This is a genomic window from Nitrospira defluvii (assembly GCF_905220995.1).
Taxonomy (GTDB): Bacteria; Nitrospirota; Nitrospiria; order Nitrospirales; family Nitrospiraceae; genus Nitrospira_A; species Nitrospira_A defluvii_C.
Genome location: NZ_CAJNBJ010000017.1, coordinates 56,399 through 287,084, shown reverse-complemented (window position 1 = coordinate 287,084; position 230,686 = coordinate 56,399). Strand labels below are relative to the sequence as shown.

Sequence of the window (230,686 nt, the reverse complement as noted above, 5' to 3'; positions counted from 1 at the left end):
CTTGGAGCAATGGGAGCGCGGCGGTCGCTCAGGCTCTCGGGCAGCCGTCATCGTGCAGGCCGCGCAGGAGGTCGGCAAGCCGCTGTTCTTCTCGCTCCTCATCATCACGATCTCCTTTTTGCCCGTCTTCACACTCGAAGCTCAGGAGGGGCGTCTGTTCAAGCCGCTTGCGTTCACCAAGACGGCGGCCATGTTCTTTGCGGCCCTTGTCTCGATCACAGTTGCACCGCTCTTGATGGTCTGGCTGCTGAAGGGAACGATCAGTCCTGAGGAGAGCAATCCAATCAATCGAGTCTTGCTGCGACTGTACCGGCCCATCGTCTCCGGTGCGTTGCGCGTCAGGTGGCTCGTCATCATCCTCGCCGTCCTGGCGGTGGCCGTCACCGTTCCTTTGTATGCACGGCTGGGCTCCGAATTCATGCCACCGCTCAACGAAGGGACGATCCTCTTCATGCCGACGGCGTTGCCGGGGATTTCGGTGACCGAGGCGACACGGCTCTTACAGCGACAAGACCAGCTTCTGAAGCAGTTTCCGGAGGTGGATCATGTGTTCGGAAAAGTCGGGCGAGCGGAAACACCCACGGATCCCGCCCATTTCAGTATGGCCGAGACGACGGTGACCTTGAAGCCCGAAGAGCAGTGGCGGCCAGGCGTCACCTGGGATTCGCTGATTGCTGAGCTGGACCCGCTGCTGAAATTCCCTGGGATGCCGAACATCTGGTGGATGCCGATTCAGACCAGGACGGAGATGCTGGCCACCGGGATCCGCAGCAATCTCGGCATTAAAATCCTGGGCCCGGACCTCGCTGAGATCGAGCGAATTGGACTCACGATCGAAAGCCTCCTGCAAGGACTTCGCGGGACACGCAGCGCCTATTCCGAACGGGTCACAGGGGGCTACTACCTGGATGTTCAGGTCGATCGTGATGCGATCGCCCGGTACGGGTTGACCGTCGAAGATGTCGAGGACGTCATCGAGTCGGCCATCGGGGGGAAAAACATTTCACAGACGGTCGAGGGTCGAGAACGGTATCCCATTAATGTCCGCTATGCCCGGGCCCTGCGGGACGATCCGGAATCACTGCGACGCGTCCTGGTGGAGACGCCGAGTGGAGCGACGATCCCCATGGCTCAGCTCGCCCAGATTTCGATGGTGACCGGCCCCCCCACGGTTCGCGATGAACGAGGCTCGCTGTCCGGCATTGTGTTCGTGGACGTGACGGGACGGGATCTGGCCGGGTATGTCGCCGAGGCGCAGCGGGTGGTGCGCGAGCAAGTCCGCCTGAAGCCCGGCTATCGACTGGAGTGGGGGGGACAGTTCCAATATCTGGAGCGGGCCAAGGCCCGCCTCAGGATCGTGGTGCCGGTGACTATTGTTCTGATCTTCGTCTTGCTTTACATGAATTTTCGGTCCGTCACTCGGAGTCTGATCGTGCTGCTGTCGGTGCCATTTGGGGTGATCGGGGCAATTGTGTATCTGTACCTGCTCCAGTATCACCTGAGCGTGGCCGTCTGGGTGGGGATCATTGCCTTGGCCGGCGTCGCGGCTGAGACGGGGGTGATCATGATTATCTTCCTCGACGAAGCCTATGAACGGTGGGAACGGGAGGGGCGGCTTCACTCCGTAGCGGATCTTCACCTGGCGATTATCGAAGGCGCGGTCCAGCGTGTGCGGCCGAAGGTGATGACGGCGTCGGCCATCTTGATCGGGCTGTTGCCGATCATGTGGAGCCATGGATCCGGCGCGGATGTGATGAAGCGGATCGCGGCACCGATGATCGGCGGCATGGTGTCGTCCACCCTGCTCACGTTGGTCGTCATTCCGGTGTTGTATGCCTTGTGGCGGGGCAGGTCTCTGCCGGCCGAGGCACCTGTCGAGGCCGGGGCGGAGAAACGTCTCGTCCCGTTAGAGAATCTTTGACTAATAACAACCTCAAGGAGGGAAGTGCGATGACATCCATAACCCAGTTTGTTGCAGCGTCCCTGATGCCGGCGGTGGTGTCGGGCTGTATGTGCATGATGCCGATGGAGAAGATGGATATGGGCAAGGACAACATGGGACAGATGGACATGGGGGACAAAGGCCGGAGTCATGAGATGACCGGAACGAAGGGTGATAACACGAAGGCTGAAAAACGGGTGGGGGATCTGATGGTGGCCTTTTCCACCATTCCTGCGAAACCGACAGTGGGCGAGAATGTGTTGCGCGTGAAGCTGACCGATGCTTCCGGAGGAACCGTCAGAGACGCCGTGGTGACGTTTGATGTGACCATGACGATGCCAGGGATGACTGTGATGGAAGAGACAGCGGCCATGACTAGAGACGTGTATCAGGCAAACACCAACTTTGGCATGGCAGGAGAATGGCAAATCACCGTCAAGATCCAGCGGGCGGGGGCAGCCGAACGGCGTGAACACTTCACTGTCACCGTGCTCTGAGAAGCAGGGCTCTTTAGAGCAACACTCTGACGGTGCGGTCCCCTGGCTGTGTCGCGACAGGTGGCGGACGATGAGCCGGTTGTGGGAGGACGCTTCAAGGACCCCATTAGCCACGACTCTAGCACGCATCTTTATTGCGGCGGTTGTCTTCAATTATCCCTGGGAACGCGCTCAGTCCACGCTTTACGTTGCAAGGGATGGAACCTCTATTCCCTGGTGGCAGTGCTTCTCGATGAGTCTCGGCGACGGCCTGCTCGTCCTGCTCATGTTCTGCATCGGGTGGATCTGGTTTGGTCAGCCAGGATGGTTTCAGCATCCTGGGCTGCGAGGGTATGCGCTCATGGCCGTTACCGGGCTTGTCATGATCATTCCGCTTGAATGGATCATGATTTACGGGGCGAAGTGGTGGAGCTATACCGCAGAGATGCCCCTCATTCCGGGCGTTGCCGTGGGCGTCAGCTCGGTGGCCCAGATGCTGCTGCTCCCGCCGTTGATCTTCCGGGTCGTCACGATATGGCATCGCTGAAGAACGAAGGAGCACGCCGCATGGCGCAACAGCACTCACGATTCCAAGCAGAGTCGCTTCCGGACCTTTCGATTATCATCCCGGCTTTGAATGAAGCGGATGAGCTTGACGCCACCTTGCATGCCATAGCTCGCTTGCGAGGCCATAAAGAAGTGATCGTCGTCGATGGCGGGAGTCAGGACATGACGGCAGAGATTGCCCGACAGCATGGCGCATGCGTCATGCGGGAGCAAGGCGGCCGTGGAAGGCAGTTGCACGCGGGCGCCAGTCTGGCTAAGGCGGATATCTTATGGTTTGTGCATGCCGACACGATTCCACCTGCCAACGCTGTGGAGCATATCAAGGAGGCATTACAAGGTCCCGACATCGTTGGTGGATGCTTCGCGGTCACGTTCGCCGGCTCAACATCCAGCGCACGCTTCCTGACGTGGCTATTTCGTCGTTTGCATAAGGTAGGACTATGTTATGGAGACGCGGCGATTTTTGTGAAACGCCATCACTACACCACTATGGGCGGCTTTCCGCCGTTTCCAATTTTCGAGGATGTTGCGCTCCTGCAATCCCTGAAGGCCAGGGGCCGCCTCGTCGAATGTCCGGCTACCGTCACGACCTCTTCGCGCCGAATCGAACGATGTGGCTTGGTGAGGACCTTAGGACTGTGGACGGCCTTGCAAGTGCTGTACTGGCTCGGTGTCTCTCCCTATACTCTCGGTCGCTTCTATCGCCCCGTCAAAGGCCAGGTGCAAACTCCGCCATGAAACGTGTATGTGCGAGAAGAAGAGAACTTCAGCTGTCGTGCGTTAAAACGGACTCTCTTTCTGCTGTGTGCTGAGCGTCAGTCTTACGAAATGGGAAGGATGTTCGATGACGCAGGGAAGCGAACCTTCTAGCCGACTATTCACAACCATGGTGTTGGTCCTCAGTGGTGCAAGCTTGTTTCTGATGGGTGCCGTGGTGTCCTGCATGATGCCGATGATGGGGATGATGGGCATGGATGACAAGAACGATCAGGGCATGATGGACCAGGGCCACATGAAGGACATGATGCAGCAGATGATGGGCGGGATGTTACCGCCAGGCATTACGCCTCAAGACCTTCCTGAGCCAGAAAGCCGTGGGGCAAAATTGCTGAGCACCTACTGCACTCAATGTCACAATCTTCCCAGTCCGCGGATGCACACGGCAGAAGACTGGCCTCGTGTGGCTGGCCGAATGTTGATGCGCGAGCGGATGATGGCCGGAATGCGCGGCATGATGATGCAGGTGAAAGCTCCGTCCTCCCAGGAAGAAGAGACATTGCTGCAGTATCTTCAACAGCACGCGATGCGGGCATTGGTACCGGGCACAGTGCTCATGCCGGACTCACCGGGTGCCGCGCTGTTTCAGCAGACTTGTGCACAATGCCACGCTCTCCCTGATCCGAAACAGCACACAGCCTTAGAATGGACGGCTGTAGTGAAGCGGATGCGACAGAACATGAAGAGCATGGGAAGACGGGAGATCACAGATCAGGAGGTCAGGGACATCACGGCGTATTTGGAGCGTACGTCTCGCTGATTACGGACCGGAGTTCCCAGTGCACTGTGCCATTCTTAGGGAATGGCCGGGCTACGCTCTCGGTGCATCTTGGCCAGTGCCTCCGCTTCTTCCGCCGCTTTCGTGTAGTAATTAAACAAGCGCAGGCAATGATTGATGAGTTCCGTTCTGGTCTCTTTGGGAGAAGGCTGATAGGCCGGCTTGGCATATTCGTCAGCCATCGCGCGCATCTGGTCAGCCTTGGCACGAAGGACTGTTGCCTCTTGCTGATACCACTGGACGAGCCCTGCATGATCGTTGCGCTCTACCAGTTCGCGCGGGAGACCAGACGTGCACCCAATGAGAGTAATTGCCAGTAGGACTCCAACGTATCCCGGACGCCAGCATGTGTTCATGGCTAACCTCCATACAGGAGAAAGACAGGCTTCCGATAACACAGGCCAGTAGGCAGGTCAACAACGCTCAAGAGGTCTGTTCTCATCTAATTTATAGCCCATGCTCAACTTTTTCTTCAGGATGGATACTTGCGCGCGTCTCAGACGCGAGGCGGAATAACTCGCACGCTATTGTCTCAACGAAGAGGAGACACAGAAGGGCGGCACCGTGAGAAGCCGCCCTTCTGCCCTCTCAGCGGTCAGCTCACGAGGTTATGCACCCACTGCCACACCTTAGAGGCAGCCTCATAGGGGCAAAAGCCAAATTGTTCAACCCATGGACACATCGCAATCACCTCCTTTCCAAATGCCATGCTACAGCCCGTACCGTAGTACCGGGTCAAGGGGTATCAGATGTATTTTGAAGCGCTTGACTCTCTACCAGAGTGCAAGGTGTAGACTGTCTTCCAGGGTGGTGACGTGGCTGCTCAACTGACTATCGGTCAGCTTGCAAAAATTGTCGGAGTGAATATCCAAACAATCCGTTACTACGAGCGCTTGAATCTGCTCAGACCCTCAGCAAGGAGGCCTTCGAGGTACAGACTGTATAGTCACCAAGAGGAACGGCAGTTGCGATTCATCAAGAACGCGCAGGCGTTGGGCTTCACGCTCCGCGAGATCAATGAGTTGCTTGCCCTGCGGATTACCTCAACGGCTCGCTGTGGCGAGGTACAGAACAAGGCTCAGGCGAAACTGGTGCAGGTGGAATCCAAAGTTGAAAACTTACAAGCGCTGGCCCAGGCCCTGAAAGCCCTGATCCGAGCTTGCAGAGTTGGCCGGCCCACCGGTCACTGTCCGATTCTGATGAGCCTCGAAGACGAAACAACGGCTGATATGAAGAAGGGAGTGGAAAAACGATGACAACGGATCGCGAGAGTCTGTTCGCGGAACTGCGTCGCTTGAGCCCACAGGTGACCGGCGGCTTACTACGCATGCGCCAGGAGACCTATCGGGATGCGGCGGTCGCAGCAAAATTTAAACTGCTGGCAGCAATGGTCGTCTCCATCACCATTCGTTGCGAACCCTGTATCAGGGCCTATGTGAGGATGGCCCATGAGAAGGGTGTCTCTCAGGAGGAACTGATTGAATTCCTCGACGTGGCCATGACGATGCAAGGCTGTCCCGGCGAAGAGTGGGCGCTCAAGGCGTATCGAATCTACAAGGAATGTCTGATAGGTGGGCCCATAGACACGACCGCGCTGTGTTGCGAGCACGGCGGTTCCGACGCATGAGAGGACAAGACTGGCCTTGCATGATATTTCTGAACGTCTAGCATCTGTTGCGCGTCTGGAGAGACGGTAGGCTACGAATCATGAGGCACTCCATGAATAAGAGGAACCAATCAGAACCACAAGGCGAGGGTTTCTTTGCCGCATCGAACGGGACTCCGGAACCTCACCTGAACGACATGATCCAACGGCTTCTCGGGCATGAGTCTGCGTTCCGAGTGTTTTTACGTCGTTGTGTCGGTGACGAGACTCTGGCGGAGGACTTATTGCAACAAAGTATAGTCCGAGCCGTTCAACGTCACCATTCCGTACGAAATGATGACAGTGTAGTGGCCTGGTTCTATACAATCATTCGCCACACCCTCATCGACTATTATCGGTCGAAAGGTGCGGACGCTCGTCGCAATGAAGCCTTTCTCCAAGAACTGACTCTCTCTGGAGACGATACGGAGCCTCCACTCGACGAGGTGAAAGCCACCGTCTGCACCTGCCTTCACCGTCTCCTGCCGATGCTGCGTTCGAACTATGCCGAGCTCATCCGGAGAATCGATCTCGAGAACGACTCTCCGAAACGCGTCGCTGAGGAGTTAAAGATCTCCCAAAGCAATCTCACGGTTCGTTTGCACCGAGCCCGTCAAGCCTTGCGCGCCAGCCTGGAGCAGTCCTGCGGTGCCTGCAGCACACACGGCTGTCTGAATTGCACGTGCGAATAAACCAGTCTGCCGGCACTATCCGCAACGGCGAGTCCTAGCCTGATCCCCACGCCAGCCCAATTGTATCCACAGACACTGTAATAATTGGCGCCCTCTTCCGTCTGAAGGGGTGAAGGATGCGCGTTTCTTGATTGTGAGACGCGCGAAACCCACTCACTGAGGAGGTTCGCCATGGACGAATTGACCCTGAAGATCACCGGGATGAGCTGCGGGCATTGCGTCGGACAGGTCACGAAGGCGCTGACCCGGCTCGACGGCGTGCAGGTAAACAGCGTAAAGGTCGGCGAAGCGATCGTCGTGTATGACCCGAGGGAAATCGTTCCCACGGAGATTATCCAGGCTGTGACCGAGGCAGGATATGAGACCCAATTGGTCAGGAGGGTGGCATGAGCATGATGGAATGGATCGTCATCATCGGCGGCATCTCCTTAATCGCCTGGATCAATTGGTATTTCTTTCTGGCCCGACAGCCGGTGTCGAACGCCGGGATCGACGGGGAGGGAGTCCAGGAGGTCGCCATTGTGGTTGAAGGCGGCTATCACCCAGCCGTGGTAAGCGTGAAGAGGGACAAGCTGGTCCGGCTCGTCTTCGACCGACGAGAACGGTCAGGTTGTTCGGAAGAGATCGTCTTTTCGGATTTCGGGGTCCGCAAGTTCTTGCCCGCCTTCCGAAAGACCTCGCTCGAGCTGACGCCGGCACAGACAGGCCATTTCGAATTCACCTGCGGGATGAGCATGTTGCGCGGTCGGCTCATTGTGCAAGAGGAGACTGACTCGGAGAATACCATGCCAACCACGATTCCTGTGATGGGGATAGAGAAACGGAACCGGACAGAGACGACTGACACCGGAACCACAGCAACGACCCGTGAGAAGGTCATGATTCCCGTGAAGGGAATGACCTGCGCCGCCTGTCAGGCGCGAGTGCAACGGGCGTTGCAGGCAACGCCGGGCGTCCTCAACGCCTCAGTGAACCTCATGCTGAAGCATGCCGCCGTCACGTACGATCCTATGGTGACCTCCCCCATGGTCCTGGTCGAGGCGATCCGCGAGACCGGCTATGGCGCGGAACTAGGCGCGCAGGATCAGAGCGCGTTCGATGAGCAGGAGGCACAGGATCGGGCGCAGGAGGAAGAATATCGGGAACTCAGGCACAAGGCGCTGTGGAGTGGAAGCATCGGTCTACTGGCCATGGCACTGTCCATGCCGCTCATGGGGTCTGCCGAGGCGGATGTTCATGGACCGGTTGCCGATCCGTTCATGCGATGGGCGATGAAATCCATGACCCCCGCCATCCACGCCGTCGCTCCCTGGCTCTATGCGTTCACCCCATGGGTGCTCTCGTACACGCTGCTCGCGCTGACCTTGCTCGTCATGGGGTGGGCAGGGCGACATTTCTACGTGCGCGCCTGGTCCGCCTTCCGACATCACTCGGCGGATATGAACACACTCATCGCAGTCGGCACAGGGGCAGCCTTCCTCTACTCCGTGCTGGCGACTGTGGCGCCGGAGTTCTTTCTGAATCGGGGCGTGCTGCCGGACCTCTATTATGAGGCGGTGGTCATGATCATTGCGCTGATCCTGACCGGCAACGCGCTGGAGGCACGGGCCAAACGACAGACCTCTGCGGCCTTGAGGCGTCTGGTGGAACTCCAACCGAACACGGCGCGGGTGGTGCGGGCCGGCGCTGAGATAGACATCCCAGTGAACGAAGTGCAGAGCGAGGAGATCGTGATCGTGCGACCGGGAGAACGCATTCCTGTAGATGGAACCATCATTTCAGGGACCAGCGCGGTCGATGAATCGATGGTGACGGGCGAATCATTGCCGGTCGAGAAACAGCCAGGGGATCGCCTCATTGGCGGCACGATCAATCGGACCGGCGCCTTCCGGTATCGCGCGACGACGCTGGGGGCGGACAGCGTCCTGGCCCATATCGTCAAGCTGATGCGTGATGCTCAGGGCTCACGGGCACCCATCCAGAGGCTTGCCGATCAGGTCAGCGGGATCTTCGTGCCGATCGTGCTGTCACTCGCGATCGCGACGTTTGTGATCTGGTTTGTGACCGTTGACCAGGCGCCGGCCGTGCGTGCGTTTGCCGCGGCGGTGGCGGTCCTGATCATTGCCTGCCCCTGCGCGATGGGACTTGCCGTGCCGACTGCCGTCATGGTGGCGACCGGCAAGGGAGCCGAAGGGGGTATCTTGATCAAGGGCGGCGAGGCGTTGCAGCGGGCCGGTCAGATCAACACCGTCGTGTTGGATAAGACCGGCACGATCACCGAAGGGCGGCCGACCGTCACGGACGTGGTACCGGTTTTGGGTACAGAGTGGTCTGAAAACGATCTCGTACGACTGGTCGCCTCGATCGAGACCTCCTCTGAACATCCGCTGGCGGAGGCGATCCTGCGGTATGCGAAGGAGCAGGCGCTGTCCCTCGAGACGGTAGACTCGTTCCACTCCGTCACGGGACGGGGCGCGACCGGCGTGGTAGACGGCGCCGCGCTGGCTGTCGGCAATGAGGCACTCATGGGTGAGTATGCGGTGGATCTCGCCGCAATGAAAGCGGAAGCGGAACGTCTAGCCGGTGAGGGAAAAACGCCGATGTATATCGTGATCAACGGGAAGTTGGCGGGGTTGATCGCGGTAGCCGATCCGATCAAGCCGACATCCCGTGAAGCCATACACAGGCTGAAACGACTGGGGCTCACGGTGGTGATGCTGACGGGGGATCACCACCGCACGGCAGAGGCCATCGCACGGCAGGCCGGGATCGACCGCGTGGTCGCTGGGGTATTGCCGGATGGCAAAGTGGTCGAGGTCCGACGCCGTCAGCAGGCAGGAGAGGTCGTCGCGATGGTGGGCGATGGCATCAATGATGCTCCAGCCTTGGCGCAGGCCGATGTCGGGTTCGCGATCGGCACCGGCACCGATATCGCCCTGGAAGCGAGCGACGTGACGTTGATGCGGAACGATCTCCACGGCGTCGTGTCGGCTATTCTTCTGGCCAGGCGAACGATGCGGACGATGAAACAGAATTTGTTCTGGGCATTTGTCTACAACGTCGTCGGCATTCCGGTCGCGGCCGGCATCCTCTACCCGGCCTTCGGCATTCTGCTCAGTCCCATTCTCGCCAGTGCGGCCATGGCGTTCAGTTCAGTCAGCGTGGTGACGAACAGCTTGCGACTCCGGCGTGTGCGGGTCGCGTGAAGGGTGCGGATGCGGCGTGCGAGCGATCAACGGAACAAAGAGCGTGTAAGACCAAGATGCCGAAGCAGCCAAATTCAACTTGTGATTCCCCGTAGCTTGCTACGGGGATCATCTTCTCTGGTACCCTCTGGAGTATGGCGGACCAGAAGGAAGAAGAAGTCAGAAAGGGGGCTCACTGTGCATGGCAAATCCACTACCATATGGCGTTTCCGGTGAAATACCGCAAGGCGCTGCTGGATGAGGCGGTGACGGCGATCATCGAGGAAATGGCGGCTGAGATTGCGGAACGATTTCCAATCGAGAGGGAAGCGATGGGGACGGACCAGAATCAGACCCATCTGCGCTGCAGTGCCCATCCGAACATGGCGCCGGGACGGATTGTGCAGATGTTCAAGAGCATCACGGCACGGGAAATCTTTCGACGGAAGCCTGCCGTCAAACGGGTGCTGTGGGGCGGGGAATTGTGGACCGACGGGTACGATGTGGCGACGGTGGGGGCGCGAGCGAACTGGCAGACCGTCGAACGGTACGTGCAGCGGCAAGGGCACCCCCGCGAAGATCTCCGGCAGCTCCGAATGGTTTAGTTCTGTGATACCCCGCAGCTTGCTGCGGGGAGCTTCATTTACCACTATGGTCGACCTGGGCAACATTTTCGAGATGCACCTTGCCGTCTTGTGAAGGCTCACACTCTGAAGCAGGTGTCGCCATTTGACCACGCCCGTGGGCTGATGTAGGATGAATAAAGCGATGTCTAAACTGGTTTTGCTCATTCTGGTGTGTCTCTCTGTGGTGTGCATGGTCCCGCTCATGGGGAGCCATCACCTGGCCTCAGATCATCTGCACCATGATGCGTCCCCCTCTTGCTCAACCTGCATGGGTTCGGCCGCCATGAATACGGTGGGGATGCTCTTCACCGTAGGGGGCCTTTTGAGTCTCATCGTTTCCGCTGCCCCTCCTCTCACACTGCTTGCGGATCAGTTTCATCCTCCTCGCGCGCGCTGACGCACCGTTTCCTTTTCCAGACCGTGTGATCAGAACACCACCTGACAGGTTCGCTTGTCTGGTCCGCTGTGTGTGAACAGCGGATCCGTTCAAGCGTTCCAGAGGAGCACACCCATGCGTACGCAACAGCTAGTGGCATTATTCGGCGCCGCGATTCTCATTGCCGGCGTCACGGGGGCCTGCACCCAGATCGAGCAACGGGATAAGCGGTTCTATTACCGAGCGCTCTGGAACTTTGCCCTGCGAGAAAACCTGCAAGCGCTCGATATCGAATTCAACGGGGTCGACTTTGGACATTCCAATCTCTATGAAAATCTGTTGCTTACCGGCGCCAAGGATGTCCCTGCGATCGAGGACCGGGCTCGAAAGGAGACGCTCCGGTTTATTGCGTCTCGACCAGTTCTCAATCCGAACGAGGAAGCGATCGCGCCGAATTATATGAAGTTGGCCTGGAAGGCGCAGAACACCTTTGATGAAGCCCATGCCCTGCATCGCGCCACATACGACATCTATAGCTCTGACTTGGTGGATAAAGCGGCCGCCATTCGAAAGGTGCTGGCGTTTTACCGAGAGAGTCAGTATGCGATTACGGCCAAGCGACTGGATCATCAGCGGTTGGATACCTTTGCCTATTCCAAATCGTTCCGCCGAAAGTTCCCGCTCTTCAACGCGACGATCTGGGCCTATCACTATCTGCAAGTCGCCGTGTATGACCCGTTGGGCGCAGCCCCGACACTGGACGCCAAAGAGCACGTCGTGGCGCCGATCCTGCGTACCTACCACGGCTACCTGGACAAGCCACCGGTGGAATGGACGTTTATGCCGATGACGGCAGAACTGAGCCCGAAGTTTGCGGCGGAGTATCCCGAGATTGCGAACATCTTCGATAACCTCCACATGATGCATGACAACATCAGTGACATCCTCACCACTGATCTCCTGCCGACCTGGGAGGAAAAGCGCCAAGAAATTTACCGCGTGACCCAGGCCTACTACTGGGCCAGTGCGGATGCCACGAATCCTTTCATTGTGCGTGATGGACAACCCCACCACTCGGGCTCAGTGCCAACTGTAGAACCTGGAGCGCCAGGCGAACAGTCCGGGCACTCAGGAGGTCACCAGTGAAGAGTAATACCTCCAGGGTTGTCATACTGTTCCTACTGATAGTGCCGACCGTCGTCTGGGCGTTGGACCACGACAATCTGGACCCCAACCGTCCCATTGCCATTGAAGATGCCTATGTGGTGCCGAAAGGAGAGATCGGGGTCGAGGGAGGACTATTATTTAGTGACCGCAAGCGAGGGGACAGCCGGCTCGTGTTCCAGCCCCAGCTGATCATCGGGGCCTTGAACAATACCCAATTGGAGTTGAGTAGCGATGTGTCGACGGACCCGAGGTCCGTCGTGGGGGATGATAAATCTGGCAATCTCACGGTCGGCGCGCTGTATAACTTCAATACCGAGACCCTGAGCCTGCCGGCCTTCGCAGCCCGCGTACAACTGGGGTTTCCCACCGGTGTGAATGCGAAGGGAGTCGATACCGCGGTGACCGGGGTCATGACGCGCTCGTTCGGGCAATGGCGAACCCATCTCAATGTCGGCTATACGTTTCTAGGATCACCGCAGGGCCAGGAACGGAGTGGAACGTACCGGGTTGTGGCGGCGGTGAGTTATCCCCTCGGGTATCCGACAAGTTTTCGCGATACCATCATAGCCAACGTCTTCACCCGTCAATCTGATCTGATGGGCCAACGGAATCCGACAGGGATCGGGATCGGTCTTCGGCATCAGATCAGTTCGCGAGTCGTCGCCGATATAGGGATCGGGAGTGAGTTATTCGGACCGGCCGATCGGTCGGTATTTTTCAGCACTATTGGGTTATCTGTGGGTTTCTGAAAAAGGAGGAATATATAGCACTCACGACGTTCGGCCTCCTAATCGCCCTCGTCGCGGTGGCTTTGTTGGGAAGCGAGGGCTGCCGGTCCTCGTCAAACAACAACAGACGGTGCTATTTGCATCGGTTGTCTAACTGCATGGTGTTTCGCTCCACCGCGCGGAGAGAGGAGAAACCTCGGGTAGTCATAGGCCTAAAGGCAAGTCATCATCACTACTGTGTCTGAGCCGCAGCGTTTCAGGTGGAAGTGGGTCGTATCGCCGCTCCAATGTCGGTGGGATGGTCAACGTAAAGGTGTCCTAATCCCGTCGGATATGTCGTCACGCGACGCTCAGAGCTTCGCCGGTTGATAGGATACGCTGTGCAGCAATGATAGGCCCCTGTAAGGATGGCGTTGATTGATGAGGGCAGAGAACTGTGCTACGCTAAGTACTCAATGCGATTAAAGCATGGCAACGCATCATGGTTTCGCCTCGCGGTTCTCATGTGGGCGTCCTTATGGGTGCTTGCCGTGCCGTTGGTCCATATTCATCCCGAGGCCGATCATCGCCATGGGGCCTCGGATCACGTGCATGGTGGCACGGTCCACACGGTTTTCTCCACGGACTTGGTGTGTGAGTTCTCCGACCATGATCATGCCTCGGTCGCAGACGGCGAAACCCGCTGTCCGCTTCATGTAATTACGCTCCTACCTCACGGGCCGGAGCACCTTGCAATTGATCTGGTTCTCGCTTTCTCCGGCGAGCCGCAAGTCGGCAAAGGCACCGCGCTGGAGGTGGCCGCACGTTCCTTCCACGCGAACCCGCCCGCGCCACCTCAGGCCGTGTGGCAGCCGCAACCCAGTCCTTCGCCAACCACTGTGCTCTTGGTGACCACCTTTTCCTCTCGCCCTCCCCCGACTGTTTGACCCACGCTTATTTCCAGCTCTTCACGCTTCAACGTAGTTATAGGCGCTCAGCACGGCACGTCCGTGGCTGCGTGTAACGGAAGTCGCTCGCCAAGGCGCCGATGGGGGAGAACCAGCATGAGGCCTGCACTCGTTTGGAGAATCGTCGCCGCGCTCGGATGCGCGATGATATTTGAGTCATATCCGACGGGCTATGCCACAGAACCGAGCCCGGGCGGATACACGCTGAGCCAAATCGTACAACTCGCGCTCCGACACAACCCAATGATGAACGGCGCGGAAGCAGTGCTGGAACAGAGTCAAAGTCAGCGCGTCACGGCCGGTGCCTATTTGAATCCCACCATCACGGGGTCGGCCGGCCGTGGGTCGATTCGGGACCCAAATACCGGTGTTTCGATCACCGAACGGACGATCACCGTGGAGCAGCCGCTGGAGTGGCTGGGCAAACGCACAGCCCGACAACGCGCCGCCGACGCAGGTGTGGCCGGCGCCCTCGCCGGCATGGACGAAACAAAAGTGCTGGTCATGACCGAAGTAAAAGGGGCGTTTTTCCAGTTGCTCCTGGCGCAACAGGATGCACAGCTCGCGAGGGAGAACCTGAAGACGGTCGAAGATCTTGTGAAATTGGTGAGTGCGCGGGTCAGCACGCGAGAAGCGCCGAAATTCGAGTTGGTCAAGGCAACCGTTGAACTCCAAAAAACACGGAAGGATCTGGCGAGGGCGGACAACGCGCTCCTGGTGGCTCGTGCCAAACTCAATACGGTCACAGGTAAGGCCCTCGGAGAATCATTTGCCATCCAGGGGGAGTTTGAAACGGCGAGGGCGGGTCTGGAACTCCATATCCTGATAGAGCAGGCACTCGACCGACATCCCGCACTTCGCCGACAACAGAAAGCGGTCGAGCAAGCCGAATTTACGATCGAACAGGAACGCGCCTCGCGCATGCCGAACGTGGCCGTGATCGGCCAGTATCATCGAGAAGCCGGTGACGAATCCATCACGGCGGGGCTGAGTGTGCCGCTGCCCCTGTGGTATCGCCGACAGGGAGAGATCGGGACGGCGATGGGAGCTCATCGACGAGCGCAAGCCGAACGGGCTCGCGTGCAGCAGGAACTGGAGCAGACCATCACGCAGCATTTTCAGGAGGTGCGGACCGCTCAAGAACAGATGCAGGTCTTCGAGCAAGGACTCCTCTATCAAGCCAAAGAAGCGTTCGACATCGCCCAGTTCAGTTTTCGCCATGGAGTGGCGAGTTTGCTCGAAGTCATCGATGCGCAGCGTGTCTACCGCCAGACGCTCCTCGAATATGCCCAGGCACGAGCCGATCATTCCATCGCGCTGGCCCGATTGGAGCGGGCGGTGGGAGGGTTGCCATGAACGTTCACATGGTGAGGCGTTCATCACCGGTTTATCGAACGATCGGCCTGTTCCTGTTGGTCGCCATAGTGAGTACGTCGTGTCAGTCAAAGCAAGAGGATGCGCCGAAACCGCCTGCCCAAGCGGCCACGGCGTTGAATGAACCCGGTATCATCGAACTGCCTGATGGGAGTCCGACTCTCACCCATCTACAGACCGATCGAGCAGCGCTCCGGCCGATCCGCACGGCCCTCAAGGCCCAGGCGGGGAAGATTTTGGTCAATGAGAATCGACTAGCGCATCTGAGCGCGCGAGTTCCCGGCCGTATCGTGGCTGTGTATACCAACCTCGGCGACCGAGTCCGGAAAGGGGACCGGCTGCTGTTACTCGACAGCCCCGCCTTTGGAGGGGCTCAGTTGGAGTATCGGAAAGCGAGGACCACAGTGGGTGTGACGGAACAAGCGCTGGAGCGTGCCAAAGCCCTAATCGATCGCGGTGCGATCGGCGCGGGGGAATATCAACGGCGCGAGGCGGACCATGAGAATGCTCGTGCCGATCTCCACGAAGCGGAGGAAAAGCTGCATTTACTCGGCATGACGGAGCGGGAGATCGAGCGGCTGGCCGCCAAGACCTTGCCCCATGCGGAGGTTGCGCAAGTCTTCCTGCGGGCGCCCTTTACCGGTGAAGTGATTGAGCGGAACGCGACCATCGGCGAAGTCATTGATCCCAATAAGACGCTCTTCACAGTGGCAGACCTCTCGACTGTCTGGGTGCGTGCCGATTTCCCGGAGCAACAGGCTGGTCGACTGAAGACCGGCCTCACCATCGAGCTGCGAGTGTCGGCCTATCCGGAGACGGTGTTTCGAGGTGCCATTACCTATGTTGGCGCGGTGATCGATCCCACGACGCGGACCGTGACGGCACGGGCGGATGTATCCAACCCTGACGGCCGATTACGACCCGAAATGTTCGCCGACGTCACATTGATGACGGACGAGCAATCCGTCTTGAGCGTCCCGCGCGCAGCCGTGCAGCAGGTTGGCAGCCGGACGGTCGCGTTCATTGTGCAAGGACCGCGTCGGTTCGAATCCCGTGAGGTGACCGTCGCCCAGGCCTCGGGCGACTACATCCAGGTTGTGGCTGGGCTCACGGCAGGAGAGGAAGTGGTCACGCAGGGCAGTTACGCCCTCAAGTCTGAGTTGCTCCGCGAGCACATGCCGTCGGAGGGCGCGCCATGATCGAACGGCTGATCCGCGGCGCGCTGGAACAACGACTCATCGTGCTGCTGCTTATGCTCGGGCTCATCGTGAGCGGCGTGGCCGCGTTCCGCCACCTCCCGATTGATGCCTTTCCCGATGTCACTCCGGTCCAGGTTCAAGTCATCACCCGGGCGCCCTCTCTGGCGCCTTCAGAAATCGAACGCCTCGTGACCTTTCCCCTGGAGATCGAGTTGACGAACCTCCCGAGGAAAACGGAACTGCGGTCGGTGTCACGATTCGGACTCTCGGTGATAACGGTCGTCTTTGAGGACAGGATGGATATCTATTTCGCCAGACAACTCGTCTTGGAACGGGTGCTCCAGGCGCGATCCCGGCTTCCAGCAAGCGCCGAGCCCGTACTCGGACCGGTCAGTACGGGATTGAGCGAAGTCTTCATGTATCTCGTCGAGGGCTCGACACAGAGCCTCATCGACTTGCGGACCCTCCAAGACTGGGTCATCCGCCCGATGCTGCGCGCCGTCCCAGGCCTCGCGGATGTGGACACGTTGGGTGGCTTGGCCAAGCAGTATGAAGTCCTCGTCGATCCCAATCGATTGACGAGCTTTGGGCTCACACTACGCCAAGTCCACGCGGCCGTCGCAGGGAATAATCAAAATGCCGGGGGCAGTTACATTGAGCAGGGCGGAGATAAGTTGGTCGTCCACGGGGTGGGACTGGCCCGCTCTGTGGGGGACCTTGAACAAATCGTGGTGGCTGCGCACAGGGGCACACCAATCTATCTTCGAGACGTGGCCCAAGTTCGCCAAGGGACTGCGATTCGATTAGGGGGCGTCACGCGCGACGGGAAGGGCGAGGTCCTCGAAGGCATTGCCGTCATGCTCCGCGGCGGCAATAGCCGGGAGATCGTCGCGGGGGTGAAAGACAAGGTCGAGTTGATCAACCGGGTGCTGCCGGCCGGCGTGAAGATGGTGCCGTTCCATGACCGCATCGAATTGGTGGCACGGGCACTCGATACCGTTGAGCGGGCCCTGCTGGAGGGTGCCGCGGTCGTCATCCTCGTCCTGTATCTTTTTCTCCGGAATCTCCGCGGCGCGCTCGTTGTCGCGCTGACATTGCCGCTGGCCACGTTGGCTACATTTCTGATTATGCAACAGGTCGGCCTGTCGGCGAATCTGATGTCACTGGGTGGCTTGGCCATCTCGCTGGGAATGATTGTCGATGCGGCCATCGTGCAGGTAGAAAATGTCGAGCGCCATCTGGGCGAGCAGACCACGGGCCGAGCCCTCTCGGTTACCGACCGTTTGCCAGTCGTCTTACGCGCCGTCCTGGAAGTGCGGCGGCCGAGCCTGTTCGGAGAATTGATCATTGCGTTGACCTTCGTCCCGCTCCTGACACTCCAAGGGATGGAGGGCAAGATGTTTATCCCGCTGGCCATGACGGTGGTGATCGCCCTCCTGAGCTCCTTGGTGCTTTCGATGACGGTGGTTCCGGTGCTGGCGGCGGTGCTTATGAAGCCTGGTGTCATGGAGGAGGGTGGGCATCTATTGGAGAGAGGGCGACGGCTCTATCGCCAGCTGTTGGAGGGGGCCATCCGCAGAACTCGTCTGGTCGTCCTTGCGGCGGCCGGTGTACTTGTCGGCGGAGCGGCCCTGGTCCCGTTCATCGGTCGGGAATTCGTCCCGATCATGGACGAAGGCACGATCGTCGTGAATGTGATGCGGCTCCCGAGCATCAGCCTCAGCGAATCACTGAAAATTTCGGGGGAGGTCGAACGACTCTTGCTGGAGGTACCGGATGTGCGCTCCGTGGTTTCGCGCACGGGCGCCAACGAACTCGGGACGGATCCAATGGGGATGGAACTCAGCGACATGTACGTCTTACTCAAGTCCGAGTCCGAGTGGCAGGCGCAGTCTAAGGCTGACATCGAGGAGCAGATCCGTCGGCGGCTGGCGCAAGTGCCTGGCATCGCCTTTGGCTTGTCCCAGCCGATCGCCATGCGCGTCGACGAACTGGTCTCGGGAGTCCGGTCTCAGGTCGCCGTCAAACTGTTCGGCGACGAACTTGAGACGTTGCGGATCAAGGCAGAGGAGATCGCCAGGGTGCTGCGGCAGGTGCGCGGCCTGTCCGATCTCCGGATCGAGCAGGTGTCGGGCCTGTACTATCTGAAGATCGACATCGACCGTGCCAGGATCGCGCGATATGGGATCAATGTGGCCGAGATCACAGAGGTGATTGAAGCCGTCGGTGGCGGCATTGCCGCCGGCGAGGTCTTCGAAGGACAGTGGCGCTTTCCGATCATGGTGCGATTTCCAGACGATCGGCGTGCTGATGTCGAGACGATTGCGGCGTTGTGGGTGACGGCCCCGGACGGCTCCCGGATTCCGCTCCGGGATCTGGCCGAGATTCGGATTGTGGACGGGCCGGCCCAGATCAGCCGGGAGCATGCGAGCCGCCGGATTGTGATCGAGGCCAATGTGGTTGGACGTGATCTCGTCGGTGCGGTGGAAGAGGCCCAGGTAGCAGTGGCGCGTCTGGTGCCGCTCCCGTCGGGCTATTACCTCACCTGGGGCGGCCAATTCGAGAACCAACAACAGGCGATGGCACGCCTGGCCGTGGTTGTCCCTTTGGTCATTGGCCTGATCTTTCTGCTGCTGTTTTTCACATTCGGAAACCTGAGGCAGGCCGCACTCATTCTCCTCGCGATTCCGTTCGCAATGGTCGGCGGCCTCCTGGCGCTCTTGCTCGGCGGGCTGTATCTCTCGGTTCCGGCCTCTGTCGGCTTTATCGCATTGTTCGGTGTGGCGGTGCTCAATGGGGTCGTGAAGATCGCCTACATCAACCAACTGCGGGAACAGGGCATGGCATTGGATGAAGCGGTGCTGACCGGGATGGTTCTCCGATTGCGTCCGGTCCTGATGACTGCAGTTGTCGCGATGATGGCGCTCCTTCCTCTGCTGCTGGCCACCGGACCCGGTTCCGAAATCCAACGCCCACTCGCAACAGTGGTGATCGGGGGGTTGTTTTCCTCCACGGCCTTGACCCTCCTGGTCTTGCCGGTGCTCTATCGATGGATGGAACAACGACTCGTTCAACGGCGCGAAGCCGAGTCCTCAACGCTCCTCCGAGGGGCTGGCAGGGAGGCGACGACCTGAAGCGTGAGAAGGGGATCGTGTCAAACGATCAGTGAGGGGAGCTAAGCGCTGAGGGCAATGAGTCGTGGTGGTTGTCTACGGATCCCCTCTCCCGGTCGATCTTGACGGGGAGGGCCATTGAAATATCCATAGCCGGTTTGTCCTCTGGGAGAGGGCGAAGCAGCATTGCAGCAACAGCCTGGGCATGGTACCAGGCCGCCGGACCGAGGTTCGAGAGAGCGCAATTGCCGATCGCTAGAAGGAGTAGACCTTTATGAACCGTGGGATGCAGACAATCATGCTGTTGACGGGAGTCGTCAGTATAGCCGGGTGCGCGGCAACCTCCAAACCAGCCAGCGCGGTGTTGCCTGCGCCAAGCGGGACGGATCAAGCCGCTGCTCGGCACAACGAGGAAGGCATCCAGACGTACGGCGAGAGGCAATGGGACAAGGCCAAACGGCAGTTCGACGCTGCCATTGAGGTTGCACCGACCTTTGCCGAGGCCCATTACAACCTCGGCATGGTCCTGTACCGGATGGGAGCGTTGCGGGAAGGAGATGCACATTTTATGACGGCTGCCGACTTGGCTCCAGGGAACACCGTCATTTGGGATTCACCGCCGCTCCGCAACGTGACGGTTCCGGACAAAGCATCGACAGTCCCAGGGTCGTCTGATGGCCATGGCCATTAGAATTCGCAAGTCCTGGTGCGATCCCGCGATGCGCTGCAGAGTAAGCCGCGCTTTGAAGAAGACTGGTGGGCCACAACGAAGGAGCTCTCGTGCATAGCAACTTAGAAAGCAGATCTGTGCAGCAAAAGAATCTGCGACGCGTCTTGCTGCTCACCGGGGTGTTTATGGTCGTCGAAGTGATCGCCGGCCTCTTCACGGGAAGTTTGGCGTTGTTGGCCGACGCCGGTCACATGCTGACGGATGTGGCGGCGTTGAGCCTGAGTGCCTTTGCCCTGTGGATGGCTGGGAAACCATCGACTCCTGAAAATACCTATGGCTACCATCGCGCGGAGATTCTCGCTGCAGTTGTCAATGCCGTGGTGCTGCTGCTCCTTGCGACGTGGATTCTCTATGAGGCCTATGACCGCTTCGGAGAGCCAAGTCAGGTATTGGGCCTTCCGATGCTACTGGTCGGACTGGTGGGGTTGGCGGTGAATCTTGCCAGTCTGAAGCTGCTCGACGGCCATGCTGACGAGAGTGTGAACGTGCGCAGCGCCTATCTTGAAGTGATGAGTGATGCGATCAGTTCCCTCGGCGTCATGCTCGGTGGCGCGATTATTTGGACCACCGGATGGGTGCTCATCGATCCACTCCTCAGTGTGGGGATCAGCCTCTTCATTGCCTGGCGCACGTGGGCGCTCCTTTCCCAAGCCGTTCATGTCCTCATGGAAGGAGTCCCAACCGGTGTGGATGCACGGGAGGTCGGGCGGGCAATGGCCGGCGTCCCGGGCGTGAAGGGGGTACACGACCTCCATATCTGGACGATCACGACCGGTCTGGATGCGCTCAGTTCCCATGTTGTCGTCTCGGTTAGGGAGGATCAAGATGCGGTCCTGCAACGCCTGCAACAACTGTTGGCAGAGCAGTTTGGGATTGAACATGTCACGTTGCAGATTGTGGAGCAAGGTTCGGATCGGATTCGTATCGATTCTCAGTCTTCTCGCAATGTGATTGAATGAATCCAGCTCTCAGGCATAGCGAGCACGACGCGGAGAACCCGGCCTCGTTCTGAAGATATCCCTGAGTGCGCAACGTGTGGAAGTTGTTTCACCTAGGAGGACATTGCGATGGCGTTGCTCGTCTCAATCGGACTGTTTATCGTCGCCGGACTCTGCGAAATAGGCGGCGGCTATCTCGTATGGTTGTGGCTCCGCGAGGGGAAACCGATCGGCTACGCACTTGCGGGTGCGCTCATCTTAGTCCTCTACGGCATCATTCCAACGTTTCAGCCGGCCCATTTCGGCCGCGTCTATGCCGCCTATGGAGGCATGTTCATCGTGTTGTCGCTGCTCTGGGGCTGGGGTTTCGATGGCACAAGGCCAGACCGGCTCGATGCGGTCGGAGCGATGATTTGCCTGGTTGGCATGGGAGTGATCATGTACGGGCCACGTTCGTGAACGACGACGTTGCTGTGTCGGCGTCTCGCGATGTCAGCAGCCGCCCGTACTCAAGCCAATTGCTCTCGGTGCTTGGGCTGACGGTCTGGTGAAACGCCGAGCCGCGAACGGGCTGGTATCGAACACCCCCGGGTCCAAGAGATCGCCGCCTCGAAACCGACTTCTATCAGTGAGGTGGCAACATGAGGGGCAATTGTCGTGATGTTCCTGCATTGGTCATGGTCACGCTGCTGATGGCCCTCGCTTCTACCGCGATCAGTGGCTGCATCGAGACACCTTCGTCTCGCCTCGCCACTGCCAAGCAGGCGCTACTTGGCAAGTCGGAGTCAGCGATCCTGGCCTGCGCCGGTGCACCGCGAATGGTCTCATCGCAGCATGGTCTGAGAGTGTTGAGCTACTACAAGGGGGGAGGAGTGCTCGAACAGTCCTTCCCTGGAAGCAAAAGCGGTCGTCCGGAAGGCGTGCGGCACGCCTGTTTGGCGATCGTGACAATGGAGAACGATCGGGTTACAGAGGTGCAGTACCAGATCATGCCGGAGTCAACAACCGGCCATGAGCATTGCGAAGAGCTGTTTCAGTACTGCAGGCCCTAACCCCGAGTCTATCCACGACCAGATGTCATTTCGTCAAATCCTCGACACGCTTTCTGAGTATACAAAAAGCCTCGTCAAAGGCCGCCTTAATCTCGGCGTCAGATCCGGTCGCTTTGGCTGGATCAGGCGTACTCCAATGCAGCTTTGTTGGCTTCCCTGGAAATAATGGACAGCTTTCACCAGCGGCCTGATCGCACACGGTAATCACGAGATCAAAAGGTTGATCGCCTAATTCATTCCACGATTTGCTATGCGGCTGACCCGGATCAATCCCATGCCGCTTAAGGGTTTCGATGGATTTGGGATGCACATACCCCGTTGGATGGCTCCCTGCGCTCCAGGCTTGGTAGCGTCCACGGCGGAGATCGTTGATCAACGCTTCCGCCATGACCGAACGGCAGGAATTTCCCGTGCAGAGCACCAACACCTTGATAATCTTGGTTTCCATTAGTCGCAACACCCAGCAGTTTTCTCAGATGGCTCACAGCAATTGGGCGTTCCCATGGTGTCTGGCGTGCAGCAGGCACCCTCCAACGATTCGGTTTGCCCAGAGAAGAGTTGAACATCCTCCATTGTTCGATAGGTCTCCCATGCGATACCTGACGGATCTTGAATCCATGACTTCTCCGATCGGGCATAACAGCAGACCGTCTCCCCTTCATCGGTTAGGGGCACATCTTTCGCCTTGAGGCGTTCCCGCACCTCTGCCAGCTCCGTGTCTTCGTCAACCTGGATACCGAGGTGGTCAACGCCCTTCTTGGCACGCGTCGAGATCGCGAAATTAACGTGCGGGTCATCTAGTAGCCATTTGGCATAGTCTGGTTTCGTTTTCATGGGAGCGACCCCAAACAATGCCGTATAGAAGCGGATGGATTCGTCAAGGTTGTCGACCCCGATGTGAAGGTGCATACGTTTCATGAGGTTTGTCTCCTTCTGAGTAGTGTTGAAAGTTTCTGCCTACTTTTTACTCCGTCCAAACAGTAACAAGCTCATGAGAGTCAAGGAGATGGTAGTCCCGAACGCGATGAGAAAGAACGCATTGATCCCAGTAACCACGAGTAAATAAATCGAGTACGCTGCGCCAGCCATTTGAGCAATACCCAAGAAAAGCCGAAGAAGCGCCATTGTTGTGATCGCTCTCACTGTGTCTCTCCATGAACCGAACGAGAAGGCTGTGCACCATGATAAAGGCGCTCGTCTCGTGATCTTCCCTCCGTGCCAACAGTCAACACGAGTGACACTGGGAACACACCAGACAAAGCAGACCGCGGAGTAATAGCAACAACATGACAAAAACTAGGACATACGCAATCCAGTCACGAAACACTTCCCAGAAGGAGACCGGCCTCGCCCATGTGCCCCATTCAGGACTCCAATTCTCCCAAAGGAACACCACTAGGAGAAGAAGGAACGTGATCCCGCTTACAATCAGGACCAAGATGCCATAATCCGACTCCATCCCCATCGCCACCTCAATGCATCTTCAGACTTGGCGGCTGTCGAACAGTGGCATCATGTCCGTCATCTGGAGACTCAGTGGCGTAAATTCAAAAGGTGATTCGTCACATAGGCGATTCCAGCAGCCGCCGGAAGCGTCAAGACCCAGGCATAGAGAATTCGAATCGTGACACCCCATCGCACAGCCGACAATCGCTGCACCGCGCCTACACCCATGATCGAAGAGGTAATGGTGTGGGTGGTGCTTACTGGCAATCCAAAATGGGCTGTCGCGAGCAAGATGGCTGCCGAACTCGTCTCCGCCGCAAACCCGTGGACCGGCTCCAATTTGACGATGCGCATGCCCATGGTTCGGATAATGCGCCATCCACCAATCGCCGTGCCCAGTCCCATCGACAGCGCGCAGGCCAGAATCACCCAGTTTGGAATTTCAACACGGTCCAAAAATCCACCGGACACGAGCGCCAGGGTGATAATCCCCATGACCTTTTGGGCATCATTCGATCCGTGACTGAATGCCATGAGGCCAGCGGAGATGACCTGTATCCGACGAAACAGTTTATTCGCTACACCACGCGTGACCCGGAACATGGCCCAGTAAATAGCCACAATCATGAGGTAGCCGAGGACAAATCCGAGAATCGGCGAGAAGAGCAGCGCTTCCAGAACCGTTCTCAACCCCGCGAACTTGACTGCGGCCATACCGCCTTGAGAAAGCGCCGCGCCAACGAGCCCACCGAGTAGGGCATGAGACGAACTCGTGGGAAGACCGAGAAAAAGGGTCACTATATTCCACGCAATCGCGCCCACCAACGCGGCGGCGACCGTGCTATGGGTAATGACAGAAGCCTCGACGATCCCTCCCCCGACCATTTTTGCGACCGCCGTCGACATAAACGCGCCGGCGACATTCAAGATGGCTGCCATCAGGACGGCGCGACCTGGGGACAAGACCCGGGTAGAGACAACCGTCGCGACGGCATTGGCGGCATCATGCCAGCCATTCGAAAAATCGAACACGAGAGCCAAGACCACGACGAAGATCAGCATGAGGAACGATTCATTCATCTGCTTACCGCCGAAGGTTGCGCGGCTCCAAGTCTCGTTTCCGGAAACCAATGCCGAGTTCGATTACACACATGACACACTGAGAGCATGACCGGAACTTCGACTAACACCCCGACGACGGTAGCCAACGCGGCACCTGATTCGGGACCAAACAACGCAATAGCCGTGGCCACAGCGAGTTCAAAGAAGTTACTCGCGCCAATCAGGGCTCCTGGCGCGGCCACGGCATAGGGCACCTTCAACCACTTCATCAACCCATAGGCGAGAGAGGCATTGAGATAGACTTGAAGAAGAATCGGGATCGCGATGAGCAGGACGTGGAGGGGTTTGCCCAGAATATTGTCTGCTTGAAAGGCAAAAATCAGAACTAAGGTCACGAGTAGCGCGGCAATGGTGATAGGAGCAAACCGGGGCAAGAGCGTGTCTTCAAACCATTGCTTCCCTCTCTGCTGGATGAACCACTGTCGGATCAGGACTCCCAATACCAACGGAATTACAATAAAGCCTATGACCGAATAGATGAGCACCGCGAACGGGACAGTGAGAGACGACGCGCCACTGACCAGGAAGCCGACGATCGGAGCAAATAACACCAGCATAATCAAATCGTTCACGGAAACTTGGACCAGGGTATAGGCAGGGTCACCATCAGTGAGATAGCTCCAGACAAAGACCATCGCGGTACAAGGGGCGGCAGCAAGGATGATGGCTCCGGCGATGTATTGGTCCGCTTCGGCAGGAGTTATCCAGACTGAAAAAATGAATCGAAAAAAGACCCAGGCCAAGAGGGCCATAGAGAATGGTTTCACGACCCAATTGATAAACAGGGTGACCAGTAAGCCTTGAGGACGCTGGCCGACCTTCGCCACGGCGCGAAAATCAACTTTCATCATCATGGGAGTGATCATCAGCCAGATCAGAACGGCCATGGGAAAATTCACATGACTGTCCTGACCGAATTCCATCTCTCGCATCGCCTGAATGACCCCAGGCGCTGATTTTCCCAGCACCACACCCCCGACCATACAGAGCCCCACCCAGACGGTGAGATACCGTTCGAAGAGATTGAGCTTTTTGTCTGTCGGAAGCGTCTGCTGCTCGATGGTTCCAACGGTTTCCATATGTTATTCCATAAAATCAATAAATGTTGATGAATGAAGGCAAAAAAAGTCAGGGGCAACACCCTCGCTTAGCAGCGCGGTAAGATGAAGCTTTGAGCGAATTCACCACATCCTGCAAATCTTCAACCGCATCGGCATTGAGCGAGTAATACACCCATCGTCCTTCAGGTCGGGCCAGGATTAAGCCCGCCTCTTTCAGCACTCGGAGGTGAAAGGAGAGTCGTGACTGCCCCGTCTTAAACACCTCTGTAAGATCGCACACACATTGCTCGCCTTCTTTTAAATGCTCGAGAATCTGTAATCGCGTCTCCTCGGACAGTGCATGAAAAATGCGAGCGACGGTCGGGAGACTTTTGCGTGTGCTCGTGGCCATGGAGCTATGATATAGCAACAAAAGTTGATGTGTCAACGACCCTACCAGATGACTAAATAGTGCTCCTCGCCGGTGCCATTCGGTGTTTATGCCGGATAATCTCTAATCACACCAGATTATGATCGGAACTCTGTGTTCTGAGATCGTGCACCAATCTTTCAAGTATTCATGGAGGAGAGATGAACATCCTACATTCTGTCTGTCTGTTTCTCGGGGCGGGTCTCTGCGAGATCGGCGGCGGTTATCTTGTCTGGCAATGGTGGAGAAACGGAGCCCACCTAGGAGTGGGCTTGATCGGAGGAGCTATTCTGATCTTCTACGGCATCATCCCAACGTATCAGGTGGCGAGCTTTGGCCGTGTCTACGCAGCGTACGGCGGATGGTTCGTGGTCCTCTCAATTCTATGGGGATGGGGAATCGACCATATCGCTCCCGATAAGTATGATGTGGCAGGTGGTCTTATCTGTCTTCTCGGTGTTGCCGTCATTATGCATGCACCACGGTGATGCTCCCGTCGCGGCGTTGAAGGAATCCAAATGCTGAAGCAGAAGGTGCCCGTCTTTGCATGCGGAACAGTTATTGGAACACTGGGTGGTTTGATTGGTTTAGGTGGGGCTGAGTTTAGATTGCCATTCCTCATTCACTATTTCCGCTTCGCGCCATTAGAGTCCGTCATTCTGAACAAGGCAATCAGTCTGGTAGTTGTTGCATCCGCGTTCCTGTTCCGAGGTTGGATCATTCCGTTCGGTTCGATTGCGGACGCCTGGCCTATCGTTACAAACCTTTTAGCTGGCAGCCTCGTTGGTGCCTGGGTTGGAGCAGGTGTCACGACTCGCCTCGATTCTACAACTCTTCGCCGCACTATTGCTGTAATGCTGGTTGGAATCGCATGTGTCCTGCTATTCGCTCATTCCCCCTCGCTATCTGTCGTTTCAACATCAATCGGGTTAGCGCAAGCCATCGCGGGTGTAGTCCTAGGCTTCCTCATCGGAATCGTGGCTTCAATTCTGGGTGTTGCAGGCGGTGAGTTACTAATTCCTACGTTTGTCCTACTGTTTGATGTGGATATCAAGTTAGCGGGCAGTCTCTCACTAGCCGTCAGTTTGCCGACCATGCTGACCGCGCTCACCCGCTATAGTCGGTCCCAGAGTTTTCCTGTGATTGGCAAGAATCGAGGATTTGTGCTCGCAATGGTCGTTGGTTCCCTCACAGGCACCTTCATTGGAGCGAAACTGTTGGGGATTGTTCCCCCGTCAGTTTTATTACCGGCCCTTGCTGCGATTCTCGTTATTTCCGCAATAAAAATATGGGGTCATCCGAGATAAGCACTTGGTGATGAGGCGAGAGGTACCGTATCGTGCTGTGTCGGGTTGGGCCTCAAGGCGAGCTAATTTGTGCATGCTAACACTTGCCTAAGAACTACAAGTGCCACCAAGCTGTAATGCAAACCGAAGCGTCTGATTTGGATACAGACCGGGGACGCTATCTTTACCAATGACAGAGGCTATTTCTTCTAATGTATGGTGAATCTCATCTCACTGGGCATATTCGCTATGTTGACGTCGAACGGAGTGGCGGTTTACACTCCAGGCGGCTACAGACTTGGTCATCGGTGATGGAGTTCACCGAGAACCGCCGACCCTGACACCCCATGCTCGGCTGATAACTCCTACCAGCGCCTTAGGCGGTAGGAGTGTTTTTTGGGCCGATCTCACACATCTTCATCCACTGACTCACTGTACTACCCTCAGTATCAGTGGACCTCGGTGCTCGGCGATATCTTTGCGCACCTCAGCTTCCTGTTGAAACTGGAACGTCCGCTCTTAGGAATCATTGCCTCCTATGCGGTCGCCATCGGATTCTTCCTGCTCTGTGTTCCCATTGCCGTCCAGGAACTCGTCAGCACGTTCTCGTTCGCTATGGAACCACGGATGATCTTTACCCTGACGCTGTTCGTCGCCAGTTCCCTCACCGGCGTGGCCGCATTCCGTGTGCTGCAGGCGCGCGCGGTGGAAACACTGCAACAACGGATCTACACGCGCATCGCCCTGGGATTTACACGGCTCCTCCCTCGCCTGCGCGACGATACCTTTGCCCCGCAGCAAGCCCATCGATTCATGGAAGCCGACCTGCTGACCCGCGCGCTGGTCGCCATGGTGGCGGATCTCTTCAACGTGGCTGTCGTCGGCACCATCGGGGTGACGATGCTGATCCTGTTTCACCCCTTCTTCGTCCTGTACATTCTGGTGCTGATCCTGGGCTTTGTGGGACTGCTGACGATCTTCGGGCGCGGCGGCTTCGTCATCACCCTGGAGATGTCCCGGCTGCACTACCAGATTTTCGGCTGGATTCAGAACATCGCGCACAACCTCCCGCATCTGCGAGCCGCCGGCGACAGCCCCTATCTGCTGGAGCGAACCGATGCGCTGACTCAGACCTATGTCCGGATTCGCCAGCGCCGGTCGAACACCCTCACCGGGCGCCAGTACAAGGCGGCGGCTCTCTGGCAAGTCGTCGGTCACAGCGGACTGATCATTACCGCCGGGCTGCTCGTGGTCGAGGGACAATTGACTGTGGGTCAGTTCGCCGCCGCCGAACTCTTGGTGGGCAATCTCCTGCTGAACATGGATACCCTCGCTCGGCGCATGGTCGCCATGTTTTTTGCCTTCGTCTCGTGCCGTGAGATGGCCGCCGTGTTCTCCCTGCCCACGGAAGAAGAACGCGCCAAGGAAGAGGTGCCGGCGGCGGAGTTCGGTTCGTCCGGCATCCGCCTGACCTGTCGCAACCTCTCCTGCACTGAAGCAGATGGCACGCCGATCTTTCAGAATGTTTCCCTGGACGTCGCACCCGGAGAAAAGATTGCGGTCCTCTGCAGTACCAACAGGGCCAAAACTGCCCTGGCCAAGATTCTGGCTGGCCTCCACCCGCCGACGACGGGATATGCCCGTTACAACGACATGAATTTAGTCGAGGTGAAGCGGGAATCGATTAGCCGGGTTCGCGGGCTGGTCCTGGATTCCCATCCCACCCTGCTGGACGGCACCCTGGAAGACAACATCACGCTGGGCCGCCCCACCATCGACTACCAGGATCTCCAATGGGCGTTGCGTTTCGTGGAACTCGATGGCGATATCGATGCATTGCCACACGGGTTGAACACACCCGTCTCCAGCCTGGATACCCACCTGTCCATGAGCCAGATTCTCCGTCTTCTCGTGGCCCGCGCGATCGTCACGCGCCCGCAACTGTTGATCTTCGATGGCACCCTCCACAATATGTTGCCCGCGACACGGGAAGTGCTGCTTCGCCGGCTCTGCGCGAAAGACGAGCCCTGGTCGGTCGTCTTCATTTCCAACGATCCGACCTTCTCCTCGCATGTCGACCGACGGGTGATTTTGGCATAACCTTTTTTCGAGGTGGCAATGTCGTTAACCTGGGAAACAGCAGCGATTTGGATGGCAATGGCACTGCTCGCTTCACTCATCTCGGTGCGAATCGGAATTTCCGTGGCCTTGGTGGAAATCTGCGTAGGAATCATCGGCGGGAACGTGCTGGCGATTCAGCCTACGCCATGGATCGCATCATTGGCCGGTTTCGGCAGCGTCGTCCTGACATTTCTCGCCGGTGCCGAAATCGATCTCGCGGTCATGAAGAACAAATGGAAGGAAACAATCGGCATCGGACTCGCGTCATTTTTTATACCCTGTCTGAGCGTCATGGCCTTCGCGTATTGGGTGATAGGCTGGTCTCTTCAGGCATCGCAGGTAGCGGGCATCGCGCTCTGCGCCACCTCTGTCGCCGTCGTGTATACCGTGCTGGTGGAGCGGGGCCATAACGAGATCGAACTCGGGAAGATTATCCTGGCCGCCTGCTTCGTCACCGATCTCGGATCTGTGGTTGCACTGGGGCTGCTCTTCGCGCGATATGACTGGTGGCTGATCGTGTTCCTGGTCGTGACGGCGGTCACACTGTGGCAGCTGCCCGGCGTAGCCGGATGGTTATTCGACAAGGTCGGACATCGCATCAGCGAACCAGGGTTGAAGTTCGTCCTGGTGATTCTTTTCACCCTCGGCGCCCTGGCGAGCGCGGCGCAAAGCGAAGCCGTGCTCCCCGCATACCTGGTTGGCCTCGTGCTGGCCCCGTTGTTTCTTGCCAACAAAACATTGGCGCACCGTTTGCGCGCGATTGCCCTAACGGTTCTCACACCGTTTTACTTTCTCAAGGCGGGCGTTCTGGTCAGCCTGAAGGCCGTGCTGGCTGCGACGGCTCTGATTGGTTTGTTCTTCGCCGTGAACACGTCGGCTAAGTTGATTAGTGTGTGGCCGCTCACCAGGCTGTTTCGCTTCCGTCCGAAGGAGGGCATGTATACGACGTTGTTGATGGCGACTGGGTTAACGTTCGGCACCATCTCGTCCCTCTTTGGTCTTGAGCACGACCTGATCACTGGGGAACAATACGCCAGTCTCGTCACGGTCGTGATTCTCACGGCGATCATCCCGACGGTTATTGCCGAACGGTGGTTCGATCCGGGCGGAAGGCCACGCGAGGAGTCTTGGGTCCAACCCTCTGCCGCTCCGCCCGCAACGGAGGTAGTCCCGAGCACCCTGACATCTCAGGTGGGCCCCTAACCCCGCCCGATCCAAACGGTAGGAGGACTCATGGGAACCGAATCACTCTGGTTAGTCGCCACTCTTTGGATCGGACTGGCGTTGATTGCCAGTCTCATCTCACTCCGTTTCGGCCTCTCCGTCGCATTGGTTGAAATTGTCGTCGGGACAGCGGGCGGCAATCTGTTGACCTTGCGCTCCACGGCCTGGATCGACTTTTTGGCCGCCGCTGGCAGCGTCCTCTTGACCTTTCTCGCCGGGGCTGAACTGGATCTCGACACCGTGCGGACCAGATGGAAAGAAACCTTCAGCATCGGGCTGGCCTCCTTCCTCACCCCGTTTCTCGGAGCGATGGGGGCGGCCTATTGGATCGCGGGCTGGTCGCTTCAAGCCTCCGAAATCGCCGGCATCGCACTCTCGACCACGTCCGTCGCCGTCGTGTACGCCGTGATGCTGGAACGGGGGTATAACCGGACCGATCTTGGCAAAGTCATCCTGGCCGCCTGCTTTGTCACGGATCTCGGAACAGTGCTCGCGCTCGGACTCCTCTTCGCGCGGTATGACTGGTGGTTGCTGGCTTTTGTGTTGGCCATGAGTGTGCTGCTCTGGCAATTGCCTTCCGTTGCCCGGCGGTTTTTCGCAGCGGTCGGGACTCGCCTCAGCGAACCGGACCTGAAATTCATCCTCGTCATCCTCTGCGGCATGGGGGCCCTTGCGACGCTCGCGCAGAGCGAAGCGGTGCTTCCTGCCTATCTGCTCGGTATGGCTTTGGCGCCCCTCTGTCTCAGCTATCCCACCGTGATTCATCGGATGCGGGTGATCGCATTTTCGATTCTGACTCCCTTCTATTTCCTGAAAGCAGGAACGCTGGTAGATGCTCATGCCGTTCTCGGCGCCTGGCTGTTGATCGTCCTCCTGCTCGGGGTCAAGATCGCCACAAAATTTGTGGGTGTCTGGCCGTTAGCCCATGCGTTTCGATTCGGGAAACGTGAGGGGCTCTATACGACGCTATTGATGTCCACCGGCCTGACGTTCGGAACGATCTCGGCGCTCTACGGACTGACACACGGAGTGATCAACCAGGAGCAATATGCGGTCCTGGTGGCCGTCGTCATCTTGAGCGCCATCGTCCCCACCGTCATCGCCGAGCGTTGGTTCGACCCTGGCCTAACGCCGACTGAAGAGGGCTTCAACGGGACTGCCAAAACTCAGCCCACCTCGCTGTCCCAAGAAATGCCGATCGTCTGACCAACCATGAAGGAGGCTGCCAATGTATCGAACAATTCTCGTGGCCAATGACGGGTCTTCCGGAGCTAGGGGTGCTTTGCTCGCCGCAATCGACATGGCGAAACGCGATGAGGCAGATTTGCACCAGATTTGCGTGGAAGAACATCTCCCGCACTATGCTGCACTGATGGGAGAAGTGATCGAGGCCAAAGAGGAAGCCAAGGAATTTTTCCAAAAAGTGATTGCCGAAGCCAATGCGGCAGCCGCCGCTCAGGATGTCCGGCTCACATCGCATGTCATTCCGGGACACGCCGTGGAAACGATCGTCACATATGCGAAAGACCACGACTTCGATTTGCTCGTCATAGGCTTCACAGGGCATTCGAACATCTACGGACGCATTTGGGGTGGCACATCGCAAAATCTTATACGACTCGCGCCCTGCAGCGTGCTTGTTGTGAAATAAGCAGCGGTGATGAGGAGGCGTAGCAAGGGATCCAGGCTCGGGAGATTGTGGATTTTCGAGGCTACCTTAAAGAGTAACGAGGACGCTTGATAATAGATCGTGGACGCGATCAGGCTACAGGCCGGAACGAGATGTCGCCATCGCGCTGGATTCGGCCGCCACCATAAACCAAGGCCGAAGATCCGTCCATTGGTGACCTCGTGGTGGCGATGTGGATGGTCAGATCAAGCCCCGGTCGGCCTACCGCTCTTGTCCCTCTGTAGTCGTCTCTCTCTGATACCACGCCCTGCACCACGCGAAGCCGCTCATTGAGGGAAAGCAACGTGGATTCGTTTACAGAGGCCAATCGGTTGTATGCACCTTATTGACACCGCTTTAATGGGGTTGTATGAATCAAAGCATGCGATAGATCGGTGATGGAGTTCACCGCGAAGCGCCGCTCGTCTGAAGACGAAGCGACTGATAACTCCTACGGCGAGACCCGCTGTAGGAGTTTTTTTTATCCCAGAGCGAAGGCTGACCAGGAACGTTCACCTCCGACGAAAGTGAGGAGCTTATGAACGGGACAGAGAGCTGGGAAGATGAAGGTATCAGTGGTACAGAGCGAATCATGGCCATACTGGCGGGAATGTTACTGGGTTGGATCCTGCTGTGGCACGTGGATTTGTCAGTTTTGCGTCCGCGCACCGGTGTAGCTTCTGCCGCTGATTCTTTGACCGTTGACTCATTGCCGAATGATGCGAGGCAGTTTCGATTCCAGGTGGAAAAGATTATCGGCAAGGTGGATGCCCTGATCGAGCAATTACGAGATAAGCCCAATAGTCGAGCGACCATCCTGGATTTGGTTCAGACTCGAGATGACATCCTACGGGAAGTCCCGAAATTAGACTCGGCACCGGGAGATGCCAAATGGAGTCAGAAAGAGATGCGCGAGAGCGTTCAGGACAAGCTGAGGCTGCTGAAGGGGCAATACGACAAAGCTACCGGGTCAGAGGGCTAGTCTCCGAGCTTAAGACGTTCACAGGAGAGTCCCCCAGGAGGAGCGTTCGCTCGCAATCATGCCGCCACCCATTCGATCTGAGAATTGGTTGAAGGACCAGCTCGCAGAGCTTGAGCGCACCCTTGCCGATATGGGTTCGGATTTCTCGGGATATGCTGTCATGGCGGGCGAACTCGGTCAGCGTCTTCGGGAAGGACGTTTCAGGTTGGCGGTGCTGGGCCAGTTCAAGCGGGGGAAGAGCACGCTCCTCAATGCGTTATTGCATGAGCCGCTCTTGCCCACGGGCATCCTCCCACTCACCGCCATTCCCACCACAATCCGCTACGGTCCTGAGCGACGCATCCGGATCCATCATCTGGATGGCCGCTTCGAAGACTACGACGGCTCGCTGGAGCAGCTGCAAGCAGTCCTGATGCGATATGTCACCGAACAGGGGAATCCCGCCAATCGATTAGGTGTCACCCGCGTGGAGGTGGACCATCCTGCCGCGTTCCTTGCTCAAAGTGTAGAGATTACGGATACCCCTGGCATTGGGTCCACTGTGCTGCACAACACACGCACCGCTCGGGCCATGCTCCCTGCCTGCGACGGCGTGCTGTTTGTGCTCTCACCCGATCCGCCCATCACCGAGGTTGAGGTTCAATTTTTGCGGGCCGTTCGTGAGTCTGCCACCCGCGTCATCTTTGTCCTCAGTAAGGCCGACCTGCTTGCGCCGTCGGAGCGTCAACAACTCGTGACATTTTTGAAGCAGGCCATTCGGGATGACGCTGGGTTTTCGGGCGAGGTGCGCATTTTTATCCTCTCCGCGCGGCAGGCCCTTGAGGCAACCCTTGAAGATACCCAACTTCCGCAGGCTGAGAGTGGAGTGAGTCAGCTCGAATCCTTTTTGGCAGAGTTTCTCCTGACCGACAAGCGCGCAGCGCTGCAGGACGCGATTCAGCGAAAGGGGGTACGCCTGATCCAGGAGGCTTGCTTTACTTTGGATCTCCACCGCAAGGTCCTTGAATTGCCGCGCGAGGACCTTGCGCGTCGGGCCGAACGGTTTGAAGCCCATTTGGCGAAGATAAACCGCGAGCAGGGATACCTGCATGATCGCTTGAGAGGTGACCGTCAACGTCTGCTGGAAGAGGTCGATCAGCAGGCGGCGATTCTTTCCGAGCAGGCACAGGAGGCATTAGGCGGTTTTGTGCAGGAGGCCTGTGATGAGGCGCGCCATGATAGCGGGAGAAGAGGATTCGAAGCACAGATTCGAAGCGCGCTGTCCGATGAGGTTCAGCGGATGTTCGCACTCGCGACGAAAGATCTCTTCGCAATGACCACTGCACGTTTCCAATCCCTGCAGGAACTTCATTGTTGCGACATGGAGAGCCTCATTCATCGAGTCAGGCAAACGGCGGCCGATGTGTTCGAAGTGCCCTGCCTCGAGGGGGTCGTTCTTGATCGACCGGAGCTGGTGCGAGAACCGCTCGTCGTCGGACATCGATGGGTCACTTCCTTTACTGAACAAGCGGCCTCTTATATGCGCCGATTCTTGCCTGCGCGACTCCGTGCAAGAGGGGTTGAACAACGATTGCAGGACGATGTCAGATATCTCGTGGCCAGAAACGTTGGAGAATTGCGCTGGGCGACGAATCAGAATCTTGCGGACGCATTTCGGCAATTCGAGACACGTCTCGAGACGCAGTTGACGAGCGTGCAGGCCTCCATCCAGGCGTCCATCCATTCCGCCTGGAAGCTTCAAGAGAAACGCGAATTACGGCAGGGGCCAGAGCTCCGTCGATTGCAACACCATCGACAGCATTTGGAGCAAGCTTGGGCCACGCTTTCTGGTCAGGCCCCTTCCAGTTTAGGCGGGGGTCTCTTGTAACTGTGACAATCATGATTCACCGCTGTTGTTGCCGAACATCATTTAACTGTAAGGAAGGCGGAATGTGGTGGATGGTACTGATACTGCTATGGGCCAGTCCGGGCTTTGCCGGCACCTGTCAAGATGTGGGCGGAGCAGTTCGATGTACGGACGATGTAGGACGTGATCCGACACTTCAGTCATTGGATAAAGCCCTCGGCAACCTTGGCCCTGTGACGACACCTTCTGCCTACCCCGAGGCATTGAAAACCTATCCCGGTGACATAAAGCCTCAAGACCAGGGGCGAGAAGAAAAGCGACCCAGTTCTCAGTCGGATGAGGACTCTCAGAAGACGACCTTAGCGGGGCCGAGTCCAAAAGGTAGGGTGCGTTGAGACGACGCAGAATGAGGACAGGTCAGGGACCATGGTGTTCGGCCCGCGGAGAATGTGCTTGAGGTGTCTTGTCCGGAGGATATGACACAGGATTGTTGTGGAGTGAGCAGTTTCTTCTGGCTCCTGGTGGAACATGTGTGCCGAGAACCGCGAGATCCACATCTGTTGGCCCATGGTGCCTGACTATGATCAATCGAGACACGGCTCGGCCCCAGGCCGAGGATCAAAACATCGAGACCCTTGTGCAAGGGCTCGACAATCTCCACAGCAACCTTCACGTTCAGGCGGACATCCTGAGCCTGGGCGAACGCGCCGTTCCCGCATTGGTGCACTTCCTACTCGGACCGCCCAGCCAATTCTCCGAGGGGCGGGTGCTGGCAGCCGAAGCGCTCGGCTATGTGAAAGGGGAGGCGGCGTTTCAAGGGCTGGTACACGCGCTCGATCCTTCCCGCCTCGATGGACTGAGTCCCATCTTACGGCTCTCCGAGGAGGACGTGCAGAACGCTGCTGCCTGTCAATTGGCACGGCTCGGAGAGCAACGAGCGATTCCGGCCCTCCTTGAGGCATTGCGTAGGCATCGTCTTGTTGGCGCTGCCGAAGCACTAGTTCAGTTGCGGGAGAAGAGCGCACTGCCGTGGCTTGTGGAGGGCTTGGAGGATGCCTTCAAGCGAGGCCGCTTCTCGCGGGCTATTCTTAACATGGAAGCCGCGGCGATCCCATTTCTCACAGCCACGCTCGAACAGCGCCGGATGTCTTATGAGGAAGAATTGCTTCCGAGTATGGAGCGACGCGCGGAGGCGCTTCGACTGCTCGGCCTCTTGCATGCCAAGACGGCGGTGAATCCGATCCGAACCGCCTTGTGCGATCACTACGAAAAGGTTCGGACGGAGGCGGCGCTGGCCCTGGTAGAGGTGGAAGGGGGTGATAGGGTGCTTGATGCCGTGCCCGCCTTACTCGCGGGTTTGACCCATCCAGACTTTCTCCAGCGAGATCGGTGCGCCGAGGCGATCTCGCGCATCGGTCCGGTTGCCATCCCGTTTGTTGAGCGGGCGTTGTGTCGAAGCGATGCGACGGTAAAATCAGAGTCCATTCTGTTCTCGGCCCATGCCCGCCAGGCTGCACTGGCTCTCTTGACGCAATTAGGAACGGGGCGCACATGTTAAACGATGCGCAAGAGCGAAACATTCAGATTGTGATGCGCCTAATCGAGGAGAAGATGCGTGCATTGGAGGCCAGATTAATCTGTCCCGAAGAGCACGGGGTGATGTTCGAGATCAGCAATGATATTTCGGTTGATATCGCGCCGGCGTTGCAACAGGAGATTCAGGAAGTCATGACGATCCTTCGCGAACTCAAACACTGCTTTTCCTTGCCGCGGGAGACCACCCCGACCAGCCAGGAACTCATCAGGGGGCTTTCGTCACTCTGGGTTTCCCTACAAGAGTGCGACAGCAAGGGGCTTCGCCGCTTCGGAGACGTTCATTCTTCTGTCTCACCCGCGCTCGATTCTCAGGTCGAAAGGCTCGCTGAATTGATGCTGAAGATGGGAGACATTATCCGTGAGCATCGTTGTCCCGACATGGTAGCAGCACAAAAGGAGCAGCCGAGTTCTCAATATTGAACGGGGTGATGAAAAGACCAGCGGAGAACTGCAGCCCTCCAACGATCGAGAGTGCAGGCAGTTTCTTTCTGCTTGCGCTGCCGCCTCACTTACCGCTGTCGACCGACACTGTTCATGGGATGGGTGCTACTGCTGGAGAGGCATAACCAGTGTTTGCATGTTCAAGACTGGTCTCATGCGATGGTGATGTGCGAGGCATCCGCCTTCCACTGTTCGGGTTGGGCAGCCTGTTCCTCTGGGCATTCATCGTGCTGCCGGACCTCGCCGCGGGTCCAATGACAGCAGATCCCAATGGGTTCTACGGGTTTCAGTGGGGAGCATTGCTGGCGGATGTTCAGGACTTAATCAAAGTGGAATCGGGCGAACATATTCAAAAGTATGAACTCAAACAGGGGCCTCCGAAAGTGGGTGATGCGGTTGTTGACTCCTTGCGATTCGTGACATTTGACGGACAGTTCGCACGCGTCACGATCCACTACCATGGAGCTCAGACCCACAATACGATCATGGTTCATTTGGAATCTCTATTGGGCCCTATCGACAGAACACCGGGGGCCATGATGCGCGGCCTTAGCCAGCAATTCACTTGGCGAGGTCCCCAGAGCGAGATCAATCTCACATATGATGGCATTCAGGAACGCGGATATATCTTTATCGAGAACCGCACGTTAGCTCCCAGATTCAATGATTCCATTCCGGAATAATGCATTCTAATTCTTTCATGCGGTACGGTCTTTACTCGGGTTGTACTAGGACAGGCTCGGATACCACTCCTAACGTCGACTCCACAAGTCTACAGGAGGCGAGGGGCCGGACGGCACTGGTAAAGTTTCAACCCATGACGTCATGATGCCAGAACCCCCAGCGGGTTTGCCATCATGACTTGAAGCCGCAAAATCCACTTGAACTTTACCGTAAGAGGAGGGTTTATCCTTACCGCAGAGGAGAGGGGAGCGTGGACAGGGCATTGACTATCCGAAAGCTGGCAACTGAAACAGGCGTGTCGTCAAAGACTCTACGCTATTGGGAGAGCTGTGGGCTTTTGCCAAAGCCTGCGCGTACACACACCGGCTATCGGGTCTATCCTGTCGAAGCAGTCCGATGGGTCCAATTTATCAGGAAGGCCAAGAGCATCGGGTTTGCCTTAGCGGAGATTCGAACGCTCTTTGCATCACCCAAGCAGGGGAGCAAAACCTGCGAGACTGTAGATGCATGGGCCAGAAAGAAATTGAAGACCTTGGACCAGCAGATCGAGCTATTGACTCAGCTCCGGACTCAACTGGAGCAGCATCGTCGGCGCTGGCGGGGTCGATTTCCCTGCCCGCCATTGGGTCCGCATGAAATCTGCTGCCTGATCGAAGAACTCCCTTCTCCTACTGCTGAGTCGAGAAGGAGGTGAGTGGTATGCGTCTCATCTTGACTGTTTTGCCTGCCTCGGTTGTGGTCGTGCTGCTGAGAACATGGCCTACCTTGGCGACTTTCGTAGAAGACTGTCCTTCCTGTCCGTTCTGTCCATAAGCATCGAAGGCCGGGAGCCCGATTGAGGCTCCCGGCCCTATCCATTGCTCACAGATTCAAACTTTACCAGTGCCGGCCGGACCGGGATCTTGACTCTCCCGATTGCTGTATGTACAGTGAATCATAGGTCATCATAAATTCTTGGTGATGGAGTTCACCAACAACCGTTCTGCCGGTCGAACCATGACGCAGGACTGATAACTCCTACCAGAGGCCATCTGGTAGGAGTTTTTTGTTGAGCCAGCCACTCCCACTCACAGCCCCTCCTACCAATATTGTTTCACTCTCAGTCACCGTTGAGACGCGTGACCGTCGACGTGTATCACCGCGCCAGGATTGTTGCCTCTGTTGCGGAACCCTATTGGCAACGGCAAGGCCGTCTTCACGTCTCACGAAGGGAGGACGTCATGGATTTCAGAACTGCCATTCTGGCGTTGGTCTTGTTTGTGAGCTTGCTCATCTTTGGAATCGGCCTGTTCAGAGTTAGTTTTGGCGACGAGCCGCATTCGCCCGCCGTCGACATGCGGCAAGCCACACAAATTGTGCTGGAGCAGTTCCCACATGCCCGAATTCTGGAGATGGAGCTGGATACAGACGATGGTAGGTTAGTGTACGAAGTTGAACTAATCACCGCCGAAGGACAGAAAAAGGAGATACACATCAACGCCACGACGGGGCGGATCGAAAAGATCGAATATGATTGACGCTTCGCATAAGTGCCAGCGCGGTCCTGACATTCCTGGCGGGAGCGGAGCGTGACCTAATGACCCCACTATTAGGAGTTGAACGGTGGGACACTTCGTGCTGCTTCGACATGGCCAGTCACAATGGAATCTCGAAAATCGCTTCACCGGATGGATTGATGTGCCGCTATCGACAAAAGGCGGCGAGGAAGCATTGGCTGCCGCGCAGCAGCTGAGCAGGTACCGATTGGATCGGGCCTTTACTTCCAAGCTCGTCAGAGCAACTGACACACTAAGGATTGTATTAGCTGCCATCGGCCAAGGACGGATACCTATCGAGGAGAATCAGGCGCTGAACGAACGGATGTATGGAGATCTACAAGGGCTGAATAAAGATGAGACGGTCAATCAGTACGGAGCGAAGCAGGTAGAAGTATGGCGGCGAAGCTACGATGTGCGACCGCCAGGAGGGGAAAGCCTGAAAGATACCGCCGCGCGGGTCCTGCCCTACTATCAGGAACGGATTCAGCCTGCGGTGGAAAAAGGCGACACGGTGCTCATTGTCGCGCATGGCAATAGTCTCCGGGCGTTGGTCATGCATCTTGAAGATTTGTCATCCCAACAAATTGTGGATCTCACCATTCCCACAGGGGCTCTCGTCGTCTACGCCCTGGCCGACCAAGGCAAACTTGTCCGTCAGGATAGGGATGCTGCTTCACGTGCCAGGAAACTATGAGGAGCGCTGGACTTCCGGTGGTACAGCCGGTCTGCCTGCGTCCGTTGGCATGAGAGCTTGATGAATGGCCCGGAAGCGAGATGGACTGCTCGTAAGGCTTCCCCAATAGCCGAGCGGTATGCCTGACGCCGTAGAGTCGTGCAGAATCACGGTTCACATGTAGGCCCAGGCATTTTCCTTGAGCTTTATGAAAGGCATGAGACATGTTTCCTTCTTCCAACATCGCCACACGTCCTCTGTTTCAGAAAATTCTTGTCGCCAATGATGGTTCGGAAGGAGCCCGCAAAGCGCTCGTGACGGCCATCGAGTTGGTTCAAATCTATGAAGCCGACCTGCACGTCGTGACGGTGGAAGAGTGTCTGCCGCAACACCAAGGCTCGGTGGTCGGCGGTGAATTGCGACCCAAGCCGAAGGTTGCTGACTATTTACGAAGAGTACTAATCCAAGCTGGCTTGACTGCCACGGCGTCACGAGAGCGACTGACGCCGCATCTGCTTGCAGGTCATGAAGTGGAAGCAATCGTGACATTCATCGCGGAACACCAGTTTGACCTCTTGATCGTCGGCTTCATGGGCCACTCAAAGATCTTTGGTCAGGAGTGGGGCAGTACTTCTCAAAACCTCACGCGACTTGCGCCATGCCCCGTGCTGGTCGTGAAATAAGGAGCGATCATGAGGAACCTCATCAAGAGCGTCCGCGCTCTGGAGATTCTGGATTCTCGAGGGTATCCGACCGTTCGAGTGTTCATCGGACTTGAAAACGGGCGAGTGCTCGCTGCGTCGGTCCCCTCCGGCGCGTCCACAGGTATGCATGAAGCCGTCGAATTGAGAGATGGAGACATGGCGCGATACAGAGGCAAAGGCGTGCTCAAAGCGGTCGCGCATGTCAATGAGCGGATCGCGCCCAGTCTGATTGGCATGGACCCGACCAGCCAAGCCGACATCGATGGCCTACTGAGAGCCCTGGACGGCACACCCACCAAAGCCAATCTTGGAGCGAATGCAGTGCTGGGTGTGTCGATGGCGGTTGCCAGGGCCGGCGCAGAAGTGACCGGACTTCCCCTCCACATGTATTTGGCCGGTCCGACCTCGGCCCGGCTTCCAGTTCCGATGATGAATATTATCAATGGCGGGCGGCATGCCGACAACACGCTCGACTTTCAGGAGTTCATGGTCATGCCGGTGGGAGCGCCGACCTTCGCCGAGGCGCTGCGGTACGGCACCGAGACCTTTCACGCTCTTAAACAGATGCTGAAGGCCAAGGGGTATTCGACCGCGGTGGGTGACGAGGGCGGCTTTGCTCCGACCTTCAAGAGTAATGAGGAGGCCTGCGAATTGATCGTGGACGCAATCCAAGCCGCGGGGTACAGGCCGGGACGGGATGTGGCCATTGCGCTGGATCCGGCCGCCACCTCATTTTTTGACGGATTCCGGTATGACCTGTCGAAGTCTGGGAGTGGGGTCAAAACCAGCGCCGAGATGACGGCCCTCTATCAACAATGGATCGAACGGTATCCGATCGTCTCGATCGAGGATGGTCTGGCCGAGACCGACTGGGACGGGTTCCGCGCCCAGACCGCAGCGCTTGGGAGCCGTCTCCAGATCGTCGGTGATGACATTTATGTGACGAACCCGCAGTTCCTCACACGGGGGATTCGGGAACGAACGACAAACGCGGCGCTCATTAAGCTGAATCAGATCGGCACCGTGACAGAAACAATCGAAGCCGTGGCCTTATGCCGACAAGAAGGCTGGAACTTCGTGGTGTCCCACCGATCGGGCGAGACCGAGGATCCGTTCCTGGCCGACTTCGCGGTGGCGATGGGAGGTGGACAGATCAAGACGGGATCGGCCTGCCGCTCTGAGCGAATCGCGAAGTACAACCGATTACTAGAAATCGAAGCGGAGCTGGGAACAGCGGCACGGTTTGAGAATCCGCTGGTACCCCGTTAGGGCCAGAGAGATCAGTTCCTGCTCTCTCGTTTGGACGCATGGGCAGAAAATCAGCGCCCCTTTTCCGGAACATCCACTCACAAGCCTGCAAGGAGCACAGCCACGCATGACTGCCCAGCCTGGAACATCCTCAACAACTGCCCTGAAGTTTGTCGTGCTATTGGGCGTGGTGAGTCTCTTTGCAGATATGACCTATGAGGCCGCCCGCAGCATCAGTGGTCCCTATTTGGCGTTGCTGGGGGCAAGCGGCACAATTGTGGGATTCGTCGCCGGATTCGGCGAATTGATTGGGTATGGGCTCAGATTGGTCTCAGGCTATGTGGCAGACAAGTCTGGTCAATACTGGGGCATTACGATTGTTGGGTATGGCATTAATCTCCTCGCAGTGCCTCTTTTAGCATTGGCTGGGCACTGGGAAGTAGCGGCCTGTCTGATGATCGCTGAACGAATGGGCAAGGCGATTCGAACGCCGGCCCGTGACGCGATGCTGTCGCATGCAACCGCGGAAATGGGACGAGGTTGGGGCTTCGGTCTACACGAAGCGTTAGATCAAATTGGAGCCATGCTTGGGCCGTTGATCGTCGCGGCCGTGTTGTATTTTCGGGGCAGCTATCAGGCGGGGTTTGCGGTGCTAGCGATCCCAGCGGTGCTTGCGCTGAGCGTGCTGATGGCCGCGCGATTCTTGTACCCCACGCCCCGTGACTTGGAGACGGGAGTTGCTCAAATTGAAACTGAGGGCTTCCCTCGTGTGTTTTGGTTCTATCTCGCGGCTGCCACCCTGGTGGCAGCCGGGTATGCGGATTTTCCACTCATCGCCTATCATTTCGGAAAAACGTCCACGGTGCCGGACGTGTGGATTCCCGTCTTTTACGCCATTGCAATGGGCGTGGATGCCTTGGCCGCACTCATCTTTGGTCGACTCTTCGACCGCGGAGGCATCTCCATCCTTATTGTCGCCGTGCTCCTCTCTGCACTCTTCGCGCCGTTGGTCTTCCAGGGAGAGTTTTATGCGGCCATGGGAGGCATGATTCTTTGGGGTGTGGGCATGGGCGCTCAGGAATCCATCATGAGAGCCGGCGTCGCCGAGATGGTCTCTCCCAACAGACGCGGATCTGCGTATGGTGTTTTCTCGATGGGATTCGGACTGTACTGGTTTTTGGGCAGCGCCGTAATGGGGTGGTTCTACGATGTCTCAATCCCCTTGTTGATAGCCTTCTCAGTCGGGACACAACTGTTGGCCGTTCCGTTGTTCTTTATGGTTAGAAACCATGAAAGACGCGCATGAGGAAGGCCCTCGGCCACCATCGTCTGTGGTTCATCCTGCTTTTGGTAGGACCAAGCCTCGTGCTGGGCTCGTACGCGGGGTACATCCACGAGCAGGGCAATTTTCACGTCGTTGTGCCGGATCGGATGTACCGGTCTCGACAATTGGACAAGACAGAACTGATCCACTACCTCAAGACCTACCAGATTAAAAGTATTCTGAATCTTCGGGGAGTGAATGCGGGATCAGATTGGTATCAAGACGAGAAACGCGTCGCGCATGATCTCGGCATCTCGCACCAGGATTATGGTATCTCAGCCAACCGGGAGGTCTCCGATGAGGATCTCAAGGCCATCATGGACATTGTCCTGGACGCTCCCAAGCCCATCCTCATTCACTGTAAGTCAGGCGCGGACCGCACGGGACTGATTGCCGCGCTCTACCAATACGCGCAAGGAGAAAGGAGGGCCGAAGAGGCTGCCAGCCAGTTGTCCATTTGGTACGGGCATCTTCCATTCTTCTGGAATTCAACAGCTGCGATGGACCGGACGTTCTGGCAGTACGTCAGCACCCATGCCTGCCGATAAGCAAGCACCGCAGGGGAGCAATCGACGCGTTTATCCAACACTAAACGAGGAATGATGGGAAGTATCGCGGCGTGGTTTGGAATGATCCACAGCAAGATGACAGTCTTGTTTATGATCGTTTTCGTCTCGGGATGTGCGACCGAATCACGTCGACCGGAGGCACTCCTGTATCCCGGAGCCATTGAACGACGGTGCGGGCCTGAGTCGGGCGTGGAACAAACCGGCCTGCGAATGTCGTTGGTTCAGAAGTCCTCTCAGGGGAAGACCGACTTTGGCGCTGCGGATTGGCCTGCCGGTCGGTTTTCTCTGCAGAGCCAAGACATCGCAGACACCATTGGCGCCAAGGATCTTCTCACACAGATGGCCGCCCCTGAAGCCGAAGCGTCCCCGACTATGCCAGATTCGGCTATTCGGTTCCTTCTCCTGCGTCAGCAACTGTCGGATCGCATCTTACTAGGGGCTGTTCACAAATGACAAAGTTCTATACATTCTCGCTTTTGGGAGTTTGCGAGAATGGACCGGAAGATGTTGCGCGACGACCAATGGAAGCGAATCGAGCCGTTGTGCTCAGGCAAGGCCAGTGAGCGCGGGGTGACCGGGCGCGACAATCGCCTCTTTGTCGAAGCGGTGTTGTGGATCGCCCGCACGGGCTCGCCGTGGCGCGACCTGCCCCAGCACTTCGGCGCGTGGCACACGGCGTACATGCGCTTTTCCCGCTGGAGCAAGAACGGGGTGTGGGCACGGATGGCCGACGCACTCAAGCGCGACGCCGATCTGGAGCAATTGTTCGTCGACTCGACCATCGTGCGAGCCCACCAACACGCGACCGGCGCCCAAAAAAAGCAGGCGATCAAGCCATCGGACGGAGCCGGGGTGGGCTGAGCACCAAAATTCATGCGGCGGTCGAAGCCTTGGGGAATCCCTTGCGCGTGCGTCTGACCGCTGGGCAAATGGCCGACATGACCGAAGCGGCGGCCCTCATCCAGGGGATTGAAGCGCAATGCGTCATCGCCGACAAGGGCTACGATGCCGATGCCTTCGTCGATCTCATTGAAACTCAGGGGGCACAGGCGGTGATTCCACCGCGCAGTCATCGTCTGACGCAGCGGGTCTATGATCGTCACCTTTATAAAGACCGCCACCTCGTCGAGCGCTTCTTCTGCCGACTCAAGCAGTTCAGGCGCATCGCCACACGCTACGAGAAGCTTGCGCAGAACTTCATGTCTATGCTCAGTCTGGCTTGTGCCTGTATTTGGCTGGCATGATCGCTACCATGCAATTGTTAACACACCCTAGCACTGCTCGACGTGAAAAGTGCTGCAGCCGAAGCGAACTGTGAGGAAAAACGAGCTGACCAGCTGGCAGATCAGATGCAAGAAAAACGAGAGGCCCGGGCTAGACGTCTCACAATCTTCGGTGTTCTTGGAGGCGGACTGGTCGGAATCCTCTCGGGCGGGTTGGCTGCAGTTGATCCTTCATCGATGGCCGGGGGCCTTGCAGCCATAGCGGCAGGTGTCGTGGCATCTGCTTTCGGCGCTGCAGCTCTGTTCGATGACCCGCGATACGACTTTCAGCATGGCCGAAATCTCTTACGGGAGGTGTGGGAAGGACCAGATGAGCCTTCACTCTTTCCCCAGTCGGTGTGGCGCTTTTTGAACCGGCCCTTGCGGGATGACCCAGCACAGCGCTCGTTGCGTGAGACGCTGATCGCCCGCTGGCACCAGGATGGCAGGCTTGGCAAAGCCGGGTCGGACACCGAGCGGCGGCGCATGGCACTGTTCTTCGGCCGGGGCGGTTCTTACGACATTGAGGATCTCCGAGCGCGTGCCGCGATGATGGATTTGCTCGAAGCCGAGGTGGATCTCATGAGCCACGATCTCGAACGACTCATGCAAAACACACTATCACTAGGAGCCCCATGATGAGGCTGCGCATTTCTGATCGTCGATCTTCACCATTATGGGCTCGAGGCAGAATACGACGCCTGTCGTCTTCAGGGGTGGATTGGTGTGGTCATAAGCTTCCTTATGAATTCCGCATGGTAATCGTGAGGCCTGATTTTCTCAGTTTGATATCGCCTTGACAGGCATCGCACTCCAAGGTATGGTCAAAGCACGGTGAAGGAGTTCACCGCGAAACGCCGCCAGGGACACACCCTCGTGGCTGATGACTCCTACGGCATAGCAAGCTGTGGGAGTTTTTTTGTGAGGGATGGAGAGATGGTCCAGTACCTGAGTACACGAGCTGAGCGGATTCGCACAGCGAGCACTGTGCGAATTTGATTTTATGCAATCGATCATTGTCGGAAACCAGCTCCCAGCGAGTGATCAAGCAAGGACTGATTTTTGCTTCCAATTTAAGCGGATGTTTGTAACCAATTTGAGTGCGTGAATAATGTTGATGGAATCGTGGTCCTGCATGTGTAGGTAACGAGCGCAACTCAGTGTGACAGGGTGATGGAGTTCACCCGAATTGCCGGTACGAGCCGGCTGATGACTCCTATCAGCGAATGCGCTGGTAGGAGTTTTTTTTTGCAGAAGCGGAGAGACAAGGTGGAGGAAGGGCTTCGAGGTGCCCCGAAGTCATGGCATCCCCGGTTCCTCCCGAGGATGTCCCTCCACCCCTTAATCATGACTTCTATGGCGTTGGTCCGTCGTGCAGATACGCAATGCGTTGCATCACGTTCCGTTCGTGATACCCCTCGAACCGATAGTCTGTCGCAAAAGGTGGAGTAACTGATGTCGGTTCTCGCTACGCCTCGCTTGCACGGATGGCGGTTTGTGCTGTTCACCCTCCTGCTTGGACTTGGGCATATGATCATCCTCTTTAATGCAGGGGCTTATACCGCGCTGTCGCCCCATACGGCTGGCGACCTCGAAGGGGTATCGCCCAGCTTTGCATCCTGGGCGACGACAGATTTTATGATTGCGCTGGCGTTGGCCTTTCCCATCGCGCGGTGGCTCTCGCATCGCTATGGGGATGTCCGTGTCTATATCGGAGCCTTCATTGCCTTTGCCCTGGCCTCCTTGGCCTGTGCCCTGAGCGAGAGCCTGTGGCTATTTTTACCCGGCCGAATGCTGCTCGGATTGTCTGGAGGCCTGACCCTGTCGATCGGGCAAACCCTCTTGCTGGATGAATACCCCGATCGGCTCAAATCTGTCGGGCTCGGCCTGTGGGGAGTGTTTGCCCTGCTGCCCTTTACGATTGGCCTGGCACTGGGTGGATGGATCGCAGACGAACTCGGGTGGCGGTACCTCTTCCATTTCAACACCCTGGCTGCACTCGCCATTGCGGGCATGGTCGGCTATTTGCTTCGCCATCGCGGATGCGACTCTCGACGCACGGCATTTGACGTTGTGGGATGGATGCTCTTGGCCGTGGTACTGGTTGGCATTCAAACCATCCTCAACCAGGGCAATGATTTTGATTGGTTCGACTCGCCCTTTCTTACGACTGTGTTGGGTGTCGTGCTCATCTCTATCCCTGCCTTTGTTATATGGGAGCTGGGAACGCCTGATCCCGCCGTGGATCTTCACCTATTCAAGCACCGTAATTTTGCACTTGGGGTGCTCATCCTGAGTGCCGGATTCTTCTGTCTCCAAGGGCTGCTCTCCATGTTCGTCGTACAGCTTCAGCTGTTGATGGATTACTCGTCCTCATTGGCCGGGATGGAATTTCTCCCCATGATGCTGCTGGGAATGCCCATGCTCATGGTGGCACACGTCTACTCCATTTCCCATCGATTCGATGCGCGTATTTTCGCGTCCCTGACCTGTGTGGGGTTCGCGGGAACGTTTTATTGGATCGGGCTCTTTGATGAACCCCATTCGTTCGACCAACTCTTCTGGCCCATGTTGTTGGAAGGCCTGTTCCTGGGATCGTTCTTTATCCCGCTGAATATGCTGACACTCCACGGCTTACCTCAACATCAAATCCTCCACGCAGCAGAAACCGCCACGCTGTTCAGAATTGCGGCCGGAGGGTTCGGCATCAGCGGGCAGGGGATTGTCCTCTTTCGTCGCACGCCCTTTCACCAGCTCCATTTGGCTGACCATTTCGGTGGACGGGTGTTCACCTCGTTCGACCCCTTGCAGGGGGTCTCGACGACTCTCCGAGAGGTAGGATTCAATTCCACCACGGTGGCCCCGAAACTTCTGTCTCTGATGAAGCAGCAAGCCGCCATTCTGTCCGTGAATGATGCGTTTCTTCTGTCGAGCTATGTGTTTCTAGTATTGGCTGTACTGGTGTGGATGGCCTCTCCCACGCGCTATGCCGGTGTGATAGGCCGGAACGATTGGCAGGAACGGCAAGCCGAAGAATTGATGGAGGAAGTATGAGGCCAGAGATTGCCCTGACACAGGTCTGTTTGCTCTCAGGGTGGCTGTTGCTGGGGAGTAGCTGCGCCTGGATTCCAGCGAGAGAGCAACCGGTCGAATATCTCGAGCCGCCTGAGATGACGGAAACACTCGCGGAGGTACGAGAACGCCTGGAACATTGGCCCGATGAACGGTGGTGGCAGGAGTTTGGCAGTCCAGAACTGAACGAAATCATGGAAGGTGCGCTCAAGGACAACCCGGGGCTCAAGGTGGCGAGCGCACGGTTGCACGAGGCACAAGCCCTCGTCCGTGTTGAAGGCGCACGACTGCTGCCGTTCTTGGACGCCGACGCGTCGCTCACGCACGAGCGGGTGTCCCAACGCGGCGTCTTTAATGCCCTCAGCCAAGGAAGAGTGTCCGGCGCTCATGTGCTCTTGGGAATCATCAATCCCCTCAGTTTCCGGTATGAGTTTGATTTTTGGGGAAAGAATCGAGCCTTACTGCATGCGGCCCTGGGTCAGGCGGCAGCCGAGGAGGCCGAGCGTGCCGAGGTACGACTGAGGTTGACGACGGCCGTTGCCAGAGCCTATTTCCGTGCGTTGGCTTTCCAGCAACAACTTGATCTGGCTAAGGAGCTAGTACGTGTCCGTCGTGATTTACGACAACTTGCCGAAATCCGGTTTCAATTTGGCTTAGAAAATGAACTGGCGGTGCAGCAAGCCATTACCGAGTTGGAGAGCGCCCACAAACGTGAGGCCGGTGTTCGCGACCAATTCGACGTCCAACGGTACTTGCTGGCCCGCCTCAGCGGAACTGGCTCAGATGCTATTCAGCGCCTGATCGTTCGACCGATGGCGATTCCGCGAGGGATGCCACTTCCTGCTCAACTGCCGATCGGCTTGCTGGCGCATCGACCCGATCTGGCAGCAAGCCTATATCGCGCTGAGGCTGCGGCCAAGCGTGTGCAGGTTGCAAAAGCTCAATTCTTGCCGAGCATCGACCTCACAGGCTTCGTCGGCTTTAATGCTGTGGTACTTACGAAAGGAGCCAGTCAACTCGGCAATCTGCTGTTCTCGGGACAGAGTTTTGCCTATGGGATCGCGCCGGGCCTCCGTCTGCCCTGGTTCGAAGGAGGCCGGCTGCGGGGAGAATTGGCCGCGACCAGAGCCGACTATGATGGCGCGGTCGAATTATACAACCAGACATTACTCGATGCGGTTCGCGAGGTCGCCGCCAGCCTGAGTGCTTGGCAGGCGACACGCGATATCGTTACCGCTCATCGGCGACTTCTCGTGGCAGCGGGCAAGGACTGGCGTCTGGCGAAAGTTCGTCTAGTGGGCGGATTAGATGATGACCGTGACGTGCTGCGGCACCGCCATCCCGTTCTTGAGCAAGAATACGCCTTGAGGGTCCTGGAAAGTGATCAATTGGTAGCGATGGTGGATCTCATCGAGGCGTTAGGAGGCGGCTACCACAACCCTGACATCAATCTGAAATCGGAACACCCATGACGACTGACGCACGCAGCAGTGATCATAACATCCTCCGCGTCACCCGCAATAAGCGGCTCCTGCTCTTGGCCCTCGCCGTCACCGCGGCCGGTCTTTCTTATGGAGCCTATTGGTGGGAAGTTGGTCGGCTGCGCGTGGAAACGCACAATGCCTTCGTCGCCGGTAACCTCGTGCCCGTCACGGCGCAAGTGTCCGGCGTCATCACCGATGTGCGGGCCGAGGAAACGCAGTATGTGAACGAAGGAGACCTGGTCATCACCTTAGATGCGAATGAAGCGGCGGCGGCGCTCGGGCAAGCTCGAGGTCACCTTGGCGAAACCGTTCGGCGGATTGCGGCGCTCTTTATTACGAAGCGGCAGCTCGCGGAACGATTGGAGGCCCGTACCGCTCGACTCGATGTCATCCGTCATGACATGACGCGCTATCAGTATGTGGCGCCGCACGGGGCCGTCGCGAAACAGATTGTTCAAAATGCCCAGGATCAACTGCGGGCGCTGGAGGCAGACGTCCGCGAAGCACAAGCCGAGGTGGACGCGCTTGACGCACAGGTGGGGAGGACCACGGTGATGGAGCACCCGGCCGTGGAATTGGCGAAGCACCAGTTTATTGAGGCGCATCTCCGGTATGCCCGGCAGCAGATTCGGGCCCCCGTAGCCGGGTATGTGGCCAAGCGAAAAGGCCAGGTCGGCGATCGCGTCGCTCCCGGTGTCACCCTGATGACGATCGTCCCGCTGGAGCACCTCTGGGTCGAGGCGAATTTGCGCGAAACGGAACTCGAGCGAGTTCGACCCGGACAGCCAGCTCTCGTGCATGTCGATCTCTATGGGCGACGCTACACGTATCACGGCACCGTTGAAGGAGTAGTGCCCGGTGCCGGCAGCGTCTTCGCCACGCTGCCGCCGGACAATGCGACGGGCAATTTCATTCATATCGTGCAACGCATCCCAGTTCGGATTTCATTGCTCAGAGAAGAACTCCTGGAACAGCCGATCCGCCCAGGATTATCAACCGTCACCCAGATCGACGTCCGAGAATCTGGGCAGTCGATATGGTCGTCGCTGACCAACACGTCCACCGAGGAGTATCACACCGATCTCTACGCCGAAGAGTTACAGAAGGCAGAGATTCTGGCACAGGAAACGATGCAGAAAAATGTGCCCATACCATGAGATGTGTATGAACCACGCATACTACAATCATGTCCCGAATCACGACGAGGAGGATCAGAAATGAAATCCGCTATTCTCTATGCGGCAGTATGGATCACGATCGGCAGCGTGTCGACCATCGCGCAGAGTCATGCAGCTGACACAGAGCAGGCCGGTCAAGGAGGCCGATCAGAACCGAGGTCTGACCGACATCAAGAAGGAGTACGACACGATTCACGAGCAAAGGAAAGCCGTGAGTTCAGCCCACAGTCTCATGTCCCGCCCAGAAGCCCGGATCTTGGGGTGCCCACGTCCCCTCTTTCACCGTCTACTTCAGGACCCGGGTCAGGATTGCTGGGATTGGAAGCAGGGCCCGGGCTGGCCCAACGCAGAGCCATTCAGGAGACAGGGTCTAATCTCTCTCCACGAGATGCCGGGAGGCGATAGGACGATTCACTTGGAATACATTCCCAGCAGGGCGCAAGGGGAACCGAGAACAAATGACTTCATCGTCAACAGAGGAGGTGCTAGGTGTTCCGGGCTAGGTCGAATTGGACAAGAAGGTGGATGGCGGCTAAGCAGCTGGAGCGACGTGGTACCGTCAGGCCGATGTCATGCGCGCGTGCGATCGCTCTGCTCGTGGCCCTTCTGGCGGGCTGTGCTTCGGAATCCAGTGATTGGGCGACAGGGCCTCGGTCCGTAGAAGCCACGCGTGCGATGGAATTAGCGTATCACTATCGTGAGCAGGCTCTGACGTTGAGTAGATTGGCAGATGCATTCGAGTGGGAACCGCGAGGGGAGGCGCTACACAATGTTGCTTCTGCTGAGGACTCCAGCAGACGTGCGCACATTCAGTATCTTAGGATACAGGCTGCTTCCGCCTTTGAGCGAGCTCGTGTGTACAGAGAGCAGATTCCTCATAATCAAGTTTACTAAATGACGTGGAAAGTCTTTGGCGAATCCTGAAAGAGTATGTTAGTCCCGCATCGCACCACACTCACCTACGGGATGGAACTACTGGCAGACATCAGCTATGCCGTGTCAAGTTTGCTCGCGCCATGATTCAAGTCCTGCTAGGCGTGGTGTTGCCTGTGAGCAGCAGCAAGAAGGTTGGAAGCACAATTACCACCAGCGGCACTTGAACCAGAAGACCAGAGATAATGGCAATCGCCAGCGGCCTCTGCATGGCCGACCCCTCGCCAATGGCCAAGGCTAATGGCAGCAGGGCGAGGATGGCGGCCAATGTCGTCATGGTAATGGGACGAAGTCTGTTTAATCCGGCTTGGATCAGCCGCCCTTTTCGGTCCACACAATCACGCAGGTCTTGATACTCGGAATGGTAGAATATTCCCACCTCTGTGACGATCCCGAGCACCATGGTGAGTCCCATCAGCGAGGTGACATTGAGTTCCGTGCCGGTCCACCACAATCCGATAAATACCGCAGGAATGGTGAGGAGCGTTGTGAGCAGCATGACGGCTGCGACTCGTAGGCTCTCATACAAAAAGAGAAGGACGACAAACACGAGCACGGCCGCCGAAAGGAACACCGCCAGTAATCCCCGAAACGCCGTCTGTTGCTCCTGATACAGGCCGCCAAGATGGTAATACACGCCTTTCGGCAGGAAGCCAGGCCGGTCCAACCGTTCGGTCATCTCCCGAATCGTACTGCCAAGATCTCGTCCACTGATGCGAGCTGTGACCGGGATCATGGTCTTCAGATCTTCTCGTGTCGTCTGTGGCTGGCCGGTCATCGCCTCAATCGTCGCAACTCGCTTTAGGGGAAACAGATGTCCGTCTGGTGCCCGCAGTCGTAACATTCCAAGGTCACGCGCGGTCGCTCGGTTCCCTTCGGGGACCCAGACACGGACCCCGGTCATTTTGACGCCCTGCTGCACGTATGTCGTGACGGTGCCAGTCACGTAATCATTTAGCATGAGCGTCACGGCGTCCGGCGAGAGTCCCTCCAAGGACGCTTTCGCTCGGTCCACTCGAATCTCCAACGCGTCACCGGCGACCACCAGGCCGTTCTTGACTTCCACAATCCCGCGGACGTTGGCAATCGTGTCTGCTACCTGACCAGCCATTTCCCTGAGGAGACGAACGTCATCCGAAAACAATTTTATTTCGATCGGCTCTGGAACGGCGGTGAGGTCCCCAATCAGGTCTTCCATCAACTGAGCCATTTCAATTTGGAGACCCGGAATCTGGTGCTCGATCCGCTGTCGGACCTCGTCCATGACGTCGTGGATGGGCCGGCGAGGCGGCGGCGTGAGACGCACGAACAGATCGCCGTTGTTGGCCTCCGTCAACCCGCCGCTCAACCGCAGACCGGTACGGCGGGAGTATGTCTGCACTTCGGGCGTCTCGCGGAGGATCACCTCGAGTTGACGCACGAGGCGATCGGTCTCGCTGATCGACGTCCCGGAGGGCGCCAAATAGTCCAGCACAAAGCCGCCTTCATCCATGACGGGCATAAACCCGGAACCGATCTGGCGATAGCCGGCCCAGCCGAGGGCCAATAACGGGACGAGTACCACTGCCAGGAGCCAGGGATCGCTCAACATGCGCGTCATGAGCGAGGTGTACCCCGCGTGGAGTCGAGCGGTCCAGGTCCCACCCGTGTGGGGCTCAGCATCTTTCTCTCGGAAGAAGTGTAACGCCAGTAACGGGACGGCGAGCCAAGCGATGAGAAAGGAAATGACCAGGCTGGCGGCCATCGTGAGCGATAAGGCTTTGAAAAAGGCGCCGGTGACGCCCGATAAGAAGGCCAGTGGAGCAAAGATAATGATCGTCGTGGCGGACGAGCCGACGAGCGGCCGCGTGAATTCTTGCGCGGCCGTGAGGACACGGTCTCGCCACGGTCCGATCCCACCCTGCAGCCGACGGATCACATGTTCGATCATGACGATGGCATCGTCGATGATCAATCCGACGGCGGCGGCCATACCGCCCAGCGTCATGATGTTAAAGCTCATATTCAGCACAAACAGCAGTAGAATCGTGACCGCTAACACGGTCGGTACCGTGAGGGCGGCAATGAGTGTCGCTTTCGCGTTTCTGAGGAACAGCAGAATGACCAGCGACGCCAAGATGATTCCCATCATGACCGCATCCCGCACACTGGAGACTGAGGCGAGAATTAATTGACTCTGATCGTACCAATTGACGACCCGCACGCCAGCGGGGAGCTGCTTCTGAAGGTCGGTTAACGCGTGCACCACGTCACGGGCGATCGTGACCGTGTTCCCACCGGGCTGTTGGTAGACCTGAAATAACACGGCATCTCGGCCGTCCGCCGTGACCCGCGTCCATTGCGGCACGGTGCCAAGCGAGATGGTGGCAATATCCTCGAGGAGGATCATTCCATCGGGCCCAGAACGGATGATGGTCTGCTCGAGTTGCGCCAGATCTTGGAATTGCGTGTTGAGGGTGACCAGATAGAGCTTGAAATGATCTTCCAGTCGTCCAACCGCCGTCACCACATTGGTCGCGGACAGCGTCCTGGCGAGATCATTGAGCGTCAATCCAAACGAATCCAACTTAACCGGATCGACCATCACCTGGTATTCCGCGGCGGCGCCTCCGAGCACCCCGATGCGAGCCACCCCGGCAATAGTGGAGAGCACCGGTCGCACCTGATACAAGGCCAGGTCATGCAGTTCGGTCAGGGAATGCCGATCAGAGATTAGGCTATAGCCCAGAATTGGAAACACGGTCGGATCCATCCTCCGAACCTCAATCACCGTGTTCGGTGGAAGCGATCCACGGACCTGATTAATGCCTGATTCAATCTGCAACATCGCCGACACCATGTCCTCGCCCCAGCCGAACGTGATGGAGAGCTCGGCACTGCCACGGCTGGTGGTCGAACGCACATGGCGGACACCCGGCACGGCCCGGACGGCCTCTTCGACAAGGCGCGTCACCTCAATGGCCATGCGGTCCACAGGCCGATTGCCGGCCTCAATTCCAACTTGAATCCGGGGGAAGCTCACATGCGGAAAGAGGCTGACCGGCAGATTGAAGCTTGAGGCCAGGCCCGCGAGCCCGAACGCCAACACGAGAAACAGGATAGATCGACGGTGAGTCTGGACCCAGCGCGCCACATTCATCGGGGCACGTCCACGTCAACCGCCATGCCATCTCGCAATTGATTCTGTCCGACGATGACGATCTGCTGTCCCTCATGCAAATCATTGCCGCGGACTTCCAGCTGCTCTCGATTCTCCAGCCCGGCTTGGACAACATGACGTCTGGCGCGCCGCTCATGCACGCTATACAAGACCAAGTGTCCCTCCTGCTGGAGTACGGCACTTCGCGGGACCACGAGGCCTTCCTGGGAGGCAATAATGATCTCGCCGCGCACATACTCATTTAAGAGCAGACGGTCCTGTGGTCCGGGCGCCGCTAGGACCTCGACCAATCGAGTGACAAGGTTGACCTGCTGCGTTACCACGCGAATGTCGCCGTCCATCGGCACACCGCCTGTCTCATGGACGGGAAATAACCGGACGCGCTGACCCTTTGTGAGCAATCGACGGTCTTCTTCCTCCACGCCAAACCGGACCAGGATATGTTGATCGTCGATCATTTCCACTAATGAGCCCCCAGGAGGGACAATTTGTCCTTGGCGGACATGAACCAGACTAATGACGCCCGCCGTTGCAGCCCTGAGGACCTGAGACCGTCCCGCCCCACGCCGTTCAAGACTTTCTGTCCGCAGTGTGGCGGCATGTAGATGTTGCGCAGCCTGCAAGAGATCCTGCTTAGTGGCCAGATTCATTGTGAGGCGTTGCTGCACCAGCTTGAATTGGTCCTTCGCCGTCTGTTGTTCTTCCCGTGCTCCATCCAGGAGCAGCTTGGTCTCGTGGCTTGGCTCGATTTCAATCAGAGGCGTGCCGAGTTCCACTACTCGGCCGGCCGTCACCAAGACTCTCTGGACTCGGCATTCATAGGGCACGCTGAGGGTCTGCGACTCATCTGGTGCAGGCAATGTCGACCCGTACACCGTCAATGTTTCTTCGATAACCAGGCGGCGGAGATCCATGATGGTCACCTTGGCGACAGGTTCGTGCGGCTCGGCCGTCGGTCCATCATGTGCTGCCGTGTCGCCAGTTTTGTGAGAGGTGACAAAGAACGAGGGCCAATAACTGAGGCCGACGCCGATCACTCCTGCGACGACCAGGATCACAGGAACCTGTTTCCACTGGAGGGATGTCATGGGATCTGATGCTCCTCCCTGGGGCGTCGAGCGGGAGTGGGTTGTATGGCCTGGATCCGGTAATACCCCGTCTCCAATTCCAAGGTGATGAGCGTATCAATGAGCTGCTGTTGGTAGGTCAAGTTTTGGATTTGGTTGGCGGTCAGATTGATGAGCGCATTGTAATAGAGCACAACGGTGGCTTGTCCCTGACGCAGCGCCTCTCGCAAGGTTACGACTAGCTTTTGCAAGATGGGTTTGCCGGCCTGGGTTGTCGCGACCTGGTCATTCAGCCATTGGATCGTCACGAGCAACTTGGCGATATCGTTGCGTGTTTGAAAGACGCGATTGGTGTATTCGTCGAACAGCTTTTGCCTCGTCGCCCGTTCGATCGCGATGTTTCCTTGATTGCGGTTGAAGATCGGGAGATCGGTTGAAATTTGAGGTCCCGGCCGGTAAAAATTTCCCAGATCTCGCACATCGTAGAAGCCAATCGTGATATTGGAGAACTGGCTGAGAATCGCCGCGCGCACGGTCGCTTCCTGGCTGGCATAGCCTTGGCGAAGGGCCACCAAATCCAGCCGACGATCTTCTAACCCATCCAGCAACCACTCAAGCGTAGGAGGGACGAGCCGAGCCGGAAGAACAACGGTGCGTTCGAGCGGGATGGCACTGTCTGGGGGCAGGCCTAAGAGTCGATTCAAGACCAGCTGTTGCTGACGCACCTGCTTCTCGATTTCAAGCATATTCGTGCGCGCATTGTTATGGGCCGTTTCGGCCGCGGACAGCTCCAAGCCCGTGAGGATGCCGCGTTGCAGGGCCTGACGCATTTGCGTGACGTTGTCCGTCAGGAAATCCGAGAGCTCAGTGGCCAGCTGTGCCTGATAACGAAGGGTCAATAACCGATAGGCCGCCAATTTGGCCGCCTGGGCCACTTGCCATTCCTGCCAGGCGATATCCAGATCCACCGCCTCGGCCCGCGCTTCGGCGGCGTCGACCCGCGCGCCACGGTTGATGAGCGTTTGTAAATCCCACAACACGGTCCCTCCAAATTCCGTGACCGTCCCCACGGGAACCGCGCCGGTCGGGATCGACATAAAGTAGGTGAGGCGCGGATTCGGTAAGATGCCGGCTTGGAGGACTTGCCCTGCCGCAATGGCTCGTTGATCGCGCACGGCCCGCAATCCAGGATTTGCTAGGACAGCGAGCACCGCGGCTTCGTCGGGTGATAGACCATCTCGGTCATCAAAGTCGAGGGGCTTGAGAATGGGATGGTGAAACTCTTGTGCGGCGATACGGATCCGAGTCATGTTGGGCGTCTCTTCGGCCGCATCGGAAGACAGCGGCAGGGCGTGATAGCCGGTGCAGGCCGATAAGACCGTCCAGAGCGCAACTCCGAGAATGACAGGGACGAATGATATCGGCATGGTCGTTCAACCCTACCGCACCCAGTTAACCCCAGAGTGATCCGAACATTACCGTTTGGTCATGTAGCGCTCACGGCTTGCTTGGCACAGAAAACCGAAGGAGAATGCGAGGTGCACGGTAGCGAAAAACCCAGAATCCGACGCTACTCATTCTCGGGAGATCGCAGGTGAGGGTCCTTATCGTAGACGACGATATGCGCACGGCCTCGTTTATTCTCAAGGGGCTGAGGCAAGCCGGGTTTGTGGTCGATCATGAAGGCGACGGCCAAGACGCGCTACACAGAGCCTTGGCCGAACCGTACGATGCCGCGGTGATTGACATCATGCTCCCGTCCTTAGACGGTCTGTCACTCGTCCGCGAACTGCGCCAACGGAGAGTGCGACTTCCCGTCCTGATCTTGAGTGCGAAGGGGTCCGTGCAGGATCGAGTGCAAGGACTATCTGATGGTGGTGACGATTATTTGACGAAGCCGTTTGCGTTCTCGGAGCTTCTGGCACGGCTTCAGGCCTTGGTCCGACGGGCACAAGGGATTTCCGAACCGGCCCGACTCCTGGTGGGGAACCTGTCAGTCGATCTGCTCACCCGTAAAGTGTTTCGTGGTGACCGATTCATCGACCTACAGCCTCGGGAATTTGCCCTCCTGGAATATTTGACGCGCAATCAAGGACGCGTGGTGTCAAAAACGATGATTATGGAGCACGTCTGGAATTACAACTTTGATCCCGAGACGAACATTGTTGAAGCGCGAATCTGCCGTTTACGTGAGAAGATCGACCGTGGACCGGATCCCAAGCTGATTCACACGGTGCGGGGCATCGGGTATGTTCTGCGAGAATAGCATGCGTAAGATCTATCGGTCGCTGACCTTTCGATTAACGCTCTGGTACGCCGTCGTTTTTGCCGTTTCCCTACTGTCGATGCTGCTGGTCGTGTATCTGATGCTTGCCCAGCGGATGGACACACGCATCGATGAATTGCTTCTCTCCGATGCCCTGGAATTCAAACACCTCTACCGGTTATATGGCATAGAAAACATGGAGGCAGAATTCGCCCGAGAAGCCGAGGTGGCTGGGACTGACCAGGTATTCTTTCGTCTCCTCTCGCGTAATGGAAGCCAACTGCGGGCGTCCGACCTCCATGCTTGGAAAGAGGTTCCTGTGACGCAGTCGATACTGGACCACCTCGCCCCGGATCAACCGGCGTTCGAGACGGTGAGAGTCCCCGGCCAGCCCCATCACGTGCGCGTGGTCTATTTCCTCGCGGCAGAAGATCAGAATGTTCTGCAGGTGGGATATTTGCGCCGGGATGATGAGCGCTTCTTGGAAGAGTACCGACACATATCCGTGGCTGTGATCTTGGCCGGTATTTTCTTGGCGGCCTCACTCGGGTGGTTTATGGCCCGGCGTGCGCTGGGGGGAGTGGAACACGTGACCGAAACCGCAAGAGTTATCGGAACAGGGGATTTCGCTCGGCGGGTTATTGTGAGTAATCGAGGCGATGAAATTGATCACCTCGCGGTCACCTTCAACATGATGCTGGATAAGATTCAGTCTCTGATTGTGGAGTTAAAGCAGGTAACCAGTGATATTGCGCATGATCTGCGGAGCCCGATTACACGGATTCGCGGCATGGCGGAGACGACGCTCCTTGAGGACACGACCATTCCAGCGTATCAAGAGATGGCGGGTCTCGTCGTGGAAGAAAGTGATCGGCTCGTCGCCATCATTAATTCCTTGCTTGAAATTGCGGAGGCGGATGCGGGAGTCGCCCAGTTGGCCAGGAGCGACTTTGATATGACCGGGATGGTACAGGATGCGGTCGAACTCTTTCGGCCGGTCGCAGAGGATAGGGCAATTACGTTCCAAGTGACGGTCCCTTCAAGTCGTGTCATCCACACAGGCGATAAGGGGAAACTCCAGCGTGTTCTGGCCAATCTGATCGATAATGCGCTCAAATACACCGGACCCGGCGGCCGCGTTCTCGTCTCCGTTGAAGACGAACCGGCTCACGTAAAAGTTTCCGTGGCAGACAACGGAATAGGGATCGAAGAACACGACCTTTCCCATATCTTTGACCGATTTTATCGTGCTGATCGGAGCCGCTCGACCTGCGGAAATGGACTGGGTCTCAGTCTGGCCCAGGCGTTTGTCAAAGCACATCAAGGCCACATTGAGGTCGAAAGTTGCATAGACAAAGGCAGCACGTTTTGTATCGTGCTGCCACACTGATAGGACCTGACACACTTGGCTTCACATCCTGGCATAACCCTCAGGGAATCTTTCGGTCATATCTAAGGAAGGTCTGATTTATTCTTCGCCCGTGATGTGCTAAGGGGTAGCGCAGCACTGAACTGGAGGCGCCCCCATGCCGCAGCAGACATTTGCCGAGGTCTCGTTCGAACAGTATCGCAAGCCCACTCGCCGCGAGCGGTTCCTCGCCGAAATGAACCGCATCGTGCCGTGGGTGGAATTGGTGGCAGCAATCGAGCCGGTCTATCCCAAGGCCGAAGGCCCAGGGCGTCCGCCGGTGGGCGTCGAACGCATGCTGCGCCTCCATTGTCTGCAACAGTGGTTCAACCTGTCGGACCCCGCGGTGGAGGAGGCGCTGTACGACTCGCGCACCCTGCGGCAGTTCGTGGGTATTGATCTGGGCCGCGAGCCTGTGCCGGATGAGACGACGATCTGCAAGTTTCGGCATCTGTTGGAAACCCACCAGTTGGGCAAGCAGCTTTTTGCGCAGATCGGGGAGTATCTGGCGAAGCAGGGCCTGCAGGTGAGCCGAGGGACCATCGTGGATGCCACCATTATTGCGGCGCCCAGTTCGACGAAGAATCGCACGAAGGAACGGGATCCAGAGATGCATCAGACGAAGAAGGGGAACCAGTGGTATTTCGGCATGAAGGCCCATATCGGCGTGGATAGTCGGACCAAACTGATTCATTCGGTCGCGGCCACGGCGGCCAATGTGCATGACAGCCAGATGTTGCCCCAGTTGCTGCATGGGCAGGAGACCCGCGTGTGGGGGGATGCCGCCTACAGCGGGCAACGCGACGTGATTCAGCACCACGCGCCCCATGCCCAGAGCTTCATCGAGGCCAAAGCCCATCGTCATCGGCCTCTGAGTGAGGACGAGCGGGCGAGGAACCGGACGAAGTCGAAGGTGCGTGCCAAAGTCGAGCATGTGTTCTTGGTGATCAAGCGGATCTTTGGATGGGCCAAAGTCCGCTACCGCGGGCTGGCGAAGAACACCCACTGGCTGTTCATCAGCTGCGGCTTGGCGAATCTGTATGTGGCACGACGGCAGCTATTGGCAGAGGCCTAGCGGATGGGTGAGTGAACGGGGGCGCGGGCGGCCAGATGGCAGGCAAACCCCGATACAGACGCGCTCGGACCAGCGGATTCTCCGCTGATTGCCCGTGTTGATCCATCCAGAAACAGATTTCTTCGTGCAAACGTGAATTAATCAGACCTTCCCTAAGGCATCAGGTCATGGCCTGATGCAGGTTCAATATAACTGCTGGTAACGACATCCAAGATTTGTCGTCTTTCCTTGTACGATCAAAACATATGTTCTTAATGATTGCGGGTGAAGCCGCCCAGTCCGGCGACAGGCCGGACGGGTGGAAAAGTCCTCGTCTCAGTAACACGTAGGGCCATGGATACACCGGGGGTACCCCGGTCAGAACATACGCGATTCACTTAGTCTCACTGGTTAAAGCAGAAAATGGATTATTGCCAATGACGGTGCAATTGACTCCTTGCATGGTAAGTATTAGAGTCTGCTGCTGATGAGTCGTCGAAACCCATTTTTCATGCGGATCATCTGGAGCCTGCTCGCGGTATGGCTCTTTTTCGGCAGTGTGGCGTTCGTTGAACAAATCAATAGCCTGCTGGAAACGAGTGATCAAGATGAACAAGCACTCTCACAACTGGTCTTTACTCTAAAGCCCGATGTACCAACCCTTCAAAAACAGTTGACCAGCTCAGTGATTGCAACCGTCATGGTTGCCCCGTCGCTTACCCTCACAACGGACCTTTCGCAATCCGTCTCGATTCCCGCTCAGGACTTCGCGCTCCGCCCTCACCAACGCGTGTCCGTCTATCGTATTTGATTTCCTTGCCATCGCAGTCCTGACATCCCAGCAAGTGACGCCTCTCCATCGCTGACCTTGTTCAGATGTCGTTCGTGGCTCTCGATCGGCCTAGGGGTCTTATGACTTCTCCGACTGCACTTTCTTGTCTTCCGTTCATGATTGCGAGTTGTCTGCTGAGTATGGCGCTCACCGGATGCGTCTGGTTCTCTGCTGACCCTCGCGCTGAACTGACCATGGAGAAGCGACTATCTGTCGCATTGTTGCCTTTCGGGTTCGATATCGAGATTACCAAATTGTCGGCACTGAAAAGCACGGACGAGGCGCTGTCGGCTGAGGAGGAAGTTCGGCAAGTGGCGGACACGCTTCAAGAGATTCGAGCGGATGCCCGGTGGCTCTTTCTGAGCAGGCTTGCGACCGGCCACCAATTCCGCTTCGTCTCGTTCGAGGAGACCGATGTGCTGGCCTCGGAGTTAGGGCTGAATCCTGGAGCCATCCCAACGGCTGAGCAACTCACAGCATTCCGGCGTCGCCTGGACGTGGACTTGGTGGTGGCGATGAACATCTTGGATTATGGCAAGGTTCGCTGGCAGTGGCTGGCCACGGCCGCTTTCGCGGATATCTCAGCGGAGACGATTGCCCTCGGTGTGGCCACCGCCTGGAACCCAGCTCTCATCGCCACCAATGTTGGAGTCGAGATCCTGACGAACTCAGCCATCTTTTTCGGGGGTGGCTATCTGTTCGGCGTGGCGTTCCGCCCTGTTCGCCTTGAGGCGAGAGGATTCGACACCGCGAGTGGTTACCCAATCTGGCAGCAAATGGAAGAGGCGTTCTATGCCCGGAATGACCTGAAGCAACTCGCGGAGTCAGATCGAGGGAAGAAAGAACTTCAGTTGCGCGTGAACTTAGCGCGAGCGATTAGAGGGATGGCGGAGTCTCTCAGCGCGCAAGGGTTCACGGTAGATGAGTCTGAGGCAGGGCCAGCGGTCGCTCAAGGGGCAATGGAAACGGAATGAGGTCAATAGGACCACGTCTCCAACGGCATGGTTACCGTGGATCCTCAGAGGGGGAGGCGAGGAGCTCGTCCAGGATTTCGTGAGAACGAAAAATCTCTAGTGCCAGGCGGGTCATAGGGAGAGGCAGTATGCTTGAGAAGATCAGATCCCTCGGAAGAACGCTTAAACGAGAAGTAACGCTCTATCAACTCTTACTACAGGATCAGAGAACGCCGATACTGGCCAGGTTTCTGCTGCTGCTCGCAGTGGGGTACCTCCTCCTCCCGTTCGATCTCATCCCAGACTTTATTCCAGTCATCGGCCAGCTTGACGATGCGCTGATTGTACCGGGCCTCGTGCTCTGTGCATTCAAACTGATACCGGCGGCCCTCATCGAGGAATGTCGGCTCACGATCGCGGAAAGCCCGGTGTACGTCGAAATGTCTAGGACTGAAACTTGTGCACGTGCTGGTTGGTGGGGAGAAGTAGGGCCGACAAAGAGCCAAACACTGAGAATACTGGCTGTCTTGTCTATGCTCGGGATGCTTGGCTTCGGGTATTGGTGGGGGCAAACCTTGAAACCTGTTGGGATGATTCGTGCCCAACTCCGGGCGATCGAAGAGGGCGAGTACTGGCGGGCCTACAACTATTTGTCCGCGACGGCGAAGGAAAACTTGTGCTTCGACGAATTTGTGGCGCTGATTCAGGAAAACAGCGTCGTGATGGAACCGCGCGATAGTACCTTTCTTTCAAGGAATGTTGATGGCGCCACCGCCATCATGAGCGGTGTTCTGGAAGGATATAGCGAACATGTCAGTGATGTCAGGTACGTCTTGGTGAAGGAAGATGATCAATGGAAGATCACGAGCTTTGAGTGGGGAACTCCACGACCATACGGACAAGAGAAGGGGCACATCCGTCAGTCTCTACTGTGAATATGACTGCTTATGAATAGGTCTCAGCTTGCCGTGTAGAGACCTCTTCAGCCCAATGTGACGAGACACTCCGCATCACGCCAATCAAATGCCCCACCAAATCTACCGCGCGCTTGTTCCAATTGCGCCGGCCCTCGAGAGTGAGCGTGACGGCTTCATTCAGCAGATCCTGCGCAGCACGCCCCTCGGCTGATCGCCCGATTACCGCGATGCGGCTAGTCGCATATTGTTGTAACTTCTAAAGCTGGGATTTCGGAAAGAGCACTCACCCTGTTCAAAGGAGGCGAAGATGCTGAAAGTGTGGCTTGGGACCATCTCCATCGTATTCCTCGGTTTGAATGCCTATGCCTGGAACGACTTTGGGCATATGACCGTGGCGGCGATCGCCTATCAACACCTCACGCCCAACGTGCGTGTGAAAGTCGGCGCGCTGCTCAAGCTCAATCCGAATTATCAGCAATGGATCGTGGGCGTGCCTTCCGCGGATCAGACTCGGGTGGCCTTTATCAAAGGGGCGACCTGGCCGGACCTCATTAAGCGGGCGCCGGGCTACATCTGGGATGGGGACGACAATGGGCATCGGCCCTCATGGCCCGATGCCGCCAGAAATATTGGCTACGCCGACAAGTTGCAACATCGCTATTGGCACTTCATCGATCGTCCGTTCTCGCCCGATGGCACCCCGCTGATGGCCCCGATAGTGCCCAACGCCCAGACCACCATTGCATTACTCCGGGCGACCCTCCAGTCTCTCACGGCCTCTGATGACGTGAAGTCGTATGATTTGGTCTGGCTGCTGCACTTGGTCGGCGACGTCCATCAACCGCTGCACGCGACCTCTCGATTTGATCAGGCCCAGCCGGATGGGAATCGCGGCGGGAACCTGGTCGCCCTCTGCGCCAAGCCCTGCAAGGATGAACTGCACGCGTTTTGGACAACGCCCTCGGCACCAGCTCTCGATCGGGTGACGCCGTCCGCAAAGCCCGGCGGTTGCCACCAGCCGATCCAACCTTAGCGGCCGTGAGCGACGAATCGATCTGGATCGAAGAAAGCTTTCAAGCGGCCCAAGCCACCGTCTATGCTTCGCCGGTGGGAGTGGGGCCTGGCCCATTCACCCTGGACGAAGCCTATAAAACCAAGGCGCGAGCGGTGGCCGCGCAGCGCGTGGCCTTGGCCGGCATGCGATTGGCCCACCTGTTGAATGACGCACTGCAGTAACCGCGTGATGAACGGCTCCGGTTCCGGCACGCGATCTGAACCAGGCACGGTCAACGGACGTCTCCACTAGAAAAAGCAAAGGCCCTGAAAATCCGAGCCTTTGATCCGGCTTGCAGCTCTGCGCAACCCCCCGGGCAACGCCCCTATGTTCCCACCCGCTTCCGCTTTGCGTTCGCGATAAACATTCTGAGCGCAGCGTGTGCAGCTTCGGTCTTATCTTTTATCGGTCCAATTTTTACAGCTTCCGCGATCAACTTACTGTCAACGCTGACTCTCGATGTCTTACGGGCTTTCTGAGGTCTCACGGCTTCACGAGCGGGCTGAAACTCACGAACGGCTCGTCGTACATATCCAGCTCCTGCGATAATCTCACAAGCTCATCGAGCACACGCATCCGCGCCGCTTTCAGCTCTTCGTCAGTCATCTGATCCGTCGGCTTCTCGCTCAAGTCGTTGTCACTATCTGCGGGAGGTTGGGTCATTTCAAAATCCGCCTTTTGGATCGTCGTGGCACATACGCTCTCTCCTCTTTTCGGCGAGCCAAGCAGTCAATGGCGATCATCCACCATGGCCTTCATACGTAAGTTCGCGCACGCCGTCCCATCCTTTATCTGAGACATCAGGGTGCAAGCCTTGACCTTTGAAGGTGACCTTTCGGAGCCGAAATGGCGTGCTGCGCGTGCCAGCCCTAACCGCTCTTATGAGCGCATCCCGGGCGGCATCGTCGTGGTCTGGATTGGGAGGTGTGTGCATGATGGGGGTATTATACGCTGGCGGGAGAGGGGGAGGAAGTAGAGCAAAAAAAGGAGTCCTAGGTACACACTCGAAGATTTGGAGAAGGCTAGAGCTGAGCTTCGCGAATGGGACGACCGGTTTGAACGGTACGATGGCAACAACCCGGATAAGTATCAATCACAGATTCGGTCAGCCTGTAGAAGGGTTCGAAACATTGAGGATGAACTTAAGCGGACAGGAGTCATTCCGTTGACTGAGTATGAGCAGCTGTGCGCCGCGCTCGATAAGGCCTTTCCGACCGCTCGGAGCAAGCAGATCGTCGAGTATCAGGGGAAATGCTATAAGAAACGATACCTTCCACTCGATACAAGCCGGCCCGGTAAGACTCTATATAGAGGACAGGGTGGATATTCCCGCTGAGCATATCCCCGCCCAGCGCCAACACCGCGTAGTCGTATTTCGGTTTGGAGAGGTGATTCGTGGTGAGGTCGATGAACGTCCCAAAGCAGCGTTTCAACCGGTCCACGGCGATGGTTGTAAGCGTTCACTCCGCCGATCTGCGCGGGATCTACTACCTCGTCCCAGTGCCAATCTGATGCGAACAAGAGCGGGATGCCTGTGGTGTGCCCTGACGCCTGCTTAAATCGCCATGCCGGTGGTTTGGCCGGCACGTCAGCACAGCCGTGGATGATTTCACGGAGCGCATGAGCGGAGACTTGCTCCTTCGTCATCTCTCCGAGCTGCCCGCGCAAATCCTTGACCGTCTGTTCGAGCTGGGCGATTTTCCGCAAATGCGCCGGCGTGGCGGGCTCAACGAGCTTCACTCGCTCGATCTTCGACACCGCTGACCGCTCAAACCCAAACCTACCCACCGCGGCATCAACCCTGCCCTTAAACGTGTTGATCGGGATTTTGAGCTGGCGCGCTGCTTCCGCCGCTACGCCTCCCGCTGCCTTGAGTGCCTTGATTGTCTGTGCTGCGTCTTGCTTGGTGAGTCGTGAGTTAGCCATGCCCCGTAGTATACAGGGCGAACACGTATGCGGCGGGGGAAGGCGGGGACTGCATAAAGCGGATCGGGCAAATTATGAGTTCTGTCACCTGGCGAGAACGTGCAGTGTGTTGCGGTAGCGACTGATAATGTCTTTAGCCTTCGCCATCTTATTTTTGTCTGTGTCGCGAGCCGAAATTTTCTTGCTTCTGGCTGGGCTGAGCTTACCCATGATTTCATTGTGTGTCGTAGGTGAAGCCCGCCGTCTCCGAAGAGAGGGCGGGGAGGTATAGTCACCTACTGTCCCCTCGGGGAAAGTAGGGAGATTTTGTAATCAAAAGCTAATGGCAGATTCAACTGGTCAGTGCAACACCACATGGTTTAATCCAAGATTTGGAGGAATGTGGTATGGCACGACTGGGACGACCTGGCATGACCGATGCTCAGAAAGACGAAATTTGGCGTCGCTGGCGAACTGGGGGATCACTGAGCGACATTGGCCGTGCGGTAGGCAAATTCCCGGCTTCGATTTTCGGGCTGTTGCGTCTCCACGGCGGAGTTACGCCGCCAACGCGCCATCGCGCCGTTCGGGCGCTCACGCTGGCCGAGCGCGAGGAGATCTCGCGGGGCCTCGCTGCCGGCTCTTCTCTGCGTCAGATTGCCCGGGCGCTCAATCGTGCGCCTTCGACCATCAGCCGTGAGGTCTCGCGAAACACCGATCAGCAGAGATATCGTGCGAACCGGGCGGATGAGACCGCCTGGGATCGCGCCCGTCGTCCGACACTCTGTCGACTCGCGCTCAATGGCCGGCTCAAGTGTATAGTGGCCAGCAAGCTGGCGTGGGACTGGTCTCCAGAACAGATCGCCGGCTGGCTCAAGCGGACCTATCTGGACGATGAGAGCCTGCAGGTGTCTCACGAGACCATCTATCGAAGCCTCTTCGTTCAGACGCGGGGGGTGCTGAAAAAAGAACTCCAGAAGCACCTACGGACCCAGCGCGTGTTTCGTCAGTCGAGGCACAGCAATATCCGGGGACTGCGTCGTGGCCAAATTATCGACGGGGTCCCCATCGCCAATCGATCCCCCGAGGTCGAGGACCGAGCCGTCCCTGGGCATTGGGAAGGCGACCTCATTGCCGGACGTGGCAATACCCACATCGCGACGCTCGTCGAGCGGCACTCCCGGTTTACAATGCTTGTGAAGGTTGACGGCAAGGACACCAAGACCGTGGTGACGGCCCTCAGCACGCAAGTCAGAAAGCTTCCTCAACGGCTCCGTCAATCGTTGACCTGGGATCGAGGCATGGAACTCGCGGACCACAAGACCTCACCCTGGCGACGGACACCCAGGTGTATTTTTGCGATCCCCAAAGCCCCTGGCAACGCGGCACCAACGAACACACGAACAGACTCCTTCGGCAGTACTTCCCGAGCGGCACGGATCTCTCCGCACATTCGCAAACCAAGCTCAACAGGATTGCGCAGAAATTGAATCAGCGGCCCAGAAAGATCTTGGGATATGAAACCCCGGCGGATAGACTACAGGCTAGTGTTGCATCAACCGGTTGAACTCCCAATCGCTTTCTTTATTGGTGTTTGTCAACACGCGGCTAGGGTGTGGTTTTCTTCACTGCCCTCAACTGTGCACACCGTGCTCGATGCGGCCCAGCAACGTCAACACTTGCTCCCTGCCCTCAGGCGTAGACAAGAGGGACCGCGGTGTAGCGCCGACCAACACGCGATTCGGACGATCGAGCCAGGCTTGAGCCTTTTCAGCCTCACCAAATACATCAACCGTCCTGGAGATCACTCCATTCACATCCATCATGATTACGAAAACACCCCGTAGTCGATACGGCCGAGCACTGTCAGCACTTGCTCTCTGCCCTCCGGCGTGCTCAACAGCGACCGCGGCGTAGCACCACCGAGCAGGAGGTTCGCATCATCGAGCCAGCCCGTGGCCTTGTCCACAGATCCAAACACCTCTACAGTTCTGGCGATCACTCCATCAGCATCCATACCTGCAATGCTACCACCCTAACAGTCCCGAATCCAGCCGCACTGCGCACAGCGGGCCCTGCAGGCCGCGATCATGCCTGCCCCGCACCCCAATTCCATGTCTCTTCCGGGATCTCATCGCCTGAGCCCGTTTTGTGCGTGGGGGAGAAATGTTGGGGGTAGTGGTCGAAGATCTGTGTCATGATTTTTGGGAATACCTTTGCGATGAGGCCTGCTCCGATAATGATGACAGCAAACGCAACAATGTGATCCATTGAATCCCCTTATCGAGCTGCTTCCCCTTCTCGCTCACGCAGCTCTTGCGCAATAGCGATCTAAACCTCAGCGGGGAATCGTGGGAGGTCGTGATTGAAAAACTGGCTGAGGGCCTCGCGTGAGGCCACATCGACCCCGTTATGGGCAGCAATGTCTCGATAGACGTGCATGGGAGTTGGCATCACGGTCTCCGCTCATGACGGGCGCCGGAAGCCTTCTCTTCTGGCCCTCAACTCGTCACCGAAATCCGGTCCGCAATCTTACTCTCAGGGGTTCAAGAGCAAATGACCTCAGAATAGTCGATTTGACATTGTCTTATTTTTATTATAAACTTCTGACATCGGAGGTCGCGCCATGAGTGACGGACCGCATAGAAGTCTGTCAATGCGAAGGCCCTGGAAGGAGTTGGCTAAGCGCGGAGATCAGCGCGCCTATGACTCCGAACAGGTGGCAGAAGCCGCGACTCAAGCACTCGCCAACGATTTCAAGAACGAGGTCTCAGGACCGTTGATCTATGCTCTGAAGGATGTCTTCACTGGTCGCGACAATTCTTTGGGGCTTCCCGAGATCGCGTTTCAGCAGCTCGAAGAGGCGAAGGCTCTGGCCGCGGGTTCGGTGTTTGGGATGAACGCCGTCGCCTGGAGCATCCAGCTCGTCTATGAAGGTCGATTGGATAAGCAGGCACTCTACGACGCCGTGGGCTTCGCCGCGAAGGAGCGCGGCTTTGCGAATGTGCGTTCGGTGGAAGAGCACTACCTACGCGAGTCGAATCAGCGGCGCGCGAACGATGTGAGAGCAAGGCTGAACAGCGCAATCTCCGGACTGTCGGAGAGCAAACTTGGTTCGATGCTGGTCGACCCTCATCCGGCTGCCGCGCGTGGCCTGCGTAAGAGAACCGACCTTAGCGACGGAGTACCGCTGTGATGAGCACGGCAGAACGGTTTCTCGAGCTCAAGGAAATGGCCGTCGATGTCGTCGAGCCTGGTGGGCACCCTCGGAAGGGCGCGCTCGCCTGCAGGCTCGATCGACACATCAGTTTCGACACCGAAATCCTTGAATCCTTTTCATCGACCAACTGGCGGGCCGTCGTTTACGACACGCTCGTCGTTGCGGCTGCAGTTGAATTCTGCGACCGCAGTCTTGGTCGTAGTGCGATGAACTGGGGACGACGCTTCTATGTGCGTGTGCCGGTCCACGACCGTGATAGATGGTCGGATCCCGCCGTGATGCGAACGCTTGTCGACGCACTGAATTTTCTCACGGGCGATGATTGGCATTTCGAGTTCCGCAGTCGCAAAGTGGGCGCAGCGACGCCTGCCCAGAACCGCATGGAGTTTCCCTACGACGCCGAGGCCGTCATTGCCTACAGCGAAGGTATGGATTCTTGCGCGGTCGATGGCCTCGAGCGTAAGCGTCTCGGCCATCGGCTTGTCCGCGTGAGAGTGGGAACCAAACGGTATGATACACCGAGGAAGGCGCGCCCCTATGTTCCTTTCGCGGCACTGCCTTACGACGTCAGGCTGGACGGCAACAATGCCGAGACCAGCGCCCGAAGCCGCGGCTTTAAGTTCAGCATCGTAGCAGCTATTGCCTCTTATCTGATCCATGTGCCGTCTGTGATCGTCTCAGAAAGTGGGCAAGGCGCTCTCGCACCGGCGATCCTTCCGGTGGGACAAGGTTACGCGGATTACCGAAACCACCCGGCGTTCTCCGTGCTGATGGAGAAATTTGTCAGCGCGCTGCTCGAACATCGGCTTCACTACCACTTCCCGCGGCTCTGGATGACGAAAGGAGAGACGCTCCGCGAGTTCGTCGACAACTGCGGCGAAGATGCAGCAAACTGGGTAAAGACCCGGTCCTGCTGGCAACAGTCGAGGCAGGCGTCCGTATCGGGGACGCGGCGGCAGTGCGGAATCTGTGCGGCGTGTACATTACGCCGACTGAGCGTCCATGCCGCCGGCTTGAGGGAGCCTGTGGAGACTTATGTATGGGAGACGCTGAAGGCTCCTACCTTCGAGAAAGGGGCGGCCCCGGAGTTCAATCACATCACACAAGCTCTGCGCGAGTACGCGCTCGCGGGAGTACTCCATTTCGAGCACTTCGCTTCGGTCCGAGATTCAACGCAGTACGATATGCTTAAGCGCCGCGCGACGAATGAACTCGCTCGCGCGCTATCGCAGCCGTCAGATGTGGTTGCCAACAGCCTCAATCGGCTTCTGCAACACCACGCCACGGAATGGTCGGCGTTCACGAATGATCTGGGACCGGCATCGTTCGTAAGGAAATGGATAGATACCGCATCATGACTAAGCTAACTCACGAGCTAAGCCCGGCGGAACTGGGCAAGAGATTGAAGGTCGCGCGAGAGACCGCAAACGTGACCCAGGATGCCGGCGCAAAGGCTGCCGGCATCGCGCGCACGACCCTCGTCGCTATCGAAAAAGGCCAGCGCAGCGCCCGTATCGATGAGCTACAGGCACTAAGTCGCTGCTACGGTGTGTCGGTCAATTCGCTGCTGCGGCGCGAGTCCGTCCATGTGGATCTTGTTCCGCGCTTCCGCTCGCTTGCGGAGACTGGCGACGCCGGTATCGAGCAGGCTGCGCGGATGTTAAATGATCTCGTTCGGGCCGAGGTTGAACTCGAAAACATCCTTGGCGTCCAACGGACGCATAACTATCCGCCGGAAAAGTCGATCCTGCCCGGAGACGTGCGTACGCAAGCAGAACACGACGCGCAAAATTTTCGGAACTGGCTTGGGCTCGGCGAGGGGCCGGTGCAGAATCTGTTCGCGCTCATGGAACTTCAGCTCGGAGTGAGGGTCTATAGTCGTAAGCTCGATCCCAAGGTCTCGGGACTGTTTGCATACGATGATGCGGTGGGCGCGTGCATCCTGATCAACGCCAGCCACCGCAAGGACCGTAGGACCCAGACCGGAGGCCACGAACTCGGGCATTTCACGGCGACGCGCCGTCAGCCTAATGTCTATCAGGACGAAATGTACGAAAATTCACGCGAAGAGCGCTACGCAAGCGAGTTTGGACGAGCCTTCCTGACGCCTGCCCGTGCCGTGATGGAGAAGTTCAAGGAGTTGACGACGGGGTCAAGCCATCTCACTCGCCGGCACATCATCCTCCTCGCGCACTTTTTCGGTGTGTCTCGTCAGGCCATGGTCATGCGGCTCGAAAAACTCGGCCTGACGAAGAAAGGAACATGGGATTGGTTCAAGGATAATGGCGGCATTACCGACGAGCAGGTCCGTCAAGTCCTCGGCCCAGCTGCATACGACATGTCCTCGATCGATAGAGCGCAGTCATCGCGGCTGTTCTTGCTCGCGATCGATGCATGGAAGAAGGACCTGATTAGTGAAGGCCAAATGTCGGAGATGCTGAAGCTCGGTCGAGCGCAGGTTCGTGAGCTGCTCGACGAAGCGGCGACGGAAGAGGATGAGGCGGATGACCTTTTCAAGCTGCCTCACTGATGAGGATGCTGAGCTCGTCCTCGATTCGAGCGTCCTGATCAACTTACTGGCGACGGGGCACTCGACCTCTATCTTGAAGGCATTGGCGGTGCCGGTTGTTGTAACTGACATCGTTATGCGCGAGATCGAACTGGGCGCCGCGAACGGCCGTCCGGAACTCGATCTGTTGAAGAAGATGATAGGCAATCAAGTCCTGCATGTCAGAGAACTTGAGGGGCATGCTCTGGCAACCTTCTTCGAACTCGTATCGGGTAGCGCATCGGAGTCACTCGGCGACGGGGAGGCGGCAACCCTTTCATTCGCACATGTCAACGGTTGTTCTGCTGCGATCGACGAGAAAAAGGCAACGCGTCTTGCGACGGATCTCTTCGAGTCCATGAGACTTATCACCACAATCGACATTCTCGCGCATGACACCGTGCGAACGTCTCTGGGGGAGGCGATATTGGCCAAGGCAACTTTTCAGGCGCTTCGTCTCGCAAGAATGCAAGTACGAGAGCACCAATTCGACTGGGTTGCTCGGCTCATCGGGTCGGAGAATGTTGAGGCGTGTTCGAGCCTGAGACGCTTCGCAAGGCGAAACTCGGTCTGAAAACTTAAGGGGCTGAAGCGCTGCGCGCAGCGATGATTCTGGAAAACCGCAAGTATAGAGAGACTGCAGGGGAGCAAGCCGGGGGGCATCATGGAGTTCAAACTCGACAATTCGTTTAACGACAACCTTGCTTTGTTCAAAGCCGAGACTGAAAAGATTGATCCGGAATGTGCGAAGATCCTCTTCGATAACCTGCACCTTCTTGACGTGGCTAGCGAGGCCACACCTGGGCGAGCGGCTATCGGAAAGTTTCACGAGGCCGTTTTGAACGCGCTCGATGCTCTTCAGAAGGCAGCGACGGGTGACAAGTCATGATCCGTTACTTCTTGGGTGAATTGGCCATCGAAGGCTTCCGAGGAATCAACAATGACGGCGACCCTCTCGTCCTTAGGTTCAGGGTCGATGCTGTAAATTCGATTCACGCGCCGAACGGCGTCGGAAAAAGCTCCATCTTCGAAGCTATCCACTTCGCCATCTATGGCACCGTCCCGCGCCTGAAGGCGCTTCAGGACGCTGAGCAGGGTGACAGCTACGTCGTCAACAAGTTCCATCCCGGCCAACAGACGACGATCGATCTTATCTTCAAAAGCGATGACGGGACGCCGGACATCACGATCAAGGTAACGCAGACGGCAAACGGCGCCAGAGTGGTGACATCGCCGAGTGGTCATCCACACCCAGAACAGTTTCTCGCAACCCTGCAAGAAGACTTCGTTCTTGTCGACTACGGCCGGTTCGCCAAACTAATCGACAACTCGGCCTTGGAGCGCGGGCGCTCGTTCGCGTCGCTTGTGGGGCTCAGTCGCTATTCCAGGCTCCGCCAAGGCCTCGATGGCGCGCGTCGTACGCAGAACATCAACAGCGATTTGGGCCTCTCGGCTCTCGATGCGGAGGTGAAGGCGAACGAGTGCGCGTTGGGCGCAATCGAACGACGCATCATCGCCGCTCGTGACGAGGTGGCCGGTGCAGGAGGCGCGGCAATCAATAAGCTCGCCGACCTAAAGACGGCTGTCACCTCGGCCTTGTCCTCGATCGCGCTGCTCAAGCCGCTGGTCGGCAGCGGGGCAGTAATGGATCTCGACTTTGACGCTGCGGAGAAGGCGATCGAGAAGGAGGAAGGCGGGGAAGCGCGCAGGAAGCTGGACGCGCTCACGACGGCGGTAGCGTCGCTATCGGCGACCACCGTTGCAGACCCTGACATTGCTGACGTCGAACGACTCGTGGGTCTAGCCAAGAGACGCGACGAGGCCATCCGTAGTGTGGGCGCTCACGCGCTGCATACTCTGCTGCGAGATGCACTTGCCGTCGTCACCGCAGCCGACTGGCACGATCCAAATCAATGTCCGGTCTGCGAGGCGAAGGGCGATGGGCCGCTCAAGCCCAAGCTGGAGGCCAAAATCGCGCAGTACGACGCAGCGGTCGAACTTGGCGCCGAACTCGTGAACGAGATCGCGACCGCGACGGGAATCGAAAAGCTCCGCCAGCTCGAAGAAGCGGCGGCAATGACGATTGGCACAGGAGACAGGCTGCATATCGCCTTTGACCTGGCCGCGAAGAAAGGTGAGGTCACGACCGCGGACCTAGAAAAGATCAGGGAGCGGCTCGTAGGCTTGGAAAAGCATAGGAAGGAGGCGCTGGGGCGCGCGCAGCAGGAGGCGTCGACCTTGCATGGGCAGCTTCCTCCCTCGCTGGTGCAGGTAACGCGCACTCTCAGCTTCGCCAAGCAGTTCCGTGATGCCGTGGTTGAATTCGAGACTGCTGCGCCCAGGCTAAGGGCGAAACAGGACAAGCTTAAGCTCCTGAACCGCTGGAAGATTTTTATCACCGGGGCCGCCCAAAGCTTCGCTGACGCGGAGGCGGCGCTGGCAAATGAGCGGATTGCGGAAATTCAGATCTCGTGCCAGGGCCTGTTCGGCCGTTTTGTGCGCGGTGGACCCGACGTGAAGCCGACTTTGAGTCGCGCGCAGAACAGCGAGAATGTCGATCTCAAGTTGGCTGAATTCTTCGGCCTGCAGGACCTTAGCGCCCGAGCATTGCTGTCAGAGAGCTATCGCAACGCCGTGGCCGCCGCGATCTTCCTGGCAGCCGCTCTGAAGCACAGCGGCGTGCCACGGTTCATGGTGCTCGATGACGTGACCTCGAGCTTCGATGCGGGGCATCAGTTCGCCTTGATGGACGCGTTGCGCACGTTGCTTCAGTACGGCGCAATGCCTGATGGCTTGCAGTTCATCATCTTGAGCCACGACACCAGCCTGGAGAAGTATTTCGACAAGCTCAACGGTACCACAGACTGGCATCACCAGAAGCTGCACGGGATGCCGCCGAAGGGGCGCCTGATGGTGTCCGCACAGGAGGCAGATCGTCTCAAGGCCCAAGCGCAGCAACATCTCAATGCGGGCCAGGTCGACATTGGCGCTCCGTTTCTGCGTCAATACCTCGAGTACAAGCTCGGGCAGATTATCTCCAAATTGGAAGTACCGGTGCCGCCCGACTATGCCACCCGCGGAGACAGGCGGACGCTTTCGACCTATATCGATGCGATCACCGATGCCGTGACGCTGTATCAAGCGGCGGGCTGTTGCGTTATGTCAGCGCAGCAGATCCGTGATCTCCAGAATCATCATGCTCCCTCGATTGTGGGTAACTTCATAAGCCACTACGAGACGGGGGCCGGCACGCCTTTCAATGCCTATGCCTTGCTCGGTGTGCTTCAGAGCATCAATGGTCTTGCCGATTGCTTCACCTATGTCGACCCGGCCAACGGTCAGAAGAAATATTATCGCCGACTCGATCGACGTTAACAGTCGGGCAGGTTTAGCTCTCGGAAGTAGGCGCGTCGACGAGCTCGAGCATTCCTTCGGAGATCATCAGGTCGACGGCGAGGTTGATCGCCTCGTTTTCGTGCGCTGTGATCCCTGCGCCCTCGTAACGGCGAGCGAGATCGAGGCGTAGCTCTTCAACCAGGCGAATGATCATATAGACATGCAGCGCGTAGGATTTACGAGCCAGCTCGTCATCAGTTTCCGGGAAATAGCGAGTGAAGTTCGTTGGTCCCGGCAACCCCTCCATTTCACCGTCCCACGATGTCGCGGTCTGGACGATGTGATGCCGGGAAACGTGAGCCGCTGCGGATAGCCCGCCGTAGAGGCGGGCCAACGATTGCTCCAAGGCGGCTACATTCGGGGCGCCGTTCAACTTTCGCCTATTGGCTCGGACGGCCTTGAGCTGAGCAAGGATCTCTAGCTCTTGCCGGAGCATTGCGTGCGCCTGCAGGTACCGTGCTTCGGCAATCGCTGCCTCACAGGGCTCCAGGCCAATCACGAAGGCGGCGAAGAGAGCGTCTCGCTCGAAGGCCGCTTGATCGGCCTCGGCGATTGCCCCATTGAGGCGCAACAGCCCGGCCGCCAGGACCCCGGTTACAAGCATGTGGGCGTCAAGCAATCGACCATATGCAGCCATGGCCTTCGCCTTGGCTTGATCGCCGTAGATCTTCTGAACGGCATACAGCATGGCTGCCGGCTCGATGAATTCGCGCTTGTGACGCTCGATTGCGTCCTCGTCCAACGTCTTAGCCACGCGCACTGAGCTCCTTGAGTTCAGCCAGGAATGCTGTGCGCCCACATCGACGGCTCGCTGCGCTCCATCCGCGTCGACGTCCACGCCATTCTGGCGAAGGGCTCGCAATGATTATCTTGTACAAGACGAGGGCCAAACAACCAAACTAATGGCAAGGTGAGCAGTGATTCTCACCGTGTCTTCGACGACATCCGTGATGGACGCATTGTTTCCACCAAACCAGACCGTGGCGGGTACCTTTCTGGGCCCAATCAGCTCCTCATCACGCTTGAGAATAGCAGCCGCTCCGGAATCAACAGGAAGAGTACGTCGCGGCCAACATTGCGCCGCTTTGGCACTGGGACTGAGCTCAAACCACGCTCGACCGTGCTCACTTGCACAAATCAGCGCGGCGGAACGATCTGTCAGCTGGACCAAACGCATGGCGGTCGCGGTGATACTGGTTTCAAATTGTTCCGCCAACCCTCGAACCGTTTCTAAGGTGAGAGGCTTGTCTTTCAAAAGCGGCTGAAACAAATACTGTGGCAGGAGCAATTCAGCTGCATAGCGATTGGCCACGCTTTCTCTATCACGTCCTTCCCACTGACACATCAGCTGTTCATGATCGCAAACGAGGGCAACTTTGCCGCGATGCTTCATCCAATGGCCCAATTCATGAGCGGCCGAAAATCTCTTTCTCGACGTGGTCGCCCGTTGGTCCACTGTGATAATTGCGCGATTGCCGTGACCGATAATCCGTCCTTCACACCCAACAAGCCGTTCGTAGATCACTGTGGCGCCGCAGTATTGCGCAATGGCTTCGATATCGATGTCACGAGGATCGGTAACGTGTAACGCTTTCAGCAGCGCCTCTGGATCGTCAGCAATCATAATTGGTCGTACAGGAACAAAGAGCCTTATGAGTCCACAGCCATCGCATCACGGAGCGGGAATTCGCCTGACGATCCAATTTGGAGGACATGTGAGATCGCATGGATAAAGCAGGCAGGTCTCATAGTACTGTACACCCGTCGCGACGGCAAGTTAGCCACGTTTTTATGCCTATGTCTCGATTCAGAAGGCGAGGAGCCAGACCAACATTAAGGACCACAAGCCTCTAGAACTTCCGATCCCCTGTAACTATCGGAGCGTCGAAGTAGGTTGGATTGACTGCGGAGGGTTAAAATGCAGTCTGCACCTGATTGCGGTCAAAGGAGGAAGTACCGTGAGAGGCTTTGAGCAATTTCACACATGATTGATGGTGCTACTTCGCGATGGTACGTCATCGGGACAGGAATGGAAAGGCTCCTCGCCGCATTTTACTTCTCGACAGCTCGTAACCGTGGGGTCGAACCTCAACACGTCCCCACGGGCGACCTCATTAGGTTTTCTTGAATTTGAGAAGGCCCAAGACTTGAAGCTGCCGCAATAGGCTATCGACGTCCGACGGCGCCATATCGCTCAATTTCCGGTGCTGACCAGTCAAGACCGCGGGTTTCAGATACTGATGATGCGCGAGGCACGCTTTGAGCAATTCCAACTTGTCCTTCATAGTCGTTGGCAAGGTCAGGCGGACACGTTTTAGTGACGTGACGGCTTCGTGGTGGGTCTGCCGCGATCGAGCCAGTGCGTGCTCATTGTGCGCCCCGAGCGCTTCCGCCACCACTTTTCGCGCCTCCTCGCCAAACTCTTGGGGATCCAAGCCGCTCTCCCGAATCTCTTCGTCCAATTCCTCTTGAGACATCGTCATGATGGCTTCTGCTTGCATATCTAATAAGCGCGCATATTGCCTCTCGACGCTGTTGGATTTTGCTTTCATACCGCTCCTTCTGTGACGCGTTTTTTGATCTTATGAACAGCACGCACCACTTGCATATTGTATACAGAGTATTGCCGTTTAGTCAGCTTGAGCTCTTGGCAAATTTGAGGTCCACCCAATTCGTCCAGCTGCAACAGAAAGACCCTGTGTCCCATAGACCCATGACCGAGAACTGCCGACACCTGGCACTTAATCTTCTCCACCATGAGCGTACGCTGCTTCGCCTCCAATTCGTCTTCCGGGCTTGGAAGGGTGGAGGGGAAATCATCTGCAGTCAGCACTCTCGGTTCAGCATCAGGTTTTTTTTCATCATTTGAGCTGAGCGAGGAGACAAGAGTCGGCTCTTGATACCGTTGACTCCTGAGATGCTGCGCATGGTTACGCACCTCTGACCTGATGGCCCTAAAAAGGTGCTGGTACATTGAGTATCGTTTGTCCCACGGTCGCGATCCGCTAAGTGTGGCCACGACAGCTTCCTGTAAATAATCCACATCCTCTCGGCCTCCCGTCAGCCATCCTACTTTAGGCCAAAGCTTTCTGGCGGCCCATCTCAGACGTTTGCATTCGTCAATGCTGAGCGCCTCGATAGCGCGCCTGACTTCATCCTGATTCGCAATCACAATCTTCCTTGGTCGCAGCAGAGCAGAACTGCTGGCCCGAACACTTTATTGTCGGTTGTTAAAAAGCGCCAAAAACTCAGTATAGGGAAGTACGCCTTGCGGACTTGTCTCCGTCGGCGGTCAGAATACCACGAGAGGGGAAAGAGCGTGATGAGAAAAGAGATTCTGGAGCAGGGGATAGTCGAGTGCGACCGTAGAAAGCCGGTGTGGAACCAACCGCGTGGAAACTACGGAAGTAACTTTTGGCAGATGTATAGCCGGAAATTAGATCGAGACGTCCACTTCTACAGCAGTCTTGAGCGCGACCACGGCGTGATCGTCGAAGCTGATCCCACGGTCGCATGGTTTTGCGAACAGCCGCTGCGCATCAACATTAAGTTGGACGGCCGGGATCGTGAAACAGTGATGGACATGCTGATCCAGTTCACGGACGGCCGGACGGAATATCGTGAAGTCAAATATGCGAGTGATGTGCAGCGAGTTGACGATCGCTCTCGAGTGGCTCGGCAACTTGCCGCTCAGCGCGAATGGGCGTTCGTCACCGCGAATGACTACAAGATCGTCACGGATGAGGAAATCAGACGGAATGCCATGTTCCTTCGGAACTGGAAACAGATCTTGGCGTATCTCGCCACCTACGCGTCCTATGATCTCGCGGAGATTGAAAATCAAATCCTCGCCGCGTTCGACATCGAGCCGTCCTGGTCCCTGAGAGATCTAGAACGTTATATCGCTCGTCCAGACCGTCAGACGGTAAAGGCCGCGATCTTTCGCCTCATCCATGGTGGTCTCTGCACGGCTCCGCTCGACGTGTACCCGTTGACCAACTCCTTAACCATACAGCGAGGGACAAAATGACGGTATCGAAGCCTCGAATGGATCGCGACTCACTCCCGCCCAATGTGACAAACCTCTCTCACTGGCCGACCATCGATATCACTCTCTTGGACGAGAACGATGCAGATCGAGTCGCAAGGCGGATTCAGGCCGTCCGTGCCTATATCGAAGGACAACCCGTTGGAATCCTCTCGAAACAAGCGTCCTTGCCACGGCAAGAAGTATATCGGCTCGTCAAACGTTGCATGAAGCTTCACCCTGACGGCCGAATCTGGGGGTTTCGAGCCCTGCTGCCAGCATGTCGCATCACTCCCTACGTTCGAACAGCCACGATAGATGGCTCCCGACCTTCTCAGCAGGGAGGGGCCGCTGGGGCGCTCACAATGCTGTTCGATCGATACCCGACGATCCAAAAAGCGGTGGACTCCTTGTTCCTGAAGAAAGTCAAAGAGCATGTCGTCCAGGAGTCCCGCATGCCGGTCAAGACGATTCATAAGCACTTCATTGAGAAGTGCAAGGAAGCTGGCCTGACCGCAAGACACTATCCACTCAACATGAACCATCGGGGACGGCGTGCGCTGTCGACCTATCTAAAGCGGCTCTTCAAATCAAACCTGAAACAAGCAGTAAAGGCGCGCCATGGGGATGACGCCGCGCGCGCGCTGGCGTCGAGGGAAGCGGGACCTGACAGCATCGTGACCAGGCCGTTCGAACGGGTTGAGTTTGACGGCCATCGGATCGATGCGGTTTGTACGATTGACCTGCCGAATCCCTATGGAGGCATTCAACAGCTTGTCCTTGATCGACTGTGGCTACTCGCCATCATTGACGTGAAGACTCGCGCTATTTTGGGGTACACCTTGGTGCTAAATCCCGAATACAACGCAGAGGACGTCCTCCGTTGCATCAAGCATGCGCTGACGCCCTGGAGACCGATGACCTTAACCATCCCCGGATTGAAGTATACGAAGGGGAGTGGGCTCCCTTCTGGAGTCCATGCCGAATGCGCCTGGGCGTTGTGGGACGAATTATGGTTCGACAACGCCAAAGCCAATCTGGCCGATGCGGTCAGGTCGAATCTCAGTCGAGTAGTCGGATGTGCCATTAATGCTGGCCCTGTGAAAACCCCTCAGCGTCGACCGTTCATTGAACGGCTCTTTCAAACGTTGGAAGAGAACGGATTTCATCGGCTGCCGTCCACGACGGGCAACGGTCCAGATGATCCTCGCCGTGACGACCCAGAAGCCGCGGCGCTACGCTGGAATATCTCGTACCAACACCTTGTTGAACTGACCGACGTACTCATTGCTCGTTACAATGCCGAGCCGCACACGGGATTGGGCAATCGGTCACCGCTCGAGATGCTTGAGTACTTTATTGTGAATGAGGGATGCGAGTTCCGGGCAGTGCCTGAACAGAAGCGACAAGACCTCGCGCTGCTCCACATCCGCGTCGTGCGGTGTATTCGCGGAGATGTGACGCAGGGGAAGTGCCCCTACGTTGAATTTGAAGGCGTCCGCTATTACAACGATGTCCTCCGTCATAGTCCAGACCTCGTCGGAGAACACCTGTCGCTCCTCGTCGATCCGGACGATCTCCGTTGTGTCACTGCGTATCTCGAGGACGGCCGAGAATTTGGCGTGCTCACGGCCCATGGGCTTTGGGGCCGGACGCCGCATACGCTCACCGTTCGAAAGGCCATTAATAAACTCCGAGCTCGGAAGCTGATCTTCTATACGGATAATGAGGACCCGATCCTCGTCTATATGGACTTCCTCAATCGGCAAGCGGCGACGAGTAAGCTGGCGAGGGGACAGTCGGCAAAACTCCTGGCAGGGCTTCAGGCAGTTCCCCCGACTCAGCCCACGTCGTCGATCGCCGATGTCACAGAGTCGAATCCCCCAGCGTCGTCCCGCACGGTCTATACCCCCGCCATGAGGAAGACCCGCCTCGATTAACCTCAGTGAAAGGAGTAATAAATGTCACATGTCCTACACCTAAGACCTTCTGTGCCTTCTGGAACCCACCCGATCGAAACTGGACGATATACGCTCTTCACGCCACCATTGGGCCGCTTCTGCGACGACCTCAAAAACTGGGTCGATAATCGGGCTGTAGGTGCCATCGTGACGGCGCCGCCCAGATTTGGAAAATCCAAAGGGATTCGATTTGCTATTGATGAATTGCGCGCGGGACTTGGCGCGACGTTCCCGGTTTTGTCATTTAGCTGTCAGGACCATCAGCGTCCGACTGAAGCACGGTTTTTTGAAAATTTGCTCAGCGACTTCGGTCATGGCTTCAGTGACCGTGGATCCAGCAACGCCAGGCAAGCACGGCTCATACAGTTTTTAGTCCAGCAAGCCTGTGTGGGTCATCATCGGCGCCTGGTCTTAATTGCAGACGAGGCACAGAAACTCCAGGAACCGCACTATAACTGGTTGGTCGACATCTATAATAAGCTGGATCGTCACGATATCACGACAACCGTTGTGCTTGTCGGGCAACCGGAATTAATTCATCAACGAGCTGCCTTTGAAAAGGCAAAGAAAATGCAGATTGTCGGCCGGTTCATGGTGCATCTTCACGAATTCGCCGGTCTGCGAAACCAGAAGGATTTCGCCTACTGCCTGAAGGGCTACGATGATGAGTCCGAGTACCCTGAGGCCAGCGGCTATTCGTTCACACGATATTTCTTTCCCTCAGGATTTGAGGCGGGATGGCGCTTGGCCGGGGAAGCAAAGGTTCTTTGGGAGGCATTCCAGCATGTGAGGGCTGAGGCCAAGCTACCTGGTAAAGCTGAAATCCCGATGCAGTACTTTTCACGAACTGTGGAATTCGCTCTCAGGAACTACGGGTCGATGGACGGTGGCCAACCGACCATTTCATTGAATCAGTGGAAAGAAGCTATCGAACGTTCTGGATACCGTGAAGCGGGGCGATACTTATGAGCCACTTAAACGAAATACATGGTCAGATGATGCCACACGCACGATATACGTGGGATGCCAGCCAATGCGTTCCGTTTGAGTCCACGTGGTCAATGATTCAGAAGTTCATGTGGTTTAATACCTGTGGCACTCGAGATATTCAGCGCGAATTCGGTCTTGCGACGAAAAGACAACATCCTCAAAACTGGTCGGATCGGGATCGGAACTTACACAACTGGGGCGCGCTCAATCCGGAACTCTTGCAGCGCACACTGAACTTAACCGACCTCCACATGAGGACGGCACGCACTGTTGACTATATTCGCCCGGATGAAGCGAAAGTGTTGGCCAGTCGATCCCTTCGCATCTGCCCGAAATGTATCAAGGGAGGCTTTCATACCCCTTTCCATCAGTTGATATTCATTCCCCAATGCCCTCTGCACCAGGAGCCGCTCCTGGAGGTCTGTGGTGACTGCGGTAGGCCGACGCCTCTGTACTCTTTGTCGAGGCAGTCATGTTGTAACCCTTATGGGTGTGCTGAATGCGGAGCGATCTGGTGGCAACGGAGCCGTGTCGGACAGATGACAGCAGGGGAGCAAGAAGAGCGGTTTCGCATCATGTCTGAGATCGGGGAGTGGCTCATGAAAAGAAGGGAGGATCGAACGATTGAGGCGCAAGTCTCTAAATTAGCTCGGTTTATACCGGACGAGCATGAAATTCAGGCCTACGTTCGACGTCTGCCGGAGAGATGGGCGGACGTCTTGGGAGTGAACGTGCCGCACCAGATCGCTGAATTGCGAGAAACGGATTTGCATGTCACGGTGGAGTATTCGGCATTGAGTGTCGATGGATCGAGTTCATCCGGATTGTTAGACAACAGGAAATATTTCGAGGTGTATCGTGCGATTCGCCGTGCACTCACAAGGCGAGTTCATAAAGCCCACCGCGAGTGCTTTGAAAAAATGGGGCGTGGGATTTGGTTCCCGGTCACAGCCAGAGAAGTGCCCGTGCGGCATTTCTGCCAAGAAGCTTACGCGTTGCTTCTCTGGAGAATGTTCTGGGAAAACATCGATGTTCCGCAAAAGTTCTTTTCGCGACAGCTCGTACTCATTCATCGTGAGATAGATTTTGTATCCGACAGAATCCCGTCGGACCTCTCTCCGGAGGCCACCATGCGAATATTCGGACTGGAATGTCTGAGAACGTATCGGCGATGCCAGGAGCTTGGGAGCGTGATGCGGCAAAAAGAACATATCGGTTTCCCGTTGTATCGCCTGAATAAGGATCGCGCAGGCGAATGGGTTGTGAAGGTCCCTAAAATCGGAAACAGACAGAGGCTCCATTGGTGGTGGCCGAGGCGATGGGAGAAAGCTCTTTCGATTCAAGACCACGAATCAAAAAGGGCTGCTTAGAATGACATTCTAAAAAGGTATTTGTCGGTGAAGAATATACCGTAAGGGGGAGCATCGGCTTAATCCAGTGATTCGCGCGCATCCGACCCGGTTTCAGGCTGCTCTATAGAGGTTGGTCTGAAAGATACCATCCTTCTATTGCAAAGCTGTTTTCCGCCGTTCTCTCAAAAATCATCCAATTGACTGAGATCGGGATCTAAGCCTACACTCGGCACCCACAGTCATAAGTATCCGAGAGCTGTTGTTCCTAATAGTTTTTTTATTATGAGGACGGGGAATGAACATTTTTGTACGGGTAGAGGACTGAAATCATTTTACTTCCAAAGTGTAATAAGATTTGGTTGTTCGGAGTTCTGTGGAGCGGAACAGAATCGCGAATCGGACAATCAAGTTGACATAATATATCTTATCAGACATTAAATCCATGCTGTCCTTTGAGCTCCTAGCTCGCATCCGCAAAGAACTGTTCCTCACCGGCAGCGCATTCTACGAGACGATTGTCGCCATTGCCGAACGCGTCAATCGCAAGGTTCATGTCCTCCGTCTGCATGGCCAAGCCACGACCATCCTGCAGCAGATCCATATCATCCATCAGCAGATCGGCCGACGCATCGCCGCATCGACCGCAACTGCTGCCGGCAGCGTTCCGACGGAGCCTGCGGCGAATCTCGCACCCCTTGAGGACTTCATTCGGGTTGCCGCCGACCGCATCAAGAGCCAACGCACCGCCTTGCAACAGGTCGAGCGCCAGATCCGCGAGCTCAAGATGGAGTTGGCTCACGAAGACCTGCTGACCATGCAGCGAGAACTGGGTCTACGGGATGCCGCCATTGAACGTGTGGTGGTGGCACGCGGGGCCCCGGTCATCGGCCATCCGATCGGCGAATTTGACTTCCCGCCGACAACCCATATCGCCGCCGTCTTTCGCGGGCCTTTCCTGCTCCCTCTCTTGAATTCCCTGACCCTCAGACCGGACGACATCGTCATCGTGGTCGGCCTGCGCCACGACTTGGCCCACTGGCTACCCCATTTTCAACGCCCAGCCGCCTCCAAGACCGCCTGATCGTTGTCGCGCTTTCGCTCCTGCGCACTAATCTGATATTCTGAACCGAAGTCAGACGGTAGAGGGACTGCCCCGGAGCTTGCCCGATCATGAAGACACCGACTTCGTTTTCGACCCTGACCTTACTTGGACTCGGCCTCGCCGGGTGGTTATTCGGCATGCCCATCCCGACCGTTCCCGCCGCGGACAGCGGGTCTGCATCGCGCAAAACGTCACCCGGCTTGCGGATGCTTGAAGAACTTCAAACCGTCATCACAGACCTGGCCGAGGAGGCTAAACCCTCCGTGGTCAGTATCTTCCCCGTCCAGGCCGCAGGGCGGTCGCGTGAGGCCGGCGAGCGCGTGCCCAACTCCACCGGATCAGGCTCCGGAGTGATAGTCGATGCGGTCGGCCATATCATCACCAACAACCATGTCGTCGGCGACGCCACGGAGGTCGAAGTTCGCCTCTCCGATAAAACCAAACTGTTTGCACAAGTCATTGGGAAAGACCCCGATACCGACCTGGCTGTCTTGAAAGTCACCACCGACCACCCCCTCCCCGCAGCCCGCTTCGGGGATTCGTCGGGAGTGAAAGTGGGACAGTGGGTGTTGGCCGTCGGCAATCCGTTCGGGCTGGATCGCACGGTGACGCTCGGGGTCGTCAGCGGCATTGGACGGGAAAACATCAATCTGTCGCGGTATGAAAATTTCATTCAGACGGATGCCTCCATCAACCCCGGCAACTCGGGCGGACCGTTGTTCGATCTGCGCGGCGACATCATCGGGATCAACACAGCCATCATCAACTTCGCCCAAGGGATCGGCTTCGCCATACCGTCCAATATGGCCAAGCAGGTGATGAACCAACTCATCAACAAGGGCAAAGTGGTCCGCGCCTGGTTGGGCGTCGGTCTGCAGCCGCTGACTCTTGACCTGGCCAGCAAATTTGGTGTGGATGAGAATGAGGGCGTCCTGGTCAACGAGGTGTTTGAACGGGATCCGGCAGCGCTTGCGGGTATCAGGCCTGGAGACGTCATTACGAAAGTCGATGGCGCGCTCGTCGACACACCGAACAAGCTGTCGCGCCTTGTGGCGGCGCTCGACCCGGGATCCATGGCCATCGTGGAGGTCGTGCGGGACGGGAAACGGATGAACCTGAACGTCGCCTTGAGCGAACGCCGTGATGCGGTGGTAACCGCCTCACTGCCTCAAAGCCGGAGCGACTTCAAACTTGGAATCGACGTGCAAGATCTCACGGCTGGCCTGGCGGAAAAATTCCGCCTCAACGAGAGCCGCGGCGTCCTGATCTCGAAGGTGGAATCCGGAAGTCTGGCCCAGGCGGAAGGCTTACGGGAAGGCGATCTGATCAAGGAAGTGAATCGCGCCGACACAGGCACCGTCGGAGAATTCACGATCGCCGTCGCGAAGGTCAAACGCGGCGATACGATCCTTCTGCGCGTATTGCGCGAAGGCCGGGCCTTTTACGTCGTGCTCAAACCGTCTGACCACTAGCCGGTCGCGAGTACCACACCACGCAGCACCACGGGGCAGCGCCTAGTGATGAGCCACCACCCCGTGGCGTTCTGCCCGGTGCTCCTCGACAATCCGCCCGGTCAGCTCCCTCGGTACCTCCTCATACTGGGCCTGTTCCATCACGTAACTCCCCTGCCCGCCGGTCAATGAGTTCAACGCCGGCGCATAATTCACCAGTTCAGCCTGCGGAACGAGAGCCTTCACGGTTTCCATATGGCCCTTGGCTTCGACCATGATGATCCGTCCCCGGCGGGCATTGAGATCTCCGAGCACGGCCCCGACAGAGTCGGCAGGCACTTCGACCTCCAGGGTCATCAGCGGTTCGAGCAGGATCGGATGGGCCGCTTCCAACGCCTTTTTCACACCCATCGACCCGGCGATTTTGAAGGCCAGCTCAGACGAATCGACGACATGATAGGAACCGTCATACACGGTCACCCGCACATCCACGGTGGGAAACCCAGCTAGAGGCCCCTCGTGCAGCGCTTCGACCACCCCCTTCTCCACAGCCGGCACGAAATTGCGGGGAATGGCACCGCCGACGATTTTGTTTTCGAACTCGAACCCTTGCCCACGCGGCAATGGACCGACTTCCAACCAGCAGTCCCCATACTGTCCATGCCCGCCGGTCTGCTTTTTGTATTTACCTTGCGCCTGCGCGACGCTTCGGACCGTTTCTCGATAAGGAATTTTAGGCGCGTGTAGCGTGACCTCCGCGCCATATTTGCGATGCAGTTTTTCCAGTGCCACCTCGATGTGTCGTTGCCCCATACCGCTGAGTACCATCTCCTTCGTTTCCAGGTGACGGACGAATTCCAGGCTCGGATCCTCTTCGATGAGCTTATGCAACCCGAGACTCACCTTCTCAACATCCACCTTCGCTTTCGGCTCGATCGCGAACGACATCACCGGTCTGGCCACCGGAATGCCGGGATACCGGATGGGCGCATGCTCATCGCACAGCGTATCGCCCGTGAGGGTATCCTTTAATTTGCCGATGGCGACGATGTCTCCTGCCACGGCGCGGGAGATCGGCGTGTATTTTTTTCCGAAAATGGTGAAGAGGTGGCCACCCCGCTCCCGTACCAGCTTGGTGGCGTTGTACAGACCGCTGTCCGCCTCCAAGGTACCCGAATACAGACGGACATAGGACAATCGCCCGACGAAGGGATCGATGAGCGTCTTGAACACCAGAGCCGAAAATGGCGCCGTCGCCAGTGGCTCGCGCTGGATCGGAGCGGGGTCGTTCGTCAGCCCCACACCCTGCAATGACACCGCTTGGGCACGATCAACGGGTGACGGCAAGAGATGGATGAGCCCGCGCAGGAGCGAATGAACCCCCAGATTGTGTATGGCCGAGCCACCCAGTACCGGAACCAGCCTCCGACGGCGTACTCCCATCCGCAATCCCTGCACCAACACGTCATCCGTCAATTCCCCGTCGGTCACATATCGCTCGAGAAGCGCTTCGTCCTGTTCGGCCACACGTTCGCTCGCGCGTCGCCTGGCCTCAGCCGCCTGATCTCGCTGCTCTGCGGGAACCGGCTCCTCTTCCGCCTGCGGCCGGTCCGAACGGACGGTGACGAGACGATTCTGCAGCAGATCCACCACCCCGCTCATCTGCGCCCCGCTGCCCACCGAGCGCGTCAGCGGCACTGCCGTAATCCCCAACTCGTCGATCAACTCCTCCACGGTCTTCTCAAACTCAGTACCCTCTTTGTCCAACCCGTTCACGAACACGAGGCAGGGAAGTTCCGCTGCGTCAACCAGCGACCACATCCGTTGAAGATCGCTGCGTACGCCGGTCGCCGCGTTCACGACCATTACCACCCCATCCGCAATGCGCAGCGCTGCCCGGACATCGGCGACGAAACTTGGCGCGCCCGGAGTATCCAGGAGATTGAGGACAGTCCCGTTGTAACAGCAGCGAAGTACGGTGGTATTGAACGAGCTGCGATGGTGCACTTCTTCTGGTTCGAAATCAGAGACCGTGTTTCCTGCGAGCACGGATCCGGGGGATGAGAGCGTTCCGGTACAGTAGGCCAGCGCTTCGACTAACGAGGTTTTTCCCGATCCCGCGTTCGACACCACAGCCACATTCCTGATGGATTCGGTGAGGGGAACGTTCATCATGACCTCCTCTGGTAAGTCGACGGCCACCCTGGGCCTGGTTAGAGGGAGTTGTGTAGGTGAGACCTTCCTTTCGCCGGACGAATGATGGATGGAGTGGATGACAGGCACATCACCTTTTCCCGGACGCGTATCATCGCGTGGCCTCTCCGCAAAGCCATCCCTGGTCGGCGAAGCTCACGTACCGACCGTCGCCCACTATCAGATGATCCAGCACCTGAATGCCGAGGAGCGCACCGGCTGACACCAACCTCGCCGTCAATACGCGGTCCTCCTGGCTCGGGGTCGGGTCGCCGCTCGGATGATTGTGAAGGAAAATGACTCCCGCCGCCGACGCACGCATCGCCGGAATAAACACCTCCCGCGGATGGACGATGCTGAGGGTGAGGCTACCCTCGGAGATGGTCACATCGCGAATGACCTGGTTCTTGGCATCCAGGAGAACGACAGCGAAAATTTCATGACGGAGATCGCGCAAGCTTGCGTGGTAATGCTTAAAGAGGTCTGCGCTGGAATTGATGCGCGTCCCGGTCGTCAAGGGAGCCGACACCGCCCGTTTGCCGACCTCCACCGCCGCCTTTAATTGCGCCGCTTTGGCCGGTCCGACCCCGGGAATGGCACACAGTTCCTCCACGCTGCAGTGGAGAAGCCCGTAGATCCCGCCGACGCGGGCCAGCACCTCCATCCCCACTTTGACTGCGGAGGCGTCTTGCCGTCCCACCCGCAGGAGAATCGCCAGTAGTTGCGCATCGGAGAGACTGGTTGCCCCCTCGCTGAGCAATCGCTCGCGCGGCCGCTCAGTCTCCGGCCATTCGCCGATGCCACGCCCTGACTTTTTGAGTGTCACAGCCTGCTTTCTACGACAAAAAAATGTCAGCCCGCACCTTTTTGTGCCGGAGGCTTGACGCGTGACTCATCTCATGTATGGCACTTCAAGCACGCAACTCATTGAAATCTATACACTTGACATTTTGGTGCAGCTCTTGCTTCAGGACAGGCACAGCTGTGAACGTCACCACCCAGGAGGAACACATGGAATGTCCGAAGTGCAAAGGCATGATGATGTTGGAACGGTTCTCTGACTTCTTCCTCATTTTCTACGCCTGGAAATGCATCAACTGTGGCGCCATCATCGACCGGACCATTTCGGCGAACCGTAGGAAGAGCCTCGCCGCCCGCGACGCTCAACCGGTGGCGACCCGCTGATCCGGCTGACGCAACGCTCCGTTCTCAGTGTGATGTGGTGGTGTGACGACCTCAGGTGTGGCCACCTCCTCAGCCTGCGTGAACTGAGTTCCAGTGTCGCCCGATTATAGCGAGCCTCCCCGAACGCGTCAAAGCACGAACCTCCGTTGGTGACGTCTGCAGCGCTCCCCGCCCCGCGGCGGGGAGAAGACGCGCCTCTCTCCCCGTTCCTTGCACCTGCATCACCTTGACCCCTTCAAAAACGCTGTGTTAGAGTCTCTCACTTCTTAGCCAACAACGAGTGGCTCTCTCCCGAATACGATCATGCGCGTCATCGCAGGGCTTCATCGGGGCCGACGGTTGCTGGGTCCCAGGGGACAGGCTATCCGCCCCACATCCGACCGAGTGAAGGAAGCCCTCTTTTCCATTCTTGGCGAACGGACCACCGGAGCCCGTGTGCTCGACCTCTACGCTGGAACCGGCTCCATTGGGATTGAGGCCCTCAGCCGGGGTGCGACGCATGTCACGTTTGTCGAGACCGACCGGGAGGCCTTGCGCCTCGTCCGCTCCAATCTTCAGCAATGCAACCTCGAACAGTTCGCCAATATCTGCGCCTGTCAGGTCAGCCAGTTTTTTCGCCGGGGCACTGAATGGTCCGGCCCCTACGACATTGTCTTCTGCGATCCTCCCTATCGACTCACGCCGGAACTCCTGACATTGGCCGGCGAATGGCATGTGGGATGGTTGGCCGAAGATGCCGTGGTGGTCATCGAACATAGCAGCAAGGAGCACATGCCCGAGACCCTGGGACCGCTCTCCCAAGTGAAACGTTATGACTATGGGGACACGGCACTCACACGGTTCCACCTGACGCCGAAAGAAGCCCCGCGCGCATGAAGATCGCCGTCTACCCCGGCACATTCGATCCGATCACCCATGGCCACTCGGACATCATCCGGCGTGGATTCCGGATGTTCGAAAAGATGATCGTCGCCATTGCGCCCAACCCCTCAAAACACCCATTGTTCAGCGCGAAGGAACGACTGGAGATGGTCCGCCTCGTCACCAAAGACCTGCCTAACCTGGAGGTCACGACCTTCGAAGGTCTCCTGGTAGATTTTGTGCGAAGCAGCGGCGCCCATGCTATTCTTCGAGGGCTCCGCGCGATTTCTGATTTCGAACACGAATTTCAAATGGCACTCGTCAATCGCAAGCTGGCGGAGACCGTCGAAACGGTTTTCTTGATGCCCAGTGAGGAATATTCCTATCTTTCTTCCACCATCATTAAGGATGTCGCCAGCCACGGAGGTTCGCTCAAGGATTTTGTGCACCCCGAAGTGGCACGGAGGCTCCAAGAACGAATTCGGAGTTTCAAAGGATGAAACTGGCAGCCCGTGTCGGACGTATTGTCCCCTCCCCTACTCTGAGCATTACTGCAACCGCGAAGGCTATGGCGGCGCAAGGCATCGACGTCATCGATTTTGCGTCCGGAGAACCGGATTTCGATACGCCTGAACCCGTGAAAGCAGCAGCCGAGGCCGCGATCCGTGCCGGCTTCACCAAATACACGCCGTCGTCGGGTATCGATGAATTGCGCGGCGCCATCGCCGACAAACTGAAAGTGGAACAGGGACTCCAGTATGAGAAATCCCAGATCCTCGTGTCCTGCGGCGCGAAACATTCGTTGTACAACGTGGCCGAGGCGCTTCTCGAAGCAGGCGACGAACTCATTATCCCGGTGCCCTTCTGGGTGTCCTATCAGGACCAAACCCTACTGAACGATGCCACGCCGGTTTTGCTCAAGACGGAGGAGCGGGACGGATACACCATCAGCCCGGACGCGCTTGAGGCAGCGATCACGCCGCGCACCAAGGCCATCATCGTCAACAGTCCCTGCAATCCGACCGGCGCGACCTACGACAAGACCACGCTCGAAGGAATCGCGGCCGCGGCCCTGCGTCATGACCTCGTCATTATTTCCGACGAGATCTACGAAAAGGTGCTCTATGATGGAGCGCGACACATCAGCATCGCCAGCTTAAGCCCTGAAGTCGCTGCACGAACCGTCGTCATTAACGGTGTCTCCAAAGCCTACGCCATGACCGGCTGGCGCATCGGCTACGCCGCGGGGCCGAAAGCCTTGCTGACGGCCATGGCCAACATTCAAAGCCAGAGCACGTCGAATCCCTGCTCCATTTCACAAAAGGCCGCCGTGGCGGCGTTACGACTCGGCAATCCGTTTACCGCCGTCATGGTAGCGGAATTCGATCGGCGCCGCCGTCTGATGGTCGAACGACTGAATAATATGCCCGGCGTCACCTGCCGGATGCCGACGGGCGCCTTCTATGCGTTCCCGAACATCAGCGGCCTCCTCTCCAAACGCTGGAAGGATCAGCCCATCGGCTCCGCAGCCAACCTCGCAACCTTTTTGCTTAACGAGGCCCAAGTCGCCCTGGTCCCCGGAGAACCATTCGGCAGCGATATCCACATCCGGCTGTCCTATGCGACGTCCATGGAGGCCATTGAACGCGGGCTCACTAGAATTGAAGCGGCCATCCGTCGATTGACGTAAGGCGGGACACAAATATTCCGCTCCCCCTTGATTCTGATGAAATCGAGGCTACTAAGATGATTGCCCCGTGGATCGCGGGAGAAATGAATTGTGCCTTGTGCGGCGTGAGATCAGAGGAGGAATAACCCGTGCCAATCTATGAGTACCAATGTACCAGCTGCGCCTACCGCTTCGAGGTGAAGCAGAGCATTAAAGACGATCCGATCAAGGAATGCGCTCGCTGCGGGAAGGAAGTCACGAAATTGATTTCACCCCCGGCCATCATGTTCAAAGGCAGCGGCTGGTATATCACCGATTACTCGGACAAGATGAAACCCGGCGGCAGTGATACGTCTGAAAAGCCGACGGCCGCGGGGACGGATAAGACAACAACCTCGACCGCGAGTGAGAACACGACAAGCACCCCATCCGCCGCTCCCGCAAGCACCCCGACGACCAGCGCCACTCCCGCAAGCAGCACGGCGAGCACTGGCACGTCCAGTTCGAGTTCCACCTCCTCATCCAGCAGCTAACGGGAGCGGGGTCCGAGTGATCCTGCCCCTCTCACCCCTTTGAGCCCTCACGTGCTCACCACTCTGCGGCAGACTCTCCCCCGCTTACCGGATCAGAATGCAGCACGGCACTAGGGCTGTACTCGTTTGTTGGGAGCGGTTGTGGTGTGCTTATGAGGCGCCGACTTTCCCGTGGACTTTGCGCCGGCCTTGCTTGATGGTTTGGCAGCTTTTTTGACCACCGGTTTCGTGGTGGGTTTCGCGGTGTTCGTCTTCACCGCCTTTGCGGCCCGCTCTCGCGCCGCAGCGATGGTGTGCTCCAAACTCGCAATCATCGCCGACTTCTCTTTGTTCACCCTCGTGAGATCTTCCACGCGAATCTGCAGCTCTTCTTTCGCTTTGTTCGCAGCGTTGAGCTGATTCTGCAACAGCGCTTTATCCGCCGCAGCCTGTTGAGCTTCCGAGTGCAGCTGTTCGATTTGCGCCTGAAGAGCCGGCGGCCAGAAGTCACATCCCGTCAGCAACATGCTGCTGAAACCAAGCGCACACAGTCCCATCACCGCGCTGCGTGAACGAATGAGCATAAGTGGTCCTCCCATGTGGGTGAATTATACCGACTACGCACCATCAAATCATGATGAAAGTATGTATCCTGACTGCTCCAAGGCCGCTCGAATGTGATCCGCCGCAATGACTCCGGCTCGAAGAAGCCGTGGACACTCGCAGGCATCCACGACGGTGGAAGCCGACCCACCAGGTGCGCGGCCGCCGTCGAGAATCAGATCGATGCAGGAACCGAGGACCTTCTGTACGGCACCTGCGTCGGCAAGGGGCGATTCCGACGAACGATTGGCACTCGTTCCGGTCAGCGGGCCGGTGTGGGTCAAGAGTCGCTGAAGGACCGGCAAGGGGGACCAGCGAACCCCGATTGTCCCACTCCCTGCCGTGAGCAATGGCGAAAGGCCTGAGGCGGCGGGAAACACGATGGTCAAGGGACCTGGCCAAAAGCGCTCCATCAGGAGCGAGGCGGCTGGGGTGATGGCGTCTACCAAGGGAACCAACTGCTCAGGTGCTCCGATGAGCACCAAGATCGGTTTGTCGGGAGGACGGCCTTTTACCTCGACCAATCGGCGGAGGGCCGCCTCGTCGGTCGGTCGCACGGCGAGACCATAATAGGTTTCGGTGGGAAGGGCGACGACACCATGCCTCGCCAGCACCCGCTGCACCTCCGGCAGCGCGGCGTCGCAGGATGCATCGGTGAACGGAAGAACCAGTGCCATGTGATGGCTTGATCCGATCGGATCACGAAGTGCGCGGCAGCGCCCGGTGCGCAATGTCGGTACGATAGTGCCGACCCTCGAACGAAATCGCCGGCACCGCCTGATAGACCTCCGCTCTCGCCTGCAGAAGCGACGGAGCCCAAGCCGTCACGGCCAATACTCTGCCTCCGGCAGTGACCACCTGGCCCGCATCACGCTTGGTGCCCGCATGAAACACCGCGATCGGCGCTGAGTTCGATGGAGAGGGTAATCCTTGAATCGGCAATCCCGTCGGATAGGCTCCCGGATAACCAGGCGAGGTCAGGACCACACAGACCGCCGTCTCCTGCCTCCATTCCACCGCCAGTTGGTCGAGACGATGTTCAACCACGGCCTCAATGACGTCGAGCAGATCCGTCTTCAAGAGCGGCAACACGACTTCGGTCTCGGGGTCCCCCATCCGCGCATTGAACTCCAGGACATAGGGCGTGCCGTTCACAATCATGAGGCCCGCGTAGAGTACGCCTTGGAAAGGGCAGCCCAGACGAGCCATCGCATCCACTGTCGGTTGCAGCACCTGCCGCGTCACCTGATCGCGCAGCGCAGTCGTCGCAATGGGAGCCGGAGCATAGGCGCCCATGCCGCCCGTATTGGGTCCGGTGTCGCTGTCCCCCACCCGCTTGTGGTCCTGGGCAGGGATCATCGGCACGACGGTTTTTCCATCGGTAAACGCCATGATGGTCAATTCTTCCCCGTCGAGAAACTCCTCGATCAACACCCGATGGCCCGCCTGACCGAACAGGGATTTTTCCATCGCATCACGCACCGCCTGCTTCGCTTCCTCGCGCGTCATCGCCACCACCACGCCCTTGCCCTGCGCAAGGCCATCGGCCTTCACCACGATCGGCACTGGCTGCGCATCCACATACGCCAATGCCGGATCCATCTGCTCAAAGGTCCGCGACACCGCCGTCGGAATCCGGTTGGCGGTCATGACGTCCTTGGAAAAACTCTTGCTCGACTCCAGTCGCGCAGCAGCTTTCGTCGGCCCGAAGATTTTCAAACGCGCCTTGCGGAATTCATCGGCAATTCCCAAAGCCAACGGCGCTTCCGGACCGACCACCGTGAGATCAATCTGTTGCTTCAGCGCGAAGTCTTTGAGTCCGGCAATGTCATCCGCCTTGATCGGGACACAGGTCGCCAGGCCGTCGATTCCTGCATTCCCCGGCGCGCAAAATATATGCGGCTTCCTCGGACTCTGGGCAAGCTTCCAGACCAACGCATGCTCCCGTCCACCACTGCCGACAACCAGAATCTTCACAGCTCAACCTTCGCTTGAATGAAGTGCGCCCGATGCTGCCAATCCGCGGCTTCTCGCTCGTTTCGCTCAGTCCATCTCCCGACATCCGTGAGGGCGTTCAAACGGGTCGCCCAACGAGGCCGCAGGCGAGAAAAAACCGCAGGCGTAGCCTGCTGGCTACGTTGAGGATTTTTTCGAGCCAAGAACGAAGTTGGAGGCCCGTTTCAACGCGCCTCAATGGCGGAAGTGGCGCATGCCCGTCAGAATCATCGCCATCCCATGTTCGTCCACCGCCTTCGTCACCTCAGGGTCACGGATGGATCCACCGGGCTGAATCACACAGGTAATACCGGCTTCCGCCGCCGCATCGATTCCGTCACGGAACGGAAAGAACGCATCGGACGCCATCACACATCCCTTCACCGACGACTGGGCTTTCATGGCCGCCAGTTTCACCGAGTCGACACGGCTCATCTGTCCGGCTCCGATGCCCACGATCTCACCAGGTCGTCCGTAGATGATGGCATTCGACTTCACATGTTTACACACGACCCAGGCGAACGCGCAGGCGGCATATTCCTCTTCGGTCGGTTTGCGCGCTGTCGGCACCGTCAGGGCTTTGATGTCCTTGATCACACCCAAGTCCCGATCCTGCACGATCAGCCCGCCGACCAGCTTCTTCAGATCATATCCCTCAGCGGTTGCCTTGCTCAGCGGCCCCACATCCAGCAGCCGGATGTCCTTCTTCCGCTTGAGTTCGGCCAAGGCCTCCTCGGTAAACGCCGGTGCGATGACCACTTCCACGAAGGTCGAGGTAATTTCTTTTGCCGCAGCCAGATCAACCGGGCGATTGAAGGCAATGACGCCGCCGAACGCCGAGACAGGATCCGTCGCGCGCGCTTTGACATAGGCGTCGACCGGCGTGGCGCCGAGCGCACAGCCGCAGGGGTTATTGTGCTTGATGATGGCCACCGCCGTCTGATCGAATTCCTTCACCAGTTCAAGGGCGGAATTGGCATCCAGAAAATTGTTATAGGACATGGCCTTGCCGTGCAGGATCTTCCCGCGCGACACGGCCGGCTCCTTGGCATTCAGTTCGCGGTAGAACGCGCCCTGCTGGTGCGGATTCTCCCCGTAGCGCAGCGTCTCCACGCGCTCGAATTGCAGCGACAGGATGGCGGGGAATTTCACCTCACTTCCCTGCACCTGCTTTTCGAGATAGCCCGCGATCAAACTGTCGTAGCGAGCCGTGTGTTGAAACACCTTCATGGCCAGTTCGCGGCGTAAGACCGGCGTGACGGCACCAGCCTTCACGGCCTCCAACACGCGGGTATAATCAGACGGGTCGACGACGACAAGCACGTCCTCGTGGTTCTTCGCGGCGGAGCGCAACATCGACGGACCACCGATATCGATATTCTCGATAGCCTCCTCGAACGGACAGTTGGGCTTGGCGATCGTCGCTTCGAACGGATAGAGATTCACGACGACGACGTCGATGTTGCCGATTCCGTGCTGCTGCATCTGCTTGACGTGGTCGGGAACCCCTCGACGCCCGAGCAGACCGCCGTGAATTTTCGGATGCAAGGTTTTCACGCGGCCGTCGAGAATCTCCGGAGACCCGGTATACGCCGCCACGTCGGTCACCGCCACCCCCGCATCTCGCAAGGCTTTGGCCGTTCCGCCCGTGGACAATACTTCCGCGCCGAGGGCTGCCAACCCCTTGGCCACCTCAACAACTCCGGTCTTGTCAGAAACACTGATCAGTGCCCGCGCAATGCTGGCCATGATGAACTCCTTCAACTATGGATATCGTGTGGGTGGGATCACATTGGACGAAAAAACGCCGTGACAATAGCAGATGCCTCAACGCCACTGCAAGTTGATCGGGCCGGAATTGCGGCGCCTGCCCAACCATTCACACGCCCCAATTGGAATCGCTGCGCGAGCCTGCCTGCGATTCCGGGCTAGCATGAGTCTTGACGTTGTGATACCCTTCGCCCGGTAGCCATGCGTCGGCCTGGGCTGATGCATTCCATCAATCAAGTAACACTCGAAGTCTTAAACAGACACCCGCCCTGTGGCGACTCCGTGCCGCGGGGAGGCCTCGTGCCTGGGTCGGTAAGGGCTGGCGCATGTCGCGCGGAATCATTTTCGCAGTCGGATTGTTCGCACTCACACTTTTGGCCCTCATCTGCATCCCGCGACACCTACCCGTGACGTCGTCGGCAGGCGGCCACCCCGCGTTTCGCGCGCACATCGAAAACGGCCACCTGACACTCTCCGGCGCGATGGCCAGCGAAGAAGCGAAACTCGCTGCCGTCACCCGCGCACAGGAATTAGCCAAAGGACTCAAGCTCCGCGTCACCGACAACCTCGACATTCTCGAAGAAGCCACTCCCGCGGCGTGGGAGACCGCCGTGCCCGCGCTGTTGGCACAGGTAGCCCTGCTTCATCAACATCAAGCCACGGTCTCGCTCTCGGACCAGACACTCACGGTCAAAGGCACTGTCGCAACCGGCGAGGCCAGAGCAAAACTCCTCCATGACGTCGGCGCGTCGCTCGGCAGTTCGGTGCATGTGCAGGATCAGCTGACGGTAGCCGCAGCCACAACGACAGCGCTGCCGGCGGCTCAGGTCCCACCCCCGGTGCATGCCTCCCGGGCTCACGTGCAGGCCGGATTGGACGACATCTTGCGCGGAGAACACATCGCATTTGAAAGCAACAGCGCAGTCCTCACCCCCAAAGGTCGTGCCGTCGTCGACAAGGTCATTCCGGCGCTCAAACGATCCCCAGAGGCGACCATCGAAATCGGCGGCCATACCGATTCCTACGGCGATCCGGACTACAATCTCCAACTCAGCCGCGCGCGGGCGGAATCCGTTCGCCAGTATCTGGCCGACCATGGTGTGACCAACCGACTGACTGCCGTGGGCTACGGAGCCACCCGTCCGCTCAGCCAAGACCGGACGCGCGCCGCGTCGAAGAAAAACCGGCGGATTGAATTTCGTGTGAAAGAGGAACGGTGAACGTATGGGAGCCTTAATACTGCAAATGATCGGATGCTTACTGGTGGCGGCGACCATCGGGTTGATGATGGGGTGGCTGCTGCGCAGTTTCGCCACCTCTGAAAAGCGCCAGCAGTTGTCTGAAATTGCCACCCGGCTCCGCGGACGTGAACATGAGTTGGACACGCTCAACCATGAGTTGAAGGTTCGCACCTCCGCCGTGCAGATGCTTGAAGGAAAGATGATCACCTCCGAGGCGGCGCTCAAGGACCTGACCGCCGACCTTGCGACAAAGGTGGAACAACTGACGGCATTGCAAACCGAAGTGCGGGAAAAGGGTGTGCGCCTCCATGCCATCGAACGGGAGCGCGATACGCTCCGGCGGGAAGTCGAGGAAGCCGAGAACAAGTTCAAGGCGCAACAGGCGGGCTTCGCCGAAATGCAGGCCCAAATGGAAAATGCCGAAGACGTGCTTATCAGCCGCGACCAGGAAATCGCCACCCTCAAAACCTGGGTGGAACAGCTGGCGCCGAAAGATGCCGAGATCGCCCGTCTCCGGGCACAGACCCAGGAACTGGAACCGTTCAGGGAACGGAGCAGCCGGCTGGAACAGGACCTGGAACGCACACGCGCACAAGCCGCATCCACCCTCCAGAACAAGGAACAGGAACTGGACCGGCGTCAGTCCCGCATCACGGAGATCGAGGCCGAGTTGGCCCGCCTGCGAACACAAAATCAGGAAGATCTCTCACGTTTTACCGAAACCGTCGAACAGCGGGATCAGGACATCCAGCGACTGCGAGCGACCGTGGAAGAGCTGGAAGTGTTCCGCAGCGAAGTGGAAAAAAAGGAAATCGCGCTCCGCGAGGCGGAGGAGCGACGGGTCATGGATGTCAGCGAACGGGAGGAAGAGATCGCCGCCCTACGCAAACGACTCGTCGAATATCGCGTCGCCCAGCGGCATGGGGCCCAGGCTAAATTGGTCGGCACGACTGACTCGGGCATGCACGGCAACTCGACGACCGGACGCGACACGGGGAAACATCGGACGACGCAAAAGGATGATCTCAAGCAAATCCATGGCATCGGGCCCGTGATGGAACGGGTGCTCAATCGCATGGGGATGTTCACCTTTCGCCAGATCGCCGAATGGAAGGATCAAGACGTCGAACAGATGGCGTCGGAGCTCAACACATTCCCCGACCGCATCCGCCATGACAATTGGATTGCCGGTGCTAAGGAACAGCACTTCTTGAAATACGGCGAGGAACTCTAAGGCGATATCCCCCAACGTATCCCGATCTTCCGCCGCGACAATCCGACCCGTACGCCGCCGACCTGGATAGGAGATCGGCGTCGCCGCGCCCCCTCGGACTGAGCGAGGCCATGTCTGGTGAGGCTTCCCCTCAGCGCGTTCTACAGTCCGACCTCTCTCGTAACATTCACGCGGCGGCGATAGCCGAAGCCACGGCAAACGCGACTTCCCTATTGGCAACATCCCCGTGATCCTTGATGAGTCGATCGGTCGAAAGGTTGTGTATCAGGCCGTTCGTCAGCTGGTAAGAACCGGTCGCCTCAAGGAGAGACATGTCCACGGTTCGAGGTGTCTTCTGGGCCCCGTTGCGGCCGATGCCGCCGTACTTGTCGTTTTTGTCCCCGATCCCGGCCGCCACCTGGCCGGCGAGCAGGGACGCAATGGGATAGGCGAGGCCGACGGCCTTGTCGTTCGCCGTGCACGTAATAATCGTCGGGCCTGCAACCGCTCGGCCGCTGACCACTCGGTGAAAGAATCCGTTGTGCGTGCCATCCCATTTTTCCGAAAATCCGTAGTGAGAAAAAGCGGCTTGTAAGAGAGAGAGCGTCTGCACACGGAGCAGCGTCGCGTCATCGGCACCGGCGACCGCAGCGGCCACGAGGCGCCCGCCGAAACTGTGACCGATCAGATGCAGCCTCAAGTCCGGCCTGGCGGCTTGTACGGCGCGAAGGATCGGATTGACCCCATTGGCCCCGACCAATCCCGCTCGCTCCTTCATCTGATAGTAGGTGGTGTAGTTGAGGGCGTTCCGTACGCCGGACCAGATCCCGCTGAAAAACTCCCCTAATCCGGCGGCCCCCCCGGTGCCGATTCCCGCCGCCCCACCGGCATTCGCCGGCGGGCGGGCCACGGTAAAGGACACCGGCTTGCGCAACTTTTCCAACAGCTCACCCGATGGCACTTTGAAGAAGACCTCTGACCCATCCTCCGCTTCCAAAGTGTGCTTCTGAACCAGCGAGCGGACTTTATCGACAAACTCCTTCTGCGCGGCTGTGCTGTCCTCCAGCTTCGGCAAGAGACGTTGCAGCTCGTCGAGCGTCCGGTCGGCCTGCGGTGCATCGAACACGCCCTTGAGCCCTTCCAGCTTCGCCTTCAAGGCCGCCACGCCGACGACCGAACCGGCTCCGGCGGCGCCGCTGGGAATCAGCTCCTTCTCCTCGAATTTCTTGGACGGCCATAACACGCCAAGCACGGCCCATTTCCGGTTCGCGAGCGCCGCGAACGTGCCGGCATCGAGCACCGAGCGGACATTGGCCAACAAGGTGGCATAGAGCGCCTTGGCCTCCTCCATATTGTTGTTCCAGCCATGCGAGATAACGATGAGATCGGTCGTCTCGTCCCGTTGGAGGAACTCCTGCAAGGCGGCGACATCGGCCTGATTGTGGACGGCAGCATCCTTCGTAAACTGCACTGGGAAATAAGGAAACCCCGATAACTGTTCCATCGCGCCCTCCTCTCTTGCTAGATGGATTGAATCGCGCGCATCAGATCCACGAGTCCGGCCCCCTGAAAGTACCGTTCTCGACGGAGATCCGTTGCGGTCGAGACAAAGATCTCTTTGATCCGTTCCGGTTGCCCGATGAATTCGCGGCGGACGGACAGAAATGCCGCGATGACACCGGACACATGCGGTGCCGCCATGCTCGTCCCCGAATGTTCCAGATAGGTCACGTCCTTCTCGATTTTCTCCTGAATGTCTTTCTCCATCTGCCCCGCCGCGCAGGAAAGAATTTTCTCTCCCGGCGCGACCAGATCCGGCTTCAGGCGTCCGTCGCCCGTGGGTCCCTTCGAGGAAAAATATGACACACCGTAGATGTGCGGCATGTTCCGATGAGTCGACCCGACGGTGATCGCGAGGTCGGCATTGCCCGGATCGTTGATGGTCAGGCCGATCCCGGCCGAACGGAGCCCCGTAAAATCCGTGGACAGCACTCCGTATCCGGAATTGCCGGCCGCCACCACCACGACGACGCCGGAGCGCACGAGGCGATTCACCTCCACACAGAGCTGGCTTTGCCCGCAGGCAAACCATTCGGGCTCGAAGGGATAGCCGACACTGAGATTCACACCATGGATGCGAATATGCCGCCCGAAACTGTTGACGCGTTGAATGTGTCCGAGCGCGGCAATGATGTTACTCACACTGCCCTCGCCGCCCTCGTTCAACACCTTCAAGCTCACCAGCTTGCACCGCGAGGCCATACCGGCGATGGAAGCGGCCTTGATCTGCTCATACACCACTTCCCGCTCCGTCTGGTCTCCATCGGGCTTGAGCGATCGGGAATAGGCGAGGATGTCAGGATGTGATTCGCCCGGCCGCAGCGTCGGATCAGCGGGAATCTCTCCCGCGATGATGCCGGCCACATGGGTACCGTGGCCCATGCCGTCCACCAAGGCGCTCTTTTTCGGGTCAGCCCCACCCGTAAAATCGTAATGCCATTCCTCGACTTGGCCGGCAAGGTTCTGGTGTGCGCCGAAATGACGATGGTCCCCCTGGATCCCGGAATCGACCACGGCCCACACGACGTTGTCGCCCAAAGCTGTGAAGGCCACTCGCGCCGCATCGGCTTTCACTGTGGTGATGGAACTGGTGATGAACGCCTTCAGCTTGAAATCTTCCCAGATCTGGTAAATTGCCCGCGCCTTACGCGGCTTCCCGTCCTTGCCGGGCACATCGGGCTTGTCCTTCCCATCCAAGTCAACCAGTTCGCGAATCACGCGCCCTTCAAGAGAGGCGAAGATGTATTGTTCGTTGAACTCGCTTTTCTTGCGATCGAGCCGTTGGCCGTCCCGGTCCCGCCCCTGGCGCGCGAGCAAGTCCTCGATTGTCTTGAACACCCAGTCTCGCGCCGCTTCCCGGCCTTTCGGGTATTCCAGATTCAAATCGATGATCACCTCATAGATGATCGGACGGCGGGAGGGATCAGCAAGTCGCTGTTTGGTTTCCTGGTTCAGTTTGTCGAGGAGCGGAAGCGCGATGACCGTCCTGATGAGATTCTTCGCGAGCCGCTCCTCGTGATCATTGTCGACGGATGGCTTCGGATGCGGGATGGTACCCGTCGGGACTGCGGCTTCGGATTCCTGAGTGGGAGCGGGCTGCGGCCCGGCTGGGGAGGAAGTATCAGACGCCTTCCGTTCAGACGACCGGCGCGAGGTTTTTTTTCCTACCGTTGATGAGCTCGATTTCTTTTTGGCCATGGGCTCCCTCACGAACCGAAACAGGTTGCCACGCGCAGCGCAAAGATTCGTTGCGTATCCCCTCGCCGGATGAGGCAGCAAAGGTTATACCCGAAGAGGGACGACAAGTCCTGCTCATTTTATTCAGGCGATAGCAATACACGTAATTGTTTCGAACAGCCATGCGGGAGGAAATCGTGTCTCCGCGCAGAAGCCGGAGTATCGAAAACGATACGCCTTCGAATGCGGCACAGCCTGTGGTCACGCGCCATGACACGCGATTCACTCATCAAGACTCGGTCGCAGCAGATACGGACCGTAGACCAGGGCAAAGAACAGATAGGCTCCACTCCAACTCAACGCCGCCACACTCAGCAGGGCATTAGTCGGCAGACCCACACTCGGTCCGAACACGCGGATGATTGCGCCGCAAGTCACCAGCCCATACATCGCCACCGTCGCCATGTCGGCCCGGCGCGGACGTCCGGTATGCCCTAAACTCGCGCGGGTCATAATACCCAGCGTCATCACGCCCACCGCCCCTGTGGTCAGGGCATGGACGGCATCTTCTTGCGGCAGGCCGAGGCCCAGCGCGGCGCAACCGAGCAGGAGCAGCGCCAGCGTGAGCCATGCATAGCCCCAGTGCAGCACGAATACCAGCGGTTCCCGCCACGTGAGCCACCCATACCAGCGCGCCAGCCGGACCAGATTGACGGCTCCTGCCAGGATGAGGCCCCACCCGGCCATGGCCCCCTGCGGGAAGATTGCCCAGAGGGTCGAGGCGAACGCGACGAACCCAATCGCCGCCATATCCAGCTGAGAAAACCGCGCCGGCTTCTCCGGCCTTCGTGCCTGGACCAGAAACTCCCGGGTAAAGTTCGGTGTCACGCGTCCGCCGATGAACGTCAGCAGCGTCATGTCCAATGCCAGCGCCATCCGCTCAGGCACATCCGTCGCCGCTCCGTTGAGGGCCGCCGAATGGAACAATACATTCGAGACGGCGTAGAGGCTGATGAGCACGGCGATCGGCGCGTGAGCCCAACTCTTCCCGCCGACGATCTCCCGCCAAAGCACCAGAGCCAGGGCAAGGAGATAGACCATGTCCACGGCGGCGGACAGGAGCGGCGGAAACCAAGACAAGGCAAGCACGATGCGTCCGGCAAACCACAGCGTGAAGAGCGTCAGCAGCAAGCGGCCCTTGATGGCAGGCCGGTCGGTCCAATTGGGCACAGCCGTCAACACAAACCCCGTGATCACCGCGGGCAGAAATCCAAACAACATTTCGTGCACATGCCATTCGCGAGGCGCGCCCAGACCGGTTGAGCCGATCCCAACCGCCAGCATGACGATCCATGCGGGCACGGCCAGGCCGGCAAACAGGGCGGCTCCCAGAAAAAATGGTCTGAAGCCGTAGGACAACACCGGCCAATCCGCCACCGCAACCCGTGGCTCGATTCCGTCGCGCATCACCAGCACTCCTCATCGTTTGCCATCACGACGTTCCCTACCTTTCCGAACCACAGGGGTAGAGAACTTCCCGGCAACCATTGCCGATCCGGGGCGCCCCTGGGGCGAACATTCCCCTCGCGACACATGCACGCGCGACCCGCTCTAGTCGAGGCCATACCCTCGAACCGGGAGGTAGGGCCCTGGCGCGTGGCGCAACTGGAACGCATCGTGACCGTGACGCGGGGGCGTGGCGTCGACAGCAAGTCGACTCTGCGCTGCGCTGATCTCCACGGGTTCGCGCCGGATTTCCCGCCCCGCTCGACTGCGATACACCAGTTCGTCGGTATCCAGATCATACTCGGGAGAGTCGCAATGTTCCCATCGCTCCATGAAATAGTGCGCATAGAATGAGTAGAAGCCGTGCGTCCGACCATTCCGTTGCAGCAAATATTCCGGCATGTGCTGACCATCCAGCTCGGCATGGTGATGCTGGAGCCAGATGTAGTCACCGAGGATCACCAGCTTCACCAGAGGAGGATCGGCGTACAGCTTCAACTTCACAACCTTTCCCATCGCCTTCAACCGCTTCAGCAAGGCAATACTCTGCCGGACCTCTTCGCGAAACGCCGGAAGTGCATCGGCGGGACGACCAAGCGCCCCCATCCGCGCCTGCGCATCCTGACTAAAGGGATTCGCCAGGAACACCTTCGCCTCCAAACAGGTGTCGAGCACCGAAGACAGGTCTCCCACCTGATCCATCAGGGATCCGGACCCGCTGGAGCCGATGACCATGACCGTCCGGCCCGTCCCCTGCTCTCTCTTGACGCGCGTGATACGCCGTTGCGCCTCGGGCGCACGGTGGGGAAAAAACGAGACGAGCCCAGCCCCGGTCGCTGCCGTGGCAAACGACCGATCCCGGACGTGACGATGGACATAGTTGAAACAGACCATCAACAGAATGGCAAGGATCATTTCCACCGCGACCAGTGAAACCTTGTCATGTTCGAGCAGCGACCAGAGCGACAGAAACTGTCGGGCTCCGGCCGGCAGGAGCAGCGCAATCCCCGCGCTCACACCGACGATGACCAGATGAGAGAGCCTTCCTGCCGCATGGCCAAGGAACGCCCGTAGAACGGACCACAATTCGTACAACAACGATGCACCTTCCGAAAGGGTAACGGAACGATTCCCACGGCTGTGACGGGCTGGCGATGCGAACGACGGAGGACAGCACCTTCGGCGGTATGCTCAGCGGAAACGGCGCGGCTGCGGGCACAAACAACAATCGCGTAAGACTTCCCCTGATTCAGGAGCTGCTGCCCCCGGGTCCAGAAGGTCTTACGCGAACAACGGCACCTTATCAGGTCCATGCACACGAAGCAAGGAGGCGTCGATCGGGTCCGGTCAGCCATTCCAGCCCATCAGGGGTCCCCACCTGCAGGAATGCCTGTGGGCGGAGACGGTCCTGACCAGTACACCATCTACGACTCGGGCGTCTCACCATAACGTGGCCAGATACTCCAGCAGGAACACCAGACCGGTGCCACCCGTCGGCAACGCAATCGCACCGAACAAGGGATGGCGGGTAAACGGCAGAAAGGCTCCTTCCTGCGTCTGTTCGATCAACTCGACCATGCGCTCGATCTCGCGACGCTTCTTCCACTTGAAGACCGGCTCGTCGGTCAGGTCCTTGAGTCGCCGCTTCAACTGCTTCACCGCCTCCCGTTTTGCTCGCTCGGCGGAGCGACGCAGGAAAACACCGTTACCGAACGCATACAACGCATTGAGGGTAAAGATCGCCAGCAAGCCCGCAGGAAAGTCCCATCGGTCGAAGTAACTCTGCCGCGCCACCGCCATCAGGAACACGATCACAAACGGATAATAGATCATGGCGCTGATGACCGCCGTGCGTTTCGCAATAAATTGAATGCCCAGCCATTCGTGCACACAAGCGTGATCCACCTCGCGCGTCGCGGCTTCCCGTGCCAACAGCCGCGGCGGCCACTCGATCCTCGTATCGATCATGATCATGATCAGCCGACGGCAGAGGCGGGTCGCATCGACGACATAAAACATCAACAGCGTCATGGCGACGACGCTCACACCCAGAATGATGTAGTTGAGCGTGAAACAGGCATTCCCTCGACAGGGCATGACGGGAAAGCCAAATTGCACCATCAATACGACACCGAACAGTCCATACACGGCCGCCTGAGGCACGACACGCCGTGCTCGTTCCTGCCATGCCCCTAATAGACGATACTCGTGCCAGAGCTCCCGTGCCTCCGCATGACCAGTGAGAGGCGGCAGCCAACGATGGATGCCGATCCGAGAACGGAATGGGCGCGAGAGCACGGCATCAAGACGCGGCAAGCGAAATCTCCACGTCAATGTTCGATCGCTCTCCCACAACCGCCACCAGGAATGTGCGAAGAAGACGACGCAGAGCACAAAGGCCAATAGCCGTAGACTTGCCGTCGGCCACACGCTGATCCCGTCGGTGAATGAAAATGGCTCCCCGCCGGTGCCGTCCAACATGGCACTGCCGAGTAAGCCGGCCGCAATCAATCCGATCAGCAGCGAACCAAGGGGAAGCCCGCCCCCCCAACGCCTGAGGCACAGCGCCCACAGTTCACTGTTAATCAGGATGGCGCAGCAGAACATCAAGCCGACGGCCACCAGGAGCAATCCGATTGCGCGAATCGAGGGAAACCGCAGTGCGCCGCTCGCCGGATCGACATCGGAACGAGGCAGATGAATACTTGCAGGGGCATCCGACTGATGGACCGGATCCGGGCTGAGATCGATCGCACCATGCCGGCCGACTTCATAGAGACGCGGCAAGACCTCCGTCGAAAATTCGGTGTGGTCCGGCAGCTCCAGGCGGGCGTGGTCAGCCGACACCCGGAGATACCCCACCGCCCTCAGCACTGAATAAAAAAGCGCGGTTTGATAACTGTCGCGGAACGGCGGGATGGGCGTCTGCAGCCTGGGATCAAGTTCGAGGCCGAAATGCGAGGCGACCACAAGATTTCTCGTCCACGGCAATTGGCTCGAATGAGTCAATCGGGAGTCGAGATCGGTCGTGAAGAACAACGCGTGGGGGAAGTTCTTTCGCAACGCCTGTAGGATCATGAGTTTGTCGTAGACGTCGCTCCCCAGGACGCCGATGGCCTTGAATTCGCCATCGGAAGTGGTCTCCTCCTGCTTCAACTGCTCCACCAAGCGACGGAGATAATCGAGCTGGCTCCGACCGACAGGAACATCCTCGACCACCGCTTCGCCCCCTAGCCACTTGTCGCCCGGTTTGCCCTTAGCGCCGCCCGCATCCTTCCCGTTCTCCTTGGGCGGCAATTCGCCATCAAGGCCGGCCAAATACGAATAGCGGTGCACCCAGTTCGGATACTGCTCCTCACGAAGCGCATCCATATGCTGTGCCAAGGTCCGAACGGGTGTCTTCTGTGCAGCTGCTTCGGTTTCCTTCGCTGCGACTTCTTCCGCCAGGCGATTGGCGACCGCCACGAAGGTCCGTGGCAAAGATCGGCCATAGAGGGTGTCCCATTCCGAGACCAGTGCGATGTGAGGCATCCTCGACGGTGCAGTCAGGTCGATCTTCCGGCGCTGTAGTTCCAGCACTAATTCGCTCGCCAGTGCATCGTCCGAGCCGATCGTGCGGATCACGGTCAGGCAGGCGGATGTGAACCGATGCTCGACCGGCTGGTCCGTCTGCCGGCCTGAAGGCTCGTCCAGGAGCACCGGGTCGGCAGCTGTGGCCCATGAGGAATAAAATTCGGCGCCCTTCAACACTGCCGACACGACCGGCTGAATCACCGCATGACACTCGGCTTTCGGATGTCCTGCCGCGGAGTTCGGCTTGAGTTCCTCCAGCATGGCACTCAGTGAGCCGGAGGTACGGGGCCCCAGCACGCGATAGGCGGAGGGGGTCGTGTTCATCTCCTTCTTGAGATAGCTCACCAAGTTCGTCAGGGCGTGCAACGGCTTCGCACCAAGGTCCTGCTCTTTAAGCCATAGGACGAGAATCGGCTCGTACGATGCGGCCGCTTGATCCGGTTTGGAGAGCCTGGGCCCCAACACAAACCATTCGGCAGGGACGACCGTGGTCACGCCCGCGGTGGATTTCCATTCAAAGAACCGGATGGATTCTCCGGACTCCGGCAAATACCCGGCCGCGCCGAGCGCCGACACCAGCGCATACCGGTCGCGCAATCTCGACTCCACGCCGCTGGCATAGGGACTCCCGTCGACAAACACCGGCATCAAGCGGAAGCGAAATACCCCCTTGGCCGTGTCAGCTCCATCCACCAGACCCGGTGAGGTATGGTGCCCATGCCCCCCTTCGCCGGCGGCTTTCTCTTTTTGGATATGGGTCGCCACCGCCTCGAACGGATCCTGCCAGAGCCGGGACTGGACCCGGTCCCGGACGACCGAGGCAGACTTTTCCGCCTCCTTATCAATGGGTCGCGAAGTTTTGATGGGCACCTGATAGATGATCAGACTGCTCACCGCTGCCAGCAACAGGGCCAGTAACGCAGCCAGCGGCAGCTTCGGTTTCTCGTCTTTTGGATCCGCCATTGAAACGACCTGTTCACCAGCCGGATGGTGTCGAGACTTTGATCTTGAAGAGTGACACGCCGACAATCCCCACCGACGCAAAATCAGCGACAGGCTAGTCTTGAGAAAGGCAACTGTCAATGGAGAGAATGAGGGAAGAGGGTGATCGGGGGAGGCTCCCTGCTCGCGGGCCCAAAAAGGTATTCTGCCACCGCTCATGTTTTACCCACGAAGGGTGATGTGAGGGCCTCCCAATTGCGCGCGTCCAACGAGGGCCTTCTGAGGCCGCGCGTTGCGCGAGGTGCGCGACGCGAAGAATAATGAGCGTCAGGTTTGCGCGCGCCGGCGAGATGGTGAGCCGGCAGTGTCTTTCAGGAGGGCCTCACACCACCCGCCCCCCCTCTGTTTGACTTAAACTTTCCCCCTCACTACAATCGGATCCCGTGGCATCACAATTCGTTCATCTCCACCTCCACACCCAATACAGCCTTCTCGACGGCGCCAATCAGATCGACCCCCTGATGCAACAGGTGAAGTCGTTCGGGCAACCGGCCGTCGCGATGACCGATCACGGCAACATGTTCGGGGCGGTGGAGTTTTACCGGAAAGCCAAGGAAGCCGGCGTCAAACCCATCATCGGGTGCGAAGCCTACATGGCACCGGGCAGCCGGCTGGAGAAAAATTCACACCTCGCGCACAACGACTACTACCACCTGATTCTGCTCGCGACAAACCTCAAGGGATACCAGAATCTTATCAAGCTGGTGAGCAAAGCGTATCTTGAAGGTTTCTACTATAAGCCGCGAATGGATAAGGAAATTTTGCAACAGCATCACGAAGGTCTCATCGGCCTCTCTGGTTGCCTGAGCGGTGAAGTCGCCTATCTCATCGGACAGAAAGATCTGGCCGGTGCCACCAAGGCGGCGGGCGAGTATCGCGAGATTTTCGGCAAGGACAACTATTATCTCGAACTGCAGGCCAACGGGCTGGAACACCAGCGCATTGCCAACGACGGCCTGCTCGACATCCATAAGAAACTCGGCATTCCCCTCGCCGGCACCAACGACTGTCACTACCTCAAAAAAGAAGACTCGCGTCCGCACGACCTCATGTTGTGCTTGCAAACCGGAAAAACGATCAACGATCCCAACCGCATGAAGTTCGATACGGACCAGCTCTACGTGAAATCCACCGAGCAGGCGCTAGTCGAGTTCAAAGAAATGCCGACGGCCGTGTCCAACACCGTCAAGATCGCCGAAGCCTGCACCCTCGAACTGGCGCTCAACAAGACTTATCTGCCCCAGTTCAAAGTACCGGAAGGATACACCCGAGAAACCTACGTCGAACAACTCGCGATGGAAGGCCTGGCGGCGCGCCTCAAGGAACGCCCGAGCTCCATACCCGAGCTCGCCTATCAGGTCCGCCTGAAAGAAGAAATCGCGGTGATCTGCTCGATGGGATTCGCCGGCTATTTTCTCATCGTGTGGGACATCATCAAGTTCGCTCGCTCACGCGGCATCCCCGTGGGACCGGGACGCGGCTCCGCCGCCGGCAGCCTCGTCGCCTATGCCCTGCGCATCACCGACCTCGATCCGCTGGTCTACTCACTGCTGTTCGAGCGGTTCTTGAACCCCGAGCGCGTGTCTCTCCCCGACATCGACATGGACTTCTGCATGGACCGCCGGGATGAGGTCATCAACTACGTCATTCACAAATACGGCGAAGACCACGTCGCGCAAATCATCACGTTCGGAACCATGAAGGCCAAAGCCGCCATTCGCGATGTGGGCCGGGTGCTCGAAATGCCCTATGCCGAAGTCGACCGGATCGCCAAACTCGTCCCCGACGATTTGAAGATGACGCTCGACAAGGCGCTCGAACAGGAACCGCGGCTCAAAGAACTCGTGGACAAAGATGTGAAGGTGAAGGAACTCATGTCGGTGGCCCAGTCGCTCGAAGGTCTGGCACGCCACGCCTCCACGCACGCAGCCGGCATTGTGATCTCCGATCAGCCGCTCACGGAGCATGTCCCGCTCTACAAAGGTCCCAAGGACGAAATCGTCACCCAATATTCCATGGGCGACGTCGAAAAAATCGGTCTGGTGAAATTCGACTTTCTCGGGCTGAAGACGCTGACCATGATTCAGCGGGCCGAGTCCCTCGTGAACCAGGGTCGTCCGGACCAGCCGCCGCTGCGGGTCGAACAATTACCCTTCGACGATCCGGAGACCTTTGCGCTCCTCTCCTCCGGCAAAACCACCGGCGTGTTCCAGTTGGAAAGCTCCGGCATGCGCGACCTGCTGATGGGGCTCAAACCCGACCGGTTCGAGGACATCATCGCCATCATCGCGCTCTATCGTCCGGGCCCCATGGACCTCATCCCGGATTTTATCAAGCGCAAACAGGGCAAGATTCCGATCGCTTACGAGATGCCCGAACTCGAGCCGATCCTGAAGGACACGTACGGCGTCATCGTCTACCAGGAGCAGGTCATGGCCATCGCCAACAAGGTGGCCGGGTTCTCCCTCGGACAAGCCGACATTCTCCGTCGCGCCATGGGAAAGAAAAAACCGGAGGAAATGGAAAAGCTCCGCGTCCAATTCTTGGAAGGCGCGAAGCAGAAAAAAATTCCGGAGAAGAAGGCCGACAAGCTCTACGAATTGATTCAGAAATTTGCCGGCTATGGATTCAACAAGTCGCACGCCGCCGCCTATGCAGTGGTCTGCTACCACACGGCCTATCTCAAGGCGCACTACCCGACCGAGTTCATGGCGGCCCTGATGACGACCGACATGGGCAACGCCGACAAGATCGTCGGCTACTTCACGGAGTGCCGCGGGCTCGGTATTCCCGTACTGCCCCCGGACGTGAATCAAAGCCAGAAGGACTTTGCCGTCGTCGACAAGAGCATCCGGTTCGGTCTGGCCGCCATCAAGAACGTCGGCGAAGGCGCCGTGGAGGCGGTCATCGAGGCGCGCAAGGAAGGGGGCCCGTTCCGTTCCTTCTTCGATCTGTTCCGCCGCGTCGATCTCCGCAAGCTGAACAAGCGCATGATGGAAGGCCTGATCAAGACAGGGGCGTTCGACTCCATGGGTGGACGCCGCTCACAATATCTGGCGGTGCTCGATCAGGCGATGGACGAAGGCGTGAGCATTCAAAAGGAACGGGCGGTCGGCCAAACCAGCATCTTCGGCGACGACACGGCCGGCCTGCCGCAACCGCTTGCCGATCCGGCCCTCCCAGATGTTCCTGAGTGGAGCCAAGGCGAACTGTTGAAGTATGAGCGCGAGCTGACCGGCTTTTATATCAGCGCCCATCCGCTCGCTCGCTACGAGGCCGCCATCCAGCTCTTCGCGAACACGACGAGCACGCAGGTCGCCGATGTGCCGGACGGCCGCGAAGTCAAACTGTGCGGCATCATCACCGCGGTGAAATCCATGCTGACCAAAAAGGGCGATCGCATGGCCTACATCACACTTGAGGATTTACACGGCGTGATAGAAGTGATAGCGTTCCCTGATCTCTACCGAGACCATGCCGACATGATCGTGCCGGAACAGGTCGTGCGATTGACGGGTACCGTCGATCGCGGAGACAAGGGCACCAAGTTACGTGGGACGAAGATAGAACCGTTGGCCGAACTGCAGAACAAAGGGATCTCGCGGGTGATGATTCGCCTGCACGACAGTCCCTCGGCGTCAACCAGGCTGCCAATGCTTCGGCAGGTATTCCAGAAATACCCCGGTTCTTCGACCGTGTCGCTGATCATGGCGCTTGGCGGCACCATCGAAGCCCGCACCTCTCCCCTGCCCAACGTCAAAATCAGTCCCAGCGAACACTTCGTCGCCGATATCGAGGAAGTGCTGGGCAAAGGCGCCATCACTTTGGTAACCTAGGCGAACCTAGGCAACACCCGTAAGGGAGTTCAGGAGTATGAGAGACTACCTCGACTTTGAAAAACCGATCCGCGAACTCGAAGAAAAAATCGAGAAGCTGGCTTCCGCTGAGTCACCAAAATCCGGAACCCAGGACGAAATCCGCAAGCTGCGGACCAAACTCGCCCAGGTCGAGCATCAGCTCTACACCAACCTGACACCCTGGCAACGGACCCAGTTGGCCCGTCATCCCCAACGGCCCACTACGCTCGACTATATCAACGAACTCTCCCGCGAATTTCTGGAACTCCATGGTGATCGCAACTTTGGCGACGATCGCGCCATTATCGGCGGGTTCGCCCGTTTTAACGATCGCTCGGTCATGATCATCGGCCATCAGAAGGGAAAAACCCTCAAGGAACGCATGCAGCGGAATTTCGGCATGCCCAATCCCGAGGGATATCGCAAAGCCTTGCGGCTCATGCGCCTGGCGGAAAAGTTCGGCCGCCCCATCATCACGTTAATCGACACCCCCGGCGCCTATCCCGGCATCGGCGCGGAAGAACGGGGTCAGGCTGAAGCGATCGCCCGTAACCTGTTCGTCATGTCGCGCCTGAGCGTCCCCATCATTTCCGTCGTGATCGGAGAAGGCGGCAGCGGCGGCGCCCTGGCCCTGGGCGTGAGCGACCGGATTCTCATGCTGGAACATTCCGTGTACTCCGTCATTTCTCCCGAAGGCTGCGCCGCGATTCTCTACGACGATCCGGCAAAGGTGCCGGATGCAGCGGCCTCGCTGCGCATGACCGCGCAAGACCTCGTCGGGCTCGGCATTGTAGATGAAGTCATTCCCGAACCACTCGGCGGCGCACACCGCGAGCCACGGGCCATGTGCGACCGGGTCGCCAAGGCCCTCGCCAATCAGCTTTATGCCCTGGCGGAGCTGCCGACGGATCAACTCATTGAGCAACGCGATCAGAAGTTCCGCAAGATCGGCGTCGTCGGCGGACTCGTGCCGGTTGCCACCTAACCCTCAGTCCTGTTCATCTCACGCTTCCTCCTCGCTGAACTGCAGCCGGGGTTTATTCTTCGCATCCGCATCCTTCCCAACACATCGACAGCCTACAAGGTTTCCCCGATTTTCTGACGTCCCGCGACTTGCTAGACTCCCGCCCGCTGACGTGCGGCATGTGCCCCCTCATCGATCAGCATGAATCGACCATCGCCGGGGACACCCGCACCACACCCGGCTCTCTCACGCATTAGGCACTGCAGTTTTTCACAGGAGGTCTGTAGCGGTATGTCGAAGAAGCACGTGAATAGGTTCATGATGGCAGTGATCCTCGCGGTCGGCGGCGGCACCGGTTCCGCACACGCACAGTCGTTGCCCACCGGATTGCCGTTGGGCGACCTGTCCGCGCCCGTCATCTCTGCGCAAACGTCTGGCCCGGGAGTAAGTCCTGCCACCGAGCCGCTGTGGACCGACGCCCTCTGGCACGTGGACGAGAAAGGCATCCGCCGCTTTCTGCCACAGGATGGCTTCCTGCGCATCCGGGGTTGGGTCGACGGCGGCTACACCTACAACGCCAGCAGCCCGAGCAGCAATTTCAACGGGCCATACAACGCGATCGACCGTGATATTCCGGTCCTTAACCAGTTGTATATGATCGTCGAGAAGCCGTTGACGGCTACGGGCAGCAACTGGGGCATCGGCGGACGTCTCGACTTTATGTACGGCTATGATTACTTCCTCACGCAGAGTAACGGAGTCGAGCGGCGGGAGAACGGCGGACAACGCTGGAACGCGCAAGGGCAACATTACGGACTGGCAATGCCCCAAGCCTATGCAGAAATCGGCAACCAAACCTTCTCCGTCAAGGTGGGACACTTCTACACAATTATCGGGTATGAAGGCGTACCATCCATCAACAACTTCTTCTATTCCAAGTCTTACGCCTATCAATTCGCCGGACCGTTCACCCATTGGGGTGGACTGGCGACATGGCATGTGAACGACCGGGTCACGCTGCAGGGCGGAGTGGTCAACGGGTGGGATTCGCTGGATCGGGACAAGGATAGTACGACAGGTCTCGCGAGCATCAAGTACAGCGCACCCAACGATTTCTGGTCCCTGTCGCTCGCGATGGTGACAGGCAACGAACCGAGCGCCGTAGCGACACGATTCGAAACCCGTACCCGCTACAGCGCCATCTTCACGCTGCATCCGGCGGAGCGGTGGGAATATGTCTTCCACCACCACTACGCGTATCAAAATCAGGGCAAGCTCGATGGCGGGACCGCACGCTGGTACGGGATCGACAACTACCTCTACTATGCCCTCACCGATCAGTGGCGGGCAGGACTTCGCTTCGAGTGGATGCGCGACGAGGCCGGCACCCGTGTAGGCGGCAACCCGGTGCGCGACAACCCGAATCTCGGGCCCTTTGCCGGGTCCTTCTATTCCGTCAGCGTCGGCCTCAATTACCGACCGCACCCCAACGTGCTGATTCGTCCGGAAGTGCGCGCCGATTGGTTTGACGGGCAACGACAGCCCTTCAACGACGGCCTGAACAAGAATCAGGTGTTGGCGGCGATCAACGGCAATTTGCAGTTCTAGCGGAAGGCGAGAACGACGGCCGTGTCGGGTGGTCTCTGGATCACCCGACACGGTCCCCGGACCGGATCAGACGTCACTGTGCCGTCGGGACTGTGGCCTCGGTGAGCAATCCGAGCGCGACGAAGCGCTGCCCGATTGCGGATAGGATGTGGTCGCGAAGCTCAGATCGGTAAGGAGTCAGGGCTGGGTCACGCAGGTATCGATCCACCGTGCGCGGCAACTTCTTCCACCAGCTGCGTGCGGCTTCTCGCGCCTGCTGCGCACCAATCCCGCCGCCAGCCAGAATCGTCGCCAGTTCTTTTTCGAAGAATCCGACATGCACCAGCTCATCGTCCAAAATGTCCGACAGATCCGGCCTGATGCCGGCCAGCAGCGCGGCGAATTCCAGCCCCAGCGCCTCATACCCGAACAACAAGACCGCCAGCATTTCCCACTGTGAGGGCACCGTCGGCAACGTCGCCGGCCGTTGCGACAGGGTCCCGAGCATGCTTTCGAACTGCCGAAGGTGGTCCTGCTCATCCGTCTCATGACGGGCGAGAAATGTCTGCACATGGCGAGGAAGCTGTTGGGTCTGGGCCGACCGGACCGCCCACAAGGCCATGGCCTCGGCCCGAAGAAACCGCTCAAGCAGCGCCTGCTCACAGGTCTGAGGAATGGTCATCATGGCCCTGGTCAGCTCTCACTCGGCGGCGTGAGCGGACCGGCCCATTCGCCCTTGGTCAGGCCGACTTCCTGGGATGCGCCATCAGGCCATTGAAAATATCCCACCTCATCGACGAACAGAATGAGCGGATCCATCTCCTCCCCGGTGGCCCGCCACCAATACCAGCCCGCCTGTGTCGGCTTGTCGCTCGTCCAGATCAATCGTTGCATCGTGTCTTGCGCTCCTCGCTGCTGCCGGACCATCGATTCGCCCTCGGCGGGCCGGTCCCGTTTCTGGTACAGTCGTCCTCCAGCTGACTCGCAGCGGGCACCCTATCATGGACCGATTACCAATAGAAGAGGCGATTCCCACTCTGCGCGAGCGGCTCGCCACCGGACGTTCGGCCCTCCTGACCGCACAACCGGGCGCGGGCAAGACCACCCGCGTTCCGCTGGCCCTGCTCGACGAGCCCTGGCTGGCTGGACAGAAGGTGATCATGCTGGAACCACGCCGCCTGGCCGCCCGCGCCGCCGCCACCTATATGGCTGCACACCTCGGCGAGCCGGTCGGACGAACCGTCGGCTATCGCATCCGGCACGAATCCAAGGTGAGCCCGGCCACCCGCATCGAGGTCGTCACGGAAGGCATCCTCACGCGTCTCCTGCAACAGGACCCGTCGCTGGCCGGGTACGGACTGGTGATCTTCGATGAGTTCCATGAACGCAGCCTGCAGGCCGACCTTGGGCTGGCCTTCGCCAGGGAATCGCAGCGGTTGTTCCGCGAAGACCTGCGCCTGCTCGTCATGTCGGCGACTCTCGACTGTGCCGCCGTGACAGCTCTCTTGTCCGACGCCACGACCATCTCCTGCGAAGGTCGGCTGTTTCCCGTCACCACGCAGTACCTCGACCGGCCGATCGAAGGCCATCTGGAACCGGCGGTGGTGCGGAGCATCAGGCTGGCACTCGCCAAAGAACCAGGCAGCCTGCTGATCTTCCTGCCCGGCATGGCGGAAATCCGTCGCGTCGAGCGGCAGCTGCGCGAGAGTCAGCTGGGACCGGACGTCATCATTGCGCCCCTGCACGGAGAACTTCCGCAAGCCGAGCAAGATCAGGCCATTCGTCCTGCGCCGGCCGGGCATCGCAAAATCGTGTTGGCGACCTCGATCGCCGAAACCAGTTTGACCATCGAAGGCGTACGCGTCGTCATCGATGCGGGCTTGATGCGTGTTCCACGTTTCGATCCGCGCACCGGACTCACCAGGCTCGACACCATTCGCGTGACGCAAGACGCTGCCGACCAACGTCGCGGACGTGCCGGACGCTTGGAGCCTGGCACCTGCTACCGCCTCTGGAGCAACGCCGAGCATCAGGCCCTGCTCCCGCGTCGGCCGCCGGAGATACTTGAGGCGGACCTCGCACCGCTCGCGCTGGATCTGGCGGAATGGGGCGTGCTCGATGCGAACGAACTCTCCTGGCTCAATCCTCCACCGGCCGGGGCATTGGCGCAGGCGCGTGATCTCCTCCGGCAATTGGGCGCACTCGATGCGCAGGGCACGCTGACGGCACATGGCCGCCGGTTGGCCCACGTCACGGTACACCCGCGGCTGGCTCACATGATGGTCGCCGCCGTACCGTTGGGATTCGGCTCCTGGGCCTGCGACCTCGCCGCGCTCCTCAGCGAACGCGACATCCTGCAAGGCGGTCCTGGTTGGCGCAATGTCGACCTTCGGCTGCGCATGGAAACGCTGCACGGCAACAAGGAACACCTCGCCGGCGCCACCATCAACCGGACAGGCCGTGAACGGGTTCGACGCGCGTCGGAGCAATGGCGACGACAACTCCAGCTGGGCGCACCATCCGGTGACGGCATCGAGCACCTCGGCATCCTGCTGTCCTTCGCCTACCCGGATCGCGTGGCACAACGACTCGCCGGCAGCGACGGACGATACCGCTTGGCCAACGGGCGCGGCGCGGCGCTCCAAGGACAGCAGGGGCTGTCGCAGGAAGACTACCTCGTCGTGGCGCAGCTTGACGGCACGGGCGATTGGGCACGCATTCTCGCTGCCGCGCCGGTCCGCCTCCAAGATCTCGAGCGTTACTGCGCGGAGCAAATCTGCTCTGTGGACCTGTTGGAATGGGATGACCGCTCCGAATCAGTCCGTGCCCGACGCCAGCGGCGCTGGGGCCAATTGATCCTTGAGGATCGCGCCGCCCACGAGCCGGATCCAACCCACGTCACTGCCGCCCTGCTCCTCGGCCTTCGTCGCGCCGGGCTCGCCGCGCTGTCCTGGACCAAGGAGCAGCAACAATGGCGGGCACGCATTGCCCTGCTCCACCGCATCGATCCGACCTGGCCCGATCTCTCCGACGAGGCGCTCACGAAAAACCTGGAACAGTGGCTGGGGCCGTTCCTGACCGGAGTCACCAGCCTGGCGCAACTACGTCGCCTGGACCTGCAGGCCCCGCTCGACAGTCTGTTGACCTGGCAACAACGCCAGGAGCTACCCCGACTCGCGCCGACGCACATCACCGTGCCGAGCGGGTCGCATGTCCGGCTGGATTACGAACAGGGTGAATCGCCCGTGCTGGCTGTACGACTGCAGGAAATGTTCGGCTGTCAGGAGACGCCGAGGATCGCGGGAGGCAGGGTGCCGGTGATGGCGCATCTCCTGTCACCGGCCGGCAGACCTGTGCAAGTGACCAAAGACCTCGCGAGTTTTTGGCGCTCGGTCTATCAGGATGTAAAGAAGGAATTACGCGGTCGTTATCCACGCCACCATTGGCCGGACGATCCGCTCAGCGCGCAACCGACCAACCGGACCAAGCGACGCACGTAGGCATACAGCAAGACGTGTTTCTCACGCGCGGCCTCCCCACTTGCGATTCCTTACCGATTCCCGCATGCTACGCCACACGCATCCCATCCGTCAGACTACGAGCCTCACATGGACCAGTTCGCCATCGTCACCGCCTTCGGTCAAGACCGACCCGGCATCGTCGCCCTTATGGCCGACAGCCTCTATCAACTTGGATGCAATATCGAAGACAGCTGCATGACCAGACTCCGGGGCGAGTTCACCATGATGCTCATGGTCCGCCTGCCGCAGGGACTCGACGCCGAAGCGCTGGGCCATCGACTCACGGCTTCGACACGCTCGCTGGACCTTGCCGTGCTCTGTAGAGCGCTTCCCGATCAGGCTGCACTCCGTCTCCACATGCCGGAGTTGCCGACCTTCATGTTATCGGTCTACGGCGCCGACCACCCCGGCATTGTGGCGCAAGTCGCGCGTACCGTGGCGGAGCAAGGCGGCAACATCACCGATATGAATACCCGCGTGATCGGCTCGGGTGAGGTGCCCGTCTACGTCATGGTGCTGGAGATTCAGCTCCCGCAGGACCGACAAGCGGATCAACTCAAGCAGGCGCTGGAGGCACTCAAGCCGCTGTTGGGTGTGGACCTCACGTTCCGCCCGCTCGACAGTGTGACGTTCTGATCGTGGCGATCCGTTCCATCCTGCACTACCCCCATCCGACATTAAAAACAGCAAGCACCGCCGTTATGCCCTCCGATCCGGCGACGCAGGCCGTGGCGAAAGACCTACTCGATACCCTCGCCGCTTCGCCTGGCGTCGCGCTGGCCGCGCCGCAGATCGGCTATGCCGTGCGCGTGATCGTCGTGGATGTGTCGCGCAAAAAAGGCGAGAAGGGGCATGGGCTGATTGTGATGGTCAACCCCGTCATACTTTCGTTGGAAGGGCGGAAGATTCTGCGGGAAGGCTGCTTGAGCGTGCCGGACTATACCGGCAATGTCCTGCGGCATGAACAGGCGGTGGTGGAAGGCCTCGCGCTCGATGGCCGGGTCGTGACGCTCACCACCTCGGGATTCGAAGCGCTGGCGTTTCAGCACGAGGTGGACCATCTGAACGGCCTGCTGTTTCTCGACCGTATTCAGTCACTCAGCACGGACCTCTTCAGGCGGAAGACCTCTGGCTGATCACGTCCTGCGTCGCCGGCCTATTTCCTGGGTCGCCAAGCTTTCATACGCGTAGCGATGGCCTCGCGCTGGTCCGGCGTGAGCATTCCAGCCAAGGCATCGCGGCGGAGTCTGGCCCGCCCGCTGTCCTGACGACTGGCCAGCGAATACCAGAAAAAGGCTTCCAGCCTATCCTGTGTGACACCCTGCCCCTGCTCGTACAGCATACCCAAATCACGCTGGGCCAACGCATGCCCCTGATCCGCCGCGAGTTGGAACCAGCGGACGGCTTCATTCTCGTCGGTCGTACCCAGGCTGCCGGTGAGCAAGGCCTGCCCCAACATCCACTGCGCGTTCGCGTCTCCCTGGCCGGCGAGGGTCTGGAGCTGATTATCGGAGGCGGGATCGGTCAAGGCGAACGGCATCCAACCACAGAGCAACACCATCACTGCCGCAAGGATTGCACCCCACAGTCTCCTCTCCGTCATACAGGCTCCCCCTCACAACGTTTTGAAGTCGGCAAGGATCGCCTCGGCGGCGTGACGCCCGGAGCGCAACGCCCCATCAAGCGTCCCGGAGGCGCAATAGTCACCGCAGTGATACAGACCGCGTCGCAGCCGAGGTTGGCTCTCCCCGTTCCTTCCCGCAAGGAGCGAGAGCGGCGGCAAAGCCCGCATAATACGATCGGTCCGCAGATGTCGCCAAGTCTCCACCTGCCCGCCAAACCAGTCGCGCGCTTGTCGCCGGACGGCGGCAAGCAGCTCGGGACTATCCGAGGCAGCCTGGTTGGCCAGGCTCACGGCCACCAAGGCCCGTCTCGCCGGCGCATAGCTCGATGCCACCTCGCTTAACACCGATGCCGTGCCGATCGGTCCCTGACCGTCTCCGTTGACCATCAGCCATGGGCCTCGCACCGGCGGCGCAGGCGCATCGAAATAGAGCGAGATCGATTGACGACCAGGATCGGTCGGAACCGGCTCACCGCGTAGCGCCGCGGCCGTCGAAAAGTCGGTCGCCAGCACGAGGGCGTCCGCATCCAGTCGTTCACCGGACGCGAGCACGACACGGCCTCCATCGAGGCGAGCCACTGGCGCGCGCAGCCGAACGGTCCCGTCGGGAATCCCGTCGGCTAGTTGCCGGGCGATCGCGCCCATCCCTTCCTGCGGCAACGCAATGGCTCCGCGCGAAAACGCCGCCCACACCTGCTCGAAGACTCCACACGGCGTCGACAACGACTGGTCGAGAAAGACCCCGCCGAGAAACGGGCGGAAAAACCGCTCCTGGATGGCTGGCGAGAATCCGTATGCCTGCAAGGCTTCCAGCGTGCTATGCGACACTCCACTTGCGCGCGCAGACAGCTGTCGGTGCAATGCGTCCTGCCGCAAGCTGAGCACGGTCAGTTTGTCACGCAGCGAGCCGACGGGATTCATCACCGTGGCCAGCACATCCTGCGGACGGCGAAATGGATCACTGAGGCGATGGAAGCGACCGGCGTAGCGAACCAACGCACCGGGGTGAAAGGCCTGTAATCGGAGGGCGGAATAGTCCAGCACCGCTGTGGCTTCTGGATAGCCGCTCAGAAAGACCTGGAATCCGCGATCGAGCTGAAACCCGTCGACACGATCGGTGCGAACCCGGCCGCCGATATCGTCAGAGGCTTCAAGGATGGTACAGGCCAAGCCACGCTTAACCAACACACGGGCACAGGCCAACCCGGCGAGCCCGGCACCGATGATGATGACGCGTGGCGTGACAGACATGGTGGGCGCTATTCTAAACAGAGGCGGCGCCGGACTTCAGGCCCCGCGCGTCGCCTCGTCGCAGGCCGCTATCCCTTCTTGCAGGCAATCTTGAACTCTGCCTCGCCGTCACTCCCCGGCGTGACTCGCGACCATTCCCACGTCGCCTTCCCTGCCTGCATGGGACGGCCCTTTGCCATCTGCCCGGCATAATACTTCGTCTGCAGCGGCCGGCTCTTCCGGGCGTCGCAGTCGATTTGCTTCTTGACCTTCACCGACCGATAGGTCCCCTGCGGAATCTGCCGATCGACTTTAAAGTCTTTCAATGTCCAAAACGTAACGGTCTTGCCGCTCGGCCCGATCGTGGCCATATCGACATACCCGTCATACTTATGCGTGCCGCCGATCAGCACCCACTCCGCCGAAGCGGGCCCACCGATCAACAGAATCGCCCCCATGATCATCATCAGATAGTTCAGCATCATCCGTCCTTTGATTCCGCATCGAAGACCGAGACCACCACCATCGGCATCATACCATCGGTGCTCATGACATGCAGCCGTCTCTCACCACTCCCCTGCTGCTTTTCATTGGACGTCCGTGTAGAGTCACGCCATGGCACCGCCACCCAGCAGAAAGCCTTCGCCGCCACGAGAGGCTGGAGCGCCTCAGGCAACCTCGACCGGCCGGGCAGCATCTGCGTCCAGAGGCGAGACCCCACGCGTCACGCTGGACCGTCTTCTGTCGAAACTCGGCATCGCCAGCCGAAAACAAGCGCAGGAGTGGATTAGGGCCGGACGTGTCCGTATCAATCAACGCATCGTGCGCCAGCCGGACACCTGGGTCGAATGGCCCGGTGATGCCGTCGCGCTCGATGAGCAGCCGCTGCAACAGAGTCCGCCGCGCTTCGTTCTCTTTCACAAGCCAAAGGGCTGCGTCACCACGCATCACGACGAACAGGGACGCCGGACAATCTTCGACGTGCTCCCTCCGGAGATGAAACGCCTGCACGCGGTGGGGCGGCTTGACCAAGCGACCAGCGGACTGCTCCTCCTCACCAATGTCTCCACCCTCTCCAGTTTTCTTACCGACCCGAGGCACAAGATCCCGCGCGAGTATCTCGTCACCGTACGTGGAAACGTCACGGACCAGGTGCGGCAAGCGGCCATCGATGGACTAGAAGATGACGGCGAGTACTTACGGTGCGCCGCAGTGACGATTCAGAAACATTCCGGTCGCGAATCTCACCTAGCAGTCACACTGACCGAAGGCAAGAACCGCGAAATCCGGCGCCTCTTCAACGCCCTCGGCCATGAAGTGACCAGGCTGCGCCGGATTCGTTATGGCCCCTTCACGTTGGGCGATCTCCAACCAGGCGCCTGGCGAGAACTTCCGATCGCAGACGCCAGGGCCCTGCTTCACCAGGGTATACCCTGAGTCGAACCCTCTCCTTTTTTCCTACCTCCCGCGCCTGCTGCTCCGGTGAAAGAACTTGCCAACCGGCGATGCTGTGCTAAGGTCAATACAGCAGGCGAAGCGTTCGGGAACACAGTCCGCATCGTACTGAATAACCCACTCCGCTCTCGTCCTCCACAACAGTTCACCAACGTCGATCCCGACCAGGGAAGGGCCGGCTGAACCAGCCGGTCTGCATACAGGAGATCAGGACCATGAAGGAGATCGTAAAGCGATTCGCCACCGGACTTACCACCTTGGCCTTTGCCGCCGCCTTGGCGGCGCCGGCGCTGACCTATGCCGCAGGCTCAGACAAGGCTCCGCTGGAGATCAAGGTCCGCGTGAGCGAAAAGGGATTCTTCGATGAGAAGGGCAAACCCTATGGCGGAAAGCGGATGCTACAAATCCCCAAAGACACGATGGTGAAGATCACCTTCGTCTTCGGTGAAGACCTCACCAGCCTGGCTGCGGGAGATACCCACCAGATCGCCCTCCGAGCCGAGGACGGCTGGAAGCAGGAAACCAGCCCGCTGTGGATGATGAACCGGGAATCGACCGTGAGCTTTCTCGCGGGCGAGAAGGGGCGCACGCAATATCGCGCCTACTGCATCCTCGACTGCATCGGCATGGAACACCTGACCAACCTGATCATCCAGGTGATCTAGCCGCCGCAGCTCAACACCCGAAACAGAAAGAGGCTCGACGTGCCATACGACATGTCGAGCCTCCTCGCTCGCCTAGCCCAGCAAGATCACAGGGCCATACCCATTAGTAACCCCGTCCCGTGCTGCCTCCGCCACCACCCATACGTCCCAATGGTAACGCGTCATACCGCGTCTTGAGATCCGGATGCGCCGCCAGGTAACCATTCACCGCAGCCTCATCGGCAAACACGTCTTTGCTGCGCGCCCGATATTCCTCCACCGTCAGCCCACGTTTCGACAAGAGCGCGCTGAGCTTCGCATGAATGTCGTCGCCCATCTCCTTCATCTTTTCCGGCGACGGCCGCTGGCCTGAGCCATACGATTCCCCGCCCTTGAAATAGTTCGTCATCATCTCGCCGATCTCGATGCGGGCGTTCACAAATTTCTCCACGTCTGCAGGCTCGGCCGCCAGGCCGGTCCCTGCACACAACACAAGCCCCAACGCAATCCCGACGATGTGACGCGATAGCTGCATGGTCATAATCTCTTCTCCCTATGAGGACAACAAAGTGAGCACCTGTTCGGCATCATACCATCCCCGCAGAACGCTGTGCACGACGGCTCAGCGCGTCCATTTCCCTCACCGCGGAAGCTGCCTGAGAAAATCCGCGAGCACGGTCCGAAACCGGTCCGGGTCTTCAGCCATCATGAAATGGCCGGTGTTGAATTCCACGAGCTGTGCGCCGGGAATCTGCCCCTGAATCCCCATGGCAATGGCCGGGGTTGCTACATCGTCTTTCGCTCCCACCATGATCAACGTGGGCACCGTGATCGCCGAGAGTCGACCATGGACGTTGAACTGCGACATGGACGTGAGCGCCTCCCGAATTACCGTGCCGTTCCAGGTAGGAATTCGTTCGAGCAGCGACTGATAGGTTTTCGCCAATGTGCCGGCAGGAAAACTATCGACGATCATGCGCTTCGACACCTCGCGATAGTCGCGAGACTGCCCGATGGTCGGAATGTCCTTATCCAGGATCATCGCCCCGTCCGTGGTCGACACCAACACCAGCGCCCGTACCCGTTCAGGATGGTCCAAGGCCAGCTGTTGGAGAATCATCCCGCCCATCGACACGCCGACCCAGACCGCCTTCTTGATGTCCAATGCATCGGCCAGCCCGATCAGGTCGCGTGCAAACCGCTCGATCGTGAAGCCGGTCGGCGGCTTTTCCGAATCGCCATAGCCACGCAAATCGACCGCAATACCGCGAAACTCCGGCGCATAGGCGCCGACGTATTTGGGGAAGATATTGCTGGTCGTCACGACCCCGTGCACGAACACGATCGGATCGCCCGTTCCCGCCTCCAGCACACTCAGGCGCAGGCCATCCACGTTGACCAAATGGCGAGTGAAGGGCTGATCGGGCGGAATGACGTCGGATAGTTGGGGGGGATGCGCGCCGCTGTTGGTACGCACTGGCGGAGCCGTGCCGGCGCAGCCGACGACACCAACCAGTCCTAGCGCGAGCACAATTCGAAAGACCAGCATACATTCCCCCTTCTGAACAGGCTGACGGCCATTTGACGTAGCGTAAGCCGTCAGCCGGTCAGATTCAATGCTGGAATCCGATCACACGGTGCATATGGTTTACCGTATCCGTGAGGACGTCAGTCGCGAGACCGTCACCCGGACCGGCACCAACTCGTCCTGAGGCGGCACGGCAAACAACCGACGTGCGAACTCTCGAGACGCCGCCTCCAACTCGCGACAGCGATCGATAAACGGGCTCGAGGCCAACCGTGGAAAATAGTCGCGATGGCGCTCATAAAACTGCGCCCGCCGCCGCCAGCGTTCCGCATTGACGCTGAACAACCTGGCGGCAAGCTCTGAGAGACCGCGTGGCAGCGGCCTGGTAGCTTCAGACTGAACACTGCGTTCGACTCTCGATGGAGCTCTCATCACGTCTTTCATGACTCTGCCTCCCCCCATGTGCCACACTCGACGCCCTCACAAGGGCGGCCGGTGGGCGTCTTTCCTGACTCACCCTGCCCCACTGTAATTCGGCAACATGAGGAACGGATTAGAGCAGCATGAAAACAATTTCATGGAGATGGAGCCGTGATGGTGGCTCCGCCACCGAGGACCCCGACCAGTTTCCCCACCAGGCTGCAGACCGCATCCGCCTGCGGGGCGACTTATTGCCATTCCGGCAGCGAACCACATCCATCGGCCTTAAAATGACTGAAGCCGATCCAGCGAAGCCTTCGCACATCGATCAGTGAGGCCACCACCTCTTTCACTCAGCACATAATGCGCGCGGGCCGATGCGACACAGCAGCGGCTGATCACCGCGCACCAAGAACTTGATGGAATTGTCGACCTCATGAACTAGGGAATTGGCCTCCAAGGCCCAGGGGTTCCGCTAGTCGTGGCCACGGAGGGCTCGCGATAGAACAGCAATAGGCAGGTTCACCACTCGTTGTCACAGGAGGAGGTCACCATGAAACAGCAATGGCAACGCCCGGTTCGTCGGAACGACCGCCAACAGCCCGGTCATGAGAAGGAAGAGATCTGGCTCCTCTCGGTCCGAGAGTTCATGAAGCTTCCCCTGTCGAGGCTGCTCTCGACCAGAACACAGATCCGGCTTTCTCGTCTGACGTTGCCTGACCAAGCCGCATAAGCTGAGGCACAGGATGAAAGAGGTGCACCATGTACACCGATGACAGTGTGCTCACACATGATGAACACAAAGCCGCCGAGGCCGCATTCCGGGGCCTTCCTCTCGACTCCGACTGGTCCCGAGGGGCGCAGCTCATCTACATTGGAATCCTCGAAGTCACCCATGGACGGGACGTCGTGGAGGATTGCCGCTGGGAGGAAGTTGCAGCCGCTGTTGGATCCTGACTCGCCTCCTCTTCCAGCGCAGCAGCCCCGCGGGCTCCTCTGGAACGATCACCGGGGCCTGCGGCACGCCGATACGATTGAAATAGCCAGCCGAGAAGCGTAGAGAATGGGGCAGGAGAGACCTGATCATGACCCGACGGCTGTTGTTCACTCTGACTCTGCTTTTGTTACTCACCGCACCGGTCGCTGCCCAAAGTCCCTGTTCAGATTGTTTCTACGCCGCCGAAGAAGAAGTCCGCAAATGCCTTGAGAACGCCATCAGCGCTGACGATAAAAACAGCTGTTTGGAAAACCGACGGATGCGTCTCAAGGCCTGTAGCGAGAATCAATGTCAGACGGTTAGGGAAGAAACGGCAACCATGGAGACGCAGTCCACGCCTGCCCGTCCAGGCCTAGCCCCCTATACGCCCACGGAAGGGGAATGGCTGGCCCTGGTGACGAGAGCCGCCCTCCGACGGGAAGCCACACCAGACCGGCCCTACTCGCTCGACATCGTGCTCGCCGATCCGCAAACCCTGCAGATCATCGTTCGACATGCGTCCACGATGGACCGGGAACAGGTCAGGAAAGCTCTCGATGCCGCGAAAGACGCGATCCGGAACACGGCTAAGAGTTACGGCTGGGACAAGTGGGTCAAGATTCGGGAGACGGTGGAGACCTATGCGGCGAAGACAAAGAAATGAACGATCGGCAGCCATTAGCCCGATGGCTCATTCCATGATCAGCATGATTTGCGCAGGCGTGAGGAGCGCGCCTGGTTGATGGCGTCCCAGCCAGGCCAGGGCATCAGGCCCCGAGAGTCCCAAGACCGATCGGGCCAACAACGTCGCAAACAGCGCCGTACGCCCGAGCCCGGCGGAACAGTGGATGAGCAGGTTACGCCCCCGCACGGCCTGTTCATGGGCCTGCCGGAGGACATCGGTCAGGCGGCCATCGACAGGAATGCCGTAGTTGGGAATCGGCAACGGAAACACCGTTAGCCCTTCGTCACGATAGATCGCGAGCAGGTCTCGCCCCGTTTTCTCACGACATTCGTCTGGCTCAGCCAGCAGCACCACCGCATGGATGGCCGCGGCTCTGAACTCCGGCAACAATCTCCCTTCGGGATCATAGAGGCCGAACGGCATGGCGCTTCCGTAGACTAGGCCCGGCAGATTCAGCGGATATGCCGTCATCGGCCGCCCGTTCTTCCACTCCGGTGATGCGCTACTCAGCATGGTGCTCAGCCTACTCTTTCCAATCCACAAGGATATGCTTCGCCATGGCCTTGGCGGCCGTCCGCAGCCATCCGGAGTTTCGCTCAGCAAGGTCGCGCTGAACGGCCTTGATGTATGCCCGGTCCCCCAGGTGCGCACTCGCTGTCTCTCGGCGCATCCGAGAGAACACTGCGCCTGCCGAGAGGGAACCTCGTGAATGGCGCGATACGGTTGTTAGTGCCGCCTCCTCGTTCACCGAACTGCTCGCGAGCCCACTTCGCGTCAACTACACCGAAGGATTCAATCTCCCCGGCATCGCTCGATAATTATCTACTCCCACTGGCTGGGGCGCGTGACAATTTTCACACACACCTGATTCAGCACTATATACCCGTACGGCCCGAGGGACTCCAGCCTTTCTCCAGCAGAATGGCTAGAATCGACCTGGAAGGTATAGCCTATCCGCGCATGGCGCCGATTGGAAGTCCGAATCTAGCGGTCTTTCAGCCCCGCATACCGAGCGAACGAGTTCTCCCACCGGCTATGCCTTTTGGGGTACTCCCTCAGCGGAATTGTCGAAGGTGCCTCTTTGCCCTATCCTTCCTAATGAAGAGTAAGTCGCAAGGCACCGTGAGTGTATCTCAGACCAATCGCTTTGAGGAGCATAGATATGAAGGTTGCCGCCGCTTCTCTACAGCCCCCGCCACTCCAGCTCATCACCATCGACCGTCGCAAAGAAGAGTCCCACGGTTCCTGTAAGGTTCACACTCCAGTACACGTCTCCCCCACCAAGCGGCATCAGTACCGCATGATCGCCTTGGCATCGGTACATGCCTATATCGCCTTTCACCTGATTTCCTGGCATGTCTTCGGTATCGAAATCTGGGGCAAGACCGCGATGATGGGGGTGCCTTCCCTCGCCAAAGGAACTATCAACGCCGCATCAATCATGGTCATCCTCATCTTAGGCTCAATCCTCATCTGGGGACGCGGATTCTGTGGTTGGGTCTGCCACATGCGCGGGGCGATTGAGTTCGCTGACTGGATTCTACGCAAACTCAAGGTGCGCCAATACTTGAAGCTGCGTGAAAAAAATGTACTGATCAACACCCCTCATCGCTGGCTCTTGAGGATAGGAGCTCTGTTTGTATTGCTCTTGCCGGTCATCATTCTTCTTCACAACGTAGGATTCACACCTAAGGTGAATGTGATGGCGCCGGTGCCAATTGCAGATTTACCTGGTTATGAAGGGAAAGCGTTTGCAAAAAACACCGCGTTCTTCAATTTTGACATCAATCCCACCTGGAACGACTATGTGCTCGCCTTTGGCTTGGCAGTGTTCATCCAATTCACGATGAGCATCGTGATGAATCTGCGCTACGGACAGGGTGCATTTTGCCGGATCTTGTGCCCCTACGCTCCGATGATGGTCCCGCTCATGAACATCTCCCCGGTGCAGGCCAAGATCACGCGTGTGGCCCAGTGTACAGGCTGCCGCGATTGCAGCAATGCCTGCCCGCAAGGCATCGACGTCAGTCGGGAGATCTTCCATTTCAATGGGAAAGTCACAAATACCGAATGTATCAAGTGCTATGCCTGCATCGATGCCTGCGATGACAATGTGCTCAAGGACACTGCTGCGCCAGGCGTTCCCCAAACCGCCCCCCTGAAACCCTATGAGAAACGGCCTTGGCAGGTGGAAACGATTCGCAAAGACGGCCTCCTGACAAACGCCAGACACATGCAAGTCTTCGAACCCCTTGGCCCTGTGGCTGATTTCACATCCATGATCGTCGCGCTGATTTGCGGCGGCATCACGTCACGGTTCGGCGGATTCTGGTTTTATCCAGGCGCCATCATTTCGTTCATCGTGTTTAGAGAATGCTGTAGGCATGCGAACGCCTGGTCGTCCGCCCGTCGGGAAAAGCATCCTGTTTCGCTCGTGCAGTCATAGACCATCACAAAGAGAACGTCAGCGTCACCAAGAACTGTTGTCACTATGGAGGGCTGAATGAATACCACAACAAAAGCGCACGATTACTATTGTTTGATCACAGAATGCTTGATGTATCTCAAGGAAAAGAAGTCGTATTGGTTGGCGCCGGTCATTTTTGTCCTCATGGCAATGAGTGCCCTTGCGTTCTTTCTCGAAGGCAGCGTTCTCGCTCCGGCTATCTATTCGGTCTTCTAAGCTCTGGAAGGCACGAGTCTCCCCAGGGGGGCCGGATTGCGCGCATACCAGCCGTGCCCCCCGAAACGAATCGTTTGCGCAGTACATATACAGTCGCACACGTGTAAAAGTGTGCTCTTTGCTTGGCAAGTCCGGCATCTTCGTCGATACTGTTCCAATGCATGAGTCTCCCGTAGCGTGACAGCACTTAGCCCGGACGCGTTCCCCAGCCGACCAGGACCCACGGATGCCACACCGACGAAGCATCGTCTCCACAACCCTCATCACAGTGGCGATCACCCTCGCAATCCTCCTTTCCCTCGAAGGCCTGTCGCGGATTCTGCTCACGGTGCGTGCAGATCTGTCGTCACAAGAGCCGGACTGGTATCAATACGCCTCCGACATCGGGTGGGAACGACGCCCCTACTTCAAAGGGCTAGTAGGCGGAGAGCGGCATAGTCACGATTCCTCTCGGTACCTGCGCCAGTTCGACGCGCAAGGATTTTTTTCCGAGGATACACAGCAGATCCACGATACAGCCCACAAACGCATCCTCGCGATAGGAGATTCCAATACCTTTGGCTGGGGCGTGCCGACCCGTAGTGCATTTCCGGAAGTCTTGGACGACCTGCGTGAGGACGCAGACGTGATCAACCTGGGAGTGAGTGGCTATACATCCTTCCAGGGGTATGAAACCCTGGCCAAATATTTCTCCACGGTTCAGCCTGATCTGGTTATTGCGTCGTTCAGCTTCAACGATAGGCGTGTTGTGCCCTCGGAAGAGGCCATCGACAGCCGGGAGAAGTTCAACCGAGAAGCGCTGTCGCATCAGTTCGACCTCGTTCGTGAAAAACTCTACCTGTTTCGAGTCGTACAGAGCCTGGTATCCATATTACGCCCGGATAAGCATCGCGCTGATTCTCTGGTCCAGGTCGATGCCCGCAACGCCAAGACACGTGTCTCACCGGAACAATACCGGCAAAACCTGGAGCGCATTGCACGGTTCTGTCGGGAGCGGCAGGTGCCGCTGGTCTTTGTCCTGTTCCAGGATAACCCCGCACATTCTGAACACTTGCGGGCCGGCATCACTCACATGAACAATGGGCAGTATGAGCAAGCGGAAGCGGAGTTGCGCGTTGCAGTCAATCTGGATAACTGGTTCTCAGAGTTGGGAAGGAAGTACCTGGCTCTCGTCTTGGACCATCGAGGGGCATCGGAGGAAGCGAAGTCGGTGGCGACCCTGACTCTGCCCGTCGGAAAACTCATGCACGGCGGCAGACCACTCCGCCTCGATAGCGAATACAACGAGATCGTGCGGATCGTCGGCCGGGAGCATGGCGCGACCATCGTCGAAGCCGGGCAGGCCTTCGCGCAAGATGCCAGCCTCTATCTGGATCTGGCCCATCCGGATGAACGAGGTCATCGCCTCGTTGCTACGATGTTGAATCACGCGCTCGACGGGCTCTTGCACAACCCGCAAGTCGCAGCTCAGCCACGTGCTGATTGAAAAACAGTCAGGCGACTCCGACTCACAGGCACACTCGTAGTTCTTCCTCTCCAGTTCATCCGTCCAGATGTCAGCGGCATTACGTTCTTCTACCCTCGCGATCCGTTACCCGATATGGTGCTCAGCCCAATCGCTCCAATCCACCAGCGTAACTTTCGTCATCGCCTTGGCCGCCTTCCGCAGCCAGCCGGACTTTCGTGCGGCCAGATCGCGCTGTACGGCCTTGATGCGAGGCTGGTCGCCGAGATGGACATTGGCCGTCTCCCACCCCATGGCATACAGCAGTTTTCCCTCATCTCGCTTTTTCGGCAACGCCGTCAATTCAATGCGCGAACAATAGGGCGACAGCCTCCGGAGCAGCCACGGGCCCTCCATGCGCACAAACGGATCGCGACAACGCACGGCATTCTCCAGCATCGATTGATACAGGATCGCGCCGTCGCCCTTCTGCCCTCTGGCCCAGAGACCGGCGGCGGCGATCAGACGCTTGGCCTCGCGCGCCACCTTTCCTCCCCGCCATTCCGCGAGCGCGACAAAGCGCAGACGCCCCAGGCTGCCCAGGCCCGATACTCGCCTCCGCAGACCGTACGACAAACCAGCCTCCGGCATCACCTGTTCAAGTGCATTCGTCACCTCGTGCGACACCCTGCCCTGCACCATCGGCAAAGCCGCCATTTTTTTCCAGAACTTCACCGGATCGCGGAGAGAGCTCGTGGCAATCTCGCGCAACCAGGGATGCTGCTCCGATAAGACAAACGGCCGTCCTCCCGCCCGCAGTCCTTCGAGGTAACCGGTCAACACCGCATCGCAGGCCTCGTCCAACTTGACGCCCAGATGCTCCGTCCGACCGGCGAGCTTGGCACTCACCACCAGGCGCACCAGGTCGCTGGTGTAGGGAAAGACACAGGCCTCGTCAAAATCATTGATGCCCCAGATCAAACGGCCCTCACTATCGCGCCAGGTGCCGAAATTCTCGACATGGAGATCCCCGACCGCCCGCAACGATGGAACCCCGGTGAGCTCGCCACAGACTTGCGGCCAGACCTCCATCCACCGGTAACAGGTGGCGCGGAGAAACGAGAAGGCGCTTTGCGTCATCATGGCATGCTTCAGGCGCAGATCGTCAGGCACAAACGGCGCCTGCCGCGCCGACCATCGCTCATAGGCCTGAGTTGCTTGGAGAATGTTCATCTGGGACATCAGCTGAGTCGCGCTAAGGTCTCACGTCTTCAGTCTGATCGCAAGACGAGAGTAGGAGAAAGGGTAGAGCTAGCGCCTCACGGGCACAGGGGAGTGTTCTTGGACCGGATTGACGGCATTCGTAGGCGAAATGCCCGACGTCTTCCGTTCAGAGGTTGCCTTCGTAGAACCATCACATCTATCAAGGAGACGACGTCTCCCCGTATTGTTGAACAATTGATTCGACCAGGCGACTCGGCTGCTGGACTCGCGCAGGCACTTCTTTTATGCCAGGAATCCACCTATTTTCGAGACATGAAATTTTCCGACTAGGCGCTGGAGGTCGATTGCCATCTCGCTCAGATTCTGACAGGCTTTCGCGGATTCATCGGCGCCGGCGGCCGACTCCTTCGTGACCTGCGCCACATTTTCGATATCCGCCGCAATCTGTTGAGTCGCCGTAGATTGCTCTTCCGAAGCGATGGCGATCTGCTGAATCATGTCCGCACTTTGCGAAACCATCCGGACAATTTGGGCCAGCGCCTCGCCAGTTCTATTCGCGAGTTCCATTCCCGCAGCCACCTTCCGAGTCCCATCTTGCATGGAATCGACCGCGCCGCGTGTGTCCTGCTGAATCTGTCGAATCATGTCGCTGATTTCTTTGGTCGCCTTCGTGGTCCGTTCCGCTAACTTGCGAACTTCGTCGGCCACGACCGCAAACCCACGGCCCTGTTCTCCTGCCCGCGCGGCTTCGATCGCGGCATTGAGGGCCAACAGATTCGTCTGGTCGGCAATATCCTCGATCGTGCGCACAATCATGCCAATCTGGTCGGAGGATTTCCCCAATTCAGTAATGATGGTCGATGAACTGGTGACCGCCGTTGCCAGGAGCTGCATACCGGAAATCGTACTGGACACGACCGCCCCGCCGTCCTGTGCGGTCTCGACAGTTTCGCGCGCCAAACAGGCCGCCTGCCCAGAATTCTGTGCCACCTGTCCCACCGTCGCATTCATCTGTTCAACCGCTGCAGCGGTGTGAGAAGCACGTGATGTGAGACGAGCCGTGCCTCCAGAAATTTGTACCGCGGTGGCTGAAAGTTCAACAGCCGCCGATGCTAACTGCTCGGTCACGACCGCCACCCGACCGATCATGCTTTCCAGGTTGTCCAGCAGTCCATTCGTCGCCTGGCTCAACCGGGCCACTTCATCCTCTCCCTGCACAGGAATTCGAACCCGGAGGTCGCCGGTGGAGATTGTTTGGAAGCAGGACTCGATCGTGGACAGGCGACTGGTGATGCGCCGGGCAACGACGAAGCCCACCACGGTAGCAGTGCACAAGATGGCGAGCGACACGAACGCGATGTTGTTGATACGAGATTGGACGATCGTCGTCGCCTGCGCTTCCTGCTGTAGTTGCCAGGGCATGGCAGCGGCCACCACTTCGTCGATCGCTTCACGGTGTTCACGATAATGCTGATTCAATTTCCCCGCGGCCAATGCACGAGCCTTGGTCATATCACCCGCAAGCACTGCGGGGACAAACTCCTGATCGCGCGTATCCAGAAACGCCACACCGGATCGGTACGATTTTTCCACCAGCGCGGTTTTCATCGGACCGGCCGCCAGCGTTCTGATCCAATAGCCATGCCGTTCGTCATATTCTTTTCGAAGTTGTTTACCGCGCGCCACCAGTTGTGTCAACGCCGTGCGATCCGACTCCTGGAGCATTTGCAACACCACCAGGTACGATTCCAAAAGGTACTGCGGCGGAGGAAGCACGTCGGCGACCAAGTCCTTCGTGTCAATGATGCCTTGATACACTGGGCCGGTGACCTTGACCTCGCTGATTGTGGCGTAGCCCGTCATCATCATTACCAACAAACCGACTAGCAACGGGCCTGCAATCAATGCGAGCTTGTATCGAATGGACAATTTGTCCATTAACGTGGTCATCATGAAATGCTCCTTATGCTCCGACAACTGACGTGCGGATTTGCCACCCGGGAGTGAGGCTAGTTAGAGATCTTTCTCGGTCATTTCGTATGGCAACTTGAAAAAAACGGGGCATGACGAGGAATTTAGAATCCCTGCCTAAATTCCTACAACATCGATGAGCCCTGTGAGCGCATGACCTTCCAGCACGCGCCTACAGAAACTCGCGTCGGTGCACGTCGTAGTGTTATACGCGACTACAGTTTAGGAATATGAAGCGTCTTGCTGATCATCAACGTACCGGAAAGAACGAACAACAGCGACAAGGCATGCAGGTCGCCTGGGCCGATGGTCCAGAGACCTCCGTAGAGGTGCTCGCCGAGCCGATCCTGCCATGCCGCCCAGGCCAACACGCCGGTCAGGAGGGCCGTGGTGGGTATGGGCGTGCCTTCAAAATAGGCCACCTTGTCATGGCCTGCCGAAAGGCGTTCGGCGGTCACGTTGTAGCGGGCCAGCCGGCTCACTCCACAGCAGACGAAGTATGTTAGCGCTATCCAATCCCACCCTCCTCGGAGGCCTGCGGCAAACGCAAGCGCGGCAGGTGCCACGCCGAAGGAGATGATGTCGGCCAAGGAATCCAGTTCCCGCCCCAGCACCGATTGCTGATGCCGCCACCGGGCGACGCGGCCGTCGAACCAATCAAACAGCAGCGCGGCCGGTGAGAATGCCGCGGCGGCGAAAAAGTGGGCCAGCGAACCGCTGCTCATGTACTGCATCGCAAAGAACACACCCGCGAGACCACAGGCGGCGTTGCCGAGCGTGAGCACATCGGCCAGATGGAACTCGCGCAACATCGAAAAATGTTTGGGTGGCAACACACTCACGGTAGGGAAACCCAAGCGGGATTCCGCTGCATGGTTAACTGGGAAACTTGCCCGGCCGGTTTTGATCATCGGCCACTCGACAGGAAAAATGATAGCAGATTCCTGATCATTGAGGAACGGGATTGCCGCTCTACCCATAAGCGGCAGGCCTGCAGACCTGCCGCCTCTGACCACCTGTTATGTCGGCTACTTCTCAATCCGCTGTAATGTGGTGACGTGGCCCTTATCGGTCACATAGGCTTTGACCCTATCACCCTCGACCACTTTATCGAGCTTGGTGCTCTTGTCCACATGCACCCGGACGAGTTCCCCATCCGCGTTCCTGATCTGGTAGAACTCCCCGTCCATCTTCATGAGCGTGCCTTTCACGGCATCCTTCGTAATCCTCTCGCCCAAGGTTGGCGTCGCTTCCCTGTCCTTCATGGGATCGGCCGCAAACGCGAAGCCTCCTCCACCAGTGATCAGCGCTGCAACGAGACACATTTGAAGAGTTCGCTTCATCATACAACCTCCCATTTCGTTAGCCGAATCGATCGAACCTGATTCGGGGTACCCTGCGTAGAGAGGCCGACACACTGGGGAAAGCCCCGGTCGCCGGGACCAATGGCACGAAATCAATGCGATGGGTGATGGAAGAAACCCGGCCTGCCTCACGCCACAGCGGTCTTTAGATCCTACACAAGCCGAGGAATAAGCGATCCTGGATGACGCGATCACGGGCACGAAGAATGCTGGAGGGATGGTAGATCAGTAGAATGCGGGACGAGAAGGGGCTGTTGAAAAAACCGCCCGGGCTGTTGTTCCACCGGCACCTGACCGCCGATGAGCGACTGCGCGGCGGTTCGGCCCAGGCACACGACGACCTCCGGCCGCACCGCTTTCAACTCCGCTGCCGGCGACGGCGGCCTTCCAGAACGAACCGGAAATGTTTCACCGCATTGGTCACATACAATTGTGAGCGATCGATCTCCGCCTGCGCCAGCGCCCGATTCAACACCTCACCAGCGGGGCCGACAAACGGTTCACCGGCCAATTTTTCCTGATCTCCTGATTGTTCTTCGACCAGCATGATGCGGGCGTTGGACGGACCACGTCCAAAGACGGTCTGCGTGGCGGACAGGTGCAGCTCGCACCCGGTGCAGGTCGCGGCAGCTTGCGCGAGCTCCGGCAAGGAGTCGCCCATCGGCAAGACGGCCATGTGCTGACGCGAGTCGATCACCTCGCCCACGCGCCCGCGCACCGCCTGCGTGAGTGGCGCAATCACGCGGGATTCCGGCAGACCCTTCCAAAATCGCCCCGGTAGCTGCGCTCGCATGGCCGTGGTTGATCCGAGCCGGGTTAAACGTCGCCGCGTAATAGGTTCGCCAAGCCGTCTCCAACGCATCGTCGCTCGGCGCCTCCCGCTGCGTCACTCCCGGGCCGAAGCTGATGGTCTCCCCATCCCAATGGGCCGACGCCTCCGGCGTGAGGATCGACCAGCGCAGAGAAGCAAACCGTTCCGCAAAAAAAACGGAGCCGCGAGCGGCAGGATGGGATGATCCGGCTGATGCCAGGCGATGTAGTGCTCCACCGATCCATCGACGACCTTGCGAAACCGCACATAGGCCTTCATGTGATAGACATCGCACTGAACCTGCTGTTGCATCGTCAGAAGGCGGCTGACCTCCGCATCAACTTCGACGCCAGCAACCGGGGTTGAGTGGTCGTCAGTCGCCACAAGACGGAGTATAGCAGCGCCACTTCGAGGCATCGCGATGGTACGCGACGATGTGAAGCAGCCGCCGAAAGTCCTGAGGAATAGACGGTGCACGAGATGAATGCCCTGGGCGAGGCTCTCGTGCTGGTTCCTCCTGATCAGTGATTCGCCATGGTGTGGGATCCTAAGAAGAAAAAGCTCCGTCCTCTTTCGAGGGCGGAGCTTCCGAATTCGCAATTTTTATATTATGCGTTCATAACGTTTCCGTCATGCGTGCCTAATATTTCCTTTGCAAATTCTTATGACTTCACAGTACCGCATGCCCATCAACAGGGGAGTTAGGCAAACCCCTAGAAATTGTCAGGTGTACTTTTCGTGAGCGAGAGAAGCACCGATGAGGGAGGCTAGGCTGGCATCAGCCGGCGTGATTGGTGTCAGACAGCTTTTTAACAAGCGCCGACATTTCTTCGAGCTTGCGCGTTCCGGCGGAGAGATCATTCTCTAACCGCTCGATCATGTCGAGGCAGGTCTTCACCGTCTCGACGAGTTGCGCCTGCGTCATGGTGGGCAGTTTGCCTTCCAGTTCCTGTCGTTTCATATGATTGATGCTCCTTGCCAAACCTTCATCGACCGAGCTTCTTTTTGATCGCCGTCAGATTCTCAGGAGTGGATCGCACCCGTATCGTCAGCCCCTCGGCATCATAGGCTTCGGACAAGACTCGCATCCGGGCGCGGATCTCCGCAACGACCTTTTGAGCGGTAAAAGGAATATGCAATTCCTCGTCGAGCATATCGCTCTCAAAGCACCCCATGATGCGCTCGCGGAGCGCCTGCAGATCGTCTTTGTTTCGCGTGGACAGCAGGACCGCGTCGGGATATTCCGCCTTCAGGGCCGCGAGTTCATCCGGCGCGAGGCGATCCCGTTTATTCAACACCAACAGGCTGGGAACATCCGTGGCGCCGACTTCGGCTAACACCTTCCGCGTGACATCGAGTTGGGAGCGAAAGGACGGATCTGAGGCATCGACGACAAAGAGCAGGAGCGAGGCACTGGCCGCTTCATCCAGGGTCGACTTGAACGACGCCACCAGATCATGCGGGAGCTTTTTGATGAATCCCACTGTATCGGACAGCAGCACTTTGGGACGCGTCTCAGGATACAAGGGCCGGATCGTGGTGTCGAGCGTGGCAAACAGCTTGTCGGCTACGAGCACCTCGATGCCCGTCATCGCACGCATGAGCGAGGACTTCCCGGCATTGGTGTACCCCACGAGCGCGACCGTTAATTCGTGTTCACGCCTCGCGCGGCGCGTCTGATGCTCGTCTCCGATTGCGGCCAATTCGGCCCGGAGTTCCTTCGTGCGATCGCGGATTCTGCGCTTATCGAGCTCAAGACTCGTCTCTCCGGCTCCTTTGCCACCGACTCCCCCGCCCTGCCGCTCGCTGCCGCCGCCGGTTTCACGCAACCGTGGCGCCAGATAATTGAGCCGCGCGATCTCCACCTGCAGCCTGGCCGCTCTGGTTCGCGCGTGCCGGCTGAAAATCTCGATGATGACCCCGGTACGATCGAGCACAGGAACCCCGGCGGCACGTTCAAGATTTTTCAATTGGGACGGCGACAGATCACAGTCCACGATGACGATCTGCGCCTGTTCGTCAGGGCCTGGGGAAGCCTCGATGGTGTCATCCGATTCGTCATCGTCTGATTCTTCCGTGACGTCCGAATCCGCCGCCTCGTGCTTCGACCCGGCTTTGTGCGCCGGCCGGCCAAAGGCCTCGATTTTTCCGGACCCACCGGTCCATCGTGCCAATTCGGAGAGCTTGCCTTCTCCCAGAACCGCCGCATAGCGATCGGAGCTCCGCTTTTGCGTCACACGGCCCACGACGCGGTACCCGAGGGTCGTCACCAGACGGGTGAGCTCTTGCAGCGAACTGTCTACTTCCTCCACCGTCACGCGGGGAGTGCGGATCGCCACAAGCACGGCATTCGATTGTGAGGGCTTCGACATCGCAGGCCTTTCCTTAACTACATCTTTGTGAGGGTGGCCATTGTAGCAGGGAATTTCGTTTCATAGCCTACTCGCGCCGCCAGACCTCTCCCGCTCACGTCCCCTGTTCCCAACTCTTAAAGTCCCTCAGTTCTTGAGCAATGCTGTTCAGCACCCAGGCAATCACCGCCGCATCATCCGCATAGCCGACCACAGGAATGAAGTCCGGGATCACATCAAGCGGGCTGATGAGGTACAGAATGGCCGCCACGATGGTCACAAGCTTGTGGACCGAGAGGCCTGTATAGGCCCCGCTCACGGACGCTTTCAGCAGCCGCACCAATAATTGAAGATCCTTCAGCAGCTTTCCACCGCGACCCTGCGCAATCGAGACTGCCGCGGCCAACAGGTAACGAAGCCGCTCCTTGTCTCTGAGATACTCCGCCGCCGTCTGTGTGAACCCTCGAAACATGGTCAACGCCTTCAGGAGCATTGCTGGAGTCATTCGTTTCATTCCATCCTCCCTGAGGGGTGAGCACTGCCCCGGCACACAATCACGATTGAGAATAACAGGCAGTCCGCGAAGGATCAATTTCGCCCGACGGCACAACACAGGATCGAACAATCAGCGGCGTGGTGAGGACGGAAAGTCAGCGGCCAGCGAGGCGTGAGACGGGGTGACTGACGGTGAACTAGCCGAGGGCACCGAGGTGTGGGGCTCACGGGAAGGATGGACTCCCGCCAGGCCAGACTGTTTGATTGCAAGACCTGGCCCTGAGTTTTGGGAGTCTCCTAAATCAAGCTGTCTGCTCGATCGCATAGTGCAGCACGGCTTCGAGGAGGCGGTGGCTGTCGGTGCGGGTGGTGGCGAGCTGCAATTCCAGCTTGTCGCAGAGGGCCATCAGTTCATCGACTTTGGCGACGATGCGATGTTGTTCTTCTATGGGTGAAAGAGGAATTGGCAACCGAAGTAACGTGCCTTGGTTTATTTTTGGCATCGTTGCTTGCGCACCGGTTGCATAGGTAAAAAAATAATCTCGAGCGGCAGGAGCTATCGCGCAAAGGTGGACGTAACGAAGACTGACTTTCTCTGAGAGCCGAACCTTCATCATCAAGTCCGGATAGAGGAATAGTCTTGGCTCACCTGTGTAATAGGCCGCAATGCCGACATACTCACGAGTATTTCCTCTTTGAAATAAGAGGTCGCCGGAACGTAGCCAAAATTCCGAATCGGGAGAGATGTTTGCCTCAACCTGTTTGAAGTGGTGCGGGTTAAAAATGCCGCTTGTTGTCGCCGTGAGAGTGATGGCTTTAGGTGCGTTTGGGCGCGTTGACGGCTTTGGCGAGATTCCATTCTGTGGTCCAAATACGATGATGCTGCGTAGGGATGTCCATTGCCATTTCGACGGTAGCTTGTATGGGAGATCTTCCTCTAACATCATCAAATCGCCGCCATCGTGTTTTAACACTCGTGCCTTTACGAGCTCTTCTTGCTCCGACTGAATGCGCTTGAGCAATTCAGACGCTGGCTCGTCGCAGGAATCTTGAGGCATGAGTTTCCCGCAGACGGCTAGGTTGAGGATGGTTCGGCGAAGTTGCTGGATGTGCTCGCGACTGGTGGTGAGGCGCGGGAGGTGGTGGAAGTAGAAGTGGGCTTGGTCTTGGAAGAGAGATGGATCATCGGAAGGCTGGTTCAGGCGATTTAGGCTAGCCGCCGCCAGCCGATCCCGCCGGTTCTCCCGCTCGGCCTGCGCTGCCTCTAATCTGTCGCACAGCGCCATCAATTCATCCACCTTGGCGACAATACGCTGCTGTTCGGCGAGGGGTGGGATGAGCATGGGGAAGAGGCGCAGGCGCTGCATACTGAGTCCCTCCCGCGATACGCCCACTTGAACGTCATCGATAACTTTCTGGAAGAGGGGTGATGTCAATGACAAGTGAATGAACTGGCGAATATCGGGAAGAAAAAGACGGATGATCGCGACATGCTGAGAAACGTTGCCTTCTACGAAAGTGCTGGAAACCAGGGCGCACCGTCCGATTGATGCACCTGTGATGTTGAGCAATATGTCATTGTGTTGGACGTGCGTTCCCGACATCCGTTCGTGAATTGAACGAGAGATGCGCGCGACATCGTTAAGTCGAAGGCCGTCATCATGAACGTTTTGAGACCGAAGTAAAGGAACTCCTTCACTCTGATAAACAGCCTTTCCGCCAAGTGGGGTGCTGCCTGCACCAAGTTTCCGTGCAAGCCAACCCATTCGCATGACTTCCCATCCCAATGGAATAGTAAAGGGAATTTCGTGCGCCTCAACTGGTTCAAAGGACTCCAGCTTCTTAAGCTCGCTAGTCTTCACCAACCTTGCCTTCTCATCTTGAATTCGCGTCAACAGTTCCGACGCCGGTTCATCCCTCGGATCTTGCTCGGCCAGCTTTCCTCGCACGGCTAGATCCAGAATAAACCGCCGTAAACGCGGTATGGCGTCTGGCGCTTCGCTGATGCAGTCAAAGTGATGGAGGAGTTGCTCCGGATTCACCGAGTGTCCTCTTCGTCGGCGGTCCACTCCAGGAGCCGTTGCCGCAGATCTTCTTTAGAAGGCAGGTACAGCTGGTATTCAGAGGCGAAGATGTTAGCGTTTTTCGGGAGGGTGATCTCGACGAGAGCGTCGTGCTTCTTTTTGCAGAGGATGATGCCAACGGTGGGGTGTTCGCCCGCCTGCTTTACGTGGCGATCGAAGTAGTTCACATACATCTGCATCTGACCGAGGTCTTGATGGGTAAGCTTGCCGATCTTGAGGTCCAGCAGGACATAACATCGCAGGAGGCGGTTATAGAAGACGAGGTCTACGAAAAAATGGTCTTCATCGAAGGTGAAGCGCTTCTGGCGAGCCTCGAAGAGAAATCCTTTGCCGAGTTCCAACAGGAAGTGCTGAAGTTTACCGATGATGGCGGATTCGAGGTCACTCTCGGAGTAGGCCGGTTTATCCTCCAGGCCGAGGAATTCCAGGATGTAGGGATCTTTGAGCATATCAGAGGGACTGGCGGCGATGTGGCCTTCCTCTGCGAGCCTCCGGACGCGTATCTTGTCACGGCTGAGGGCGAGGCGCTCGTAGAGGCTGGAGTTGACCTGGCGCTTGAGTTCCGGGACGGACCACCCGGATTGCGCGGATTCGATTTCGTAAAAACCGCGCTCCTCTTCGTTTCTGATGCTCAAGAGAACGACATAATGAGACCAACTGAGGGTGAAGGGTACGGGATATGTCCCAGACGGTGGTTGGGCCATCATGGAAGACGGTAATTTCGCAGAAGGCTTCTGCGAAATCTGCGGCAGGCGTTCCTTCCAGACGAGGAAAAACTTCCGCATGTATTCAAGATTGCGCTCGGAGAATCCGCGACCGAACTCCGCGGTGAGGTTGACGGCCAGGTGTTTGAGCGTCTCTTTGCCGTAGGCCGCGCGGTCATGCCCCTGCTGCTCATGTTCGACAATGAGGCGGCCGATTCCGAAGTTGGTGAGGACTTGCAGAGTGTTCATGTTCACAGCAGCGGTCCGGCGAGCCGACTGAACGAGGGCGCGGACCTGTTCGATAAGCGGGCCGAGGCTGCGACCCGGAGCAAGACGTTTCTTCGTCGTGGCCTTCTTCATCGCAGCAGCGCCTTCTCCAGAATGGCCTTGAGCTGGTCACGCAGGTTGGCTGCTTCCTTCTCGGCCGCGACGAGTTGTTGCAACAGTTCCTCGGGGTCGCCATGGTCATCGGTGACTTGATGGGGGTTCTTGAAGTCGAGGTTGTAGCCACGGGCTTTCACTTCATCGGCCGTGACCTTCCACGCGACTTCCGTTTCCTTTCGCCCCTTGCGTTTGGCCCCACCCCACCAGTCGATGCAGGGCTTCAGATGCTCGAAGCGAATGGGCTTCGTCATCGAATAGGCCTTCTGTCCTTCGGGAACACGATGCTCATAGAACCAGATGTCTTTGGTCGGTTCGCCCTTCTCGAAGAACAGCAGATTCGTGCCGATGCTGGCGTAGGGTTTGAACACGCTATTGGGCAGGCGGACGATCGTATGGAGCTTGCACTCCTCCATGAGATGTTCCTTGAGCCTGGTCTTGACGCCTTCACCGAACAGCGTGCCGTCCGGCAAGACGACAGCGGCTCGGCCGCCCGGCCTGAGCAGGCGTACGATGAGGGCCAGGAAGAGATCCGCCGTCTCGCGCGTCTGGAAGTGCTTGGGAAAGTTGCTCTCGATGCCGTCCTCTTCCTTGCCGCCGAAGGGCGGGTTGGTTAAGACGATGTCCACCCGGTCCGCCTGACCGTAACTGATATAGGGCCTGGCCAGGGTGTTGTCATGACGGACGAAGGAAGGATCTTCGATGCCGTGCAGCAGCATGTTCGTGACGCAGAGCATGTGCGGGAGCTGCTTTTTCTCACAGGCCCGCAAGCCCTGCTGCATCTTCTGTTCATCCGCCGGTTTCTTCACGTAGTGCTCGCGCATATGGCGGATGGAACAGGTGAGGAAGCCGCCGGTGCCGCAGGCCGGATCCAACAGAATCTCGCCCGGCTGCGGATCGATGCGATCAGCCATGAAGGCGGTGACGGCGCGGGGCGTGTAGTACTCGCCCGCATTGCCGGCGCTCTGAAGGTCGGCCAGGATCTGCTCGTAGATGTCGCCGAAGTGCTGGCGCTCCGTGAGATTGTTGAAGTCGATGCCGTTGATCTTGTTGATCACCTGCCGCATAAGCTGGCCGGACTTCATGTAGTTGTAGGCGTCTTCGAAGACATCCCGCACGACGCGGCGGCGGCCGTCCTTGGCCGTGCCGGACAATTCCTTGAGCGCGGGAAAGAGCTGGTCATTCACAAAGGTCATCAGCTCTTCGCCGGTCATCCCTTCCGGATCGGCGGCCCAGGTGCGCCACTGGAATGGTTTCGGAATGGGCGAGCGATAGCCCTTCTGCATCGCTTCGAGTTCCAGGTCCTGGTCGTCGATGATCTTCAGAAAGAACATCCAGCAGAGCTGGGAAATGCGCTGGGCATCGCCATCCACGCCGCTGTCCTGGCGCATGATGTCTTGAATGGATTTGACGGTGTTGCGAACGGACATAAGTCTATTCCCGCAAATAGCTGATGGACTGTTTTACCGCAGAAACAACTTTGTGAAATGGGTCACCTTGAGGGGAAGGATACAGCGCCTTCTTGGTTACCATCGGGAATGCGTCATCCTTCCAGAAGGTTTTTGGCTCAAAACGAAACTTGGCAACTAACCGCCGACCAAAATCAATTTCGTACTGGAAGTATTGTTGCACCCGGCCGAAGTCTGACATTTCAGGGTATTCGCCAAGCAGGTAACCTTCCTGAAGATGTGGACGAATTGCTTTGGGCGGACACACGCTGGATAGCCGCACAATTTGCAGGCCGGCTTCGGCACTAGCCGTTATTGCTCCGCTTAAGTTTGGAACGCCAAGAACAAATAGAAATGCCTCACCTTTATGATCGATGGATGCAAATGAGGCGGCAACGCGGAGAGATGCAGTTATGTCCAACAGCGGCGTTCGGCAGACTTCATAATGTTGTAGGATCGCCCATCGCAAAATATGCTGGCGTTGTAACCGTTCAGCGCCGAGAAAACCTGCCTGTTGATATCTACATGCCAGATCATCTTCTGCATCCCTTAATGCTTCGAAACGTTGAATAAGGGTATTCGAATTCGGGTTCCCCTTCTTGAGGGGTCTGAATAGTGTAGGTTTTAGTGTGCTGTTGCCTTTCTTGTTTCGATAATCCGCTGATTGGCCCCCGAACAGAAGGACGTGATCGCGATTTCTGAACTGCAATTCGGCTACTTTAGAAGCCAATTCCAAGAACGAATTTACTGTGTGCCCAGCTCCTTTCCGAATCTTGGAAATTCGTGCTGTTGTTGCTTCAGATTTCCCATCAATAAATGACCATAATTCCTGCGTTCCAATCGTTTCCATACCTCTAGGCGGCTCCCTGATAAAGGACGGATTGGAGTTCGTGTACGGCTCGCTCGAACCCAGGCCGCCCGCCGAAGGTTTTCAGTAATTCCAACGGTGTTCCCATGGCATCGAGTGGAGGCACTCGCAGGATCTGCGGATCGTCGAGGTTCGTGACACCTTCGTCCTGGTATTTTTGCAGCAGCGCTTCCAATACCGCACGGGCCTGTTTGCCGTACTTGGTGAAGACATCTCGTTTGCGGACCTGCTCCACCCGTTCGCGCCTGGTGAGCGGCGGTTGGTCGAAGGCCACGTGGCAGATGAGATCGAAGGGATCGAGATCCTGGCCCACCTCGTCGGCCAGCGGTTCGAGCAGAATGCCCTCGCTTTCCAGTTCTTCGATGATGGCCTGCTTGCGTTCGGCACTGTTCCAGCGTTTGAGAAAGGCATCCAGACTGGCGTACTGCTTGCGGAGCGTCTGTTTCGAGTAGTCGCGCAGCGTTTCCGTGACGAGCTTGCCGTATTCATCCAGATATTCGACACGCTCGGCAATGACGCTGGCCTCATGGCCGTGAATGTAATACTTGCGTGGTTGACTGTCATCGGGTGGAATCGTGATATCCGGCGGAGTCGGATCAACGAGAATCCGTTCGTCCTCGCTTGGCTTCGGCGGAATGGGCCCCTCCCCATCGACAATCGGAGGCACATCATCCGGCGGGGCAACCGGATCGTTCTCCCCCGGCTCATAGATCTGCACCGGCTCGCCGTCGAAGTCGGGGTCGGCAAAGTGGTTCGTGGCCTTCCGGAAATCGATCAAGGTGAAATAGTACTTCTTGGTGTCTTCATGGACGCGGGTGCCCCGACCCACGATCTGCTTGAACTCCGTCATCGATCCGACCTCGCGGTCCAGCACGATCAGGCGACAAGTCTGGGCATCCACCCCTGTAGAGAGCAGCCGTGAGGTGGTGACGATGACGGGGTATGTAGCCTCCGGATCGATGAAGTTGCCGAGCTGTGCCGTGCCTGCGTCGTCGTCGCCGGTAATGCGCATGACGTAACGTTCATTGCGCTGGACCAGATCCTGGTTTTCGTTGATCAGTGCCTGGCGCATGCGGGCTGCATGTTCGACATCCACACAGAACACGATGGTCTTCTGGAAGCGGTCGCCGCTTTCCTTCAGGAACTCGCTGACTTTACGGGCGACGCGCTGGGTGCGCCTATCAATCACCAGGTTGCGGTCGTAGTCCTTCTGGTTGTAGATACGATCTTCGATCTCCTGCCCATACTTATCGGTTTCTCCCGGCGCGGGACGATAGCCTTCCACGTCCACATCCAGGTGAACCTTAACCACTTTGTACGGAGCCAGAAACCCGTCTCCAATTCCCTCCTTGAGCGAATAGGTATAGACGGGCTTGCCGAAGTAGTGGATGTTCGAGACGTACTCCGTTTCTTTCGGCGTGGCCGTGAGACCGATCTGAGTAGCGCTGGAAAAGTAATCGAGGATCTCGCGCCAGGCGGAATCCTCTGCTGCGCTCCCCCGGTGGCACTCGTCGATCACGATGAGGTCGAAGAAGTCCGGTGAGAGTTCCCTGAAGAGTTTCTGCCGTTCCTCCGGTCCGGTGATGGCCTGATAGAGGCCAAGATACATCTCGTAGGAGGTGTCGATGCGCCGATGCTTCTTGTCCATGGCGGTCGGCAGATCGATTTCGGTGCCATCCTCGCGCTCGATGGTCTTGGAACTCGTGCTGAGCTTGGCCATCGTTTTTCCAAAGGGCCGGAAGTCGTTGACCATGGTTTGATCGATCAGGACATTGCGATCGGCGAGGTAGAGAATGCGTTTCTTCCGTTTGGCTTTCCACAGGCGCCAGATGATCTGAAAGGCGGTGTAAGTCTTGCCGGTTCCGGTAGCCATCACCAGGAGCAAACGATTCTGCCCTTTGGCAATTGCCTCGATAGTCTTGTTAATGGCAATACGCTGGTAATAACGCGGTTCCTTACCGCTCGCGTCGTCATGGTAGTTTTGAAGAACGATCTCTTCCTGAGCCGGCGCAAGGCCTTTCCAAGCACGATACTTTTGCCAGAGGGCATCAGGTGTGGGAAACGCCTTCAAGGAGAGTTCGACTTCTCGTTTCTCGCACTGGCCTGTTCGATCATGGAAGACAAAGGCGTCACCGTTCGATGAAAAGACAAAGGGAATATCCAACGTCGCTGCATACTCCAGCCCCTGCTGCATACCACCGCCGACTGGATAGCTGTTGTCCTTCGCCTCGATGAGGGCGATGGGGATGTTCAGCTTGTAGTAGAGGATGTAGTCGGCGAACTTGGCCTTGCCACGGGTCACGAGCTTCCCGCGAACGATGATTCGCCCTTTCGTGAAATAGACCTGCTCTCGGATTTGCGACAGGAGATCCCACCCGGCTTCCTGCAAAGCGGGCGTGATGAATTTCGTGCAGATATCGCGTTCGCTGAGGGATGTCTTATCGAGTGGTGGCATTTGGTTGCCGCGCAGAATACCCGTTTCCTACTTTTTATTCACCCGCGTTTTTACGTGAAAAACCAGCAGGCTTTTGCCTAGGGGCCTGGGGGATTGTCGCTCTCACTCCCCCGCTCCCCCTTACCGCTTCGGTCTCGCCCCGCCACCCAACGGCGCAAACGGCACAGTGGGATTGAACTCATTGATGGGGTTCAGCGAATTCTCCGGGCGGTACCGATTGATGGGGTTGAACGGATTGTTCGGATTGAATTGGTTGATGGGATTGGCGGGGTTGCCGGGATCGAATTGGTTGATCGGATTAAACGGGTTTGCCGGATCGTAGGCATTGATGGAATTAAGCGGGTTGCCGGGCTGGTACTGGTTGAGGGGATTGAAGATGTTAAAGTCACGCTGGTACTTCTCATCGAACCCCTGCTCCGCCCGGCCATTCCCCATCGACGCCAGCCAGAGTAGTCCGCCGAGGATTGCGACAATCCGCACCTGAGCCTGTCGCATGGCCGCCTCCCTTGTGCCGGTTTCCATCCTGTCGGACAGCCTACACCATGACCGTGACATCCGGGGTCACAATGGGACGTGAGATGTGAAACGTGAGACGTAAAAGGCTACAGATACAGTTCGGACTGGGAGCGGAGGGATCTGGACGTGTTGAGGATTGTGTAATGAGTCGCAGCTGATGATCCTCCAGCGCAGTGATGCTCGATACCTTCCTCAGAACCTTGCTCCAACAGGGCGACCCGTCGGAACAAAGCATTACGCTGCCCGCCCCTTCTTACTGCGCCCTTCGCCCCGAATAGTGTTGGCCAGATCGCTGGAGCTCGCCCCGAGAAGCAGGAGTGAACTGACCAGGAGATCCATGGACACGGACGGATCGCCCGCTTCCATTTTAGCCACGCGCGATTGGCTGGATCGGAGGCGTTCAGCGAGCTGGACCTGTGACAAGCCCTGTTTATTTCGTCGGTCCCGCAGGCTCCGGCTGAGGGCCAGCTTCATGTCGATGAGCGCCGCATCCGCGTCTGACAGGTCCAGGAACTCTTTCACCGACCCGATGGTCCATCCGGCCGCTTCCAGCTTGGCTCGTTTGGCGTTCTTCATCGTGGTGTCCCTCCTACGATCCCATCATTCGGTCATACTCTTGAAGTCGTCGTCGGCAGGTTTCAATGACCGATTGAGGTGTCTGTTGAGTCTTCTTCTTAAACACATCGAGAATGACGACAGCATCAGCATCTGCTCTGTATATAATACGAAACGTGCCGCCCTCATCGGTGATCCGTAACTCATGGCATCCTGTTCCAATGACAGGGATGGGCCGTGAATGCGGAAGTCCAAGGGATTCGCCCTCCTGCAATAACCTCAACAGATATCCCGCTTCAAGTCGCGCAGCTTGGGAAAAAGGCGGCGTCTTGACTTCGCTCCGAATCCAGATAAGAGGTTTGTCCATCCTGCCCATCAGTCAGACACCGACGATTCGTTCGGCGACAGGATCATATGTCATATCTGACATATAGTCAAGACTAGTACTGATTGAGGGGATTGAAGATGTTAAAGTCGTGCCGGTACTTCTCATCGAACCCTTGCTCCACCTGGCTGGTCTCGATCGACGCCAGCCAGAGCAGTCCTCCGAGGATTGCGACAATCCGCACCTGTACCTGTCGCATCGTCGCCTCCCTTGTGCCGGTTTCCATCCTGTCGGACAGCCTACACCATGACCGTGACATCCGGGGTCACAATGGGGTGTGAGATGTGAAACGTGAGAGATAAAAGGGTACAGGCACTATTCGGATCGGAGGCAGGGGAATCTAGAAGTAATGCGTCGTGAGTTGGGATAGCAAAAGCTGGCTGTAGATTAGCCGTGAGAGGGCAATGATCTTTCAGTCATCGGACGGGAAAATGGGGAACTGGCTCGGAACCTTCGCAGACATTCATCGGTTTCTCGGCAGGAGCAGGAGAATTTTTGTACGCACGCGATGGGCGGCGGCCACCACGTCGCGACCATCCGCTTCTTCTGGCTCAAACAGGTCATCCGGATACCGTGCCGCGACACCGTAAGAGGTCAATTTCCGGCAGTCAGACTCCAATACCGCTAGCCCTTCATCACACGCGACGCACTGAGCAAGCAGGGCAACCAAATCGTGAGTCTTCGAGAGATCGTATCCATGATGGACCAGAAACGCCTTCAATACTTTCTCAGCTACTTGCTGTGCGTGAAAGCAGACCGTGTCCCAGGGAATGTCCTTGGCAACGAGGTTATTCTCGATGTTTAGCAAATCATGTTCGGCCTTGCGCAGCCAGGCTTCGAAGTTGGACTCAGCTCTGTTCATACAGAACCTTGCCCTCCTTCTCAATGACCGACAGCAGCGTTCCCTTCACGTGGCGTAAGCGCCGCACTTCTTCCGGCGTGTACACCACGATATCCATCGGCCATGCACGTAACCCGAAGGCCTCGCTTACTTCGATCGCCCGGTCAGGAGGCCGACGAGGCGTCTCCATCTCAATAAAGAGATCCAAGTCGCTCTCCGGGCCAGCCTCCCCTCGCGCATGGCTACCGAACACCATGATGCGCTTCGGGTGAAAGCGATTGATGATAGTCTGAGTCACATGGGTCAGTAATGAAGCCTGTGTCATAGAAGCAATCTCCGTGAGGCGCGTGGTGTGCTGGCCGGACCACGGGCAATGCGGCCGCAGAATACCCGTTTCCCCTCAAGAAATCACCACCTGGGGTGGCTCTCTCATTCTTCATAAGCAGCCTCGTTTCGCCCCTGTTGGCCACCTCAGCCAGCCACCCGAAGCTTTCCACTCCCTCGCTCCCCCCTTACCGCTTCCGTCCCCCCCTCCCCCCAACGGCGCAAACGGCACGGTCGGGTTGAACTCACTGATGGGGTTCAGCGGATTCTCCGGGCGGTACCGATTGATGGGGTTGAACGGATTGTTCGGATTGAATTGGTTGATGGGATTGGCGGGGTTGTCGGGATCGTACTGGTTGATCGGGTTGAATGGGTTTGCCGGATCGTAGGCATTGATAGGGTTGAGCGGATTTGCAGGCTGGTACTGATTGAGGGGATTAAAAATATTAAAGTCGCGCTGGTACTTCTCGTCGGACCCTGACTCCGCCCCGCTGGTCTCGATCGACACCAGCCAGAGTAGTCCGCCGAGGATTGCGACAATCCGCACCTGTACCTGTCGCATCGTCGCCTCCCTTGTGCCGGTTTCCATCCTGTCGGACAGCCTACACCATGACCGTGACATCCGGGGTCACAGCGGGCGTGAGACGTAAATGGTGAACCGCACAACCTCACCGGGATTGTTCAGACCGAACAAGCTATCAAAACAGGAATGACGGCCGTCTCCCATCATAGCTCCGGAAGAATGATTCAGCACTGATACAATCACCCCTCTTCATGGACGAGCCCTCGACGCGGCATCTCTTTCCCGCCCGCAAGAATCGTCCGACGTGCAGCGTCTGTCAAACAAATCTTCCTATTTTCGCATTCACGAATCTACGTAGTTATGTCACAACCGCTCGCCGCACAAACAGCCTGCCTCAGTGGCTCGCGGTACGATCGTACTGCGACAGCTCAAAACACTATCCCAAAGGAGACCTCATGGCTCAAGATATAGAACGCGTGAGACGGATTAAGGCAGCCGCTGAAGATGATCTCCTGAGCAGGCCCGGCGTAACCGGTGTGGATGTCGGGTACAAGTTCGTGAATGGCCGGAAAACCGATGAGATCGTCATTCGTATTCATGTGGCAGAAAAAAAGGACGTTCCTCAGGATCAGAAGATCCCCGATACCATTCAGGGCGTGAAGACGGATGTCATCCAGAAGCAGTTTCGACCGGCAGGAGATCGTGGCTACTACAACACCATACTCGGTGGAATCGATATAGGGCCTCTACGTGCCGTGGACTTGCAGTCCATTGCCGGCACCCTGGGCGCCATTGTCATCGACAATAGTACCCAGCACAGGATGCTGTTGAGTAATTACCATGTCCTCTGTGTGAACGAGGGATGGAACCAATGGGGGATGTCGGACGGCGCATCACACAACCGTCCTTCGGTGGCATCTTGGTCGCGACCATCGAACGAGGGATTCTCAACAAGGATGTGGATGCGGCGGTCGCCCGTCTCGACAACAGCAGGAGGTATACCTGCGGGGTACAGGATATTGGCGCCATCGCAGGAACCGCCGCTCCGGAACTCGGCATGGCGGTTCGCAAACGGGGGCGCAGCACTGGATTAACCTACGGCACGATCCACGGTTTGGACCGGACAGTACAAGTGCCCTTTGCCCACGGCGTAGGCACCATCATCTTCAGGAACCAGGTGGAAATCTATCCCGACACCACGCGGAATTCTCTGTTTGCCGATCAAGGAGATTCGGGATCAGTCATTGTGAATGATGCAGGCCAAGTCGTGGCGCTCCTGTTTGCGATCGACTCGGATTCCAAAGGCACAGGGACAGCCACCCCCATCCACACGGTACTGGAACAATTGGATGTCAGCATGGCCATTGAAGGGATCGGTGGCTTTGATGTGTCCTCCTCGGCGGACCAGGCCTTCGCGTTGGACTACACCGGCGCAGGCAGGTCGAATCACTTGGTGCTCTATAGTCCGGGGAAGGGCATCGCGTTCATCTTGAAAAAGGACGGCCCCGGCACGTTCTCGCCCGCCTACCAGAGCCATTCCGGTATCGGGGGATTTGATCTCTCGTCCCCGGACGACCGCGCGTTTGCCTTCGACTATGACGGTGTCGGCACAGCAAATCACCTCGTCCTGTACCGGCCTGGAACAGGCGCGGTGTTCATCCTCAAGAAGGATGGTGTGGGAACGTACTTCCCCATTGTTAAAGACACGCCCGGTGGCAGCGGCATTGGCGGTTATGATCTGTCGTCGCCGGACGACCGGGCCTTTGCGTTCGACTACGCCGGTACGGGTAAGCTGGACCACCTGGTGTTCTACCGGCCTGGGAAGGGCATCGTGTTCATCTTGAAAAAGGACGGCCCCGACACGTTCTCGCCCGTCTACCAGAGCCACTCCGGTATCGGGGGATTTGATCTCTCGTCCCCGGACGACCGGGCCTTCCCGTTGGACTATACCGGCACAGGCAACTCGGATCATCTGGTCTTCTATCGGCCGGGCAAGGGCATCATTTTCATTCTAAAGAAGGACGGCGCCGGTGGCTTCACCCCCGTGTATCAAAGTCATTCCGGCATTGGCGGCTTTGACCTTTCTGTCTCAGCCGACAACGTCTTTGCTTTCGACTATGATGGCACCGGCACCACCAATCACCTCGTCTTGTATCGGCCCGGGACCGGCGCACTCTACATCATCAAGAAAGACGGTACGGGAAATTATTATCCCGTGTACCACCAAAATCCAGGCGGAAGCGGCATCGGTGGGTATGACCTGTCCTCATCCGCCGACCGAGCGTTCGCATTCGACTATGGAGGCACGGGCAAGTCGGACCACCTGGTCTTGTATCGGCCCGGGAAGGGCATCGTCTTCATTCTGAAAAAGGACGGTGCCGGCACATTCTCGCCCGTCTACCGGGCAACGAAGTAACCCGGGTGAGCGAGACACGATTGCCTTTGCTGTCATCTGCCGCCGCGGAGCTGTTCATGAGACGACCCGGGCGGCTCCGTGCCTGATCTCCGTGAAATCCTGATCGACGGGGATCGTGAAGCTTCCGTTCGGCTGCGAGAAGTGAGTCTTCAGGCAGCTCCCCGCTGGAAGGAAGACGAGGTCTTCGCGGCACTGACGGCTTGTCGGAACATTCCTCTCCACCCTTCTCAAATGCTTCCATTTCACCGACGCGCTCTTGCGTAGGTCTCACTACAGGAGTACCCTTTTGACGATTCTTTTATTCGCCCTACTTTATCCAAGGAGGCCTGCCATGAGACGCATCCGACTTCTGACCTGCATCGGCCTACTATTCCTCTCCTGCACCTCGATCGCCTCGGCTGAACTCTTGGCGCTGCTCAACTATGAGAGCAAGCCGAATCAGCCGGTGCGCCGCGAAGGGATCGCGATCATGGAGATCGATCCCGAGTCCGCCGATTTTGGGAAGATCTTGATGGAAGTGCCGCTCCCGCCTGATCTTGTCGCCCACCACATTTTTTTCAACCGCGACCGGACCAAGGCCTACCTCACGGCGTTGAACAAGAGCGTCCTGCATGCCGTGGATCTGACACGTTTTCCTTATCGCCTACGTGCCATCAACGTGCCGGAATGCCAGGTGCTCGAAGACCTAGTGGTGTCGGAAGACAACCGCACCTGGTACCTGACCTGCATGGGCTCCAGCGCAGTGATCATGGGCGATGCGGTCACAGACCGGCCGACCAAGGTCGTGCGCACGGGCGACGGCGCCCCGGTGTCAGTGCGGTACCCGCACGGAATCGCCATTCACAATGGCATCGACCGCGTGCTGGTCACCAGCACGGTCAAGCCCGACATGTCCGAGGCGGGTGATTCGATCACGGTGATCGAGGCCAGCAGCGGTGCGGTGCTCTCGACGCACCGCGTGTCGTCCAAACCGGCTCCTTCGAAATCTGCGCCGGTCGAAGTGATGTTTTCGCCCAACGCGGTGCCGCCCGTGGTCCACATCACCAACATGATGGAAGGTACACTCTGGGCCGGGGTCTGGGACCCCACGACCGCGTCCTTCTCCTTTCACGAGATCGATGATTTCGGGCCGCGACAGCAGGGCATGCCGCTGGAGATGCTCTATAACGCCAAGGGCGACCGCCTGTTCGTCACGACCGCGAAGCCTGGCTTTGTGAACGTGTATGACAACAGCGACCCGCGCCACCCGAAATTTCTGCAGGCCATTCCTGCGGCCGCCGGTGCGCACCATTCGCTCCTGTCACCCGACGAGCATTACCTGTTCGTACAGAACAGCCTGCTCAACCTGGACGGCATGAGCGACGGATCAATCACGGTGATCGATTTGGAAAAAGGCGGCCGGGTGATGGGCAGTATCGACACGCTGAAGTCGCAGGGGTTCAACCCCAACTGCATCATGTTGCTGCCGAATCATTTTCTCGAAGGCAACTTGCGAGCGAGACTGATTCTGGAGTGACGCGGCGAAAGCAGAACGCTGAAGCTGCGAGATGACGGTTCGTCAGGACGGCTGAGACTCGGAAGGGTGCGCCGCCTCAGCCTGATACCGCACAGGGCTTGACGCGGCAACGGGCCGCGTCCGACCCGCATCGAGCAGGATCGCCACCAGCATGTCGCTCAGGACGTTCACGCCTGAGCGCGCCCGGGCGATGATCCAATCCACCGTCATGATCAGCGGAATGGCGGCCGCGATAACCGTGTCGGGCAAGCCCGCCGCCGACAAGACGAGCGGCAGCACGATCATCCCCGCCTCGGGAATGCCGGCCACACCTGCTCCCGCGATGATGGATGCGGCCACGATGAGGAACTGACTCATCAAGGACAGATCGTACCCCAGGGCCTGAGCGAGAAACAGCGCCGCCATCGCTTCGTAGAGGGTGATGCCATCGTTGTTCAGATTCGTCCCGACACAGGCTGCGAGGCGTGATGATTGCGCCGACACGTTCATGCGATTCAGGCAATGCAGCGTGACCGGGACGGTGGCGAGGCTGCTGTTGCAGGACATGGCCGTCATGATCGCGTCGGCCCCTTCTCCCAGATAGACCTTCGGTGACTTCTTGCCCACGAACCAGGCGACGAGCGGGTAATAGATCAGCGCATGGATCGTGAGTCCCGCGAGCATCGCCACGAGGAAAATCCAGAGAATGGAGAAGACGGCCAGGCCCGACTTGCCGACGACCTGCGCCACGACCCCGAAGACGGCGAACGGCACCGCATGGATGATCCAGCCTAGGATGCGCACAAGCCATTCGTAGACCCATTCGACGAGACGCACGATGGCCAGATCGTCCTCGCCCTTCCGCGCCGACCTCGTATGCAGCTTCCGGAGCAGCGCGCCGATGACGAGGGCCAGGAGTACCACGCCGATGATATTGTTCGTGGAAAACGGCGCCAAAATAGTCCGGGGAATATAGGCGGCGAGGTCTTCGATCGGTGTTTGCGATGTCGCGACTTTGGCCGGAGCTTTGGACCCTGGCAGCAGCTGCAGTAACTGATCGACATGGCCCTGCCACGATAATCCCGGCTGCCAGGTGTTCATGATCACCAGGCCGATCGTCATCGCCACAGACACGTTGACCAGGCAAATGACCAGCAGCCTGGTGCCCTGGCTGAGCGGCAAGCTCGTACGGATGAGCGCATCAAGAATGGCGAAGAAGATCAGCGGAATGGCCAACGTCTTCAGCAGCTGCACGACGACCATGCCGAGCTTGCCCAACTGCGCATTTGTAACGCCACCCAGATAGGGTTCCTGGCCGAAGATCATCCCGAGCAGACCGCCGAAGATCACGGCGATGAGCACCTGGGTGTACAGGGGCATGGATGGGCAAAAGGATTTGGATGTCGTCATGGTTTCCTGCAAACGGGCAAGGATACCTGTTTCACGGCGGGAAAGCATCATCGGAGGAGCGTGAACGGGAACGGTCCACGCATGCGAAAGAACTTGGCGACTAGAGAAACGACAGATCGCTCAGTAACATAATTGAACCCCTTTGCCGAGCCGCTCGCTCATATCGAACATCCGCTGTGATTAATACCGTATCCGGCAGGGTTAGCGCTACCGCGTGATATAAGGTATCGAACACATGATGATTCAGCGATCGTGCCAGTTCGCACGCGGTCAGATACACATTCGGCCCATTCTCTATCGGGAGGTCCATGGTGTAGAGATCGGCGACGTCAGCCGCGGCCGTTTCCGGGCTGAGTCGAACTAACACAGCCGCGGTTTCAGCCAGCCAATGCACCGGTTGAAAAACCCTCACTCGGCCACTCCTCAGCCCCTCTATCAGCCTTAACGCCTGTTCGACATCTGCCTCATCCTCACGTTGAGGCAAGAGCCATTTCACAACGACACTGGCATCTACCACCACTCTTGTCACGAACGGCCACTCTCCCGAGCCCGTCGAATATCCGCTGCACGTACCGGCCGTTTGGTGCGGCGACGGCTCAACAGAGAGTCGATTGCTTCACTCCGGCGCTTCAGCATGAGCTGATCCTGAACCGCCTGAGTCATGAGATCAGCGATCACGCGGCTTTTATTTTTACCAGCAAATGCCCTGTCGAATTTCTTCTTCACGTCCTCCGGGACGCTGAAATTCACGGTTGCCACGATGAACCTCCACATGCACAATGATTAATGAACTTTTCAACAACATTGTCCGGCGAGGGAGCAGGGAAGTCAAGGCATGACGATAATCGCGAACGTGCAAACGATCGCGGATAGATCATTCTCAGGAAGATCGAGGAGCGGACGTTCCGGACGATCGGCAGGAGCACTCAGCTATGCCTTGCTGATTCGCAGGGCTTCCTCGACCACCGCCTGATGCAGGCTCTCCGGCTTGAGGACTTTCACGCCGCTGCCGAAGCTCAGGATCCAACCGATCAATTCGCGGGTATCGGCGACAGAGAGGGTCATACGCAAGCCGCCGCCCCTCACGCGTTTGGTTCCTTGCGTGGCATGCCAGACGCGATCCTTCACCCAGGCCGCCGTGGCTTTCGTGAATTCCAGTTCCACCTCGATGCGCGGGCCACGCATGACCGTGAGCGCGTCCTGCACGAAGGCATCGAGATCGAAATGCAACGGCATCTGATAGGGATGATCGGTCGGCGTCACGGACTTAATCCGCTCTACGGCGAACATGCGCGGCTCGCGCCGCAAATGACAGAAGGCGATGAGATACAGGCCGCCCGTGGCGTACCAGAGCCGATAGGGATCGACCTCGCGCCTGGTCGTGCGGCCGCGCGAGGCGGAATCGTACCGGATTTGCACGGTCGTGGCGTCGGCGATCGCGCGGGTCAACCGGTCGATGGTTTCGCGATGTTGCCGGTAGCGTTTGTGCGGGCCGAGGCCGACGCTGAACGTGCCGTCGAGCTGTTGCACCAGCGCCACCCCCTGCGGAGGCAGTGCGGCCGCCGCTTTCCCCAACGCGGATTGGAGGGAGGTGTGAAGTTCGGTGCCTTCGAGGGGAGAGATGAGCCGGCGGCTGAACGTGAGGGCCATTAATTCCGAGGGCGAAAACCGCAGGCCGGGAACATTGCGGAAGCCTTCCAACAACCGCCAGCAGGTGTGACCATTGATCCGCTCGGTCACCAGCGGATACCCGGCTTCCTCCAACGCGGCGAGATCGCGCCTGAGCGTGCGGGGATGGCGGGTGGAACCGGGCGCGAGCGACTCCGCCAGCTGTTCCAGCGTGAGCCCCTGCCGCGAGGCTTCCAGCTGCTTCAACACCACTAACAGACGCACGGCCTGATCGTTACGCGCCATCGTTTCTCACTCCCGGCCAGTCCGCTCGTGCGGCGCCAGTCTACCAGGATGGGACAAGGGCGAGAAGAGCTTGGGAAAGGAGAAGAGCGCATGGCTGATGGCCGATGGTAGGAAGTGGCCCCTCCTGCCTATGCTATCGGCCATACGCTCTTGCGGCTCTCCCCAAAGACTCTCGTTCAGGTGGGAATGTCGGTCGTGCCGTCGTAGGAGGCGCGGGATTGATGCGCGATTTTCAGCACGTCACCGTCTTTCACCAGGGAGTCCAGCGAACCGACTTTGCGATTGACGGTGACGAGCAATTCGCCGCGCACGACGAACGGGGCCAATGCATCCATCAAATCGGCATTGCCTTCGATCAACGCCTTGATGGCTGTCGGCCCATCCACCTCCACGTCCAACTCCGGCTCAGTTACCCGCTGGAGTAGCGTGGGTCCGAGAATCAACACTTTGACCATGATCTACTATTCCTCCACTCTCAGTATGAATCGTCGTTGAACCATCGCGCCTGACGTGTCCCCGACCGACCGCGCCTCGTCTCCTCATCACCCCTGTGCCCGCGCGTGACAATGCAGGCAATCTTGCCGCTTGGGATGTTGCGCCGGCAAGGGGCGAACGGCTTGGGGGGCATGACAGGTCGTACACTGACTCTCCACCGTGATCGCCTGGTGCGTACTGTTGGCCGGCACTCTCGGGTTCCGGTCACGCGGCGACGGCAACAAGGCTACGCCCCCGACGACGAGCAGGGCCAGCACCACAAAAATCAGATCCACTTTGCGAAAGGTCATTGGCCGGCTCCTGATCGTGTCTCTGTCTGGTTCGCGCCGGCTTGATAGGCGTCGTTCAACACCTGGGCGACATGTTTCACCGCCGCACGCCCGCGCAAGCCGTTATTGAGTTGAATCATGCAGGCCGGGCAGCTGGTGGCCACCGTGTCTGCGCCGCTCTGCTCGATGTTTCTGCGCTTCCGGTCGAATACCTTTTGTGACGTATCGTAGTCCTTCACGAGGTAGGTGCCTGCTCCACCCGCGCAACGGTCGGCATCGGTCATCTCGACATAGTCGGCACCCGGCACCTGCTTGAGCAATTGGCGCGGTTCCTTCGTCACCCCGGCCGCTCGTAGATGGCATGAGGAATGGTACGTCACCCGGCGCCCCAGACCTTCCGCCGTGCCCATGGGCGGATGCTCCGGCGAACGCGCGACGAACTCGGTGATGTGTACCACCTTTTTGGCCAACGCCTCAGCCGCCTGCCGCTCCGGCCCCGCCTCGAAGAACTTCTTGTATTCCTTGAGCATGAGGGTGCAGGAGGCGCAGCCCGTCACGACTTGGTCGTACCCCGCGAGCGACTGCAGATTGAACCGTGCGTTGTCTTTCACCAGGTCCACATGGCCGTAGGTTTCGATGGGCGTCCCGGAGCAGCGCTGCGGAGGAAGCTCAGGTTTCACGTTATGTTTACGCAACACGCCGATCACCGCATCCCCCACCCCGTCGTCGAAATAGTTCGCCGCACAACCGTGGAAGTAGGCCACACGCGGACCGGCTGCGGTCAGGTTCGGATGCGTGAGCTCGGGATACCGGTCGCGCAGATGACGCGGAGCCAATGTGGGCAGTACCATGTCAGCGGGCAGTTTGGCCGTGGGGGCGATGCGTTTCAAGATCGGCGCCGCCACACGCTCGAGTAATGCGCGCGGGCCGGGGCGATCCCAGAGGCGTTGCGTCTTCGCCAGTACTTTAAGCATTGCTTCAAATATCGGCAACTTGGATTGAAGGGCAAACAGCCACCGGCTTCCTTGATTGGGCTGCTCGGCGCGCCGCTGAAGAATGAGCTCCGAGACATCGACGCCTGCCGGACAAATCGTGCGGCAGGATTTGCAGTTGAGACAGGCCTCCACCACCCGCTTCGAGTTGAGATAGGAGTAATCTTTGGCCGTGACGATTTCATACCAACCGCGCGAGCTCATGTCTTCCGACTGAAACACATCGTAGACCGGGCAGACGGAATTACACTTGGCGCAGGTCGCACAGGATTTGGACAAGCGTTGGTAGTCGATATGGTCGGTGAACGGCGCATCGCTGATCTTGATGCCGGGGTTCATCACATTCGCGGGATCGATGGTACACTTGACCTGGACGAAGAGTTGATAGAGTTCCTCGCCGAACATCTTGCGTACATACTCGGCGCGCACCCGGCCATCGCCATGCTCGCCGCAGATCGATCCGCCGAAGCGGGACAACACGGCCTGATGGATCTCATGGTAGGCCTGCACCATCTTGTCGAAGTCCTGCCGGTCGTTCACGTCGAGCAACGGCGTGATGTGGGCGTTGCCGTTGCCGATATGGCCGAAGATCGCCACCGGGACATGCTGGCCCTCAAAGAACGTTTCGAGGTAGCGGATCAGTTCGCTGATGCGTTCGGCGCGCACGACGACGTCATCCACGAAGTTGATCGGCTTCTTGCGTGGATCGAACCGGTAGAGCGTGGGATAGAGCGCCTTCCTGGCTTTCCACAGTTGATCCCGCTGCTCCTTGTCGTAGGCGATGGTGAGGTCGCCACAGAGCTGGTATCGGCGGCAGATCGCGGCCATGCGGTCGGCACGTTCACGCAGATCACTCTCGCCCTCGCTGCTGTCGAGTTCAGCCAGCAGGGTCGCGGCGGCATCGGCGGGAATGCCGTGTGAAGCCCGGCCGATCAGGTTCAAGGTGTTCGCGTCCATCACCTCCAACGCGCTCGGGCGGAGATTCAGCAGATGCGGCACCGCCTCCCCCACTTCTTCCAGACGGCGGAAGTGGATCAAGGCGGTCAGGGTGCCTTGCGGCTTGGGCACGAGCCTGAGCGTCGCCTCGCTCACGATGCCCAACGTGCCTTCGCTGCCGACGAACAATTTAGGAAGATCAAACAGCCCCTGACTGAGCCCATCAGCCAAGCCGAATAGATTGTAGCCGCAACTGTTCTTACTGACGGTCGGCTTCTTGCTGTCGATCAAGCCGCGCTGGCGCTGCACGAGTTCGAGGATCGGCTTCAAGGTGGAATGAGCGGTCAATAGCTGTGCAAGCGCCGGCTCGTCCAATCCCATCGGGGCGGCAGCGAGCCAGGCTCCGGACGGCAGACAGACTCGCAACGCCTGCACATTGTCCTTCACCGAGCCGTAGATGAGGGTGTGGGGGCCGGAAGAATTATTGGCGATCATGCCGCCGAGTTTGCACATGTCACCGCTGGACGGATCCGGACCGAACAAGAGACTGCGTCGTCCAAGTTGCTTGTTCAACTCCGCCAGCACGATACCCGGTTGCACCCGCGCCCACTGCTCCTCCTCGTTGAGTTCGAGGATGCGGTTCATCTTGGACACGTCAAGGATGATGCCTGAACCGACCGCCGAGCCGGTGAGATTCGTTCCGGCCGCGCGCGGCGTGAGGGGAATGCCCCGCTCCACGGCAAACCGGACGACGGTGTCGATATCCGCCTCGTGCTCCGCCAGCACCACGGCCTTCGGCGTCATGCGATAAATGCTGGCATCGACCGCATAGGCCGTCAGCGTGGGCACATCGTCCTGGACCTTCGCATGTCCAAGCAGGTGCCGAAGATCGCTGGCGACGGCGGATGAGGTGTTGGGTAGGATGAGGGTCATGCTTGTGTGTACGCTGCCGCATTCTAGCAGGATACGGAAAAAGTCCGCCAGCGGCGTTCTCGACATCCGTGAAGCGTCAATCGTCAGAGTCCGCAACCGAGCTGTCACGAGAGACGCACGACGTTTCACGAACGGCGGGTTATGAGGACGGCCTTTTTGCGCATCCTGCGGGTGACGGCCAAACCGACACCGCACAGGAGTGAATGGGAGCGAACTGTGCCACCATCGAGTGTTTTCAAAAACTGCTCCTCGCTCGGCTGACGACAGGAGAAGCCGGTTGTTGCCTGGCGTGCGATTCGCTAAGATGCTCCTCAGTCCAGCGAGGCCTCCATGGCAGCTCCACGCTTGTATATCTCCCGCCTGCTTCCCGATCCGGTCATGGCTGCCGCACGACAGCAGTATCAGCTGCTGAACGAACCTCGCGATGCCGCCCCGGCTCATGACACCTTGGCCGCGGGATTATGCGAAGCCGACGCCGCCATCTGCACCCTCACCGACCGTATCGATGCGTCCATGCTGGCCGCGGCGACTCGTCTCACGATTCTGGCTAACTATGCCGTAGGCTATAACAACATCGACCTTGCCGCCGCGTCGGCACGCGGGATCGTGGTGACCAACACCCCGGACGTCTTGACGGACTCCACCGCGGATCTGACCTGGGCGTTGCTCCTGGCGGTGGCACGGCGGGTGGCTGAAGGCGATGCCTACGTACGATCCGGCGACTGGTCCGGGTGGGCCCCAACGCAGATGCTCGGCACCGATGTGTCGGGTAAAACGCTGGGTATCATCGGCATGGGCCGTATCGGACAGGCGGTCGCACAACGGGCCACTGGTTTCAACATGCGCGTCTGTTACACGTCGCGCACGCCCCGCAGCCCCGACTGGCTGCCGTCACAGTGGGAAGTGAGGTCCCTTCCGGACCTGTTAAAGGAGGCCGACTTCGTGAGCCTGCATGTGCCGCTCACGCCTGACACCCATCATCTGATCGGCGCGCGTCAGCTGGCCCTCATGAAACCGACGGCGTTTCTCATCAATACGTCGCGCGGCCCGGTGGTGGAAGAATCCGCCTTAGTCGACGCGCTGCTCCAACGTCGCCTGGCCGGCGCGGGGTTGGACGTGTTCGAGCAGGAACCCCTGTTCCATCCCAGCCTGAGGGAACTGCGGCAGGTCGTGCTGCTGCCGCACCTCGGGAGCGCCACATTGGCGACCAGGGTCCGGATGGGGATGATCTGCCTGGAAAATATTGCGGCGATCTGTGCGGGGAGAGCGGCCCCGAATCAAGTCAATCAGATTGAAGCGCGACAGGGCCTGTCTGGCTCCACACTCTGACATGGACGATGCGCTTCAGGTGCGCCGGGTTAACGGCCGGCAAGCGGGAAGGAACTCGACTGGGTGGCGGCAGAGACGCCCGTGTGGGCATTCCCGTTCACCAGCTGGAGACGCAAGGCTTCGACTCGTCGGGGAACATCGTGGAACGTGGAAATCGATTGGTACATGCTGAGGGCTCGATCACGCGCACCGGTCTTTTCGTACAACAGCCCCAACTCGTAGCGTACGAGCTGGGCATTGCCGCCGCGGCAACGCGAGTCGGCAATCAGCCGTTCCAACAGTTGCACGGCTTGCTCCGGGTGACCTTGTTCTTTGCAGCAGAGTGCCATCATCATGCAGGAATCGACAAAGAAGCCTGAATCCTTCATCGACGACAGAAACTCTTCCTTCGCCTCTTCCCACAACCCCATATCCTTATAGGCCATGCCGAGGGCGTATCGGGTTTCCGCATCCACGGTTTCGGCAGGAGGCTCGACGACAGGCGGCACCACCGGAGGAGCGGGCTGAGCCACGGTATCAAGCACGGGCTCGGCGGGCTGGACAGGTGGCGGTGCAGCCTGTACCACAACCGGCTCCACCATAGGGGGCGGGACGCGTGCAGCCTGGGCCGAAGGCGCCGAGGCATCCAGAATTCTCAAGGGCGCCTCCGCCACCGGTTCAGCGGGCTTGACCGCAGGGACCGATTCGGGCTCAGGCACCGGCGGTGGAACCGCCGCCATCATGGGCGCAAGGGGTTCCGGCTCGGGGGTCGACCCGGCGTTGGGATCAAATGCCGGCGCAAGCTTGCGCGCGATGGCACTGCCCGGCGCCAACGCCTGCACCTTTTCAAACAACTCGGCCGGCAAGGTGGGCATGCCTGGCTCCGGATGCTCCAACAGAATCTCGACCGCCCGCCCGAAATGCTGCGCCGCCGTCGCGGGATCGCCTTTTTCCTGGTACAACTCGCCCAGTAGTTCCAACATGGGCACAGAACAGGGTTCTACTTTGAGATAGTCTGAGATGAGCGACTCGGCCATCACATAGTCCTGCGCACGGAGGGCACCTCCGGCCAGGAATCGATACTCCCCGAGCGCCACCACCAGGTTCCCCTGCAAGAGGTGCATGCGCGCCAGGAGCTGGCAGATTTCCGGATTGCCCGGCTCGCGGCTCAACAGTTGGGTCAACATCGCCTCGGCGCCCGCGTACTGACCTTCTTCGATGCGGCGGGTGGCTTCGGCCATCAAATCGCCGGCGTCTCCCGGTTTGGACGAGGCGGCGGCCGGTTTGGCTGCGCGCGAGGAAGCGGCCGACGGGCCACCGCCCGTCTCCATCATCGTCGTGATTTCTTTGGCCTCAGCGTTCTCCGGGTCCAACCGCAGCACCACGGTGTACATGGCTTTGGCCTGCTCATACTGTTGCGCGGCAGACTGTTCCCGTCCGAGTTGGAGATACATCCGCACCGCTTCGTCGACCAGCCCTTCCTGCACACAGAGTTCCGCGACGCGGAGCTGTGCCTCCATATTCGAGGGGTCTTGCGCGACGATCTTTCGATAGATCTCCAGGGCTTCTTTGTTCCGTCCGTCCTTCGCGTAGTGTTTGCCTGCCGTCAGATAATCCTGGACGGCACTACTCAGCAGGCCGCGTTCCGCGTTGAGATCGCCGAGATGCCGATAGATTTCGATGCGGGTGGGATCGACTTTGAGAATCTTCTTATAGGCGGCGATGGCCTTGAGGACCGACCCTTCCGAACGGAACGCACCGGCCGCCTGGAGGAACGCGGTGACGGCATCAGGGGTGGCGTTGCGTTTGAGTTGGAGGTCGCCGATGGAGTTGAAGATGGTTCCGTCGGCGGGTGTGTCCGTGGTCAGCTTCCGCCATTCGGCGATGGCTGCCTCATACTGCCCTTTGGACGCGAAGAGCTGCGCGTTCTGAAGCACTGTTCGACGGTCGACAGCCAAGGAGACTCCTCACCCGACGTTGAGAGTCCACGCTAACAGTCAACGAATTCTTTGTCAAACAAATGGATAAAAGAGCGACAGCGCAAACGCGGCGTCTGGAGCGGGTCTTCGAGCGGGTATTGCCGGGGAAACCTGCGGCCCCTCGATAGGGCGGAGGGGCCGCTGGACTACGTAGAGGCCCAGCCGCCTAAGGAGCCGGCGCGAGGTCCTTCAACACGTTCGCCGCCTGGGGGCCTTTGGCACCCTGGACGATGTCGAACTCGACGTTCTCACCCTCTTTCAGGGTTTTGAATCCCTCGCCTTGCAGCGCAGAGTAATGCACGAAGACATCGTCTCCGCCATCGAGCCGGATAAATCCGAACCCCTTGCGATCATTAAACCACTTCACCGTGCCCTTCGTCTTCATACAGTCCTCCTTTTCTCAACGCACGAACATAATGAGCGCATCAGCGCCTGCTGGCCTGCTTGACATGAAATAATGACGATAAAAAAGAGAGAGAACAGCGGCGGGCGCGGTGGCTCTTCCGGGGGCGCTGAGACAATGATCAACCCGAACCATCTTGACCTACAGAAAAGTGCGCAGCGGTGTACCATGGGGTGCAATGCTTGTCAAGCGTATCTTTTGGCCCTGGCCTATCTGATCTGTTTACAACCCAGGCAGACTCTTCTATAGTGCAGCAACCAATCTTCCGATGTAGGACCCCGACCGTCTCCGTGCTGCACACCATCCTCGATCGTTATATCTTTCGCGAACTCCTCTCGCCATTTTGCATCAGCCTGGGCGCGCTCTGCTTCGTGATGCTCACGAAGGAATTGCTCCGCCTGGTGGAGCTGCTGGTCACGAAGGGCATCGGCTTCCTCTCAGTGCTCAAGGTGTTTGCCCATCTGCTTCCCTCGTTCCTCGTGCTGACGCTGCCCATTGCCGGCATCATCGCCTCCATCACGGCCTTCGGCCGCTTGTCGCTCGATAAGGAACTGGTGGCCATGCGCGCCGCCGGGTTCAGTCTCCTGCGACTGTCACAGCCGGTGTTTCTGTTTGCGGCATTGGTCTGCGGGTTGACGCTCATCATGGCGCAATACGGCCAGCCCTGGAGCAACGTCAATATGAAGAAGGTGGCGCTGAACCTGCTGCGTGACGAACTCGTGCTGGAACTCGATCGCGGCGTCTTCAATGAAGCCATCCCGAAGATGGTGATCTACGTACCCGACGCGCAGGAAGGACGGGACAATCGCGGGATCTTTGTGGCCGACGAGCGAAACCCGGCCGACCCGCGCATCATCGTGGCGCAGCAGTACCAGGTCATGACCGACCCGGCCAGCAGCCAGGTGGCACTGCGGCTGATGAACGGCGTGATTCACAGCCGCCCCCAAAACGCCGAGGAGTATCAAAAAATTTCGTTCGCGGCGTACGATCTGAAGCTGAGCATCAACGCCAGCCTGTATGGAGCCGAAGAGCGCACCCCGATGGACGTGATCCGTGCGAAGCTGGAGAGTACCGGATGGACCGATACCAATGCGCTCCGGCGCATGATGGAATACTATAAGGACCTGGCATTCCCGGCGGCCTCACTGGTGTTCTGCATTCTGGGGGTGCCGGTCGGGATCGTCTCCAAACGTTCCGGCAGCATCGGCGGGTTTGCGGTCGGGGTGCTGGTCGTCATCGCCTATTATGTCCTCAACGTCGCCTGTGAATTTCTGGTCACCACGCTCTGGATCTCTCCGTTTGCCGGCGCCTGGTTACCCAACGTCGTCTTTACCATCGTCACGATTTTCTGGTTCTATCGCGTGAGCCGGCAATAACACCATGAACATTCTCTTCCGCTACATGCTGCGCGAGTACGTGAAGATTTTCGGCATGTGCTTCTCCGGGCTCATGACGATCTACCTCGTCATCGACTTTTTCGAAAAGGTCCGCCGATTCTTGCGATATGACGCGCATGCGCTGGATGTGCTGGCCTACTTCGTCTTGAAAATGCCGGCCATCTCGTATCAGATCGCCCCACTGGCGGTGTTGATGGCGACCCTGTTGACCATCGGCCTGCTTTCGCGCAGTCATGAAATCACGGCCATGCGCAGCTGCGGTATCAGTCTCTATTGGATCACCTCCCCGTTCATCTTTCTGGGCACGGTGCTGGCGATGGTGCTGTTCCTGTTCAGTTCCACCGTCATTCCACTGGCCCTGGCCAAGGCGGAACAGATCAAGACGACGCAGATCGAGAAACGTAGCGCGCCGGTGTCGCTGAAGGCGGCGCAGCCCTGGGTGAGCCTCGGCGGCCAGGCCTTGATGAACATCGACACGATTGATCCAGGCGGCGCGGTGCTGCGCAACATTCGCCTCTATCGCCTCAGCCCGACGTTCCAACTCGAAGAAATCGCGGAGGCCAAGCGCGCGGTCTATTCACCACAGGGCTGGGCCCTGCAGGAGGGCATCACCAGGGCATTCCGCGAGGACGGCACCGTGTCGGTCACCAGCTTTCAGACGCGGCCGTTGGCACTTCCCCACATTCCCGACGACTTCACCACCTGGGCGGAGTTGGACCCGGAGACGATGACCCTGCGGGAGATTCGCGCCTACGTCGATCGGTTGCAGTTGGGTGGGACGCTCCTGCCGAGACTGCTGACGGACTATTACGGGCGTATCGCTTTTCCCTGCGTCACGCTGATCATGGTGATCGTCGGCATCGCCTTGAGCCTTCGTCGCACGGGCGTCCGTGGGAGCGGAATGGCGATGGGGATCGGCCAAGCGATGGCTGTGGGTTTTTTTTACTGGTCCACCCACTCCGTGGCCATTGCGCTCGGACGCGGAGGCGCTCTGTCTCCTCTGCTGGCCGGATGGATGGCTAATGTGGTCTTTCTGACGTTCGGCTTGTATCTCTTATTAAAGGTGCGCTACTGAAAGGACGCTGACATGGTCCGCCTGCGGCGTTCTTGCGTCATTCATGTCCACAGCATTGACTGTGGCGCCCCCGTGCGGTAAGTAGACAGGCCGCACACCTCATCATCACGCGTCAGCGAAAGGGTTGTATGTCGACGAGGGTCGTGATCACAGGGCTGGGAGTCGTCTCCCCCATCGGCATTGGGGTGCCGCAGTTCTGGAAAGCGGCGCTGGAAGGCCGATCCGGAATTTCCGCCATTCCCTCCTTCGATCCGTTTCCGCTGGAAGGCTATCGGTCGCGCATTGCGGGGCGCATCGTCGACTTCTCGCCAGACCAGCATCTCCCCGCCGGCCAGGGCGATCGTGTGGATCGTTATGCCCAGTTCGCACTCGTGGCCGCCAAGGAAGCGCTCGCCGATGCCGACTTCAAGATGAACCGCGAAGACCCGCACCGGGTGGGCGTGATCGTCGGCGCCGGTATGGGCGGAATGGTGATGGGCGAACGCGAGATCACCCAACTCTATGAACAGAAACGTCCCCACCGGGTGCATCCGAATTTTATCCCGGTCATCACGCTGAACTCCGCCTCCGGGATCGTGGCCGTGGCCTATGGGGCGAAAGGTCCGAACCTTACGATTTCCACCGCCTGCTCCTCGAGTGCCCATGCCTTGGGACAGGCCATGCATGCCATTCGCGCCGGCACGGCCGATGCCGTGATCGTGGTCGGCGCAGACGCCAGCATTACCCCTCTGGTGTTCGCCGGATTTTGCTCGCTTCGGGCCCTCTCCACGAAGTATAACGATGCCCCGGAGAAAGCCTCGCGTCCCTTCGACCGTGGACGAGACGGGTTCGTCATGGGTGAAGGCGCCGGAGCCTTGATCCTCGAATCGTTGCCCCACGCCAAGAAACGCAAGGCCAGGATATATGCCGAAGTGGCCGGGTATGCCGCGACGAGCGAGGCCCATCACATGGTCATTCCCCGGGAGGATGGTGAGGAAGTCGCCACGACCATGCGGCTGGCACTGAAGGATGCGGGCGTGACGCCGGCGCACGTCGATTACATCAACGCCCACGCGACGTCGACCACGGTCGGCGATGCGGTGGAAGTCAAGGCTATCCGCCTGGTCTTTAAATCACGCGCGGACAAACTCGCCGTGAACGCCACCAAGTCGCTGGTGGGCCATACCCTCGGCGCGGCCGGCTCACTCGCCGGAGTGGTCTCCGCCCTCACGCTCACGAGCGGACAGGTGCATCCCACGCTCAACCTGGACGATCCTGACCCGGCTTGCGCCCTAGCGGGCCTGTCGAAGAACCCACAGACGCGCAAGGCGAAGGTGGCCCTGATCAATGCATTTGGATTCGGCAGCAACAACGCGGCGGTCGTTTTGAAAGCTGTCTCCTCCTGACCCCTGTCCGGTACTGACAGCGATCGACGGGCGACTCACCGGGCAAGGAACGAAGGAACTTGGGCATGGCCAACACAACAGACGTTTCCGGCAAGATCATTCAGGCGCTGGCGGATTATCTCAAGCGGGATGCGGCCTCGATCAAGCCGGCGCATCACCTGCGAGAGGATCTTGGATTAGATTCGATGGCAGTCATCGAAATGTTGTATCGAATCGAAGAAGCGTTCAACCTGCAGATTCCCGACCAGGATCTGGTCGGCCTGACCACCGTTGGTCATGTCATCGACTACGTGCAAGGGCGGGTTGCACCCACCCCGGCCAAATCCGCAGCCAAGGGCACTACAAAGACTCCGGCCAAGACCACAGCGAAGGCCGTAGCCAAGAAGCCGACCGCAAAACGCTCGACCAAGAGCAAGAAAGCCTAAGAAGATGAGCACGGCACGTAGGCGCACCCCGCTGACAGTCCGGGAATTGCACGAGTATGTCGGAGGTGAGCTGCTCGGTTCGCCGGATGCGACCGTCACCGGCGTCGCCAGCTTCGAGCAGGCGGGACCGGACGATCTGGCGTTCCTCACCTCCGAGCGCCATCTGAAATCTCCGCAGACGGTTACCATCGGCGCATTACTGGTCGGACGTCGCCTCGTGGACTGTCCCTGCCCGCAAATCGTGGTGGATAACCCCGCCTATGCCTTCGCACGAGCCGCCCAGCAGTTTTTTGCACGACCGACGCGCGTGCGCGGGATTGCGGAAGGCGTCACGCGCGGGGATGGCGTCACCATCGGAGCCGATGTCTCGATTTGGCCCGGCGTGACCTTGGGAGACCGGGTGTCCATCGGCGCCCGAGTGACACTCTATCCCGGGGTGTTCATTGGAGACGACAGCGTCATCGGAGACGACAGCCTCCTTTATCCCAATGTGGTCATCCGCGAAGGATGCCGGCTCGGCGCGCGTGTCATCGTCCACAGTGGATCGGTGATCGGCAGTGACGGCTTTGGGTATGTGCAATACCAGGGCCGTCACCAGAAAATTCCTCAGCTGGGCGGTGTCGTCATCGAAGACGACGTGGAATTGGGCGCCAACGTTGCCGTCGATCGCGCAACGTTCGGCGATACCGTGATCAAGCGCGGAAGCAAGATCGACAACCTCGTGCAAATCGCCCACAACGTGGTCGTCGGCGAACACAATATTCTGGTTGCGCAGGTCGGCATCGCGGGAAGCACGACCCTGGGACGCTACGTGATGGTGGGAGGCCAGGCTGGTTTAGCTGACCATCTGCAGATCGGCGATCAGGTCATGATCGCGGCAAAATCCGGCGTCACGCGAAGCTTGGAACCGAATCAAATCGTCTCCGGCGCGCCGGTGATGCCGCACACCACATTTTTGAAAGCGCAGGCAGTGATTCCTCAGCTACCCGAGCTCCGCCAAAGGGTCCGCGAACTCGAAGAACGACTGGCGGCCCTCGAGCAGGCGACGAAACCTGCCACGAAGCCCCGCAAGTCCCGCCGTAAGTAACGCCGGATCATCAGACCTTCATCAGCGACTTCCAAAAGAACAGTTTAGCCCAGAAAAAACCGGCCCAGGGCAGGAAATAGGACGCCAGCGGATGGACCGCGCCATAGACCACAGCGACGGTTGAGCCGAACAGCAACAAGGCCAGGCCGGCCATGTAGGCAACAGGAGCCCAGGGAGATCCGCTCGGAGAATCCTGGATTTTTCCGCTCTCCCGCTTCGGTTTCCCGCTCTTGGTCAGTGTGGGCTGCCGCATGCGCGCGGCAAAGACTTCAGGCCGATGAGCCAGGATCCACTGGTGGTACGTCGTCTGGAGCCACCCCAACACCCCGCCCAGCAGCAGCAATCCTGAGCTTTCCAGAAAGGTCACCCAGCTGTAGGTGTCGGTGGCAATGAGTTGATAACCTAAGCCACCGACTCCGCCGAGCATGGAAATCAGGCCGAGAATACCGGCCGGAAACAACATGTAGGCTTTGATATAGGCCGTCGCGCGGGCGTCGTGCCCTTCCTGCTGCTTCACTGAGACAAGTTTCGGCATGGCCGTGATGGTCGTACAATCCGATCCCGAACCGCAAGAGAAAAGGTATCGATCGAGGACAAATTCTCCGGTTCGGAGGAAGGGTAGCGCCTGAATGCTGTCATCACCTATTGATTCTGTGAGCCGCGACCGCCTGCGGCTGTCCACAATAACTGTGGAGGGGCTGTGCGCAACCATGTGGATAGGCCATTTGCCGCACGGCCTGCGTATGCGGATCACACACTGCTCAAGGATTGGGCGGCGACTGGTGAAGGTCGAGGCAAAGAGAAACACCACGAACGAGAAGGGATCGCGATCGCTTAGTCCATCGGAAGGATGTCGAAAATGGCCGCTCGCTCCACCCGTCCGACATCTACCCATTGCTGAGCGAGGGGAACCAGCGTGGCCAGTCGTTCTTCCACGGCTGCCAAGCGTTCACGGATCGCAGCCGGCTTGTGTTGTGCAGTCACACGCAGAAAGGTTCGCAGCCCCTGCAGGAAGAGGTGGATATTCTCCGCCGAGACCTGTTCTGCCGCACCGGACAGCATATCAATCTCGTCAAAAATCGGCTCCAACGCCTGCGGTGGCAAGCGGCGTTCCTCGCTGGCACGCGCGATACGACGGAGCGTTTCGATCACCATTGGTACTCGGACCTGCATGTGCGCGAGAAACCGCTCGTCCAACTTGTCTAACTCATCCAGCATCCGGCCGATGGCCCGCGCATCCACCGTCTTTGCTCCACCGGCGATCTCTCCCTCTGCTCGATAAATCACCGCCGCCAGCACATCCCGTACCGGTTCTCGCGAGCGGCCACGAGCCAGATGCAATTGTCGCAACGCATCCAGAATGGGCAACGCTGCAGTTCGCTGAGGCGCCGGAGGTGCTGTCTGAATCGGTTCGCTCGGGGCTTCCACCATCAAGGGCGGAGTCTGCCTCTGCCCCTCTTCACTTCCTGACCCTTGTTCGCCCGTATCGGCAAGTGGTTGGACCTTCTCCGAGATCGGCTCCAGTTCATGCACTGTCTTGCTGATCTCCAACAACCCTTCTCGTAGAGCGGCAACATGATGGGCTGCCACGGCCCGCTCATGTTTGGCCGCCGCCTGCAGGAGCGGGAGCAGCCTGGTCGCCATCTCTTCCACGCCGGTCAAGCCGACGGTCGCGGCGGAACGCGCCAGATTGCCGACACTTTGCCAGAGAATCGTCGACACCTGCGCACGACGCGCCTGTTCACTCGTGGTATCCAGTCGTTCCAACGCCGTCTGAATTTGATTGAGCCACTCCCTGGCTTCCAACACAAACAGACCGAGAATCTCCCTTCGGACCGGAATCGTGGCATCCATTGTCGCTGCGCCTGACGAAGCCCGTGGTGCGGCCTGTCGAGTCGCAGGTTGATCCACAGCAGCCTGTATGACACCTGCAATGGCATCAAGGCTTTCCAGCAAGGCGGCGAATTGGTCTGACGCATTGGTCGGCCCGGCAGGCGCTGTCGTGGCGGACGGCACAGATTCGAATGTGACGCGCTCCAGGGCCGGCGGCTCTACGGTTTCAACCACCGACACATGGGGGTGCAGACTCAAATCAATGAGGCGCGGCGGTTCGGAGCTCGAAGTGTTCTCTGAGACCATCACACGTACCACCGGGCGCGAAGGGTAGCAGGCGGTAATACGCACCACCACCCCTTCCTCCCCGCTGCTGAGCCGCACCCTGGTGCCGAGCGGATAGACCGACAACTGTTCGACCAAGGCTTTCATGATTTCCCTGGGAAAGGCGGTGCGTTCCGTCGTGAGCAACTCACGCACGGCCTCGTGCGGCAGCAGGCGCCGACGATACGGACGCGGGCTGACCAATGCATCAAAGATATCCACCAGGCCGATAATTTGAGCTAATTCGTTGATCTCTCGTCCCTTCAAGCGGCGGGGATACCCCTGCCCCTTCCCTCGCTCATGGGCCTGCAACACGACTTCGGCCAACCACGCATAGTCCACACCGAGCCGTTCAATGACGTCATGTCCCATGCGGGGATGCTGCTCGACGAGGCCCCGCTCCTCGGCCGTCAACCGCCCTGTTTTGGTAAGTACCTGCTGAGGAACGGCAAAAATTCCGATGTCGTGTACCAGGCCGGCCAACGCCAGTCGTTGCAGCTCGGCACCATAATACCCAAGACCGGTGCCGACTTTTGTGGCCAAGATGCTGACGTTGATGAGATTGGTGATCAGCGGAGGGCCGGGCGGGCTGGACAATGCCTCAACAACTAATTGGTCACTTGTGTGAAGTGCATCAATGATGGCGGAAGCCAGTTGAGTGAGCTCGGAGAGGTCGACGTCTTCATGCTGTTGGACAGCGGCGGCGACCTTGGCAAGCGCTGCCTCTGCTTGCCGGTAGTGATGCTGTTCCATAGCCTTCGCCCCTCAACCGAATGTACGTGTCCGTAGGGCCATACTTTTCTACTGCTTCGGCACCTACCGCTAAGTCCTGATCATGATCAACGGGCTGGACAGGCATTCGGCTGGACATCGAACTCCCTCACGATGTCGAGATCCCTGCTCCCTGTGGAATCGAGATCCTTCTGCCTGAAACGTGCTGAATTAGCTCACGCGGCCGGAACGAGTCGGCGTATCACTTCCAACTCTGTCTGTCCCGTCGCAATCCACTCTTTAACCATGCACGCCATAGCAAGAATACGTCCTTCCACTGATTGCAGGCGATGCTCCCCCACGGGAATCCGACGCTGGACGAGCAGAGAGAGAAAATTATGAAGGCCGGTGAGAAACGTGACGAGTATCGTCGCGTTCGTCTGTTTCGCCACGCTCTGAAGATGCTCGATTCTTTCTAGTGAAGATCCAAGGAGCTGTTCTGGTTCAGCGACGCCCGCGCCCTCAAGTCGCAGCCGACTCACATGCCTGGCAATGTTAGGCAACTCCTGCATGAGCGAATCCAGACAGTGTGCGTCCGTTCCATGAAGTTCATGGAGGATCTGCTGAAACGTCGTGGCCTCAATGAGCGCTCCCCCCTGACGTGCCTCATGCTCAAACCGCTGGAGCACCAGAGGAATGAGACTGCGGGATACGCTTGCGGTTGCGGGCTGCTGATCCTGCAAGGCACGCAGCGCATTCAAGAGGGTGAGGAAATCGATGGAGGGTTCTTGTACCGGCGAGGCTTCTGCAGGTGGCTCAATCTCGAGCGTGATTCCCGTAGCACCTTTGACGCAAGCCACCACGAGCCAAAACTGCTCACGGACCGTGACGAAATCCTGTTGGGTAACCGTCGTACGATCTTTGATCGTTTCAATAAAGGGAAGGAGTGCGAAGGTGGCCCGTTCTACCTCGGGAAGATTGATCGTGGCGGCCGAACCGCCCAAACTTGTGATGCCTCGCACGATCGCATCGACCAATTGCGCGTGTCGCTCGAAATCGGGCTGGCCCTCGAGTTCGGTCAGTGCTGAATGGATCTGCACGAGCCACTCCTGCGCTTCCTGCCCAAATAATTCGATCAGTTCTTTCTGAAAATCGTCTTGGGTTTGTTCTGAGTCCATAGACACCGCAGTATCCTAACTTCAACTCATTCACTGGCCGTTGCATAAGGCCAGCGACGGTCTTCTACCGCTTGCCGGCACCGAGCTGAGAGGCGAGACCGGCGATTTCGCCCAACTTCCTCGCGAGGTCTTCGAATCGACGAGTCGATTGATCGGCCAGCTGCTCCGCCTCTGCCGTGCGTTGCACCAGCTGCTGCGACCGCTCCTGTTCGCCAGCCAACGCCTGTTCCAATTCCTGAACGCGCGCGGCTCCTTCTTCCAGCTGTTTGACTTGCGCCAGCAGGATGGCACCTGATTCACGTTCCGCCGACAACGCCCCTTCCAATTCCAGTACTTGCGCACGCGCCTTTTCCCCGGCTTCTTCCAGGATGGGTACCATGGCGGCCACGTTCTCCAATTGCGCGCGCGCGCCCCGATGCGCCTCGCACTCCTCGCGCTCCGCCGAGAGCGTCCGCTCCAACTCGCGCACACGATCTTCCACGTGTTCCAGGCTCGTAATCTGTTGGACCAATTGGTTTGCGGCCTCCCGCTCCGCCTCGAGGTGCGCCTCTAACTCTGCGATCCTCGCCGCATGATGCGTCGCATCGGATACTTGTTGTGACAAGTGCTCCACACGGTGCCGCTCCTCGGCCAGTGCAGACTCCAATTCTCCGACTCGATGGGCTTGCCTCGACATGTCTTCCAGTTGTTGAGTCAAGGTGGCCTGCTGCGCACGTTCATCCGCCAGGCGCTGCTCTAACACTTGCACGCGCAAGGTCATGGCCTCACCCTGTTCCCGTTGCTCGTGTAATGCTTGCTGAATCTGGCGCATTTGCTCAAGATTCGCCTGGCGTTCCGCCACGAGCTGTCCTTCGAGTTCGGCAATTCTGGCATCACGCTGAGCCAACAGCGCATGATACCGTTCATCGGCCTGAGTGGATACGACGGGTTCAGCACTCTGATGGATGGGGGTTTCGTCAACAGACAGGTGATGGCTCAAGGGCAACACCACCGGCTCCGGCACATTCATTGTGACGAACTCAGATGACTGGTGTTCTTCCGCACGATCCTGAAGAATTGGGACAGTTTCTTGCTGGACGGAAAGAACCTGCGCCGCTGTCACCGGTTCACTGGCCGGCGGCTCCAGGATGACGTCCAGCTGAGGGGCCTCGGACAGCGGGACAGGTTTGTGCGGCCGCTTGGTCAGCAAATCCAGCACGCGATCCTTCAACGAGGAGCCCTGGAACGGTTTCTTCAACACCCCATCAGCCTTGCAGGTTTCTGCTTGTCGTGACACCTCGTCGTTCACGATTCCGCTGATCAGCAGAACCGGCAAATCCGCCAGATTCGCCTGCCCGCGGATGTAGGCACATACTTCATATCCGCTTTTGTCGGGCATGATCACGTCGGAGACAATCAAGTCCGGACGGTCTTTCGCCAGCAGCGCGAGTGCTTCGGACCCGTTTGCCGCCAGAGTGACTCCCATTCCGGCCTCAGTCAAAAGGCGTTCGGCTACCTTACGAACCGCGATGCTGTCGTCGGCGATCAAGATCTTTGGCATGTCACTCCTCTATGCAATGTCAGGCTCATCCAGCATGACGGCTCGATGAAACCCCAAGGGTTGCCAGGTTGATGATAGGAAGCTGTTCGCCGCCGACGACACACAATCCTGCACAGTCTGGATCGTCGACGATTTGGTGTTGCATGGACGAGCGCGGCACCATCTGCAGCGATGGCACTTCGGCATCGATGCAAATGGCCAGCGGGCCGTCCACATGTTTCACGACCAAACACAAGAACTCGCCTTCTCGCATCGTTCGTTCGAACTTCGCCGCCAGGTCAAACACGGGCAGACACCCCTTCTCCTGCCTGACCAGCGAGGTGACGAATGGTGTCTCACTCGGGACCTCAATTGCGCCGGGCCAGGGCATGACTCCAGCGATCTCTTCAGTCCTCGCGGCCAGACGTTTCCCAGCTACTGAAAACACGACCATATGCTGAGGACGCCCCTCTCCCGTCGCTCGTGTCGTCACCTCTCCCTGTCTGCGGAGCTGACCGCGTAGCATCCTCGATCCTCGACTGCGACGTTTACCCGACTTGACCGATCGACACCGCATCAAGCATAGCCACCGGTAACTGGAGGCGGACATCCGTCTCCTCTGGCCGGTGTTCTGACAGCCGCAACGCAAACACATCAAGTGCCTGTTTCCGATTCGGGAGATCGAGCACCCAGAATGGGTTGGCAATCAGGGCGACAGAGTCATGATTGGCAAAGAATCCCAGCAATCGATCCCGCTCTGCACCGCGAAAATGCGCCGGTAACGGATGGATCAGGCTTCGTTCCACATCAACTAATCCCCACACCTTGTCTACGGCGAAGGATCTGCCCTGGCGATCGTGCCCATACAAAACCACCCTCGTCTCCGCGCTCCGACCGTGAGACGCCAGCTTCAAGCGTCCAGCAAGATCACTGTGCTCATAGGACACATTGGCCCAGGTCACCAGCCCATCCCGTCCTACAGCCGTCGGCATCACGATGCCCCGGACCCACTGCGCAGGGAGCGCGATGGAAGAACGCCCGATCAGCGTCACCAGAAATCTGACCGCCTCACCGCTTATCAAGGTGACTGCCTGACTTCGCCTGAGCCCCATCTGCGACCTTCATTCTGCCAGCAACGGCATGAATCACCAAAACGTTCCTATTTTTCGACCCCGGCTTCACGCCCCGCCCACTTGCGAACTTCTTGAATTAAGGCCCGCTCTTCGACCGGTTTGGCAATATAGCCGGACGCACCGACACTAACGGCCATCTGGCGATGTTTTTCTCCTGCGCGGGTGGTCATGACCAAAATCGGCGTGCTGTGGGTCTGAGGCCTTGCGCGAAGAGCCTGAATTACTTCATAGCCATTCAGTTTCGGCATTTCGAGATCGGTAATGATCAGTTGATACGCCTGCACCATGGCTTTGCGGCAGCCCTCTTCGCCGTCGGTTGCCGTGTCCACCCTGTACCCGGCAGACTCCAGCATTCGACCGACAAACTTTCTGATGCTGAGCGAGTCGTCGATCAACAGGAGCGGCAATTGAGTTGCGGTGGGCTGTGCGGAATCGGGCGTAGACGGTGGCTCCGCATTGCCCGCCAGGCCCAAGGCGTGGGTGTGTGACAACGGGTCATGATACTCGCGCGTCGTCAGACGGCTGACGTCCAACACCAGAATCACCCGGCCTTCCGGGTCAATCGTGGCACCGCCAAACACCGATCGCTCATACGGTTTCAGTCCGCCCAGAGATTTAATGACGATTTCCTGTCGCCCCAGCAGCTCGTCCACCGCGCACCCGAGCACCCCGGTTGAGGTACGCACGACGACCACAGGCGACACTCCATGAATGGTGCCTGCCTCACGGCGGATGAGACTTGCCAGCGGATAGATCTCAATCGCTTCGTCACCGATCTGCAGAACGGAGCGATCCCCCATCTGCTGCACCATCGACGAGGCAGACATCGTGACTTCTCTCACGCTCGGAAGTGGAATCGCGTATCGCTCACCGCCGACCCGCACCAGCAGCGCCGTGGCGATCAACAAGGTGAGCGGCAGATGCATCGTAAATTTCGTGCCCTGCCCGTACACCGACTCCACTTCGATGTGGCCGTTCATTGTCTCGATAACGCGCTTCACCACATCCATACCGACGCCGCGTCCCGCCTGCCCGCCGACGGCATCAGCGGTGGAGAAACCCGGCAAGAAGATGAATTTGATCACTTCGCTCTCGGGAAGTGTCTCGGCGACGTCCTGCCTCACCAACCCCAATTTCACCGCTTTCGCTCGGATCTTGGCGAGGTCGAGTCCGACCCCATCGTCCTCAACTTCAATCAGCACCGAGTTGCCTCGATGGGCGGCGTGAAGATATATCGTGCCTGCGGAGGGTTTCCCCTGCGCAACACGGACGGTCGCCGGTTCGATACCGTGATACACCGCATTTCGCACCAGATGAACCAACGGATCGACCAACCGCTCCACGACACCGGTATCGATTTCGGTATGTTCACCGGAGGTCACTAAATTGACCTCCTTCCCCGTGGCTCTGGCCATTTCCCGAGCAGCACGACGAAACCGGGTAAAGGGTGTCCCGATCGGCACCATACGCGCGCGGGCGATTTCATCTCGCATGCTCAGGGTCAGTTGCTGTAAGGACCCCATGTCGTCTTGCGCGCGGTGGATCGATCCGGAAAGCTGTGCCATGGATTCGGAGATATCGGCGGTCACTTCGCTGATTCGGCGTGCGAGAATATTGAAGTCGTCGTACCGATCAAACTCCAGGCTGCCGAAATCGCTGATGCCCGACACCTCAGGAGGCATTGCCCCCTCGGCAGGCGCCGGAGACGGCTGGAATGAAAAGGTATGTTTATCCTCAAAGGTGCGCACCGCATCGGTCAAACGGTTCTTGTTGGCCAAGACTTGCATGGCCAATTGATTCAACGTCCGTAGACGTTGTTCGAGACGGCCTCGATCGATGACCAATTCGCCGACCAGATTCAACAGACGTTCCAGGCGATCGCGACTGACTCGGATCACCTCTCGCTCTTCTCCCGGTTTTCCTTCCCCTGATGTGACCGATTCCGCGCCGTCGTGTTCAGAAGCCTCAGCCTGAGACATCGCCTCGGCAACTCTCTGCGAAGATTCCGGCACAGAATCCATCATTGGGGAGGCCCCGCCCAAGCTCGTCAGTTCCAGTAACGACGCTGCGAACCGCTGTCTGGTTCGACTCAGGACGGACGGATCACGACGCATGAGGCTTCGGATCACATCGATCGCACGCAGTAACACATCCGTATGGCCGGGACGAAACTCTAGACGCCCCTCACGAACCGCACCCATGAAATCTTCGATGTGATGAGTCAGGTCTCCGATCGAGTGAAAACCGACGGTATAGGCGGATCCCTTCAACGTGTGAGCCGTGCGAAATAACTGATGGATCGTGTCTGGGTTGGCCGCATCCTTGTCCACTCGCAACAGATCGGTCTCAAGACTGTCCAGATACTCCTGAGCTTCCGGAGCGAAGTACGAAATGACCTCCGCATCGAGCGACGGCACCAAGTAGGCCTCGGAAAGTTCTTCTTCGTGATTCGCCGCCGCAGATTGGACAGGCAATGGTGATTCAGCTGCTGGTGTCGGCGCCACCGGCGAAGAGAGCTGATCCTGCGACTCTCCGGCTTTTTCGTGACCGCTGGACTGGCCCTGACCATGCTGCAAGTCTCGCAGCATGGTCAGGATACAGGGGACGTCCTGTCGTAACTTCGGCAACTGCTTCGGGTCTCTCGCCATCAATGCCCGCATGACGTCCACGGCATGCCGAATCGTTGCAATCCAATGCGGCGCCATACCGGCGTTTCCTTCACGGACCGCGGTCATACAGGTTTCGAGAGGATAGGCCACATCCCCCACCACTTGACATCCGACCGTATAGGCAGATCCCTTGAGCGTGTGTGCGACTCGGTACAACTGATGGATCGTATCGACATCCGCCAGGTCTTGCTCCAACCGCCGGAGCAGCGTCTGAATGGTGTTGAGATAATCTTCCGCTTCGGGAGAGAAGTAGGACAAGACTTCGTCATCGATGACCGGGATAAGATAGTCGTCGGAGGGCCCAGCCACGGCTTGGACCGAATCTGCTGCGGCCTCCACTGCCGCCATAGGCAGCAGCTCGGCACAGCGACGGACAAATCCCTCGACCACGGAATCGTCTTCCCCTCCTCCACGCCCGATGTGTGCGACTTGCGTCCTGAAGGAGTCGACGATCTCACGCATCACCTGCAGGGCCAGGGGCCATGTGTCGGGAGCAATCTCCCCGACTCGCTCCAGAGTCTCCTCCAGCAAGGCGCCCAGTCGACCGAGGCCTGGAAACCCGTACAGCAGCGCTGCCCCCTTCAATTTATGTCCGACCGTGTGCAAATTCGCGACGTCGGCAGGGGCAGGAACCGCCTTCCCCTCTGGGTGCAAGGCCTTCCAGAACTGCGCCATATCGTCACCGGCTTCAGCGACGAAGATGTCCAACAGCTGGTCGCGATCAAAGTCAGCGCTCATCGCGTCACTTCACATCCGAGCGGCAACACCGCTCTTCTAGAATGTTCCTACACCAGCTTGAACTGGGCGACCGACGAGTTGAGACCTTCGGCCAGTTTAGCCATGTCTTCAATGGTCAACCGGGTCGAGTCCGTCTGCTTCTGGGTCGCCACGGCCCCGCCGGTAAACTCCTTAATCGCTCGACCGACTTTTTCCGTCGAGGCCGTTTGGTCGGATGCCGCACCGGCGATGGTTTGTGCCAATTCGGATGAGCGTTTCGCGATGTCGGAAATTTCTGCGAACACGTCACCGGTTCGAAGAGCGGAGGCCGATCCGGCTTCCACCGCTTGAGTTTCGTGCTCCATCGCCACCACCGCGTCCTGCGTTTCGCTCTGAATGACTTTCACCAGGTCGGCGATTTCGCGGGTGGCTTGAGTGGAACTTTCCGCCAATTTCCGGACTTGGTCCGCCACGACGGCGAACCGTGCACCGGCCTCACCTGCGCCCGCCGCCTCGATGGCGGCATTGAGCGCGAGGAGGTTGGTTTGATTGGCGATGTCTCGAATCGTCGACACGATCTGCGAAATTTCGAGTGACCGGTCACCGAGACCTTTCACCTGCTTCGACATGCGTTGCACCGCGGAGCGGATACTCTGCATGTCGCGCACCGTTTCCTGCACCGCGACGTTTCCGCGCTCGGTCGCAGACAACACCTGCTTCGCGGACTCGGATGATGCACCGGCCGTGGTGGCAACCTGGCGCATACCAGCGGCCAACTGTTCGACCGCGCCCAAGGTTCGTACCGACTCCTCCGCCTGGGCCCTGGCCGTGCCGGACATCTGTCCGGCTGAATCCCGCAAGGTTCCAGCCGACTTGTTCACCCGATCCGCCGCTTCCCGCACCTGTTTCAACAACTGTCCGAACCGAGCAATCATCAAGTTGAACCCGTCGGCCAGGTTTCCGAACATATCGGCCGTCACCTCGCCTCGCTTGGTCAGGTCTCCTTTACCGACCTCGGACACGAGCACAAGAAATTGCATCAGGCGCTTCTGCATGAGGTCGCGTTCTTCTTCTGTCGACACCAGCGCGGTAATACGGTCGAGCATCGAGTTAAAGGCAATGGCCATTTGCCCCAACTCATCGTGAGACTCAATCTTCGCGCGTGCCTGCAGGTTTCCGCCGGCGGCCTGGGTCGCCACGTTGGCGATGTGCGTGATGTTACGAGACAAGAACGTCGCCAGGAGGTATCCGACGAATAACCCGAGTGCCACCGCCACCACACCACCGACCACGAGAATAAACGTACCGTTGGTCGCAAGCGTCTGCGCATCTTCGTTGAGGTCTTTGGCAATCGCCTCAATGGTCGTCACCTGCTCATTGTGGCGCCTCACGACGTTTTCGAACGACGGGGTCAGGTTGACCGTCAGTGCCAGGACGCCGAGCGCGCGCATTTGCTCGGCTTGGGAGGCGGAGAGGGTGTTGCGATCGAAACTGTCGGCCATCGCGCTCAACGCGCCGTCGGCATCCTGAAAGTATTTTTTCAACGCCGGCTCGAACAGAGTCAGGTCCGCCTGTTCATCCCGCCCCGTCCGAGACACCCGCAGGTTGGTGCCCTTGTAATGGTTGACCGCCTTCTCAATCTCCGCCTTCAACGCGGGGAGTTTCGCCGCGTCTTGGGCAAAGTCTGCCTGTTTTGTCGCCGCGGCCACGTCCAGCAGGATTTGATGATGTTTGGTCAGCGCGGTTCCCATCTGCGCGAAATCGGCCAACGGCACCGTGTAGTCCGCATACACCGTTTGGGAGTGCGTGCTGAGCTGGCGCAGAGTGAACACACCGACACTGGCCATGATCATGATGATGAGACTGACCAGACCGAAGCCGAGAAACAGCTTCGACCGTGTCTTCATGTCCTGAAATCGATTCGTGATGCCTTGGCCGATCATCGTGCGCTCCTCCTTGTTACTGCTGTTCCAGCGATTCGCCGGCCGGTCGGTCTGCTGCCTGCTCGCGCGGCCGTCGAACCTGTATGGCGTAGTCGGTTACATCACCGGGAATGCCGCACTGCCTCCGTCCACCTGCGCAAAGACCTGTGGGACTTCCAACACTCCCCCGAGCCGCTGATCCACGCGAAGCACCGCCGACACACAGGGGCGCGCCCCGGCAGGCCCGGCCTGCATGGCGGGCAGCAGTTGCTCACGCGTGACCGTGTGAATTTCCGGAACGTGGTCGACGAGCACGCCGACTTGCCTCGGGCCGTAACGGACCACAACCGCGAATGGGAGCAACGATTGTCCGGCCGAGAGGCCAAGGCTTCCCCGCAAATCCACCAGAGTGATGACGGTTCCCCGCAGGTTGGTCACACCCGTGAGATAACTCGGCATGCTCGGCACGGCGGTGACGGACTCCACCTCGAACACTTCACTGACATGGCGAAGATCGATCGCGAACAGTTCGCCGCCGAGCGTCAACAGGCACATCCGCAGCGGACCGTCGGTCGACGCGCCGGAGGATCTTGATGCACCGGGGGTTCCGGGAGCCTGGGGTAACGCGACAGGTTGAGATGGAATGGTGGGAACGTCGCTCATGAGTTAATTCAATGCCCGTTTCACTGCGGCGACCAGGTCCTCGGCCTTGAACGGTTTCACCACGTAGCCGTTTGCGCCCTGCTGTTGTCCCCAAAACTTATCGCTCTCCTGCCCCTTCGATGTACAAAGTACGATCGGAATGCCCTTGAAGCGGTCGTCGCCCTTCAGGTCACGGCAGGCTTGAAATCCGTTGCGTCCCGGCATGACCACGTCCAACACAATCAGGTCCGGCTTATCCAATGCCAACTTGTCTTCCAATTTGTCCGCGTTGGGATAGGAGACCACCGTATGGTTGGCGGATTTGAGATACCCTTCGATCAACTGCAACTCGGCGTACGAATCATCCACGACGACGATCTTACTCATGCGTGCCCCCCTCCAAACCGGCTAAATGTGTGCGACGATCACTGACCCGACACAGCGCCTGGGTCTATTTCATCGGAATGACAATGCTGATGGCGCCGGCGAGATCCCCTTCATGCCATCCCTCTTTCTTGGCGCCGGTCACATCACGGTCACCCTTTGGATTGCCGTGACAGCTGAGGCATGTGGTCGCGGCATATTCCGGATCCATCATGCGCAGCACCGGCCGACCGTCGAGCATCGTGGTCCTGCTGTACGGCTGCCCCTTGGGATGGCGCGTGTCGGCAAAGAGTCTCAACACTTCGGCTTCAAAGTCATCGGGGCGATTTCCGGGATAACGATAGTCCGTGCTGGTCAATTTCACCCGAATCCCGGTCTTCCGGAAGAACCGCTCCCCGGATTTCCTAGCGAAAACAGCGGGGATCATGCCCTTAAATCCGACGCCCTGCTTGTTGATCACGGGCTGCGCCTCATCGATCACTTCTTTTTCTGATTCCACCATGGCTAAGAACAACGGCCCTTGCGGCACCGTCGCAGGGCGGCTCAAATCGATCTTGGTCGCCTTACGAAAGCGTTCGATCACCTGGTTGGCGACGAAGTCGCCGGTGAATCCCTTCTCGCCTTTGCTGGAGTCGTTGATAATCGCTTGATTTTCGGAGAGGACGCCGCGTCCGACTTGCACCAGTTTGATGAGCAGTTCAGCCGTTTCCACTTCGGTATTGGCCGATGCGGGCACGGCCGTCCCGATACTTGTCGCCGTCAGTACCGCCACCAGGATTCTGCTGATGCAATGGTTCGCCATGGCCCCTCCTTCTCTCTGCCTCCCGGTCACCCGGAACAGGCCATCTCCTAAGTCCGCTGATCTATTGTCAAAGATAGCGCAAATCTATCGATTGACAATTTTCCGGACACGGGGAGCCCGCGCCGGCCCCCTGTGACCCCGGCCAGACCTGTGCACAATTGGTGCCAGTCAAAACACATACGTAGGGCAAAGGAAGCAGGTAGAGGCCCATGCATGAAGTCAGCGATTTTGCGGATGATTCAGTGTGGAGGGCGAACGAGACCCCATACGGTCCACGCAACGAATCCACATCTGCCGCTGTTCAAGATTTCGAAGGGAGCGCCAAAGTTTGGTCGCTTTGGAAGAGAAGCGTCAAAATGACCGGCAGGTGAGCTCGTACTGCAGTCAGCGCCTAGCCACCCGTCTGTGAACGGAGGATAGCCCAGATCGGGGTGAGATCGAGGTGCTGCTCAACATGATCGGCCCAGCGATCCAACGCATGCCGTTGTGTGTCGTTCACCTGTTGGGAACGCACAAGCTCGATCGGCGGGAGTCCCTTTCTACGACGTAACCGATTCAGCCAGGCACGCCGGAATGGCGACTGATCGAACAACCCGTGAATATAGGTCCCCCAGACCAGCCCATCATCCCGCACTGCTCCGTCCGATGAGCCGGCATCGGGTGCACCTGCCTGAAGCTGATCGACGGACCGCGCCGGTCTCCCTTCGAGGTGGAAACAGGAACGATGGGGGCCGGGGTCCGTTCGCCCCATATGAATGAGGTACCCACGAACCGACACCGATCCCGCATCATCAAGGTGCAGCGCTGAGGCCTCCACCTGCTCGGTGATTTTTTCAGGCATCATGATGGTGTATGTCTGTAACAATCCCAAGCCGTCTGCCTCGCCGCCGGTCTCGACGCCATCGGGGTCGGCAATCCGATTCCCTAACATTTGGTACCCGCCGCAGATCCCGACCAACTCCCCTCCGCCACGGACATGGTCTTGGACGACCGCGTCAAACCCCTTCCCGCGCAGATAGGTCAGGTCTGTCAACGTGCTCTTCGACCCGGGAATGATCACCGCATCAGCTCCTGCTGCCTCGGCCGGCGTCGCCACGTACCGAAGGGCCACATCGGCCTCTTGGGTCAGCATGTTGAAATCGGTAAAGTTGCTCATGTGCGGCAGCAGCAAGACCGCAATGTTGACGCGATCGTCCGCAAAGGCCGCCTGACGCCGAATCTCGACATCCAGGCTGTCCTCCTGATCCAGCGTGAGGTCGCGGAGAAAGGGCAGCACACCAAGCACCGGAATCCCCGTCCGCTCGCGAAGAAAGCGAACCCCGTCTGCAAAGAGCGCGCTGTCGCCGCGAAATTTGTTGATCACGAGCCCGCAGACCCGAGCGCGTTCCTCCGGCGCAATGAGATCCAGCGTGCCGATCAATTGGGCGAATACGCCGCCTCGATCGATATCGCCGACCAAGACAACCCGGGCATCCGACAATTCCACCGTCGACCAGTTAACCAAGTCACGGTCGCGCAGATTCACTTCGGCAGCGCTTCCGGCCCCTTCAATCACGATCACGTCATAGTGCGCGGCGAGCCGCTCGTAACTGCTCCGCACTGCCTGGAACAATTCCGAATTCCGGCCGCGCGAAAAGTACGCCTGTGCATCCAACGTCGAATACACACGTCCCTGGACCACCACCTGCGCCCTGGCATCGGATTCCGGTTTCAGCAGAATGGGATTCATGTCCACATGGGGGGCCAGGCCGCACGCCTCGGCCTGCAACGCTTGAGCACGCCCGATTTCTCCGCCTTCCGGAGTGACGAACGAGTTCAGCGACATGTTCTGCGCTTTGAACGGCGCCACCCTGATGCCTGCCCGATGCAGCAATCGACAGAGACCGGCGACCACCAGGCTCTTTCCGACATCGGAACCAGTTCCCAGGACGGCTATGGCTATGGCACGTGCAGAGTGAGGCATCGAACTCTTCCAGACATCAGCGGCGATGCGTCGCGGTCCATTGCGCGGCGCGTGCAAGCCCTTCGGCCACACAGTCGCGGACCACCAGACCGATCATAGAACCAAGATCGGTATGTGTGCCCGCGTACGAATGCCACGGCCCATGCCCGCGCAGGGCACAGGCGGCGACCACCGCATCCGTCCCCGTCCCTGTCGCGCCGGGCGAACCGGTCCAGCTGGGAACGGCGTGATCACGTAGGACGCCCGTCTTGGCCTCCGTGGCAACCTGCACCACGCCGACCAGTGCCGGAGCCGCGAGGCAGGCGTTCGTCACGATAATGAGATTGATCGTCCCTGCCTTGCCTTGCCGGGCATGTCCGTCCCGATGGCTCGGCCGTTCACCGGCCCGCACGGCATTGGTGACCCCGACCGTGGCAAAACATTCCACCCAGAGCCCATCCCGTTCCTCTAGACAGCTCACCACCTGTGTCATTGGCACCGCCGTCATTAGGCCGACGCAATCCGCCTCAACACCGAGTAGCCCGGCCAGACGCCTCAGATACCGGGAAGGATGCTCCCAGGGTCTCCCTTCGACGTTCGACGAGGGATTGGACGCCACCTGGTGATTGAGAATGTAGCGAGTGGTTCGCAGACCTCCGCCCCGCGGCGCGGAGGACAGGACACGCATACGACTGCCTAAGTCGACGATCAACGTGTCGCGGGTGACACGCGATGTGGTTGCCAAGCGATCCGGCGGACGTCCGCTCATTCTGCCACTCGTCCGATGAACGACAAGGCCTTCAGGAGTCGATCATTCTCACTTCTCGTTCGTACCGCCACCCGCAGCGAGCGGTCATTCAACCCCGGGACCTTCGAGCAGTCACGGAGGAGCACCCCTCGCCGTCGCAGTACCGAGACCACCTGTGTCGCCTTGTGCCCGACCGGCAGTTCCAACAGGATGAAATTCGCCTTGGCTGGAAACACCCGGACGCCGGACAGCCGTTCAAGTGCCCGCTGCAGCCTGGTCCGTTCCCGATCCATGAATTGCAGACTGCGCCGGCGATGTCGATCGTCCCGCAAGGCCACCATGGCAGCTCGCTGCGCCAACATGTTCACCGACCATGGAGGTTGCTGCGCACTGAGTTGCTTCGTCACAGCGGGATGCGCGACCGCATACCCCACACGGAGGCCAGGTAGCGCATAGAACTTGGTGAAGCTTCTCAGCACAATGGTCTTGGGTGGAAGGGCCTTCCCAAGAATCGACACCGCCTCGCAATAGTCCGCAAACGTTTCATCGACCACGCACCAGAGCCCGAGGCGCGCCGCTGCGCGGGCCAGCGTTCGAACGGTAGTGGCCTCCCAGGCGACGCCGGTCGGACTGTTCGGATTACAGAGCAGGACGGCATCGAGGGGACACGACCGGGTACCCGGTCGTGAAACCCGTCGCAAGGCCTCCAACACCAGTTCCAGGCTGGGTCGGTAGTGATCCGCATACTCGGCCATTACCGTGCTGATCCGCCCTCCGGATCGTGCCATCGCCGCCGCGTATTCGGAGAAGGTCGGGCCGACCACCAGCAGATGCCGAATCTGCAGGGCATCAGGGAGAAGATGGATCAACTCCGTCGAACCGTTCCCGATGAGAATCGCCTCGGGAGCACGGCGCCAGTGAGCCGCGAGCGCCTGCCGAAGATCCCAGCAGAGCGGATCGGGATAATGGCAAAGCAGTGACCTCGAGCGTGTGAGCATCCGGAGGACAGCCGGTGAGGGGCCTAATGGATTAATGCTTGCGCTGAAATCGAGCAATCGATCGGGCGCTCGCCCCACATCACGAGCAGCGCCGTACACATCTCCGCCGTGGACCGTCCGCGTCATGATACCCACAAGGACAACAAAGCAAAGAACAAACCGAGCGCATAGATGACCAGCATGATGCGGGTTGCGCGACCGATATGTTCGGGAGTCACCTCCCCCGGACCATCCCCGAGCAACTCGGCATCATGGGGAACACCGTCGTAATAATTCCGTCCTCCGAGTTGCACACCCAACGCACCGGCCATGGCAGCCTCCGGCTGTCCGCTGTTCGGGCTGGGATGCTTGTCACCGTCCCGATGCAAGATGTACCAACTCTCATGGATGCGATGCCATTGCCCGGTGGACAAGCCGGCAGCCAGCGCGATGAAGCCGCCCGTCAATCGAGCAGGGACCCAGTTCACCACATCGTCAAGTCGGGCGGAGGCCCAGCCGAAATGTTCATACCGCTCATCGCGATGGCCGATCATGGAGTCGAGCGTGTTGACCGCCTTGTAGGCCAGCGCCAGCGGCGCGCCGCCGAGCGACAGATACACCAACGGGGCGATGATCCCGTCGGAGGCGCTTTCGGCGATGGTCTCGACGGTCGCGCGCGCAATCTCGGGCTCCGTCAACGCGGCGCTGTCGCGCCCTACAATCATGGCGACCGCCTTTCGCGCTCCCGCCAAATCGCCGGCCGCCAAGGCGCCGGTCACCGCCTGCACATGGTCATAGAGGTCGCGCCCAGCCAACGTGGTAGAGGCCAGGCCTATGCCGACGGCCTGGCCCAGGATTGGGTGCAGCGCAGCAGCCTGCCCGATCACCCACGTGGCTGCGCCATAGACGGAGGCGGGCAGACCGAGCGCCAGACAGGCGCCGGCAAGCTGAAGAGCCTGCTCGCTCCGGCAGATGATGCGGATACGATGATCGATCCAACCGATGACTGCGCCCATTCCTCGCACCGGATGGGGAAACCAGCGGGGGTCTCCCAGCGCGATGTCGAGCACCGCCGCGAGCGCTAAATCGACGCCCGTCATCGAGTCATCACCAAGATCGGCACCAGCAGCAGAAACACAATCTCAATCAGCTCATTGGTGGCACCGAGCAGATCACCGGTCACGCCGCCGAACCATTTGCGACAACCCTGCCGTACCAGCACAACCACTAAAGTCCCCAATGCCATGGTAGCCAAGGCCGGAACCGGGCCCAGACCTGCCGTTAAGGCCACGGCCAAGACCAGCGTCGAAAGCAGGACATGGTGCCATGACAGATTCGTGAGGAACGCCGACGCCAACCCTCCATCGCGTCGCGCATAGGAAGAGGACCAGGCCACACACACCATCGCCCAACGACCCACCGCCGGCATACAGAGCAACATGGGGAAACGCCACGACTGGGGTAGGGCGAGCAAGCCGGCATACCGCAGCAGGAGCGAGAGAAAAAGGCCTGTCGCGCCGAGGGCACCGACATTCGGATCGCGCATGATGCGCAGCCGGTCGTCTATCGTTCGGCCCCCGGCTAATCCATCGACCGTATCCGCAAGCCCGTCTTGATGCAACCCGCGCGTGAGCAGCACCAACAGGACGATCAGCAGGACGTTCACCACCTCGGCCGTCAGCCACCAGCGCAAGACCTGATCCACCAGCGCCAGGAGCCCGCCGATCATCAGCCCCACCGTGGAATACCAGGCCATGGACGCCGCCAGCTCATCTGCCGTCGGATCATGATAACGGCGGCTGATCGGGATCGCCGTCAGAAAATGCCAGGCGAACACGAAGGGTCTGGTCATCGACATGATCTTAGTCACGCTGCGAAACGCCCGCTTCGTCAAAGGTTGCCATCTCGGTGAGAATCTTGATGGAGGCTTGTACCAGCCCCATGCCAAGGCAGGCCCCCGTACCTTCACCAAGCCGCAGGTCGAGATCCAAGAGCGCCGTGAGGCCGAGGTGATCTAAAATCGCCTGGTGCCCCCGTTCAACCGATCGATGCGAGGCGATGAGGTAGTCTCGGCAGAGCGGCTGGATCCCCACGGCAATTAATGCAGCTGCACCGGCAATAAATCCATCCAACACCACCGGGACCCGCGCCGCCGCAGCCCCCAGGATCAGCCCGGCCAATCCGGCAATTTCCAGTCCGCCCACCTTCGCCACCACATCGACCGCATCAGCCGGGTCTGGACGATGTCGATCCAACGCGTCTTGAATGACCTGAATCTTATTGGCGTGACCGGCTTCGTCGATGCCGGTGCCACGTCCCGTGACCTCGGCCACGGCCCGACCGGTCATCACGGCCGTGATTGCGGCGCTCGGCGTCGTATTGCCGATTCCCATCTCGCCGGTGCCGATGAGCCCAATGCCCTCGCACGCCGCCTGGGTCGCCAGATCGATACCGATGTGCAGCGCCTGCGCTGCTTCTGTTCTGCTCATCGCCGGTTCGCGCCGGAGGTTCCTCGTTCCCCGCATGACTTTTTTCTGGATAAGGCCAGGAACCATTGCGAAGTCATGGGCCACCCCGATATCCACCACCCGAACCTCAACCCCGGCATGCCGCGCCAACACGTTCACCCCGGCGCCGCCCCGGAGAAAATTCAAGACCATCTGCGGCGTGACTTCGCTCGGATAGGCGCTCACGCCCTCCATTGCTACCCCGTGATCAGCAGCAAACGTGAACACGACCCCGCGCGGCACATTCGGCTTGACGTCGCCGGTGATGGCGGCGTACCGCACCGCGGTCTCTTCCAGTCTCCCGAGACTGCCGAGGGGTTTGGTCAACCCGTCCAAGCGAGCTTGAGCCTTCGCGGCACTCTGCTGATCGACCGGTTGAATCTGCCGCACCACCTCATCGAGTGTCATCACGTCGTGCTCCTGTTTATTTCAGCCTAAGCGATTGTCCGGCGATGACAAAATAGACTTCGTCGGCCGCAGCGGCAAACTGCTGATTGATTCGGCCCGCGAGGTCACGAAAAGCGCGCGCATCCCGGCTGGTCGGCACCAATCCATATCCCAGCTCGTTGCTCACCAGGACGACCCGAGCCGGAGTCCGCCGAATCGCTTGTATCAATTCGTCCACGGCGCTGGTCAAATCTTTCCCGACAATGCGGCGGCCGCAGACATTGCTCATCCACAGGGTCAGGCAATCCACCACAATCGTGCGATACCCGGAACCCTCCGATCGAAACCAATCGCCCAACGCGCAAGGAACTTCCGCAGTGGACCAATCAGCCGCCCTGGTCGCACGGTGCCGATCGATACGGGCCTTCATTTCGCCATCGAGTGCCTGCCCGGTCGCCACAAACGCCTTCGGTCCCTTACGACCGGCCTTGTCCAACGCCACCTGGCTTTTTCCCGAGGCCGCTCCTCCCAGGACTAGAATGAGACGAGACTGGGAACGCCGGCGCGGTCTCCCTGACTTACTTGCCGGGGGCATCGGTCTCACGCTGCCACAAAAATTCCGGTTCCCCCTGCGTCTTCGCGACCCAGCGCGCCATGACAAACAGGGCATCACTCAATCGGTTCAGATACTTGTTGAGCACTACTGAGACGTCCTCTTCCCGGCTCAGCCGGATGCAATCGCGCTCGGCCCGCCGACAGATGGTTCGCGCTTGATGCAGCGTGGCCGAAACTTTGCCACCGCCGGGCAGGATAAATTCCTTGAGCGGGGCCAACTCCTCCTGGCATCGATCGATCATCTCTTCGAGCTTGGTCACATCGCCATCGGTCACCTTCGGCATGTTGGGAAAGGTCTGGCCCGGAGCGGTCGCGAGCAGACTCCCGACATCGAATAACTTATTCTGAATCCAACGCAGATCAGCCTCGAGTTGCGCGGAGGCGGGAGACGCGCTTCCTCCCTCGGCGTTCATCGCCCGCACCAACCCCACCGACGCATTCAGCTCATCGACCGTGCCATAGGCTTCGACTCGCAGGCAGTCCTTCCACACCTGCTGTCCCCCGGCCAACCGGGTCTGCCCTGCATCACCGGTCCTGGTATATACCTTGGTAATTCGCATGCTTCTATCCTTTCACACCAGAGCACTGATTTCCGACTCGAGCTTGGAGAGGCATCCCAGCGACACGCTAACCTGGTTGATTCGCCCCGGACGTCCTCGTTGGCCCAAGTGTCCCATCCGCCACCTGCTGCAAACAGACGGGGCAAAGGCAGTCCTTAAACCGCGCAGCGATCCAATCCATCTGCTGTTCGGTAATACCGATTTTCCCGCACCAGCATTGATACCCGACACATTCGAACGGCTGCCGGCAGTGCTCGCAGGTCTTGCTGACCGGACCTCTCAAAACTCCACCCCCGCCTGAGCTTTGATCCCTTTCCGAAAGGGATGTTTCACTTGCTTCATTTCCGTGACCAGGTCTGCCGCTTCTATCAATTCTTGCGGAGCCCCTCGGCCGGTGATGACCACATGTTGCATAGAAGGACGCGATAACAAGCGCGGCAGCACCTGGTCGAGATCGGCGTACCCGTGCCGGAGCACAATGTTGAATTCATCGAGAATCACCATTGCATAGGAAGGATCCAGCAAGAACTCACACGCCTTGGCCCAGGCCTCCTGGGCAAATCTCGTATCGCGCTCGCGATCCTGTGTTTCCCACGTATACCCCTCGCCCATGCGAAGAAACGTCACACGCTCGCCGAATGACCGGAGCATGCGTTCCTCTGCCGTGTCGATGGCGCCTTTGATGAACTGCACGACCGCCACCTTCCTCCCATGGCCGAGCACACGCAGTGCCATGCCAAGCGCGGCAGTGGTCTTGCCCTTCCCCGCGCCGGTATGGACGATCAGCAAGCCCTTCTCTTCCTGTGCCGCTTCAATACGACGGTCCACCGAAGCCTTCAGGCGCTGCATGCTGGCCGTATGGTTGTCCTGCTCCGTCATCTCAGGCCGTTCGCGCAGGTGCCACATCCCGGCGCGCTCGACGCGCAGCTCCGAGCAGATGCCCCACCACATCAGGGCAACTGCCGAAATGCTGATGACTATACAACGCCAGCGTCTTTCGCCTCATCACCCCGTCCGGTCCAACCGGCTTGCCGTCCGCATCCGAGAGCGCGCAGACATACTGCAGTTCGCCCGTCGGCTCCAGCAGCGAATAATGGAACTCATGCCCACGCAGCACCGTGCCCTCCGGACCAAGCAGACAGGGCTGTGTCAGCCGCACGGTTCGATACCCCAGCGTCATCCCGGCCTTCCGCATCACCGCCTCAGCGGATATGACCCCGACCATCTCATGTCGGTGTCCCGCCATATCACGGATTGCCTGTGTCAGATACATCAGACCGCCGCACTCGGCATAAATCGCCCCGCCCCTCTCACTGAATGCACGGATCGCGGATCGTATGGCAGCATTGGCCGCCAAGGCCTCGCCGTACAGCTCCGGATACCCGCCACCGAAATACAGCAAGTCCACATCCGGTATGGTGGCATCACGCAAGGGCGAAAACAGGACAATCTCGGCCCCCGCCGCCTTCAGCATCTCCAGGTTGTCCTGGTAATAAAAGCAGAAGGCTGCGTCGTACGCCACCCCGACCCGCACTGTCTGCGGTTGGCTCACCGACAGATCCAACGCCGGCTCAGCCGGCAGCACGAGGTCGTCTGCCGATCGTGCCAGCGCGATGACCCGATTCACATCAATCGTCCTTGTCGCGGACTGTGCCAGTCGGGCATAGACCTCACCCTGCCCTTCTTCGATTGCGGTTCTCAGGCCGAGATGCCGGTCGGCAATGGCCATGGCCGGATCCGGCTCCAGGTACCCGACCACCTCCAGATCCGTGGCTGATCTCACCGCATCTCGCAGCAATCGGTAATGCCCCTCACTCTTTACCCGATTAAACAGGACGCCGACGACGCGCACAGCCGGATCGAACTTGGCGTACCCGAATGCCATGGCCGCGGCCGAACGGGCCATGGCACTGCCGTCGATCACCAGCAGCACCGGAGCTTGGAGTTGCTTGGCCAACTCGGCCGTACTGCCCTTATCCTGTGTCGGCGAACTTCCATCGAAGAGCCCCATCATGCCTTCGATGATCGACAGGTCCGCGTCAGCCGACGCGTGTGAGAATATCGCTCGATTCACGGTTTCGCCAAGCATCCAGCCGTCGAGATTGCGCGACGGCCGACCGGTCACTACCTGGTGATGGCCGGGATCGATGAAGTCCGGCCCGGCCTTACACGGCTGCACGACCAGACCATTCTCCTTGAGCGCCGCCAGCAGTGCCAAGGTGACGGTGGTTTTGCCGGCACCACTGTGGGTGCCGGCGATGATCAATCGAGGACGATGCATCGGTCGTGCGCTCACGCTCGCCTCACGACTTTCCCCCGAACGTGACCCGAACGCCGCCGAAAACCGACCGGATCGGCGTACCGGCGCTGGCGATTTCTTCGTACTTCTCATTGAAGAGGTTCTCGGCCCGGAGATAAGCCTGGAGTTGCTTTGTGACATCGTAGGTGACCGCCAACGACCACACATCAAATGCCGGAAGAGGTTGCCGATCTCCGGTGGTGTTGTATCGCGAGCCCACATACCGACCGATCAACGTGATCCATAGGGGGTCGATGGGCTGGTAGCTGATCGTGGCGCTCCACTGATCGGTGGGCCAACGCGGCAAACGACTTTGGCTATCCAGATCGCGCGTGAGCGTGTTCGTGTATTGGGCCTGCAGAATGAGGCTCTTCACGAACCGTTTGTCGCTTGAGTAGGTATACGAGAGTCCGGCCTCCCAGCCTTTGGTCGAGGCTTCCCCAAGCTGCTGCGGGCAGAACCCGAAGGTACTGAACGGCGCGCAAAAGACCGGATCGAATGTGGTCGTGATCAAATTCCGATACCGGTTCCAGAACAACCCTCCCGTGAACTTGATCTGCTTGGAAAACAGATACTGATCGATCCCCACATCCATACTCTGACTTTTTTCAGGCCCGAGATTGGGATTGCCAAAATTGGGGAAATACAGCTCGTTCATGCTGGGCGCGCGAAAGCCGGTCGAATACCCGGCGCGGAGCTTGGTATCGGTTTCCTTCTGGTAATACCCCGCCGTAAGTCGATACGTGGTCGCATCGCCGAAGACGTTGTAACTATCATGGCGAATCCCGGCTGTTGCGAAGACTCGATCCCAGAGATTGAACTGGGCTTGCGCAAATCCGGCGTGGGAACTCAGGATTCGATTCGTGAGCCCGCTGTCGTTCTCACCCTGCTGCTCCCGAAATTGATAACCGGCGCTCAGCAGCAACAATTTGGTGATCTGCACGTTATGCTGCCATTCCAAGCGGTTGGAGAGCACACGCGTTTCGTTCGGATCTCCGAATGGGGTGCTGAAGGCACCGCTGACCAAGCTCCGTTGCAACGTGCCGGGGAGAAACAGCGAGGCCTCCTGAGATCGGGCGAGGGTCAGCTTCTGCGTCCACCAGCTCGTCACCGGCTGCTCATAACTCCCGCTGAACACATATTCCTGGCTCCGGATCTTCGAGCCGTACACGTCGCTCGGCGCGGTAGCCGACAGGTTGTCCAGCTGCACATCGGAGTTCATCCAACGCATGCTGAAGTCCAGCCGCCCGTCATGCGGAAGATCGACGCCGATTCGCCCCGAACCCTGCCAATTGCGGTACGAATCCCGCTCCGTCGCCCCCCGCCTGTAATTGACGGCGGAAAAGGAAGACATGTCCCAGCGGGACAGGGACAGGCTATAGTCGACGATCCCCTGTTTCCCCGAGACGGATCCCCCCTCACGGATGGAGGCGAACGATCCATACTCCATGAAGCCGGTCGCGGAGAGCGGCCCCTGTCCCTTCTTCGTCACGATATTAATGACCCCGCCCATGGCGTCGGAGCCCCACAACATACTCTGCGCGCCGCGAAGGATCTCGACTCGTTCGATATTGTCGGTCGTCAGATTGGCGAAATTGTAACTACCGACGGTGGCGCTGTTGACGATCGCGCCGTCGATCAGCACCAGGGTCTGATTCGCCCCGCCGCCTCGAATCTTGGCCGTGACCTCGGTACCCGGCCCGCCGTTCGAAAACATTGCCACACCCTGGGCTAACCGAAGCGCGTCCACCACGCTCCTGATGTTCTGTCGTTTCATGTCCTGCGCCGTGATGACCTCGACCGCGCTGGTCACCTGGCTTACCGGCAATGGGGTTTTGGTGGCCGAGACCACGACTTCCTCGGCCTGCACGACAGGATCAGACTCCGGGGGCTCGTCGGCAACCGCCGCTGCCGTCCACACAGGCGGGACACGTATGACACACAGCAACACGAACAAGACAGACCATGGCCTGAGACGTACCAACATCCTGACACTCCCTTTCGCTCGAAGGGATCAGTCGTAACAGCCGTCAGTTGGGTCTCCTGACTTACGGATCGTCGCGGCTCCGCGCCTTCCCGACCGAAGAAGTTCTCAGCACTCAGCTTTCAGCAAACAGCTTCACGCTGATGGCTAACGACTTCCTCGAACAGTGGCTCCGTGCAGAGTCACTCCCCGCTTACAGTGGCGGCACCGTGATGGATTTGCACCATCTTCCCCGACGCTGACGGCGTCTTCCTGACACTCCGTTCTCCAATGATGACGCGCCCCTTCTCTTCCCACGGGTGGGCCGGCGCGAACCCCTCCCGCAACATCCGATCACCCTTTGAACGACATCCCTTGCCTCGGCAACGTGATCCGAGGCAATCCCGACTGCGGATGCGCATCGATCAAGACCTCGCAGCCATATACCTCCCGCAGCACTTCGACCGACATGACCTCGGCGGGAGCGCCGACCATCCGCACCTGCCCCGCCCTCAACATGGCCACTCGATCGCAATACTGACTGGCAAGGTTCAGATCGTGCGACACGATCACCACCGTCAACCCGCGCTCGTCACAGAGTCGGCGCAGGGTCGAACAAATGCCCAACTGGTGCTGTAGATCCAGAAATGCCGTCGGCTCATCGAGCAACAACACTATGGGCGCTTGCGCCAATGCCCGCGCAATCATAGTGCGCTGACGTTCTCCTCCGGACAGATCGGTGACGGCGCACCCGGCGAGATGCGCAATGTCCATCGTGGCCATGGCCTGCGACGCCGACTGACAATCCTCTCGATCTTCCCAGCCGAAGCCCAGGCTCCATCCCGACCGCCGTCGGTGGGGAAATCGCCCCATCAAGACCGTCTCTGCGACCGTGAACGGAAACATCTGCGGGCTGTCCTGCGGAACCACCGCGACGGACTGCGCCACCAGCTCGTGAGAGAGGCTGCGCAACGGTCGTCCGAACAGGGCGATCTCCCCTTCCTGTGGCACAGCCAATTTCGCCAATAGTTTCAGCAACGAGGTTTTGCCGGACCCATTCGGCCCGACGATGCCCAGGATCTCGCCTTGTGCGACTTCCAGCGTCACATCTCGAAGCACCCAGGGCTCTCCCTGTGGACGCGAGGCTCCGTAACGGAAATGCACCCCGCGAACCGCATAGGCATGGTGCACCACCGGACCTGACTCTAGGTCTCCAGCCAGAGTCTGAGCGGTGTGGTCGATCCACGTCATGCCAATCGATCCTTTCGCCATACCAGCAGATAGACGAAAAACGGGCCACCGGCTAACGCCGTGATCACCCCGACCGGCACTTCCGACGGCACAAACAGCGTACGCGCCACCGTGTCCGCCGCCATCAAGAACATGCCGCCGACCAAGGCCGAGGCCGGCAACAACAATCGGTGGTCGGCTCCGAGCACGAGACGGACGGCGTGGGGCACGATCATGCCGATAAAACCGATCATGCCGCTGAACGACACCACGGCCCCGGTCATCAGGGCCGACACCAAAAAGATGAACCGTTTGACACGTTCCGTGTCGATACCCAGCGAGCGCGCCGGCTCTTCACCCAAGGCCAGAATATTGAGCACACGGACCTGCTTGAAGAGCAGCATCAGCCCGATCAGCAGATAGCCGGACAAGGCCACCAGCACCGGATAGGCCGGGGCGGTGAGCGACCCCATCAACCACGCCATCATGCCGAACGACCGATTCGGCTCCATGATGGAAGTGATGAACATGATGAGCGCGGAGAAAATCGCATTGAGGATGACCCCGGTCAGGAGCACCGAGTGAATCGGCAGACGCTCATGGGTCGCCGCCATCCGATAGATCATCGCGAGGGCCACCAGGCCGCCAATAAATCCGCACACCGGCAGGATCGACAGCGCCAGCACCGTCGTTCCGATGCCGAACAAGACAGCGACGGCCACGCCCAAGGCCGCCCCGCTGGAGACACCCAGCACATAGGGATCGGCGAGCGGATTCCGAAGCAAGGCCTGCAACGCCACGCCGACTGAGGCAAGACAGCTCCCCACCAGAAATCCGAGTGCGACCCGCGGCAGCCGGACCTGAAACAGAATGACGCCGGCCGTGTCGACCATCTGCTCGTCACCCGGTCGACCGAACAGCAGCAACGCGAAGAGTCCGAGGATGCGCCCCACCCCGATGTACTGAGTCCCCAACTGCAGACACACGAGAGCCAACAAGCCTGCAACGAGCGACAGTACGGTCATCACGCGCCACCAGCGCGCCGGTGTGAGGATCAAGTCCTGAACCGGCGGGTCGCCTGCGACCGTCGGCGGACCAGATGGCAAGGGACCGGTGGACAAGGTCGATGCAGTCAAGGCGTGCGCGGGAGGCATGGGGTGGCCGGCTGCTGGCATCATGGCTGTACGGGTACCGGTTCCGACGCGAAGGCTTCGGGGTGGATCGCCCGGGCCAACGCCTCCAGCCCTTCCATGACGCGCGGGCCCGGGCGGTTGAGAGCATCGGCCGACACGTCGCGAAGACGGTTTTCCCGAACTGCGGTCACCGTCGTCCAGCGCCTCCAAGCCTCCTGCTCACTTCGCGGCACGGTTTCGATCGACCCTCTGGGGAACAACAGGACTTCGGGATCTTCCTTCAACACCGTTTCCATGGTAAGACGCGGATAGGGCGCCTTCGCCTCCGAGGCGATATTCAGTCCACCGGCAAGCCCGATCATCTGGTGAATGTAACTTCCCGGACCTACCGTGATCAGCGGTTGGCTGTTGATGACGTACAAGACCCGAACGCGTGCTAGATGTTCGGTTCTGGCGGTGAGTTCCGCCATCCGGTTGCGCATCGCCAGCGTCATCGCATGGGCGGCCGTGGAGCGATCAAAAATGCGCCCCAACGTATGCAGATGCGAAAAAATACTTTCCAGCGACGTCGCATCCAAGAGCAGCACGGGAATTTTCAGTTCTTCCAGCTTGGCCAGGACATTCGCCCGATGAAACTCGCGAGGCGCGACGATCAACTCGGGTCGAAGCGCGATCAGCGATTCAAGGTTGGGATTGGCGTAGCCGACCTTGGATTTCGTCTTGGCTGCCTCTGGAAAGTTACAAAACTCGGTCACCCCGACAATCTGCTCATCCAGCCCCAACGCAAATAGCATCTCCGTAATGCTGGGCGCCAGCGAGACGACTCGCGCGGGCGCCTTGGCCACATAGAGTTTTCTCCCCGCGTCGTCGACAAACGTGCGCGGCGTAATATTGGCCATGAACGGCATGCCCGTAAGGATGCCTTGTTGACGGCGTTTCATCACCGCATCATCCTCCGGAGATTGCGCAAACGCGAGCGATACACAGGCGAGCAACACATAGCAGACGACTCCAAGAATTCCGGTGAGACTTCGGCGAACGGGGATCGGGCGAACGGCGAGCAAATAAAAAATCCCCAGGGCCAACGTGGAACCCTGAGGATTACCCGCACCATCATCCTCGCCTATTCCCCAGCCCACGAGGGAATAAAGGGTCTTCCTCGGGCAGGTCTTCTGGCTTATGGTTCATCCTACTCCCCGCGCCTTCCCATCTTCGAAGCGATCAGCTCTCAGCGATCAGGCATCAGCTGTTGGCTGAATGCTGGCTGCCGATAACCGACGGCTTTCCCAGACAGTGGCGCCTGCGGGTTTCGTCCCCATTTACAGCGGCGGGACCGCGAGGGCTTTACACCCTCTTCCCTTGACCCGAGGTGTCTTGAAACGCGGCAAACTCTAGGAGAAGATGGCCGATCTTGTCAAGAGGAGGCGCGAGCGGAAGCCATCGAGGAGATATTCCCACGGATGCCGCCGTCGTCTGACGCGCAGGAAAAAGCGCTACGAGCGGTACCGAAGTTTGAGGATGAGAATGGCGAGAGTTAAGACAAGCGTGACGAGGTTCGCGAGGATGATGGGAAGGGCGCCGAGAAGCAAGCCGTACACCAACCAGAGAAAGACCCCGGTCACAAAAGTGAGCAACATGCCCAAGGACACGTCCTGCGCGGAGCGGGTACGCCAAGTCTGCTGGAGTTGGGGGATAAAGGCAATCGTGGTGAGGGTACCGGCGAGCAACCCCACGAGCGTGACCACATCCATGGATGGAACCTCCGTGACGGTGAAGGGCCTTGCACAGGAAGGAGGGCATCCACAGTGGAGAATTCACCCCGGCAGCTTGTCTTAGCCCGTGGGGCTATGGTAGCATTTCGCTCCGTTCAGCACTAGTCGTTGAAAGACGCCGCAACAAAGGAGTAGGTCCGTGGCATTTGCTTGTGATCTTTGTGGGAAGAAACACCAAACCGGTAACAACGTCAGCCACGCGAACAATAGGACGAAGCGCGTCTTCAATCCCAACTTGCAACGCGTGAAAGCACTCGTCAACGGCTCAGCCTTACGCATTCGCGTGTGCACCCGCTGCCTGCGTTCCGGCCTGGTCAAAAAAGCCGTCTGATCACCTGCTGCCTGTCCTCGCTCGTTCTCTCCAGGGCTAGATCTTACGCTCGTGGTCTGTCTGCTCGACTCTCCCACACATAGAACCCTATCCGCCACACGTACTCGATACCGCCACGCCGCTTCCCGGAAATCAACTCACAGAAGACGACTGTGTCGGATCAGTGTACAATCCGATCGCACTCACGACAGCACTGGGAAGATTCCCCTCGAACCGGGAGGCATCATGACTCATCTCCGTCACATACTCGGTCTCATGGCCATCGCCATCAACGTCGTCGCCTGCAGTCATCTTCAAACAAAGGAAGGGGCGTACCTCGACTCCGCGAAAGGTCGCGCCACGCAAACAGAGGTGAAGCAGGCTCTCGGCGCGCCCAAAGCGGTTCGAAAGGGCGAGGAAGGCGAGGGCGTCTGGGTCTATGAATTTCGTGAGCAACAGTCCGGCAACCGCTATACCCCGCCCGGCACCTGGTGTGAGGAATACCTGCTCACCTTCGATGACAAGGCCGTGCTGCAAAAGTGGAAACAGGTCTCCCACTTCCACGGAGGCGAGCTGATGCCGACGGAATGTATTCCGGGGATAGAACCCTAGAAGTAGTGGGCAACATCCCGTCTCGCCTTTCTGCCCAGGAGCCGATGATACGGAACTACCGCCTGCATGGTCCTGCCCGCAGTTTGTACAAGAATGTGCCAACCCGGAGACACGTCAAGATAAAAACATCACCTTTTATGGACATCTTGGAGCTCAAGACGACCTCCGCGCATGGTACGACGCTTGCTGAGTATCAACCATAGATACTCGGAGGTATTATCGTGAAAACACACATTGCCGCTATTCTCGCACTAAGTTTTCTATCTGGCATCTGGATCTCTTTCGACTCTGTCTCACCCGCAGAAGCCCAGAACTGGCTTTACCGCAGAAAACGCCAAGTGCAAACACAACCGCCCCCCACCCCTCCAGCGAGCCAGACTGCGACCTCCCGTGACTACTCGGTGCTCAAGATCGCCCCTCCGCCAGCAGCGGGTCTTTATATCGGGCAGTATGAATGGGTGCAGAACGACATCGCTTCGTTTGAATCGGCCAGCGGCCGGAAAACTGCGCTCTGGTCGAGGCACCGCGGCACCTGGGCGAACGGGTACGATGCGGCCGGGCAGCCGCATTTCGATGTCGCAGCCGCGAATCTTGCCTGGCAGGAAGGAAAGGTAATTGTCGTTCAGGCATACAACATCCATCCGGCACCGGGTGAATCCGAGGCGCCGGATGGGTTCACTGTCGACAAGCTTCTCAGCGGCGTCTACGATGCAGAGCTTCGAAGATTTGCCGGCGAGCTTCGTCAGTACGGCAAACCGACATTTTTTATCTCTGGGCGCGAACCCAATGGAATCGGAGCAGATTATTTCGGGGGCTTCGGTCCGGCAGGAGACAAGTCGCTGCAATGGGCAATCGAAAACAAGCGCGGTTTTGCGGAGTTCAACCCATCCTCCCTGCCGTATAGTTCACTCTATACCGATATCGGTACGCCGCAAATCTGCGACGGGGTTGAACGTCTCAAGGCGGCACAACGCTACTACTACGATTTTTTTGTTCGCCGCGAAGGTCTCAGGTTTCTCACATTTGACTCTATGGGATGGTCTGTGAACCAACTAAACCAGATCGACTATGACGTCGCGGATCTGCCGGCCACGGTCGACAAGGCGTACGCAAAGCAACTGCTTCAGAGCTGCCACTCCTTCGCCAACTTTTACCCCGGAGACCAATACGTCGACTGGGTGAGTCTCGATTTTTATATGATCGATTATTACGCAAAGGACTGGCCCGGGCTCACCCAGGACTACGTGGTCCCCGTTGAGAATCACTTTGCCGCACTGGACGCTGTCCTGCAAGAGGTGAAGACGGTCGCGCCATCCAAACCAGTGTTCTTTATGGAGTTAGGATTTCCCGACGGCACTCAGCAGAATTCGAGTTGGGCGGCCCAGAAAATCGCGGCGGCCCTTCCACGTATCGTTTCCGGCTATCCGCAAATTCATGGTTTTGCGTTGTGGTCGGCGCATCCCTCATGGATGGTCCCCGGGGTCTTCCCCTACGACTGCTTAATTCGCCCTGGAACGCAGCAGGCAACGGCGCTGAAAAATGCCGTCACGAATAATCCTTCGTCGTTCCTCTCCTGCGTCTACCTCTCGGATGGAAAATTACATCCGAATTGTGTGAACTAGCGAAGCCGGGACAGCAGGTTCTCGCTACGTGGACATGAGAGGAGGCATGCAGAGTCAGAAGACAACTTCACGGATACTCCGCCTATTGGCTTGAAACCAAGAGACGGTTTGCCGGATCCCGTCGACAAACGCCACCGACGCCTCGAAGCCGAACAGGCGTTTGGCTCTACTCACCTCAAGGCACCGTCGCGGCTGTCCATTTGGCTTTGAGGCATCCCATACAATTCGGCCGGAAAACCCCACTGCCTCGGCGATCAGCTCAGCAAGCGTCTGAATCGTGATCTCATGCCCCGTGCCGACATTGACCGGCTCACTGCCGTTGTAGTGTTCGGCGGCAAGCACAATCGCGCGCGCCGCGTCATCCACATGCAGAAACTCGCGTGAGGGTGACCCATCTCCCCATAGGACGACCCGATCATCCCCCCGCTCCTTCGCTTCCACGCATTTTCTGATTAAGGCGGGAATGACATGCGACGTCTCCATGTCAAAATTGTCCCCGGGACCATAGAGGTTCACCGGAAACAGGACGACGGCGTTGAAGCCATACTGTTGCCGGTACGCCTGGGCCTGGACCAGCATCATTTTCTTGGCTAGGCCATATGGTGCGTTGGTTTCCTCCGGATAACCGGCCCACAGATCCTCTTCGCGAAACGGCACGGGCGTATGTTTCGGATAGGAGCAAATCGTACCGACGGCCACGAGTTTCTCCAGACCTCGCTGACGGCCAACCTCGATCAACTGCGTGCCCATCATGAGATTGTCGTAAAAGAACCGGCCGGCATGGGTTTGATTCGCTCCGATCCCACCCACCCTAGCCGCGAGGTGCAGAACCAAATCCGGTGTCGTGTCTGCATACATTCGCCGGACAGCCCCGATATCAACAAGGTCATAGTCTCGACTTCTCGGGACGAGAATGATGGTACGACACCCCTGCCGCCGAAGCTGAGCCACAACCACCGAGCCCAGGAAACCTGATCCACCAGTCACGACGACTCGTTTGTCGCGCCAATAAGACATCCTTATCGGGCTCCCCTCGTACCATTGAGAATTGCCCGCTCGACGTGAAGATCGGCCTCGACCATCATTCTGATCAATTCACCGAAAGACACTTTGGGTTCCCAGCCCAACACCCGCTTGGCCTTCGACGCATCCCCGATCAGCAGGTCCACTTCGGTGGGTCGATAGTAGCGTGGATCGATTTTCACATACCGCTTCCAGTCTAAATCGAGATAACTGAAGGTCTGCTCCAGAAATTCGCGTACCGTATGCGTTTCACCCGTGGCAATCACGTAGTCGTCCGGTTGCTCGGCTTGCAGCATCATCCACATCGCCGTGACGTAATCGCCGGCGAATCCCCAGTCCCGCTTGGCATCGAGATTTCCAAGGAATAACTCGTGCTGAACGCCCAATTTGATACGAGCGGCAGCGCGAGTGATTTTCCGGGTGACAAAAGTCTCTCCCCGTCGAGGCGACTCATGATTAAACAAAATGCCGCTACAGGCAAAAAGATTGTAGGCCTCGCGATAGTTGACTGTAATCCAATGGGCATAGACCTTGGCTGCCCCATACGGACTACGTGGATAAAAGGGTGTGCTCTCCCGTTGGGGAATTTCCTGCACCATGCCGAACATTTCACTCGACGAGGCCTGATAAAACTTCGGGTGAATGCCTGATTCACGAATCGCTTCCAATAGGCGAACCGTCCCCAATGCTGTGACCTCCGCGGTATATTCGGGGACATCGAAGCTCACGCGCACATGGCTCTGCGCACCCAAGTTGTAAATCTCATCCGGTTGAATCGTGCGTAGAATTTTATTCAGTGAACTCGCATCGTTCAGATCTCCGTAGACCAGACGTAACCTCGGTTCAGCGACGTGCGGATCCTGATAGATCGCGTCGATCCGGGCGGTATTGAAGGAACTGGAGCGCCGGATGATGCCATGCACTTCATATCCCTTCGACAACAACAGCTCTGCGAGATACGATCCATCCTGTCCGCTGATGCCGGTAATCAATGCCTTTTTCACGGTGTTGCCTCACTCCGCTGTTACAACCTGAATACTCCGACTGACTGCGCTGACGGCACGGACACAGACAGCACGACGATCAGCGCTGCCTGCAACCCCAGTCGTCTCCCTATCCTCGTCCCACGCCTTGTAGGATCTGTCGCTCACACCACGCGTAGGTCTGCTCAAGTCCCTCTTGAATACTCGTCTTGGGCGACCAATCAAGGAGGGTGCGCGCCCTCGTCCAATCTGCCGCCCGATCGACATCGCCTTCCGGCTTGCTTGTGTCGAACCGAATATCGATCTGCTTACCGGAAATCGCACAGACCCGCTCCGCAATTTCCTTGATGGACGTGCTGTAATCGGGTCCGATTTGGATGACGCCTCGATTCATGCCCTTTGTGGCAACGGACACCAGCGCATCCACAATATCGCTCACGAAGACGAATGCCCGACGCTGTTTTCCCGAACCCCACACCACGAATTCTTCATCCGGATATCGAATGGCTTTGCGAATGAGAGAAGGAATGACCTGCGACTTTTCAGGCGACATCTCGCAGTGCGGGCCATATACGTTGTGGAAACGGAGAATACCGATGTCGAGCAACTTCTCCTTTCTGGCCAAATCGCAGCCCATTTCACCCATCAGTTTGCTCCACCCATAGGAGGATTCCGGTGAGGCGGGATAGACATCGTCTTCTTTGAAGGGCGGCGGATTCAATTTGCTCTGACGTTCAGCGGGATAACTGCAGGCAGTCCCGACATACACGTAGGACGAGGCATGATTCGCAATGGCCGCCCGTAACATATTGGAGTCAATGATCAGATTGGCGTTAAACAACGAAAATTGGTTGCCGAACACATAGTTGATGCCGGCGACCACATCGGCCAGGTGATAGACCACATCCTGCCCTTCCGTCGCTCGTTCGCAGTTCCGATAATCCGCAAGATCCAGTTCAAGAAACCGGTGCTCCAGATCAATCACCGGCACACCGTCCTCGGCGAGCAGGTTCGATTTCTTGCCCCGCCAGAGATTGTCCGCGACCGTCACCTGGGCGCCCTCGGCAGCAAGACGGGCCACGAGATGAGACCCGATTTGTCCAGCCCCTCCGGTGATAAGTACGCGTTTGTTTTTCCAATACATGGTGCTCCCCTTTCCCGCGACAATAAGTTCTCCGTCTCACATGAGGCCCGAATGTGTCCCCTTCAGATGATCCGCGACGCGCAGGGCCATGGCGACGATCGTCAAGGTCGGATTCGCGTGACTGGACGTGGGAAACACCGAACTACTGGCAACGAATAGATTGGCGATGCCATGCACTCGACCTTGTTCGTCGACCACCCCCAGTGAAGGATCGGCCGACATCCGTGTGGTTCCGATGTGATGTCCGAGTACGGCCTTCACGTCCCCCATCAATTGCGACACATCGTCTCCAAGATATGTCAGGTAGCCGCAATCTTGCCTGCGAAGTTCTTCGTCGAGAAGCTTGTGCGCACGCTGCACGCTCGCTCGATCCTGCTCGGTCACCTGAAAGTTGAGCCGCAACCGCGGCATGCCCAATTCATCCTGCACGTCGTCCAGCGTCACACGATTGTCACGATGAGGAATTTGCTCGCTCTGAAAATACAGGTAATACGTATTCGACCGTGACCGCATGAGCAGAGAGGGAATACGCCGCCTCTGAAGGAGTCGTTTCCGCCCGAATTTGGGTAACACCGACAGAGCCTGAGGTGACCCCATCAGGATGTTCTTCAGATGCCGCCAGTACAGCGCATACTTACCTGTCCCCAGCTCCTCCTGCTGTCTTCCACCCAACAGCCGTTTCAGCAAAAAGGTGGCCGACAGCACCGCATTACCGTGGTCAGGGTCACCGAGCAGCGGCCGATCCAATAACATGTAGAGATTCAACAGCTCATGACGCCGCTGAGCGGCCTCGGAAAAGCCGATCCGTCGACGGCAGAAGACACCCTGTGGATCCGCTTCATATCCGAACATCACCTCTTGCCCAGCCGTAAGCGTGATGCTCGCAATCACCCCGTGAATGTGCGACATATACCCGCGCCCCAGCCAATCCGAATGGTTCCCGATGCCATCCCGATATACGCGTCGAGAAGCCAGCAACAGGCGCGTGGTTTCCAACCCGCCCCCTGCGAGTACGATGATTCGTGCGCGGACCTGAAAACGCCGGCCTGCGAACGTTGCCACTTGGACGGACTCGATGCGGGTGCCGTCCGACGAAGCCTGCAATTCGACCACCGGTGCGTGAAGCATGACGCGCACCTGTTCCGCTCCAGCGAGATCCGCTCGATACGCTTTGCCGAATTGCGTCGGCGGGCTCCACCGCTCAATGCCTGAGGTGCAGACCACCCCGTCTTCAAAGCTCGGCAACATCGAAGGATGTGCACCGGGAAGCGCCGTGGCTACTTGATAATCGTACTCCCCGCACTCACAGTAGACATGCGCGCGACGATAGTAGTCGTGCATGTCTTTCTGCGGAAACGGCCAGCCGCTGTGCGGCACCCATTCACGTCGATCAAAGTCGAGAGAATCAAAAGGAATACACCGCCCACCCCACAGCGAGGTGGTGCCTCCCAGTTGGCGATACCGAGCCTGATCCAGAGGAACGTGGCGGATCGAATCGTTGAGAGCTCCTTGATACAGCGACTGGCTCTCGCCGGCCCGCGTCTTCCCACCGGCTTCGAGCAGGATGATCCGCTGTCCGGTTGCCCGGAGTTCCATAGCTAGAGTGATACCGGCGGCCCCAGCACCCACGATGCAGATGTCGGCCGACAACGTGTGCCCCTCGGAGACTGTGTTCGCGTCAAGCAACATGCACACACCTTAGCGCTTCATCGATCCCAGCGAGATTTTCGTGCAAATGTGTCCTACAGCCCATACCCGCCAACATCACACCGATCTCCGGACGTTCAACGATCGGTCGGAATGCATCGGGGACGGACCGGCCGGCCAAGGCATCATGAGAGAAAATTTCACGCGCGATGACTCCAACGCCCAGCGCACCTGCGCGTTCCAAGATCGGCAGCGCCGCGTCAACGCGCGTGCAGTCGAGTGGAACCTGCACGCAGGCGACACCGGATTGTCCGATCCATGAGTCGGCATCCTCCAATGAACGGCAGGAGACTCCAACGTGACGCAGCGTACCCTCTGCCTTCAAACGCAAGAGCAATTCGAACACCCCATCGCGCTGCGGAAGGTCAGTCGGAGGATTGTGCAAGAGGAAGAGATCGAGACGATCCACGCCCAGGCGCTGCACACTCCCCTCTATCCGGCGACGCAGATAGTCGGGATTGAAGCACTGACGCTCCTGCCGGCGTCGCGTGCCTGTCGTCACCTCACGTGCGGTCGACCACCGTCGCAGCAGCAGATTCAGCACCGGCTTGGCCATGCGGACAAGGCTCTCCACCGAGCCGACCGTTAAACCTGCCTTAGTGCAGAGAATCATTCCGTCGCCATGGTCCCGGTGGACACGCCCAAGCAGTCGCTCGCTATCGCCTTGTCCATACACGTCTGCCGTATCAAAAAATGTAATACCCGAATCCCTTGCCGCACGAAGCGTCGCTTCGACTTCGCCACGTGAATGGCGGGTCGCCAGGGAGGCGATCATGGAGCACCCGAAGCCCAGTAGGGAGGGGGTCAGATCTGTATTACCGAGCCTGCGATACTGCACAATCAGCTCCCGTCCTGAGGACATCCGCATAACAACTCTCAGTCAGACCGGCGATGGTCTCCCAGGAAATCTCGCTTGCCGCGGCACGGACGTTCACACACATCCGTGCATACAGCCCCTCATCCCGAAGCAGTCGCACCATCGCCTTTGCCAGCATCTCGGCATCTTTGGGAGGCACGAGCAGTCCCGTAGACTCATCGGTCACGACTTCATCAAAACCTCCCACCCGCGTGGCAATCACCGGTTTTCCGAAACCGAACGCCGAGGCCAGAACCCCGCTGTTCCATCCATTCTCATAGGGAAGGACAAGGAACTTGGCGGCGGTGAAGTACCCTGCCATTTGGCTAAAACTGACATACTCCGGCACCAGCCGTACTCGCTCCTGCATCCCCAATTCCTCCAGTTGATGCTGCAAGGGCGCGATATCCATCAGCGGCTTTCCGACGATCACAATCATTGCATTCGGGACCTCTCGAAGCACATTCGGTGCGGCAGCGAGCAGGGTATGGATGCCTTTTCTCGGCTCGATCAAACCGAAGCAGAGCACGACTTGGGCGCCGCCTGGAAGGTTCGGTGACTCCCGCGCGACATGCGTTCGCACAAACGCCGTCAAGTCGGCGATGGGAAGCACGGTGATCCGTTCACGGGACACACCGAAGTGCTCGACCACCAGCGGCTCATTCTGTTTGGCGTTCAGGAACACGTGCCGCATTCTTCCATAGAGAAAGCGAAACGCCTTGATGTGATAGGGCCGAAGCGAATTGGGCAGCACATCCTGCGGGGTATAGACGAACGAGGCGCTTCCCAAGAGCCGCAACATCGCCCACAAAAGGATATAGAGAGCCGGATGTTGAGCCCCCTGCAGGTGAATAATCTGGGGGCGGAACGTCAGACAATGCCAAAGCAATTTCGCAAGCCTGCCGGGTCTGGGCCGGTATCGATCAAACACCTCGAGCGCCTGGTAGCTTCGTGGATAATCCGACAGTTCGAAGCCTAGTCCGGTCGCAAGGGTCACTTGATGCCCACGGTCTGCCAGAGCATTGGCCAAATTATGGGTATATTGCACGGTGCCGGCCCTGGGAGCCGGTGCGATGAACAGGATGCGCAATCCATCGGTCGCTGTGCCCATTTGTTACTGTCGCTTTCTGTTGTACATGGTGACTCGCACCGATCGTTCCACGACGCCCGGTCAGAACGTCGCGATCAAGCGTAGGTTCACTGTGTTAGCAAGACGGTTTGCAGAGGTCCCCAAAATGTCTTCTCGCTGGTCGAACATGTCATACCCCAATCGTGTCACTAGCCAGGACGCCGGGCTGTACGAAATGCCGACATTCCACTTCAGTGTATGCACGGTCAGATCGTCCGATCTGGTGCTTGTCAAAATCCACGTCAAGCCGGCATCGAACAGAAAGTCATTCGCAAGGCGAATCTTGGTCGAAGCACGGATAAAATCTCCGACGAGCGGTTGACTCAATCCTCCGGACGGAGGAAATACGTCCCGCATATAACTGATTTCGTACAAGGCATCGCCGATCGATTTTTTGATGGAGGCCTGTGCAAGCACCTCGACTGTGGAGGGTTTGGGTTCCACGCGAACCGCACCGATCGTTCCACTCACGACCAACGTTTCCGATAGATCGAGTTCCTGCGCGACCAGCGCGGAATGTGACTGAAAATCGTGCCCCTGCTGGAAATCGAAGAAGCGAAACCGGTACTTCACCGTGGTACGACTCCACTGCGTTTCCCGTACTCTTGCCCCGACCTCCCCTTCGTGAGTCATACTGTTAATGGCACCCGGAGCATCGGTGGACCACAGAAAATTGGCATAGTTGGTCAACAGATCAACCGACGGGGTCAGTCGATGACGCACCATCAATGCAGCGAGGTTGATTGACGTTCGCCCGAATGCACCCATCACGCCCGGTGTCATTTGCTCAGTCGGATCCTGAAACGATTCGAACCGCTCAAACATCGTCAACGTGGTCCGATCGGTTACATTCCACAGTCCTAACAGCTCTCCATTCTGCCGCGAAACGGCAGAATTTTGGTTCGTGTTCTTCGCATAGACGCGTGACTCGATGGAATACTCCGCCGTCAGCTGGCCATCCCGCCCTGATGTGGTGTACCCCAATCCCGGTGCAATTTTGGTAATGTAGTCCGTCCCGCGGTTCTGTGCGGTGAAGAACACGTTGTCCGTATACTGCTCCGTCACGGTCAGACGTGGGGTGAACCCCTCCCGGCGTGTCGGGACCCCCAGCAGTAACTTTTCCGAGACCGGCATGCGCTCATACCCCATCTGATTCTGCCAGGACGGCAGCTCGCCGAACTCTCGTTTCGGCCGAACAAACTCCTCGTTGTCCGGTTCCTGAGCCGATACGATCGGCTGAGCCAGCCATGGCCATGCGGCCATGGCTACCATCCCAGCCATCGAAAGCCGCAACCAGCGGCAGGTCGCCCCGGCAAGTCTTCTCCCGCGCTTCAGGTCGATGCCCTGCCTGTCCCCGAGCCCCACGGTTGCGATCCGGGACTGCATGCTCTGTGACACGTGACGTCGCTTTCGTTCCGGCATCATGAGTGTGATCATTGCCGCTACGGAACGATCACCGTGTCCCCAGGTCGAAGCATCACGTTCTGGTTGCTGTCTTCACCCTGAACGAATTTGCTGTAGTTGAACGGGATCCGTTGTTCTCCGCTGCGCCCGGGATTGACGATAAAAATCTTATTCCGGGAGGCAAACGTGGTGAGGCCGCGAGCCATCGCCAACGCTTGGATGACGGTCACCGGTCCCTTCAAATCGAATACCCCAGGCTGCATTACTTCACCCAGGACAAAGATGCGAAAACTATGCGTCGCCTCCAGGATCACCGTGACCTGCGGATCCTGGATATGCTGCTTAAGCTGCTTGTTAATGCGTTCCTCGATCTCGCCCAACGTAAGCCCCTTCGCCTCGATCTCGCCGATCAACGGATAGTTGATCTTTCCGTCAGGACGAACGGTGACGATAGTCGACAGTTCTTTGTGCTTCCAGATAAAGACATTCAGCACGTCGCCCGCACCTAAACGGAACGGGCCGGTCCAGTTCACATCCGCCGTCGGCGCCGCCACCGGTTCGGCCTCGGATGCCTGCGCACTTCCGGCCACACACCACGCCATCAAGAAAACTACCCAGATCATGTGAAGCATTCGTTGCATGACTTGCCCTCCGTAACATGAATCTTAATCGGTCTTGCTCACTAACATCGGCACGGTTCGTACCAGCCCGGTCGCCATAACGGCGGCCCGGCACACCAGCAGAAAAGGTGCAGCCAATCGCAACCCGGGGTCCTCTCGCGGAAGCTGCCACAGAAACGGAAGGGCCGTGGCGGCAAACAGCCCGCCGGCCAGTCCGGCGACATAGAGGGCAGACGGCGCAAGCGGTACCAACACCAGTGCGCCAGCACCCAACACCACGGACCCGATCTGCAATTTCAGCGTTTGCGGAGTGTAGGAATCACGAATCGCTTTGCCTGGAAACCGCTTATACACCATGACTCGCCAGTAGGCCCGACTGTGTTTCTTGCGAAGATATTGTTTCAAGGTCGAAGGATGCTGATGATAAATAACCGCCGCCGGATTGAACTTAATCTTGTACCCGGCCGTGGCAACCCGGTACGACAGATCGGTATCTTCGTTGTCTGCAACGGGGAAACTCGTATCGAACCCGCCGATCGAACGAAACACCTCCCGACGAAAGCCCGCGGAGTAGGAAAAGACCACATCGACATATTCCGCCGCAGCCAGCTGACGATACCGGGCCTCAAACTCCGCCTGCGCAAACCTGGCGACCAGGCTCCGTTGCTTCGTCTTGTAGGCACCCTTCACGGCGGCAATTGCCGGTGATTCGAACGGCGCTACCATTTCTTTGATCCAATCGACATGCGGCACACAATCGGCATCGGTAAACAGGAGAAATTCTCCATGCGCCGCCTCTGCTCCGAGGTTGCGCGCCGCTGCCGGGCCTCGATGAGCCTGGCGCAGCACGCGCACCTTCGGCTCAGAACTGCCCCACCCTTTGACATAGCGTTCGATATACTCAGGTGTCCCATCCGTCGATTCGTCATCCACAAGAATGAGTTCGACTTCGCCGGCCGGGAATGACTGCCGCGCAAAGGCGTCCAACCCGTCATGAATTGTCTTCGTGGCGTTATAGGCCGGAATAACGACCGTGACTCGTATGCCCATGGTGTTCTCGCCTCCAACGCTGCGCATTTAGGCTGCCCCACGATCATTCGTCCACCATACTGGCTGACGACTGCGTACCGGTCGCAACGATGCCGCGATCCCATTGCTTGTGTCATTTTGTGCCATGGACCCGAGGGCCATGGCCATCGGCAAGGTCAACCAAATTTCGCGAACCATCGGTGTGATCATGAGAAAGATCATTTGCCCAGCGAGCAAACTGCCGACTAGCACGGCATACGGCCTGACCTCGGGATTGTTGAGTCCCTGCTTAATGCTCACGAACGCCCACACCCATAAGCCTATGAATGAAAATAGGGAAAACACCCCGAGCTCGCTGGCGACCTCCAGGAACATATTGTGAATGACGGCAGGGTGATAGTAGTGATCGGCCCAGGCAGGCAGATGTTTGACGTAGTGATTGATGGCCTGTCCGAAGCCCACCCCAAACCACGGGTTTGCCAAAAACAGATTCCAACCGCCGACGATTGATTCACGCCGGAATGCGAAGCTCCCGCTTCCCTCGTTCAGATCGGCTTTTCCGAATAGGCTCTGATTCTCGACGGTCTGGACTCCGACCTGAAACCATTCCGAGACGACCTGGTAACTAAGTCCACCCGCCAGCATCAGCACGAGAAGAAGCACCGTCATCTTTCGGATGAGTTTCGATTGAAACCACAGGGCGACTAAGATCAGCAGGGCAAACCCTATGACCGAGCTTCTCGCAAAGGTGTAAAACCAGGCATACCCCATCAGGCAGAGCGCTACTCCCAGCGCGACCTTGATCCAGAGATGCTTCTCGGTAAATAGGAGGAATGTCGCGCACGGCATCGCCATCAGAAAAAAACTTGCGAGAAAGATCGGATGAGCAGTGGTCCCCTCCGCGCGGACTTTGCCCTCGGAAATGGACATAAACGCCCCATCGACACCTCCCTCGCCCGGGAGCCCGATGTTACGTCGCCAATCGCCAGGCATGACGAAGCCGTAGTGGACCTGGGCCGCAGTAATGAGTGCCTCCCCCACGCCAGTGATAGTGATGACCCAAAGAAGCCGTCGTATATCCTCAGGGGATCGATTAAAAGTGAGCGTGAGATAGAAGAGCGCCCCATAAACAGGAATTTTTGCTGCCTCACCGGGTAAACCACGTAGTCCTTCAGCAAGCATCAAGGAGACTACCGACATCAGGAAGAACACTCCGGCCAGATACCCCGCAGGCCAGCGCAGTAGCGCCGGCCAAGGCCCTCGGCGAATCAACGCATTCACCGTGACCAATCCTATGGCCAGGGGAGTGATCAGTTTCGTAACCGTTACTCCTCCGAGCAAATCGACTTGCACAGGAATGGTGCTCACAAGGATGTAGTACGGAAAGACTGCCGACGCGGTCATGCCGAGAAAGGCACTACCGGCAATCACGAGGGCCAAGGCTTTTGCCGAGAGCGCCAGCACGGAGGCACCGAGGCTTCCGCCTATCAATGTCGGAATGATGTAGGAAGCCCCTGCTCGTTTCATGACTTTCTTGCATCCGTAGCGACCGACGGCACGGCCATCGAGGCAGATCGACTAAACCCCAAGGCAAACCAAAGAGTCCCAATGATCATCACCGACTGCACAAGGCGTGAAATCAGCGTCGTCCAAGCAGCTCCGAGGGAGCCGGATTGTGGGATCAACCACAAGGCGGCCACTACCCAAACCGCTAATGCCACAATTCCCGACAACGTGTGCAGGTGCGGTCGATTCATCGTATAAAGCACCAAATACAGAGGATGTGTGACCAACGTGGCCAACGTGCCGACAAACAAGATTCGAAACACCTCAACCGTCCCCTCGTAGGCAGGACCAAATATTCCGACGACCAACGTCCTGGAGAACAGCATTAAAGGAAGCAGCAGGGCGGCAATGAGCATGTACACCGGAAACGAGCGCTGCACGTATGATCGACACTGTTCAAGACCGTTCAGCTGGCTGACCTTTGGCAACAGCGTGGTCAACAGGCTGACCGTAAGAAAATCGACTCCCATCAGGAGTGAGGAACCCGCCCCATAGAGACCGGCTTCACGGGCGTCTCGAAAATACCCCAAGACTGGCACGCCAAGATTGACTTGCAGGATGAAACACAGACTGGCTATGGCGGGCCACTTACTGAAACGAAAGAGTTCCCGCAATAACGAACTACTGAGAGACAATTGGGCCAAATGGCTACGCAACATCCAGAGACCGAACAGAGCGCACATAAAATAGACCAACACATGGGCTCCGATGATTCCGCCTAAGGTGAGCGAGCCGCCGACAAACAATACTGGCAGGCTGATCACTCTCAACACGTTCACCAGCGCAACCATGACCCCGTACGTCCGAAACTCCTCTCGCGCCTGCCACACCGAGAGATTGAAACTCCACAGGGCCGCGCCGAATGACCCTATGAGGCCCAACGTCACGGGCAATACATGAGACTGGTTGCCAAACATCACTCGGGAATACCCCATGCCCAAGATCACTCCAATCACCACAATCGGAAGACCGAGCAGTATCCGTAGCGCGAGTGCGTTGGTCAGCACCTCTGCGGCCTTGGGCGGATCCGTCACTCGATACATCGAATAGAACTTGACGACTCCTGGACTCAGCCCGTCCCCGAGTACATCATTGCCAAAAATAAGAATCACGATGAACAAAGAAAACAACCCAAAATCCTCCGGGCCCATCACACGCGCGACGACCAGGCTCATTACGAACCCGAGACATGCCCCGGTCATTTTCCCGGCAAATACCAGAGCAGCTTGCTGCGACAACGCTTTCATTCCCACACGAAACACTGGCATCTCCTCTTACACCACCCCTCGGACCATCATGACCGCTCCCCAGCGTCGCACGTCCACATCAACAGGCTTTCCACATCAAGCCGATCCCTGCCTCTTTGCCCCGCTCAGGATCGCTCCTCCAAGCTACACCGGACCCCATGCTCCGACGCCGGGGACAAATCAGCCAGCCAATGACGAATGCAGTCTTCCAAGCCATGGGCAATGGCCCTCGGCTGATAGGACACGAATTCCTGAAGTAGCGTCGTATCGGCTTGCCAGTGTTTGGGATCACCGGGCAACTCCCTGTTCAACGTCTTCAGCGCCTGGGTGCTGCCCACACACCGCATGACCAACTCCGCCATCTTTCTCACCGTGGTCGATTCTCCGGATGCGACATTGACGGCCCAGAATCCCCTTGGCTGCCGTTCCGCGATTCCCAAGAAGTATCGGCAGATATCGTCGATGTGCAGGAAATCACGGCTCTCGGTCCCTGTGCCTTGAATGGTGAGATAAGGACTGTCGCCTATCGCTTGCCGAAACAGTTCCCATACCAGCAGACGTTGCTGATACGAACCGATGGTGGAAAACAATCTGGCCGAAACCACATTCAGCCCGAAGCAATGGGCGTACTCCTGCCCTAATTGTTCACAAATCACTTTGTGAAACCCATAGGGCGAGATCGGTCGAAGCGCGGCGCCTTCCGGAATGGGTAACCGCGTCGGATTGCCATAGACGGAGGCACTGGACGGAAATATGACCAACGGGTTGCCTTTCGAGCTGCGAACCGCATCTAACACCGATGCCCACGTCTCAACGGCCATCACAAAGTCCTTCCGCGGCTCTTGAAAGGATTGGCCCACTGACGCCGAACCGGCTGCATGCACTACCACATCTGGGTCGAAGCTGTTCAAGATATCCAGAAACTTCGTGTCACCGAGGGCGCTACGTACGAATGTTATTCCGGGCAGCATCTCGCCCGCCTCGGACCGTGCAACACCAAGAACGTGATGTCCGGCAGTAACAGCATGATGAGCAAGGCTTCTCCCCAGAAAACCCAGCGAACCCGTAATCAAAATTTTCATAGTCATCACACAGCCATCCTCAAAGCACATCCACACCTACTTCGCACTGATCGCAACCAACTGCTCACGCAATCGACCAGTGCCGGAAGAATCACTCGACTTCGCAACGTTGTATTCGATCAACTTCAGATACACTTCGTAGGTTTTTGCCGCCATCGCCTCGATACCCAGATCGCTAAGAATTTTTTGTCGTGCACGCATGCCCACTTCTTTCACAGCCTGAGAGTTTTCTCTCAACCGCAGCAACGTCGCAGTAAGCGCAGGCACATCACCCACGGGCACCAAGTACCCTGTGTGGCCGTCGGTGATCATCTCTGATGCACCGCCCACATCCGACGCAACCACCGGCTTCCCCATCGCCATGCCTTCGAGCATCGTAAAACTGAAACTTTCGGCAAAAGACGGCGCCACCAGCACATCCAAGGCAGCAAACACCGCCGGAATCTCCGACAGCGAGACATGGGCCATGACAACAGCGGGCGCCAAGTTCCGTGCGGCGATACAATCGAGCAGTGCCTGTCGATAGGATTCGAACCCGGGCAGTACCGTACCGACAATCACGAATCGACTACGCGGGTAGCGGTCAAGGATCGCGCGAGCCGCCTTCAAGAAATTGAGGTGACCTTTCACCGGATGGATACGACCAACCATCCCGTACACGTAATCGCCGCCTGCAGCAAACTCGGAAACGGACGAAGGCGCCAGGGTACGAGCGGGATTGAACCACGCGGTGTCGATGCCGTTGCGTATGGCAACCACGGGGGGATCCTGCTTCCTCATCCGCAGCTCTGTGCCGATCGCCACAGAGTCAGTGATGACGGCATCCAGTCGCCGGAGTATCATTCGATCGATCCATGGATATACCCTGGCACGCCACGAGCCTTTCTCGAAATTGACCCACCCGAGAAACGACGCCACGACAGGCCGGCGGGTCCATCTCGCACTCAGGATGCCGATCAGATCAGAGCGATGATCCAACGCATGGATCACATCTGCCTGATATGTCTTGATCAGCTCGCATACGGCAAGCACATCACGCAAATTGAACAGATTGCCGATCGGGATGGTGACGTACTCGAAGCCCGTCTGTTTCAATTCCTTCATCCAGGTGGTTTCACCCAGCGCCGGATTCACGATACACACCAGCAGACAGCGCACTTTTTTCGGGTCGAACCCTTTCAAAAGGGAAAGCAGATAGGTCTCCCCTCCGGTCATGCCGGTGATCCCTCGACAATTGCGAATAATCAGTACGCGAATCGGCTTCATCTGTGGCTCCTCACCGCATCACAACGTCTCGTTTCACCAGACTGCTTCACGACTGCCTCCGACGATACGACGCGGCCAGTTCTCCCACCGGCGACAGCTTCAGCCAGCGAACGCTCGACGAACCAAGCGACAATCCCCACCGACTGTTAAACGAACGCAGACCGGCGGTCATCAACACAGTCATGACCGGAACCGTGGGAATGCTGTAACGAAGAGTGGAAAAGGTCAGCGCGTGAATCATCGCGAGACAAATGATCGGGAGAAGGAGCACGACCAAGAGTTCTTCCCGGCGCTCGGCCTGCAAGATTCCACGTAGCGCAAGCCCCAAACACAAGGCCTGAAACACGGCGATGTAGGACTGCGCCCAGCGATTGTCAGGGAGGAAAATCCTGAACCAGAAGCGATACAGTTTTCTGACGGTCAGCACCACACTCTCGAAAGGATGATCGGCTATTTCCTGCAACGCAGCCTGAAAAAATGCACGATCTTGTCCGACCGTGATATCGACCGGATGCGTTGCAGAACGCGCCGACGGATGATTCGACACCCTAACCAGACTCGAAGCGGACCCCTCGATCTGTCCCAACACGCCCCCACGCAACGCAGCCAAATGCTCTCTCGTGACGGCATCGACTTCCCAATCTTCCCGCCCGTCGCTGACTGTTTGGTTGCCCAACCACAATGCATAGCCTCCGCCGGTGGCCACCGCCACCACCTGACCCGTCAACCGATAATTGCGGATGGCCCAAGGCGCAAGTACCAGGAGACAGGCAAGCGACAAGGCAATCGCCACAGACAGGGCACGTTGTGGTTCTTTTCGCAGTCGGTAGCACGCAGCCGCAACCAGGCAGGGCCACAACTCCAACGCCACGGGCTTCACCAATGCCGCCCCGGCAATCAACGCGCCGACCAGCATGAACGCTGTCGGACGCCGCGTATGCATGGCAGCCACCCATGCTGCAATCGCTGCCGTAAACATCAGCGTAAACAACGGCTCGGATAGAAATCGCAGGGTGTAATAGGCAGACAGCGGATGAAGCGCAAACAGCACCGCCGACACACAGCCGATGGTCTCGTCGAACTGTCGTGCGCCGATATACAGAATCAGTACGGCCGTCATCGAGTCCAACGCCGATTGGGCAAGCAGCACCGCCGTCTCGTTGTGTTCCCCGAATAGACGATAGAGCACCGCGAGAAATGCGGGATAGCCCGGAGCCCTCCAGAGAATCGCCTCCCCCTCGGGCTCGGCGACAAATCCGTGTCCGTGCGCCAGGTTTGCCGCAATCTCCGAATAGACATCCGCCCGCTTGATCACGTGTACCGACGCATCGATCAGTAGGGCGACACCGGCACGGAGCATGAAACACAAGGTAAAGACCGCGCAAATGCAGAGCCATCGTGAAGACCGGTTCAGCGCCATCGGGACACTACTCTCTACCTTTGAACGAGGCCTGTTTCAGGTACTGGGAATTCTCGCGAACCGCCCGCTTCCAAGCGTTTTCCTCATCGGGAAATACACCGAGTCGTGGGACTTCGTAGACATCCTGGGCAATTTGAAAGTGTGCGAGCGTGATGGCGTGCACACGATCGAATCGAGGGAGCACCTCACGAAAGACTTCTTCGATGATGCGCGCGCGGCTGGTGCTCCCATCCCCGAGGATCCCGAACTCTGGCAGGAACAGCGGCCGCTGCGTCACGGTCCTCCACGCCTCATATCCAGGAGCTAATGCCTCCGTAATCGGAGTGCGTAATTCCTGTTGCCGAAGCTTCGGCGGGATCCGTGGATCAATGAAATAGGCGCTTTGCCCCACCCAATCGATATACTCGTCGCCAGGATAAAAGAACTTCGGATGCAGCCAGGGATTGTAGTCTTCATGGTGCGGATTCATGTAGTGCGAACCGGCATACATGAACCACGTGACATTCCGTGCACCTTCTCTACGGAACAGTTCGATGACATGAACGAACGCGTCTCGAATACGCTCAGGCCCGTCCGGCCATGTCGGATCACCGTATAACCGACAGAGCTGCTCGGTATCCTCGAGGCGTTCTCCGCCCTGTTTGCCGAACACCATCATGCCTTGATAATTAAACTCACTGAACAAGGTGAGCATGATCGGATGGCGATAGTCTCGAATCTGGCGAGCCACGGTCACAATGTAGTCATCAAAGTCGCCCGCGAGGAGTCTCGTGACGGTGACCGTCGGCTTCCGAAACCCGTACCAAAACAGGGTGGAGTCCCAATCACAACACTGGATGGCCCAGGCCACGGCCAATACGCCGCCCTGCGTTCGCAGTTCTTCGGCTAGTTGAAGGGGGCTGATCGACGCCGACTCCATCGGGTCTGCAAAGGTACGCAAATGCGGGGAGGACGAGTTCCAGTCCTCGTCGGACACCCAATCGTGGAACGTAAACACGATGGCCGGAACATGCCCGGTCTTGGAGACGAAGTCGCGCCGATCGGCAAGAATCGGACCGATGCTGTATAGGCCGATATAGGCACCCCGACTGGGTGTCGCAAGGGACACGGAGGTTGGCGATGGGGACCGACTCCCTTTCGGAGGCGTCACCTCGCTGCGACAGCCGGCGGTCGCTTCCGCTGCCGGGGCAGCCGTGGCTTGGGACGTACCAAGCAAGAGGCCTACCGAAACCGCCAGAGTCAGCCAACAGGCCGCCTCGTGTCTTACCACGTAGTTACGCACCAGCCGTTCCCTTGCCAAGCTCAACAATTTGGAGATACCCATACCGGCGTATCCACGGAATTGATCCGGCGGCCTGATCACAACGGAGAAGCAACGAGGTCATCCACGGCCATCGTTTCTTGAAAACGTAGAAATCAAGCAGACGGAAGAACAACAAACTCGGAAAGTGAATGGTACAGGCACCGGGGAAGGCACTCTGCAAGGTCGCGATATCCCGGCGGGTGAGTGGATGCTCATGCTCGTCGCTATACTGCGGCACGCCGAAGTGGCCACAAACCTTGCTCCGAGCCGCCATGAGCAACGGATTCAACGCCGAATTCTCGATAAAAACGGCCTTCCCTCCCGGCTTCAACAGGCGCGCAATTTGTCGGCTGGCCTTGGGTAAATCCACGTGGTGGAGGACAAAAGTCCCGAACACGACGTCGAAGCTCGCGTCGGGAAAGTCCAACTCTTCAAACGGCTTACACAGGAACATCACCTTCACCCCGTTCGCTGTGGCCAAGCGACGAGCTGTATCGAGCTGCCCATCTGCCGTATCGAAGGCCGTCACCGTCGCACCACGTTTTGCCAGCATCACCGAGGTATGTCCGGGGCCACAACCGCAATCCAGCAACACCTTCCCCTTCACATCTCCGAGCAGGGCCAACGCATAGGCATAGAGGTCGTAGAGGCCCCAGAGCGTCAACCAATAGTCGTACGGGGCATACCATCCGTCTTCGCGAACGAACCCCTCAGCCGGAGCAGCCATCTCGTTGACTGCCATGACGCCCGCTACTCCCGTCATCGACTCACTCATACGCCCTCCCTCCCCCCGGCCGCCAACCATCGACCGTATATCCACTCTGGAATGATATAGCGCCGCTTGTTCAACACGAGCCCGAGCAAATGACCACCGGCTTCCTCGATCGCTGCAACCGTCCGCGCTGCAGCCACCGAGACCGTACGTTCCGCTTCGATCACCAGAATCGTCCCATCGATTCCTGCGATGGCCACACGCATCTCAGGGAAGGACGTCAAGGCAGGTCCGTCGATGACAATCAGATCGAAGCGATCGCGCATCGTCTTCGCGACTTCCGCCAGATGTTCCGCAAACTCCAGAGCTGTACCATCTTTGTGTCGAATCAGCAGGCGATGGAGATGCGGTCGATCCGTGGGCTCGGGTACCTCTCGCATCAGCCGGCCGGCCTCCACTCCTTGTTTCACGCTTACACTGTCTTCGCCTCCGGCGGCGTGCTCAGGACCGGCCTCTTCGAAGGTCAGGAGCAACGTGCGAAACTTTTGATCGGCAAGCACCCGTGCGAGGGCACCGGCCAGGTAGGAACGGCCCTCGCCTCGGAGCGCACTGGTCACCAGAAGCGTTCGTACCCCACGTTCATGGTACGAACGAACAACGTGCTGCGCGGTATGCCGCAGTTCGAGCTCGCAACTTTCGGCATCGGAAGTGTCGGGACGGACAAGCGGCAAGGCGGCGAGCACAGGCTTCCCCAACGTATCCTCGACCTCCTCGCGGGTGACGAACGTCCGCCGCAGATATTCCGAGGCATAAGCTGAGCCGAATCCCCCGACTAACCCTATCAACAGCCCAATGACAATATTGAGAAACTTACGTGGCCTGACCGGCTTTTGAGGAGGCGTGGCGTGCTCTATGGCGTTGACGTTCGAGATGCCTTTCCGGTCGAGGACTTCGTTGATCCGTGACTCTTCTTCCTTCTTCAGATAGATGTCGAAGGCCTCCTGCTTGACCTTGACCTCGCGCATCAATCCCTGCAATTCCATTTCTCGTTGGTCCAGGACATTCAGCGAGTCTCGATACGACTTAAATTGTTTGGTCAGTTCCGACAGTCGGGGACGTAAACTTTCCCTGCGCCCCTCCTCCATCACCAGCGTACGCTTCAACTCCTGATACGTCTGGTTGACACCGGAAGTTGCAGCTCCGGTGACTTTCGCACTCTCCGCTTGCAGACGCCCGCGTACTGCGGCGATCTCGCGAACCAGCTCTGCCGCAGCGGGGCTATCCGGCACATACTGTGAATATTCCAGCTCCATTTGCATCAACCGGTTCTTAAGTTGATCCAACATCGGATTCCGCTCTGAGACGTTCGTGAGCGGAATGGCTTCTTGCTGTCCAGCCAAGCGCTCCCTCAACTTACTGATGCGCACTTCGGTTTCTGCCACCTGCACCTGACTCTCCCGGAGTGCGGCTTCCGTATGCGTCACCTGCTGTAAGAGATGCCGTTTCTGATCTTCGATGGACACGATGTTCCACTTGTCTTTGAAGGCCTGCAGCCGGAGTTCGGCCTGCTGTAATTCCCCGCGCATCTGCTTCGTCTGCTCGTCAAAGAACTCACGTGCGCCTTTGCCTTTGCGGATCGACAGTTGATGATCCAGATAGATGCCGACCAATGCGTTGAGCGCATCGGCCGAAAAATCCGGATCGGGTGAATCCAGGCTGGCGACGAACACATGCGTTTGCCGAACGCCTTCCACATTCAAATGAGAGCGGATCTGTTGGACTGCTTGATAATGCAGATTTTCCGGTTTGGGCACATATCCGATCGTCGTCAACAACTGGGCAACCGGCGGCAGCCCGGCCAGTTGCTTAAAGGCTGATTTCGGCAAATCCGCAACCCAGTCCCATCGGCCGCGCATCGAGGCCAGCACCCGCTCATTCCCAAAGTACTCGACTAACTTATCCAGAAGGATCGGACTGGTGAAGATTTGCACCTCGGTCGCCACATCGTCTTTTTGCGTGATGTCCGAAGGAGTGAACACCTGGCCGGTCAAGGGGGTACTCATGCTGAACGGCGTTCGTGCATTCTGAATGAGCAAGCGAACTTCGGCGCTGTAGATATTCGTCATCAGGAACGAGCCGGGACCAGCCACCATGGTCGCCACGCCGATAATCGTCAGCAACATCCGTTTCTGGCGAAACACCGTAATCAGGTGCTCTCTCAGACCAAACGCGGATCGGCTCGGAGCAGCGGCTTTCGATTCTGGCAGCCCAGTGGGGTACGACACGTTCATCACACTCCTTTCAACAACACGCGAGCGGTCCGGATCAGGATGTATAGATCGAGCACCAGCGAACGCCGACGAACATACTCGAGGTCGTATCGGATCCACTCTGAGAACCGATTGCGATTACGTGCCTTCACCTGCCAAAGTCCGGTCAATCCCGGACGGACCGTGAGCCGTGCATCACGCCACGTCGGACAGAACTTCATCTCGTCGTAGGCCAACGGACGCGGCCCCACCAGGCTCATGTCTCCCCGCAGCACATTCAAGAGTTGCGGCAGTTCATCGAGACTCGTTTTTCGAAGGAACTTGCCGACCCGGGTGATGCGCGGATCTTCTTCCAGCTTGAACATCGGTCCGTCGACGCTATTTTTGGCTTTCAGGTCCTTTTGTCGCTGCTCGGCGTCCGGCACCATTGTTCTGAATTTGTGCATCCAAAATTCCCGGCCATCCTTTCCGCACCGTTTCTGGGAAAAGAATACCGGCCCGCGAGAGTCGCTCTTGATCGCAGCCGCAATCAGCAGCAGGAGAGGACCAACGAGGATCAAGCCTGCAAGAGCGCCCGTCCTGTCCGCGACGGTTTTCATCACCGCATAGATCGAGCCCCCCCCCTTCTCTCCAGATCGGGTGGTCGCCGATCGTGGCGTGCGTCGGGGCCGAGATACGATCTTGATCGAGGCACCTTGATCGATCGCGTTACGAGATCCTCGAATCCCCGGATCTGCGGTAGTCCAGTATGTGCTTCGAAGTCGCATGCCTTCAGGCACCGTTTCGTCTCCACCGACCACCGAATACTCCACCCTCGCATTTCCTCGCACCCTCGTGCCTGGTCGCAACACGCTTTCCCGTACCAAACTACCCTTTTCCAGATGTGAGGTCGGCCCAATTACTGCCGGCCCAATCAGGTGGACATAGTCTTCCACAACACAATTCGGCCCGATCACGAGCGGCCCCAGCAAGAAGGAATGGGGGGAAATGTCTGCGTTTTCGCCGATCACAATCTCGTCGAATCCACTATGGCGACCATCGCCGCGATCGACGCTTTGTAAATCTTTCAAGAGGATTTCTCGGTTCAACCAGAGAAAATCCTCCGGTCCGTGAATGGGGTGGACCCCTCCATCAACCTCATAGGCACGAATGATGCCGCCTCGACTTCTGACGAGCGGCACAAGCTGCTCGTTGACATCGAAGTACTCATCGCGAGGAATCTGTGAGAGCACATCACGGTCAAACAGATACAGTCCGCAAGGAGCCAGCTGGCTCCGGCGATTCCTTGACCAGTGCAGAATGTTCACCCTGGACACGAGGCCGGCAGGATCGAGCTCCACACTTTCCAGTGCTTCATCGGTTCCTGCTCGACGCTGAGCGACTAACGTGATGCTCGCGTGATACTGACGGTGAAAGCTGAATGCCGCCGTCAAATCAACATCGCGCACATAGACATTCGCATGGACCCCGAGGAAGGCCGGCGTATCCAGAAAATCTTTCACAACTTCGATACTGCCGGCGGTGCCACGGTACACGCTCTCCGTCCGCCACAGTATTTCCATGCTCTGAGCTTGACCGGCCTGACACACCAACTCACGTACGTAGGGATCCTGCTCACAGGAGACGACCGCCACTTCGCGGATACCGTGCGTTCTCAACATTGACAGCAGATGCTGGATCAGCAGTTCGTTTCCTACCGGAAACGTCAGCATCGTCCCGGCCCAGGGAGCACCATCCATGATCACGGCTTTCATGTCATGGACTCCATGCTCGGGAAAGAAGAGACGATACGGTGCGCCTGAGCGGCCGACCGAACAGAACGCGTGCGCCCTGAGCGCTGCTCTGTTTCAGACGCAACGCTCCACTCGTCCCTCTGTATGCGGCTGCCCCATATGCCCCACGTCGTCCAGCACATCAGCATTCATTCTCCCTGTCGTTGATCAAGGCGGACCGGAGAATGGTGTAGTCCAGCGAAAGCTCCGCGACACGATGTTTGAGGCGCCGATTCTCCAGTTGCAGGGAGCGCAAGTGGAGGATTGGATCCGCCTCCTGGACACCCACCCTGCTCCTCCAACGATAAAACGTGCTCGCAGAAATGTCGTATTTCTTGCACACGCGTTCAATCGCCCCCTTGGAGCGTCCTTCTTTCAGAATCTGTTGCTTCTCTTTGTCAGTGAATCGAGAGCGCATCCTTCAACAATGTCCGATCGAATCCAATTCCGCTGCCGCTTCTCTCCTCGGCGGCTTGAGACCGCCACCAAACCTACCCATGTGCGGCCATCGACAACTTCAGGCGTCCCCCCACACACTCAACGTGGGACCACCCAGGAACGGCCCCTCTCAAACCCCAAGAGGAGAATATTCCCCTCACCACATGCCCAGAATAGCGATCGACCCATGCTATTTCGGATTTCATGGGAGGTGATTTATACAGGGTCGGTCGGGCCTGCACATCGGATATTGGTGCCTCTTACCATCAGGAAAATCAGACCGTCTCTCGTACGTTTGTGCTGGTCGTTGATTGCACCACGATCGTCGGTATGAACCGATGAGAATGCGTCCATTTAATTTCCGTGCAATCCTGAGATAACCGGAACACACCTCACCATCCAACCTGGTAAGCACACCAGCAAGCGCCCACGTATCTGAGGGCTGTATTAATTTGTGCAACAGTTCTGCGGCAGGATGTTCGAGTTGGCCTTTTGACCCCACAATCAACGGGACAAGCCAATCCGTTCCGGAACAGAGATCGATAGATCTATGAGCCCCGTATCAGGCTTGCCATTCTGCGTCTTGGCTCGAATGTGATAGGCGGTTATCCGGAAAGAAAACAGGCATCGGCATGAAGCGAAACCCTTGAGAGAGCGTCGTCACAATTCGAAGCGAGGAAATGGCTCAGTCGTTTCAATGTACCCAGCAGTAGCACAACCATAGCAGGCAACCGAGGAGAGGCACACAGTGGGCCTCTCCTCAGCTCAGTGCGCCACCTGTTGCTGCCAAGCAAATCACGTCCATTCGCCTTGGATTCATTTATGCGTAACCTCCTCATCCCCATGGATAGATCAACAACGCCATAGAATTCGACATCGGGATGCCGGAAGGCCACAGTCATATGTGTGGGCGCCATCTCCTTCCAGAGGGCTGCAGGCGGGAGGAGATTACCAGCATTTCCGCATTGACGGTCCAGTGCGGAAGGTATCCCCTGGACCTTTCGAGACATTCTGTCGATGACACGAGGGGTTTCCCCCTCGTATTTCGACGTGCGCACATTATTGTGCAGCCGAAAGCACTTCTCACGTAATACCTGGAATCGGCGGAAAGTGACCACGGGTAAGGCTTTGGGTCGATTGCATGATGAATTTTACCGATTGCTTGAAGGTAGACCGGTATGAGAACATGCGCCGTCGCAGGTGTCTGGAATCACCTATTCAACCTAGCATCCACTGCGTAATATTTTTACTATTACGTAGTCTGGTTATCAGCCAACTCGACGGTCAGAGGGCGGGTGTCTTCAGGAGGGGCAATGAGGGAAACCGACGCAGCTACAATCCAAACGGTAGTGGCAATCATCAGCAGTAACTATCTCCTGCGGCTCGGTTTGCAGCGGATCGTCGAAGCAGAAACATGGATCAAGTTGATCGGGCAGACTACGCACGGAACGAACCTGGATGAGGTGTTGGCCAGCAACCACCCGACTATCGCGATTCTCGACACGGAAAATGATCATGTCATTCCTGAGCTGATCCTGAAAATCAAGCGTGCTGCTCCAGCCATCAAAGTTATTTTATTGAGCGGATTCGAGGACATGGAGCGCACTCGTCAAGCATTCGCTTCCGGAGTCGATGGTATTGTGCTCAAGGTACAACCTTCCGCCGTGCTCATCGCCACGATCGCCCACCTCGCCAGGGCGGACGAGGAAGTCCCTCTTACCTTTGAAAGACTCGGCAGCCCTCGGAAACTCAGCGCACAAGCAGAGCCGCCCTCCCTCCTGACACGCGCCCCTGCCCAACATAAACGCCTCGATGGACTCACGGAGCGGGAACAGGAAGTCGTCCGATTGGTCAGTGAGGGATTGTCCAACAAAGACATTGCCGACCGTCTGTGCATTTCCAGCATTACCGTCAGACATCATCTCACCAGCATTTTCGACAAGCTCGGTGTCTCGAATCGCCAGAAATTGCTCATCCGGGCCCACCAGAACGGACTCACCAGACCGCCCGCGCTGGCATAATTCCTGGGATCAGACAAACACGCCAGAAGACCTGGCCTACTTCGGCCTCGACGGCGGCGCATTCTTTTCGGTCGAACGTGGCCACGCATCGCACGTAGCCGCAGGATACCCTAGATACAGCTATGACCTCCTTCTGCTCAACAGAAGGCAGGTGAGACAGATGACCGCCCTGAAGGCGTGGTAAGCCCAAAAAAGTCATGCTCACCCGTGACAACCGTCACAGATTTCAGCAAGAGCACACCGATGGCTCGCTGAGCAAGACGCCTGAGTGACTCAGAAGCGTTCGAGTTGAAGGGGACTTTTTTGGAGCGGGCGATGGGATTTGAACCCACGACAACTTGCTTGGGAAGCAAGGACTCTACCACTGAGCTACGCCCGCCCCTTCTACACGAGAGATCGAATCCTACGCCGGCGTCCGCGCTAAGTCAAGGCAACGGCTCACACGCGGCTCAGTTCTTATATTCCACCACCGCAAACTTCCGGCGCCCCACACGCAGATGAAGCTTCGTGCCGACCGCCAACGGGATAACGGCGTTGGCATCGGTCATTTTCTGCCCCTCCACCTCCAGCCCGCCTTGAACGATCAGGCGTCGGGCTTCGCTCTTACTGGGAACCAGGCCGGTCTTGGCAATCAACTCGACGAGGCCGATCGAGGGCGCGCCCGCATCTTTTACATCGGATGGCGTCAAGACCACATGGGCGTCGGGCTGCTCAGGAAATTCTCGCGCCTGAAACTTCTGCTGAAACGCGCCCCTGGCTTCACGACCCGCTTCAGCCCCGTGATACCGCGCAACAATCTGTTCCGCCAGGCCTTGCTTCGCCTCCATGGGATGGGCTGACTTGACCCACGCTAAATCTTCCGTCGTCAGCAGTTCATAGTAACGATACATCAGCACATCGCTGATCGACATCAGCTTGCCGAACATGTCCGCCGGCTTGTCTTCCAACGCGATGTAGTTGCCGAAGCTCTTACTCATCTTGCGGACCCCGTCGGTCCCCTCCAGGAGCGGCATGGTGATCACCACCTGCGCCTCCTGCCCGTAGTCCCGCTGTAGATCTCGCCCCATCAATAGATTGAACTTCTGATCCGTCCCGCCCAATTCAATGTCGGCCTTCAGCGCCACGGAATCGTACCCCTGAATCAAGGGATACATGAACTCATGGATGCTGATGGGCGTCCCTTCCGTGTACCGCTTGTGAAAGTCCTCCCGCTCCAGCATTCGAGCCACCGTGTAACGGGCGCTCAACTCGATCATGCCGTCGGCCGTCATGGCGCTCATCCAGCGACTGTTAAATTCGACCTGCGTTTTCTGAGGATCCAGAATCTTGAAGATCTGGCGCTCGTAGGTCTTGGCATTCTCCAGCACTTTTTCCTTCGACAGTGCGACACGAGTCTCCGACCGCCCCGTCGGATCGCCGATCATGCCGGTGAAATCGCCAATGAGAAAGATCACCTGATGCCCGAGGTCTTGGAAATGTTTGAGCTTGTGAATCAGGACCGTATGGCCGAGGTGAAGATCCGGCGCTGTGGGGTCGAACCCTGCCTTGACCCGAAGCGGACGGTTTTCCTTGATGGATCGAGTCAGCTTTGATTCCAGCTCGTTCGGCTGAATAACCTCAACAATACCTCGAAGAATGAGATCCAGTTGTTGCGCAATGGGAGTCACAGGGTTCCTTTGTGTCGGGCCAAAGATCGCGTGTTGGTCACGAGGACATGGGGGCGAAGACGATCGAATTTCTTGCGGCCAATTCCCCTCACCTGCCGCAGGTCGTCGACGCTGTGAAACGGACCGCGCTCATCACGGTGGTCAATCACCCGTTGAGCCAGCTTGGGACCGATGCCCGGCAAGGCTTCGAGATCGGCAACCGTGGCCTGATTGAGATCGACCTGCCGCACCGTCCCTTGAGAGGCCTGGCGTGGATCGACGGGAGCCTTCTC

At 58.3% G+C, this 230,686-nt stretch carries 215 protein-coding genes, 1 tRNA gene, 3 pseudogenes and 7 riboswitches (2 of these 226 cut by a window edge); of the genes and pseudogenes, 97 read left to right on the top strand and 122 right to left on the bottom strand.

The window, feature by feature from the left end:
- From KJA79_RS16460 to KJA79_RS16440, 5 genes are all read left to right on the top strand, one after another.
- Positions 1-1,921, top strand: partial view of an efflux RND transporter permease subunit gene (locus KJA79_RS16460; RefSeq protein WP_213043154.1) — the 3' portion only. 1,250 nt of this gene lie to the left of the window's left edge; the window shows 1,921 of its 3,171 coding nt (coding positions 1,251-3,171); its start codon lies off the left edge, out of view; its stop codon occupies positions 1,919-1,921.
- Positions 1,922-1,950: 29 nt separating this feature from the next.
- Entirely contained in the window at positions 1,951-2,439 is a 489-nt protein-coding gene (locus KJA79_RS16455; RefSeq protein ID WP_213043153.1) for a FixH family protein, read from the top strand.
- Positions 2,440-2,509: 70 nt separating this feature from the next.
- Positions 2,510-2,965, top strand: a complete 456-nt coding sequence (locus KJA79_RS16450) for a hypothetical protein (RefSeq protein WP_213043152.1) — start codon at positions 2,510-2,512, stop codon at positions 2,963-2,965.
- 20 nt (positions 2,966-2,985) lie between these two features.
- Complete coding sequence (locus KJA79_RS16445; protein WP_213043151.1) at positions 2,986-3,723, top strand: TIGR04283 family arsenosugar biosynthesis glycosyltransferase; 738 nt, start codon at positions 2,986-2,988, stop codon at positions 3,721-3,723.
- Between the two features lie 106 nt (positions 3,724-3,829).
- Complete coding sequence (locus KJA79_RS16440; protein ID WP_213043150.1) at positions 3,830-4,522, top strand: c-type cytochrome; 693 nt, start codon at positions 3,830-3,832, stop codon at positions 4,520-4,522.
- 35 nt (positions 4,523-4,557) lie between these two features.
- Here KJA79_RS16440 and KJA79_RS16435 read toward each other — a convergent pair whose 3' ends face one another.
- Positions 4,558-4,896 carry a hypothetical protein gene (locus KJA79_RS16435; RefSeq protein WP_213043149.1) on the bottom strand — a complete coding sequence of 113 codons (339 nt, stop codon included), beginning with the start codon at positions 4,894-4,896 and terminating at the stop codon, positions 4,558-4,560.
- Between the two features lie 459 nt (positions 4,897-5,355).
- On the opposite strand from KJA79_RS16435, the gene KJA79_RS16430 reads away from it, so the two are divergent.
- From KJA79_RS16430 to KJA79_RS16395, 8 genes are all read left to right on the top strand, one after another.
- Complete coding sequence (locus tag KJA79_RS16430; protein ID WP_213043148.1) at positions 5,356-5,796, top strand: heavy metal-responsive transcriptional regulator; 441 nt, start codon at positions 5,356-5,358, stop codon at positions 5,794-5,796.
- Positions 5,793-6,167: a carboxymuconolactone decarboxylase family protein gene (locus tag KJA79_RS16425; RefSeq protein ID WP_213043147.1), complete on the top strand. Its 375-nt coding sequence runs from the start codon at positions 5,793-5,795 to the stop codon at positions 6,165-6,167. The genes KJA79_RS16430 and KJA79_RS16425 overlap by 4 nt, the downstream gene beginning before the upstream one ends.
- An 80-nt stretch (positions 6,168-6,247) precedes the next feature.
- Positions 6,248-6,877: an RNA polymerase sigma factor gene (locus KJA79_RS16420; RefSeq protein WP_343224261.1), complete on the top strand. Its 630-nt coding sequence runs from the start codon at positions 6,248-6,250 to the stop codon at positions 6,875-6,877.
- A gap of 171 nt (positions 6,878-7,048) precedes the next feature.
- Positions 7,049-7,267: a cation transporter gene (locus KJA79_RS16415; protein WP_213043145.1), complete on the top strand. Its 219-nt coding sequence runs from the start codon at positions 7,049-7,051 to the stop codon at positions 7,265-7,267.
- On the top strand, positions 7,264-10,083 hold the full coding sequence (locus tag KJA79_RS16410; protein WP_213043144.1) for a heavy metal translocating P-type ATPase: 2,820 nt from the start codon (positions 7,264-7,266) through the stop codon (positions 10,081-10,083). The genes KJA79_RS16415 and KJA79_RS16410 overlap by 4 nt, the downstream gene beginning before the upstream one ends.
- 134 nt (positions 10,084-10,217) lie before the next feature.
- A complete protein-coding gene (tnpA, locus tag KJA79_RS16405; protein WP_213043143.1) occupies positions 10,218-10,667 on the top strand; it encodes an IS200/IS605 family transposase in 450 nt (149 codons plus the stop codon).
- 532 nt (positions 10,668-11,199) lie between these two features.
- Positions 11,200-12,210, top strand: coding sequence for a hypothetical protein (locus KJA79_RS16400; protein WP_213043142.1), 1,011 nt, complete (start codon positions 11,200-11,202; stop codon positions 12,208-12,210).
- Positions 12,207-12,980 (top strand): transporter, encoded by a 774-nt coding sequence (locus KJA79_RS16395; protein WP_213043141.1) that lies wholly within the window; start codon positions 12,207-12,209, stop codon positions 12,978-12,980. The genes KJA79_RS16400 and KJA79_RS16395 overlap by 4 nt, the downstream gene beginning before the upstream one ends.
- Before the next feature lie 494 nt (positions 12,981-13,474).
- Here the strand turns inward: KJA79_RS16395 and KJA79_RS16390 are convergent, their stop codons facing one another.
- Entirely contained in the window at positions 13,475-13,654 is a 180-nt protein-coding gene (locus tag KJA79_RS16390) for a hypothetical protein (protein WP_213043140.1), read from the bottom strand.
- Between the two features lie 348 nt (positions 13,655-14,002).
- Between KJA79_RS16390 and KJA79_RS16385 the strand changes: the two genes are divergently transcribed.
- From KJA79_RS16385 to KJA79_RS16355, 7 genes are all read left to right on the top strand, one after another.
- On the top strand, positions 14,003-15,262 hold the full coding sequence (locus tag KJA79_RS16385; protein ID WP_213043139.1) for a TolC family protein: 1,260 nt from the start codon (positions 14,003-14,005) through the stop codon (positions 15,260-15,262).
- Positions 15,259-16,479 (top strand): efflux RND transporter periplasmic adaptor subunit, encoded by a 1,221-nt coding sequence (locus KJA79_RS16380; protein ID WP_213043138.1) that lies wholly within the window; start codon positions 15,259-15,261, stop codon positions 16,477-16,479. The genes KJA79_RS16385 and KJA79_RS16380 overlap by 4 nt, the downstream gene beginning before the upstream one ends.
- Positions 16,476-19,613 carry an efflux RND transporter permease subunit gene (locus tag KJA79_RS16375; RefSeq protein ID WP_213043137.1) on the top strand — a complete coding sequence of 1,046 codons (3,138 nt, stop codon included), beginning with the start codon at positions 16,476-16,478 and terminating at the stop codon, positions 19,611-19,613. Before KJA79_RS16380 ends, KJA79_RS16375 begins: the two co-directional genes overlap by 4 nt.
- A 253-nt stretch (positions 19,614-19,866) precedes the next feature.
- Positions 19,867-20,283: a tetratricopeptide repeat protein gene (locus tag KJA79_RS16370; protein WP_213043136.1), complete on the top strand. Its 417-nt coding sequence runs from the start codon at positions 19,867-19,869 to the stop codon at positions 20,281-20,283.
- An 89-nt stretch (positions 20,284-20,372) separates the two neighbouring features.
- The gene (locus KJA79_RS16365) at positions 20,373-21,281 is read left to right on the top strand and encodes a cation diffusion facilitator family transporter (protein ID WP_213043135.1); all 909 of its coding nucleotides are present in this window, start codon (positions 20,373-20,375) and stop codon (positions 21,279-21,281) included.
- A gap of 108 nt (positions 21,282-21,389) precedes the next feature.
- Positions 21,390-21,719, top strand: a complete 330-nt coding sequence (locus KJA79_RS16360) for a YnfA family protein (RefSeq protein WP_281412696.1) — start codon at positions 21,390-21,392, stop codon at positions 21,717-21,719.
- 182 nt (positions 21,720-21,901) lie between these two features.
- Complete coding sequence (locus KJA79_RS16355; protein WP_213043134.1) at positions 21,902-22,312, top strand: hypothetical protein; 411 nt, start codon at positions 21,902-21,904, stop codon at positions 22,310-22,312.
- A 25-nt stretch (positions 22,313-22,337) separates the two neighbouring features.
- Here KJA79_RS16355 and KJA79_RS16350 read toward each other — a convergent pair whose 3' ends face one another.
- The 5 genes from KJA79_RS16350 to KJA79_RS16330 form a co-directional block, all read right to left on the bottom strand.
- The gene (locus KJA79_RS16350) at positions 22,338-22,760 is read right to left on the bottom strand and encodes an arsenate reductase ArsC (RefSeq protein ID WP_213043133.1); all 423 of its coding nucleotides are present in this window, start codon (positions 22,758-22,760) and stop codon (positions 22,338-22,340) included.
- Positions 22,760-23,230, bottom strand: coding sequence for an ArsI/CadI family heavy metal resistance metalloenzyme (locus KJA79_RS16345; RefSeq protein WP_213043132.1), 471 nt, complete (start codon positions 23,228-23,230; stop codon positions 22,760-22,762). Before KJA79_RS16345 ends, KJA79_RS16350 begins: the two co-directional genes overlap by 1 nt.
- 615 nt (positions 23,231-23,845) lie before the next feature.
- Positions 23,846-24,820 carry an inorganic phosphate transporter gene (locus tag KJA79_RS16340; protein WP_246507731.1) on the bottom strand — a complete coding sequence of 325 codons (975 nt, stop codon included), beginning with the start codon at positions 24,818-24,820 and terminating at the stop codon, positions 23,846-23,848.
- Between the two features lie 14 nt (positions 24,821-24,834).
- Complete coding sequence (arsB, locus tag KJA79_RS16335; RefSeq protein ID WP_213043130.1) at positions 24,835-25,959, bottom strand: ACR3 family arsenite efflux transporter; 1,125 nt, start codon at positions 25,957-25,959, stop codon at positions 24,835-24,837.
- Between the two features lie 49 nt (positions 25,960-26,008).
- The gene (locus KJA79_RS16330; RefSeq protein ID WP_213043129.1) at positions 26,009-26,332 is read right to left on the bottom strand and encodes an ArsR/SmtB family transcription factor; all 324 of its coding nucleotides are present in this window, start codon (positions 26,330-26,332) and stop codon (positions 26,009-26,011) included.
- A gap of 179 nt (positions 26,333-26,511) precedes the next feature.
- On the opposite strand from KJA79_RS16330, the gene KJA79_RS16325 reads away from it, so the two are divergent.
- The 24 genes from KJA79_RS16325 (at position 26,512) to KJA79_RS16210 (ending at position 51,230) form a co-directional block, all read left to right on the top strand.
- Positions 26,512-26,838 carry a YnfA family protein gene (locus KJA79_RS16325; protein ID WP_281412695.1) on the top strand — a complete coding sequence of 109 codons (327 nt, stop codon included), beginning with the start codon at positions 26,512-26,514 and terminating at the stop codon, positions 26,836-26,838.
- A gap of 30 nt (positions 26,839-26,868) precedes the next feature.
- On the top strand, positions 26,869-27,657 hold the full coding sequence (locus tag KJA79_RS16320) for a sulfite exporter TauE/SafE family protein (protein WP_213043128.1): 789 nt from the start codon (positions 26,869-26,871) through the stop codon (positions 27,655-27,657).
- 277 nt (positions 27,658-27,934) lie between these two features.
- A riboswitch (Fluoride riboswitch) is annotated at positions 27,935-28,011 on the top strand.
- 21 nt (positions 28,012-28,032) lie between these two features.
- On the top strand, positions 28,033-29,736 hold the full coding sequence (locus tag KJA79_RS16315) for an ATP-binding cassette domain-containing protein (RefSeq protein WP_246507729.1): 1,704 nt from the start codon (positions 28,033-28,035) through the stop codon (positions 29,734-29,736).
- A gap of 18 nt (positions 29,737-29,754) precedes the next feature.
- On the top strand, positions 29,755-30,960 hold the full coding sequence (locus tag KJA79_RS16310; protein WP_343224269.1) for a cation:proton antiporter: 1,206 nt from the start codon (positions 29,755-29,757) through the stop codon (positions 30,958-30,960).
- Between the two features lie 30 nt (positions 30,961-30,990).
- Entirely contained in the window at positions 30,991-32,187 is a 1,197-nt protein-coding gene (locus KJA79_RS16305; RefSeq protein WP_213043126.1) for a cation:proton antiporter, read from the top strand.
- Between the two features lie 22 nt (positions 32,188-32,209).
- Complete coding sequence (locus KJA79_RS16300) at positions 32,210-32,632, top strand: universal stress protein (protein ID WP_213043125.1); 423 nt, start codon at positions 32,210-32,212, stop codon at positions 32,630-32,632.
- Between the two features lie 403 nt (positions 32,633-33,035).
- A riboswitch (Fluoride riboswitch) is annotated at positions 33,036-33,111 on the top strand.
- Positions 33,112-33,188: 77 nt separating this feature from the next.
- Positions 33,189-33,632: a hypothetical protein gene (locus tag KJA79_RS16295; RefSeq protein WP_213043124.1), complete on the top strand. Its 444-nt coding sequence runs from the start codon at positions 33,189-33,191 to the stop codon at positions 33,630-33,632.
- Positions 33,633-33,690: 58 nt separating this feature from the next.
- Positions 33,691-35,499, top strand: a complete 1,809-nt coding sequence (locus tag KJA79_RS16290; RefSeq protein ID WP_213043123.1) for a dynamin family protein — start codon at positions 33,691-33,693, stop codon at positions 35,497-35,499.
- A 559-nt stretch (positions 35,500-36,058) separates the two neighbouring features.
- Complete coding sequence (locus tag KJA79_RS16285) at positions 36,059-37,036, top strand: HEAT repeat domain-containing protein (RefSeq protein ID WP_213043122.1); 978 nt, start codon at positions 36,059-36,061, stop codon at positions 37,034-37,036.
- Positions 37,037-37,134: 98 nt separating this feature from the next.
- Positions 37,135-37,494 (top strand): hypothetical protein, encoded by a 360-nt coding sequence (locus KJA79_RS16280; RefSeq protein WP_213043121.1) that lies wholly within the window; start codon positions 37,135-37,137, stop codon positions 37,492-37,494.
- A 188-nt stretch (positions 37,495-37,682) separates the two neighbouring features.
- Entirely contained in the window at positions 37,683-38,198 is a 516-nt protein-coding gene (locus KJA79_RS16275; protein WP_213043120.1) for a hypothetical protein, read from the top strand.
- 251 nt (positions 38,199-38,449) lie between these two features.
- On the top strand, positions 38,450-38,893 hold the full coding sequence (locus KJA79_RS23375) for a MerR family DNA-binding protein (RefSeq protein ID WP_213043119.1): 444 nt from the start codon (positions 38,450-38,452) through the stop codon (positions 38,891-38,893).
- Between the two features lie 253 nt (positions 38,894-39,146).
- Positions 39,147-39,226, top strand: a riboswitch (Fluoride riboswitch).
- Positions 39,227-39,419: 193 nt separating this feature from the next.
- Positions 39,420-39,716, top strand: a complete 297-nt coding sequence (locus tag KJA79_RS16265; RefSeq protein ID WP_213043118.1) for a PepSY domain-containing protein — start codon at positions 39,420-39,422, stop codon at positions 39,714-39,716.
- An 85-nt stretch (positions 39,717-39,801) separates the two neighbouring features.
- Entirely contained in the window at positions 39,802-40,431 is a 630-nt protein-coding gene (locus KJA79_RS16260) for a 2,3-bisphosphoglycerate-dependent phosphoglycerate mutase (protein WP_213043117.1), read from the top strand.
- A 203-nt stretch (positions 40,432-40,634) separates the two neighbouring features.
- Positions 40,635-41,093: a universal stress protein gene (locus KJA79_RS16255; protein ID WP_213043116.1), complete on the top strand. Its 459-nt coding sequence runs from the start codon at positions 40,635-40,637 to the stop codon at positions 41,091-41,093.
- A 9-nt stretch (positions 41,094-41,102) separates the two neighbouring features.
- Positions 41,103-42,383, top strand: a complete 1,281-nt coding sequence (eno, locus tag KJA79_RS16250; protein WP_213043115.1) for a phosphopyruvate hydratase — start codon at positions 41,103-41,105, stop codon at positions 42,381-42,383.
- A 106-nt stretch (positions 42,384-42,489) separates the two neighbouring features.
- On the top strand, positions 42,490-43,668 hold the full coding sequence (locus KJA79_RS16245; protein WP_213043114.1) for an MFS transporter: 1,179 nt from the start codon (positions 42,490-42,492) through the stop codon (positions 43,666-43,668).
- Complete coding sequence (locus tag KJA79_RS16240) at positions 43,665-44,234, top strand: dual specificity protein phosphatase family protein (protein WP_213043113.1); 570 nt, start codon at positions 43,665-43,667, stop codon at positions 44,232-44,234. The genes KJA79_RS16245 and KJA79_RS16240 overlap by 4 nt, the downstream gene beginning before the upstream one ends.
- Positions 44,235-44,330: 96 nt before the next feature.
- Entirely contained in the window at positions 44,331-44,708 is a 378-nt protein-coding gene (locus KJA79_RS16235; protein ID WP_213043112.1) for a hypothetical protein, read from the top strand.
- Between the two features lie 39 nt (positions 44,709-44,747).
- Positions 44,748-45,499, top strand: a protein-coding gene (locus KJA79_RS16230) for an IS5 family transposase (protein WP_425518122.1) whose coding sequence is annotated in 2 segments (ribosomal slippage) — positions 44,748-45,081 and positions 45,081-45,499 — 753 coding nt in all. Because the reading frame shifts where the segments join, the coding sequence is not laid out codon by codon here.
- 252 nt (positions 45,500-45,751) lie between these two features.
- Positions 45,752-46,156, top strand: coding sequence for a hypothetical protein (locus tag KJA79_RS16225; RefSeq protein ID WP_213043111.1), 405 nt, complete (start codon positions 45,752-45,754; stop codon positions 46,154-46,156).
- 185 nt (positions 46,157-46,341) lie between these two features.
- Positions 46,342-46,417: riboswitch (Fluoride riboswitch) on the top strand.
- 260 nt (positions 46,418-46,677) lie between these two features.
- Positions 46,678-46,743: riboswitch (Fluoride riboswitch) on the top strand.
- 229 nt (positions 46,744-46,972) lie between these two features.
- A complete protein-coding gene (locus tag KJA79_RS16220) occupies positions 46,973-48,571 on the top strand; it encodes a DHA2 family efflux MFS transporter permease subunit (protein ID WP_213043110.1) in 1,599 nt (532 codons plus the stop codon).
- Positions 48,568-50,061, top strand: a complete 1,494-nt coding sequence (locus tag KJA79_RS16215) for an efflux transporter outer membrane subunit (RefSeq protein ID WP_213043109.1) — start codon at positions 48,568-48,570, stop codon at positions 50,059-50,061. The genes KJA79_RS16220 and KJA79_RS16215 overlap by 4 nt, the downstream gene beginning before the upstream one ends.
- The gene (locus KJA79_RS16210) at positions 50,058-51,230 is read left to right on the top strand and encodes an HlyD family secretion protein (RefSeq protein WP_213043108.1); all 1,173 of its coding nucleotides are present in this window, start codon (positions 50,058-50,060) and stop codon (positions 51,228-51,230) included. Before KJA79_RS16215 ends, KJA79_RS16210 begins: the two co-directional genes overlap by 4 nt.
- A gap of 1,042 nt (positions 51,231-52,272) precedes the next feature.
- Here the strand turns inward: KJA79_RS16210 and KJA79_RS16205 are convergent.
- From KJA79_RS16205 to KJA79_RS16195, 3 genes are read right to left on the bottom strand one after another with little or no spacing between them, the layout of a single operon-like run.
- Complete coding sequence (locus tag KJA79_RS16205) at positions 52,273-55,323, bottom strand: efflux RND transporter permease subunit (RefSeq protein WP_213043107.1); 3,051 nt, start codon at positions 55,321-55,323, stop codon at positions 52,273-52,275.
- Entirely contained in the window at positions 55,320-56,432 is a 1,113-nt protein-coding gene (locus tag KJA79_RS16200) for an efflux RND transporter periplasmic adaptor subunit (RefSeq protein ID WP_213043106.1), read from the bottom strand. The genes KJA79_RS16205 and KJA79_RS16200 overlap by 4 nt, the downstream gene beginning before the upstream one ends.
- Entirely contained in the window at positions 56,429-57,838 is a 1,410-nt protein-coding gene (locus KJA79_RS16195) for a TolC family protein (protein ID WP_213043105.1), read from the bottom strand. Before KJA79_RS16195 ends, KJA79_RS16200 begins: the two co-directional genes overlap by 4 nt.
- Before the next feature lie 167 nt (positions 57,839-58,005).
- Between KJA79_RS16195 and KJA79_RS16190 the strand changes: the two genes are divergently transcribed.
- From KJA79_RS16190 to KJA79_RS23045, 8 genes are all read left to right on the top strand, one after another.
- Positions 58,006-58,677: a response regulator transcription factor gene (locus tag KJA79_RS16190; RefSeq protein ID WP_246507722.1), complete on the top strand. Its 672-nt coding sequence runs from the start codon at positions 58,006-58,008 to the stop codon at positions 58,675-58,677.
- A gap of 1 nt (position 58,678) precedes the next feature.
- A complete protein-coding gene (locus tag KJA79_RS16185; protein WP_213043104.1) occupies positions 58,679-60,067 on the top strand; it encodes a sensor histidine kinase in 1,389 nt (462 codons plus the stop codon).
- A gap of 136 nt (positions 60,068-60,203) precedes the next feature.
- On the top strand, positions 60,204-61,160 hold the full coding sequence (locus tag KJA79_RS16180) for an IS5 family transposase (RefSeq protein WP_213043103.1): 957 nt from the start codon (positions 60,204-60,206) through the stop codon (positions 61,158-61,160).
- A 490-nt stretch (positions 61,161-61,650) separates the two neighbouring features.
- Complete coding sequence (locus KJA79_RS16175; RefSeq protein ID WP_213043102.1) at positions 61,651-61,950, top strand: hypothetical protein; 300 nt, start codon at positions 61,651-61,653, stop codon at positions 61,948-61,950.
- 137 nt (positions 61,951-62,087) lie between these two features.
- Positions 62,088-62,945, top strand: a complete 858-nt coding sequence (locus KJA79_RS16170; RefSeq protein ID WP_213043101.1) for a hypothetical protein — start codon at positions 62,088-62,090, stop codon at positions 62,943-62,945.
- 128 nt (positions 62,946-63,073) lie between these two features.
- A complete protein-coding gene (locus KJA79_RS16165; protein WP_213043100.1) occupies positions 63,074-63,859 on the top strand; it encodes a YkvA family protein in 786 nt (261 codons plus the stop codon).
- Between the two features lie 289 nt (positions 63,860-64,148).
- Positions 64,149-64,874: a S1/P1 nuclease gene (locus tag KJA79_RS16160; RefSeq protein ID WP_213043099.1), complete on the top strand. Its 726-nt coding sequence runs from the start codon at positions 64,149-64,151 to the stop codon at positions 64,872-64,874.
- Between the two features lie 5 nt (positions 64,875-64,879).
- Positions 64,880-65,077: a S1/P1 nuclease gene (locus tag KJA79_RS23045; protein ID WP_213043098.1), complete on the top strand. Its 198-nt coding sequence runs from the start codon at positions 64,880-64,882 to the stop codon at positions 65,075-65,077.
- A 143-nt stretch (positions 65,078-65,220) separates the two neighbouring features.
- On the opposite strand, the gene KJA79_RS23370 is transcribed toward KJA79_RS23045, so the two are convergent.
- The 3 genes from KJA79_RS23370 to KJA79_RS16140 all read right to left on the bottom strand — a co-directional run bounded on the left by KJA79_RS23370 (position 65,221) and on the right by KJA79_RS16140 (position 66,821).
- Positions 65,221-65,382, bottom strand: a complete 162-nt coding sequence (locus tag KJA79_RS23370) for a type II toxin-antitoxin system VapB family antitoxin (RefSeq protein WP_213043097.1) — start codon at positions 65,380-65,382, stop codon at positions 65,221-65,223.
- On the bottom strand, positions 65,379-65,558 hold the full coding sequence (locus KJA79_RS16145) for a hypothetical protein (protein WP_213043096.1): 180 nt from the start codon (positions 65,556-65,558) through the stop codon (positions 65,379-65,381). The genes KJA79_RS23370 and KJA79_RS16145 overlap by 4 nt, the downstream gene beginning before the upstream one ends.
- Positions 65,559-66,149: 591 nt before the next feature.
- Positions 66,150-66,821, bottom strand: coding sequence for a hypothetical protein (locus KJA79_RS16140; RefSeq protein ID WP_213043095.1), 672 nt, complete (start codon positions 66,819-66,821; stop codon positions 66,150-66,152).
- 518 nt (positions 66,822-67,339) lie between these two features.
- On the opposite strand from KJA79_RS16140, the pseudogene KJA79_RS16135 reads away from it, so the two are divergent.
- Positions 67,340-68,367, top strand: a pseudogene (locus KJA79_RS16135) (IS30 family transposase).
- A 67-nt stretch (positions 68,368-68,434) separates the two neighbouring features.
- On the opposite strand, the gene KJA79_RS16130 reads toward KJA79_RS16135, so the two are convergent.
- From KJA79_RS16130 to KJA79_RS23040, 4 genes are all read right to left on the bottom strand, one after another.
- Positions 68,435-68,617, bottom strand: a complete 183-nt coding sequence (locus KJA79_RS16130) for an MbcA/ParS/Xre antitoxin family protein (RefSeq protein ID WP_213043094.1) — start codon at positions 68,615-68,617, stop codon at positions 68,435-68,437.
- Positions 68,618-68,628: 11 nt separating this feature from the next.
- Positions 68,629-68,817, bottom strand: coding sequence for an MbcA/ParS/Xre antitoxin family protein (locus tag KJA79_RS16125; RefSeq protein WP_213043093.1), 189 nt, complete (start codon positions 68,815-68,817; stop codon positions 68,629-68,631).
- Between the two features lie 71 nt (positions 68,818-68,888).
- On the bottom strand, positions 68,889-69,071 hold the full coding sequence (locus tag KJA79_RS16120; protein ID WP_213043092.1) for a hypothetical protein: 183 nt from the start codon (positions 69,069-69,071) through the stop codon (positions 68,889-68,891).
- 60 nt (positions 69,072-69,131) lie between these two features.
- Complete coding sequence (locus KJA79_RS23040; protein ID WP_281412694.1) at positions 69,132-69,254, bottom strand: hypothetical protein; 123 nt, start codon at positions 69,252-69,254, stop codon at positions 69,132-69,134.
- A 202-nt stretch (positions 69,255-69,456) separates the two neighbouring features.
- Here KJA79_RS23040 and KJA79_RS16115 point away from each other — a divergent pair, with 202 nt between their 5' ends.
- The 6 genes from KJA79_RS16115 (at position 69,457) to KJA79_RS16090 (ending at position 75,943) form a co-directional block, all read left to right on the top strand.
- Positions 69,457-69,996, top strand: a complete 540-nt coding sequence (locus KJA79_RS16115) for a hypothetical protein (RefSeq protein ID WP_213043091.1) — start codon at positions 69,457-69,459, stop codon at positions 69,994-69,996.
- Positions 69,996-71,378, top strand: a complete 1,383-nt coding sequence (locus KJA79_RS16110; protein ID WP_213043090.1) for an adenine nucleotide alpha hydrolase family protein — start codon at positions 69,996-69,998, stop codon at positions 71,376-71,378. Before KJA79_RS16115 ends, KJA79_RS16110 begins: the two co-directional genes overlap by 1 nt.
- Positions 71,375-72,550 carry a helix-turn-helix domain-containing protein gene (locus tag KJA79_RS16105; RefSeq protein WP_343224268.1) on the top strand — a complete coding sequence of 392 codons (1,176 nt, stop codon included), beginning with the start codon at positions 71,375-71,377 and terminating at the stop codon, positions 72,548-72,550. The genes KJA79_RS16110 and KJA79_RS16105 overlap by 4 nt, the downstream gene beginning before the upstream one ends.
- Positions 72,525-73,142 (top strand): PIN domain-containing protein, encoded by a 618-nt coding sequence (locus tag KJA79_RS16100; RefSeq protein WP_213043088.1) that lies wholly within the window; start codon positions 72,525-72,527, stop codon positions 73,140-73,142. The genes KJA79_RS16105 and KJA79_RS16100 overlap by 26 nt, the downstream gene beginning before the upstream one ends.
- A 90-nt stretch (positions 73,143-73,232) precedes the next feature.
- Positions 73,233-73,457 carry a hypothetical protein gene (locus KJA79_RS16095; RefSeq protein WP_213043087.1) on the top strand — a complete coding sequence of 75 codons (225 nt, stop codon included), beginning with the start codon at positions 73,233-73,235 and terminating at the stop codon, positions 73,455-73,457.
- Entirely contained in the window at positions 73,454-75,943 is a 2,490-nt protein-coding gene (locus KJA79_RS16090; protein WP_213043086.1) for an AAA family ATPase, read from the top strand. The genes KJA79_RS16095 and KJA79_RS16090 overlap by 4 nt, the downstream gene beginning before the upstream one ends.
- A 13-nt stretch (positions 75,944-75,956) precedes the next feature.
- Here the strand turns inward: KJA79_RS16090 and KJA79_RS16085 are convergent, their stop codons facing one another.
- The 4 genes from KJA79_RS16085 to KJA79_RS16070 form a co-directional block, all read right to left on the bottom strand.
- Positions 75,957-76,718: a hypothetical protein gene (locus KJA79_RS16085; protein ID WP_213043085.1), complete on the bottom strand. Its 762-nt coding sequence runs from the start codon at positions 76,716-76,718 to the stop codon at positions 75,957-75,959.
- Positions 76,719-76,829: 111 nt separating this feature from the next.
- Positions 76,830-77,588, bottom strand: a complete 759-nt coding sequence (locus KJA79_RS16080) for an ImmA/IrrE family metallo-endopeptidase (protein WP_213043084.1) — start codon at positions 77,586-77,588, stop codon at positions 76,830-76,832.
- A gap of 490 nt (positions 77,589-78,078) precedes the next feature.
- Positions 78,079-78,516 carry a hypothetical protein gene (locus tag KJA79_RS16075; protein WP_213043083.1) on the bottom strand — a complete coding sequence of 146 codons (438 nt, stop codon included), beginning with the start codon at positions 78,514-78,516 and terminating at the stop codon, positions 78,079-78,081.
- Complete coding sequence (locus KJA79_RS16070; protein ID WP_213043082.1) at positions 78,513-79,136, bottom strand: RNA polymerase sigma factor; 624 nt, start codon at positions 79,134-79,136, stop codon at positions 78,513-78,515. The genes KJA79_RS16075 and KJA79_RS16070 overlap by 4 nt, the downstream gene beginning before the upstream one ends.
- 150 nt (positions 79,137-79,286) lie before the next feature.
- On the opposite strand from KJA79_RS16070, the gene KJA79_RS16065 reads away from it, so the two are divergent.
- The 6 genes from KJA79_RS16065 to KJA79_RS16040 all read left to right on the top strand — a co-directional run bounded on the left by KJA79_RS16065 (position 79,287) and on the right by KJA79_RS16040 (position 86,868).
- A complete protein-coding gene (locus tag KJA79_RS16065; protein WP_213043081.1) occupies positions 79,287-79,994 on the top strand; it encodes a TnsA endonuclease N-terminal domain-containing protein in 708 nt (235 codons plus the stop codon).
- 362 nt (positions 79,995-80,356) lie between these two features.
- Entirely contained in the window at positions 80,357-81,931 is a 1,575-nt protein-coding gene (locus tag KJA79_RS16060) for an integrase core domain-containing protein (protein ID WP_213043080.1), read from the top strand.
- 21 nt (positions 81,932-81,952) lie between these two features.
- Positions 81,953-82,921, top strand: coding sequence for an ATP-binding protein (locus KJA79_RS16055; RefSeq protein WP_213043079.1), 969 nt, complete (start codon positions 81,953-81,955; stop codon positions 82,919-82,921).
- A 92-nt stretch (positions 82,922-83,013) separates the two neighbouring features.
- Positions 83,014-84,312, top strand: coding sequence for a hypothetical protein (locus KJA79_RS16050; protein WP_213043078.1), 1,299 nt, complete (start codon positions 83,014-83,016; stop codon positions 84,310-84,312).
- 424 nt (positions 84,313-84,736) lie between these two features.
- Entirely contained in the window at positions 84,737-85,375 is a 639-nt protein-coding gene (locus KJA79_RS16045) for a TrkA C-terminal domain-containing protein (RefSeq protein ID WP_213043077.1), read from the top strand.
- Between the two features lie 89 nt (positions 85,376-85,464).
- Positions 85,465-86,868: a Do family serine endopeptidase gene (locus KJA79_RS16040; RefSeq protein WP_213043076.1), complete on the top strand. Its 1,404-nt coding sequence runs from the start codon at positions 85,465-85,467 to the stop codon at positions 86,866-86,868.
- Positions 86,869-86,910: 42 nt separating this feature from the next.
- Here the strand turns inward: KJA79_RS16040 and fusA are convergent, their stop codons facing one another.
- Positions 86,911-89,022 (bottom strand): elongation factor G, encoded by a 2,112-nt coding sequence (fusA, locus tag KJA79_RS16035; RefSeq protein ID WP_246507720.1) that lies wholly within the window; start codon positions 89,020-89,022, stop codon positions 86,911-86,913.
- A gap of 130 nt (positions 89,023-89,152) precedes the next feature.
- The gene (gene radC / locus KJA79_RS16030; RefSeq protein WP_213043075.1) at positions 89,153-89,866 is read right to left on the bottom strand and encodes a RadC family protein; all 714 of its coding nucleotides are present in this window, start codon (positions 89,864-89,866) and stop codon (positions 89,153-89,155) included.
- A gap of 185 nt (positions 89,867-90,051) precedes the next feature.
- Here radC and KJA79_RS16025 point away from each other — a divergent pair, with 185 nt between their 5' ends.
- From KJA79_RS16025 to KJA79_RS16005, 5 genes are all read left to right on the top strand, one after another.
- Complete coding sequence (locus KJA79_RS16025; protein WP_213043074.1) at positions 90,052-90,225, top strand: hypothetical protein; 174 nt, start codon at positions 90,052-90,054, stop codon at positions 90,223-90,225.
- 303 nt (positions 90,226-90,528) lie between these two features.
- Entirely contained in the window at positions 90,529-91,101 is a 573-nt protein-coding gene (rsmD, locus tag KJA79_RS16020) for a 16S rRNA (guanine(966)-N(2))-methyltransferase RsmD (RefSeq protein WP_213043073.1), read from the top strand.
- A complete protein-coding gene (gene coaD, locus KJA79_RS16015) occupies positions 91,098-91,586 on the top strand; it encodes a pantetheine-phosphate adenylyltransferase (protein ID WP_213043072.1) in 489 nt (162 codons plus the stop codon). Before rsmD ends, coaD begins: the two co-directional genes overlap by 4 nt.
- The gene (locus KJA79_RS16010; protein WP_213043070.1) at positions 91,583-92,776 is read left to right on the top strand and encodes a pyridoxal phosphate-dependent aminotransferase; all 1,194 of its coding nucleotides are present in this window, start codon (positions 91,583-91,585) and stop codon (positions 92,774-92,776) included. Before coaD ends, KJA79_RS16010 begins: the two co-directional genes overlap by 4 nt.
- Positions 92,777-92,904: 128 nt before the next feature.
- Positions 92,905-93,288, top strand: a complete 384-nt coding sequence (locus KJA79_RS16005; RefSeq protein ID WP_213043069.1) for an FmdB family zinc ribbon protein — start codon at positions 92,905-92,907, stop codon at positions 93,286-93,288.
- Between the two features lie 110 nt (positions 93,289-93,398).
- On the opposite strand, the gene KJA79_RS16000 is transcribed toward KJA79_RS16005, so the two are convergent.
- The 4 genes from KJA79_RS16000 to purH form a co-directional block, all read right to left on the bottom strand.
- Positions 93,399-93,866: a hypothetical protein gene (locus KJA79_RS16000; RefSeq protein WP_213043068.1), complete on the bottom strand. Its 468-nt coding sequence runs from the start codon at positions 93,864-93,866 to the stop codon at positions 93,399-93,401.
- Between the two features lie 33 nt (positions 93,867-93,899).
- The gene (locus KJA79_RS15995; RefSeq protein ID WP_213043067.1) at positions 93,900-94,547 is read right to left on the bottom strand and encodes an L-threonylcarbamoyladenylate synthase; all 648 of its coding nucleotides are present in this window, start codon (positions 94,545-94,547) and stop codon (positions 93,900-93,902) included.
- Between the two features lie 22 nt (positions 94,548-94,569).
- Positions 94,570-95,847: a phosphoribosylamine--glycine ligase gene (purD, locus tag KJA79_RS15990; protein ID WP_213043066.1), complete on the bottom strand. Its 1,278-nt coding sequence runs from the start codon at positions 95,845-95,847 to the stop codon at positions 94,570-94,572.
- Positions 95,848-96,060: 213 nt separating this feature from the next.
- On the bottom strand, positions 96,061-97,614 hold the full coding sequence (gene purH, locus KJA79_RS15985) for a bifunctional phosphoribosylaminoimidazolecarboxamide formyltransferase/IMP cyclohydrolase (protein ID WP_213043065.1): 1,554 nt from the start codon (positions 97,612-97,614) through the stop codon (positions 96,061-96,063).
- 347 nt (positions 97,615-97,961) lie between these two features.
- Here purH and KJA79_RS15980 point away from each other — a divergent pair, with 347 nt between their 5' ends.
- Complete coding sequence (locus KJA79_RS15980; protein ID WP_213043064.1) at positions 97,962-98,855, top strand: OmpA family protein; 894 nt, start codon at positions 97,962-97,964, stop codon at positions 98,853-98,855.
- A 4-nt stretch (positions 98,856-98,859) separates the two neighbouring features.
- A complete protein-coding gene (locus KJA79_RS15975; RefSeq protein WP_213043063.1) occupies positions 98,860-100,110 on the top strand; it encodes a hypothetical protein in 1,251 nt (416 codons plus the stop codon).
- Positions 100,111-100,276: 166 nt separating this feature from the next.
- Here KJA79_RS15975 and KJA79_RS15970 read toward each other — a convergent pair whose 3' ends face one another.
- The 5 genes from KJA79_RS15970 to KJA79_RS15950 all read right to left on the bottom strand — a co-directional run bounded on the left by KJA79_RS15970 (position 100,277) and on the right by KJA79_RS15950 (position 109,368).
- Positions 100,277-101,593, bottom strand: coding sequence for a hypothetical protein (locus KJA79_RS15970; protein WP_213043062.1), 1,317 nt, complete (start codon positions 101,591-101,593; stop codon positions 100,277-100,279).
- Positions 101,594-101,610: 17 nt separating this feature from the next.
- Positions 101,611-103,347, bottom strand: a complete 1,737-nt coding sequence (locus KJA79_RS15965; RefSeq protein WP_213043061.1) for a S8 family peptidase — start codon at positions 103,345-103,347, stop codon at positions 101,611-101,613.
- Between the two features lie 261 nt (positions 103,348-103,608).
- A complete protein-coding gene (locus KJA79_RS15960; protein ID WP_213043060.1) occupies positions 103,609-104,793 on the bottom strand; it encodes an NnrS family protein in 1,185 nt (394 codons plus the stop codon).
- A gap of 144 nt (positions 104,794-104,937) precedes the next feature.
- Positions 104,938-105,930 carry a hypothetical protein gene (locus KJA79_RS15955; RefSeq protein WP_213043059.1) on the bottom strand — a complete coding sequence of 331 codons (993 nt, stop codon included), beginning with the start codon at positions 105,928-105,930 and terminating at the stop codon, positions 104,938-104,940.
- A 342-nt stretch (positions 105,931-106,272) separates the two neighbouring features.
- On the bottom strand, positions 106,273-109,368 hold the full coding sequence (locus KJA79_RS15950) for a hypothetical protein (RefSeq protein WP_213043058.1): 3,096 nt from the start codon (positions 109,366-109,368) through the stop codon (positions 106,273-106,275).
- 422 nt (positions 109,369-109,790) lie between these two features.
- On the opposite strand from KJA79_RS15950, the gene KJA79_RS15945 reads away from it, so the two are divergent.
- The 3 genes from KJA79_RS15945 (at position 109,791) to KJA79_RS15935 (ending at position 115,836) form a co-directional block, all read left to right on the top strand.
- Positions 109,791-113,243, top strand: a complete 3,453-nt coding sequence (locus KJA79_RS15945) for a DNA polymerase III subunit alpha (protein ID WP_213043057.1) — start codon at positions 109,791-109,793, stop codon at positions 113,241-113,243.
- A 37-nt stretch (positions 113,244-113,280) separates the two neighbouring features.
- The gene (locus KJA79_RS15940) at positions 113,281-114,249 is read left to right on the top strand and encodes an acetyl-CoA carboxylase carboxyltransferase subunit alpha (protein WP_213043056.1); all 969 of its coding nucleotides are present in this window, start codon (positions 113,281-113,283) and stop codon (positions 114,247-114,249) included.
- Positions 114,250-114,519: 270 nt separating this feature from the next.
- The gene (locus KJA79_RS15935; protein WP_213043055.1) at positions 114,520-115,836 is read left to right on the top strand and encodes an outer membrane beta-barrel protein; all 1,317 of its coding nucleotides are present in this window, start codon (positions 114,520-114,522) and stop codon (positions 115,834-115,836) included.
- 73 nt (positions 115,837-115,909) lie between these two features.
- Here the strand turns inward: KJA79_RS15935 and KJA79_RS15930 are convergent, their stop codons facing one another.
- Entirely contained in the window at positions 115,910-116,500 is a 591-nt protein-coding gene (locus KJA79_RS15930; RefSeq protein ID WP_213043054.1) for a ferritin-like domain-containing protein, read from the bottom strand.
- Between the two features lie 8 nt (positions 116,501-116,508).
- Positions 116,509-116,709 (bottom strand): hypothetical protein, encoded by a 201-nt coding sequence (locus tag KJA79_RS15925; protein ID WP_213043053.1) that lies wholly within the window; start codon positions 116,707-116,709, stop codon positions 116,509-116,511.
- 107 nt (positions 116,710-116,816) lie between these two features.
- Between KJA79_RS15925 and hrpB the strand changes: the two genes are divergently transcribed.
- The 3 genes from hrpB (at position 116,817) to def (ending at position 120,472) form a co-directional block, all read left to right on the top strand.
- Positions 116,817-119,315, top strand: coding sequence for an ATP-dependent helicase HrpB (gene hrpB / locus KJA79_RS15920; protein ID WP_213043052.1), 2,499 nt, complete (start codon positions 116,817-116,819; stop codon positions 119,313-119,315).
- A 108-nt stretch (positions 119,316-119,423) separates the two neighbouring features.
- The gene (locus tag KJA79_RS15915) at positions 119,424-119,972 is read left to right on the top strand and encodes a glycine cleavage system transcriptional repressor (RefSeq protein WP_213043051.1); all 549 of its coding nucleotides are present in this window, start codon (positions 119,424-119,426) and stop codon (positions 119,970-119,972) included.
- 2 nt (positions 119,973-119,974) lie between these two features.
- On the top strand, positions 119,975-120,472 hold the full coding sequence (gene def / locus KJA79_RS15910; RefSeq protein ID WP_213043050.1) for a peptide deformylase: 498 nt from the start codon (positions 119,975-119,977) through the stop codon (positions 120,470-120,472).
- Between the two features lie 20 nt (positions 120,473-120,492).
- Here def and KJA79_RS15905 read toward each other — a convergent pair whose 3' ends face one another.
- The 3 genes from KJA79_RS15905 to KJA79_RS15895 form a co-directional block, all read right to left on the bottom strand.
- On the bottom strand, positions 120,493-120,939 hold the full coding sequence (locus KJA79_RS15905; RefSeq protein ID WP_213043049.1) for a tetratricopeptide repeat protein: 447 nt from the start codon (positions 120,937-120,939) through the stop codon (positions 120,493-120,495).
- Between the two features lie 12 nt (positions 120,940-120,951).
- The gene (locus KJA79_RS15900; protein ID WP_213043048.1) at positions 120,952-122,211 is read right to left on the bottom strand and encodes an NAD(P)/FAD-dependent oxidoreductase; all 1,260 of its coding nucleotides are present in this window, start codon (positions 122,209-122,211) and stop codon (positions 120,952-120,954) included.
- A gap of 68 nt (positions 122,212-122,279) precedes the next feature.
- Positions 122,280-122,675 (bottom strand): surface-adhesin E family protein, encoded by a 396-nt coding sequence (locus tag KJA79_RS15895; protein WP_213043047.1) that lies wholly within the window; start codon positions 122,673-122,675, stop codon positions 122,280-122,282.
- Positions 122,676-122,805: 130 nt separating this feature from the next.
- Between KJA79_RS15895 and KJA79_RS15890 the strand changes: the two genes are divergently transcribed.
- Positions 122,806-123,627, top strand: a complete 822-nt coding sequence (locus KJA79_RS15890; RefSeq protein ID WP_213043046.1) for a pseudouridine synthase — start codon at positions 122,806-122,808, stop codon at positions 123,625-123,627.
- 233 nt (positions 123,628-123,860) lie between these two features.
- Positions 123,861-124,310: a hypothetical protein gene (locus tag KJA79_RS15885; protein WP_213043045.1), complete on the top strand. Its 450-nt coding sequence runs from the start codon at positions 123,861-123,863 to the stop codon at positions 124,308-124,310.
- A 103-nt stretch (positions 124,311-124,413) separates the two neighbouring features.
- On the opposite strand, the gene KJA79_RS15880 is transcribed toward KJA79_RS15885, so the two are convergent.
- The 3 genes from KJA79_RS15880 to KJA79_RS15870 all read right to left on the bottom strand — a co-directional run bounded on the left by KJA79_RS15880 (position 124,414) and on the right by KJA79_RS15870 (position 126,261).
- A complete protein-coding gene (locus tag KJA79_RS15880; RefSeq protein WP_213043044.1) occupies positions 124,414-124,830 on the bottom strand; it encodes a hypothetical protein in 417 nt (138 codons plus the stop codon).
- Positions 124,831-124,929: 99 nt separating this feature from the next.
- Positions 124,930-125,838, bottom strand: a complete 909-nt coding sequence (locus tag KJA79_RS15875) for an alpha/beta fold hydrolase (protein WP_213043043.1) — start codon at positions 125,836-125,838, stop codon at positions 124,930-124,932.
- Positions 125,839-125,937: 99 nt separating this feature from the next.
- Complete coding sequence (locus KJA79_RS15870; RefSeq protein ID WP_213043042.1) at positions 125,938-126,261, bottom strand: hypothetical protein; 324 nt, start codon at positions 126,259-126,261, stop codon at positions 125,938-125,940.
- Between the two features lie 529 nt (positions 126,262-126,790).
- Between KJA79_RS15870 and KJA79_RS15865 the strand changes: the two genes are divergently transcribed.
- Positions 126,791-126,970: a hypothetical protein gene (locus KJA79_RS15865; RefSeq protein ID WP_213043041.1), complete on the top strand. Its 180-nt coding sequence runs from the start codon at positions 126,791-126,793 to the stop codon at positions 126,968-126,970.
- 352 nt (positions 126,971-127,322) lie between these two features.
- The gene (locus tag KJA79_RS15860) at positions 127,323-127,877 is read left to right on the top strand and encodes a hypothetical protein (RefSeq protein WP_213043040.1); all 555 of its coding nucleotides are present in this window, start codon (positions 127,323-127,325) and stop codon (positions 127,875-127,877) included.
- Between the two features lie 27 nt (positions 127,878-127,904).
- Here KJA79_RS15860 and KJA79_RS15855 read toward each other — a convergent pair whose 3' ends face one another.
- Together KJA79_RS15855 and KJA79_RS15850 are read right to left on the bottom strand one after the other, a co-directional pair.
- Positions 127,905-128,369, bottom strand: a complete 465-nt coding sequence (locus KJA79_RS15855; RefSeq protein ID WP_213043039.1) for a protein-tyrosine phosphatase family protein — start codon at positions 128,367-128,369, stop codon at positions 127,905-127,907.
- Between the two features lie 52 nt (positions 128,370-128,421).
- Positions 128,422-128,568: a hypothetical protein gene (locus tag KJA79_RS15850; protein WP_213043038.1), complete on the bottom strand. Its 147-nt coding sequence runs from the start codon at positions 128,566-128,568 to the stop codon at positions 128,422-128,424.
- A 492-nt stretch (positions 128,569-129,060) separates the two neighbouring features.
- Here KJA79_RS15850 and KJA79_RS15845 point away from each other — a divergent pair, with 492 nt between their 5' ends.
- The 3 genes from KJA79_RS15845 (at position 129,061) to KJA79_RS15835 (ending at position 132,067) form a co-directional block, all read left to right on the top strand.
- Positions 129,061-130,344, top strand: a complete 1,284-nt coding sequence (locus KJA79_RS15845; protein ID WP_213043037.1) for a 4Fe-4S binding protein — start codon at positions 129,061-129,063, stop codon at positions 130,342-130,344.
- Between the two features lie 57 nt (positions 130,345-130,401).
- A complete protein-coding gene (locus tag KJA79_RS15840; RefSeq protein ID WP_213043036.1) occupies positions 130,402-130,581 on the top strand; it encodes a DUF5989 family protein in 180 nt (59 codons plus the stop codon).
- 226 nt (positions 130,582-130,807) lie between these two features.
- Positions 130,808-132,067 (top strand): SGNH/GDSL hydrolase family protein, encoded by a 1,260-nt coding sequence (locus KJA79_RS15835; RefSeq protein WP_213043035.1) that lies wholly within the window; start codon positions 130,808-130,810, stop codon positions 132,065-132,067.
- 105 nt (positions 132,068-132,172) lie between these two features.
- On the opposite strand, the gene KJA79_RS15830 is transcribed toward KJA79_RS15835, so the two are convergent.
- From KJA79_RS15830 to KJA79_RS15730, 22 genes and pseudogenes are all read right to left on the bottom strand, one after another.
- A complete protein-coding gene (locus KJA79_RS15830) occupies positions 132,173-133,258 on the bottom strand; it encodes a DUF2252 family protein (RefSeq protein WP_213043034.1) in 1,086 nt (361 codons plus the stop codon).
- A 273-nt stretch (positions 133,259-133,531) separates the two neighbouring features.
- Positions 133,532-135,202: a methyl-accepting chemotaxis protein gene (locus KJA79_RS15825; RefSeq protein ID WP_213043033.1), complete on the bottom strand. Its 1,671-nt coding sequence runs from the start codon at positions 135,200-135,202 to the stop codon at positions 133,532-133,534.
- A 233-nt stretch (positions 135,203-135,435) separates the two neighbouring features.
- A complete protein-coding gene (locus tag KJA79_RS15820) occupies positions 135,436-136,032 on the bottom strand; it encodes a CDP-alcohol phosphatidyltransferase family protein (protein WP_343224267.1) in 597 nt (198 codons plus the stop codon).
- Between the two features lie 216 nt (positions 136,033-136,248).
- Positions 136,249-136,566, bottom strand: coding sequence for a hypothetical protein (locus tag KJA79_RS15815; RefSeq protein WP_213043032.1), 318 nt, complete (start codon positions 136,564-136,566; stop codon positions 136,249-136,251).
- Between the two features lie 376 nt (positions 136,567-136,942).
- Entirely contained in the window at positions 136,943-137,377 is a 435-nt protein-coding gene (locus KJA79_RS23430) for a uracil-DNA glycosylase family protein (RefSeq protein WP_213043031.1), read from the bottom strand.
- 64 nt (positions 137,378-137,441) lie between these two features.
- A pseudogene (locus KJA79_RS15805) lies at positions 137,442-137,690 on the bottom strand (hypothetical protein); the annotation flags it as partial.
- A pseudogene (locus tag KJA79_RS23425) lies at positions 137,588-137,812 on the bottom strand (DUF4130 domain-containing protein); the annotation flags it as partial. The pseudogenes KJA79_RS15805 and KJA79_RS23425, both read right to left, overlap by 103 nt.
- A gap of 361 nt (positions 137,813-138,173) precedes the next feature.
- Positions 138,174-138,356 carry a hypothetical protein gene (locus tag KJA79_RS15800; protein WP_213043029.1) on the bottom strand — a complete coding sequence of 61 codons (183 nt, stop codon included), beginning with the start codon at positions 138,354-138,356 and terminating at the stop codon, positions 138,174-138,176.
- Positions 138,357-138,381: 25 nt separating this feature from the next.
- The gene (gene hflX, locus KJA79_RS15795; RefSeq protein WP_213043028.1) at positions 138,382-139,767 is read right to left on the bottom strand and encodes a GTPase HflX; all 1,386 of its coding nucleotides are present in this window, start codon (positions 139,765-139,767) and stop codon (positions 138,382-138,384) included.
- 94 nt (positions 139,768-139,861) lie between these two features.
- Entirely contained in the window at positions 139,862-140,260 is a 399-nt protein-coding gene (locus KJA79_RS15790; RefSeq protein WP_013249143.1) for a YkvA family protein, read from the bottom strand.
- Between the two features lie 283 nt (positions 140,261-140,543).
- Positions 140,544-142,283 carry a restriction endonuclease subunit S gene (locus KJA79_RS15785; RefSeq protein ID WP_213043027.1) on the bottom strand — a complete coding sequence of 580 codons (1,740 nt, stop codon included), beginning with the start codon at positions 142,281-142,283 and terminating at the stop codon, positions 140,544-140,546.
- The gene (locus tag KJA79_RS15780) at positions 142,280-143,389 is read right to left on the bottom strand and encodes a PDDEXK nuclease domain-containing protein (protein ID WP_213043026.1); all 1,110 of its coding nucleotides are present in this window, start codon (positions 143,387-143,389) and stop codon (positions 142,280-142,282) included. Before KJA79_RS15780 ends, KJA79_RS15785 begins: the two co-directional genes overlap by 4 nt.
- Positions 143,386-144,840 carry a type I restriction-modification system subunit M gene (locus KJA79_RS15775; RefSeq protein ID WP_213043025.1) on the bottom strand — a complete coding sequence of 485 codons (1,455 nt, stop codon included), beginning with the start codon at positions 144,838-144,840 and terminating at the stop codon, positions 143,386-143,388. Before KJA79_RS15775 ends, KJA79_RS15780 begins: the two co-directional genes overlap by 4 nt.
- A 4-nt stretch (positions 144,841-144,844) precedes the next feature.
- A complete protein-coding gene (locus tag KJA79_RS15770) occupies positions 144,845-145,708 on the bottom strand; it encodes an FRG domain-containing protein (protein ID WP_213043024.1) in 864 nt (287 codons plus the stop codon).
- Between the two features lie 4 nt (positions 145,709-145,712).
- Positions 145,713-148,181, bottom strand: a complete 2,469-nt coding sequence (hsdR, locus tag KJA79_RS15765) for an EcoAI/FtnUII family type I restriction enzme subunit R (RefSeq protein ID WP_213043023.1) — start codon at positions 148,179-148,181, stop codon at positions 145,713-145,715.
- 120 nt (positions 148,182-148,301) lie between these two features.
- On the bottom strand, positions 148,302-148,676 hold the full coding sequence (locus tag KJA79_RS15760) for a hypothetical protein (RefSeq protein WP_213043022.1): 375 nt from the start codon (positions 148,674-148,676) through the stop codon (positions 148,302-148,304).
- Between the two features lie 255 nt (positions 148,677-148,931).
- Positions 148,932-149,273, bottom strand: coding sequence for a helix-turn-helix transcriptional regulator (locus KJA79_RS15755; RefSeq protein WP_213043021.1), 342 nt, complete (start codon positions 149,271-149,273; stop codon positions 148,932-148,934).
- Between the two features lie 13 nt (positions 149,274-149,286).
- Complete coding sequence (locus tag KJA79_RS15750) at positions 149,287-149,628, bottom strand: type II toxin-antitoxin system RelE/ParE family toxin (protein ID WP_343224260.1); 342 nt, start codon at positions 149,626-149,628, stop codon at positions 149,287-149,289.
- Between the two features lie 64 nt (positions 149,629-149,692).
- The gene (locus KJA79_RS15745) at positions 149,693-149,836 is read right to left on the bottom strand and encodes a hypothetical protein (RefSeq protein ID WP_213043019.1); all 144 of its coding nucleotides are present in this window, start codon (positions 149,834-149,836) and stop codon (positions 149,693-149,695) included.
- 264 nt (positions 149,837-150,100) lie between these two features.
- On the bottom strand, positions 150,101-150,499 hold the full coding sequence (locus tag KJA79_RS15740) for a HEPN domain-containing protein (protein WP_213043018.1): 399 nt from the start codon (positions 150,497-150,499) through the stop codon (positions 150,101-150,103).
- A complete protein-coding gene (locus KJA79_RS15735) occupies positions 150,486-150,803 on the bottom strand; it encodes a nucleotidyltransferase domain-containing protein (protein WP_213043017.1) in 318 nt (105 codons plus the stop codon). Before KJA79_RS15735 ends, KJA79_RS15740 begins: the two co-directional genes overlap by 14 nt.
- A gap of 111 nt (positions 150,804-150,914) precedes the next feature.
- Positions 150,915-151,364, bottom strand: a complete 450-nt coding sequence (locus tag KJA79_RS15730; protein ID WP_213043016.1) for a hypothetical protein — start codon at positions 151,362-151,364, stop codon at positions 150,915-150,917.
- An 832-nt stretch (positions 151,365-152,196) separates the two neighbouring features.
- Between KJA79_RS15730 and KJA79_RS15725 the strand changes: the two genes are divergently transcribed.
- Together KJA79_RS15725 and KJA79_RS15720 are read left to right on the top strand one after the other, a co-directional pair.
- On the top strand, positions 152,197-153,741 hold the full coding sequence (locus KJA79_RS15725; RefSeq protein WP_213043015.1) for a chymotrypsin family serine protease: 1,545 nt from the start codon (positions 152,197-152,199) through the stop codon (positions 153,739-153,741).
- Between the two features lie 331 nt (positions 153,742-154,072).
- Positions 154,073-155,257 (top strand): YncE family protein, encoded by a 1,185-nt coding sequence (locus KJA79_RS15720; RefSeq protein WP_213043014.1) that lies wholly within the window; start codon positions 154,073-154,075, stop codon positions 155,255-155,257.
- Positions 155,258-155,299: 42 nt separating this feature from the next.
- Here KJA79_RS15720 and KJA79_RS15715 read toward each other — a convergent pair whose 3' ends face one another.
- The 7 genes from KJA79_RS15715 to KJA79_RS15685 form a co-directional block, all read right to left on the bottom strand.
- Positions 155,300-156,646 carry a dicarboxylate/amino acid:cation symporter gene (locus tag KJA79_RS15715; protein ID WP_246507716.1) on the bottom strand — a complete coding sequence of 449 codons (1,347 nt, stop codon included), beginning with the start codon at positions 156,644-156,646 and terminating at the stop codon, positions 155,300-155,302.
- A 100-nt stretch (positions 156,647-156,746) separates the two neighbouring features.
- Positions 156,747-157,163 (bottom strand): type II toxin-antitoxin system VapC family toxin, encoded by a 417-nt coding sequence (locus KJA79_RS15710; RefSeq protein ID WP_281412706.1) that lies wholly within the window; start codon positions 157,161-157,163, stop codon positions 156,747-156,749.
- 8 nt (positions 157,164-157,171) lie between these two features.
- The gene (locus KJA79_RS15705; RefSeq protein ID WP_213043012.1) at positions 157,172-157,405 is read right to left on the bottom strand and encodes a hypothetical protein; all 234 of its coding nucleotides are present in this window, start codon (positions 157,403-157,405) and stop codon (positions 157,172-157,174) included.
- Positions 157,406-157,576: 171 nt separating this feature from the next.
- The gene (locus KJA79_RS15700) at positions 157,577-158,560 is read right to left on the bottom strand and encodes a helix-turn-helix transcriptional regulator (protein ID WP_213043011.1); all 984 of its coding nucleotides are present in this window, start codon (positions 158,558-158,560) and stop codon (positions 157,577-157,579) included.
- Between the two features lie 176 nt (positions 158,561-158,736).
- Positions 158,737-159,015: a MoaD/ThiS family protein gene (locus KJA79_RS15695; RefSeq protein WP_213043010.1), complete on the bottom strand. Its 279-nt coding sequence runs from the start codon at positions 159,013-159,015 to the stop codon at positions 158,737-158,739.
- Between the two features lie 87 nt (positions 159,016-159,102).
- Entirely contained in the window at positions 159,103-159,345 is a 243-nt protein-coding gene (locus KJA79_RS15690) for a hypothetical protein (protein ID WP_213043009.1), read from the bottom strand.
- Positions 159,342-162,185: an FAD-binding and (Fe-S)-binding domain-containing protein gene (locus tag KJA79_RS15685; RefSeq protein ID WP_213043008.1), complete on the bottom strand. Its 2,844-nt coding sequence runs from the start codon at positions 162,183-162,185 to the stop codon at positions 159,342-159,344. The genes KJA79_RS15690 and KJA79_RS15685 overlap by 4 nt, the downstream gene beginning before the upstream one ends.
- Positions 162,186-162,515: 330 nt before the next feature.
- Here KJA79_RS15685 and KJA79_RS15680 point away from each other — a divergent pair, with 330 nt between their 5' ends.
- Positions 162,516-163,514 (top strand): 2-hydroxyacid dehydrogenase, encoded by a 999-nt coding sequence (locus KJA79_RS15680; RefSeq protein ID WP_213043007.1) that lies wholly within the window; start codon positions 162,516-162,518, stop codon positions 163,512-163,514.
- A 29-nt stretch (positions 163,515-163,543) separates the two neighbouring features.
- On the opposite strand, the gene KJA79_RS23035 is transcribed toward KJA79_RS15680, so the two are convergent.
- A complete protein-coding gene (locus tag KJA79_RS23035) occupies positions 163,544-165,451 on the bottom strand; it encodes a tetratricopeptide repeat protein (RefSeq protein WP_213043006.1) in 1,908 nt (635 codons plus the stop codon).
- Between the two features lie 187 nt (positions 165,452-165,638).
- The gene (locus tag KJA79_RS15670) at positions 165,639-165,857 is read right to left on the bottom strand and encodes a cold shock domain-containing protein (protein ID WP_213043005.1); all 219 of its coding nucleotides are present in this window, start codon (positions 165,855-165,857) and stop codon (positions 165,639-165,641) included.
- 308 nt (positions 165,858-166,165) lie between these two features.
- Here KJA79_RS15670 and KJA79_RS15665 point away from each other — a divergent pair, with 308 nt between their 5' ends.
- The 5 genes from KJA79_RS15665 to lpxD all read left to right on the top strand — a co-directional run bounded on the left by KJA79_RS15665 (position 166,166) and on the right by lpxD (position 171,244).
- Positions 166,166-167,251, top strand: coding sequence for an LptF/LptG family permease (locus KJA79_RS15665; RefSeq protein WP_213043004.1), 1,086 nt, complete (start codon positions 166,166-166,168; stop codon positions 167,249-167,251).
- 4 nt (positions 167,252-167,255) lie between these two features.
- Entirely contained in the window at positions 167,256-168,347 is a 1,092-nt protein-coding gene (gene lptG, locus KJA79_RS15660; protein WP_213043003.1) for an LPS export ABC transporter permease LptG, read from the top strand.
- Positions 168,348-168,475: 128 nt separating this feature from the next.
- Positions 168,476-169,732, top strand: a complete 1,257-nt coding sequence (gene fabF, locus KJA79_RS15655; protein ID WP_213043002.1) for a beta-ketoacyl-ACP synthase II — start codon at positions 168,476-168,478, stop codon at positions 169,730-169,732.
- A 65-nt stretch (positions 169,733-169,797) separates the two neighbouring features.
- Positions 169,798-170,157: an acyl carrier protein gene (locus tag KJA79_RS15650; protein WP_213043001.1), complete on the top strand. Its 360-nt coding sequence runs from the start codon at positions 169,798-169,800 to the stop codon at positions 170,155-170,157.
- Between the two features lie 4 nt (positions 170,158-170,161).
- Complete coding sequence (gene lpxD, locus KJA79_RS15645) at positions 170,162-171,244, top strand: UDP-3-O-(3-hydroxymyristoyl)glucosamine N-acyltransferase (protein WP_213043000.1); 1,083 nt, start codon at positions 170,162-170,164, stop codon at positions 171,242-171,244.
- Positions 171,245-171,254: 10 nt separating this feature from the next.
- Here lpxD and KJA79_RS15640 read toward each other — a convergent pair whose 3' ends face one another.
- The 27 genes from KJA79_RS15640 to KJA79_RS15510 all read right to left on the bottom strand — a co-directional run bounded on the left by KJA79_RS15640 (position 171,255) and on the right by KJA79_RS15510 (position 201,190).
- Entirely contained in the window at positions 171,255-171,779 is a 525-nt protein-coding gene (locus KJA79_RS15640) for a hypothetical protein (protein WP_213042999.1), read from the bottom strand.
- Between the two features lie 299 nt (positions 171,780-172,078).
- Positions 172,079-174,154 carry an HD domain-containing phosphohydrolase gene (locus KJA79_RS15635; RefSeq protein WP_213042998.1) on the bottom strand — a complete coding sequence of 692 codons (2,076 nt, stop codon included), beginning with the start codon at positions 174,152-174,154 and terminating at the stop codon, positions 172,079-172,081.
- Between the two features lie 194 nt (positions 174,155-174,348).
- Entirely contained in the window at positions 174,349-175,290 is a 942-nt protein-coding gene (locus KJA79_RS15630; RefSeq protein WP_213042997.1) for a hypothetical protein, read from the bottom strand.
- A 64-nt stretch (positions 175,291-175,354) separates the two neighbouring features.
- Positions 175,355-176,830: a response regulator gene (locus KJA79_RS15625; protein ID WP_213042996.1), complete on the bottom strand. Its 1,476-nt coding sequence runs from the start codon at positions 176,828-176,830 to the stop codon at positions 175,355-175,357.
- Between the two features lie 25 nt (positions 176,831-176,855).
- Positions 176,856-177,302 (bottom strand): chemotaxis protein CheW, encoded by a 447-nt coding sequence (locus KJA79_RS15620; protein WP_213042995.1) that lies wholly within the window; start codon positions 177,300-177,302, stop codon positions 176,856-176,858.
- 55 nt (positions 177,303-177,357) lie between these two features.
- Positions 177,358-177,921 carry a chemotaxis protein CheW gene (locus KJA79_RS15615; protein ID WP_213042994.1) on the bottom strand — a complete coding sequence of 188 codons (564 nt, stop codon included), beginning with the start codon at positions 177,919-177,921 and terminating at the stop codon, positions 177,358-177,360.
- Positions 177,922-177,968: 47 nt separating this feature from the next.
- Positions 177,969-181,349 carry a hybrid sensor histidine kinase/response regulator gene (locus KJA79_RS15610; protein WP_213042993.1) on the bottom strand — a complete coding sequence of 1,127 codons (3,381 nt, stop codon included), beginning with the start codon at positions 181,347-181,349 and terminating at the stop codon, positions 177,969-177,971.
- Between the two features lie 47 nt (positions 181,350-181,396).
- Positions 181,397-183,271 carry a methyl-accepting chemotaxis protein gene (locus KJA79_RS15605; protein WP_213042992.1) on the bottom strand — a complete coding sequence of 625 codons (1,875 nt, stop codon included), beginning with the start codon at positions 183,269-183,271 and terminating at the stop codon, positions 181,397-181,399.
- 96 nt (positions 183,272-183,367) lie between these two features.
- Complete coding sequence (locus KJA79_RS15600; protein WP_213042991.1) at positions 183,368-183,913, bottom strand: chemotaxis protein CheW; 546 nt, start codon at positions 183,911-183,913, stop codon at positions 183,368-183,370.
- A gap of 3 nt (positions 183,914-183,916) precedes the next feature.
- On the bottom strand, positions 183,917-184,279 hold the full coding sequence (locus KJA79_RS15595) for a response regulator transcription factor (RefSeq protein ID WP_213042990.1): 363 nt from the start codon (positions 184,277-184,279) through the stop codon (positions 183,917-183,919).
- Positions 184,280-184,343: 64 nt separating this feature from the next.
- A complete protein-coding gene (locus KJA79_RS15590) occupies positions 184,344-185,078 on the bottom strand; it encodes a Tll0287-like domain-containing protein (protein ID WP_213042989.1) in 735 nt (244 codons plus the stop codon).
- A gap of 391 nt (positions 185,079-185,469) precedes the next feature.
- Positions 185,470-187,041: a cobyric acid synthase gene (locus KJA79_RS15585; protein WP_213042988.1), complete on the bottom strand. Its 1,572-nt coding sequence runs from the start codon at positions 187,039-187,041 to the stop codon at positions 185,470-185,472.
- Between the two features lie 16 nt (positions 187,042-187,057).
- Positions 187,058-187,789 carry an adenosylcobinamide amidohydrolase gene (locus tag KJA79_RS15580; RefSeq protein ID WP_213042987.1) on the bottom strand — a complete coding sequence of 244 codons (732 nt, stop codon included), beginning with the start codon at positions 187,787-187,789 and terminating at the stop codon, positions 187,058-187,060.
- Positions 187,786-188,892: a threonine-phosphate decarboxylase CobD gene (gene cobD, locus KJA79_RS15575; protein ID WP_213042986.1), complete on the bottom strand. Its 1,107-nt coding sequence runs from the start codon at positions 188,890-188,892 to the stop codon at positions 187,786-187,788. Before cobD ends, KJA79_RS15580 begins: the two co-directional genes overlap by 4 nt.
- The gene (cbiB, locus tag KJA79_RS15570) at positions 188,889-189,845 is read right to left on the bottom strand and encodes an adenosylcobinamide-phosphate synthase CbiB (RefSeq protein WP_213042985.1); all 957 of its coding nucleotides are present in this window, start codon (positions 189,843-189,845) and stop codon (positions 188,889-188,891) included. Before cbiB ends, cobD begins: the two co-directional genes overlap by 4 nt.
- A complete protein-coding gene (gene cobS, locus KJA79_RS15565) occupies positions 189,842-190,603 on the bottom strand; it encodes an adenosylcobinamide-GDP ribazoletransferase (RefSeq protein ID WP_213042984.1) in 762 nt (253 codons plus the stop codon). Before cobS ends, cbiB begins: the two co-directional genes overlap by 4 nt.
- 4 nt (positions 190,604-190,607) lie before the next feature.
- Positions 190,608-191,663 (bottom strand): nicotinate-nucleotide--dimethylbenzimidazole phosphoribosyltransferase, encoded by a 1,056-nt coding sequence (gene cobT / locus KJA79_RS15560; RefSeq protein ID WP_343224259.1) that lies wholly within the window; start codon positions 191,661-191,663, stop codon positions 190,608-190,610.
- A gap of 13 nt (positions 191,664-191,676) precedes the next feature.
- A complete protein-coding gene (gene cobU, locus KJA79_RS15555; RefSeq protein WP_213042983.1) occupies positions 191,677-192,234 on the bottom strand; it encodes a bifunctional adenosylcobinamide kinase/adenosylcobinamide-phosphate guanylyltransferase in 558 nt (185 codons plus the stop codon).
- Positions 192,218-192,814 carry a cob(I)yrinic acid a,c-diamide adenosyltransferase gene (locus tag KJA79_RS15550; RefSeq protein WP_213042982.1) on the bottom strand — a complete coding sequence of 199 codons (597 nt, stop codon included), beginning with the start codon at positions 192,812-192,814 and terminating at the stop codon, positions 192,218-192,220. Before KJA79_RS15550 ends, cobU begins: the two co-directional genes overlap by 17 nt.
- Before the next feature lie 67 nt (positions 192,815-192,881).
- A complete protein-coding gene (locus tag KJA79_RS23355; RefSeq protein ID WP_213042981.1) occupies positions 192,882-193,097 on the bottom strand; it encodes a cysteine-rich CWC family protein in 216 nt (71 codons plus the stop codon).
- On the bottom strand, positions 193,094-193,720 hold the full coding sequence (cobO, locus tag KJA79_RS15540) for a cob(I)yrinic acid a,c-diamide adenosyltransferase (RefSeq protein ID WP_246507714.1): 627 nt from the start codon (positions 193,718-193,720) through the stop codon (positions 193,094-193,096). Before cobO ends, KJA79_RS23355 begins: the two co-directional genes overlap by 4 nt.
- Positions 193,695-195,110, bottom strand: coding sequence for a cobyrinic acid a,c-diamide synthase CobB (locus KJA79_RS15535; protein WP_213042980.1), 1,416 nt, complete (start codon positions 195,108-195,110; stop codon positions 193,695-193,697). Before KJA79_RS15535 ends, cobO begins: the two co-directional genes overlap by 26 nt.
- A 7-nt stretch (positions 195,111-195,117) precedes the next feature.
- Positions 195,118-197,100: a TonB-dependent receptor plug domain-containing protein gene (locus KJA79_RS15530; RefSeq protein WP_213042979.1), complete on the bottom strand. Its 1,983-nt coding sequence runs from the start codon at positions 197,098-197,100 to the stop codon at positions 195,118-195,120.
- Between the two features lie 28 nt (positions 197,101-197,128).
- Positions 197,129-197,355, bottom strand: a riboswitch (cobalamin riboswitch).
- 75 nt (positions 197,356-197,430) lie between these two features.
- Entirely contained in the window at positions 197,431-198,327 is an 897-nt protein-coding gene (locus KJA79_RS15525; RefSeq protein WP_213042978.1) for an ABC transporter ATP-binding protein, read from the bottom strand.
- Positions 198,324-199,484: a FecCD family ABC transporter permease gene (locus KJA79_RS15520; protein WP_213042977.1), complete on the bottom strand. Its 1,161-nt coding sequence runs from the start codon at positions 199,482-199,484 to the stop codon at positions 198,324-198,326. The genes KJA79_RS15525 and KJA79_RS15520 overlap by 4 nt, the downstream gene beginning before the upstream one ends.
- A complete protein-coding gene (locus KJA79_RS15515; RefSeq protein WP_246507712.1) occupies positions 199,481-200,578 on the bottom strand; it encodes an ABC transporter substrate-binding protein in 1,098 nt (365 codons plus the stop codon). The genes KJA79_RS15520 and KJA79_RS15515 overlap by 4 nt, the downstream gene beginning before the upstream one ends.
- A 6-nt stretch (positions 200,579-200,584) precedes the next feature.
- A riboswitch (cobalamin riboswitch) is annotated at positions 200,585-200,822 on the bottom strand.
- A gap of 110 nt (positions 200,823-200,932) precedes the next feature.
- Entirely contained in the window at positions 200,933-201,190 is a 258-nt protein-coding gene (locus KJA79_RS15510; RefSeq protein WP_213042976.1) for a SemiSWEET transporter, read from the bottom strand.
- A 160-nt stretch (positions 201,191-201,350) separates the two neighbouring features.
- Here KJA79_RS15510 and rpmB point away from each other — a divergent pair, with 160 nt between their 5' ends.
- The 3 genes from rpmB (at position 201,351) to KJA79_RS15495 (ending at position 203,755) form a co-directional block, all read left to right on the top strand.
- Complete coding sequence (gene rpmB, locus KJA79_RS15505) at positions 201,351-201,542, top strand: 50S ribosomal protein L28 (RefSeq protein ID WP_213042975.1); 192 nt, start codon at positions 201,351-201,353, stop codon at positions 201,540-201,542.
- 225 nt (positions 201,543-201,767) lie between these two features.
- Positions 201,768-202,133, top strand: coding sequence for a hypothetical protein (locus KJA79_RS15500; RefSeq protein WP_213042974.1), 366 nt, complete (start codon positions 201,768-201,770; stop codon positions 202,131-202,133).
- Between the two features lie 221 nt (positions 202,134-202,354).
- Positions 202,355-203,755: a glycoside hydrolase family 26 protein gene (locus tag KJA79_RS15495; RefSeq protein WP_213042973.1), complete on the top strand. Its 1,401-nt coding sequence runs from the start codon at positions 202,355-202,357 to the stop codon at positions 203,753-203,755.
- 54 nt (positions 203,756-203,809) lie between these two features.
- Here KJA79_RS15495 and KJA79_RS15490 read toward each other — a convergent pair whose 3' ends face one another.
- From KJA79_RS15490 to KJA79_RS23350, 19 genes are all read right to left on the bottom strand, one after another.
- Positions 203,810-204,772: a GDP-L-fucose synthase family protein gene (locus tag KJA79_RS15490; RefSeq protein WP_213042972.1), complete on the bottom strand. Its 963-nt coding sequence runs from the start codon at positions 204,770-204,772 to the stop codon at positions 203,810-203,812.
- Positions 204,773-204,774: 2 nt separating this feature from the next.
- Entirely contained in the window at positions 204,775-205,782 is a 1,008-nt protein-coding gene (gene gmd, locus KJA79_RS15485) for a GDP-mannose 4,6-dehydratase (RefSeq protein ID WP_213042971.1), read from the bottom strand.
- Between the two features lie 109 nt (positions 205,783-205,891).
- Positions 205,892-206,905 carry an NAD-dependent epimerase/dehydratase family protein gene (locus KJA79_RS15480; RefSeq protein ID WP_213042970.1) on the bottom strand — a complete coding sequence of 338 codons (1,014 nt, stop codon included), beginning with the start codon at positions 206,903-206,905 and terminating at the stop codon, positions 205,892-205,894.
- 36 nt (positions 206,906-206,941) lie between these two features.
- The gene (locus KJA79_RS15475; RefSeq protein WP_213042969.1) at positions 206,942-208,594 is read right to left on the bottom strand and encodes an FAD-dependent oxidoreductase; all 1,653 of its coding nucleotides are present in this window, start codon (positions 208,592-208,594) and stop codon (positions 206,942-206,944) included.
- Positions 208,584-209,474, bottom strand: coding sequence for an aldo/keto reductase (locus KJA79_RS15470; RefSeq protein WP_281412705.1), 891 nt, complete (start codon positions 209,472-209,474; stop codon positions 208,584-208,586). Before KJA79_RS15470 ends, KJA79_RS15475 begins: the two co-directional genes overlap by 11 nt.
- Positions 209,428-210,579 (bottom strand): glycosyltransferase family 4 protein, encoded by a 1,152-nt coding sequence (locus KJA79_RS15465; protein ID WP_213042967.1) that lies wholly within the window; start codon positions 210,577-210,579, stop codon positions 209,428-209,430. Before KJA79_RS15465 ends, KJA79_RS15470 begins: the two co-directional genes overlap by 47 nt.
- A gap of 60 nt (positions 210,580-210,639) precedes the next feature.
- Complete coding sequence (locus KJA79_RS15460; RefSeq protein ID WP_213042966.1) at positions 210,640-212,022, bottom strand: porin family protein; 1,383 nt, start codon at positions 212,020-212,022, stop codon at positions 210,640-210,642.
- 17 nt (positions 212,023-212,039) lie between these two features.
- The gene (locus KJA79_RS15455) at positions 212,040-212,624 is read right to left on the bottom strand and encodes a polysaccharide biosynthesis/export family protein (RefSeq protein WP_213042965.1); all 585 of its coding nucleotides are present in this window, start codon (positions 212,622-212,624) and stop codon (positions 212,040-212,042) included.
- 42 nt (positions 212,625-212,666) lie between these two features.
- Complete coding sequence (locus KJA79_RS15450) at positions 212,667-213,671, bottom strand: glycosyltransferase (RefSeq protein ID WP_213042964.1); 1,005 nt, start codon at positions 213,669-213,671, stop codon at positions 212,667-212,669.
- Positions 213,672-213,698: 27 nt separating this feature from the next.
- Entirely contained in the window at positions 213,699-215,177 is a 1,479-nt protein-coding gene (locus KJA79_RS15445) for an O-antigen ligase family protein (RefSeq protein ID WP_213042963.1), read from the bottom strand.
- On the bottom strand, positions 215,174-216,478 hold the full coding sequence (locus tag KJA79_RS15440) for an oligosaccharide flippase family protein (protein WP_213042962.1): 1,305 nt from the start codon (positions 216,476-216,478) through the stop codon (positions 215,174-215,176). The genes KJA79_RS15445 and KJA79_RS15440 overlap by 4 nt, the downstream gene beginning before the upstream one ends.
- Before the next feature lie 110 nt (positions 216,479-216,588).
- On the bottom strand, positions 216,589-217,545 hold the full coding sequence (locus KJA79_RS15435) for an NAD-dependent epimerase/dehydratase family protein (protein WP_246507776.1): 957 nt from the start codon (positions 217,543-217,545) through the stop codon (positions 216,589-216,591).
- Between the two features lie 36 nt (positions 217,546-217,581).
- Complete coding sequence (locus KJA79_RS15430; protein WP_213042960.1) at positions 217,582-218,811, bottom strand: glycosyltransferase family 4 protein; 1,230 nt, start codon at positions 218,809-218,811, stop codon at positions 217,582-217,584.
- A gap of 46 nt (positions 218,812-218,857) precedes the next feature.
- Positions 218,858-220,231 carry an ArnT family glycosyltransferase gene (locus KJA79_RS15425; RefSeq protein WP_213042959.1) on the bottom strand — a complete coding sequence of 458 codons (1,374 nt, stop codon included), beginning with the start codon at positions 220,229-220,231 and terminating at the stop codon, positions 218,858-218,860.
- A gap of 7 nt (positions 220,232-220,238) precedes the next feature.
- Entirely contained in the window at positions 220,239-221,555 is a 1,317-nt protein-coding gene (locus KJA79_RS15420) for a glycoside hydrolase family 26 protein (RefSeq protein WP_213042958.1), read from the bottom strand.
- Positions 221,506-222,309: a class I SAM-dependent methyltransferase gene (locus tag KJA79_RS15415; protein ID WP_213042957.1), complete on the bottom strand. Its 804-nt coding sequence runs from the start codon at positions 222,307-222,309 to the stop codon at positions 221,506-221,508. Before KJA79_RS15415 ends, KJA79_RS15420 begins: the two co-directional genes overlap by 50 nt.
- Positions 222,306-224,537: a GumC family protein gene (locus tag KJA79_RS15410; protein ID WP_213042956.1), complete on the bottom strand. Its 2,232-nt coding sequence runs from the start codon at positions 224,535-224,537 to the stop codon at positions 222,306-222,308. The genes KJA79_RS15415 and KJA79_RS15410 overlap by 4 nt, the downstream gene beginning before the upstream one ends.
- Positions 224,537-226,270 carry a sugar transferase gene (locus KJA79_RS15405; RefSeq protein WP_213042955.1) on the bottom strand — a complete coding sequence of 578 codons (1,734 nt, stop codon included), beginning with the start codon at positions 226,268-226,270 and terminating at the stop codon, positions 224,537-224,539. Before KJA79_RS15405 ends, KJA79_RS15410 begins: the two co-directional genes overlap by 1 nt.
- Positions 226,271-226,430: 160 nt before the next feature.
- A complete protein-coding gene (locus KJA79_RS23350) occupies positions 226,431-226,706 on the bottom strand; it encodes a transposase (protein WP_213042954.1) in 276 nt (91 codons plus the stop codon).
- Between the two features lie 1,333 nt (positions 226,707-228,039).
- Between KJA79_RS23350 and KJA79_RS15395 the strand changes: the two genes are divergently transcribed.
- The gene (locus KJA79_RS15395) at positions 228,040-228,747 is read left to right on the top strand and encodes a response regulator transcription factor (protein ID WP_213042953.1); all 708 of its coding nucleotides are present in this window, start codon (positions 228,040-228,042) and stop codon (positions 228,745-228,747) included.
- 304 nt (positions 228,748-229,051) lie between these two features.
- On the opposite strand, the gene KJA79_RS15390 is transcribed toward KJA79_RS15395, so the two are convergent.
- From KJA79_RS15390 to KJA79_RS15380, 3 genes are all read right to left on the bottom strand, one after another.
- Positions 229,052-229,126, bottom strand: a tRNA-Gly gene (locus KJA79_RS15390).
- Positions 229,127-229,196: 70 nt separating this feature from the next.
- Positions 229,197-230,414, bottom strand: a complete 1,218-nt coding sequence (tyrS, locus tag KJA79_RS15385; RefSeq protein WP_213042952.1) for a tyrosine--tRNA ligase — start codon at positions 230,412-230,414, stop codon at positions 229,197-229,199.
- A protein-coding gene (locus KJA79_RS15380) for a ComEA family DNA-binding protein (protein WP_213042951.1) crosses the window boundary here: on the bottom strand, positions 230,411-230,686 show its 3' portion. Its footprint extends 270 nt past the window's final position; only the last 276 of its 546 coding nucleotides appear in the window; its start codon lies beyond the right edge, outside the window; its stop codon occupies positions 230,411-230,413. The genes tyrS and KJA79_RS15380 overlap by 4 nt, the downstream gene beginning before the upstream one ends.

Coding starts and splice junctions, on each gene's coding strand:
- KJA79_RS16455 (WP_213043153.1), top strand. CDS start 1,951: ATGACATCCATAACCCAGTTTGTTGCAGCGTCCCTGATGCCGGCGGTG.
- KJA79_RS16450 (WP_213043152.1), top strand. CDS start 2,510: ATGAGCCGGTTGTGGGAGGACGCTTCAAGGACCCCATTAGCCACGACT.
- KJA79_RS16445 (WP_213043151.1), top strand. CDS start 2,986: ATGGCGCAACAGCACTCACGATTCCAAGCAGAGTCGCTTCCGGACCTT.
- KJA79_RS16440 (WP_213043150.1), top strand. CDS start 3,830: ATGACGCAGGGAAGCGAACCTTCTAGCCGACTATTCACAACCATGGTG.
- KJA79_RS16435 (WP_213043149.1), bottom strand. CDS start 4,896: ATGAACACATGCTGGCGTCCGGGATACGTTGGAGTCCTACTGGCAATT.
- KJA79_RS16425 (WP_213043147.1), top strand. CDS start 5,793: ATGACAACGGATCGCGAGAGTCTGTTCGCGGAACTGCGTCGCTTGAGC.
- KJA79_RS16420 (WP_343224261.1), top strand. CDS start 6,248: ATGAGGCACTCCATGAATAAGAGGAACCAATCAGAACCACAAGGCGAG.
- KJA79_RS16415 (WP_213043145.1), top strand. CDS start 7,049: ATGGACGAATTGACCCTGAAGATCACCGGGATGAGCTGCGGGCATTGC.
- KJA79_RS16410 (WP_213043144.1), top strand. CDS start 7,264: ATGAGCATGATGGAATGGATCGTCATCATCGGCGGCATCTCCTTAATC.
- tnpA (WP_213043143.1), top strand. CDS start 10,218: ATGGCGGACCAGAAGGAAGAAGAAGTCAGAAAGGGGGCTCACTGTGCA.
- KJA79_RS16400 (WP_213043142.1), top strand. CDS start 11,200: ATGCGTACGCAACAGCTAGTGGCATTATTCGGCGCCGCGATTCTCATT.
- KJA79_RS16390 (WP_213043140.1), bottom strand. CDS start 13,654: ATGAAGCGGACAGCGGGTTTCGCCGTCTGCGACCGAGGCATGATCATG.
- KJA79_RS16385 (WP_213043139.1), top strand. CDS start 14,003: ATGAGGCCTGCACTCGTTTGGAGAATCGTCGCCGCGCTCGGATGCGCG.
- KJA79_RS16380 (WP_213043138.1), top strand. CDS start 15,259: ATGAACGTTCACATGGTGAGGCGTTCATCACCGGTTTATCGAACGATC.
- KJA79_RS16375 (WP_213043137.1), top strand. CDS start 16,476: ATGATCGAACGGCTGATCCGCGGCGCGCTGGAACAACGACTCATCGTG.
- KJA79_RS16370 (WP_213043136.1), top strand. CDS start 19,867: ATGAACCGTGGGATGCAGACAATCATGCTGTTGACGGGAGTCGTCAGT.
- KJA79_RS16360 (WP_281412696.1), top strand. CDS start 21,390: ATGGCGTTGCTCGTCTCAATCGGACTGTTTATCGTCGCCGGACTCTGC.
- KJA79_RS16355 (WP_213043134.1), top strand. CDS start 21,902: ATGAGGGGCAATTGTCGTGATGTTCCTGCATTGGTCATGGTCACGCTG.
- KJA79_RS16350 (WP_213043133.1), bottom strand. CDS start 22,760: ATGGAAACCAAGATTATCAAGGTGTTGGTGCTCTGCACGGGAAATTCC.
- KJA79_RS16345 (WP_213043132.1), bottom strand. CDS start 23,230: ATGAAACGTATGCACCTTCACATCGGGGTCGACAACCTTGACGAATCC.
- KJA79_RS16340 (WP_246507731.1), bottom strand. CDS start 24,820: ATGCTGATCTTCGTCGTGGTCTTGGCTCTCGTGTTCGATTTTTCGAAT.
- arsB (WP_213043130.1), bottom strand. CDS start 25,959: ATGGAAACCGTTGGAACCATCGAGCAGCAGACGCTTCCGACAGACAAA.
- KJA79_RS16330 (WP_213043129.1), bottom strand. CDS start 26,332: ATGGCCACGAGCACACGCAAAAGTCTCCCGACCGTCGCTCGCATTTTT.
- KJA79_RS16325 (WP_281412695.1), top strand. CDS start 26,512: ATGAACATCCTACATTCTGTCTGTCTGTTTCTCGGGGCGGGTCTCTGC.
- KJA79_RS16320 (WP_213043128.1), top strand. CDS start 26,869: ATGCTGAAGCAGAAGGTGCCCGTCTTTGCATGCGGAACAGTTATTGGA.
- KJA79_RS16310 (WP_343224269.1), top strand. CDS start 29,755: ATGTCGTTAACCTGGGAAACAGCAGCGATTTGGATGGCAATGGCACTG.
- KJA79_RS16305 (WP_213043126.1), top strand. CDS start 30,991: ATGGGAACCGAATCACTCTGGTTAGTCGCCACTCTTTGGATCGGACTG.
- KJA79_RS16300 (WP_213043125.1), top strand. CDS start 32,210: ATGTATCGAACAATTCTCGTGGCCAATGACGGGTCTTCCGGAGCTAGG.
- KJA79_RS16295 (WP_213043124.1), top strand. CDS start 33,189: ATGAACGGGACAGAGAGCTGGGAAGATGAAGGTATCAGTGGTACAGAG.
- KJA79_RS16290 (WP_213043123.1), top strand. CDS start 33,691: ATGCCGCCACCCATTCGATCTGAGAATTGGTTGAAGGACCAGCTCGCA.
- KJA79_RS16285 (WP_213043122.1), top strand. CDS start 36,059: ATGATCAATCGAGACACGGCTCGGCCCCAGGCCGAGGATCAAAACATC.
- KJA79_RS16265 (WP_213043118.1), top strand. CDS start 39,420: ATGGATTTCAGAACTGCCATTCTGGCGTTGGTCTTGTTTGTGAGCTTG.
- KJA79_RS16255 (WP_213043116.1), top strand. CDS start 40,635: ATGTTTCCTTCTTCCAACATCGCCACACGTCCTCTGTTTCAGAAAATT.
- eno (WP_213043115.1), top strand. CDS start 41,103: ATGAGGAACCTCATCAAGAGCGTCCGCGCTCTGGAGATTCTGGATTCT.
- KJA79_RS16245 (WP_213043114.1), top strand. CDS start 42,490: ATGACTGCCCAGCCTGGAACATCCTCAACAACTGCCCTGAAGTTTGTC.
- KJA79_RS16240 (WP_213043113.1), top strand. CDS start 43,665: ATGAGGAAGGCCCTCGGCCACCATCGTCTGTGGTTCATCCTGCTTTTG.
- KJA79_RS16235 (WP_213043112.1), top strand. CDS start 44,331: ATGACAGTCTTGTTTATGATCGTTTTCGTCTCGGGATGTGCGACCGAA.
- KJA79_RS16220 (WP_213043110.1), top strand. CDS start 46,973: ATGTCGGTTCTCGCTACGCCTCGCTTGCACGGATGGCGGTTTGTGCTG.
- KJA79_RS16215 (WP_213043109.1), top strand. CDS start 48,568: ATGAGGCCAGAGATTGCCCTGACACAGGTCTGTTTGCTCTCAGGGTGG.
- KJA79_RS16210 (WP_213043108.1), top strand. CDS start 50,058: ATGACGACTGACGCACGCAGCAGTGATCATAACATCCTCCGCGTCACC.
- KJA79_RS16205 (WP_213043107.1), bottom strand. CDS start 55,323: ATGAATGTGGCGCGCTGGGTCCAGACTCACCGTCGATCTATCCTGTTT.
- KJA79_RS16200 (WP_213043106.1), bottom strand. CDS start 56,432: ATGACATCCCTCCAGTGGAAACAGGTTCCTGTGATCCTGGTCGTCGCA.
- KJA79_RS16195 (WP_213043105.1), bottom strand. CDS start 57,838: ATGCCGATATCATTCGTCCCTGTCATTCTCGGAGTTGCGCTCTGGACG.
- KJA79_RS16185 (WP_213043104.1), top strand. CDS start 58,679: ATGCGTAAGATCTATCGGTCGCTGACCTTTCGATTAACGCTCTGGTAC.
- KJA79_RS16180 (WP_213043103.1), top strand. CDS start 60,204: ATGCCGCAGCAGACATTTGCCGAGGTCTCGTTCGAACAGTATCGCAAG.
- KJA79_RS16175 (WP_213043102.1), top strand. CDS start 61,651: ATGCGGATCATCTGGAGCCTGCTCGCGGTATGGCTCTTTTTCGGCAGT.
- KJA79_RS16170 (WP_213043101.1), top strand. CDS start 62,088: ATGATTGCGAGTTGTCTGCTGAGTATGGCGCTCACCGGATGCGTCTGG.
- KJA79_RS16165 (WP_213043100.1), top strand. CDS start 63,074: ATGCTTGAGAAGATCAGATCCCTCGGAAGAACGCTTAAACGAGAAGTA.
- KJA79_RS16160 (WP_213043099.1), top strand. CDS start 64,149: ATGCTGAAAGTGTGGCTTGGGACCATCTCCATCGTATTCCTCGGTTTG.
- KJA79_RS16145 (WP_213043096.1), bottom strand. CDS start 65,558: ATGACCCAACCTCCCGCAGATAGTGACAACGACTTGAGCGAGAAGCCG.
- KJA79_RS16140 (WP_213043095.1), bottom strand. CDS start 66,821: ATGGCTAACTCACGACTCACCAAGCAAGACGCAGCACAGACAATCAAG.
- KJA79_RS16125 (WP_213043093.1), bottom strand. CDS start 68,817: ATGGATGCTGATGGAGTGATCGCCAGAACTGTAGAGGTGTTTGGATCT.
- KJA79_RS16120 (WP_213043092.1), bottom strand. CDS start 69,071: ATGGATCACATTGTTGCGTTTGCTGTCATCATTATCGGAGCAGGCCTC.
- KJA79_RS23040 (WP_281412694.1), bottom strand. CDS start 69,254: ATGCCAACTCCCATGCACGTCTATCGAGACATTGCTGCCCATAACGGG.
- KJA79_RS16115 (WP_213043091.1), top strand. CDS start 69,457: ATGCGAAGGCCCTGGAAGGAGTTGGCTAAGCGCGGAGATCAGCGCGCC.
- KJA79_RS16110 (WP_213043090.1), top strand. CDS start 69,996: ATGAGCACGGCAGAACGGTTTCTCGAGCTCAAGGAAATGGCCGTCGAT.
- KJA79_RS16105 (WP_343224268.1), top strand. CDS start 71,375: ATGACTAAGCTAACTCACGAGCTAAGCCCGGCGGAACTGGGCAAGAGA.
- KJA79_RS16100 (WP_213043088.1), top strand. CDS start 72,525: ATGACCTTTTCAAGCTGCCTCACTGATGAGGATGCTGAGCTCGTCCTC.
- KJA79_RS16095 (WP_213043087.1), top strand. CDS start 73,233: ATGGAGTTCAAACTCGACAATTCGTTTAACGACAACCTTGCTTTGTTC.
- KJA79_RS16090 (WP_213043086.1), top strand. CDS start 73,454: ATGATCCGTTACTTCTTGGGTGAATTGGCCATCGAAGGCTTCCGAGGA.
- KJA79_RS16080 (WP_213043084.1), bottom strand. CDS start 77,588: ATGATTGCTGACGATCCAGAGGCGCTGCTGAAAGCGTTACACGTTACC.
- KJA79_RS16075 (WP_213043083.1), bottom strand. CDS start 78,516: ATGAAAGCAAAATCCAACAGCGTCGAGAGGCAATATGCGCGCTTATTA.
- KJA79_RS16065 (WP_213043081.1), top strand. CDS start 79,287: ATGAGAAAAGAGATTCTGGAGCAGGGGATAGTCGAGTGCGACCGTAGA.
- KJA79_RS16060 (WP_213043080.1), top strand. CDS start 80,357: ATGCTGTTCGATCGATACCCGACGATCCAAAAAGCGGTGGACTCCTTG.
- KJA79_RS16055 (WP_213043079.1), top strand. CDS start 81,953: ATGTCACATGTCCTACACCTAAGACCTTCTGTGCCTTCTGGAACCCAC.
- KJA79_RS16050 (WP_213043078.1), top strand. CDS start 83,014: ATGATTCAGAAGTTCATGTGGTTTAATACCTGTGGCACTCGAGATATT.
- KJA79_RS16045 (WP_213043077.1), top strand. CDS start 84,737: ATGCTGTCCTTTGAGCTCCTAGCTCGCATCCGCAAAGAACTGTTCCTC.
- KJA79_RS16040 (WP_213043076.1), top strand. CDS start 85,465: ATGAAGACACCGACTTCGTTTTCGACCCTGACCTTACTTGGACTCGGC.
- fusA (WP_246507720.1), bottom strand. CDS start 89,022: ATGATGAACGTTCCCCTCACCGAATCCATCAGGAATGTGGCTGTGGTG.
- KJA79_RS16025 (WP_213043074.1), top strand. CDS start 90,052: ATGGAATGTCCGAAGTGCAAAGGCATGATGATGTTGGAACGGTTCTCT.
- rsmD (WP_213043073.1), top strand. CDS start 90,529: ATGCGCGTCATCGCAGGGCTTCATCGGGGCCGACGGTTGCTGGGTCCC.
- coaD (WP_213043072.1), top strand. CDS start 91,098: ATGAAGATCGCCGTCTACCCCGGCACATTCGATCCGATCACCCATGGC.
- KJA79_RS16010 (WP_213043070.1), top strand. CDS start 91,583: ATGAAACTGGCAGCCCGTGTCGGACGTATTGTCCCCTCCCCTACTCTG.
- KJA79_RS16000 (WP_213043068.1), bottom strand. CDS start 93,866: ATGGGAGGACCACTTATGCTCATTCGTTCACGCAGCGCGGTGATGGGA.
- KJA79_RS15995 (WP_213043067.1), bottom strand. CDS start 94,547: ATGGCACTGGTTCTTCCGTTCACCGATGCATCCTGCGACGCCGCGCTG.
- purH (WP_213043065.1), bottom strand. CDS start 97,614: ATGGCCAGCATTGCGCGGGCACTGATCAGTGTTTCTGACAAGACCGGA.
- KJA79_RS15980 (WP_213043064.1), top strand. CDS start 97,962: ATGTCGCGCGGAATCATTTTCGCAGTCGGATTGTTCGCACTCACACTT.
- KJA79_RS15975 (WP_213043063.1), top strand. CDS start 98,860: ATGGGAGCCTTAATACTGCAAATGATCGGATGCTTACTGGTGGCGGCG.
- KJA79_RS15970 (WP_213043062.1), bottom strand. CDS start 101,593: ATGGAACAGTTATCGGGGTTTCCTTATTTCCCAGTGCAGTTTACGAAG.
- KJA79_RS15965 (WP_213043061.1), bottom strand. CDS start 103,347: ATGGCCAAAAAGAAATCGAGCTCATCAACGGTAGGAAAAAAAACCTCG.
- KJA79_RS15960 (WP_213043060.1), bottom strand. CDS start 104,793: ATGCGCGACGGAATCGAGCCACGGGTTGCGGTGGCGGATTGGCCGGTG.
- KJA79_RS15950 (WP_213043058.1), bottom strand. CDS start 109,368: ATGGCGGATCCAAAAGACGAGAAACCGAAGCTGCCGCTGGCTGCGTTA.
- KJA79_RS15940 (WP_213043056.1), top strand. CDS start 113,281: ATGAGAGACTACCTCGACTTTGAAAAACCGATCCGCGAACTCGAAGAA.
- KJA79_RS15935 (WP_213043055.1), top strand. CDS start 114,520: ATGTCGAAGAAGCACGTGAATAGGTTCATGATGGCAGTGATCCTCGCG.
- KJA79_RS15930 (WP_213043054.1), bottom strand. CDS start 116,500: ATGATGACCATTCCTCAGACCTGTGAGCAGGCGCTGCTTGAGCGGTTT.
- KJA79_RS15925 (WP_213043053.1), bottom strand. CDS start 116,709: ATGCAACGATTGATCTGGACGAGCGACAAGCCGACACAGGCGGGCTGG.
- hrpB (WP_213043052.1), top strand. CDS start 116,817: ATGGACCGATTACCAATAGAAGAGGCGATTCCCACTCTGCGCGAGCGG.
- KJA79_RS15915 (WP_213043051.1), top strand. CDS start 119,424: ATGGACCAGTTCGCCATCGTCACCGCCTTCGGTCAAGACCGACCCGGC.
- KJA79_RS15905 (WP_213043049.1), bottom strand. CDS start 120,939: ATGACGGAGAGGAGACTGTGGGGTGCAATCCTTGCGGCAGTGATGGTG.
- KJA79_RS15900 (WP_213043048.1), bottom strand. CDS start 122,211: ATGTCTGTCACGCCACGCGTCATCATCATCGGTGCCGGGCTCGCCGGG.
- KJA79_RS15895 (WP_213043047.1), bottom strand. CDS start 122,675: ATGATGCTGAACTATCTGATGATGATCATGGGGGCGATTCTGTTGATC.
- KJA79_RS15890 (WP_213043046.1), top strand. CDS start 122,806: ATGGCACCGCCACCCAGCAGAAAGCCTTCGCCGCCACGAGAGGCTGGA.
- KJA79_RS15885 (WP_213043045.1), top strand. CDS start 123,861: ATGAAGGAGATCGTAAAGCGATTCGCCACCGGACTTACCACCTTGGCC.
- KJA79_RS15880 (WP_213043044.1), bottom strand. CDS start 124,830: ATGACCATGCAGCTATCGCGTCACATCGTCGGGATTGCGTTGGGGCTT.
- KJA79_RS15875 (WP_213043043.1), bottom strand. CDS start 125,838: ATGCTGGTCTTTCGAATTGTGCTCGCGCTAGGACTGGTTGGTGTCGTC.
- KJA79_RS15870 (WP_213043042.1), bottom strand. CDS start 126,261: ATGAAAGACGTGATGAGAGCTCCATCGAGAGTCGAACGCAGTGTTCAG.
- KJA79_RS15865 (WP_213043041.1), top strand. CDS start 126,791: ATGAAACAGCAATGGCAACGCCCGGTTCGTCGGAACGACCGCCAACAG.
- KJA79_RS15860 (WP_213043040.1), top strand. CDS start 127,323: ATGACCCGACGGCTGTTGTTCACTCTGACTCTGCTTTTGTTACTCACC.
- KJA79_RS15855 (WP_213043039.1), bottom strand. CDS start 128,369: ATGACGGCATATCCGCTGAATCTGCCGGGCCTAGTCTACGGAAGCGCC.
- KJA79_RS15850 (WP_213043038.1), bottom strand. CDS start 128,568: ATGCGCCGAGAGACAGCGAGTGCGCACCTGGGGGACCGGGCATACATC.
- KJA79_RS15845 (WP_213043037.1), top strand. CDS start 129,061: ATGAAGGTTGCCGCCGCTTCTCTACAGCCCCCGCCACTCCAGCTCATC.
- KJA79_RS15840 (WP_213043036.1), top strand. CDS start 130,402: ATGAATACCACAACAAAAGCGCACGATTACTATTGTTTGATCACAGAA.
- KJA79_RS15835 (WP_213043035.1), top strand. CDS start 130,808: ATGCCACACCGACGAAGCATCGTCTCCACAACCCTCATCACAGTGGCG.
- KJA79_RS15830 (WP_213043034.1), bottom strand. CDS start 133,258: ATGAACATTCTCCAAGCAACTCAGGCCTATGAGCGATGGTCGGCGCGG.
- KJA79_RS15825 (WP_213043033.1), bottom strand. CDS start 135,202: ATGATGACCACGTTAATGGACAAATTGTCCATTCGATACAAGCTCGCA.
- KJA79_RS15820 (WP_343224267.1), bottom strand. CDS start 136,032: ATGTTGCGCGAGTTCCATCTGGCCGATGTGCTCACGCTCGGCAACGCC.
- KJA79_RS15815 (WP_213043032.1), bottom strand. CDS start 136,566: ATGATGAAGCGAACTCTTCAAATGTGTCTCGTTGCAGCGCTGATCACT.
- KJA79_RS23430 (WP_213043031.1), bottom strand. CDS start 137,377: ATGCGAGCGCAGCTACCGGGGCGATTTTGGAAGGGTCTGCCGGAATCC.
- KJA79_RS15800 (WP_213043029.1), bottom strand. CDS start 138,356: ATGAAACGACAGGAACTGGAAGGCAAACTGCCCACCATGACGCAGGCG.
- hflX (WP_213043028.1), bottom strand. CDS start 139,767: ATGTCGAAGCCCTCACAATCGAATGCCGTGCTTGTGGCGATCCGCACT.
- KJA79_RS15790 (WP_013249143.1), bottom strand. CDS start 140,260: ATGAAACGAATGACTCCAGCAATGCTCCTGAAGGCGTTGACCATGTTT.
- KJA79_RS15780 (WP_213043026.1), bottom strand. CDS start 143,389: ATGAAGAAGGCCACGACGAAGAAACGTCTTGCTCCGGGTCGCAGCCTC.
- KJA79_RS15775 (WP_213043025.1), bottom strand. CDS start 144,840: ATGTCCGTTCGCAACACCGTCAAATCCATTCAAGACATCATGCGCCAG.
- KJA79_RS15770 (WP_213043024.1), bottom strand. CDS start 145,708: ATGGAAACGATTGGAACGCAGGAATTATGGTCATTTATTGATGGGAAA.
- hsdR (WP_213043023.1), bottom strand. CDS start 148,181: ATGCCACCACTCGATAAGACATCCCTCAGCGAACGCGATATCTGCACG.
- KJA79_RS15760 (WP_213043022.1), bottom strand. CDS start 148,676: ATGCGACAGGCTCAGGTGCGGATTGTCGCAATCCTCGGCGGACTACTC.
- KJA79_RS15755 (WP_213043021.1), bottom strand. CDS start 149,273: ATGAAGAACGCCAAACGAGCCAAGCTGGAAGCGGCCGGATGGACCATC.
- KJA79_RS15750 (WP_343224260.1), bottom strand. CDS start 149,628: ATGGGCAGGATGGACAAACCTCTTATCTGGATTCGGAGCGAAGTCAAG.
- KJA79_RS15745 (WP_213043019.1), bottom strand. CDS start 149,836: ATGCGACAGGTACAGGTGCGGATTGTCGCAATCCTCGGAGGACTGCTC.
- KJA79_RS15740 (WP_213043018.1), bottom strand. CDS start 150,499: ATGAACAGAGCTGAGTCCAACTTCGAAGCCTGGCTGCGCAAGGCCGAA.
- KJA79_RS15735 (WP_213043017.1), bottom strand. CDS start 150,803: ATGACACAGGCTTCATTACTGACCCATGTGACTCAGACTATCATCAAT.
- KJA79_RS15730 (WP_213043016.1), bottom strand. CDS start 151,364: ATGCGACAGGTACAGGTGCGGATTGTCGCAATCCTCGGCGGACTACTC.
- KJA79_RS15725 (WP_213043015.1), top strand. CDS start 152,197: ATGGGGGATGTCGGACGGCGCATCACACAACCGTCCTTCGGTGGCATC.
- KJA79_RS15720 (WP_213043014.1), top strand. CDS start 154,073: ATGAGACGCATCCGACTTCTGACCTGCATCGGCCTACTATTCCTCTCC.
- KJA79_RS15715 (WP_246507716.1), bottom strand. CDS start 156,646: ATGACGACATCCAAATCCTTTTGCCCATCCATGCCCCTGTACACCCAG.
- KJA79_RS15700 (WP_213043011.1), bottom strand. CDS start 158,560: ATGGCGCGTAACGATCAGGCCGTGCGTCTGTTAGTGGTGTTGAAGCAG.
- KJA79_RS15695 (WP_213043010.1), bottom strand. CDS start 159,015: ATGGTCAAAGTGTTGATTCTCGGACCCACGCTACTCCAGCGGGTAACT.
- KJA79_RS15690 (WP_213043009.1), bottom strand. CDS start 159,345: ATGACCTTTCGCAAAGTGGATCTGATTTTTGTGGTGCTGGCCCTGCTC.
- KJA79_RS15685 (WP_213043008.1), bottom strand. CDS start 162,185: ATGACCCTCATCCTACCCAACACCTCATCCGCCGTCGCCAGCGATCTT.
- KJA79_RS15680 (WP_213043007.1), top strand. CDS start 162,516: ATGGCAGCTCCACGCTTGTATATCTCCCGCCTGCTTCCCGATCCGGTC.
- KJA79_RS15670 (WP_213043005.1), bottom strand. CDS start 165,857: ATGAAGACGAAGGGCACGGTGAAGTGGTTTAATGATCGCAAGGGGTTC.
- lptG (WP_213043003.1), top strand. CDS start 167,256: ATGAACATTCTCTTCCGCTACATGCTGCGCGAGTACGTGAAGATTTTC.
- fabF (WP_213043002.1), top strand. CDS start 168,476: ATGTCGACGAGGGTCGTGATCACAGGGCTGGGAGTCGTCTCCCCCATC.
- KJA79_RS15650 (WP_213043001.1), top strand. CDS start 169,798: ATGGCCAACACAACAGACGTTTCCGGCAAGATCATTCAGGCGCTGGCG.
- lpxD (WP_213043000.1), top strand. CDS start 170,162: ATGAGCACGGCACGTAGGCGCACCCCGCTGACAGTCCGGGAATTGCAC.
- KJA79_RS15640 (WP_213042999.1), bottom strand. CDS start 171,779: ATGCCGAAACTTGTCTCAGTGAAGCAGCAGGAAGGGCACGACGCCCGC.
- KJA79_RS15635 (WP_213042998.1), bottom strand. CDS start 174,154: ATGGAACAGCATCACTACCGGCAAGCAGAGGCAGCGCTTGCCAAGGTC.
- KJA79_RS15630 (WP_213042997.1), bottom strand. CDS start 175,290: ATGGACTCAGAACAAACCCAAGACGATTTTCAGAAAGAACTGATCGAA.
- KJA79_RS15625 (WP_213042996.1), bottom strand. CDS start 176,830: ATGCCAAAGATCTTGATCGCCGACGACAGCATCGCGGTTCGTAAGGTA.
- KJA79_RS15615 (WP_213042994.1), bottom strand. CDS start 177,921: ATGGGGCTCAGGCGAAGTCAGGCAGTCACCTTGATAAGCGGTGAGGCG.
- KJA79_RS15610 (WP_213042993.1), bottom strand. CDS start 181,349: ATGAGCGCTGACTTTGATCGCGACCAGCTGTTGGACATCTTCGTCGCT.
- KJA79_RS15605 (WP_213042992.1), bottom strand. CDS start 183,271: ATGATCGGCCAAGGCATCACGAATCGATTTCAGGACATGAAGACACGG.
- KJA79_RS15600 (WP_213042991.1), bottom strand. CDS start 183,913: ATGAGCGACGTTCCCACCATTCCATCTCAACCTGTCGCGTTACCCCAG.
- KJA79_RS15595 (WP_213042990.1), bottom strand. CDS start 184,279: ATGAGTAAGATCGTCGTCGTGGATGATTCGTACGCCGAGTTGCAGTTG.
- KJA79_RS15590 (WP_213042989.1), bottom strand. CDS start 185,078: ATGGCGAACCATTGCATCAGCAGAATCCTGGTGGCGGTACTGACGGCG.
- KJA79_RS15585 (WP_213042988.1), bottom strand. CDS start 187,041: ATGCCTCACTCTGCACGTGCCATAGCCATAGCCGTCCTGGGAACTGGT.
- KJA79_RS15580 (WP_213042987.1), bottom strand. CDS start 187,789: ATGAGCGGACGTCCGCCGGATCGCTTGGCAACCACATCGCGTGTCACC.
- cobD (WP_213042986.1), bottom strand. CDS start 188,892: ATGACGCGGACGGTCCACGGCGGAGATGTGTACGGCGCTGCTCGTGAT.
- cbiB (WP_213042985.1), bottom strand. CDS start 189,845: ATGACGGGCGTCGATTTAGCGCTCGCGGCGGTGCTCGACATCGCGCTG.
- cobS (WP_213042984.1), bottom strand. CDS start 190,603: ATGTCGATGACCAGACCCTTCGTGTTCGCCTGGCATTTTCTGACGGCG.
- cobU (WP_213042983.1), bottom strand. CDS start 192,234: ATGCCCCCGGCAAGTAAGTCAGGGAGACCGCGCCGGCGTTCCCAGTCT.
- KJA79_RS15550 (WP_213042982.1), bottom strand. CDS start 192,814: ATGCGAATTACCAAGGTATATACCAGGACCGGTGATGCAGGGCAGACC.
- cobO (WP_246507714.1), bottom strand. CDS start 193,720: ATGTGGCACCTGCGCGAACGGCCTGAGATGACGGAGCAGGACAACCAT.
- KJA79_RS15530 (WP_213042979.1), bottom strand. CDS start 197,100: ATGTTGGTACGTCTCAGGCCATGGTCTGTCTTGTTCGTGTTGCTGTGT.
- KJA79_RS15525 (WP_213042978.1), bottom strand. CDS start 198,327: ATGACGTGGATCGACCACACCGCTCAGACTCTGGCTGGAGACCTAGAG.
- KJA79_RS15520 (WP_213042977.1), bottom strand. CDS start 199,484: ATGATGCCAGCAGCCGGCCACCCCATGCCTCCCGCGCACGCCTTGACT.
- KJA79_RS15510 (WP_213042976.1), bottom strand. CDS start 201,190: ATGGATGTGGTCACGCTCGTGGGGTTGCTCGCCGGTACCCTCACCACG.
- KJA79_RS15500 (WP_213042974.1), top strand. CDS start 201,768: ATGACTCATCTCCGTCACATACTCGGTCTCATGGCCATCGCCATCAAC.
- KJA79_RS15490 (WP_213042972.1), bottom strand. CDS start 204,772: ATGTCTTATTGGCGCGACAAACGAGTCGTCGTGACTGGTGGATCAGGT.
- KJA79_RS15480 (WP_213042970.1), bottom strand. CDS start 206,905: ATGTATTGGAAAAACAAACGCGTACTTATCACCGGAGGGGCTGGACAA.
- KJA79_RS15475 (WP_213042969.1), bottom strand. CDS start 208,594: ATGTTGCTTGACGCGAACACAGTCTCCGAGGGGCACACGTTGTCGGCC.
- KJA79_RS15470 (WP_281412705.1), bottom strand. CDS start 209,474: ATGTCCTCAGGACGGGAGCTGATTGTGCAGTATCGCAGGCTCGGTAAT.
- KJA79_RS15465 (WP_213042967.1), bottom strand. CDS start 210,579: ATGGGCACAGCGACCGATGGATTGCGCATCCTGTTCATCGCACCGGCT.
- KJA79_RS15460 (WP_213042966.1), bottom strand. CDS start 212,022: ATGATGCCGGAACGAAAGCGACGTCACGTGTCACAGAGCATGCAGTCC.
- KJA79_RS15455 (WP_213042965.1), bottom strand. CDS start 212,624: ATGATCTGGGTAGTTTTCTTGATGGCGTGGTGTGTGGCCGGAAGTGCG.
- KJA79_RS15450 (WP_213042964.1), bottom strand. CDS start 213,671: ATGGGCATACGAGTCACGGTCGTTATTCCGGCCTATAACGCCACGAAG.
- KJA79_RS15445 (WP_213042963.1), bottom strand. CDS start 215,177: ATGAAACGAGCAGGGGCTTCCTACATCATTCCGACATTGATAGGCGGA.
- KJA79_RS15435 (WP_246507776.1), bottom strand. CDS start 217,545: ATGAAAATTTTGATTACGGGTTCGCTGGGTTTTCTGGGGAGAAGCCTT.
- KJA79_RS15430 (WP_213042960.1), bottom strand. CDS start 218,811: ATGAAGCCGATTCGCGTACTGATTATTCGCAATTGTCGAGGGATCACC.
- KJA79_RS15425 (WP_213042959.1), bottom strand. CDS start 220,231: ATGGCGCTGAACCGGTCTTCACGATGGCTCTGCATTTGCGCGGTCTTT.
- KJA79_RS15420 (WP_213042958.1), bottom strand. CDS start 221,555: ATGGGTATCTCCAAATTGTTGAGCTTGGCAAGGGAACGGCTGGTGCGT.
- KJA79_RS15415 (WP_213042957.1), bottom strand. CDS start 222,309: ATGAGTGAGTCGATGACGGGAGTAGCGGGCGTCATGGCAGTCAACGAG.
- KJA79_RS15410 (WP_213042956.1), bottom strand. CDS start 224,537: ATGAACGTGTCGTACCCCACTGGGCTGCCAGAATCGAAAGCCGCTGCT.
- KJA79_RS15405 (WP_213042955.1), bottom strand. CDS start 226,270: ATGAAAGCCGTGATCATGGATGGTGCTCCCTGGGCCGGGACGATGCTG.
- KJA79_RS23350 (WP_213042954.1), bottom strand. CDS start 226,706: ATGCGCTCTCGATTCACTGACAAAGAGAAGCAACAGATTCTGAAAGAA.
- KJA79_RS15395 (WP_213042953.1), top strand. CDS start 228,040: ATGAGGGAAACCGACGCAGCTACAATCCAAACGGTAGTGGCAATCATC.